Source organism: Dyella sp. 333MFSha, assembly GCF_900102405.1.
Classification (GTDB): Bacteria; Pseudomonadota; Gammaproteobacteria; order Xanthomonadales; family Rhodanobacteraceae; genus Luteibacter; species Luteibacter mycovicinus.
Window position 1 is genome coordinate 56,712 of the sequence record NZ_FNBR01000006.1, and the last position, 184,258, is coordinate 240,969.

A 184,258-nucleotide genomic window follows, 5' to 3' on the forward strand; every position below is an offset into this window, starting at 1 on the left:
ATGGAACCACAGCGCGTGATCCAGGCTCGCCATCTGCATGTTGCGCGTCAGGTAAGAGATCCCGTGGGGCAGGGTGGCGGTGCCGATCAGATGGAAGTCCGAGGCATAGGCGAGCAAGGCCTGGTGCAGGCCGAGCGCGTCCCCGATCGGCGCGGTCAGGCGAAACCAGATGTGCTGATAAGGCGGGCGCTTGGCCGGACGCAGTTCGTCGCGCGGCCAGACGTGGCGGAACTCGAAAGGCCCGTCGATGCCGAGCCAGCGCTGGGTTTTCTCCGGCAGACGGCTGAGCTGTTCGGCGGTCATCGCCGGCATGGGCTCGACGTCTTCCGGCGCGGGAACCTCGGGCATCGACATCTGGTGTTCGTAGCCGGTCTCCGGCACCTGAAACGAGATGGAGCCGTTGAGGATGGGCTGGCCGTGCTGGATGGCGACGACGCGGCGGGCCGAGAACGAACCACCGTCGCGTGTGCGCTCGACGCTGTAGACGATCGGAGCGTTGATGTCGCCGGCACGCAGGAAGTAGGCGTGCAGCGAGTGGGCCTCCCGGCTCGGGTCCACGGTGCGCTGAGCGGCGGACAGCGCCTGGCCCAGCACCTGGCCGCCGAAGACGAATTTGGTGCCGATGTCCCGGCTCTGGCCGCGGAAGAGGTTGTCTTCGAGACGTTCGAGCTCGAGCAGCTCGACGAGTTCGCCGACGTGGTTGTCCGTCATGGGGTTACCTGGTGTGCGGGGTGGCGACATGGTCGGAAAGTATAACGGGCCTCAGCCTTCGAGCCGTCCCAGACGGCCGGCGTCGTACGCGCGCGACCACGGGAATTGCGGGCCCGGATCGCGCTTGCGGGACACGCTGTTTTCCTCATCGTCGCTGGCCGGCACCAGCGCGGTATCGAGGTCTTCGTGGCCAGCGATGTGGCGCAGCGACGGGAAACGGACGACCAGTTCGTCTAGCAGGTCGCGCAGGGCGGCGATCTGCTCGGGCGGGTAGGGCTCGGTCATTTCCTGCTTCGCCGAGTGGAACCAGTCCGGGTACCGGCCGAGGTTGACCAGTTCGATACCGATCGATCGCGGGTTGTAGCCGCGGGTGTGATTGGCGACGCGGTTCGGGTCGACGTAGCAGAGGATCGAGCCGTCGCGATCGATGTAGTAGTGCCCGCTGGCGCCGGTGCCGCGATCTTCGTACAGCACGCGCTCGCCGTATTCCCGGGCCATGGCCAGGTCGGGCAGCTCGGTGCAGTGGATGACCACCAGGTCGACGGTGTCGGGCGCCCGCTCGGGGAGCAGACGTTCATAGGGCAGGGGGGCGTAAAGTATGTCGATCATGGCGCTTTGATAACATAGGCGGTCATTCCGCGTACGGAGTCCGCCATGCGCGGCAACATCATTCTTTCCCACGGGTCCGATTCCGGTCCCGACGCCACCAAGGTCAGCGCGCTTGCCGCCGTGGCCGAATCGCTCGGCTGGACCACGGTCCGCCCCGATTACCGCGACGACGACGCCCTCGGCCATGCCGGATGCGTCGATCCGCGTCTGGCACGCCTGGCCGAGGCGGTCGCCGCGTCCCCCGCGCCGCCGGTCCTCGTCGGGTCCAGCATGGGCGCCTTCGTCTCCGGCCTGGCCTCGCTGGACGCCCCGGTCGCCGGGCTGTTCCTGCTGGCCCTGCCGGCACGCATCCCCGGTTACGCCCGTCCGTTCGCTGCCGCCACCGGCGTGCCGTCGTTCCTGGTTCACGGTTACGCGGACGACGTCTGCCCGGTCGATGAGGCCATCGGCTACGCCCGTGCTCACGCGGCGCCGCTGTTGCTGGTGCAGGACGACCATCGCCTGAGCGATTCGCTGCCCGATATCGAGGCCGAGTTCCGCCGTTTCCTCGGAGGTCTGGCATGAGCCACTTCTTCGCAACCTGCCCCAAGGGCCTGGAATACCTGCTCAAGGACGAACTCATCGCTCTCGGCGCCGGTGACGTGCGCGAGGCGCTGGCGGGCGTGTCGTTCACCGGCAGCATCGAGACCGCCTACCGGGCCTGCCTGTGGTCGCGTATGGCCAGCCGGGTGCTGCTGCCGCTGGCCGAGTTCGACGCCGCCGATCAGGACGCCCTGTACGCGGGTGTGCAGGATATCGACTGGTCCGAACATCTGGCGCCGCACGGCACCATGGCCGTGGACGCCAACACGGCGCAGAGCAAGCTCAACCACAGCCAGTTCATCGCGTTGAAGACCAAAGACGCCATCGTCGACCAGTTCCGCGCCGCCAGCGGTGCGCGCCCCGATGTGGACCCGGAAGAACCCGATCTGCGCGTCAACGTGCGCCTGCGCCGCGACCGCGCCACCCTGTCCATCGACCTTTCCGGTCTGCCGCTGCATCGCCGTAACTGGCGCGAGCAGCAGGGCGAGGCTCCGCTGAAGGAGAATCTCGCCGCCGCCATGCTCGTCCGTGCCCAGTGGCCGCGGATCTACGCCGAAGGCGGTGCGCTGGTCGACCCGATGTGCGGCTCGGGCACCCTCCTGATCGAAGGTGCCTTGATGGCCGCCAACGTGGCGCCGGGCCTGCGTCGCGACTACTTCGGTTTCCTGGGCTGGGCAAAGCACGACTATTCGCTGTGGCGCACGATTTACGACGAGGCCAGGGCTCGCGCCGAGGAAGGCCTGCGCGCCCTGCGTCCGGTGTTCTTCGGCAGCGATTCGGATGCGCACATGGTCCAGACCGCGAAGCGCAATGCGCAGAGCGCGGGCGTCGCCGGTTTCGTTCATTTGGACAAGCGCGACGCCGTGCATGTCGCGCCGCCGCCGGAGACCCCGCTGGGTCTGGTCATCACCAACCCGCCTTACGGCGAGCGTCTGGGCGACCGCGCCGAGTTGCCGGTGCTCTACCGCGACCTCGGTCAGGCGCTGAAGGACCGTTTCCAGGGCTGGCGTGCCGCCATTCTTGCCGGTGACGAGGAGCTGGGCCGCGCCCTCCGCCTCAGCCCGGACAAGCGCTACGTGCTGTTCAACGGCGCGCTCGAGACGCCGCTGTTGACCTTCGCGCTGCGTCCGCGCGATGCGGCGCCCCGCGAGGCCAGGCCGCTGTCGCCTGGCGCGGAGATGCTGAAGAACCGTCTCGAGAAGAATGTCCGCCATTTGCGCAAGCGGCTGACCCGCGAGGGCATCACCTGCTGGCGCGCGTACGACCAGGACCTGCCGGAATACGCGGCGGCGATCGACGTCTACGAGGACTGGCTGCACATCCAGGAGTACAAGGCGCCGCAGGACGTGCCGGTCGATGTCGCACGCATCCGCATGCGCGAGATCGGTCGCGTGGCCAGCGAAGTCTTCGGGATTCCCCGCGAGCGGATCGCCGTCAAGACGCGCGAGCGCGGCAAGGGCGGCTCCAAATACGGTCAGTTCGACCAGAAGGGTGAATTTGTCGAGGTGGGTGAGGGCGGCCTGCGCTTCCTGATCAACCCGACCGATTACCTCGACACGGGCCTGTTCCTCGATCACCGCCTGGTCCGGGCCAAGATCCGTGAGCTTGCCCCCGGTAAGCATTTTCTCAACCTGTTTGCGTATACGGGTACGGCCAGCGTCTACGCGGCGGCCGGCGACGCGCGCGACACGACGACGGTCGACCTGTCGGGCACCTACCTCGACTGGGCATCGCGTAATCTCGCGCTGAACGGCTTTGAGGGCGCACGTCACCGGCTGGTGCAGGAAGATTCCCTCACCTTCCTCGAGAAGCGCTCGATGCAGTACGGGCTGATCTACGTCGACCCGCCGACGTTCTCCAATTCCAAGCGGGCCGACGACTTCGACGTCCAGCGTGATCACGTCAAGCTGCTGATGCTCTGCCTGGACCGCCTGTTGCCGGACGGGGTCATTGTTTTTTCGAACAATTTCCGCCGGTTCCAGCTTGACAAAGCCGCCCTCGAACCCCATTTCTCCATTGAAGACTGGAGTGCTCCCAGCATCCCGTTCGACTTCGCCCGCCGCCACAACATCCATGGCTGCTGGCTGCTTCGGAAGCCGTACGTGAATCCGTGGAAAACGTGAATTGAGAGTGTAGAAAACTTCAGATTGGATTCAGTGGCAGAGCGCGAATCTGCGCTCAACACCCGGAGGTAACTGTCATGAAAGGTAAGTTCGTAAAGTCCGCCCTCGTCCTCGCCGCTGCGGGTCTGATGGCGTTCGCTCCCGGCGCGTTCGCGCGTGGTGGGTATTACGGCGGCTACCATGGTGGCGGTTACGGCTACCACGGCGGTGGTTACTATGGCGGTCGTGGCGGTTATTACGGTCGCGGTCACTACGACCACGCCGGCCGCTGGATCGCTGGCGCGATCGTCGCCGGTGCGGTGGTGGGTCTGGTCGCGAACGCGACGGCACCGCGCACCGTCGTGTACGACAACGGCCCGACGTATTACGCGCCGCGCCGCACGGTGGTTTACGAGGACGCGCCGCCGGTGGTGACCCGCCGCGTGACGACCACGACCACCTATGTGGACGATGGTTACGGTGGCACGCGCTACATCCGCGACGACGGGTATTGATCGTCGGCAGTCGCTGAATCAGCAGTCGCTGAAACGTTAAGAGAGAGGCCCGGCATTGCCGGGCCTCTTCTTTTGGTCCGCTCTGGAAGACGGTCGCGCTGGAGACAGCTGAGGGCCAGTGAGCGGACCGGGTCACGTCAGCGCACGGCCCCATTCGGCTCCGCGCCCGACCCACGCCGCTTCGCCTTCTTCCTCAGTGTCTCGAACTGCGCCTTGTCGATGGTCTCCACCGACTGGATCTGGCACGGCGGATCGTCTCGTCGCACGATCTTCTCGTCGATCCCGCCGCAGATGCGCATCTCGCCCATGGCCTTGTCGCTGTTGGACGATTTGAAGTGGATGCCTCCCCCAAGATCCATGCGCGGGCAGTCCGTGCTGGTCTTGACGAGGAAGTGATTGGGCCCATTGCGCACGGCCACCGTACGGGCGTCGGCGACGGCCCATTCGTTGATACGGTCGGTACGCATGCAGTCGTTGAATGGAAGCTCGTTGCGCGGAACTGGGGGGGCGTTCTGGGCATGCGCGGACGAGGCACAGGCAAGCAGCACGGAAGCGGCGATCAGGGTGCGGACATTCACGGCGTGGTCCTCCGGGGGAATGTCTCACGTTAAGCCCGAAACGGCCTGGAAGCGAGAGGGGACAGGGCCGGGTGCACCTTTCGTTAAGGTCGTGAAGGGGTGTGCTCACATTCGTTGAACGTTTGCTCGGCCATCCTTTCCGTCATGACTGACGCTCTTTCGGCCGCACAGGAGGCCAGCGCATGATGGTCCGCCCGCTTGGCCTCGAAACCCCCTCATCGGCCCCCGCGGATCTCGCACAGCGCTACCTTGGCGTCCGCCATCGCACTGCGGCACTCGCGGCTCATCTGCGACCCGAAGACACCGTGATCCAGTCCATGCCGGATGCGAGTCCCACGAAGTGGCATCTCGCCCATACGACCTGGTTCTTCGAGCAGTTCATCCTGGCTCGTGACCCGTCGTATGTCTCGCCCCATCCGGAATGGCACTACCTGTTCAATTCGTACTACCAGTCGGTCGGTCCGATGCACGCGCGTACGCGCCGAGGCATGATCACCCGGCCGGCTCTCGACGAAGTGCTGGATTATCGATCCCGCGTGGACGAGGCCATTGCCGGACGCATTCAGCGCGGTGACGACGAGGCCTTGTCGATGCTGGTGGAGCTCGGTTGCCAGCACGAGCAGCAGCACCAGGAACTGCTGCTCACCGATATCAAACATGCGTTCTCGCAGAACCCCCTGGAGCCCGCTTTCGCTCCGGATGCGCCGCGCGCGCTGTCCATTGCGGCTCCCGCCCTGCGCTACATCCCCTTCGACGAAGGGGTCGTCAAGATCGGCTACGAGGGCGCGGGCTTCCATTTCGACAATGAGGGCCCGCGTCACCGCGCATACCGGCAGGCCGGGTCGCTGGCGAATCGTCCTGTCACCAATGCCGAGTACCTCGCTTTTATTCAGGACGGCGGTTATCGCGACGCCATGCTGTGGCTGTCCGATGGGTGGGCGACCGTCAATGCGGAAGGCTGGCAGCGTCCGTTGTACTGGGACGAGGCCTGCGAGACCGAATTCACCCTGCAGGGCCGACGCGCGATCGACCCGCACGCGCCCGTGTGCCACATCAGCTATTTCGAGGCCGATGCCTTCGCACGCTGGGCCAGCGCTCGCCTGCCGACGGAAGTCGAGTGGGAGACGATGGCTGCCGACGTACCCGTACGCGGAAACCTTCAGGACAGCGGGGTGTTCCACCCACGTGCCTCATCGTTCGAGACCGATCTCGGACAGATGTACGGCGACGTTTGGGAATGGACCATGAGCCCCTATGTCAGCTACCCGGGCTTCCGTCCGCTGGACGGAGCGCTGGGCGAATACAACGGAAAGTTCATGAACGGGCAGTGGATCCTTCGCGGGGGCTCCTGTGCTACGCCCGCCGATCATGTTCGCGCCTCTTACCGCAACTTTTTTCCTCCCCATGCCCGCTGGCAGTTCACGGGGATACGACTGGGAAACGATCGATGAGCGCTCAACCGAAAGACATCCGTGTCGACGACCGCCACCCGGATGTCGAGGACACCCTCGAGACCGTACGCCGCGGCCTCGGGGCGAAGATCAAGAAGCTGCCTTCGCGACTCTTTTATGACGAACGTGGTTCGGCTCTGTTCGAGGCGATCTGCGAACAGCCCGAGTACTACCTCACCCGCACGGAGATCGCGATCATGCGCGATCATGCGGGCGATATCGCCGATGTCATCGGGCCGGACGTGCGTCTGGTCGAATACGGCAGCGGCAGCGGCATCAAGACGCGCATGCTGCTCGAACACCTCGAGACGCCGGTGGCTTACGTCCCGGTGGAGATCTCTCGCACCGCGCTGATGGAAAGCGTCGCCGAACTTGCGACCCGCTTCCCGAACGTGCCGATGCAGCCGGTGTGTGCCGACTTTACGCAGCCGCTTCGCCTGCCGGTCGCTTCGCGCTCGCCACGTCGCACCGTGATCTATTTTCCGGGTTCGACCATCGGCAATTTCGAGGCGAAGGACGCGGTGAAGATTCTTCGCCAGATGCGTGCCGAGATGAGCGACGGCGGCGGCGTGCTGATCGGTGTCGACCTGAAGAAGGACGTCGCGGAGATCGAAGCGGCGTACAACGACGAGGCAGGCATCACGCGCGACTTTACCCTCAACATGCTGGTTCGTCTCAACCGGGAAATCGGGACCGACTTCGATGTCGACGCTTTCCGTCACCGCGCGCGTTACAACGTGCTGGCAGGTCGGATCGAGACGTCGCTGGTGAGCACGAAGCAGCAAGTGGTGCACGTGCGCGACGAGGCCTTCAGCTTCCGCGCGGACGAAGCGATGCATGTGGAATACAGCTGCAAGTATTCGCTGGACGATTTCGCGCAGATGGCGAACAAAGCCGGGCTGTCCGTGGCGCAGGTCTGGATGGACGAGGACCGCCGTTTCAGTGTGCAGTATCTGGTCCGGTCGACACCGGTGGTGGCCTGAAGCCAGCCGTAGCTTTGTAGGAGCGCGCCCCGCGCGCGAAAACGGTCTGCGTCGCCGTGTGATGGTGCCGCATGCCGGATGTCGCGCGCGAGGCGCGCTCCTACAAGGGGGTTGCGCTAGGTTGGTGGGTCAGCCGGGCCGCCTCGCCCCCAGGGACACCAGCAAGTCCTGCGCCGTGCGAATTCGCTCGGCCGAACCCGGCAGCTCAAGAATGACGCGCAGCTTGTCCTGACCGTCCATCTTGAACACCCGCGGCTGTTGCTGGATCAGCTTGATCAGCGCCATAGGGTCGATATCGGGTTTATCGCGGAAGGTGATACGTCCGCCATTGGCGCCGAAGTCCACCTTGCGGATACCCAGCGGCGTCGCCATCAGTTTCAGCTGGGCGACCGCGAACAGACACTTGATCTGATCCGGCAGAAGGCCGAATCGATCGATCATTTCCACCTGCAACTCGCGTAACCCATGTTCGTCGCGCGCGCTGGCGATGCGTTTGTATAGGGTTAGTCGCGCATGGACATCCGGCAGGTAGTCCTCCGGAATCAGCGCGGGAAGATGCAGTTCGACCTCCGTCTCGTGCTCCGAGGTGAGATCGAAGTCCGGCACTTTGCCCGACTTCAGTGCACGTACGGCGCGGTCGAGCAGTTCCGTGTACAGACCGAAGCCGATTTCCTGGATCTGGCCCGATTGTTCTTCGCCGAGCATCTCGCCCGCACCGCGAATTTCGAGATCGTGCGTGGCGAGCGTGAAGCCGGCGCCGAGTTCTTCCAGCGAGGCCAGCGCTTCGAGGCGCTTCTCCGCATCGGCGGTCATCGCCTTGCGGTCGGGCACGATCAGGTACGCGTAAGCGCGGTGATGCGAACGACCGACGCGTCCGCGCAGCTGGTGCAGCTGCGCGAGACCGAAGCGATCGGCGCGGTTGACCACGATGGTGTTGGCGGTCGGGATATCGATGCCGGATTCGATGATGGTCGTCGACACCAGCACGTTGAATCGCTGGCGGTGGAAGTCCGCCATGACCTGTTCGAGGTCGCGCTCCGGCATCTGCCCATGGGCGACGCGAATGCGCGCTTCAGGTACCAGTTCGCCCAGCTCGCGTGCGATGCGCTCGATGGATTCGACTTCGTTGTGCAGGAAGTAGACCTGTCCGCCACGGGCCAGCTCGCGCTGGATCGCTTCGCGGATCAGGGCGGGCTGGTACGTGGAGATCAGTGTGCGCACGGCGGTCCGGTGGGCCGGCGGCGTCGCGATGATCGACAGGTCGCGCAGTCCGCTCATCGCCATGTTGAGCGTGCGCGGGATCGGTGTGGCGGTCAGGGTCAGCAGGTCGACCTCCGCACGCAGTTTTTTCAGCTGCTCTTTCTGGCGGACGCCGAAACGCTGCTCCTCGTCGACGATGACGAGGCCTAGATCCTTGAACCGGATCTCGGGGCCAAGCAGCTTGTGGGTGCCGACGATGACATCGATCTGCCCTTCGGCGAGACGCTCCAGCGCGCCGTCCACTTCCTTCTTCGACTTGAAACGCGAGATGACGTCCACCCGGACCGGCCAGTCGGCGAAGCGATCGGCGAAGTTGCGGTAATGTTGCTGGGCGAGCAGGGTGGTCGGCACCAGGACGGCCACCTGTTTGCCGGCCGTCGCGGCGGCGAAAGCGGCGCGGAGTGCCACCTCGGTCTTGCCGAAGCCGACATCGCCGCAGACGACGCGATCCATCGCACGCGGTGCGGCGAGGTCGACGATGACGGAATCGATGGCGGCCTGCTGATCGGGTGTTTCCTCGAAGGGGAAGGTCGCCGCGAATTCCTCGATCATCTGCCGGTCGACGGACAGTGACTGGCCCTGACGGGCTTCGCGCTGCGCGTAGATGCCAAGCAGCTCGGCCGCCACGTCGCGCACCTTTTCGGCGGCCTTCTTGCGCGCACGTTCCCAGGCATCCCCGCCCAGGGAGTGCAGCGGCGCCAGTTCGGGCGCGGTGCCGGTATAGCGGCTGACCAGGCCCAGCTGGGCCACGGGCACGTAGAGCTTGTCGCCCTTGGCGTACTCGATGGTCAGGAACTCGCCCGGCATATCGCCGACATCGAGCGAAAGCAGGCCCTGATAGCGGCCCACACCGTGGTCGATATGGACGATGGGCGAGCCGATGGACAGCTCGGTCAGGTCCTTGATGATGCTTTCGGGATCGCGGGCGGCCCCGGCACGGCGCTTGCGGTCGGTGCGCACACGCTCGCCGAACAGTTCGCGCTCGGTGAGCACGGTGAACGCGGGCCTGGTGATCGCGAAGCCTTGCTCGAGCGAAGCGACAGTGATCGCCAGCTTCTCGTCGCGGGCAAGGAAGTCTTTCCAGCCGTCGAGGATGGCCGGCTTCAGCCCCGCGCCCGCGAGCTGTTCGATCAGGGCTTCGCGGCGGCCGGCGGAGTCCGCGGCGATCAGCACGCTGCCCTTGTAGCTGGCGAGGAAGTGCCGCAGCGCGGTGCCCGGCTCTTCGCCCTTGCGGTTGAGCGGCACCTCGGGCGCGGGCTGCGTGCCCAGGTCCACGGCGTGCTCGTGATCGCTGGACACGACATCCACGCGCACCTGCTTGTTCAGGCGCTCGCGCAGTTGCTCAGGCGGCAGGTAGATCTCGGCCGGCGGCAGCACCGGACGCTCGATATCGTGCGCGCGCTGGTCATAGCGCTCGGCGGTATGGGTCCAGAACTGCTCCGCCGACGCCAGCGCACCTTCGCCCAGGACGAACATCGCATCGCCCGCGATGTAGTCGAACAGGGTTTCAGTGGCGGGGAAGAAAAGGGGCAGGTAGTACTCGATGCCGCCCGGCGTGACGCCTTCCTTCATGTCCTGATAGAGCGGGCAGCGACGGATGTCGATCGGAAAACGTTCGCGCAGGTTGGCACGAAAGTTTTTGGCGGCGTCTTCGGTCAACGGGAATTCGCGGGCCGGGAGCAGGTCCACGCTGTCGACCTGATGCGTGGAGCGCTGGGTTTCGGTGTCGAAGCTGCGGATTGACTCGACCTCGTCGTCGAACAGTTCGACGCGATACGGCTCGCTCGCGCCCATGGCATAGATGTCGATGAGCGCGCCGCGCACGGCGAAGTCGCCCGGCTCGGCGACCTGCGGCACGTTACGGTAGCCGGCGGCTTCGAGGCGACGCTGCTCGGCGCCCAAATCCAGCTTCTGACCCTTGCGCAGCACCAGGCCGGAGCCGGTGATGTGCGTGCGTGGGGCGATGCGCTGCATCAGGGTCGCCACTGGCACGACCAGCACGCCGCGCCGGGTGCTGGGTAGCCGGTAGAGGGTCGCGATGCGCTGGGAGACGACTTCCGGGTGCGGGCTGAAGACGTCGTAAGGCAGCGTTTCCCAGTCCGGGAAGTGCAGCACGGGCAGTTCGCCCGCGAACACCGCCAGCTCGCTTTCGAGGTTATCGGCGCTGCGGGTGTCGCGGGTGACCACGACCAGCAGGCCTTCGTGCGCGCGCGCCGCCTCGGCGACTTCGAGTGCCCAGGCCGAGCCATGGGGTGTGGCCCAGTAGCGGCGTGTCTTGGCGGTGGCGGGCAGCGGCGGGCGGGTCAGAGCTAGAGGCATGAAGTCGGCTTGGTCGCTTGCGGACAAGCCGACGATTGTACTACCCCAGGGTGAAGCGGCTGGCTAGGCCAGCCTCAGTCCGCGATATCCGGCTCGAAGAAGCTCCACCGCACGTCCTTGAACTCCGCCTTGAAGTCCGCCTCCACGATGTTGATCGCTTCGACCATGGCGCGCGCGGTCGGCGCCGCGGCCATCTTCGCCTTGATCGCCACCATTACCTCGTTGCCCATCTGCAGGGTCAGCAGGTTGTAGACCGTGTCGATTTCAGGGCGGCCCTGGAGGAATGCCATCATCTGCACACGGCGCCTCGGCTCCACGCCCTGGCCGATCAGCAGCGCCTTGACCTCGCGGGCGACCGCGACGGCGACCACGATAAGCAGCACGCCAATGGCGATCGTGCCGATAGCGTCGAATATCAGGTTGCCGGTCAGCATGGTCAGCAACACGGCGATCAGTGCCAGGCAGAGGCCGAGCAGAGCGGCCAGGTCTTCACCGAAGATCACCAGCAGCTCGCTCGCCCGCGTCTCGCGAAACCACTGCCACAGAGGCTGGTCGCCGCGCGCCTTGTTCACTTCCTGCATGCAGCCATGCATGGAAACGCCTTCGGTGATGATGGAAAACACCAGCACGCCGACTGCCAGCCATGCCCATTTGAGCGGCTCGGGATGGGTGAGCTTATGGACGCCCTCGTAAACCGAGAACATGCCGCCCACGCTGAAAAGCAGGATGGCGACGAGAAAAGACCAGAAATACAGCGCGCGCCCCCAGCCCAGCGGGTACTCGGACGACGGCGGCCTCTTGGCCTGCTTCATGCCGAGCAGCAACAGGCCCTGGTTGCCGCAATCGGCGAGCGAATGCACCGCTTCCGCGAGCATCGCACCGGATCCGGTAAAAAGGGCCGCGACGAGCTTGGCGACGAAAATGGCGAAGTTGGCGCCAAGCGCGAGAAAAATCGCGCGCTTCGAATCGGAATGTCCCGACATGTGATCCCTGTCCCGGTAAGTGATCGAAAGATCTTACCGTATGACGCCGACACCCACGCCGAAACTGATGTTCGGGTGGCCACCCGACATTTCCTTGGCCGTCCACACGTTCGACTGGTTAACCGAAACCAATGGGAAGGTGTAAGACGCCTGCCCGACATTGGACGCGCGCGTGCCATTCAGGCGGCCCGCGACGGTAACGAGGCCGCCAGCGGGATAGTCGAGGCTTTCGACGTAGCCAGGCATGGCGGCGATAAACCGGCCGTTGCCGGTGTCGTTCGCCTGCGGCCGCTGCGAACCATCGAGCGGATAGGCGAGGATCTCGATCTCGCTGTGGTCGGCAAAGTTGCTGACCCTGACGATGCGGCCACCCCAGATCACGTCCGAGTTGCCGTAGCGTTCCGGCTCGCGCGCCACCTGGGAGGGTGGCACGGCGGCGTTGTTCGCGGTGGCTTTGTAGATCGGCGCCGGCGCGCAGGCGGAAAGCGCGAGCGTGAGCAGGGCGGCAGGAACGGCTAAACGGACGATGGTCGGGCGCATGGGTCGGCTCCTGGCATGTATCGCCAATTTAGCGCCGACGGACTGAACGCGGCGCGTGCGGACTGTGGGCAGGCTCTTCATCCTTGCCTTCTTCCACCAGCCAGCTTAGCCGGTATTCGGACTCGCCCGGCTTCCCCAGCAGCTTCGGCAGCAGCTTGAGCGAATCGCGGATCGTTTCATCGAGTTTCCACGGCGCGTTCACGATGGCGATACCCGTGCCGTTGAGACACAGCGGGGAGTCGTCGGGACGCAGCAGCAGTTCGGCGACCAGGACGCGTTTGGCGCCGCACTTGGTCAGCCAGCGATGGAACGGCTGCACGTGGCTGCGCAGCTTGATCGGGTACCAGACCGCGTAGACGCCGGTCGGCCACTTTTCCAGCGCGGCCTTTAGCGTCTTCTCGATGATGCGGAACTCGGCTTCCTGAGCCTCGAACGGCGGATCGATCAGGACCAGGCCGCGTTTTTCTTTCGGCGGAACGAAGGCTTTCATCGCCTCGTAGCCATCACGCTCATGCACATGGATGCGCTTGTCGTGGTGGAACAGCTGGCGGAGTGCGCCTGACTCGTCATTGCGTACGTCGACCATCTGCGCCGAGTCGGTCTCACGCATCAGATGGGCGGCGATCCAAGGCGAGCCGGGATAGAAGCGCAGCGAGTCACTGCCTGCGTTCAACGCGCGGACGATCTCGAGGTACTTCCACAGCAGGGGCGGCAGGCCGGACGCGGTCTTGAGGACGCCGAAGCCTTCGTCGGCCTCGGCGGTCTTGCGCGCCTCGTTGCCTTGCAGGTCGTATCGACCGCTGCCGGCGTGAGTGTCGATGTAGCAGAAGGGCGACGCCTTCTGCTTCAGCGAGTCGATCAGGGCCACGAGCACCATGTGCTTGAGGACATCGGCAAAGTTGCCGGCATGGTAGGCGTGGCGATAATTCATCGGGAGATTATAGCGGCCAAAAGCCGCCAATCCCCACGCCGCCAATCCCCATGTAGGAGCGCGCCCCGCGCGCGATTCCTCATGCGCGCGATTCCCCTCAATACGCGAAGGTCACCCGCTTCTTCACCGCATCGCCCTTCTCGATCCGGTCCAGCACGCCGATGGCAAAGTCAGCGATCGAAATCCGGCTGTGCCCGTCACCATCCACAAGCAACTGATCGCCACCTACCCGGAAGCTCCCCTTGCGTTCACCCGGTGCGATCTCCGCCGCGGGGCTGATGTAGGTCCAGTCCACGCGGGCATCGCTGCCGCGGAACGCCTTCAGCGCCTCGATCTGCGAGTTCGCCGAGGCCTTCCAGGTTTCCGGGAAGTTCGGGTCGTCGATCACACGCACGCCCGGTGCGGTCTCCAGGCTGCCCGCACCACCTACCCAGGCGAAGCGCTTCACGCCGGCCGCCGCGAGCGCGTCGAGCAGGGCGGTCGCCTGCTTCGGCACATTGGCCGGCGTGGCGTGGTCGTTCAGGCTGGCGATGGCGGCATCGGCCCCGGCAAGGGCGGGGGCGAGCGAGGTGGCGTCGGCCACGTCGCCTTTGACGACCTCAAGCTTCGGGTTCTTCGTGGCCAGTTTCGCAGGATCGCGAACGACGGCGGTGACCTCATGCCCGCGGGCCAGAGCCTCGTCGAGGATCACGTTGCCGATATTGCCGGTGGCGCCGAACAGAACGATCTTCATGGGAATGGCCTTGGTGTCGGAAGTCAGGCAGCTAGGATGCGCCGGCGATCGTTTCCGAAAAACGCCTCATCGCGCAATTCATCGTAAAGTATCGCTTTACGACAGGGACCGACTCATGGCCGCCGCCGACGTCAATCTGAACCGCCTGGCCGTCTTCGTCGCCCTCGTCAGGGCGGGGTCCTTCACCGCCGCGGCCGGGCAGCTGGGGACGACGAAGGCCATGGTCAGCCAGCACCTGGCGAAGCTGGAAGAGGAACTCGGCGTCGCGTTGATGGTGCGCAGCACGCGGCGGATGGCGCTGACCGACGCCGGTGAGCGCTTTCACGAAGACTGCGCCCGCATTCTCGCCGACGCCGACGATGCGATCACCCGGCTGGGCGAGTGCCGTGACACGCCGATGGGCGTGCTTCGCGTCACGGCTGCCAGCGACCATGGCACCACCGTCGTCGCCCCGGCGCTCGCCGAGTTCGCCGAGCGCTATCCGCAGGTGAGGGTGGAACTGGTCGTCACTGACACCGTGTCCGATCTGATCGCCGAGCGGTTCGATCTGGCCATCCGTATCGGCTGGCTGCGCGATTCGAGCCTGCGTGCCGCCCGGCTGGCCGCCTTCCGCGAATGCCTGGTCGCCTCGCCGGCCTATCTGGAAAAATACGGCACGCCCTCGGTCCCCGGCGACCTCGCAGCGCATCGCTGGGTCGCCGTCACGGTGCTGGCTTCGCCGACGCGATGGACCTTCACCGATGGCCACGGCGATGAGCACTCGGTACAGACCCGTGTCATCGCCAGTGCCAACAGCGCGACCGTCGCCTGTCGTTTCGTCCTCGAAGGCCTGGGGATCTCGGTACTGCCCGACTACGTCGTCGATGCCGATGTCGCCGCCGGGAGACTCGTCGCCTTGCTTCCCGGGTTCACGTTGCCCGAGGGCGGGATACACGCGGTGTATCCCGGGCGACAGCCCCCGGTGAAGGTTCGTGCCTTCATCGATCTGCTGAAGGAGCGTCTGGCATAGCTCAGGTCACCTGGCTGCCAAGACGCAGATTGATGCCCAGCGACGCGGCGATCTGACGCATGTGTTCGTCATCGCGCGAGGACGTGATCCATCCGGCATACACATCGTCTTCCTCAGCCTCGCGCGCCCAAAGGGTATAGCCGTACTGATTGAGCTGGTCGAAGGCGCGGCTGAAGATTTCCGGACCGTCGATGTCCTCGTGAAACTCGTCTTCGCTCGGGTCGCCGTCCCAGTCGATGGTGACATCGCTCCAGCGCGACACCAGTTCCATGATGGCATCGACGAGGGTGCGGGTGTCGTCGGCATCCACCTCGAAACTGGACTGCCAGTCGGTGACCTGCGCCACGATGCGGATGGGGTCGTCGTCGCCTTGGTCCTCGATCTCCGCGCGATACACGGTGAACTGGCGCAGCGCATTCTCCTCGTCGCCGGGATTGATGAGCAGCAACAGCTGCCAGACCTGGGACTCGACGGTGTCCTCGCCTTCTTCATCGTCGTACTCGCGTTCTTCGGGGTAATCGTCGTCGTAGCTCATGGAGAATGGCCTGTGGGATCGGGGGAAATCATCGCACGATGCGCGTCATAGCGCCGCAGGTCTTGAAATGGACGTCCAATCGCACAGGTTGACAAACTTGCGACGCGGTGCAACAAATGACATCCGGGCCACTGCCAACCATGCCGTTTCGGCGGCTTACTTCAGGTGTAACACGCTCCCAGTGAACGCATACGACTTCCACGCGCACACCCTCCCGATGACGTCGCCGGCCATGCCGCGATGTTCGGTGGCGGCATGCGCGTGTCGTTCGTGTCGACTGGTCTGAGCGACCCACACCGCGCGTAGTGCGCGCTCCGCTAAACCCGCGGAGCATATCTCGCCATTTTCTCCGTCACGTCGACGGGTGACGCCCCGGAGCGTTGCCGCGACCTGCCGTCACTCATTTCCGTCGCCCCCGGGGCGTCGGCGCACTTTCCGTTTCCAGGGGAATTCCGTACCCATGTTGTCTTTCGCTCATCGCCGCAAGCCGTTGTTCCTTGCACTCGCCGTCGCGCTCAGCGCCTCGACCGTCCATGCGCAACAGGCCGCGCCGGCCGACACGACCGAGGCCGCCAAACCCAGTAACCTCGACACCGTCATCGTCACCGGTACGCGCAGCACCGAGCGCACCGTATCGAGCTCGCTGCAACCGATTGACGTGATCACCCCGCAGCAGCTGCAGCAGAGTGGGGCCACCCAGCTCACGGCGGCGCTGGCGCGTCTGGTGCCCTCCCTCAACTTCCCGCAGCCGACCACCATCAGCGGGGCGGAAGTGGCACGGCCGGTGACACTGCGCGGCCTCAGCCCGGATCAGGTACTGGTGCTGATCGACGGCAAACGGCAGCATTCGGGCGCCTTCCTCAACCTCGGTGGTGCCATCGGCCGCGGTTCGAACCCCGTCGACCTGAACGCCATTCCCGTGTCGGCGATCGAGCGTATCGAGGTGCTGCGAGACGGACAGTCGGCACGTTACGGCTCCGACGCCATCGGCGGTGTGATCAACGTGATCCTGAAGAAGTCGGGCACGGGCGGCCAGGTGACGGCCAAATTCGGCGGCTATGACGCGGGCGATGGCCTGCAGCGACAGCTCTCGGCGGATACCGGTTTCAAGCTGGGCGACAAGGGCTCGATCCATGTGGCGATCGATACCCAGAACAACGATGGCAGCAATCGCGCAGGGCGCGACCAGACCGCGGCGTCGGTCGGTACCTCGTACGGCAAGAAGGTGTACTGGCTCGGCGATCCGGCCGTGCAGTCGAACAAGGTGTCCGTGGTCGGGCAGTATGAGTTCAGCAAGGCGGCCGAGGTCTATTTCGAAGCGCTTTACCGGCGTGACCGCGACGAAACCGCCAGCCTCTATCGTCACCGCGGCGATTCGACCAACGTCGCCTCGATCTATCCCAGCGGTTACCTGCCGGTGAGCATTCCGATCGTCAACGACACCACGCTGACCGCAGGCCTCCGCGGTGAGCTGGGCGACGGCTGGCATTACGATGCCTCGGTCAGCCATGGCTCGAACGAGTACGACCAGCGCAGTCATTCGATCAACGCCGACTACTACAGGGCGTTCGGTGAGACGCCGTTCTTCATCCAGGGGGCCGATTACAAGGCCAATCAGCAGGTCGCCAACCTCGATATCAGCAAGGAAATCACGACATCGTGGCTGCCCAATCCCGTCAGCGTGTCGTTTGGCGCGGAGTATCTGCGTCAGGCGTACAAGGTGACGCCGGGCGATGCCGTGTCGCAGTACGGTGCGAACGGAGGTATCACGGGCGACCTGCAGGGCAACTGGCAGCGGCATGACACGTCCGAGTACATCGATCTCGAGACCAATCTGACCGACCGTTTCGCCGTGTCGCTGGCGGGACGCCACGAGAACTACAGCGATTTCGGCGGCACGACGTCCGGATCGTTGTCCGGTCGTTTCGACTTCACGCCGCGCGTCGCCGTCCGTGGCAGCGTCGGCACCGGATTCCGTGCGCCGACGCTGGTGCAGCAGCACTATGCGGATATCTCCTCGCAGTTGCAGGACCTGGGGCAGGGACAGGTGCTGGTGCAATCCGGTACGTTCCCGGTGGATGCGGAAGCGGCCAGTCTGCTGGGTGCCGAGAAGCTGAAGCCCGAGAAGTCGCGCAGTGCCACGCTCGGCCTCGTGCTCGAGCCGCTCAACGGCTGGAACGTCAGCGTCGATGCGTACTACATCAAGATCAACAATCGCATCAATCTGTCGTCGAACATTCCGGTCAGCACACCCGCCGTCAACGCCTACCTCGCCGCCAACGGCGTGGACGCGAACTATCAGTCGATTCGTTACTTCACCAATGCGGTGGACACGCGCACGCGCGGCCTCGATGTCGTGAGTCAGTACGGCTTCGATTTCGCCAACGGCGATCGCCTCAACACCACCGTGGGCTGGGCGTACAACGAAAACGAGGTGACCCGGGTCAAGCCGAATCCGGCCATCCTCGATGAGCTCGGCGTGGCGGTGCAGCGCGTGGAGCGTCGCGAGCGTCTCGGCCTGCTGGGCGATACCAATCCGCGCACCAAGCTCGACGTCGGCTTCGATTACCTGCACGGCCGCTGGGCGGGCCACGCCAACGTGCAGCGTTACGGCAGTTACACCGTCTACAGCAACAGTGGCAATGCGCTCGATCAGAACTTCGATCATCGCTGGACGCTCGATCTCTCGGCCGATTACAACATCGACCACTGGACCCTGAGCGCCGGTGCGGACAACGCGTTCAATGCCCGCCCGGAGCAGGTGAAGTATGCCAATTCCACCAGCGGCAACTTCAAGTACAGCCTGTTCTCACCGCTGAGCTGGAACGGGCGTTACTACTACGCCAGCGCCACGTACCGGTGGGACTGATGCGCATGCGTACGCTATTTATCGCTCTCTCCTTCACCGTCGCGGCTGGCGCCCATGCCGCTCCCGCCGAACCGATCGCCGGCTTCGGCGGCGCCTCGACGCAGGCGGAGCGCGACGTGGAGCAGCGTGTCGACGCGTCCATCGGCAGCGCCGATCTCGACGGCTGGTTACGGCGGTTGACGTCGGCGCCCAACCAGGTCGGGTCGCCGCATAACGACGACAACGCGCGCTTCATCGCGGACAGCCTGCGTCAGTGGGGCTGGGACGTGAAGGTTGAATCGACCCGTGTGCTTGTCGCCTATCCCACCGTGCAGAAGCTTTCGTTGCTGGGCGGCGAGCACTATGCGGCGGACTTCACCGAGCCCGCGGTCGCCGGCGATCCGGACACGGCCAAGCGGGATGGCGTGCTGCCGGGCATGGAGTCGTACAGCCCGGACGGCGCAGTCGATGCGCCGCTGATCTACGTCAATGAGGGCCTGGCTAAGGACTACGCCGAGCTCGAACGCGCGGGCGAGTCCGTGAAAGGCAAGGTGGTCCTGGTCAAGTCGAGTGGTGCCGGGCGCTGGGTGAAACCACGTCTTGCGCAGGAGCACGGCGCGGTCGGTGTGGTGATCTACTCCGATCCGGAAGCCGACGGCTTCGTGAAAGGCGACGTCTACCCGGACGGCGCGTGGCGCACGCCGCGCACCGTGCAGCGCGGCACGCTCGGCATCGACAGCGTGCTGGATGCGGCAAGTGCGAAGACGATCCAGGCCGCGAAGCACACGGCGGACCTGACGATTCCTGTGGTTACCATCGGCTATGGCGACGCCGAACACTTCCTGCGGGCGCTCGGCGGGCAGGCCGTGCCGGACCGCTGGCAGGGCGGTCTGCCGCTGACCTATCACGTGGGGGGCAATGCACGTGTTCATCTGGAAGTCCGTTCGCCGTGGGAGTGGCGCACGCTGCACAACGTGATTGCCACGTTGCGCGGCAGCGAGCATCCCGACGAGTGGGTGATTCGCGGCGTGCATCACGACGCCTGGGTCTATGGCGCGTGGGATCCTCTCGCGGGCACGACGGCCCTGCTGGCCGAGGCCAGGGCGATCGGCGAGCTGGCCAGGGCAGGCGTGCGACCGAAGCGCACCCTGGTGTTCGCCAGCTGGGATGGCGAAGAGCTGGGCATCCTGGGCTCCAAGGCCTGGACCGCGCAGCACGCCGCCGAGCTGTCGAAAAAGGCCGTGTTCTACCTCAATAACGACACCACCGGGCGGGGCTTCCTCGCCGCGCAGGGTGACCCGTCGCTTTCCACTCTGATCGACGGCGTGGCCGCCGATCTGCAGGATCCGGAAACCGGCGCCACCGTCCAGGCACGTCGCCTGGCCAAGCGTGCTGTGGATGCGGCGGAGAAGGGAAAGGATGTTTCCGGTCCGATCATCCCGTCGCGTGTGGGTACGGGCTCCGATTACCTGTCGTTTGCGCATCGTCTCGCCGTGCCGTCGCTGCACGTTCGCTATGGCTATGACCGCGACGGGGACGACGAGAGTGTGCCGGTGTACCACTCGCTCTATGACACGTACACGCATTACCAGCGCTTCGGCGATCCCGGCCTTGCGTATGTCGGCTTGCTGGCGAAAACCAACGCGCGACTCGTCCTGCGTGTCGCCAATGCGGACGTGCTGCCGTGGCGATACACCGGCTTTGCCACGGCGCTCGGCAAGGACATCGATCGCTTGCAGGCGAGCTCGGAAACGGCGCACAAGGAAGCGCAGCGCCATAACGCCCTGGTGGACGACGGTTCGTACCACCTGGCCGATGTGGCCTATCGGAAGCTGCAGCCGCCCGCGCGAGTGGACGATGCGTGGCAGGCGGTGAATCTCGATGCCCTGCGGGATGCCCAGCGCGACCTATTGGTGGCCGCTACCGCGTTCGACGCGGCCGCGACCGCCGCCGGAGCATCGGGGGCGCCTGCGCTCTCATCGGCGCAGACGGCGAAGGTCAACCGTTCGCTGCGAGATGTGGCGCCCGCGTTCCTCCAGACATCGGGCTTGCCCCAGCGCACTTGGTATCGGCACCTGCTGCAGGCCCCGGGTCGCAAGGAGGGCGAAGACGTCGCGCCGCTTCCGGGTATCGGTGACGCCATCGACGCGAAAGCCTGGGATCAGGCGAGTGCGGAAGTGACCCTCACCGCCAACGCGACCCGAAGGGCCGCCGAGGCCCTGCGTCAGGCGACGGTGGCGCTGACGCAGCCGTAAGAGGTTATAGTCCGCCGCATTCGCCGGGTGGACAGCTTCTTTCATGACCGAAACGCCGCAAAAATCAGCGCCTCATCGCAGGAAAGTGTGGGGTCCGATCCGCTACGCCCACGCCCGCCCACGCCTGCTGGTGGGCGCCGCCGTGGCGGTGGTTGCCGCGGCGGCGCTGGAATTCAGCGGCATGCCACGGTCGTTGCCGCTGCTGCTGGGATTCGATCTGGGTGCCGTCGTGTACTTCGTCCTGCTTTTGCGGATATTCGTCGGTGCCAGTCCGGCCACCATGCGGCGGCAGGCGAAGCAACAGGACACCGGCCGGTGGACCACGCTGCTCAGTGGTGTGGTCCTCTCCGCCGTCGTGCTCGGCGCGGTCACGACGGAGCTGAACTCCAGCGACAAGGGCGGGGCACTGGCCATCGCGGTGGCCGCGACCACCATCATCCTGGCGTGGACCTTCATGAATACCCTGTTCTCCCTGCATTACGCCCACGGGTATTACGGGGAGTTCGGCAAGCCACACCAGGGGCTCGATTTCCCCGGTGATGAAGAACCCGATTACTGGGATTTCGCCTATTTCGCCTTCACCATCGGCATGACCTTCCAGGTCTCCGATGTCCAGATCACCACCCGGTACCTGCGCCGGATCGGGCTGATGCACAGCGCGATCGCGTTCTTCTTCAATGTCTTCATCATCGCCATCAGCGTGAACATCGCCGCCGGCAAGGCCTGATCGGCAATAAGTTCACCCCCTACTGCCCATTTTTCTTATTGACGCGACGCCGCAAACGCGGTGTCCTTCGATTAGCCGTCCATACGGCAGGGGCCCTGACGGGCTTGAGAAGAGAAGGGGGGGGAAGCCAAATGACAATCCAGACGTTCGCACGGGCGGCGGGGGTCGCCCTGGTCCTCGTTATCGCCAGTAACGCGGCGGTCGCTCGCTCCGAGGACGACACACCACCCGAGTCCATCTGCTCGGTGCTCGGCACCGCCGCCCGCTACCTCAACACGACGGTGACCGTCCGTGGCGTGGCCAGCAGCGAGGGCAAGACGACGACGCTGTCCGATGCGCAGTGCAAGGGCGCGGTGGACCTCGCCATGGACGACAAGTCCGCGGGTAAGCGGGATGTGTCCTCGTTCCGACGCACGGTGAGCAATAAAGGCACCCGTGCCGATGCCACGGTGTTCGGACGCTTCAAGGCGACTGGCGACGCGCAGCATCCGTATGCCATCGACGTGTACAGCGTGCGTGACGTGAGCGAACTGCCGGCGGTTGCCGAGGGGAGCTGAGGGCAGCTCCCGCGGGGGCAGTGCATGGTCGTCGATGGGGCCTGTTCCTGTCGGCGACGCCGTTTACCCGAGTACCCGAGCCAGATAAGGCGCCGTACGGCTCGTCGTCTCGCTGGCGACCAGCCGCGGCGGCCCGCAGGCGACAATCTTGCCGCCCTCGTCACCCGCGCCGGGACCGACGTCGATCACCCAGTCGGCTCCGGCGACCACGCGCATCTCGTGTTCGACGACGACCACCGTATTGCCGGCCGCCACCAGCCCCTGCAACTGCGCCACCAGCTTGTCCACATCGGACGGATGCAGCCCGGTGGTCGGCTCGTCCAGCACGTAAAGATTGCTCCCGCGCTGCGACCGCTGCAGTTCCGTAGCCAGCTTGATCCGCTGCGCCTCGCCGCCGGATAGTTCCGTGGCGGGTTGTCCGAGGCGCAGGTAGCCAAGCCCGATGTCGTAGAGAAGCGACAGCGGCTTCATCACCGCCGGCTCGTCGACGAAAAACTCGCAGGCTTCCTCGACCGTCAGTCGCAGCACGTCGGCGATGTTCTTGCCGTTCCACTGCACTTTCAGCGTGGCCTCGTTGTAGCGCGCACCGTGGCACGCGGGGCAGGGTGCATAGACGCTGGGCATGAATAGCAGCTCGACGCTGACGAATCCCTCGCCCTCGCAGGTTTCGCAGCGCCCCTTCGCCACGTTGAACGAAAAGCGCCCGGCGTCGTAACGTTTCGCCCTGGCCGCCTTTGTCGCGGCAAACAACTTGCGCACGTGGTCGAAGAGTCCGGTATACGTCGCGAGGTTGGAGCGCGGCGTGCGCCCGATCGGCTTCTGGTCGACCTGGACCAGTCGCGTGATGGCGTCGGCGCCCTTGTGGATACGACCGCCGGTCTTCGTGATGACGCTGGGTGCCGTGTCATCGCCTTCGTCCTCCGGGGCGGGCAGCTCATGGCCCAAATGCTCACTGACCAGCTCCACCAGCGCCTGGCTGACCAGACTGGACTTGCCCGAGCCGGAAATGCCGGTGACCGCGGTAAACAGACCGATGGGGAAGGCGGCATCCAGATTATGGAGGTTGTTGCGCGTGATGCCGCGGAGCTCGAGCCAGCGCGATGCCGGGCGAGGTGACCGCTCAAGAGGCCGCTCGTGACCGAACAGATAACGCGCGGTACGCGACAGCGCCACGTCGGCGAGACCATCGGGAGGACCGCTGTAGAGAATCTCGCCGCCGCGCTCGCCTGCATCCGGGCCGACGTCGACCAGCCAGTCAGCGCGACGCATGACGTCCATGTCGTGCTCGACGACGAAGATCGTGTTGCCCGATCGCTTCAGTTGCTCCAGTGCGGTAAGCAAGGCTTCCCCATCCGCCGGGTGAAGGCCGGCCGACGGTTCGTCGAGCACGTAGACGACGCCGAACAGGTTCGATCGGATCTGCGTGGCCAGGCGCAGCCGCTGCAACTCGCCCGGTGACAGTGTGGGACTCGATCGGTCCATCGACAGGTAGCCAAGGCCGAGTGCCTGGAGCGTACCCACGCGGGCAACGAGATCCTGTGCGATGCGCTGAGCAGCGATACGTTTTTCCTCGGACAGATTGGGGGTGCGCCGCACGTCCGATGACCCGTCGTGCGCGGCGCCGCCGGCGGCTACGCGCTTCGCATTCGCGCGCTTGCCCGCGGCGCGGCTGCGTGTCGTCGACTCGGCCAAATCGTCGAACCGCCCCTCGGCTGCCGGTTTCAACGTATCGACCAGGGCATCGAATGACAACGCGGACAGGCTGCCGATGTCCAGCCCTGCGAAAGTCACGGACAACGACTCGCGCTTCAGGCGCTTGCCATCGCAGACAGGACAGACGCTGCCGATCATGTAGCGCGACACGCGTTTCTTCATGAGCGGACTTTGCGTCGTGCTGAAGGTGTGCAGCACGTAACGCCGCGCACCCATGTACGTGCCCATGTAGCTGGGTTCGGTCTTTCGCTTCAGTGCCGCACGGGTTTCCGCTGGCGTGAAGCCGGCATAGACCGGGACCGTCGGGGTTTCCTCGGTGAACAGAATCCAGTCGCGCTGCTTCTTCGGCAGGTCCTTCCAGGGCACGTCCACGTCGTAGCCGAGGGTGACCAGAATGTCGCGCAGGTTCTGGCCGTGCCATGCCGGTGGCCATGACGCGATGGCGCGTTCGCGCAGGGTCAGCGTGGGATCCGGCACCATCGACGCCTCCGTCACCTCGTACACGCGGCCCAGGCCGTGGCAGTGCGGGCAGGCACCTTGCGGCGTGTTGGGCGAGAAATCCTCTGCGTACAACATCGCCTGGCCGGCGGGGTACGAGCCCGCACGCGAGTAAAGCATGCGCACGAGACTCGACAGCGTAGTGACGCTGCCCACCGATGAGCGTGCTCCGGGCGTGCCGCGCTGCTGCTGCAATGCCACCGCGGGCGGCAGCCCCTCGATTTCGTCGACGTCCGGCACGCCGACCTGGTCGATCAGGCGTCGCGCATAAGGCGCCACCGACTCGAAGTAGCGTCGCTGCGCTTCCGCGTACAGCGTCCCGAAAGCGAGTGACGACTTGCCCGATCCCGACACCCCGGAGAACACGACGAGCGAGTCGCGAGGGATCACGACGTCGATGTTCTTGAGGTTGTGCTCGCGTGCGCCACGTACACGCACGAAGCCATGGAGGTCGGTCGAAGAGGGCGGGGATCTACGCTTGGTCATCTAGGGATTATCGCAGCCCTGGCTTGCGGTTCCCGTGAAATCACGTGTGCAGAGGCACGCCCTTGGTGGCTTTCTCGATCGCCTTGCGAGGTCCGCGTAACGCGATGCCGACGAGGTTGGGTGCATCGGCGTCTTCCGCGAGGAAGGCTTCGCGGTTGGCCGCGTCGTGTCCAGTGGAGAACATCGCCTCGACATAGATCGCGCGGGTCACGTCGCGTTCGATGGCGACGCGATGCGCATGGGCGAGCTGCGTCGCATCGGCACCGAACACGAGCATCGGCTGCCCGAGCAGGCGCGCGTAGTGACGTCCGGCCGCATCGATGTATGGCTCGCCCATGGCATCTGCCGCCGCTCCGGCGATGCCGGTGGCCAGGAAGGCGGTGACGTTGAGCTTCTGCCATGTCAGCAAGTCGCTGCGGACGAGGATGGCGACGCGGGTGTCGAAGGTGGTCATGTCGAAGGTTCTTCGCAGTCTGTTAGGCTGATTCAGTAAAACGCCGAATGTTATTCGGCGAAAGGGCGACAGGCTGCCATGATGAAAAAAACGAAAGCCATTCCGGGCGAGACCCCCGACGCGGTCCGGCTCGACGCGATCGACCGAAAATTATTAGGCGCGCTCTCCGCCGATGCCACGCTGAGCTACGCGGAGCTGGCCGAACGGCTGCATCTCTCCGCACCCGCGCTGCATGAGCGGGTGAAGCGGCTGCGCAGGGATGGGGTCATCAAGGCCACAGTAGCTGTGCTCGATGGAGTGAAGGTCGGGCGTCCGTTGCTGACCTTCGTCCACGTGGATACGACCAGCTGGGCGGTGACACGCCAGCTGCTGGCGCTGCAGGCCTTTCCCGAGGTGGAGGAAATCCACACCGTGACGGGAGAGAGCGCGATGTTGCTGAAGGTGCGGACGGCCGATACGCGGGGGCTCGAGCACCTGCTGGAGCGGATTCACGCGATGGAGGGATTCAAGGGGACGCGGAGCTATATCGCTCTGTCGACGTATCTGGAGCGGGGACCGAGTGCGGAGGAGGCTTCCGGGGCGACATAAAAAAACCCCGCGGTGCGGGGTTTCTGACGCCGATTTACGGGAGGCTCAGCGATCGCGTCGCGCGCGAACCTTGATCCGCTGCATCCGGCGCTGCTGCATCATGTTGAACCAGAAGGCCGTCTCCGTCACGACGCCAGCGGCGACGAGCAGCAACGTCCCTGTGACCGAACCGGCAAGAAAGAACACGACGGCCAGGGCGAACAAGGCGGCGAGGACGAGATGACGTTGGCTCATGGGTGACTCCTGCTTGCTGCGCGGCCCCGGGACCCGGGCGCGGCCTGATTCGATCCTCGGCTACCTACGAGATGGTGTCAATCGCGGAAACGTCAAGGGATTGTGGGCGATTCAGCCACGATAACGTAGCGCATCCACCAGCAGGGTCAGTGCGGGGGAAGTCTGCCGCCGGTTCGGGTAGTAAAGGTGGTAGCCCGGAAACGGGTCGCACCAGTTCTCCAGGACGCGCACCAGTCGTCCGGCCTCGATATGCGGCAGGACGACGTCCTCGGGCACCCAGGCCAGACCAAGGCCCGCCAGGGTCGCCCGGAGAATGTGGTTCATCCCGTTGAGTACCAGCTGGCCCTCGACGCGGACCTTCACCTCCCGCCCGTTCTTCTCGAAGTCCCAGGCGTACAGCCCGCCGTAAGTCGGCAGGCGCAGATTGATGCAGTTGTGACCCGTCAGATCCTGCGGCGTTTTCGGTCGCTTACGCTGCGCGAAATAGCCCGGTGTCGCCACGACCGCCATACGCATCGGCGGCCCGACGCATACGGCGATCATGTCCTTCGCCAGGTGCTCGCCAAGACGGATGCCGATGTCGTAGCGCTCGGCCACGATGTCGATCAGGCCGTAATTCACGCTCAGCTCGACGTGAATATCCGGGTACCGGGGGAGGAACGTCTCGAGCGTCGGCATAACGATCGACTGCGCGGCGTGCTCGGCGGTGGTGATTCGCAGATTGCCGGCGGGCCGCTCACGCAGCTCCCCCAGCGCCTCGATCTCGGCTTCGATTTCGTCGAAACGCGGACCGACCGAACCGATCAGCCGCTCACCGGCTTCGGTGGGTGACACGCTACGTGTGGTGCGCGTCAGCAGGCGCACACCCAGCCGAGCTTCGAGGGCACGGATGGTGTGGCTGAGAGCGGACTGCGAGGTGCCGAGTTTCGCCGCGGCCCGCGTGAAACTGCGTTCACGGGCCACGGCGAGAAACGCCATCATGTCGTAGATGTCTTTACGCACGCTTTGCGGTGTTCCCGGTGAGTTCCTGTCGGATCGTAGCACCGGGGGGACCGTCGTCCAGTTCGCGGGTCAACGGCCGATCATGGCCTGCAGATGCGGCGGGTAGCGACCGCCCTCGACCTTGACCGCGGCGGCGGCTTCCTCGATGCCAGCCAGGTCGTCCGCGCTGAGCAACAGTGCATCCGCGCCGAGGTTTTCCTTCAGGCGATGCAGCTTGGTGGTGCCGGGAATGGGCACGATCCACGGCTTACGGGCGAGCAGCCAGGCCAGGGCGATCTGCGCCGGCGTGGCGTTTTTGCCGTCGGCGATGGTCTTGATGACCTCGACGAGGGCTTCGTTGGCGGCCATCGCTTCCGGTGCGAAGCGCGGCAGCGCCTTGCGGAAGTCGTTGTCTCCGATCTTCGTGTCCTTATTCATGGCACCGGTGAGGAAGCCCTTGCCCAGCGGGCTATACGCCACCAGACCAATGCCGAGTTCTTCACAGGCATCGAGAATGCCGTTGGTCTCCACATCACGGGTCCACAGCGAGTACTCGTTCTGCAGCGCCGTGACAGGCTGCACGGTATAAGCGCGACGCAGCGTCTGCGCGCTGGGCTCGGACATGCCGAAGTGCTTCACCTTGCCTTCCTGGATGAGATCCTTCACCGCACCGGCGACGTCTTCGATCGGCACGTTCGGGTCTACGCGGTGCTGATAGAGCAGATCGATCTGCTCGATGCCCAGACGCTTGAGCGAACCCTCGGCGGCCTTGCGGATGTTTTCCGGTCGGCTGTCCAGACCCGTCTGCTTGTTCGTTTCCGGATCGAACGCAAAGCCGAACTTCGTCGCGATGACGACTTGGTCGCGCATCGGCGCGAGGGCTTTACCGACGATTTCCTCGTTGGTGAACGGGCCATAGACCTCGGCCGTGTCGAAGAAATCGACGCCCAGGTCCACCGCCTCGCGGATGAGCTTGACTGACTCGTCGCTGCTCAGCGCGTGGCTATAGCTGAAATTGAGGCCCATGCAGCCAAAGCCGAGGGCTGAGACTTCCAGGCCGCTTTTACCGAGAACGCGCTTTTTCATGGTGATCTCCAGAAGGTAGCCATGACGCCATGCTACCGACCGGGGGTTCAGCGATTAAGTGGGATAAACCGCTTGAGCCTATGCGGGCAGTTCATCAATGATCTTCCATCAGCTGGCGTGAAACACCGCCTCGATGTTGTGGCCATCCGGATCCAGGACGAAGGCGCCGTAATAGCCTTCGTGGTAATGCGAGCGAGGACCGGGTGGCCCGTTGTCCCTCGCGCCCGCATCCAGCGCTGTCTGGTGGAAGAGGCGTACGAGCTGTTGCGAACTCACCCGAAAGGCGACGTGTACCGGTGGGTCATTCGGTTCGCCCTTGTAGATCCAGAAATCCGGCTTGCCGTTCTCGCCGAACCCCGCCACATCGGTGCGCCCCGTTTTCGACGCGGGGAAGTGCACGATCAGTTCGTAGCCGATGGACGCCAGTACGGTGGTGTAGAACTGCTTGCTGCGCTCGAAGTCGCTGACGGTGGCGCCGGTGTGGTCGATCATGGGGATCTCCTGAGCGTGGAACGGCTGATCCGCGCAGCTTAGTCGGAATCCGTGGCGGCATCCAAGGCGCCTTTACTGCATCGCAGCGTGTCGCTCGCCGCGTCGCCGCCTACACTCCCGCTGGCCACAGGTGTCCTGCCGCCGCCATTCCGGTGCGCAGGGTGAAACGGGAAGCCGGTCCGATGCCGGCGCTGCCCCCGCAACGGTAGGCGAGAAAACCCGACTCAGAACCACTGCGGCAACGCGGGAAGGTGTCGGGGTGATGCGGATCGCATCGCTCGCAAGCCCGGAGACCGGCCCGTGGTGGGCACCGCTTGCGGTGTCTTCCTCGGGTGTTGCGGTGGGCAACCGGACGAGCTGGCTCGATGCGGCGTCCGCGGCCTCGAACCGACTTGTCTCGCTCACGCACGCCCGGTTTCGCGGGTGAGCGATATGGAGACAAGCATCATGAACGAGATGAATCGTGCCGCGACCGATGTCGCGACCGTCAAACTGCTGATCGACGGTGAGTTCGTCGAGTCCGCGACCACACAATGGCGCGACGTGATCAACCCGGCGACGCAGGTCGTCCTGGCACGTGTGCCCTTCGCCACATCCCGGGAGGTGGATGCGGCCGTCGCCGCCGCCCGGCGCGCGTTCGCCACCTGGCGCAAGACGCCCATCGGGACGCGGGCCCGCATCTTCCTCAGGTACCAGCAACTGATCCGCGAACACATGGCGGAACTGGCGGCGATCCTCACGGCGGAGCAGGGCAAGACACTGCCGGACGCCGAAGGCGACGTGTTCCGTGGCCTCGAGGTGGTGGAGCACGCGGCCGCCATCGGCAATCTGCAAGTCGGCGAGCTGGCCAACAACGTGGCCGGTGGCGTGGACACGTACACACTGCTGCAGCCGCTGGGTGTCTGCGCCGGTATCACGCCGTTCAACTTTCCCGCGATGATCCCGCTGTGGATGTTTCCGATGGCCATCGCCACGGGAAACACCTTCGTGCTGAAGCCGTCGGAGCAGGACCCGATGGTCACCATGCGGCTGGTCGAGCTGGCGCAGGAGGCGGGCATTCCCAGAGGCGTGCTCAACGTTGTGCACGGGGGCGAGGAGGTGGTCAACGCCATCTGCGATCACGTCGACATCAAGGCGGTGTCTTTCGTCGGATCGACGAAGGTCGGTACGCACGTTTATCACCGTGCATCACAAGCCGGTAAGCGCGTGCAGTGCATGATGGGGGCGAAAAATCACGCTGTCGTTCTGCCCGACGCCAACAAGGAGCAGACGCTCAATGCCATGGTCGGTGCCGCCTTCGGTGCGGCCGGGCAGCGTTGCATGGCGGCATCGACGGCGGTGCTGGTCGGTAACGCGCGGGAGTGGATTCCCGACATCGTCGCCAGAGCGCAGGCGCTGAGGGTCAACGCAGGCAGCGAAGCGGGCACCGATGTCGGTCCACTGATCTCATCCGCAGCGCGTGAGCGCGTGGAGAGCCTGATCGACGCCGGTGTGGCGCAGGGGGCGACGCTGGAGCTCGACGGTCGCGGCTTTCGCGTGCCGGGTTACGACGAGGGCAACTTCGTGGGGCCGACGATTTTCTCGGGCGTGAAGCCTGGCATGCGTATCTACGACGAAGAGATCTTCGGGCCCGTGCTGGTCGTCCTCACGGTCGACACGCTGGACGAAGCGATCGACCTGGTCAACGCCAATCCCAACGGAAACGGTACGGCCGTGTTTACGCAGAGCGGTGCGGCTGCCCGTCGCTTTCAGGAAGACATCGATGTGGGGCAGGTCGGTATCAACGTACCGATCCCGGTGCCGGTGCCGCTGTTCTCGTTCACGGGATCGCGTGCGTCCAAACTCGGCGACCTGGGCCCTTACGGCAAGCAGGCGGTCATGTTCTACACGCAGACCAAGACGATCACGTCGCGCTGGTTCGACGATGACACGCGTGGCCACGGCGTCAATACGACGATCAGCCTCAAGTGATGGCGGCCGTCATGGATATTCCTGTGATGGGGCAAGGTTTCGGCTTCAGCGACGAGCAGATGGCGTTTCGCGAGGCGGCGCGCGATTTCGCGGCATCCGAACTGGCGCCGCGTGCGGCGCACTGGGACGCCGAGAGCATCTTTCCGCGTGAGGCCATCGGCAAGGCGGGCGAACTGGGTTTCTGCGGCCTGTATGTCGACGAAGCGGCCGGCGGCAGCGGGCTGACCCGGCTGGATGCGGCGATCGTGTTTGAAGAACTCGCCGCCGCCGATCCATCCACCGCGGCGTTCATCAGTATCCACAACATGGCGACGTGGATGCTGGCGACGCATGCACGTTCTTCGTTGCGTGCCGAATGGGGTCCGCCGCTGTGCAGCGGGGCGAAGCTTGCGTCGTACTGCCTGACCGAGCCGGGCGCCGGTTCCGATGCGGCGTCTCTGCAGACGCGCGCCGTGCGTGATGGTGACGCGTACGTGCTCCATGGCAGCAAGGCCTTCATCTCGGGAGCCGGTGCCACCGACATGCTCGTGGTCATGGCCCGCACGGGGGGCGAGGGTGCGCGTGGTATCAGTGCGTTCGCCGTACCCGCCGACGCCGAAGGCATTACGTATGGGCGTAAGGAGGACAAGCTCGGCTGGAACAGTCAGCCCACGCGGGGCATCACGTTCGACGGCGTTCGTGTCCCGGCGGCGAACCTTCTGGGCGAAGAGGGTGAAGGGTTTCGGATTGCCATGAAGGGTCTGGACGGTGGGCGGATCAATATCAGCGCCTGTTCACTCGGTGCCGCACAGGGTGCACTGGACGCCGCGCGGCGTTATCTCGGTGAGCGGCGGCAGTTCGGGCGCAAGCTGGGCGAGTTCCAGGCCTTGCAGTTCAAGCTGGCCGATATGGCGACCCAGCTGGTCGCCGCTCGACAGATGGTGCACACGGCAGCGCGCAAGCTCGACGCACGCAGTCATGACGCCACGGTGTGGTGCGCCATGGCCAAGCGCTTCGCCACCGATGCGGGATTCAACATCTGCAACGACGCCCTGCAGCTCCATGGCGGCTATGGCTATATCCGCGAGTACCCGATCGAACGGTTGCTGCGCGACAGCCGTGTGCATCAGATACTGGAAGGCACCAACGAAATCATGCGCGTGATCGTGGCGCGCCACCTGCTCAACACTGAAGAGGAGTTGCGATGACCGGTTACAAGGATACCGACTGGACGGGGCTCAGGCTGACGTTCGAAGGCCATACGGCCATCGCGACGCTGAGCAACCCACCAGCCAACACCTGGACGGTACATAGCCTTTCCGCGCTGCGCGATCTCGTCGCGGCCCTGAATGCGGATCGTGATGTCTACGCCCTGGTGGTGACGGGCGAGGGGGAGAAGTTCTTCTCGGCTGGCGCCGATCTCAAGCAGTTCGAGGATGGCGACCGCGCGCTGGCGCGTGAAGCCGCCCGTCGGTTCGGTGAGGCCTTCGAGGCGTTGTCGGCGTTCCGTGGCGTGAGCATCGCGGCCATCAACGGCTATGCGATGGGTGGCGGCCTCGAATGTGCACTCGCATGCGACCTTCGCATCGCGGAGGAACACGCGCAGATGGCCTTGCCGGAAGCGGGTGTGGGACTGCTGCCGTGTGCCGGCGGTACACAGAACCTGCCGCGCCTGGTCGGCGAGGGCTGGGCGAAGCGGATGATCCTGCTCGGCGAGCGAGTCGACGCCGCGACGGCCTTGCGCATCGGGCTGGTGGAAGACGTGGTTCCCCGAGGTGAAGGGTTGAACGCCGCGCTCGCATGGGCAGCGCGTGCCGCGAAGCAGAGCCCGACCAGCGTGGCGGCCTGCAAACCCCTGGTGCAGGCAACGCGCACTCAGACGCACGCCGCCGCGCTCGTCGCCGAGCGCGAAGCCTTCGTCGACCTGTTCGACAGCGCCGATCAGGCGGAGGGCGTACACGCCTTTCTTGAGAAGCGCCCGGCCGAGTGGAAGAACGCATGAGCGACGTGATGTTCGAAGAGCGCGACGGGCGGGATGGCCGACGTATCGGTATCGCGACACTCCATGCGCCGAAGACCCTCAACGGGCTCTCACTGACGATGGCGAGCCTGCTGGACGCCCAGCTGCGCGCGTGGGCCGACGACGATGCGATCGCGGTGGTCGTCCTGCAGGGAGCCGGCGACAAGGCCTTCTGCGCGGGCGGCGACTTGCATGGCTTGTATCGAAGCATGGTCGACTACCGGGAGGCGGGCGGCGGTGAGATCACGCGCAACGCGTATGCCAGTGAATTCTTTTCGACCGAGTACCGGCTGGACTATCGGATTCACACCTATGCCAAACCGATGCTCTGCTGGGGGCACGGCATCGTCATGGGTGGCGGCATCGGACTGATGGTGGGAGCAAGCCACCGTGTGGTCACCGAGCGGTCGAAGCTGGCCTTCCCGGAAATTACCGTGGGGCTCTATCCGGACGTGGGAGGCAGCTGGCTGTTGTCGCGTGTGCCCGATCGCGGCGGCATGTTTCTGGCCCTCACCGGCGCGCCGCTCGGCGCGGGCGATGCCATCCACGCCGGTCTTGCCGACCACTTCATTCCCGAGGATGCGCGTCCGGAGGTCATGAACGCGCTGTGCAACGCGAGCTGGTCGAGCTCGGCGAGCGCCACCCACGACGAGCTCACCGCGCTCCTCCGTACTCTTGCGAAGCCGGCGTCGCCCGGTCCGCTGCAAGCGCATGCGGCCCTGATCCGCGACGTCTGCGGCAACGAGCGGCTCGACGATATCGTTGGCGCCATCGATGCGATCCAGGATGACGATACCTGGCTGCAGAACGCAAGGACAGCGCTGCTTGCCGGTGCGCCTGGCTCCGCGCGGCTCGGCTTCGAGCTTCAGCGCCGCGCGTCGACGCTTTCCCTCGCCGATACCTTTCGCCTCGAATACATCGTGTCGCTGCATTGCGCCGCACACGGCGATTTTGCGGAGGGCATCCGTGCGCTGCTGATCGACAAGGACCGCCAACCGCGCTGGAACCCGGCGACGCTGGCCGAGGCGACATCGAGCTGGGCCGAATCTTTCTTCAATGCACCGTTCAGCGCGGAAGCGCATCCGCTTGCCGATCTGGGCAGTCAACCGGAGTCGTACGCATGAGTCGCATCGCTTTTATCGGGCTGGGCAACATGGGTGGCCCGATGGCCGCGAATCTGCTCAAGGCAGGGCATGCCCTGCGGGTCTTCGACCTCGTCCAGTCGGCGGTCGATACGGCGGTTGCCGCAGGAGCCTCCGCGTCGGCGAGCGCTGCCGATGCGGTGAGCGACGCTGAGATCGTCATCTCGATGCTTCCCGCCAGCCGGCATGTGGAAGCGCTTTATCTGGGAGACGCGGGGCTGCTGGCCGCCATTCCCGATGGTGCACTCGTCGTCGATTGCAGCACGATCGCACCGGCATCGGCGAAAAAAGTTGCACAAGCCGCCACTGGTCGCGGCCTCGCGATGCTTGACGCGCCTGTTTCTGGCGGCACCGCGGGTGCAGCGGCGGGAACGTTGACGTTCATCGTGGGAGGCGACGCGGCGGTGCTGGATATTGCACGGCCCGTATTGGAAGCGATGGGGAAGAATATTTTCCATGTCGGCGCTAGCGGTGCGGGACAGGTGGCCAAGCTGTGCAACAACATGGCGCTCGGCGTCATCATGGCCGTCACCGGCGAAGCGCTGGCCCTGGGCGTCGCGCACGGTCTCGACGCGGCCGTGCTGTCGCAGATGATGGCGGTGAGCACGGGGCGCAGCTGGGCTACCGAGGTGTGCAATCCGTGGCCGGGTGTGCTGCCGAACGCGCCGGCATCGCGTGGCTACACCGGTGGCTTCGGCAACGATCTGATGTTGAAGGATCTCGGGCTGGTAACCGAGGCGGCAGTCGGTGTGGGGGCTTCGATTCCACTTGGGGAGCTGGCGCGCAACCTTTATGCGTTGAATAGTAAGGCGGGGAATGGGGAGCTGGATTTCTCCAGCGTGATCAGGCTGATGTCAGCTGTGCAAGACGATCCTGGCAAGCCTCGCGCACCAGTTGTCTGAGCCAGCGATGTCCAGCCTCGTTCTCCAGCCTTGGATGCCACATCTGCGACACCATGATGGCCGGCGTTTCGACCGGCAGGTCGAAGACGCGCACGGTATCGGGCGGGCTGGCAAGAAACGAGGCCGGAACCAGCCCGATCAGGTCGGATGCCAGCGTCACCGCCAGAGCCGCCTGAAAGCTCGGCACGACCGAAACGACGTCGCGCTGAAGACCCTTTGCGGTCAGGGCGGCATCGACCGGACCCTCGCTGCGGCCTGCACGTGAGGCGACAACGTGGCCGTACGCCACGTACGACTCGGGCGTCATCGGATCGACATCGGCCAGCGGATGGCCGCGCCGGATCACACCGACGAAACGGTCGCGAAACAACGCCTGCACGCGGACTTCGGGTCCCATGCCGCCGAGGACGCCGATCTCGAGATCGGCCAGTCCTTCGCGGAGCGGCACCGCGGACTTCTCCGCTTTCGGGGCGAAACGCAAGCGGACGCCAGGCGCTGCGCGGCTGGCCGCGCCGATGAGCTCGGCCGCAAACACCTCGACAAATCCGTCGTTGGCACGGATCGTAAACGTGCGCCGGAGGGAGCCGATCCCGTCTTCGGTGACCGCCGGGCGGAGAACGCTTCGCGTGTCCTGGAGCAGGCCACGGGCGCGTTCGCGCAGAGCTTCGGCGTGCGGCGTCAGCACCATACGCCTCCCGGCCCGGACCAGCAGTTCGTCCTGTGTGGCGGCGCGCAAGCGCGTCAGCGTGCGACTCATGGCCGACGCGCTGAGCCCCAGGCGCCGTGACGCGCCCGCGACGCTCGCTTCGGCCAGCAGGGCGTCAAGGGCAACGAGGAGGTTGAGGTCGGGTTCGTCCATGACCCATCGTATCGCGATCGGATCAGATAAGGCGTTTGGTGCAGGTATGGACTGACTGTCGCGCGTCTTCCGCCCCGGTTGCGTCGTCGCTACGTTGGGAGGACCGGCCCGGAGCGCGGGCCCCTCGTAACCGGAGTAGCTCATGCAAGCACCGTCCTCACAGAAAACCATTCTCCTGATTGGCGCGTCGCGCGGCCTCGGATTCGCGATGGTCGAGGAATACCTTGGGCGTGGCTGGCACGTCATCGCTACGGGGCGGGCCAGCTCAACCGGAAAGCTGCGTGAACTGGCAGCGTCGTCCGGCGGCGCACTTGAAGTCGAGGTCCTCGATATGACCGTGGTCGAGGATGTCGCCGCCCTCAAGGCCCGACTGTCATCGCGGACGGTGGACGTGCTGTTCGTCAACGCGGGGGTGACCAACGATGACGCGGAGACGATAGCCGACGTGTCCACCGACGAGTTCATCCGCGTGATGGTCACCAATGCGCTCAGTCCCATGCGCGTGATCGAGTCCCTGCAGGATCTTGTGACGGTCGACGGGACGATCGGGATCATGTCGTCAGGGCAGGGCAGCCTCACCAACAACACCAACGGCAATCACGAGGTTTACCGAGGCAGCAAGGCCGCACTCAACATGTTCATGCGCAGCTTCGCGGCACGTCATACGGACGACCCGCGTACTCTGTTGCTCATGGCGCCGGGCTGGGTGCGCACGGACATGGGTGGGCCTGAGGCGCGCCTGACCATTCAGGAGAGCATTCCCAACCTGGTCGACACCATGACGACGTATGCGGGGCGCCAGGGGCTGCATTACCTCGACTATCTGGGGCGTGTCGTGCCCTGGTGAGCTGGCGAAGCAGCGCGACGCTCCGGTCAAGGTATCCCGCTCCAGCGTTAGGTGTCGTGGCGAACCTTCTTTCGCGCGAGCATTTGCATCCGTATGCTCGGCGTTCTCCTGCGGGGGCGGGAGCCGATATCGACGGATGGGTACGTATTCGTGAATGATTTTTCCGCACGCGCTCCAGATGCCATCCACGTCGTGCGCTCGGGTCCACCGGGTGCGTCGCCGATCGTGTTTCTTCACGCACTGGGGCTCGATCTCGGTATCTGGGATGCGCAGTTCGGGGAGTTCGCGGGCGATCGAGATGTCGTAGCGCTCGACCTTCCGGGTCACGGTCTGTCCGGCGCTCCCGACGGCGCGCCGACATTCGAGGCCATCGCGACGCAGGTGGCGGAGACGTTAGCCTCGCTGGATATCGCATCCGCGCATGTCGTCGGCATCTCGTTCGGTGGCATGGTCGCTCAGGCCCTGGCGATCGAGCAGCCATCGATGGTCCGGAGCCTGACACTCGTTGCCACATCCTGCACGTTCCCCGAGACGGTCAGGCAGATGCTGCGTGATCGTGCGCGCGCTACGCGTGACGGCGGCATGGCGATCATGGCAGAGGCGCATCTGGCGCGATGGTTCCCCGAAGCGTTTCGTGCACAACATCCCGAAGTGTCCGACCGGTTCCGGAAGCTGCTGCATAGACAAGACCCGAGCTTTCACGCTTCGCTATGGGATCTCGTTGCGACGCTCGACCTCAAAGACCGGCTGACGGCACGATTTGCCGAGACGGCTATCCCATTGATGGTGATCGTGGGAGAAGACGACGCGAGTGCACCGGTTGCCGCGGGACAGCTCATGTGCGATCAGGCACGCGATGCCGTTCTGCATGTCGTTCCGAAGTGCGGACATTTTCCGCCTGTCGAATATCCCGGGCGCTTCAATGCCTTTTTGCGTGAGTTTCTGCGCGACTAACATGTCGCCGACGCCACGTTAACGGCGGTCGCACGAATGGGAGTGAAGTCCCGTCACAGTACGGGCCATTGCGCTGGTCACGCGGTCCGCTTATCCGAAATAAGGCAGACATTCCTGCCTGCCATGCGCATGCTCTCGTTTCGTTAACGCAAGGAGATGCTTCATGGTGACGACGAATATTCAAACCGCTCGTTCCGTCGGCCGCCGCCGTATGCTGGCTTTGGTCCTGCCATTGGCCACACTGGCGGCGAGTGTATGTGCAGCGCTTCCGGCTTACGCCGACGTGCCGACTATCGTGCAGAACAACACGGCCGGCGCCTTTGCCGATGACCAGGTCTACGTGACGATCCTGGGCAAGGATCCCGTCACGGGAAATCTTTCCTGGGTATCCGCTGACGGCCAGCTTGTGGCGGCCTCGGTGGGCGACAACGATGCGGACGGCCATCTGAGCAAGAATGGACAGAACTATCCCAATCATGGCTTCACTCTGGCTCAGGCGCAGAACCTGAAGCTGCCAAAGATGTCGTCAGGCCGCATCTACGTGTCGGTCGGTGAGCCGGTCTATCTGAAGATTCTTGTCGCGGCGGATGGCCTGACGGGTTTCGCCGGTCCCAATCCACAGAACCCGACCGACGCGAACAACGACGTCAAACTGGACTGGTACGAGTTCACCTATAACGACAGCGGTCTCTGGATCAACACCACGCAGGTCGACCAGTTCGGTTTTCCGCTCACGCTGAACGTCACCGGTGAAGGTGGATTTCAGAAGCGCGTCGGCATCGAGCAGTCGCGTGCCTCGATTTACGCGGCTTTCAAGGCCGAAGTCCCGCCGGAGTTCGTCTCCGGGGCGGACAGCGACACGCGCATCCTGGCGCCCGGAAAGTCGACATTCGACACGGGGCAGCCCAACGAGCATTACTTCGACAGCTACATCGACCAGGCGTGGGCGGACTACAGCACGCGGCCGCTCGTGATCGATCTGTGGGGCGGCGCGCGTCGCTTCAGCGGGCAGGTGCAGGGAACCACGCTGGTTTTCAACGAGGTCGACCTTGGCAACGGTGCGTATGTCGGTGGTCAGTATCTGGTCCAGAAGCCGACCACGCAGGATGTGCTGGAGGCCAAGGGTAGCCTTGCGCAGGGCAACGACGCTGAGAAAGCGCTGGAAACGCAGATCTCCGCCGCGTTCAATCGGCACGTCATTTCCGATGTAAGCAAGTGGAGCGACCCGACTGCATGGTATCAGGCGGCGCCGGCCAACTACTACGCCAGATTCTGGCACGACCATTCCATCGATCGGCTGGCCTACGGTTTTGCGTATGACGACGCGCAGGAGCAGAGCTCGACGGTGAACACGGCTGCACCCACGCAGATTACGTTGGGCGTGGGCTGGTAAGCAGTTTGCTAACACGCTGATCGCGGCCTGGCTCGGGTAGGAGCCAGCCCCGCTGGCGACAGGGTGCTTGCCGCAACCTGCCATCGCCAACAGGGTTGGCTCCTACCCGAGCCAAGCCATTACCTTAGCTGCTGGCCTGTATACAGGTAGACTGTACATATAACCTGTACGCATGCTACCGTGGGTGCATGGCCAAACCCTCGTCCACTCCCGATACCGCCCCCTCCGTGGCCCTCGCCGGTGACCTGCGCATCACCCTTGGCAAGCTCATCCGCCGGGTACGTGAGCAAACCCAGGCACACGACCTGACGGCCGCCCAGAAATCGGTGCTGCTCCGCCTTGAGCGCGACGGCCCGGCCACGGTGTCCGCTCTGGCCCGGGCCGAAAGCGTGCGCCCGCAGTCCATGCGGGTGACCGTGGGCACGCTGGAAACGATGAAAGCCGTGACGGGCAAGCCGGATCCGACCGATGGGCGGCAAACGCTTATCGAGCTGACGGCGGGGTTTCGCAAGAAAGTCACCGAGGTCAGAGCCGCCAAGGAAGACTGGCTGTTTCGCGCGCTTGAGGCGCAGTTGTCGCCACAGGAACGTCGCGAATTGGCGGCCGCCGTGAAACTGTTGCAGCGGCTGGCGGACTTCTGATGGCGCTTACGAAGCTTGATCCGCAGACGGCGCTGATCGTCGTCGACCTGCAAAAGGGCATTGTCGGCGCCGCACTGGCCCATTCCATCGAGGATGTCATTGACCGCTCGCGCGCGTTGCTCGCAGCATTCCGCCAGCGAGCGCTGCCTGTGGTGCTGGTGAACGTGGCAGGTGCCGCGCCCGGGCGTACGGAACGCCCACCTCGCATGACGACGAGGCCACCTGGCTGGACCGATTTCATTCCCGAGCTGGATCAGCAACCCGACGATATCGTCGTGACGAAGCGAACCTGGGGTGCTTTCGCCAGCACTCACCTCGAAAGCGTATTGCGGGCGCGCGGTGTGACTCACGTAGTCGTGGCAGGCGTCGCCACGGGAACCGGTGTCGAGTCCACCGCGCGGCAGGCCTACGAGCAGGGCTTCAACGTCACCCTGGCGATCGACGCGATGACGGATGCGCGGTCCGAAGCACACGAATACAGCATCAAGCACGTTTTCCCACGGCTGGGCGAGACGGGAGCGACGCAGGAAATCATCGATCTACTCGATACGAGGAGTGTCTGACATGCTCTGGCAGCATCTGGTTTCGTTGTTTTTCGGGGGTGCATTTCTGTCAAACGCCGTGCCGCATTTTGTCGGCGGCGTGATGGGTGAGTCGTTCCAGAGTCCGTTCGCCAAGCCGCCGGGCAAGGGGCTGTCTTCTTCAACGGTGAACGTGGTGTGGGGTATTGCCAATCTGGTGATCGGCTACGTGCTGGTCTGCCGTACCGGCGACATCGACATGAAGAAGACGGTAGATGTCGTGGTTCTCGGTCTTGGCGTGCTCGTCATGAGCCTGCACTCGGCCCGGCACTTCGGGCAGTTTCACGGTGGCCGTGTGCCTGAGCGCTCGTGAGTGCCGCGATAACACGTGTTTTTCGTTCACTGAAAAGCCCTAACTACCGCATGTGGGCGGCCGGTGCGCTGGTGTCGAACATTGGAACGTGGATGCAGCGCACCGCCCAGGACTGGCTGGTTCTCGCGCAACTCACTCACCATGACGCCGCAGCGGTCGGTACCGTCATGGCGCTGCAGTTCGGACCGCAGTTGCTCCTGTTGCCGTGGACGGGTTTCGCCGCCGATCGCTACGACCGCCGTACCCTGTTGATGGCGACACAGGCGACGATGGGTCTGCTCGCTCTTGCACTCGGGCTGATGACCGTGCTCGGCGTCGTGCAACTGTGGCACGTGTATCTGTTCGCGTTCGCTTCCGGCTGTGCCTCGGCTTTCGATGCCCCGGTACGCCAGACCTTCGTGGCCGACCTCGTCGGTGATGAAGACCTGCCGAATGCCGTGGCGCTGAACTCGACCTCATTCAATGCGGCGCGCATGATCGGGCCCGCCGTCGCGGGTCTGGTGATTGCATGGGTCGGTAGCGGCTGGGCGTTCCTGCTCAACGGCATCAGCTTCTTCGCGGTGCTGGGCTCGTTGTTTTTCCTACACGTGGACAGCTTGCACGCGAGGACGCGTGCCGTACGCACCAAGGGCAGTCTTACCGATGGGCTGCGTTACGTGTGGGGCAGACCCGATCTCAAGGCGATTCTGGTCATGCTGTTCCTCATTGGAACGTTCGGTATGAACTTCCCGATCTTTATTTCGACGATGGCCGTCGGAGTGTTCCATACCGACGCGCGGGGTTATGGGCTTTTGTCGTCGATCATGGCCGTCGGCACGCTGGCCGGCGCCTTGCTGGCGGCCGGGCGCGACAAGCCGCGATTTGCGTCGTTGCTGGTCGGTTCGGCGGTCTTCGGTCTGGGCTGCGGACTGGCCGCAGTGGCGCCGGGCTACTGGTTTTTCGCCGCGGCCCTTGTCGTCATCGGTGTGGCCGCCCTGACGTTCACCAATACGACCAACAGCCTCATGCAACTGACTACCGCCGCCGCGATGCGGGGCAGGGTCATGGCGCTGCGTCTGGGTATCGCGCTGGGCGGGACACCGATCGGGGCGCCTATGGTCGGATGGGTGGCCAATCATATGGGGCCGCGCTGGGCGCTGGGCGTGGGGGCGGCTTCGGGGCTGATGGCCGCTGGCGTCGGGATTTATACGATGCTCTATGACGCGCACCATGAAGCCCGCTTTCGCAGGTCTGGTTAGATATCTCAGCTCAATCGGTCAGCGCCTTAGTGCGTCATACGTCTTCCATACGGCGTGATCCCGGTCGCCTTTTCTCAGTTCTACCCACGCATTTCCGGCATCAGGCCACGTTGGTGCGCTGCGTCACACTTGGCCGACATCCGTCGCAGCATGCTGGAGGCGTCCACTTCCCCCTGTGTGGACCGAGAGGCGCCGGCGCACGATGCGCTGGCGCCTTTCACTTTTATGGAGGTTGATCGTCGGCCCCGCCTGGCTTTTGCACGGCATAGATGCTTCGTATATGATCCATATATGTTACGTATGCCCGGCAGAACCTCAGGAGGCCCCATGGGAATCGTCAACATCGACGACGACACACACGATCAGCTTCGCCGCGCCTGCACGGTTTCCGGCCGGTCGATCAATGCCCAGGCCAGTTTCTGGATCCGGATCGGTGCGCTCTGTGAGCTCAATCCGTCCCTCAGCTTCCAGGAGCTGGTGGCGAACGAGCTACGCGGGGCCGGGGTCCACGCCTTGCCGGTGAGGTCAGCGCGAGCGTGATCAAGACGAGCGAAGAAGTCGCCGTCATGGCGGAAGCGGGGCGTCTGCTTGCGTCCGTGTTCCACCATCTGGACCAGCTTCCGCTGGCGGGCAAAAGTACCCTCGAGATCAACGACCTCGTCGAGCGGATGATCGTCGACGACCTGCAATCCCGTCCCGCCAGCAAGGGCCAGTACGGCTTCGCTTACGTACTCAATGCTTCGATCGACAACGTGGTGTGCCATGGCGTGCCGGCCGCGGACGATGTGCTTCGCGACGGGCAGATCGTCAATCTCGATATCACGCTTGAGAAGAACGGTTACATCGCCGATTCCAGCACCACCTATCTCGTGGGCGAAGCGTCCTACGCGGCACGACGTCTCGTCAGGGCGACCTACGAGGCCATGTGGAAGGGCATCGCGGAAGTCCGTCCGGGGGCGCACCTGGGGGACATCGGTCATGCCATCTCCCGGCACGCGCGGGACCATGGTTACAGCGTGGTGAAGGAATACTGCGGGCATGGCATCGGCCGGGAGATGCACGAGGATCCCCAGATCCTCCATTACGGCCGTCGCGGTACCGGCCTGGAGCTACGCGAGGGCATGGTGTTCACGATCGAGCCGATGTTGAACCAGGGCCGCTCCGCCATTCTCTCGCGAGAGGGCGAATGGCCCGTGTATACGCGTGATGGCAGTCTCTCCGCCCAGTTCGAACATACGGTAGCGGTCACGCGAAAGGGCGTCCGGGTGCTGACACTTCGCCCGGGAGAAGTACCTCTGTGCCCGTTGGATGAGGCCTAACGCGCAAGGCGAGAGGCATCCATCAGCCGTGCCACGTCCCGGGCCAGACTCGTAAGCAACGCGGAGGTGTCGGTCACGGCCTCCGCCAGCGACATCGGCCGCGAGACCAGCGAGAACGCGGCAGTGAGGCCGTATTCGTAGAGGTCCCGATAGCCTTCGCCGAGACTGCCGACCAGGGCCACCACCGGCACGTTCCGGCCCTTCGCCAGACGCGCGACACCGAAGGGCACCTTGCCCCTCACCGTCTGGGCGTCCATACGGCCTTCGCCGGTGATGACGAAATCAGCGCCATCGATGGCATCTTCCAGGCCGTTCATCTCCGCAATCAGCGCCACGCCGGGGCGCAGTGTCGCCTGAAGCACGGCGAGCATCGCCCAGCCGGCTCCGCCAGCCGCACCGGCACCGGGCGTGCCGCTCCAGTCCTTGCCGGTTTGCACGGCGTGTACGGAAGCCAGTCGAGCCAAAGCGGCGTCGAGCTGCGGTACCAATGCGGCATGGGCGCCTTTCTGCGGCCCGAACACCGCCGACGCACCCGACGCGCCGCACAGCGGGTTGTCGACGTCGCTCGCTATGATCAGCTCAACGTCACGCAGACGTGGGTCGAGGTCATCGAGGATGAGCCGGTGCAGTGCGCCCAGCGCGAGGCCGCCGGGCGGCAGGGCACTCCCCGTGTCGTCGAGAAAGCGCGCGCCAAGCGCACGAAGCAAACCGGCGCCACCGTCGTTGGTCGCGCTACCGCCCAGTCCGACGACGATGCGCCGTGCACCGTGATCGAGTGCGGCACGCATGAGTTCGCCGGTGCCGTAGCTGTCGGCTTGCGCGGCATCGCGGCGATCCGGCGGCACACGCATCAAGCCGCTGGCTTCGGCGATCTCAAGGGTGGCCGTACTCGTATCGGCGTGCCAGGCCCATGTAGCGTCCACGAGGTCACCCAGCGGCCCGCACACTTTCCGGGAATGACGTTGCGCCCCCGTCGATGCGATCACGGCGTCGACGGTTCCTTCGCCACCATCGGCCATCGGCTTCAGCACGTAGTCGGCATCGGGCCACACATCGGCGAGGCCATCACGAATGGCCCGCGCGACCGATAAGGCGTCGAGGCTTTCCTTGAAGGAGTCCGGGGCGATGACGATCTTCACGCATCGTCCTGTGGCGTCAGTCCGGCGGCGAAGCGCGCGGCATTGGCGACGTAGTGGGCCGCGTTCTCTTCGAGACCCTGGCGTTGCTCGTCGCTGAGTTCGCGTACGACCTTTGCCGGCGATCCCACGACGAGCGAGCCGTCGGGAATCTGCTTGCCCTCGGTCACCAGTGCATTCGCGCCGATGATGCAGTGCTTGCCTATGACAGCGCCGTTGAGCACCACGGCGTTGATCCCGATCAGCGTGTGATCGCCCACGGTGCAGCCGTGGAGCATGGCGTGATGACCGATGGTGACGCCCTTGCCGATGGTCAGCGGTGATCCGGGATCGCTATGCAGGACGGCGGCATCCTGTACGTTGCTGCCTTCGCCGATGACGATGGGCTCGTTGTCGCCGCGTACCACCGCGTTGAACCACACGCTGGCGCCGGCGTGCAGGTGAACGTTGCCGACCACCACAGCCTGGGGTGCGATCCAGCTGTCCGGATGTGCGTTTACGCGAGTATCGCCGAGCTGGTATTTCATGGGGTGTTTCCATCTGGGGCGTGTACGGTACAACCGGTGGCATCACGGAATTCACCGAGGGTGACATCGGGCGCGAGCTCGACCAGTCGCAGGCCATCGGCCGTGACATCGAGTACGCCCAGATCGGTGATGATCCGGTCGACGACCGCGACGCCGGTCAAGGGCAGGCTGCACTCGTGGAGGATTTTATGCGCCCCCTTCGCCGTGTGTTCCATCAATACCACGACACGCTCGACGCCCGCGACGAGGTCCATGGCGCCTCCCATCCCTTTGACCATCTTCCCCGGGATCATCCAGTTGGCGAGGTCGCCCCGTTCGGACACCTGCATCGCGCCGAGGATGGCGAGGTTCACGTGGCCACCGCGGATCATGCCGAAGCTGAGTGCGCTGTCGAAGAAGCTCGAGCCGGGCAGGGCGGTTACGGTCTGCTTGCCTGCGTTGATGAGATCGGGATCGACGGTGCTCCTCGTGGGGAACGGGCCGATGCCCAGCAGGCCGTTCTCCGACTGAAGCCACACGTCCATGCCCTCGGGAATATAGTTGGCCACCAGCGTCGGCAAGCCGATGCCCAGATTGACGTAGAAACCGTCGGCCAGTTCGGCGGCGGCGCGGCGCGCCATATCGTCGCGATCCCAAGCCATCAGTTTGCCTCCGTCAGGGTGAGTTTCTCGATACGCTTTTCGGGCGTCGCGTTCAGCACCAGGCGCTGGACGAAGATGCCCGGCAGATGAATATCGTCGGGATGCAATTCGCCATTTTCCACGATGCGCTCCACCTCGGCCACGCACTGCTTGCCCGCCATCGCGCATAACGGGTTGAAGTTACGCGCGGTGCTGGCGAAGCGCAGGTTGCCCGAACGATCGGCGACGGCGGCTTTTACCAGCGCGACGTCCGCACGGATCGACTCTTCCATCAGGTACGTTTCGCCCGCGAAGTCGCGGGTTTCCTTGCCTTTAGCCACCTCGGTGCCGACGCCGGTGCGGGTAAAGAAGGCGGGGATGCCGCAACCGCCCGCGCGAAGCTTCTCGGCAAGCGTACCCTGCGGCGTGAACTCGAGCTCGAGTTCGCCGGCAAGGTACTGACGCTCGAACTCCTTGTTCTCGCCCACGTAGCTGGACACCATCTTGCGCACCTGCCGCGACTCCAGCAGGACACCCAGGCCGAAGCCGTCGACACCCGCATTGTTGGAGACGACGGTGAGGTTGGTTGCGCCATGCTCGCGCACGGCGTCGATCAACGCCTCGGGAATGCCGCACAGGCCGAAGCCACCGACGGCCAGGGTCTGTCCGTCGGCCAGCAGATCGGCCAGTGCCGCCTTGGCGCTGGGGTAGAGCTTGTTCATCGATTCACCTTGAGAAGATCGGGGGAAGGAGTCGCGCGTTCCTCGCTGCCATCGCGCAGTCGGGTCGCGGCGATAGCGGAAAGCATGAGCAGCGCGGCGATAACGATCAGGCCGTCGTGCGTGCTGCCTGTATGCGCTTCCACAGCACCCATCAGGGAGGGGCCGAGGAAGCCGCCCAGCAAGCCGCAGGTGTTGACGAAGGCCAGTCCCCCCGCGAGTCCGCGGCCGGTGAGGCGCGAGGTGGCGTAGGTAAAGATCAGCGACTGCACGACGAAGAACAGGAAGGCGGCCACACAGAACCCGAGCATCGCCACGACCGGGCCCGTCCATGCGGCGACCAGCAGTCCGACGGCCATCAGCACGAGTCCGCCGCGCAACAGCCATGCACTGCGTGTGGGCGTGTTCGCCAGCCGGGGTATGGTCATCGTGCCGATGGCGGAGGCCAGCCAGGGCAAGGCACTGAGGCAGCCCACCTGAAGATCGCTCAGCTTTCCGTAGCCGGCGATGATGCCGGGCAGGAAGAAGATCACGGTATAGATGGCTATCTGGTGGCAGAAGTAGATCAGGATCGCCAGCAGGATCTGTGGGTCGGTGAAGCATCGGGCCAGCCCACTCGCGCCCTTGCCGCGCGTGGCTTCGACCGCAGCGGCTTCATCGACGACCCGCCGTTCCAGCGCATCGCGCTGTGCAGGCGTCAGCCAGCGCGCCCGGGCAGGGCGGTCAGGCAGGGTGATGAAGACCACGGCGGCAAAGGCTGTCGCCAGCAGGCCCTCCACCGCGAACATCCACTGCCAGCCATGAAGCCCGAGCTTCCCTTCCAGCCCCAGCAAGGCACCGCCCAACGGGCCGCCGATGACATTGGCCAGACTCACGCCGACCAGGAAGTAACCAGTGGCCCGGGCGCGCGATGCTTCTCCGAACCAGTAGGTCAGGTAGAGCATCACGCCCGGGAACAATCCGGCCTCCGTGGCGCCGAGCAAGAGCCGCAGCACGTAGAACGAGGTCTCGCCCTGCACGAGCGCCATGCCCGCGGAGACCAGTCCCCATGTCGCCATGATCCGCGTGATCCAGAAACGCGCGCCCACGCGGTGCAGGATCAGGTTGCTGGGTATCTCAGCCAGCGCGTAGGTGAGGAAGAACAGACCTGCACCTACTCCGTAGGCCACGGTCGACAGGCCAAGGTCGACCTGAAGATGCGTCTTGGCCAGCGCGATGTTGCTGCGATCCAGGAAACTGATGATGTAAGCCACCACCAGTACCGGCATCAACTTGCGCATGACCAGGCGTTCGGTGTCTTGCGACGGGCTGAGGACGCTCATGGCTGTTCTCCGGTGTCCGGTCAGGCGGCCGCCTGCGGAGTGTGGTGCTGACTGCCGTATCGCGTAAACAGCTGCAGCAGCACACCGGCGAGCGCGCATCCGGCCATCACGAAGAAGCAGACGATGTACCCGCTGAGGTTCTTCCAGCCGCCGCCCATGGAGATGAGTCCGCCCATCAGTACCGGTGCGATACCGCCGCCGATGAACATCGCGGTGGTGATGATGCCGTTGGCCGTCGACGTAGCGCGCGGCTCGGCCGAGTCGGACGCTACGGCGTAGTAGATCGGCCACACCGCGTTGGCCACAAGGCCGAACAGCAACTGCGTCGTGATCAGCATCGCCATGTTCTGGGCGAAGTAGAACGCCGCTACCGACGCGGCCATCCACGCGCCGCAGATCACCAGCGTGATTTTCCGGCCGATGATGTCCGACAGGCTGGGCCAGATCAGCTGACCGAGAATGCCGGTGATGGTGAAGACCACGCTCATGCCCGCGGACTCCGCCAGCGACAGGCCGGAGATGTTGTACAGGTACGCCGGCAGCACCACGTTCACGCCCATGTAGACCACCTGCGTGAGCATCGTGTTGCCCGCGGTGAGCGCGATGTTGCGGTTGGTCAGCGTGGCGACAAAAGTCTTCCAGGTTTCGCCCTTGGCGACCTTCACGCCATCACCCAGATCCGGGGGCGTCATACCCTTCTCTGCGATATCGGCGTACAGCGTGTCGACGCGTGCGGCGGTCGAATAGCGAGCCCAGAAGATCATCAGCGGAATGGCGACGATCAGGGCGAGAAAGAACACATAGCGCCAGTGGCCCTCGCCGAACGTGCTGATGACGAAGCTGGCGATCAGGCCGCTGAGCATCGCCCCGACGGGGTAGCCCGTGTGGTGCGCGCCGAGGGCGAAGCCGCGGCGCTGTACCGGCCACCATTCTGCCGTGTTGCTGACGCCGACCGGTTCGCCCCAGCCCGCGCCGAGGTTCACGCCGACGCGCAGCGCGACGAACGACCAGAGCTTGCCGGTCAGTGCCTGGAAACCCGAAAGGAACGAGATGAAGGTGTAACCGAGGACCAGCGGCACCTGAAAGCGTGCACGCTTCCAGCCGGCGCCATAGCGGTCGCTCATGATCGAGCCGGGGATATCCAGCAGAGCCAGAGCCAGCATGACCACCGTGACCACGGTACCCCACTGATCGGGGCTGAGGTTGAACTCCTTGGAGATGGTAGGGCCAAGTCGAAGGATGATTTCCCGGTCATAGGCATTCAGGACCCAGATCAACCAACAGACCAGCAGGGAGACCCACGAGAAGCGATGGATATTCTTCAACGGTGCTTCGGTTTTTTTGAACATGACACTCCCCCCGGCGCGTCACGGCACCGTTAGTGAGATGGATCGGATCCTGTGGAAATCCCGTGCGCGAGGCTCAGGAGGCGAAGCGGCGCTCCGGCACGCCTCGTATACCCAGACCGGTGATGGCGAACAGCGATCCGCGCTGCTGGCCGTCGCCGGGGAACCTCGGCAAGGGCGGCTTGCCCATCGAGGTGACATACAACACGTCCATGTCCGGGCCGCCGAACGCCACGCTGGTGACCTTGCGCACCGGCATCTCGATCACGCGGTCCACCTCGCCATCGGGCGTGTAGCGAATCAGCTTGCTGTCGTACACCAGCGCCTGCCAGACGCAGCCTTCAGCGTCCACCGTGGCACCGTCCGCGGCGCCGCCGCCCGACGTATCGACCCGGGCGAACGTGCGACGGTTGCTCACCTTGCCGCTGGCGTTGTCGTAGTCGTACGCCCAGATCTCGCCTGTCCACGTATCGGCGAAGTAGAAGGTCTTGCCGTCGGGGCTCCAGCACGGACCGTTGGAGCAGATGATGTCTTCCTCGAGGACGTGCAAAGATAAGTCGGGGTCGAGACGAAACAGTTTTCCCGAGCCCTTTTCTTCCTGCATGTCCATGGAGCCGACCAGAAAGCGCCCGTGGCGATCGACCTTGCCGTCGTTGAGCCGGTTGGTAGTCATGCCCGGCTCGGGATCGACGATGAGTTGCAGGTCGCCGTTGCCCAGATCGAGGTCGTGGATGCCGTTCTCCATGGCGACCAGCGCATGGTCGCCATGTTTCCGCAGCGCCATGGAACCGATCTTCTGGCCGACTTCCCAGCCGCGTAGTTCGCTGCCTTCCGCGGTGCAACGCAGGATACGGCCGTCCATGCTGTCCACCCAGTACAGCCGCTGCTGCTCGACGTCCCACTGCGGGCCTTCACCCAGGGTGGTCTTGATGTCGACGAGTACTTCGATCTTCATGACGCTCTCCCGGGATGCTTAGAAATCGACCTGGTTGCGGCCCTTGAGCTGCAGGATCTCGCGCGCTTCGTCAGGTGTCGCCACGCGGTGGCCCAGTGCTTCGATCACGGTGCGGATGCGGCGGACCTGGTGAACGTTGCTCGCGGCGAGCTGGCCGGGGCCGTCCCACAGCGAGTCTTCGAGGCCGACGCGTGCATTGGAACCCATCGCCAGTCCCATCGTCGCCAGCGGAATCTGGTTGCGACCGGCGCCGAGGATCGACCAGACATAGTCCTTGCCGAGGAGACGGTCTGCCGTACGACGCATATGCATCAGGTCTTCCGGATCGCCGCCGATGCCGCCTCGCAGACCGAACACGGATTGCAGGAACACCGGCGTTTTGAGCAAACCACGCTGCACGAAGTGCTGCGCCGCGTAGATGTGGCCGATGTCGTAGCACTCGACCTCGAAGCGCGTGCCGTTCTTCGTGCAGCTTTCGAGAATGTAGGTGATGTCGCGAAACGTGTTGCGGAAGATGCGGTCGTCGCTCTCTTCAAGGTACGGGCGCTCCCAGTCGTATTTGAAATCCTGGAAGCGTTGCAGCATTTCGTACAGGCCGAAATTCATCGAACCCATGTTGAGCGATGCCAGCTCGGGCTTCAGCAGCAGGGTGGGCTGCAGGCGCTCTTCCACGCCCATGTTGGGCGCACCACCGGTGGTGATATTGATCACCACGTCGCTCTGCTTCTTGATCTGCGGGAGGAACTGGCGGAACAGGTTCACGTCCTGGCTGGGCTGGCCGTTTTCCGGATTGCGCGCGTGCAGGTGGACGATGGCGGCACCTGCTTCTGCCGCGCCGAGCGCCGCGTCACGGATTTCATCGGGCGTGATCGGCAGATGGGGCGACATCGACGGCGTGTGGATCGCACCGGTGACGGCGCAGGTGATGATGACGGGCTTGGCCTTGGCCATGGGGAAACTCCGGAACGAAAGGGGGAAGGGGGCTCAGAGGTATTCGACGTTGCCGTCGACGCTGATGGCCTGGCCGGTCACGTTGCGCGCGGCGGGCGAGCAGAGGAACAGCGCCATGGCGGCTACGTCCTCCGCAGTGACCATGCGACCCAGCGAAATCTTCTTCAGGTATTCCTTTTCCATCTCCGGATACGGCAGGCCCAGCTGCGTGGCGCGATCGCGGATCACGCCTTCCATGCGGGGCCCTTCGACGATGCCCGGCAGGAGGGCATTGACGCGGATATCGTCAGGACCGAGTTCCGATGCCAGCGATTTCATGAGACCGATCACGGCCCATTTGGTCGCCGCGTAGGGGGTGCGCCACGCATAGCCGAGGCGGCCGGCCACGGACGACATGCATAGGAGCTGCGCGCGGTCGGACTGTTTGAGCAGAGGCACGGCGTGGTGGGCAAAGCGGTACTGCGCATTGAGGTTGATATCGACGGTGGCCTTCCACGCGTCAGGCGAGATAGCGTCGATGCCGCCGGTGGGGCCTGCGATACCCGCGTTGTTGATCAGGACGTCGAGACCGCCGAAGCGCTCTTCCTGCACACGGAAGACATTCGCTACCTGGTTGGCATCGGAGACATCGGCCAGCGTGGCGAGCGCACCGGGACGCGCCGCGTTGAAGGCGTCGACGGCCTTGGCGCTGACGTCGCACACGTGCACGGTGGCGCCCGCTTCGATATAGGCATCCGCCAACACCGCACCGATGCCGGACGCGCCGCCCGAGATCAGCACACGCAAGCCAGGCTGGGGCACCATCCGATCGAGAATCGTCATGCTTTGGTTCCTTTCTTCTTTTGTGTGGGGGCGCGACCGCTGCTGTCGGCCAGCAAATGCGTGAGGGAGTCGGCGGCCTGCATGATGTCGTCGGCCACGGCGGCCCTCGCGGCGGGGCCATCACGATCCACCAGTGCCTCGACGATGCGGCGATGCGCCTCCATCGAGCGGCGCAGATGCGCCTTGTCCGGCGCGACGAGCCCGAAGCACGGGCCCATGTGCAGCCAGAACGTCTCGACGGCGGCGATCACCAGTTCGGTGCGGGCGACGGCATAGATGCGGCGGTGGAAGGCGAAGTTGGCCCAGAGGTAATCCGGAACGTTCACGCTCGTGACGGCGGCCTGCATCTGCTTGTAGATCGCGCGGATCTCGGCGAGATCGTTCTTGTCGATCAGGGCCGCGGCTTTCTCCGCCAACAAGCCTTCGAGGGCGACGCGGGCATCGCGGATTTCACGAAGGCGGGCGACGGTCATGACCGGAACGCGGATGCGCGCGGTCTGTGTCACTTCAAAGGCGCGCTCCGCGTGCAACCGGTGCAACGCTTCGCGTACCGGCATCGGGCTGGAGCCCAGCGCCTCGGCCAGACCTCGGATCGTCAATGGCTGGCCGGGCTCGAAGCGGCCGCTCATCAGGGCGTCCCGCAGCTGCCGATAGACCTGATCCACCAGCGTGGAGCGGGTGACTTCAGTCAGGGTGGGGAGGGCTTTGGGATCGACGCTCATCACGTGGCCTTCGTTGCGATGTTTGATATGTGATCACAAAAAAGCGGGCGTCGAAAAGCTGCAGCGCAACATGCGCGTTTTCGGTACCACGGAGGTTTGGCGCTACGTAACCCGGCGAAGGGTCGAGCAGTCTGGCTTGGATCGATTCGGTAACGTTGGCGGGTGGTCCCGGCGATGGAGCCAGCGCATCACCACGGAAGGCGGCGGGCTGCGCTTCTGCTCGGATACGGCGCAGGGCCGCTGCACCTTGGCAGCGCGCTCACTTAAGGACGGGTTGCTGAGGCACGGAGGGAGATCTCCTGTCGGGATTGATGTCGTTCGCCTACATCCAGGTGAGGGTCGATACAGCGATCATTTCCCGGGCACAACACCAACCTTTCGGTACGTGCGCCACCAGCCAACCTTCTTCCCAGGGTCTCACATGAAAATGATTATTCTTGCTGGAGCATTCGCTCTGGCACTGAGCTTCGATGCGTGCGCTTCGAGTTATCAACTACAGAACGAAGCAGCCTCTTCTGAAGAGGTCCTCGACGCGATAAGTGCTCCTATTCGGACCCGGGCGCAATTAGACGCTTATCTGGCCGTCACGCCAAATTCCCCCATTCATCGGCTTGGAGAGGCGAAGATGAAGACGTTTCTCGCATCGCTGATGTTCTCCCCGCGAGGACTGGGTTCGTATTCGAGCGTAGAGCTTGAGGGTATGCACTCTTCGGAGGTCTACAGCATCCTGGCGCTCTTTGGATTGCAGACGACGACACGAGCCGTTCGGACGCGTCGTGCAACAACCAAGGATGACAATCGAGTCGAGCGTCGTTTGAGGCGGTCACTTCCACCTACCCGTGGGGGCGCAGCGTGCCTCGTACACAAGGGCGGTAGCAGCCATGTTTGCGAGCGGCTCGAAGGTGCGGTCTGCTCGTATCTTTGTCGGACTCACTAGGTGAAAAACCGTCCTGATTCGCGAACATGTCGGAGCGGCGCCCTTTGGGCTCTTTCGTTTCTGGCGTTTTACGCGTCGCCCGTACTCAGCGGCGTGCGTCATTCGGGCGATGTGCTGTGGTCCGAGGTTTCATCGATCCGTCTCTCGGCGATTACTCCCAAAGAGAAGTCGTTGGCACTGAAGCGCCTCTATAAAAGGTCGCTGGCGGAGTGGATTGCCAGCCTGGAAGTACATCAGGAAGCGGATCTTCGCATGCTCTTCCGCATGCTGAAGACCTCGAGTTTCTTCGCGCAAGCGGGAGACTACGACGCGAGAAGTTTGTATCTGCATGGCATGCGCGACGTACTGAAAGAGCTTCGGCGGCGAAACATTGCAGCCGAAAGTGAAGTCCAGGCGTACTACGAAGCTCTGATTACGGCCAGGGATTTTGTCGCATCGGCCCAGCTGAGACAGGCATACCCCGAGGATGATTTCTACGACTATCGCCATTTTGAAGTCACTACGGCGCCAGGGCCGGGCCATCCGATGGGATATGTCGAGCATGACGGCGGCCTGAGTCTGGTTGAGCCGACCACACCGGCAAAGGGCACGTACGTGGTCGTCGTCATTGGGTGTCACTTCGCCGAGGATGCGGCCTCGAAAGTGCTACGCGATGCCGAGCTGGCCGGGATGTTCAACAAATCCAACGTTACCTGGCTGATCAGTGGCGCGGAACTGGACCGCGAGGTTCTGACCGAGTGGAACCGACGGTTTCCGATGTTCCCGGCGATGATCGCTTTTGATAACGCGGCCTGGAAGGGCGTCGACTTCACTGCCTCGCCTACGTTCAATGTCTTCCGTGACGGGAAGGTCGTGGAATCGATCTCAGGGCTTGATTCTGCTGAGAATGTTGAACGTCTTCGGCGAATACTGGCCTCACATGACGAAGAGGCGGAAAAATAAAAAAAGAGCCCCGGATTGCTCCGGGGCTTTGGGAAAAAGGAACAACTGTTGAAATTCAGAGGGACGGGCTGCCCGCCTTGATGGTCGCCTCATTGATCGCGCGGACTTTGGCCTCGTCGACCTTTTCGATTTTCCGATCGTACGTGTACAAGCCGTTGTGCTCGCCTTCGACGTCCGTGATCTGCGTATAGACCGAGCCGGACACACCGATGCCCGGGCCCTTGTCACGCAATACGGCCGTGTTCGCGACATAGCCGGCGTTCAATGCGGCGTTGTCCTTCACCTCGCCGTACGGATTGATCGGTGTGTTCGGCCACACGTGACCCGGTACGCCGAGCGTCAAGCCGCCATGCTCACCATCCATCGATGCGCGGGTCGCATCCGGAGCCGGCAGGCCGGGACCCTGATAATCATGGATGTCGTAAACGTCACCCGCATGCGGGTCGCCCTTGGTGTCGCAGCAGTTCGCGCCGCTGCGCGCATTGACCAGGCGCGAAGGATCGAGCTGCTTGATCTGCGTGGCCAGTTCACCGGCGGCGGGAATGCTCCACTGGCCCCAGCCTTCGTTGAACGGGATCCAGCCGATGATCGAGGTCTCGCCCTTGAGCTGCTCGACGATGGCCGTGACATCGGTCTTGAAGCCGGCCTTGGCGGCATCGCTGAGCTTCTCGTTGTGGCCGTTGGGCAGGGCGGGCATGTCCTGCCACACCATCAGGCCGATGTGATCGGCCCAGTAATACCAGCGCGCCGGCTCGACCTTGATGTGCTTGCGGATGGTGTTGAAGCCGAGATCCTTCGTCTTCTGGATATCGAACTTCAGTGCCGCGTCGGTGGGTGCGGTATGGATACCGTCCGGCCAGTAGCCCTGGTCGAGCGTTGCGAGCAGGAAGGTCGGCTTGCGGTTCAACACGATCCGGTTGAGGCCACCGACGTTTGCGAGGCCGATGGTGCGCAGACCCGCGTAGCTGGTGACATCGTCATGCTGGTCACCTTTGGCGAGCGTCGCCTTGAACGTGTACAGGAACGGGTCCTGTGGGCTCCATAGCCGCGGATGGGCGATCGCCAGATGAAGCGGTGCATTGGCGGGCCCGGTCGCCTCACCGACGGGCTTGCCCTCCGCGTAGGCGGTGACGTGCAGTGTGGCATCCGCCTTGTCGCCCTGCAGCTTCGAAGTCACCGTGAAGGCGTCCAGGCTGGAGGCCGGCGTGAAGGTCAGCTGCGCCAGACTGGTGGCGCTGACCGGCTCGATCCACACCGACTGCCAGATGCCCGAGGCCGGCGTGTAGAAAATGCCTTCAGGCTTGAGGCGCTGCTTGCCGACCATCACGTCTTCGCCGTCGACCGGTGCGTGCACCGTGACGACGATTTCCTGCGGGCCCTTGGCCTTCAGGGCCGAGGTGATATCCGTGGCGAACGACGTATAGCCGCCCGTGTGCTTTGCGACCTGCGTGCCGTTGACGTAGACCGTTGCATCCTGCGCCACCGCGCCGAAGTTCAGCATCACATGCTGACCCTGGGCGGTGAAGGCGGCGGGGACGTCCACGGTGCGGCGGTAGGTCATGAAGTCGGCATGTTTCTGCACACCCGAGAGGACGGACTCGATCGGGTAGGGCACCAGTACCTTGTCTTTCAGTGCCTGGCCGAAGGTCGGCTTCGCCTCGGTGTCGCTCGCCGCGTACTGCCAAAGCCCATTGAGGCTCAGCCACTGCGGGTGTTCCAGCGACGGGCGCGCAAGCTGTGGCCGCGGGTATTCCGGCAGCGCGTTGGTGGGCGACACCTTGCCGGTCCAAGGCGTGGCGAGCGGGGCGGCCTTGCCACTCCAGGTCGAGGCCGTGTCAGCCGCCGCCATGGCGACCGGAGCGAAGGCGGCAGCCATCCCAATGGCGAGGCAGGCGTGCCGCAGGTGGGTCGTACGCATCATTGAGGATCCTTTTTTGCGGCCGACATGGAGGGCGGCGCGTCGTTCGGGTCGGTGCCCCAGGTCTTACTGGGTGCGGGACCCATCGTGAGCACCAGTGTGGCGCCCTCGGCGATATCGGAATGACTGAACCACGGTTTGGTCCACGGCTTCCCGTTGAGCGTAGCGGACTGAATGTACGGATTACGGTCCGAGTTGTTCCGGGCAACGATCTCAAACACCTTGCCGTTGCCAAGACGCAGGCGGATACGGTCGAAGATCGGGCTTCCGATGATGTAATCGGGCGTCGCCGGGTCGACGGGATAGAAACCCATCGCGCTCAGGGCGTACCACGACGACGTCGATCCCTGATCGTCCATCCCCGGGTAGCCGTAGCCCGAGGCGTCGCTGCCGTACAGATCGGCGAGAATGCGACGTACCAGCGCCTGCGTCTTCCACGGCTGACCACTCCACGCATACAGATACGGCGCCTGCTGGTCCGGCTGATTACCCTGCACGTATTGCCCGATCACTCCGGTGCAGTCACGGCAGATGCCTCTGGGCTGGTAAGGCGTGGAGAAGAACGTATCCAGCCTGGCGTTGAACGCGTCTCGGCCGCCCAGCAGGTTCATCAGTCCCTGCACGTCATGCGGCACGAGCCACAGCGTCGACCAGCCCGAACCTTCCTTCATCATGAAGTTGTAGTAAGGCTCGGCGGGATCGAACGGCGAGATCCATTTGCCGTCGTCGGTGCGCCCGCGGAAGAAACCTGTCGACGGATCGAACACGTTTCGATAGTTCGCGGAACGGCGTTCGAAGAGGTCGGCATCGTCTTTCTTACCCAGACGTCGTGCCACGTCGGCCAGCGCATGGTCGTCCCACGCATATTCCAGCGTGGTGGCCACGCCGGCCTTCCCGCCAGCGTAGGGCGGACTCGGGTTGCCGGCAGGGACGATGTCGGAGATCCAGCCGTTCTTGTCGTATTCCGCGAGATAACCACGCGGGCCCCTGGGATCCGTGGCGTTCTTGCGTAACGCGTCGTAGGCGGCTGCATAATCGAACGGAATGCCGCGCTGCATGGCACCGTCGTACAGGAACACGGCATGGTCGCCGTGGAACGAGGTGTTCATGTAACCGCGTTCGTGCGCGCGATCCAGCTCCGAGCGCATGATGTCCTGGACGACGCCAGGCTCGAGCAGCATCAGCAGCGTGATCTGGTTCCGGCCGGTGTCCCAGAAGGGCACCGGTCCGTAATGATCGTATGCCGCCACCTGATCCTTGCCCGCGGCGTCCGTGTAGTGCTCACCCTTGCGGGCGATCATGCGCGGGCTGGCGAACGAGTGGTAGAGCGTCGAATAGAACAGTGTGCGCTGCTTCGGGGTGCCGCCACTCACTTCCACGCGATCGAACAGCTTTGCCCAGGCCACGCGTGCGCTGGCGTGTACGCGGTCGAAGTCCGTATCGCTGTCCTGCGCATGCAGTCGCTGATCCGCTTCTTCGGCGCTGTGTCCGTGAGCGATGCGTACGACCACCTGATCGCCCGCCTTCGTGTCGAAGGTGACATAGCCACCCGCGTAGCTACCCGACACGTTGCGTCGTCCGGCCTGTACATCTTCGCCACCCAGACCTTCGCCCTTATCGCTCAGGTTCGCGTGAAACGTGCCGAAGCTGGCGAAAGGCCGGGAGAACTCCGCGACAAAATAGGGACCATCCGCGTCGTGGTCGCGACGCCCCGCGGTGGCGACACCGCGAATCGTGCGGTCGTTGACCACTTCCACGTCGCCGCCGTCCCGGCGCAGGTTGATCACCACGTTCGAACGATGGCTTTCCGGGAAGGTGAAACGCATCAGGCTGGTCCACTGCGACGCCGTCAGCTCCACCTTCGTGTGGAACGTGGCGAGATCGACGGCGTAGTAGCCTGGCGATGCTTTCTCGGTGGCCTTGTCGTAGTACGACGTGGCGTAGTCGGGCGGCACGGTCCAGTCGCCGACGACCGGCATGACCATGGGTGCGCCACGTGCGCCATAGGTCGATCCGCCGCCGGTGAAACCGATCATGGCGGGACGTCGGTAGTCATAGGCGACGGGCACGCCCGTGGGGAAGCTGAGGTCGGCGTTGATGTTGACCGGCGCCGCTTCGGTCGCGCTTTGCGGCAGGCTGGCGCCGGGCGTGGTCATGCCGGTGTAGAGCGGCTCGCCCGGGGGCGGGGCATTGCCGATCAGTTCCTTGCGATCCAGCGAAGCGGTGCCGACCAGCGGGTTCGCCAGATCGAGCGACGATCCGGGCGGCGCGGCGGCTGTCTTCTCTCTGGCTCGCCCGTCGCCGATGGTGCCGAACAGCAGCAGCGACAGCGCGACGGTGAGAGCACGGCCGGGAAGGCGTGCCTTATGCGAATTCATGGTGTTTTCCTTCGACGGAGTGGGGAGGCATCCGTTGAAACGGAAACGGGGTCAGGCGATGCGCCTGACCCCGTCTGTTTTTACTCAGGTACCGTCGCCGAACTTGTACGTCACACCGACGTAGTACTGGCGGCCGGCGTACTCGAGCGAGACGAGGCGTGCCCGGGTGTCGCCACCGAGGTACTGGTGAGGCGTCGCCTTGTTCAGGTTGATCACCGAGGCGGTCACCATGACGTGCTTGTTGAACTCGTAGTCACCGTTCAGATCGATCTGGTGGTACGGCTGCGAGTAGATCGGGAGGCCCGACGCCAGACCCTGCATGGTGCGGCCCGTCCAGTTGTCGCTGGCGCGCAGCAGCAGGCCGTTCTTTTCGTAGAACACCGAGACGTTGGCGGCGTACTTGGCGCTGCCGATCAGCTCGGCCTTGCCCACCGCGGTATCGCCCAGCGTCACGGCCGTTTCGTTCGTCTTGTTGAGCGTGTAGTTGCCGATGTAGCCGAAGCCCGAGTCCCAGGTGTGCTGGGTGTAGAGCTCGATACCCTTCGACGTACCCGAACGGCCGTTGGCGTTGGTGCTGTACTGCAGGAAGTTCTCTTCCGTGCCGCCGACGTTCACCGTGAGGTTGTTCACGGTCACGGGCACGACGAAGTTCTTCACCTTCTTCTGGAAGAGATCCAGGCCGAGCACCGAATGCTCGGCGTAGTACCACTCGCCGGCCAGGTCGAACTGCGTCGCCGTGAACGGCTTCAGATCGGCGTTGGCGCCGCTGCCGTACCAGCCGGGCAGGGGGGCACCGAACTGCTTGCGGTCGTTGTAGTACTCCTGGGTGTTGTTGGTCAGGCTGCCCAGCTGCGCCAGATCGGTGTAGTTGGCACGGGCGAGTGCCTGCGAGCCGGCCGCGCGAACCAGGAAGTCGTCCGTCACGTTCCACGCGATGTTGAAGCTCGGCAATAGCTTGTTGTAACGCTTGGACGTCGTGGCGTTGGTGTAGTTCTGGATGACCGCGACTTCACGGGGCAGGTACTGGAAGTCACCTGCCGCGCAGGCGCCGCCGCCGGCATTCACACCCGATGCCGGGCAGATAAGGATGTTGCCCGCCGGATCGTGGTAGTACACCGCGTTGTTGGTCGTGATCTGATCCGCGACTGTCAGGTCCTGCTTGGTGCTGACGAAACGCAGGCCGACGTTGCCGCGAATCGTACCCGTGTCGAAGTTGGCCTGGACGTACGCCGCGGCGATCTTCTCCTGGATCGACGACTTGTTCTCGGGATGGTTGTACAGCACCCGGTCGTACGTGGAGTTGAGGTAGTTGTAGTACGCCGGGAAGTTGATCGCCGGGAATGTATTGTCGTTGTAGACCTCGCTGCTGCCGTCCAGGCTGTTGGCCTGCAGGAAGCCCGCGGGCAGCTGGCCGGCGTTCGGGTCACAGGTCTGGAACTGCGACTCGGTGCCCTTGCAGTACCAGCGCACCTCGTTGCTCTGCTGCTCGGCCTTGTTGTCGCGGTATTTCACGCCGAACTGCAGCGACTGCATCCAGCTGTCGTCGAACGCCCAGGTGAAGTCCGCCTGCGCGAAGTTCTGCGATGTCGTGGTGTTGACCATGTTGGAACCGGTCGAGCCCAGATCGACCTGGCCCGCGCCGTTCTGCATGGCCTGCAGCACACCCGGAGCCGCGGTGAGGGTGGGCTTGCCATCAAGGGTCCATGCGGCACCGTTGCTGCCGTCTACCCACGCGCCGTTGACGAAGTTACGCGGCTTGGCGGCCATGCCCAGTTCGACCGACGGGCCGCCCTTGGCCCACGTGCGGCCGACGTTGAAGGTACCGCTGAGCGCGCCGCCGTTGTCCCACTCGCCTTCGAGGTTGAGGGTCTGCGAGGTGGCTTTCTCGACGGAGTAGTTGCCGGTTACCCACGGGATTTCCGTGGAGCACACGTCGACGGCCTGGCGTACCGCACCCGTGCTCGGGTTGACCGTGGCGTTACAGCCCGTGCCAGCGGGCGGCAGCACGTAGTTGGCACCCGTCACGACGGTGTGCGACGGATCGAAAGACAAGCCGTTGTTCGCGAGCAGGCGGCCCTGCTGGTCGGCGTAGTTGCTGTTGCCCGGCAGGCCCCACTCGGGCACTTCCAGCGTGTTGGTGATCTGGGTCTGCTCACGCTGAAAACGGAAGTAGTTACCCGTCAGCAGGAAATGATCGCTCGGCTTGAATTGCATGGTCGCCTGGGCGCCCTTGGTCTTCAGGTCAAGCTGGTTCCGGCTGGTCGAGAACTGCTGCGGCATCCAGTAACCGTTATAGGTATTGCCGCCCTGATCGACGACGCCACCACCGGACCAGAGGTCGATATTGGGCGCGACGTCGCCGCCGTACGGCTTGCCGTGTATGTCCGTCGGCGGCGCGGTACAGGTGGCGTGGTCGGTGCAGTCATTGCCCCACCAGTGCCAGCTGTTGGCGTTGGCGGTGTAGTTGATGTCACGACGCTTCTGTTCGGAACCGGCGACGAGGAAACCGAAGGTCTCGTCCTTGTTCTTCCAGGACCAGAGCGCGGAAACCTGGGGCTTGATCTTGCTGCTGTTGTCCGAGCCGGCCATGTTCGCGGAGACGAAGCCGTCGTTGGCCTTCATTTCCAGTGGGCGGCGGGTGCGCAGGTCGACGTTGCCGCCGATACCGCCTTCATCGAGGCGCGCCTCGAGGCTCTTGTAGAGCTTGATGTCCGAGAACATGTTGGCGGGCATCAGGGTGTAGTTGAACGAGCGCGTCAGACCGGCGGAGGTATCGGCCGAGGCCACGTAGTTGCCGTTCAGTTCGGTGAGGGTCAGTTCGGGCGCGAGGCCGCGGATACTGACCGTCTTGCCTTCGCCGGACTCGCGGCTGATGACGACGCCAGGGACGTGGGCGAGCGCGTCGGCGATATTCTTGGCCGGAAACTGCGCGATGTTCTGCGCGTTGATCACTTCGACGATGGAATTGGCTTCGCGCTTGTCCTGGACGTTCTGGTCGATGGACTGGGCATACGTCGTGACCACGACGGCGTCGAGGTTGGTCGTGCTGTCGTCCTTGGCCTTGTCGGTTTTCCGGATCTTTTCGTCCTGTTTCGCTTTGGCACCATCGGTGGTCTGCGCCGTGGCGTCAGAGCTCGTCGCGACGGGTGCGGCGGCCTGCGCGAAGGCGGTCGCCGGAACGGCGATCAGGCCCGCGAAGGACAGGGTGGCTACGGCGAGTGCGGCGCAGAGCGGCTTGCGCTTGAGCATGTGTGGCAGATAAGTCATTGCGATTACTTCCCTCAGTAATGTGCGCGCACGTTGAGACGGCGCGTTGATCCCCGTTTCATCACTGCAGATACCCGGTCTAGTTCTGCACGCGGCCTCCTGCTGGAACCAGTTACATCGATCCAAAATTCCACGCCCGACAAGCCCCCGCTTGTCGGTGATGGTCTCTCTGCGGTTTTCTATGGGTTAAAGCGGATGCCCGCCTGCGCAACCACCGTTTTCCAACACGGAGTCGTAGGAGCGCGCCTGCGCGCGACCCGTGTAACGGTCAGCATCCCTCACCGTGGGCAACAGGCAGCACTCCTCGCGCAGGCTCGTTTCACGGCGATACGATCGTTTCGTGCGTTCATGCGACAGCTTCCCAAATCCCCACCCAAGGCACGACAGGAAGCAGCGTTGTAGGAAGCCACGCTTTATGCGTCATCCCCAGGCCGTCCCCACCCCATGATCCGAGTCGTCCATGTCATCGCTTGAGCGACGTGACGTGGATCACACACTTAGATCGATCTAAATCCCCTGTGGAGAATTAAGCCGTTATTGCGCGTTTGTGTCACGCTGCGCTGCAAAAACTCGGACTCGAAAATGGACGAGGGGTCAGCCGGTTTCCCGCACACCGGTAATCAACCCGTCGGTCGCCCAGGCGCGAAGCAGCGATCCCGCCGCCGAGGCGACGTCTTTCTCACGCGCCGTCGAGGACAGCCACTCGCAGACTTCGCCAAACGTTGCGCCCGCTACCAGGAGGTCGAGGCACGCGTGTTCCGCACGCGTCATGGAGACGAAGCGTGGGGTCAGCTCATGCCGCCAGACGCGGACGCCGTGACCGTTATCGGTCGCGCCGTCGGCTGTGCGTGTATGTGTTCCCTGGCCGGTCGCGATGCCGGCCCAGAGAGCGGGTGCGTTCGTGTGCAGCTGTCGGTACATGAGGGTAGGAACGAACGAGAACTGGACGCCATCCCAATCCCTCACGTGCAGTTCCTCGAGCGCGAGGCCTGAAGCGTTTCTTCCGGAAAATGCGGCGCGAAGTGCCCATTCTAGCCACGCCAGTTCACCCAGTTCGAGCCTTTCCGGGAAGGCTCGCGCAAGATAGTCCGGAAACTCGCTGCCGTAATGATCCAGTGACCAGGACGTTGAACCGTGTACTTCGATATAGGCCCCGGCATGCACATCGAAGACGTCGTCGCCCAGCCACGCCGCGCATTTCTCGTAGGTATCGCGCAACGCGGCCAGCAGCTGACCGCGCACGTTATTTGCATACACGCGCTGGCCGGCCGCCGACAGCTCAGGCACCGGGCGTCCGGTCATGACCGCCGTGAGCAGGCGGCGCTGGAGGTCGCCCAGACTCATGGCGTCGCGACGATCGCCGGTTGTCGCGCCCGGTCGAGTTCCGACAGCAACTCGGGCAATGGCGGAATGTGGTCATCACGCTCAATCATGACGGCGACCTCGCCGAGGCGCGGGAGGAATCGCCGGTACAAATCCCAGACGGTGTCGGGCACCGGGGCGTCATGCGTGTCGACGAGCATGTCTACGCCAAGGCTGTGACCTGCCAGATGGATCTGGCGCACACGGTCCAGGGGCAAGCGCTCGACCCATGCCTCGGTATCGAGTCCATGATTTGTCGCGCTGACGACGATGTTGTTGACGTCGAGAAGAAGAAAGCATCCCGTGCGTTCGCACAGTGCCTTCAGGAAGCCCGGTTCATCCATGGTGTTGTCGGAAAACGACAGATAGGTCGACGGGTTCTCGAGCACGAGTGCGCGTCCGAGGGCGTCCTGCGCATCGAGCACGTTTCTGGCGAGGACATCGAGCGCTTCGACCGTATAGGGAAGAGGGAGCAGGTCGTGGGAGTTGATGCCGCCGACACCGGTCCAGGACACGTGATCGGATAGCCACAGGGGCTCGATGGTGTCGGCCAGCGCGCGTAGGCGCCTGAGGTAGTCGAGGTCGACACCGTCGTCCGAGCCCAGGTTCATCGAGACACCGTGAAGCGCGACGTCGTAGCGGTCACGGATGCGTGCAAGCGTATCCAGGGGCCGGCCGCCTTCGACCATGAAGTTTTCCGAGATGACTTCGACGAAATCCACCGGCTGCTGACGCGCGAGGAATTCGGCGTAGTGAGGTACGCGAAGCCCGAGCCCGTAACCCTGAAACGGTGGAGGTGTGGTCGGTTGCATCGACAGTCCTTCAAGGTGGCCCGGCCGTATATATCGGCCGGGCCCGACGATCAGGCCGCGGGCGGCGTGGTGCTGCCGTTCTGTGCCTTGCACTCCTGCACGGAGACGGCCTTGAAGCCCTGGCCCTTGCATTCGTTCTGCCCCTTGCACTGGTGATTGCCCGACTTGCAATCGGACGTCCCCTTGCAGCTGTTGATGCCATAACAGTGGACGGTCTTGCCGGCAGCCTGTTCGGCGGCGTGTGCCTGTGCGCTGATGGCGGCGGCGGAGACGGCGAAGAGGGCGGCAGCCGCGGCGATGCTGTGGGTGGCGGTGTTCATGGCGTTCTCCAGAAGGTGTGCCGGAAGTGGCATTGATTGATTCGTTGCCGATGGCTATTCGGTTACAGCTGCCCGCACTATCTTTTCGCGTTCAGCGAATGCCGAATGCATGATCGAGCGACACGCGTCCGCCTCCGCGTGCGATCAGGTGCAGCAGGATGGCCGCCCAGGACAGATGGGTTGGCCATGCGTCGGGATACACGAAGATCTCGATGATGGTCGTCATGCCGAGGAGAACGGTGGCGGAGAGGCGCGTCATGATGCCCAGCACCAGGAGTACGGGTACAAAAGTTTCGACGTAGGCGGACATGTGCGCCGCAATTTCCGGCGGCACCAGCGGAAGCTTGTATTCCGTGCGGAACAGTTCGTACGTGCTCTCCGTGATGGTCAGAAAACCTTCGACCTTCGTGCGTCCGGACTGGAAGAAGATCGCGGCGATGGAGACGCGGGCTACCAAGGCCAGGAAGCTGTGGCCGATGTGGGATTCGACCGCTCCGGCGATCGCGTTCCACCGTGCGCGCACGGAATTGCCGGAGAAAAAGCGTGGTTCGTTCATGGGAATCAGATCCTTCAGGGTGAGGCGAAGGCACCCGCCTCGACGAGGAGGGCGACGAGCAGGTCGATGCGGGTGCCGGGGTAAGCATCGGTGGTTGTACGGATCGCATCGGCCAGCGACAGACCGGCCTCACACGCATGCACGAGAGACAACACGGCGGGACTGGCTGGCGTGACGCGCACCTCGTGATTGCGCCGGGTAATCATTACGGCTTCCGGCTCCCACACGAGGCCGCCATCCACCGCCTCGCCGGCCCGGCTGGGTGACCAGATGGAGAAGGCGGGCAGGTCGGAGGCAAAGGTACGAGTCGCCGGATGGATGGTGAGACGCCATGACGTCATGGCGGTGGGGTCCGCCTGCCGCAGCGGTTCCAGGTCGAGGTGCGGTGCATCCGCCGCGATGTAGCTCTCCGTCCATAAGCGGTCTATGCGCGCGACGTCAGGTAGATAAGGCAGTTCGGAAGCGGGTGCGAACCTTGCGAGGAAGTCGGCAAAGCGTTCACCGTAGGCCACCAGGCGTGCGTCACGCGGGGGCTCCTCGCTGGCGAAGATGGCCGCTGCCGACCGGAACCAGTCGCGCCCCACGAGACACGATACCGCGGGGTAGTTGGCTTCGAGGGCATCGATGCACCCACGCATCACCGTGTTGCGGTACACGGCGAACGCAGGATGGTCGGAGAACGCCGTGCGGCTGCCATCCGCCCTTAAAGCCTCCGCGAACGTTTGCTGGAAAGACGCGGAGTTCATGGCGTTCGTCCGTGCGCATTGGCAAGAATCGCCTGAGCGATATCGCGCTCGGCCAGCAGCGTCGGGAACGATGGAACGTTGCCATCGCGCTCTATCAGGGTCGGCACCGGCCCTGTCTTTTGCAGTGTGTAGCTGTAGAGGTCCCACACCTCGGTGGCGACCGGTGCATCGTGCGAATCGATCAGGAGGCCTTCGAGTCCCTCGTCGAATGCGTGTCCGGCCAGATGGATCTCGGTGACGAACGAAAGAGGGAAGGCATCGATGTAGTCGTGGGCATCGGCGGCGAGATTTCGGGCGCTGACGTGGACGTTGTTGATATCCAGCAACAGACCGCAGCCCGTGCGTCTGGCAAGCTCGGCCAGAAATGCCGTCTCGCTCCACTCATGCCCGTCGATCGGGAGGTAATGGGCTGGGTTTTCAAGCGAGATGCGCCGCCCGAGTGCCGTCTGCGTCCGGTCGACGTGCTCGACGATTCTCGACAGGGCCTCGTGCGTCCGGGGGAAGGGAAGCAGGTCGGGAAGATAGTTCCCGTTCCACGATGACCACGCGAGGTGCTCCGATACCAGAACGGGCTGCGTTCGCTCGATGAGGGTCCTCAGCCGCCGCAGCCACACGGGATCGGGCGGGGTCTCCCCGGCCAGTGACAGGGAGACCCCGTGTAGCGACAGCGGGAACCTCGACGCGAGCGCATCCAGCAGCGCCAGTCGCGGCCCACCATCCACCGCGTAGTTTTCCGGATGGATCTCGAGCCAAAGGGCCGGCGACGCACAAGCGAAGACGTCGTCAGCGTGCTGGGGCTTGAAACCGATACCCGCGGTGGGTGCGAGGGTCATGGCGAGCTCAGCCCACCTTGGTCAGGGAGCCGTTGCCCTTGGGGGTCTTGATGGCGGTACACGTGCCGGCCGGGACGTTCTTCCACGCGTTCTTCTGATAATCCGCCTTGGCGGTACCTGCGCATGTCGTACCGGGGCCGGCGGCACAGTCGTTCTGGCCGGCCTTGGCGACACCCCAGCATTTTTCGACGGCGGGCTTGGCGGCGTCGGCGTGAGCGACACCGGCGGTCAGGGCGGCGAAGGTCAGGGCGAGGGAAGCGATGTGGCGATGGTTCATGGCGGTCTCCTTGGGTCCGGACACGGCGTCCGGTACAGGAGAATTCGCTTGAAAGGGCCCGCTGGTTACACCCGGACATCGCGAGGTGTAACCGGATGGGGCGCGGACGCGAATAGTGACTATGAACTCCCGTTACCTCCAGCGTTACACTCCGCGATGCCCGTGTTCGGGTGATCACAGGCGGGACGATGTCCGATAATGACGCCACCACCTCCGCCGAGGTCGAACTGCGCTGGTGTTTCCTGCAAGGGCTGAGCGGTGATGCCGCGCAGTACCGCCTTTTCCTCGGCAGGCTGTCGTCGCACTTGCGTGCATACCTGCGTCGCCGACTGCCGAAGGCTCCGGCCGATGTCGAGGATGTACTGCAGGAGGCCCTGCTGGCCATTCATAACGCACGGCACACCTATCAGGACGATCAGTCACTGACGGCCTGGGTCTATGCCATTACCCGGTACAAGTTGATGGATTTCTTCCGCGCCCATGCGCGACGCGAGGCATTGCACGAGCCCCTTTGGGAAGACGATAACCTCTTCGGTACCGTCGACCTCGAGCCGGCTGAAGCAAGGCGCGATCTCGGCGAGTTACTGGTCACCCTGCCTGAGCGCCATCGCCTGCCGATCGAACTGGTCAAGCTTCAGGGCTTGTCCGTGGCCGAAGCCGCGTCTCGCAGCGGATTGTCCGAATCTGCCGTCAAAGTCGGCATACACCGTGGCCTCAAGGCCCTCGCCACGCGCATTCGAGGCCTGACATGAAGACCGACGATCTGATCTCCCTGCTCGCAAGCCAGACGACACCGGTCGATCGGCGCGTCCCGCCCTGGCGCTTCGCGGTAGCTATCCTCATCGGATTGTCGTCAGCCACGGTGTTGATGGCGGTCTTTCTGGGTATCCGTCCGGATCTCGGCGAGGTGGTCTCCATGCCGGTCTTCTGGTTCCGGCTCGGATTTGCGGTGGCCCTCGGCGGCGGTGCCTTGCTCGTGACGCTCCGGCTGTCGCGTCCGGGCGTGTCGGTGGGTGCGGGATGGACCGCCGTCGTGATACCGGCCGTGATCGCCTGGATCGCCGCAGGCATCGTGCTCGCCGGCGCGGATGTCGATGCCCGCGTGCCGTTGTTGCTCGGTCATACCTGGAAGGTGTGCTCGATCATCATCGCCGTCCTGTCGGTACCGCCGTTTGTCGCCATGTTGTGGGCGGTACGCGGTATGGCGCCCGTGCGGCTGCGCCTGGCGGGAGCCGCTGCGGGATTGCTGGCTGGTGCGACCTCCGCCGTTGCCTACTGCCTGCATTGCCCGGAAATGGCGCCGCCGTTCTGGTCGGTCTGGTATTTGCTTGGGATGTTGGTGCCCTCGGTGGTGGGTGCATTGCTGGGGCCGCGGGTTTTGCGGTGGTAGAGCGAGAGATCTGCGCCTGCGCCTGCCGCCGTGTTCAGGGCAGTCTTTCAATCAATGATGCTGTAGTGGGTGTGCATGCCACGTCTCGACCTACGGGCGAAGTTGCGTAACCGAGGTCGATCGGGCAGGCGAGATCCGTGGCTCCCGGTAGTGGACGGGCAGGGTCCCGATGAGATCGCGGCTCTGAAGTAGTGCAGCGAGAACCTCTCCCATTCGCGCGGTCGATCGGTTCTAATGCCGACTGGATGGGAAGGAGCGCGCTCATGGCCGAGGTACAGCACGCCTACCGCTACGCGGGCGCGTCGGCGCTCGACGATCGTAGCGGCCCGCATCTCGCGTTAGTTACCAGCGCGACGGGTGCCCTGCCGACGTCTCACTTCTTCGAAGGCCGCGTCCATCAGCCAAGGCTGGTGGCCGATGCGCTGACGGCGGTGCACCTGATCGTCGGATCGCGCTTCTTTACGCCACCCAACATGCTGGCAAAGCGCATCGCGCTGGCTGACCCGGTCGTTACCTCCGGCGGAGGCGTACTCCGCTTCGAGGGCTTCTCTGCCTGCTGCAGCGCTTATATACGCGTCGACCTGGGGCCAGAAGGGTATGCCGGTGAGGTGACCGGCAAAGGCACCACCAATGTGGATTTCAATGCACCGATGCGCGCCGCCCTTGCCCGCGTTCGCGATGACCACGGGCTGGGGCTTTCGGTAGGCTCCGGCGAACTGACCCTGGCGACCTCCAACGGCTCCGTAACCGAACGGAAGGTGGCTCTGCCAGAGCGCTGGGTGCGCGGCATGCTGGAGGTACAGGCGTTCCAGGCGGGAATGACGCCCCGTCTCGAGGCCGGTTCCGTAGAGTCCCTGCGTTTTCTCCGGGCGCTTCCGCGCGCGTCGACGGCCCGTACGCCACTGTGGATAGCCCGTGGGGCGGCTGGCCTGATCACGACCACGCGCGCGGTCGAGGGCGGCGTGCGCGTGACGGACAGTACCCGGCTACGGGTACTGGAACCGTTGCTGCCGGGCGTCCGCCACCTCCGCGTCTATGCCGACCCGTCAAATCAGGCCAGCGCCTGGGTACTGGATTTCAATGGCATGAGGGTCAGTCTGGTGCTGAGCGCCGAGACATGGCGAGGCTTCTCCGGCGAGGGCCAGTCGTTGTACGCGCTGATGCGCCTCGGCAACGCTGGGAACCATTCGGTGCTCGACCGCGTGCGCGCCCAGTTGAACTGGCAACACCTGTTGCGTGTCGACGATCTGGCTCTCTCCACGGGACTGCCCGGTGAGCGCGTAGCGGATGCCTTGCGCGCCCTGGGTGCCTCCGGCCTCGTCGGTTATGACGTCGCAGAGCAAGGCTATTTCCATCGCGTCCTGCCCTTTGACCTGTCGGGCATCGAAGACGCCCACCCGCGCCTTGCCGCTGCCAGGGAGCTGCTGGAACACGCTGCCGTACATCTCGACGATGGCCCCGTGTTCGCCGCCACTGTAGACAGCGACGGCGCGGGGCACCGCGTTCGCGCCGTGGATGCCGAGATACGCTGCACGTGCCCCTGGTTCGCACGGCACGGCGCGGAACGCGGCCCGTGTAAACACGTGCTGGCGGCGCGCAGCGCCTGGGAAGCCCGCGCATGAGCGAAGCCGTCCCTGAAGCACTTGAGCATGCGATGTCGCAAGGTGACACAGCGGCAGTGATCGCAGCGCTGCGTGACATACCACAGGAAAATCGTCCGGGCCTCGCAAAGGCGCTACGCGCAACGCTGCGCGTCCTGGCGAAGCAAGACGACCCGCACCTCCCGTGGGAAATGAAACAGCCCCTGCGTGACCGCGAACGTGCCACGCAAGCCGCGCTGTTTGTGTGCGGAACCGCAAAGGATGTCGCGGATCACCGTATTCGCATCGAAGATGCCGCTCCGCTGGCCCGTGAATTTGCGCCGCCCTGCCTGGAAGGCCTCGGTGATGCGCTGATGAGCGGGCCGTGGCCCTCGCTGCACTACATCAATCCGTTTATCGAACACGGGTTGATGCAGCGGCCCGACAGCGACGCGCACACGCTCCTGATGATGGATCTGCCGACATACGCGATCTACCAGAAGAAAGCGTCGCTCGAAGCGTATGTGGCAGCCGACCCGACGCTGCATCCGGTGATCCTCCGCGTCATGGAGATCGAGGGAACATCGGATGCCAGTCTCGCTGCGATCGATAAATACCGCCGGGACGCCTGGCTTGGTTTCTTCCATTCGCCGTGGTCGCAAGCGCAGTTCGGTCGCGATGTATTGCTGGATAAGGCGCTGGATGCCCTGGCACAGGACTGGCCGCAGTTCCGTTCAGGGTGGTTCTCCCGGTTCCATGAGCGCATGGCGCCTACACTTGATGAACTCCACGCCCGGTTGCCCCGCTATCTGGCGCTCTGCCGCAGCCGTATCCCACCGACGGTTGGTATGGCCTTGAAGGTCATCGACGCGGTCGATGCGAATCACCCCGTCGCCACCACCGATCTGCTCGATACGCTTGCACCCGCGATGCACGCTGCGGCCAAAGGCCACGCGCTGTTGGCGATGAAAATGATCGAGCGACGCCTTCGCAGTGAGCCGCATGCCGCAAACGCGGCCGCGCGGCTGTTGGCTGATGCGCTGGGCCATTCGGATGCCGCAGTGCAGGCGAAAGCGATCAAACTGCTTGGCAACCTCGCACTGGACGACAGCGTGCGCGACACGCTCAACGACTATCTGGCCGCCGTTGCTGCGTCAAACCGGGTAGCGCTGGCCGCCCTGACGGGCGCGCGGCCGGAAAAGCCGCACGCCACGTTGGATGTGTCGCTGAGCACTCCGTCCCTGCCCGGGCACTGCGATCCCTCGCGCGAATTGCCGCGCATCGACGATGTCGACACGCTGGCAGAACGCATTGCCTATGTATTCGAAAACGACACCGACATCGATGCTTTCGAAGCCGTGGTAACCGCGCTTACGCGGATGGCCCCGCTCGACGCTCGCACGCGCGAACGCCTCGCCCCGGCTGCGAAGCGACTCAAGCGGCTGCGCAAGCCACTGACTCAGGCGCTTGGCCAGATCGTGGCGGTGTTGCTCGATGTCACTGTGCTGCCTTACGAGCGGCAGGTCGATGCATACGGCGAACACCCCGGTATCGATATCGACATTCTCGACCGCGTGATGGATACGGTCGCGACCGCGCAACACGGTGCCGGGCTTGAGCCCTTGGATGCCGCAACCCACCAGGGTGGCTTTATCGATCCACACCGTCTGGCCACGCGCATCGCTGCCCATGCGGCAGCGGGAGTATTGCCCGCGCGGCGTGCCGGTATTCGCGCCCTGATGCGGCTGGCGCCACCCACCGGGCCGAAACCAAACCTGCGCGCGCTGCCGGACTCGCCACTGCTGCGCGCCTTCCGCTACGCGCTCGGCGACACGCTGGACGGCGGCGAGCTCGACATGCCCTTGATGGTGGCGGCATCGCGTGCCCGTCACCCTGGTAACGACGACCCGATACTGCTCGCCGCGCTGGGCGATCTCGGCCCGGATACCACCCGCGCGCCGGTTTTCAGCTGGCATGTTGATACGCGGACATCGGCGCCAGGTGAGTACGTCCACCGCCGGATCATCGTCGATGACGGCTTCGTGCCGGAGGGCGCAGACCGCTTGCTCATAGCGTTGCATGGGCATCAGCCGGCAACGTTTGTACCGCGCTATGCGTCGCAGCATTTCAATTACGCAGGGACCGACGAAGCGCTGATCCGCTTCTGGGCGACGCTGACGCCCAGCTGTCTGCACACTTTTTTCGCCGCCGGTTGCAGGCTGCTGGGTAACAATCTGGACTGGTCGGAAGCGCAATGGCAGAACCGCGCCTACCTTGCGCCTCTACTTGAACCCACCGTCGCACCGGGCCCACCAGGAACATTGCTGATCGCCCTCGCGCTGGCTGGTAAAGAGCCGGGACAACTGGCGCTGGCTATCGATGCACTCGCGCAGACGGTGCTCGATGCCCGGATCGATATCAATGCACTGGGGGTGGACATGGCTTTGCTATTGGCGGGCGAGCATGTCCGTGCCTCACGCTATGCTAAAGCGCTGGCTACCGCAGCACGAATTGCACCCGGCATGCCTCCCGTGATCATCCGGCTGCTTGAAGCGCTGGTCGCGGCCCGGCCAGACGATCCGCCGCGCGACACAGCCCTGCTGCTGTCGCTGCTGCACGAGCTGCTGCTGGAAACCGGTATGAAGCCTGGCGAGAACCTACGCGCGGTGCTGCCCGTGCTCAAGGTAACCGGCCGCAGCGCCGCGCTCAGGAAAGCACTGCTGACTTTACGAAGTGCCGCCTTTGTCGCTGCGCCAGTGTCCGGGCCTCTCAATTTCTGCCGTAGACCCTGATGCATGAGCCCTGCTTGGCGCGTCTTCATCGCTTGCATGGCGGCGTTGGCCTCCATGCCACTGCTCTGGCCTGCGCGCAGCGGGTACCACTGGGTCCAAGCCGTTCCGCTTTCAGATTGACGATCGCAACCGCTCATAATGGGCAAAAGCTGCCACTTTTAGATGGCCGTTTTACAATAGTCCACGCAGCGACGCCGACGCGCGTGCTGGCGCCACAACCACCGCGATAGGGGCAGCCTCAATTGAGTGAACCACAGGCATTTACGTCTCGCGAGGCCGTCGACAAGCTGCTCGACGAGGCCCGGGCTCTGGACGATTTGGATGGTGCCATGGCTCTGTACGAGCGCGCGCTGGCGCTGGACCCAGAGCGCGCCTCGACGCACTACAATATCGGCCTCGTGCACAAGTACCGCGGCGCATGGGTGGAATCGCTTTACCATAACCGACGCGCTTCAGATCTTCGGCCTGATGACGAGGCGGCGAACTGGAACATGGGCATCGCTGCGACGGCCCTGCGTGACTGGACTGCTGCACGCGAAGCCTGGCATCGCGTCGGTTTGCGCATTCCCGAGGGTGACGGGCCAATCCAGGGAAACTTTGGCATCGCGCCTGTGCGCCTGAATCCTGATGACAACGGCGAGGTCGTGTGGGGAACGCGCATAGACCCGGTACGCGTCGTCATCCGCAACATTCCTTACCCAAAATCTGGCTTCAGGGCTGGCGATGTCGTTCTGCACGATGGCGCACCCGTCGGCGAACGTCAGTCCAAGGGTCGGACCTACTCGGTCTTCAACGTCCTGGAGCTGTTTGAGCCTTCCGCTAACAGCACCTATGAGGCCGAGGTGCACACGGATGACGCCGCTGATCTCGAAGCCTTGACTACGGCGCTAGACCTGGCGCAGGTCGATCATGAGGTCTGGACTTCCAACGTTCGGATCCTGTGCCGACAGTGCAGCGAAGGGGTGCCGCATGAACACGCAAGTGACGACGTCACGCCGCCACCTTGGCCAGACATTCATGTCATAGGGATCAGCACAACAGAACCCGCTGCCGCGCGAAAGGTGCTTATGCAGTGGAGTTCTGGCCGCGGTGGGTTGCTGAGTCGACTCGTCGGATCGGGCGACAAAAACCGCCTGCTGCGGTTCGAGTGCGCGTTGGCGGGCAGAGCTTTTCCTTAAGTCGGCCCCGCAACTCGCCACGAGCAGCGGAGCCATCGACGGATCTATGCGTGGATACCGGGCGGTATCATATGCTTAGCAGTCATCAAGAAAATAAGCGTGCCCCCATGCACCCGACCATGAACAACACGAAGTGGAGAGAGCTTCGAGCCGCTATGTTGGAGCTGGAAAAGCCAGGTCCTGCGTGGCGCGTCAGAATGGTGGGGTCCGGCTACGAGTCCGACTGGGACTCGGAATGGTTCTACCATTTCATGGATGGCAGCTATGAGGACATCGAGTGGGTCGAGGTCAGGCCTGCGAACGATGAACAGGCCTCGAGTTTGCTCGCTGCTTTGCGAGCCATCCATCTGCCCGGCATCAAGACTGACGTGGGCTTCAAAGTCTTCGGGCACCTTCCCGAAACGACGGCATGTGAGTACCTGTAACTGCTTGGCATGTCGCTGTCCGGTCGCATCCGGTCGATTACGAGCGTCTGCTTCCAGCGGAACCGCGTGCTCCGATGAAGTGTGAATGCCTGGGCAAATCGAACGCTAAACCATCGTCCTGGCTGTCGCCGATCTCGGGTATCTCGAGGAGACCGTAAGGGGAGCGGGCGAATGCTCCGGTTGCGTCGCGGTTCGACCCGACCTGGTGCATGGGCTGCAGGACAGGCGGTCTCCCATTCTCCAAAGCGGCAGGCTCCATGAGCGCAATCGCTTGACTCTGGACCTGGATAAAGGGTCTAGACTTATCCCATGACCAGCCAAACCTCCCTCACCATCGGCCGCATCGCGCAGAGCGCAGGCGTCGCCATCGACACCATCCGGTTCTACGAGCGGGAAGGCCTCCTTCCCGTGCCGAAGCGCCGCCCCTCGGGTTACCGTGAATACGACCAGGGTGCGGTGTCCCGCCTGCGCTTCATCCGTCGAGCGAAGGACTTGGGCTTCACCCTCGAGGAAATCCGCGAACTGCTGGCCCTCTCGGCCGACCGCCACGGCGGTGTGGTGGGCGTCCGCGAGCGCGCCGCCGCACGCCTTCAGGCCATCGACGAGCGCATCGCCGAACTCCAGCGTGTGCGCGATGGCCTCTCTGAACTGGTCGAGGCGTGCCCGGGACACGGTGCGCCTGAAGACTGTCCCATCCTCAAGGCGCTGGCGGAGCCGAACGCATGAGCTCCTGCTGCGCGCACCACGCGGCCGCCGAGCCGGCGACCGCGATCGATCCCGTGTGCGGCATGACGGTCGATCCTTTAAAGACCGCACACCACGCGACGCATGAGGGGCAGGAATATCACTTCTGCTGCGGGCGCTGCCGCGAACGATTCGTCGCCGATCCGGTGGCCTTCCTCGGCCCGAAGATCCCGGCGGCGCCTGCGCCAGCCGGGATGATCTACACCTGTCCCATGCACCCGGAAGTGCGGCAGGAAGGACCGGGCTCGTGCCCGAAGTGCGGTATGGCGCTCGAACCGACAATGCCCAGCCTCGACGACGACGATGGTGAGGTGCGGTCGTTAGGCCGACGGCTCGCGCTACTTGTCGCGCTGACCGTGCCCGTGTTCCTGATCGCCATGATTCCGCATCTTGCGGGGCAGGCATGGCATCAGCCGTGGGCGGCGATCCTCGGCTGGGTCGAGGCGATCCTGGCGACGGTCGTGGTGCTGTGGGGCGGCGCGCCGTTTTTCGCCCGTGGCTGGCGGTCGCTCAAGCCGTGGTCGCCGAACATGTATACGTTGATCGCGCTGGGTACGGGCGTCGCCTGGCTTTACAGCACGATCGCTTTTCTTCTCCCCGGCAAGTTTCCTCCGGCCATGCGCGACATGCATGGGCAGGTCGCGGTGTACTTCGAGTCGGCCGCCGTGATCGTCACACTGGTGACGTTGGGTGACTTCCTCGAGCTGGGCGCCCGTCGGCGTACCGGTGAAGCGCTGCGAGGTTTATTGGGTCTCGTGCCGAAGACGGCACGTCGCGTCGGCAGCGACGGCCACGAAGAGGATGTCGCGATCGATGCCTTGCGCGTCGGTGACACGCTTCGCGTGCGTCCGGGCGAGAAAGTACCGGTCGACGGCACCGTGCTGGATGGCGAGAGCCATGTCGATGAAGCCATGCTTACGGGCGAGGCGATGCCCGTGGCCAAGCATGCGCATGATCGGCTGACCGGCGGCACGCAGAACCAGCACGGCGCGCTGACGATGCGAGTCGATCATGTCGGTACCGACACGGTGTTGTCTCGCATCGTGGCGATGGTCGCCGAAGCGCAGCGCTCGCGTGCACCGTCGCAGCGCGTCGCGGACAAGGTGGCGGCGTGGTTCGTCCCGCTCGTCGTCGTCGCCGCGGTCCTGGCGTTCGCGGTCTGGTGGTGGGTGGGCCCGCAGCCGGCGTTGACGCACGCGCTAGTGGCGGCTGTGTCCGTGCTCATCGTCGCGTGTCCCTGCGCCCTCGGCCTTGCGACGCCGATGTCGATCATGGTGGCGAGCGGTCGCGGTGCGCAGGCGGGCGTGCTGTTTCGCGATGCCGGAGCGATCGAGCGGCTGCGGGATATCGACACCCTGGTCTTCGACAAGACCGGCACGCTGACCGAAGGCAAGCCGACGCTGGCCGATGTGCGTACGTTCGGGGTCGATCGTGCCACCGCACTGGCAATGGCCGCTGCCGTCGAGCGTCCCAGCGAGCATCCGCTGGCGGCGGCTATCGTCGCGGCGGCGGAAGGCGAGGGCGTAACCATCGCCGCCGTGTCGGGATTCCAGGTCTACGTCGGGCGCGGCGTGAGCGGTCGCGTCGAGGGCCGCGATGTAGCCGTCGGCAACGGCCGGCTGATGGAAAACGAGCGTGTCGAGCTCGGTGCCGCGCATGACGTGGCTTCGAAAGCACGTGCAAGGGGCGCCACCGCGATGTACCTCGCGATCGACGGACGACTGGCGGCGGTTTTTTCCTTCTCGGACGCGGTCAAGCCGTCGACGAAGCCGGCGCTCGAGGCCTTGCATGAGGCCGGCGTCAAGCTGGTGATGCTGACGGGCGATAATGCGGCCACCGCGAAAGCGGTAGCGGCCTCGCTGCCGATCAATGACGTCCACGCCGGCGCATCGCCGGAAGACAAGGCGCGCATCGTGGCGTCGCTGAAGGCAAACGGTGCCGTCGTGGCCATGGCGGGCGACGGTGTGAACGATGCCCCGGCGCTGGCGGTGGCCGACATCGGCATCGGCATGGGCAATGGCAGCGATATCGCCATCGAGAACGCTTCGGTCACGCTGCTGAAGGGCGACCTCGCCGGCATCGCCCGTGCTCGCGCTCTGTCGGATGCGACCGTGAAAAACATCCGGCAGAACCTGTTCTTCGCGTTCGTCTACAACGCGGTAGGTGTGCCGGTGGCGGCTGGCGTGTTGTACCCGGTGTTCGGGTTGACGCTGTCACCGATGATCGCCGCACTGGCGATGAGTCTGAGCTCGGTGTCGGTGGTTGGTAACGCGTTACGTCTACGACGCAGCGCCTTGTAGGAGCGCGCCTGCGCGCGATCGGGGCATGCCGCAGCTCTCATCGCGCCCAACCCTCAAGCATTAAAACTCACCCCTAAATCGGTCCAGATTCTCAAACATTCCGCGCCGCCACTCGATATAAAACCTTCCTGCGTCACCATTGACGCAGATCGTTTTCATCGGAGGCGACACATGAAGGAATTGCGAGTCACGGCAAGTCTGCTGGACCGGCTGCTAGGGGATGAGGCCGAGCCGGGGAGTCCTGGCGAAGTCGGCGCGGCAGCCTATATCGCCTCAGCGATCAGAGACGTCGAGGATCTTCTCAACACCAGGAACGTGCATCGCCAGATCGTTCTGGACACCGCCGACGATGCATCGGAGGTCGACGAGTCCGAGGTGTCTGCCGCTGACTCCTCCCTCAGTCTCGTCGCAAGCTCGGCGTTTATGCTGGGCATGCCCGACTTCTCGGTGCTTAGCCTCGCCAACGCGAAAGACCGGGAGTATCTGTCCAACGAGATTCGGCACACGATCGAGACCTTCGATCGTCGGTTTACGTCGGTCGATGTCGTGATCAGCGACAACCATGGCGCGTCAGGCTCCCTGGACTTTGTGATTCGCGCTCGGCTCAAGGTGGCCGACCTGTTAGAGCCGGTCGGCCTGGAGGCCCGGTATCAGTCGTCTACCATGCGTTTCGCCGTGGCGGAGCCGGTTCCTCGCCGGTCGTTGCCGGGGTATGGCGGCGCGCGGCAGGAGGCAAGCCGGTGAGCCCGATACTTCCCTATTTTCAGCGCGAGCTGGCATCGCTAAATGCCGAGGCGCGTGAGTTCGCCGAACGCTATCCCCGGGTAGCCGCGGGCCTGAGACTGTCTGAGAACGGCAGCGATGATCCGCATATTGAGCGTTTGCTGCAGTCCGTGGCGTGGCTAAACGCCCGGGTCGCCCGTCGGCTCGACGACGGGTATTCCGGCTTCGCCGAGACCTTGCTCGAGGCGATTTTTCCGCAATACCGACGTCCTTTTCCGTCCTGCGCAGTAGCGCGCTTTGACAGGGGCGCGTTCAGTGGTGCCCTCGAACGAGGGGTCTTGATCCACGCCGGGCCGCCCGGAGGCACACGGTTCCGCTTCAACACGCTGTTTGACGTCGACACGCACGCTCCGGACCTTTCGTCGGCACGCTTCAACGCCTCCGGTGTGTTTCATACCCGAGCCGGCACCATGTACCGCGGCCCCTATCTTGATCTGCGCTGGGACGGCGACGTGACACGCGGCCTTCGTCTGTTTGTCGACGGCGATACGTCTATCGCGGCGGAGTTGAGGGATGCGCTGGGTCTCGGCGTCACGGCGGTCCTCTCTCCCGATCCCGATGACAACCGGTATGTTCTCGATGGTGGCATGCTCGATGTCGTCGGCCTCAACCACGAGACACGCGTCCTCGACGACTCAGTAGCGTCGCATCCCGGTATCCGCCTGCTTCGCGAGTTTTTTGCCTTCCCGGACAAGTTCGGATTTTTCGACCTCGTGTTGCCCAACGGAACACGGCAAAGCGATGGCAGCGGCCGCGCCATCCTCTTCCTGGGCCGAAGCACCATCGTCGATGGCATGGACCTTCGAAGCGTGGGTCCGGAGCATCTGCTGACCCGATGCGCGCCGTTGGCAAACGTATTTCGGGCCTCGGCAGGCGCATCGGCACGGTCACATGCTGGCTCGACGCTGGATATCGGCGCACGGACATCGGGGTACCCCGTGGGCGGTCTGCTTTCGATCGAATCCGTGGAAGGTGCGCGTCCCGCCGAGGAGGGTGGTGCGTTCGACATTCCCCACTTTCACGCCGTGCGACGGACGAGCTCAAGCGTGTCGGGTCCCTATTGGGTAACGGCAGGAGGCAGCGAGGACACGGACGCCGAAGCCATTCTGTTCGTCGACAGCGTCTGCGAAGCGATTCGCGTCGGCTTCGGCGTCAGCGTCCGGATGCTCTGTTGCGATGGCGATGCCCCGGCCAAGCTGGTTTGCGGCACGCCGGGTGCCCGTCTGTATGCGCCTGATGCGGCATCGGGTCCGGAAGGGCGATTGATCACGCGCCCCTCCGCCGTAGCGAGATTCCGACTCGGCAAAGAGGCCAGCTGGCGACTTGTGTCGCAGCTGTCCATGAACCAGGCGACGTTGTTGAGGCCGGATGCCAGCGCCCTGAGGGAGCTGCTTCGTTTGTATGTCCCACCCGGCTCGGTGTGGGGCGAGCAGATTGTGCAGTCGCTGGTGAGCATTCGCCAGGAATCGGTCATGCGATGGCTGACGGGATTCGGCGGCATCATGCCCATGCGCGGCACCGCCATCGATCTCTCCATCGACGTGACGCAGCTGGTGGGCATCGGCATGCATGCCCTGGTTCACGTGCTCGACATCGTGTTTGCGCAGTACGTGCAGATCAACACGTTTACCGAACTCACCCTTTCATCGTGCCATACCGGCAAGGAGCTCTACTCATGCAAGATGCGAACGGGAAGCGGCCCGCTGATTTGATTCGGCGTGCGGTCGGTGGTGCGAAGGGCTTCGAGCTCTACCAGACGGTGCGCTTGCTCTCGTCGGTATCGCCGGATGCGTCGGGCATGCCAGCGACGCGCCGGGTGCGGTTCCGAAACAGTACCTCATTGAGCTTTGCGCCGGGGGACGTCGAGGCCGTGCGGGTGATTCGCGACGGACGGGCCATCGCTGACGTCGACGCCGCAGTCGATGCACTGAAGGACCCGACGACCGAGGTGGAGATCACCACCCCGGTGATGGGGTTGCTCGGTGGCTTTGGCGCACTATCGCCGAGTTACACCGAGCGAGTGGCTGAGAGCGAAAGCCGTGGACGCAACGGGGGCGCCAAGGCGTTTTTCGACGTCATGATCCAGCGCCCGGTGAGTTTGTTCTACGAGGCATGGCGATATGACCATCCCGAACTCGGGTACGAGTTGGGCGCGGAGAGCGCGCTCAGTGGCTCGCTCAGGGCGCTGGCTGGCCATGGGCTGCGGGATACGGGTCGCTTTGCCGGCCCCGAGCGGCTGTCCCTGTCGGATGACGCTATGGCGGGTATCTGTGCCGCGTTGCGTCAAAACCCCATGTCCGCCGAATACCTGGGCCGGATTCTTTCCCTGCAGGTGGGCGAGACGATCCGCGTCGAGGATTGCGTGGAGGCGATGTACGAGTTGCCCGTCGGGATGCAGACACGCCTTGGCGTCGCCAATTCGACGTTAGGAGTCAACATGGTGCTCGGCAGACGGGTTCGACAGCGGCACCTGCGGGTAAAGTTGCACGTCGGACCGCTTCGCAAGCCGCGTTACATGGAATTCATGCCCGGCGGCGTGGCCCATGAGCTGCTGCGTCGCTGGATTAGGATCACGCTGGGCGAAGCGTATGAATATGAAGTCGTGCCGTTACTTCATCGGGACGATGTGGGCGGCATACGCCTGGGCGGGCCGAACCCGGCGCGTCTTGGCTACGACACGTTTCTGTCATCGGGGCCGAGCGAGGTGCACCGGGATGATGCGAAGTACTTGATGAAGCTGTGAGGTGGCTTTGAAGAAGGGCGCGGATGGAATCGCGCCGTTCCTAATCGCGGACGCTATTCCGGAATTCCGTGATGCTCACGAACGAAACGGTCGACCGAACGGTTCAGCCGCTCTGATTGCGACCTGGCGTTCCTGCTCCATGCAGCCCGCGGGCGGCAGGCATTTGCGAATGCAAGCACGTCTGCGATATCGAGGCCTTTTCCCAGGGCGACGTAGATCAGGCCAACGAGCATTGCATAGTCGTCAGGACCTAACCTACTTTCGTCCAATGCCTCTTCGGCTACTCTTACGGCGGCTTTAAGTTCGTCGATCCCCAAATTATGGGGTGGCGACGAAGAGCGCGTGTCGAGGCCCTTTTCGCCGATGCCGGTCAAAACCCAGTTCGTATTCCAGCCCAGGTCGTTCAGGCGGATGAGTGTGTCGGCGCGAGGTAGGCGCTCATCTCGCTCGTAGATAGCATATGCCCGCAGGGATATTCCCAGTGATCGAGCCATCGCCAGGTGCGGAAGGCCGGAGCGTATAAATTTGAGGCGCGCGCCAATCGTCACGACCAAGTTCCTTAGTGCTTGGCTATGCTAAGCGCGACAGCCACGATGAGCGAGGGTTGCGCATAGCTTTTGACCAGAGTTGCGAGCTAGAGGCGCGAAATGACTTGCCTCAAAGATCGAAGAATGCTCTTTGTCTTAAACAATGAGACGCCATTAGTTCACGTGCGCGTAGAAAGGATTCTTCTTTCCCGACCTTGCTTCCCAAGCCGCTTTTTGTTCCGGATCGGATGGGCTGATCATCGTAAACGTCACATCACCGTTCTCCCGCCGATGCACCGTAGCCGTCGCACCGCCGAGCTTGTAGCTGGCCATGGTTCCCAGGGCGATCTGTACGAAGGGCGAGGCGATGCCGGTATTACCTAGTCGTACGCCAATGTCGAATCCCTGATCCATGTTGTCGACATTGATAGGTGTTGCTTGACTTCGAAGGATCGGGGCCAGCACCTTAGTCACGCCGTGATCATTGCGGGTATCGCGGAAGACGCGCACCGGAGCCTCGCCGGCAGGCAGGGTCCCGACCGCACGCTCCCAACCTGCCGTTAGCGCAGCCGTGGCGGCATCGATGTCGAACGGCTTATCCTCGTCGTCGCGCAGGCGAACCGTGATGGGGCGGTGGAGGTAGCCAAGCAACGGTGCGCGGTCGAAGAGATCGATCTGCCACTCGGTCCAACGCAGAGGAAGATAGTTCGTACGTTTGAAGCCGGGGACACCCTTGTCATCGATGGTTTTCAGGAAGGCGGGGAGACGGCTGGCCCAGTGGCTGGCACTCATCGTGGTTGCGATGTAAGACTCATGGCGCCTTGCCGCGTACGCTTCGTCTTCTTCCCAGTAGAAGTTATAGAGTTTGATGTAGTCGAACTCTGTCTGGAGCGGGGAGGTTGCTCCCTTCGTTTCCTTGATCGCGTAGGGACGAATGAAGCGGTCGACTCGATCGGTTCTTGTGACCAGGAGGCTGACAAAGCTCGAGAGCCTTTCTGGTATATGTGCACCTTGCCTTCTTTTATGGCCTGGGGCTGTCCACGTGTCGCGGAATGTGTCGCCGTCTTTAGCCATGACGATGACCTGCGGCACCTCCGGGTGCTCGTCGAAGAATGCGAAAAGCTTATCGACAAGCGGTGAGGCGTCTTCGCCGTTGAGATCGTCGATCCATATAGCGTAGGTATAGACGAGGCTTGCGCCTTGAAGACTTGACCCGATTTCTTCGCCTGCCGATGTCTTCGCTGAGGTCGGTGTGGGCGGTTGGGCAGCCAGCGCAGGGATGGGCCAATCCGATACTGCGTCGAGTCCAACGCTCTGTGCGGCGGAAGCTTCTGCAATACGGGATTGCATCAGCCTGTCGTCTTCATCTTGAGGAAAGTCCTCGATCTGAGGTGGATAGACCGACGCGACTATACTGGCGAGTGACGTGATAGGTTTCCAAAGTTCATCCTGAGAGGCGTCCTCGATGTTGAGGCCCACGGCGCGTAGTTCCAGCGCGTACCGGTCACCCGTCCCTCTCATGATTCGCTCGTGCGGCGGCAGGGAGCGCTCCTGGTCTGACCTTATCGAAAGCATCATCTCTTCGGTTTGCTTTTCTGAGGCCGTCTTCGTGCACCCGGCTGCAATAAAAGTTGTCCAAGCCAGTGGAATGATGAAGAGATACTTTGCTAATATGATCAGCCGCTTATTTGGGGTTGGATCTTCTACTTTGTACATGTCGAATGTCAGGAGTCCAATGGACGTGATTAGGATGACTGCCACGTAGGCGGTGAAGAAAAATAAGATGCCGACTCTCTGATCGATCGACATGGAATCCCATTTTCGAGTGATTAATCGAACCATTTGAGTTTCTCCGTATCTACAAGTTCTGGCGGTTCGGTTCTCACTAGAGATTGCGGAAATTTTCCAGTTTTGTAATAGCTGTAGCAGCCCTGAGTGAGTGCGCAAGCGGCGGGACTCAATGATCCGTAAAGTGGATTCGACGTAATCATTTTCATCGCGTTCCCGTCGATCTTCCAGTCCGCCAATCCGTGGAACAGACTTCGCGCATTCTCGTCATCGAGAACCTTTGCCTGCCCGATAGCCACGTCAAACGCCGCCACCCGGCGTAGGTTGTCGCGATCAGAGAGCATTGCGGAATGATATGAATTCTTCTGCCACATCTTTTCTTCATGCGCAATGCGAGCGCGTATCTCGTTTGGCGTTTCTTCGCGATAAACCTCCCATCCCTTACGACCACCTGTAACTAAGTCAGGAATGGGTAGCAAGAAGACGCCATATGTCTGATCATCGGGCTCCTTTCCTTCATTGAAATCGCGCATGATCTTCTGCTTGTTCGATGAGTCGGAATATGGAATTCCCAGTGGCGTTTGTTTCACGTCAGTGTCGGGATTGCCGATCAGAAGGTCCTTGGCATAGTCGTTAGGAATGACCTTGCCGGCGGTCTCGACACTGCCGATGATTGCTTCGCCCCCATACATTTTGGGCTCATAGGGCGGGGAGATAGGCTCGCCGTTGACAAAGCACCTGTGCCGTCCACCGAAGTTCGCGTAGCCTTCCGGCTGGCCGACGAGTACCGGGTGCCCTTCATCATCACTCTTGCGACGGGTCCACGCCCTCTGAAAGAACCGACGCTTTTTCAGTTCGTTCATGGCGGGTGTGCGGTCTTCAAGTTCATCGGGGACGCCTAGCGTTCCGATGCCTTTGATAGTCAACAGGTTGACGGTTTCATCCTCTGGGCAGAAGTACATGTAGACCTTGCCGCGGTTGTCGCGCTCAGTGAAAGGCGTGAGTGTTCCGTCGCGCTCGCGACGCTGCGCGGCGCCCACACCCTTCCAGCGCTTTCCGGCTCGTCCCTGGTGGTCGCGATTGCCCTCAATGGCGGGTGAGAGCTCGGTAAGCTCGGGCATGGTATATGGCTTGCCCGTGATGGATTCGACGATGTTGATCAGCGTTTTCAGCCGGCTTTTGGCGGTGTAACGAGAGACGTTGTTCCTTGCGGCTTTTTCGGCAAACGTTTCAATCAGGCTGTAAGGCGAGTCGACAAGGATCAGGCAGTCCGCGGATCGTGCGGGAGGGAGCGCGGGTATGACGGCTCCCTCGAATTCCCGCTGAGGGTTGCCATCGGCAAGCATGGCCTGTGCGAGCAGGGCCACCAGGGTGCCCTGGCTGTGACCGATCACCGTGATCGTGTCGTCCGGGGAGATCGCGCGTATCTCGCGGATCAGCATGGCTAGTCGTTCGGCGGCGAGTGCCATGTAGCGGCGATGCGGGCTCTCCGCGCTGTACTCATAGCCGGTCATGGCTTGCTTGGCCGCTTTGTTAAGCAGATTGTCTCGGAAACCGGCTTCGAACATCAGCGGCAGGGAAGTCGTCGCGTTGTTGAACATGCCGCCGCCCTTGGCGAAATGCTTGCTCAATCGATTGCCATGGATGTCCTGATACTGGCCGCGCTTCACCTTGTATCCATCGGGTGTCCCACCCTTCTCCGGCGCTTCACGCGCGATCTCTTTCTTGGCAGCGCGATAGCCCCAATAGAAGGGAATGAATACGCTATGGGTTCTGACGCCGGGTTCTCCGCCCCGTTCCTTGCGCTGGTAAAGATACATATCCGGGTCGTACTTGACCTCGGCGACCTTCTTATAGTCCTTGTCGCCAGTCGAAAGCTTCGACTTGTGCGCTTCCCGATAGGCCTCGCCGTACACGCCGGGAATCAGCCGGAACGCATCGAGACGCTCATTCAGGCCCTCGCAAATGCCTTCTTCGATGACATCGTAGTTGGCACCCGGGTCGTTGACCCCGTGGACAAAGATGACGATGCCTGGAAGGTCGGAGGGCACGACGATGCGTGGATGTATCTTGGGGTCGCTGTGCAACAACATGATGTCGCGCTGGGCGACGACGTTAAACGTACCGGTGTCTTTTGTCATGGCGGGTCAGATCCTTGTGACGCGGTGTTGGCGTGCCATGAGCACGGCGCCACACTCGAGCTCGTCGCCATCGCACGCGGCGACGGCACCGTGGTATCGGATGCCGGAACTGGCGGTCGCGACACGCGTTTTTCCGTGTTGTGGACAGGCGGCTTCATCTCCAAGGCGGACGATGGCAAGCCCATCGATGCGGGCGTGCGCGCAGCCGTGCTCCATCGTTCCGCCATGAGAATGGAGGTCACCAACGACGATCAGGCGACCAGTCATGCGTCACCGCCGGTGTCCTCGTTCGGAATCATTGTGGGACCCGGTTCCGGGACCCGTGTGCCGGTAAGGAATCGAACGGGACGAACGCTGTCCGATGAGACCCATCCAGTCATGCCTTCATCGTCGGTTTCTCCGTAAACGCGTTCCTGAGCCTCTTGATCAGCCGCGTACGTCCGCTTGGTTGCAGCGACGATCTCGGTCGGGTCCAGCTCGGGGAAGACTAACTGCGCGCGCTGCCGCGTATCCTCTGCCGCGCGGGCCCTGACGTCTCGCGTCATGCTCCGTGACCCTGCGTACTCAATGTCCGTCACGTACATGCGGCACTTGTCCGGGGAACCCACCTCGACACCCTCGCCGAGCCTGATGTAGCTGCCATCGTCAGCCACAAGCCGGATGATCCTGCCGGACAGCACAACTTCATCGTCGTGGCTCGTCACCGTGACGGATTGGCGTGCGTCGATGCGCAGATCGTGCTGCGCCGCCTCGACGCTGACGCGCCCCGCCGAGGCGACCATCGCGATGCCACCCTCGCAGGTGTGTATGCCGACACCTTGCCCCGCGTTCACATGCGTGCGCTGGCCGCTCGCCAGGTGACACGTGCCGTCTGCGGTCAGATCGAGGTGTTCGCCGGCGTAGAGCACCTGCGATTTTTCTGTGGCGGCGAGAATTCCATCTTTGCCGTGGAATGCCAGCATAGGGGACGTCCCCTTGTCCCCGGTGGAGGTCGGTGAGCTCGCCCACGTCGCCAGTGCCTCCCTGGTTGCGGTCTGTCCGAGGTGACGCGGCTCGTCACCACCGGCGCGGGCCATCGCTCGGCCCAATGCCTGTGTGAGGTCCTGGCAACGAGCGAGCAGTTCGGCCAGGTCGTCATGGCGCAGATGATGCGCTTCGCGCGCGGCGTTTTCGGTACTGACAAGCATGCCTTGTGCCGCTCGGAACACCGCTGCGCCCTCGGTGCGCAATTCCGCCCCCAGACCTCGCACCGCCGCCTTGCCATCCTTTCGTGGAACGGCGAGGTGCCCTAGGTTGAGTTCGCTATGCGCGGTGCTCGTCGCCAGACGAAGACCCACCTCGCCATTAGTGTCGTCGAGCACCAGCTCGTTGGCGCCGCGACCGTTGTGCTCGACCGAGCGAAGCCCAGTGAGTGCAGCGTCACCCGGGAGCGTAGATACGCCGCCGAAACCGGGCGTGCCCTTGCGACCGTTGTGCACACTACCTACGGCGACAGGCCGGTCGGGGTCATTGTCGATGAATAAGATCAGCACCTCGTCGCCGACTCGCGGCAGGTACTGAAACCCCATGCCCTCACCGGCGCCCGGATGCACGTAGCGCACGCGGATCGGCGGACCGCGTGGGAAGTCCGGGAAGTTGCACGCGAACTGCGGGACGTCGGGCGCGCGCTCCCAGTGGAACACCACCGCGACTCGGCCCAGGTCGTCGGTAGCGACGACGGTGTCGGGTGGGCCGACGACCGTCGCGGTCATAGGGCCGGGGCGCGGCCGCAACGCGCGCGACGGGTGCGGCGGCACGAGGGGTTTGTCTGCGGGCTGGGCCTCGAACGTGACGTGCAAGGGTGGCGCGTCGGTTACGGCGGCGAACAGGGGCGTACCCGTCTGCTGACGAATCTCGTCATTCAGTGTTGCCCAGTGGATGCGTACGTCACCCGGCAGCGATACATGAGCGACGATGGTCTGTGCCGTAACGATGTAGTCGTTTTTGCGGGACCGGGACTCGCCATGGCGCATGGGGTGTCGACGCGACTCCAGTCCCTTGATGCGCACAGCACTGGCGAGCGACAAGGGCACGGTGGTGGTACCGACGAAGATCTCGGCATCCATGTCGCGGGCCCACTGGCGATGTTGTGCGGGCACGCCCATGCCATTCGATGGCTTGACCACCGCGCGCGGTGACAGTGTCTCGTAGTGGCCGAATTTGCCGCGTGCGATCTCGCCCATGCCGAGGTTAGCGCGCCCGTCGTGGCGGGCTTCGTATCGGGTGTTGTCCTTATAGTCGTGACTGAGTGCGCGGGTGAAGGCAGGGACCAGTTGACGGCGTGCCATCCAGCCGGTCAGCGGAAGGTTGCCCGGGCGCGGCGTGACGCTCAGCGTTGCCTCCGGCGTGTCGTCGAAACGGTGATCGGCAGCAAATACATGCCAGGCGTTGCCAGTCCCCACGTGGCCGGTCTCCGCCTCGAGGACATAGTTGAGGCCTTCGTCGATCAGCAGGCGCTGGATGAAATCGAGGTCGGATTCCTGATACTGCATGCGGTAGGCGCGTGCGAGCGAACGATCGGTATCGCGTTGCACGGGGAACGTGGCCCGAAGCGTCGCATCCACCAGCGGGTTGTGCAGACGATGCTCGTCGAGCAGCTCGTGGAGGATCTGTAGCGTCGTCCGCTCCTGGAAGACGCGGTTGGCTTGGCGCAGGGCGAGTAGGCACAGCGTGGGTTCGACGACGAGCTCGTAGACGTCGTAGCCGATGTCTTCGGTCTGGCTGTGCCAGTTGCCGATCTGTCGTGCCGCAGTGACAACGCCATGGATCTTGCGCGTTCGCGATTCGGCCCGGACCGAGATCGAGGTCAGCAGACCGAGGAAACGGTCCGGGTGTGGCTCGACGTGACGATCGCCAGGACGCTCGGCATCGGGATAAGTCCAGACTTGGGGAGTGATGCCGTAGAGCACCGCACGGAATGGCGTGGACAGGCGCTCGGAGAACTCCAGCCGAAACGCCAGGAACGAGCGTCGTGGTGGGCGAGATGCCTTATCGGTGTCGGTGAAGCCGACGGACAGCATCCGTCCCCGTTGCGCGAACTCACCCGCCACGAAGGCCTGGATGTTGGGAATCGTACCCATGGCGACACCTCGTAGAAGAGGGTGTCACCGTAGTGACCAAAGGGCAGTGTGGATATGGAAGGATTCTGAAAAATCAGACGGATTTTCGGACGAAGAAAAGCCGCCCGTAGGCGGCTGTATGGCGGCATGTAGGAGCGCGCGCGATGGAGGCTACCGCAAACCCGTCGCGCGCAGGCGCGCTCCTACATAATCAGTGCTTCTTGGTGTCGAACGACGGCGGGGCGTCCGATGCCTTGCTCGCCCAGCTCTTGTTCGGCTTGTCCGACAGGTCGAACTCGAGCTTGCCGCCGCCGGTCGCGAACGACTCCGGCAGCCATGAGCGGGGCGTCGTCTTCCCGTCGACTTTCAGCCCCGTGACATACGGCTTGCCCGCGCCCGCATTCGGCGCTTCGATCACCACATCGCCGCCTTCGCGATGCACGGTGGCCTTCGTGAAGATCGGGCTGCCCACGATGAACTCCGCGCGTCCCGGGATATTCGGATAGATGCCCAACGCCGCAAACACATACCACGAGGACATCTCGCCCAGGTCGTCATTGCCGGGGATGCCGTTCGGACCGTTGACCCAGATCGTATCGAGCACGCGGCGCACCAGCTCCTGTGTCTTCCATGGCTGGCCGGCGTAGTTGTAAAGCCAGGGACCACCGATCGACGGCTCATTGTCGAGCTCGGCATGCAGCGGCCCGGACTTCGTGACCGCGAAGATGCCATCGGGCTGATAGAAATAGTTGTCCAGACGTTTGCGCGCCCTGTCCATACCGCCCATCGCGTCGAACAGGCCGTGCACGTTGAACGGCACCATCCACACGTATTGCGCGGCGCTGCCTTCGACGAAGCCGTCTTCCGTGGATGGCGTGAAGGCGTGGGCTTCCTTGTCGTCATCGTCCTTCACCAGCGCCCAGCTGCCGTCGGCGTTGCGGTTGCGGATGTAGCCGCCGTCCGGAGCGGCCTTCGGATCGAACAGGTTGCGCCAGTACTGGGCGCGGTCGAGGAAACGCGTGGAAGTGGCCTTGTCGCCGAGCCGGTCGGACAGGGCGCTGAGGGCGAACTCGGCGGCGACGATTTCGAGCGTATCCGCGGCGGGCCCCCACGACGGTGCGCCCACGGGGATGTAGTGCAGCTTGAGCCACGATTCGAGACCCGGGCGCTGGCCGACGCATTCCACCGGACAGCCGTCCATCGACTTGTCCAGTTCAGTGGGGTTGTCCGCCGCGTGCACGAGCGAGGCAAAGGCGCCCTTGACGTCGAAGTCCCTGCCACCGAACGCGTAGATGCCGGCGATCGACGGCGCGGCGGGATCGCCGTTCATGACGTGCGTCGCGCCGTTGTTATGCGTCCAGCGGTCCCAGACGCCCTTGTTCTGCTGCGCCTGGTTGTAGAGGCTTTGCGCGATGTCGCTGCCGGTCTTCGGGTCGAGCCAGGTCACCAGCGGCAGCTGTGAGCGGTACACGTCCCAGCCGGAGAAATTCGCGTACTGCGCTTTCTGCGTGCCGGAAACCTTATGCACCTGTTGATCGAAACCCATGTACTCGCCATTGGTATCGCTGAAGACGTTCGGCGTCATCGATGCGTGGTACAGCGCGGTGTAGAACACGGTGCGCTGGTCCGGCGTGCCACCTTCGATGTCGATGCGTGACAGCTGCTTGTTCCACGTGGCGATCGCGTTATCGCGTACGGTATCGAACGAAGTGCCTTTCGGTACTTCAGCATCGAGGTTGGCTTGCGCGTTCGCCGCGCTGACGTAAGAGATGCCGACGCGCAGGTTCACGTCCTTCGTGCCCCTGGCGAAACCGACCCATGCGCCGGAGCCTTTGCCCTCGGCAGGGAAGCCCTTTTCACCGTAGCCCGAGCCGCCTTCGCTCTTTGTGCCGCCCTTGGTCACGGCGGTGTCCTTCCACGTGCCCGTGCTGGCGAACGGCTGGTCGAACTCGATGACGTAATGAATCGTGTAGTAGCTGTGGCGGTCCGCCTTGTCGATATAGCCGCAAAAGTTACCGCTGGTGACCGAGCCGCTGATGCGACGGTTCGCCTTGTCGACCACGACGTCCGCGTTCTCCGAACCGACCTCCGAATCGGACGCGCGCACGAGCACGTTGGCCGGCTTCTCGGCGGGGAAGGAGAAGCGTGCGGCACCGCTGTGCAGCGCGGCGGTGAGATCGGCGGTGACGCCGTTGTCGAGCGTTACGCGATACTGGCCCGCTTTAGCCGTCTCATGGTCGTGGCTGAACTTCGATGCGTACGCATGGCGGAAGTCGGTGCTGGGTGAGGTCGTCACGTCCCCGGTGACCGGCATGATCGGTACATCGCCCGAGCCACCCGCACAACCCCAGCCTTCGACGTTGGTCAGGCTGAAACCGCGGATCGCATCGGCACGATATTCGTAACCGCCCGGTGCGGCGATCGGGGCCTTCTTGCCCGGCAACGGCGAGGCCTCGGGACTGAACTGCAGCATGCCGAATGGCACGACGGCGCCCGGGAAGACGTTGCCGCCGTTGGTGGTGCCGATCAGTGGGTTGACGAGGTCGGAGGGGCCGGAAGCGGCAGCGACAGCGGCCGGCAGAACGGCGGCGGCAAGGACGAACGGGCGAATCGCGCGCAAGGGCAGATCTCCGGGACCGGTATTTATATCGATTGAAATCCGAATCGGAGGCCGGGTCGTGTGCCAGGCGTCATGGATGCAGCGCAGCAATCGCTACCAGAGAATCCCATCGTTCGGCTGCACGGGCTTCAGCCCATGCGTTTCGCCGAGTGAGTCGCGCAGGTCGATCTCGATGCCGCGCGTGAGCGTGGTCAGCGGCACGTCGTCTTCGAGGTTCTCGAAGGGGTTCTGCATATCGTTGCCGATCTGCAGCAGGGCGAGGAAGAGGAAGCCCGCGACCGTCGAGCCGAGCGGTGTCAGCAGGCCCAGCGTCTCGACCAGGCCGAGGGGCAGCAGGATGCAGAAACCGTGCGTGAAGATGGCCGGGTAGGTCGCGTACTGCTGCGGCAAAGGCGTGTTCTTGATCCGCTCCATGCCACCCTGAGCGTTGGAGATGTCCGACAGCGTCCGCGCGAAGGCCGCCTGAATGATCGGGTCGGGGCGGGTGTCGGCAATCAGCGCCGCTGTGCGCGCGTGGATCGCGTTGGGCACGTTGAGGACGCCGCGCAGTCGTTCGACTTCCTCCGCCGGCAGACGCGCCGCGAGTTCGTCCCACGGCGCCTGTCGACGCAGATGCATGCGCAGCGCGTGCACATAGGCGATCTGTCGATGCGCGACCGTGACACCCATGCCGCGGTCCGGCAGGAGCGTGACCGCCTCGCGGGCGAGTGTCCGCGAGGCGTTGACCATCGCTCCCCAGAGGGTGCGCGCTTCCCACCAGCGCGCGTACGCCGTGGTGTTGCGGAAGCTGAGGTACACCGCGACGGCCGAGCCGAGCAGAGTGAGCGGCAGGGCGGGAAACTCCGCCGTGAGCCGAGGATGCATTACGTACCAGAAGGCGGTGACCGCCACATCCCATGCAAGCAGCCAGATCAACGGCTTGCCCACGTAACGCAGGATATGGCCCAGGTGCGCCCGCCCCGGCAGGATCACGCCTTGTGTTCCCGCTTGATCGCCTCGGCCAGCGGGATGAACTCGTCGTGTGCCTGGTCGAGCACCGAAACGGTGCCGTCGCCGATGTCGTACACCCAGCCCTGCAAGGTGATCGCCTTGTTGGCCAGCGCGGCGGTGACCGCCGGATGCGTGCGCAGGTGGGCCAGCTGGAGGCGGACGTTTTCCTGAGTCACTGCGTTGAGCAGGGCAGGGCCCTCGATCTGGAGTGCGAACACCGCGCTCTTGGCGGCGGCCGCGTTGCGTAGCCAGGCCTCGACCGTGGGCAGCGTCCGGGTGGAGTCCGGGTTGAGCAGGCCCTTCATGGCGCCGCAGTCGCTATGGCCGCAGATCACGACATGACGGACATGCAGGACGGCGACCGCGAATTCGACCACGGCGGACACGCCACCGAGCATTTCGCCGTAGCCGGGAACGATGTTGCCGATGTTGCGGCAGACGAAGAGATCCCCTGGCTGGGTCTGGGTGATCATCTCCGGGACCACGCGTGAATCCGCGCAGGTGATGAACAAGGTGTGCGGGCTCTGGCCTTCGGCCAGCTCGCTGAAGAGCTCCTGCGTCTCGGGGAAGACGTTGGCGCTGAAGTCCTCGACGCCCCTGAGGAGGCCGAGGAGGCTTTGGTCGCGAAGAGTTTCCTGAGTCATGCGCTTACCTTGGAAAGTATGCCGCGGCGGAGGTGCGGCGGTCAGGTTTCCAGTTTAAGACAAAGCATGGCCGAAGGGATTCGCGGGGGTATGGAACGAGGGATTCGGGAGCCAGCCTGCTGGCGATGGCTCCCGCCCTGGACGCTTTCAGCAGCGACAGCCTCAAACCTCCGCATCTTCCTTGTAGGCATCGATGGGGATGCAGGCACACATCACGTTCTTGTCGCCGTAGACGTTGTCCACGCGCGACACCGGCGGCCAGTACTTGCTGAGTTTCAGCGAGGGCAGCGGGAACGCGGCCAGCTCACGCGGATAGGCGTGCGTCCACTCGGTGCCGGTGACCATGGCAGCCGTATGGGGGGCATTGCGCAGCGGGTTGTCCTCGCGATCCAGACGGCCATCTTCCACCGCGGCGATCTCTTCACGGATCTGGATCATGGCGTCGATGAAACGGTCCAGCTCATGCTGAGACTCGCTTTCGGTCGGTTCGACCATCAGCGTGCCCGCGACCGGGAACGACAGGGTCGGTGCGTGGAAGCCAAAGTCGATGAGGCGCTTGGCCACGTCTTCCGCGCCCACGCCCGTGACGTCCTTGAGCGGACGCAGATCGAGAATGCACTCGTGCGCGACCAGGCCGTTACGACCCGTGTACAGCGTCTTGTAATGCGGAGCGAGGCGCTTCGCGATGTAGTTGGCGTTGAGCAGCGCGACCTGGGTCGCCTTGCGCAGGCCTTCGGTGCCCATCAGCGTGATGTACATCCACGAGATCGGCAGGATCGACGCGGAGCCGAAGGTGGCCGCGCTGACCATGCCCACGTCGCCCTCGGCGCCGAAGGCACGCGGCAGGAACGGCGCGAGGTGCGACTTGACCGCGCACGGGCCGACGCCCGGGCCGCCACCGCCGTGCGGAATGCAGAAGGTCTTGTGCAGGTTGAGGTGCGAGACGTCCGAACCCCACTTGCCCGGCTTGGCCACGCCGACCAGCGCATTCATGTTGGCGCCGTCGGTGTACACCTGGCCGCCGTGCTTGTGCACGACGTCGCAGATGGCGACCACGTCTTCCTCGAACACGCCATGCGTGGACGGGTAGGTGATCATGATCGCGGCGAGACGATCCGAATACTTCTCCGCCTTGGCGCGGATGTCGTCGACATCGACGTTGCCGTTGGCATCGCAGCGCGTGACCACGACGGTCATGCCGCACATCTGCGCGGACGCCGGGTTGGTGCCGTGCGCGGATTCCGGGATCAGGCAGATGTCGCGATGGCCTTCGCCACGCGAGCGGTGGTACGCGCGGATCGCGAGCAGGCCGGCGTATTCACCCTGGGCGCCGGAGTTCGGCTGCAGGCTGACGGAGTCGTAACCGGTGCACTCGACCAGCATCGCCTCGAGCTCGTCGATCAGCTGCTTGTAACCCTGCGCCTGACTGGCCGGGGCCAGCGGATGGATGTTGGCGAACTCCGGCCACGTCACCGGGATCATCTCGGCGGTGGCGTTGAGCTTCATGGTGCAGGAGCCCAGCGGGATCATGGTGCGATCCAGCGCGAGATCCTTGTCGGCCAGGCCGCGCAGGTAGCGAAGCAGCTCGTGCTCGCTGTGGTGCGTGTTGAACACCGGATGCTGCAGGAAGTCGACATCACGGAGCAGGGCAGTCGGCAGTGCGTCGTCGGTCGCGGCATCGAGTGCGTCGATGTCGTTCACGTTCGCACCGAACACGCCGGCCAGCGCGGCGATGTCCGCACGCGTGGTGGTCTCGTCGAGGCTGATGCCGACGCTGTTCGCGTCGGTTGCGCGCAGGTTGAGGTTGGCGGCTGCGGCCTTGGCGTGCAGCGCCTTCGCGTCGACTCCGGTCACATGCAGCGTGTCGAAAAAGTCGCCACCGACGGCAACGCCGGCCTTGCCGAGCGCACCGGCGAGGATCGCGGTGAGGCGATGCGTGCGGCGGGCGATGCGGACGAGGCCTTCCGGACCGTGGTACACGGCATACATGCTGGCCATGACGGCGAGCAGCACCTGCGCGGTACAGATGTTGGACGTGGCCTTTTCGCGGCGAATGTGCTGCTCGCGGGTCTGCAGGGTGAGGCGGTACGCCGGCTTGCCCTCGGTGTCGACAGAGACGCCGATCAGGCGACCCGGCATCGAGCGCTTGTACGCATCGCGGCAGGCGAGGTAAGCGGCGTGCGGGCCACCGAAGCCATACGGCACGCCGAAGCGCTGCGTGTTGCCGACGACGATGTCCGCACCCCAGCTGCCCGGCGAAGCGATCAGCGTGAGGGCGAGCAGGTCGGTGGCGACGCAGACGATGGCACCGCGCGCGTGGGTCGCGTCGGCGAGCGCCTTGTAATCGTTGATGCGACCGAAGGTGTTCGGGTACTGCAGCAGCACGCCGAAGCTGTCGACCGTCGTACCTTCGCTGTCGTCACCGACGTGCAGCTCGATGCCGATGCCGTCGGCACGCGTGCGCAGCACTTCGAGGGTCTGCGGATGGACGTCCTTCGAGACGAAGAAGACGTTCGACTTCGACCTGGCCGAGCGCTTGGCCAGCGTCATCGCTTCGGCCGCGGCGGTGGCCTCGTCGAGCAGCGACGCGTTCGAGATGTCCATGCCGGTCAGGTCGGTGACCATGGTCTGAAAGTTGATCAGCGCCTCCATGCGGCCCTGCGAGATCTCCGCCTGGTACGGCGTATAGGCCGTGTACCACGCCGGGTTCTCGAGCACGTTGCGCAGGATGACGTTCGGCGTGAGCGTGCCGTAGTAGCCCTGGCCGATGAAGCTGCGGAAGACGGTGTTGCGGTCGGCGATCGCGCGAATCTTGGCCAGCGCCTCTTCCTCGGTCACCGCTGCGGACAGCGACAGCGGGGCGGGCGACTTGATCGAGCCGGGGACGATGGCGTCCGTCAGCGCATCGAGGTCGGCGTGGCCGACCACGGCGAGCATCTCGGCGATCTCGGCGTCATTCGGGCCGATGTGGCGCTCGATGAACGCGCCATGGTTCTCGAGCTCGCGCAGCGAAGGAGAGTTTTTCTGGCTCATGACTTTGGAGGCATCCGAAAGAACGTGCCGTGCCGGCACGTGGGGCGCCCCTCTGTCCTTTTGCCTGAGAGTTTGGAGGCGGATGGCCTCTTGCACCTTCGGCGCCGGATCTAACCGGTCTCTCCAGAGTGATGAAGCACGCCGGTGGTCATGGGAGCCTGAGCGATTACGGGCGTTGCGCCTTCGGCAGCGGGTCCTTCCGCTTCTCCCACCGGGTGTTGCTGGGCACGATTATACAGAGGCAGGGCCGAAGATGACGGTTTTCGCTTGCACCCGGCCATCCCGTCAATCAGGCTTATCCGGCACCCATCGATGCGGAATCCCGAACAATGCACAAGGCCGGGCTGATCGAACTTCAGGCGGTACTGGCGGTGGCCAGCCACCAGAACTTCCGACGGGCCGCCGTGGCCCTGGGCATGTCCCCGTCGGCGCTGAGCCACGCGGTCGCGGCCCTGGAGCAACGCATGGGCGTCCGCCTGTTCAACCGGACGACCCGCAGCGTGTCGTTGTCCGAAGCCGGGGAGCAGTTCGTGGCACGGGTGCGCCCGGCACTGGGCGAGATATCCGCCGCGATGGAGGCCGCGAACGCCTTCCGGGACAGCCCGACCGGGACGCTGCGGATCAGTGCGGCGGAAGGCGGCGCGGCCATGATCCTCGAGCCGGTCATCCTCGAGTACCTGCGCCGCTATCCGGAGATGCGCCTCGACCTCAATACCGAGGGACGATTCATCGACATCGCGGCGGAGGGTTTCGATGCGGGTCTTCGTCTGGCTGACGACGTGCCGCAGGATATGGTCGCCGTGCGCTGCTCGGACAAGCTGCGGCTGATCGTGGTCGGCTCACCGGCGTACTTCAAAACCCACGGCAAGCCGAAGGTTCCGGACGACCTCACGAAGCACGTCTGCATCCGGGGCCGCCTGCCGAGCGGGACGATCTACCGCTGGGAGTTCGAGAAGCGCGGCGAGCAGCGGCGTATCGAGGTTGACGGTCCGCTTGGCCTGGACAATCACAATCTGATGGTTGCGGCCGCCGTCGACGGCTTCGGCCTGGCGTGGACGTGGAGCAATGGCCCGGGCGTTCCCGAGCATCTCGCCGCTGGCCATCTGGTAAGTGTTCTCGACGACTGGAGCCCCGGCTTCCCTGGTCTCGCGGTGTACTACCCCGCGCACCGGCATATGTCCGCTGGCCTCCGTGCCTTCATCGATCTGGTGCGTGAGCGCACGGAGTGAATTCCTGACTGAACAAACGCAATGCTCGGTCCCTCGGGGCGTCCTGGCCTTTCCGGTAGCGGTGTTGTGGTGGATGCTGTGGCGCTGCGCGACGCGTCGCTGGCGACGGACGCCCTGACGCCGGCGCTTAGAAGAAGACGGCTGGACTAAGGCCGAAACGCTCCGATAACCCGCGAATGTGAGTCACCGTGAGATCGCGCTTGCCGGCGAGAATTTCGGACACCACGCTTTGTGTGCCGATCTCTGGCAGTTGATTCTGCCGGAGATCGTGCTGTTCCATCAAAAAGCGAAGGAGGTCGACGCCGTGTACATCGGCCTGGCGATAATTTCGCTGGTCATAGGCGTAGATGAGGTCTGCCAGAACCGCGAACAACGAATGGCTGGCGTGTTTTTCGTCCATGGCACCGATATCAACGAGCGCATCGGCGAGCGCGACGACTTCTTCATAGTCCTTGTCGTTGGCTATATGACGCATGCCTGACATCTTCTGGAACGCTTCCCAGCCTTTTTGCACCGAGGCGAGCGAGTGTCTTGCCTTTATTTTTTTCGTAGCGCGCATTGCACTCTTCCGTAAGTCACGATTCGAAGAGTATCGCAAATTGCGATATGGTCAACGAGACGCGCTACGCACGCTATCGTGTGGGTGTGCAGCTCGGTGGTTACCCGGTTGCTTGTCCGCAGACCCCGCCAAGAATCAGATCGATCCCCGCCAGGAAATCCGCGCGATCGTCATGCTCGCGCAGAGGCCCCGCCATGCTCCGCACAAACGGAAAGGCCTCTTCGTCGAGCTCGGACCACGTCGCGGCGACACTCGACAGGAAGGCCAGGCGATCCGTCCCCAGCGTTCTGCCGACATGCGCATTGGCCGCATTCTGTCCCGCCACGCCGAGGATGTAACTCAGCAATGCCGACACCGTCGGCCACTGCCTCTCGGCGGGAACGCCAAGCGCGCAGAGGGCCTGGCCGAGTCCTTCGAGTATGCGAACGGCAGGCAGCTGCCCGGGCGCGCGCGTGAGTGCGGAGCCCACCCATGGGTGCTCGTCGATGGCGTCGAACAGACCCAGAGCGAGTGCGCGGATGTCGGTTTCCGGCGACTCGCCAGCCACTGCGATAGTCATCGTCCGGCTGACGATCGCGTCGCACGCGGCTGTCAGCAACTCGCCTTTATTGGCGACGTGCCAGTAGATCGCGCCCGGGCCCGTGGCGAGCCGCCCCGCCAGAGCGCGAAACGTCAAACCGCTCTCACCCTCGGCGTCGAGGAGTTCGATAGCCGTGTCGACGATACGGTCCCGCGAGAGGGAGTCTTCGCGGCGCGGGGTGGGGGCAGCTTTCTTGACCATGAGCCATCTTGACATGGATGGAACGTCGTTCCAAGATGATTGGAACGACGTTCCATAAGCCATTTCGTAAGGTCTTTCCCCATGCATACCCCCATAGCGATCGTCGGTGCCGGTCTTGGCGGCCTGGTGCTGGCGCGCGTTCTCCACGTCCATGGCATCGCGTCGACGGTGTTCGAGGCAGAGGCCTCGGCGACGGCACGTACGCAGGGTGGCATGCTCGACATCCACGAACGTGATGGGCAGCGGGCACTCAGGGCGGCAGGTCTCTTCGAAGCCTTTCAGGCGCTCGTTCACCCTGGCGGTCAGCAAACCCGCGTGCTCGACGCGGACGGTCGCGTCCTGTTCGACGAGCCCGATGACGGCACCGGTGGCCGCCCGGAAGTGCCTCGTGGTGAGCTTCGCCGCATGCTGATCGAGTCGCTGCCGGCTGGCGCTATCCAGTGGGGGCGCAAGCTTGTCAGCGCATCGCCAGCGGGAGGTGCGCAGCATCGCCTGACCTTCGTCGACGGATCGAGCGTGACGACCGACCTTCTCGTCGGTGCCGACGGCGCTTGGTCGAAGGTGCGTTCGTTGCTGTCGGATGCCAGGCCGGCCTACGTGGGCATGTCGTATGTCGAGACCTACCTCTACGACAGCGACGAGCGCCACAACGCGGCAGCGGATGCGGTTGGTGGTGGCGCCATGTTTGCCGCGATGCCTGGCAAAGGCATCCTTGCGCACCGGGAGCCGGATGGCGCGCTTCATACCTATGTGGCGCTCAGGCGATCCGAAGCCTGGATGGCCGAGATCGACGTCTCCGATCCGGCGGCAGCAAGGGCTCGCGTGGCCCTGGAATTCGACGGCTGGGCATCGGGGCTCACCGCGCTGATTACCGATGGTGAAACGCCGCCCGTCCTCCGCATCATCCATGCCTTACCGGGCGATCATCGTTGGGATCGCGTTCCCGGGGTGACCTTGCTCGGCGACGCCGCCCACCTGATGGCGCCCTCGGGTGAGGGCGCCAATCTGGCGATGTGGGATGGTGCGGAACTGGCCCAGGCCATCGTGGCGCATCCCGGCGACATCGAAGCGGCGCTTGCCGCATACGAGGCGACGCTGTTTCCACGCAGTGCCTCGGCGGCGGCGGACGCGGACGAACTCCTCGACATCTGTTTCGGCGAGCGTGCACCGCACAGCCTCGTCGAGATGTTTACGCAGAGCCCGTCCGCGACCTGATTACGTCGCGGGATTGGTGTTCACCACGGATCCGGACCTTCCTTGCTGGTGAACGCGCCCGTCGGGCCATCGTCGGGAAGCAGCGCGACTCGCACGGCTTCCTGCGCGCCCTCGGCCACGGTCTGGTGACCACTGTTGCCGTTGAGGTCCGTCGCGGTGTAACCGGGATTGACGACGTTGACCTTGATCCCCGTGTCCTTCAGCTCATCGGCGAGGATCACGGTGAACATGTTCAGCGCGGCTTTCGACGCGTTGTAGCCGATCAGCTTGACCGCGGCATAGTCCCACGTCGGATCGGCATTCAGCGCGATGGAGCCGAGGCCGCTCGAGATGTTGACGATGCGCCCCGAGGCGGACTTCTTCACTAGCGGCAACAGAGCCTGGGTGACTTCCACCGTCCCGAAGAAATTTGTCTCGAAAGTGGTGCGCACGGCGTCCATCGTCGCGGTGCTGGTGTTGCCGTCGCCTTGCACGGCGACGCCCGCATTGTTCACGAGGACGTCCAGACGGCCCTCGTTGGCTTCGATATCCGCCGCGGCGGCCTTGATCGATGCCGGACTGCCGAGATCGAGCGAGACGAAACGGACGTCGATGCCTTCGTCGCTGAGCGTTTTGGCGGCCTGCTGGCCTCGGCCGGTGTCACGGGCACCGAGCAGGATGCGATGGCCGGCCTTGCCGAGCTGGCGGGCGATTTCGAGACCGATACCCCTGTTGGCACCGGTGATGAGGGAGATGCGTCGATCGGTATTGCTCATGGCGTTTCCTTCTGGATTAGGTGGCGGATGGCGCTATGAGTTAATTTATGAATCATCCTTCGGTTTTTACATTCGCATATGGCCGTTGTCCCTTCAGACCCCCCTCAAGCCGCGTAAAACCCCGCGTCAGGCCCGCTCGACCGCGACGGTGACGGCGATTTTCGAGGCGACGTTTCAGGTTTTGCTGTCCGACGGCCTCGTCAAGCTGACCACTACGCGGGTGGCCGAGCGGGCAGGGGTGTCGGTGGGCACGATGTACCAGTACTTCCCGCACAAGGAGGCGCTGCTGTACGCGGTGCTGGAGCAGTACCTCTACGAGGTGGTGATCGCGACCGAAGAGGCCTGCGTCCGGCTCGAAGGTGCGCGGCTGGGTGAGATGGCCGATGGGCTGGTGCATGCCTACCTCGAAGCGAAGCTACGCCACATGCCCGGTTCGCGTGTGCTGTATACGGTGGCTGCCGAACTCGACACCGATGACCTGATCGACGACATCGTCCGCCGCGCCGACCAGGCGATCGAGCGGCTGCTTGCCAGCGCGTCCGACGCCCACTTCGACGACCTGCCGACGGTGACGTTTGCCGTGCGTACGATTCTCGTGGGAACGGTACGCGAAGTGCTGGAGAAGGAAGCGCCGGCGTCTTCGCTGGCGATGCTAAGGGCGCAGCTGCCGATCATGTGTCGCGCTTATCTGATGGCGGTGTCGAGCAGCTGACGTGTGACGCGCAGCCTCAGGCCGCAGCGTCCGGCTTCACGGCATCCAGAAAGCACTGCCGCAACCAGCGCAACGATTCATCCTGCTGAGCACGCGGATGCCAGCCCATCGCGAACTGAAACCCCGGGATCTCGACGGGAAGATCGATCACGTCGACGAGCGAGGTGTAGCGTTGCAGCAGGCGACTGGGCAGCGTGGCGACGCCGTCTGTTTGCGCGAGGACCAGCGCGGGCACGTGGCGAAGCAGGGGGCCGGTTATTCGTTCGTTCCCGAGGTGTATCGCAATCGGGATTGACGGCGATGTGCGACGCAGTTCCCTGGACTAACCGCGGTCACTTGTCGAGATCGCATGGCATGGGATCACGGACCACGACGTCGCTCTCGCGAAAATCGTTCGTCACGGAGAACGGGCCCCACTCGTGAATTTCGAGAGTCAGTTCGTGCTTTCCGAGATAGACGACGAACCCGCATACGACTTCGCCGAGCGAACCGACCAGTGGGGGCACCGACAGTGTCCGCTCAACAGCAGGCAATGCACCATGTTCGACAGTCACGAAATAGCCGCAGCCGGTGTATTCGTAGACCACGGGTATACCGGGGTTTGCGAGCTCGTTCAGCATCTCGTCACTGAGAACATCGCACGCCATGGCCTTGATGACCTGCAACTCGAAGTTCTTGAGCCCGTTCCGGGTTTCCCGTCGATCGCGGGGTGACGATCTATCGACGCGCATATGCGTTCCATGTCTGTGCTTCGGCCTGAGTCTTCGTGCGGTCGGCCGACGTGTCAAGAGTGGCCGTTGAGCCGTAAGCAGAAAGGCCGCCGGGAACGAGTCCCGGCGGCCTTCAGATCAAACGATACACGTGCCCGGTTACTTCAGATCGAAGCGATCCAGATTCATCACCTTGGTCCATGCCGCCACGAAGTCCGTCACGAACTTCGCCTGCGCATCTTCCGTCGCATACACCTCGGCGATGGCACGCAGCTGCGCATGCGAGCCGAAGATCAGGTCGACGCGCGTTCCGGTGAACTTACGTTCGCCCGACTTGCGATCGACGCCTTCGAACACATCCTGTGCCGATGACATCGCTCGCCATTCCGTACCCATGTCGAGCAGGTTACGGAAGAAGTCGTTCGTGAGCGTGCCCGGCCTGGATGTGAACTCACCATGCTTGTCGTTACCTGAGCGCACACCCAGCGCGCGAAGGCCACCGACCAGCACGGTCATCTCCGGCGCGGTCAAGGTCAGCAACTGGGCCTTGTCGATCAGAAGGGCTTCGGCGGGTACACGCCACTTGCGCTTGAGGTAATTGCGGAAGCCATCGGCCTTCGGCTCGAGCGCGCCCACGGATTCGACATCCGTCTGGTCCTGTGTGGCATCGCCACGACCGGGGGAGAAGGGCACGGTTACGGCGTGACCCGCATCCTTCGCGGCCTTTTCGATGCCGGCGTTACCCGCCAGCACGATGAGGTCGGCGATGGAGACCTTCTTGCCTGCGGCATCCGAGTCCTTCTTGATGCCTTCGAGGACGTTCAGCACCTTGGCGAGCTGTTCGGGCTGGTTGGCTTCCCAGTCTTTCTGCGGTGCCAGGCGAATGCGCGCGCCGTTAGCGCCGCCGCGTTTGTCGGAGCCGCGGAAGGTGGACGCGGAAGCCCAGGCCGTGGTGACCAGTTCGGCAACGGTCAGACCCGACGCAAGGATCTTTTCCTTCAGTGCGCCCAGGTCGGACTCGCCGATGAGCGGGTGATCGACCGCCGGAATCGGATCCTGCCAGTCGAGCACCTCGGACGGCACTTCCGGCCCCAGGTAACGGGCGCGGGGCCCCATATCGCGGTGGGTCAGCTTGAACCACGCGCGGGCGAACGCGTCGGCGAACTGGTCCGGATTTTCCAGGAAACGGCGGGAGATCTTTTCGTAAGCCGGGTCCACGCGCAGCGAGAGGTCGGTGGTCAGCATCGTCGGGCGCTGCTTCTTCGACGGATCGAAGGCATGCGGGATGGTCTCCTCGGCATCCTTCGCGATCCACTGATGGGCGCCGGCCGGGCTCTTCGTCAGCTCCCATTCGTGACCGAACAGGTTCTCGAAAAAGCCGTTGCCCCACTTTGTCGGGGTGCTGGTCCAGGTGACCTCGAGGCCGCTGGTAATGGTATCCGCACCCTTGCCGCTGCCGAAGCTGCTCTTCCAGCCGAAGCCCTGATTTTCGATATCGGAACCTTCCGGCTCGGGACCGACGTTATCGGCCGGGCCGGCGCCGTGCGTCTTGCCGAAGGTGTGACCGCCGGCGATCAGCGCGACGGTCTCCTCGTCGTTCATGGCCATGCGGCCGAAGGTTTCGCGGATGTCGTGCGCAGCGGCGGCCGGGTCGGGATTGCCGTCCGGACCTTCCGGGTTCACGTAGATGAGGCCCATCTGCACCGCGCTGAGCGGGCTCTCGAGGTTGCGACCGCCATCGGTACGGCTCTGTTCTTCACCGTGCTTCTCGGCGTCGGCGACCAGGACGCCGCCGTCGTCGTCCTTACCCGCGGCACCCTTGCCGTAGCGGACGTCGCCACCCAGCCAGGTCTTCTCGTTACCCCAGTACACGTCCTGATCGGGTTCCCAGGTATCTTCGCGGCCGCCGGCATAGCCGAAGGTCTTGAAGCCCATGCTCTCCAGAGCGACGTTTCCGGTCAGGATGTAGAGATCCGCCCAGGAAATCTTCTGGCCATACTTCTGCTTGATCGGCCACAGCAGACGGCGCGCCTTGTCCAGGCTGACGTTATCGGGCCAGCTGTTCAGTGGCGCGAAACGTTGCTGACCGCGACCGCCGCCGCCACGGCCGTCGCCGACGCGGTAGGTGCCGGCGCTGTGCCAGGCCATGCGGACAAACAAGCCGCCGTAATGACCGAAGTCGGCGGGCCACCAGTCCTGCGAATCCGTCATCAGTTTGGTCAGGTCGGCCTTGACCGCCGCCAGATCGAGGCTCTTGAACGCTTCGGCGTAGTTGAACTGCTCGCCCAGGGGATTGGACTTGTTCGAATGCTGGGCCAGCAGGTCGACACGTAATTGTTTGGGCCACCAATCGCGATTGGTCGTACCGCCGCCGGCGGTATGGTTGAACGGGCACTTGGCTTCGTTGGTCATGCGCTCTTTCTCCTTGGGACAGGTCCCAAATGCTGGCGTTACGGGGTGTCAGGCTTGCACGGAGTTCCGACGCGGGGCGCCGGAGGGACAACGATGTTGGGCAGCGTGACTGCCGGAGGGTCGACCAGAGCATCGTTGGCCCGCATGCAAAGGGCACTGGATGCAACAAGTGGGGCGCGTTGGCTGGTAGGCATGACGCGAACCTGTGGAAGACCTCGTCGGAGTGTACGCTTGGCCGTGATGCGTTCGGAAACTGATTGAATCTATCGAACCCATAGAGTCGGACTATCGTCATTCTGCTGCGGGGCACAAGAGTGGACTACGAGGGCACACAAAAGATTGTGGCAGGTGATCCTGTCAGTTCCGGGGGCGGTTTCGCTGCGCGTTCCCGGCAAGGGGAGCACGGCGCCGGTAGGGACCCTCGACGCGGTGCCCGACGAGGTGTCGCGTCTGGTGGTCCGACCCATAGGAGCGCACCATGATTGTCTTTGTGTTGACGCTGGAGGGCTGGGATCGCTGGCGCCATATGGCAGCGGGCCATGCTTCGATATGGCTCAACGGCGGTGTGGCCGATCCGGCGGAGGTGTCGGAGCTTCGGCGTCAGGGCCTCGATCTGACCATCATGACGCGTCGACTCGATCCGCTTGACGGAGCCGGCATTGATGCCGAGGTCGTGACCATTCGAGAGCACTTTCCTGGGCACGTTTTGTTTATCGAGCGGAGTGAATCATAGAAGTCGCTACGCATCCCACGCGAGGTGCCTACGAGCTACCTGCGGAGGTTCGGTTCGTTCGGATTCGATCTGCGATTACCGCGCCGGGTATCGCACCCAACAGACAAAGCGGCGCGGCCCACTGATCGAGCCCCCACGCTTTCGCCACGTGGACTCCCGCTTCGCGAAGTCCGGCGGGAACGAAGATGATGATGCCGGCTGCCGCGAGAATGCCGAAGAAGGCACCAGCGCGCCAAAGAGCGAATCGGGGTGATAAACGAGCGGTCATCCTTGATACCTCGTGGGGTGTGGATCGGATCATAGCCGGGAACGTCACAAGGCTAGTGTGCTTTGCCGGTTCGTCACGTAAGTCGACAAGTTCTTGCGATCATGCCGGCGTACATTGAGCGGTACAAAACCTTGGGGCGCCGGGCATGAAGGCTGATCGGACGTATTGGTTCGGGAAGAAGCGATTTGGCTGGGGAATCGGTCCTCGCAGCTGGCAGGGGTGGGTGACCATGCTGGTGTACGCCGCGCTCATGATTGCGCTTTCGCGGCTGATCGATCCCGGGCTGCACTACGCCCTTGCGCTTGCATCGAGGATCGGAATCACACTGCTTCTGTTCGCAGTGATCGCCATCAAGGGCGACTGGCGACGATCCCGGGCTTGATTATCCCAGCGGCACGCGGAGGATTGGTCCAGGCAGGTATTGAAGGGCGCGCCATAGGAGCGCCTTGACCAATGCCTGCGGTCCTTGGCTTCAGTCGACCAGCTCGATACCCAGACCGTAGAGAAGCCCCGATGCCTCCGTCCGCGTGAACTTGGCCCCTCTTATCTGGTTCTCGCGAATGTCCATGACGTAGTTGGTCGCTTCGCTGAAGTCCGCGCCCATCAGCTTCGTCTTGCCGAACAGGCTCTCGGCGAAATCGGAGTAGGTGAAGTTGGCTCGCGCGAAATCGCCCTGGCGAAAGTCGACGTTGCGTGCCTTGCACTCTTCGAGTACCAGCTCCTGAAGATTCAGGTCGAAGAACGACGAGTAGTTCACCACGGACTTGCGAAACGCCAGTTGGGCTGGCGCCGCATACCGTGGCCAATCGGCCCGCGCCCAGTCCACGCCGATCACCTTGCATTCGTTGAAGGTCACGCCCTGAAACTTGCTGGCATTGACTTTGACGTTGCTCAGGTCGCAGGCGTTGAACGTGCAGTCGATGAACTTGCAGTGGTCGAGGACGGCGTCGCTGAAAGAGCATCGGGTGAACGTGCATTCCTCGAAGGTCTTGGAGGCAAGCTTGCCCTCGGCGCAGTCGAGGCCGTGAAAGGCCTTCAGGTAGAACTCCGCTTCTTCGCCGATCAGGTCGTTCATGAGTCAGGAGGTCCGTGGGGACAGGGCGACATTATCCGGCCTAAGGGCTCGATGTCCTCTTACTGAGCATCGGCCGCTCGGCGACAGATCTCCCGGACGAGGCGATCCACCAGCATTTCAGGGTCATCGATATGGGACTCGATGATCGGGATGGCCCACTCGGCGCCGGACAAGATGGCGTGCTCTTTCCAGCCGGGCCAGTCCCGCCATTCGCGCAGCGTCATCCGTCGCGATCCGCCCCGCTCGGCGTGACCGCCACCGATGGACTCGCCCACGGCGAAAAGAGCTTCGCTGAAGGCGTGGAGATAGATGCCATAGACGTGATGCGTGGCGTCTTCCTCGGTCGGTGCCTGGTTCTTGTAGCTGAGGCGAAGGGCATGATGCTCGAGGGTGGCTTGCGTGACGGGTGCGGAGTTGTCGTACAGGTAGTCAGCCGTGACGTTACCCAGCAGAGGCCACGTTAATGCGCTATCGCTATATGAGAAATGTTTGAAGGTCTGGGGATAGGCCAGCTGCGGCCAGCCCATCTCCTCCCGGGCCACGGACGCGTCGAACAGGCGTATGGCCCCGTCGTCGAAAGCGATCGCCAGTTGCCAGGTCTCGTTCGGGACGACCGATCTGATCTTTCGGGTGGGTGAGTTCACGTCGGCGTCGTCACATCATCCCAATCCGCGCGCTCGAAACCAACGAGCCAGTTCAGAGCGTGGTGCCGTTCCCTGATGACGCCGGGAATGACGTTGGGCGGGAATTCGCGTCGTCCGAGTTCCGCTTCGCGAATGACCCAGTGCCATCGGATCGTCTCGTCGAGCGCGTCGAGAATCTCGTTTGCAGGCCGCAGGCCATGGGTCGGCGGCAGACCATGTGCTGACGCATCGAGCAGGTGTCCGGTCAGGCCAGACACGTCGCATATCTTGCCGGGAGACGGTAGTTCCGGCCACAGACCCGCCGCCCAGGCGAGGATCGCCGTGCTCTCATAACGCCACCCCATCTGCGTGACGACGTGCGTGTCGGGCGTAGCGGCCTGCAGGAACGCTTGTTCGGCCTGCGAGAAATACGAGAAGGCGGCCGGGAGCCGTTCACGTATCTGTTCGAGGTCGAGCGGGTCGTTGTCCCGTATGCCCTCGGCAAACGCGCTCACGGCGAGAAGGGCCATCACGCGTCCGGCCACCTCATCGGCAGTGCGCCACTGGACCTCGTGCTCGCCGATGATGGGCGGCAGGGTGCCAGGCACGGCGATACCGTCCGCCAGCAGCCTTGCTTCGCTACGCGACTTTCGTTCCAGCGCGTCGGCGGGGTAGGGCAACTCCGCAGCCGGATCTCCCGCGCCCTGACTGTCGATCAGTACGCGGCCCTCGGGATCGCAGATCCTGCCGTCGTCGTCGAAGACGATCGCATTCGCCTGGCAGGCCCATCGAGCGAACTCGGGGAGCGCATTCGAGGACAGCATCAGGCTGACATGGTGTTGCACCCGTTGAAGGTGCCGCATCACATGGTAACGGGTGTGAGTCATTTCCCCGTCGCCCCGGCTGAGTGTGTAGCCGATGAACCCCTCGAGGTGGCCGTGCAATTCCGGGTCGCTCAGATCGCGCTCGCCGAGGAGCGTGTGAGGGAAGCTTGGCTTCGGCAGCGGGCTGACGGTGGCATAGACATTGAGGCGGATATCGTTATCCGCGCTGCTGTTGCCCCCGGACGTTGCGAAGATGGACTTCAGGCGTGTGAACACGTGGGCATTCCCAATGCAGTGTCACCGGATTCTCGGCGAGTCTGTCGCCGGTGCCAAGAGAGACCTATGGCAGCGGCACATCGTGCCCGCGCTGTACGCCAGGCGCGGCTTTCTGAACCCCGGATACAACAAAGCCCCGCATCGCTGCGAGGCTTCGTCTATAATTGGTGCCCAAGAGAGGACTCGAACCTCCACGGTTTTACCCGCTAGTACCTGAAACTAGTGCGTCTACCAATTCCGCCACCTGGGCAGGTGTCCCGAAGCATCGCTGCCCCGTGAGCCGCGTAGATTAGGTAGGTCGGGGAAACTTGTCAACGATTTTGCACACCGGATGTGAAACTATTTCGCGTCCCCCTTCAAAGGTTCATACGTGACAAAGAAAACTAAAGGTTCGGATGCCGCCCGCGGCCCCCGTAAACCCAAGTCCAGCCGCTCCGGCAAGGCGCTGGACCAGCACGGTCCGGCGCGCGCCGTGGTCGACCCCCATGCCGATCGCGAAGCTCAGCGCTACGAGAAGCCGATCCCCAGCCGCGAGGCCATCCTGGCGCTGTTCGAAGAGCGGGGCGAGTTGCTGGCCGAGTACGACATCGCCCGCGCCCTGAGGCTGTTCGACGAGTACGAAATCGTCGCCCTCAACCGTCGCCTGGGCGCCATGGTCCGCGATGGCCAGCTGCTGCGTAACCGCCGCGGCGACTACGCACCCGCCCAGAAGCTCAGCCTGCTGCCGGGCCGGGTCATCGCCAACGCCGAGGGCTACGGCTTCCTGCGTCCGGACGAGGGCGGAGAAGATCTCTACCTGTCGCCGCAGCAGATGCGCAGCGTGCTCCACGGCGACCGCGTGCTCGCCAGCGTCGTCGGCATCGACCGCCGTGGCCGGCGGCAGGGTGCCATCGTCGAGGTGCTGGAGCGCCGCTCGCCGCGCCTGGTCGGCCGCGTGGTCATCGAGAACGGCGTGACCCTGGTCGAGCCGGACGATCGCCGCCTGCACCAGAACATCATGATTCCTTCCGGCCGCGACGCCGGCGCCCGCTCGGGCGAGATCGTCGTGGTGGAGATCACCGATCCGCCGACCCAGCACCGTGGCCCCATGGGCACCGTGCGCGCCGTGCTCGGTGAGCGCCTGCAGCCGTCGCTGGTGGTCGAGATGGCCATTGCCAGCCACGACCTGCCGCACGAGTTCCCGCCGGAGGTCATCCGTCAGGCTGAGGAAGTCGAGCCCAAGGTGACGTCCGAAGAGCGCAAGGGCCGCACGGACATCCGCAAGCTTCCGCTGGTCACCATCGATGGCGAAGACGCGCGTGACTTCGATGACGCGGTGTATGCCGAGTCGCTGAAAGACGGCGGTTTCCGTCTCATCGTGGCGATCGCCGACGTCTCGCACTATGTGCCGGTCGGTACGCCGCTCGACGTCGAGGGTTATAACCGCAGCACGTCCACGTATTTCCCGGGCTTCGTCGTGCCGATGTTGCCCGAGACGCTTTCCAACGGCATCTGCTCGCTGATGCCAAGGGTCGAGCGTCTGTGCATGGTCTGCGACATGGAGATCGACGAGGACGGCGACGTCGTGCGCTCCAAATTCTACGACGCGGTGATGTTCTCGCACGCGCGCCTCACCTATAACAAGGTCTGGCAGGCGGTGGGCGAGCGCAACGCGGACGTTCGTGACGAGATCGCCGACGTTCTGCCGCAGGTCGAAACGCTGCACAAGCTCTACAAGGTCATGGCGAAGGCGCGCAAGCGTCGCGGTGCCATCGATTTCGAAACACCGGAAGTGAAGTTCCGTCTCGGTCCCGCGGGCGATGTCGAGTCGATGGGCGCGTCCGATCGCAACGATGCGCACAAGATGATCGAGGAATGCATGATCGCCGCCAACGTGCAGGCGGCGCGCTTCCTGACCAAGCGCAAGATCCCCGCGCTGTATCGCGTGCATGCGCCGCCCCCGGCGGAAAAGTACGACGACCTCCTGCAGTTCCTGAAGGAGTTCAAGCTGAAGATGCCGCCGGCGGACGAAGTCACGCCAGCCGATTTCTCGGCGTTGCTGAAGAAAGTGCAGGACCGCCCGGAAGCGGAGCTGATTCAGTCGGTGCTACTGCGTGCGCAGAGCATGGCGATCTACCATCCGGAGAACCAGGGCCACTTCGGTCTGGCACTGGACGCGTATGCCCACTTCACGTCGCCCATCCGCCGTTATCCCGACCTGCTGGTACATCGTGCCATCCGCTACGCCCTGACCCGCGGCAAGCCGGCCGATTACATCTACAGCGATACGCAGATGTCCGCGATGGCGATCCACTGCTCGCAGCGTGAGCGCCGTGCCGAAGAGGCCGAGCGCGACGTGGATGAGCGTTTCAAATGCGCGTGGATGGAGAAGCACGTCGGCGAGGAATTCGCGGGCACCATCACCGGCGTCACCTCGTTCGGTCTGTTTGTCGAGTTGTCGGCCTCGCGCGTGTCGGGTCTGGTGCATGTTTCGCAGCTGCCCAACGATTACTACAAGTTCGATCCCGTACGTCACCTGTTGCAGGGTGAGCGCACGGGCGTGGCGTATCGCCTCGGTGACTACGTCAGCGTGCAGGTGCTGCGCGCCAGCCTCGAGGATCGCAAGATCGACTTCCGCCTGGTCGCACGTCTGGCCGAGTTGCCGAAGCCTGCGCCGAAGGTCGTGGCCGCGGCCAAGCCGGCGCCTCGCTCGGGCATGCTGGAAGCGGGGATGGCGATGGGACGTGCCGCGAAGAAGGCCGTCGGCCGGATCTTCGGCAAGAAGACGGCGGCACCGGTTGCGGTTGAAGAGCCGGTTGAGCATCATGCGCGTCCCGCGCGGGCGCCCAGGCGCGAGGCGGAGGCCGAAACATCGTCACGAAAGCGCGGCTCCTCGGCCGGCGGTTCGCGTCAGGGCTCGTCACGCCAGGACGCGGCGCCGCAAGGTGGCTCACGCCAGCGTGGCCCGCGCCAGGCTGACGAGGCACGTGCGGAGGATGCGCGTCCGTCAGGTCGTCGTGGCGCTCGTCGGGATGACAGTCGCGATGCGTCTCCCGACACCTCGGCGCGCAAAGTCACATCGAGGCGCCGTGCGGCGTCCGACGTTGCGCAGGCGCCCGTCGCGAAGAAATCCACGGCGAAGAAAAGCGCCGTAACGAAAACGGCGGCCGGTCCGGCGCCGACGGACCAGGCCCCCGCGAAGACATCCGCAGGTCGGCGTGGGCCGCGTAAACCCAGGAGCAAGCCGCAAGCATGAGTGAGACGTGGATCGTAGGGATCAATCCGGTCGAAGGCTCTCTCGCCAACGACCCGGATCGTGTCCGTGAAGTATTGATCGAGCAGAACTCGAAGAACGCCCGTGTCAACGAGATCGCCGCGCAGGCGCGCAAGCTCGGGCTCATCGTCAAGACGGTGAGCAAGGAGCAGCTCGAGAAGCTCGGTGGCGAAGCCCGCCATCAGGGTGTCATCGCGCGGTACGAAACACCGCCGTTGCGCGACGAGAGTGCGTTGCCCGATCTGCTCGAGGCGGCCGGTGCGGACGCGCTGGTGCTCGTGCTCGACGGTGTGACGGATCCGCATAACCTCGGCGCCTGCCTGCGCAGCGCGGCGGCCGCCAACGTCACCGCCGTGGTGATGCCGAAAGATCGCGCGGTCGGCATTACGCCGACGGTCCGTCGTGCGTCGGCCGGCGGCGCGGATCTGGTGCCGGTGATTGCCGTCACCAATCTCGCCCGCGCCCTGCGCCTGCTCAAGGATGCAGGCGTGTGGATCACGGGGATGGACGGCGATACGGATCAGTCGCTCTATGCCATCGACCTGAAGGGTCCGGTCGCGCTAGTCATGGGTAGCGAAGGTGACGGCATGCGCCGTCTTACCCGCGATACCTGTGACTTCGTGGCGAAGATCCCGATGCCGGGTGGCATGGAGAGTCTCAACGTATCCGTCGCTACGGGTATCGTGTTGTTCGAGGCGCTGCGTCAGCGAGGTGCGAAGAAATGAGCTCTATGTTCTGGCATGACTGGGCCGGCCTGGTCGGCGTTGCGCTGGTGCTGGTCGCGTTTTTTCTGCTTCAGGCACATAAGCTGTCGGGGCAGGGGTATACGTACCAGGTGATGAACCTGCTGGGTGCCTTCGGCATCCTGCTTTCCCTGATCTTCGGCATGTTCAACCTGTCCGCGTTCGTGCAGGAGCTGGCCTGGTTCCTCATCAGCGTGTACGGCATCGTGCGTGGTGTCCGGGCGCGCAAGGCGGTCGTTCCACCGGCCGTCTGAGGCATTCGGTCAGCGGGGGGTTACACCTCCTCCGTATAATGCAAAACGGACCGGCGCAATGCCGGTCCGCCCCTGGGGACGACCCCGGGGCGCGCACTATCTCCGCGGGGACGACCCCGCTCTTGCGGAGCTCACTCCCATGTATTGGTTCATCCTCGTCCTTGCCGGGCTGTTCGAGATCGCCTGGGCGGTCGGCCTGAAATACACAGAAGGATTTTCGAAGCCGCTACCCAGCGTGCTCACGGGCGGCGCGATGCTCATCAGCATCGTCCTGCTCGCCTGGGCGACAAAAAAATTGCCGCTCGGTACGGCTTACGCGGTGTGGACAGGCATCGGTGCCGTCGGCGCCGTGACGCTCGGCATCATCCTGTTCGGTGAGTCGGCGCAGCCGTTGCGGCTGCTGTGCGTCGGACTGATCGTCGTCGGGATTCTTGGGTTGAAGCTGACGTCGGGCGCCTGACCGGGGCCCGCATCTGCCCTGTAGGAGCGCGCCCCGCGCGCGAAAAGCCTACGCAGCGAAGAAACCTTATTCCTTCCTCGCTGTGTAGGCTTTTCGCGCGCAGGGCGCGCTCCTACGGGGCGGCCGCCCCACAGGCCGTGTGGTTTTATTTATCGAAATCCGGATTCGCGGTGGTGTCGCGCTTAGTGCGCGGTGCCACCAGCGGCTCGCCGTGGACGACGAACCAGACGTTCTCGGCGATGTTGGTCGCGTGGTCGCCGATGCGCTCGATGTTCTTTGCCATGAACAGGAGATGGGTGCAGGGCGTGATGTTGCGCGGGTCTTCCATCATGTACGTCAGCAGCGCGCGGAAGACGACCGTATAGGCCTCGTCCAGATCCGCATCCGACTTCCACACTTCATAAGCGGCTTCGGCGTCCTGCTCGTCGTACGCCTTGAGCACGTTGCGCAACTGGTCCGCGGCCAGCTCGGCCAGGTTTTTCAGGCCGCCGGCGGCGGTGATCGGGGCGACGCGGCTGAGCGGGATGGAACGCTTGGCCACGTTGGCGGCGTAGTCGCCGATGCGCTCGATGTCGGCGGCGATACGCAGCGCGGCGAACACGTTGCGCAGGTCGCCGGCGATCGGCGCGCGCAGGGCGAGCAGACGTACGACGTCCTGGCTGATTTCCTGTTCGAGCGAATCGAGTGCGTCGTCGTTGTCGACCACGCGCTGGGCGGCGCGCTCGTCACGACGTTCGACCACGTCGATGGCGGCTTCGAGCTGCGCGACGGCGATCTCACCCATGCGGACGATTTCGCCGGTGAGACGCTTCAGTTCGTCGTCGTAGCTCTTGATGATGTGCTGGTGCGGAGTATTCATCGCGGGACCTCGAAATAGGGGGCGCTCAGCCGAACCGGCCGGTGATGTAGTCTTCGGTCTGCTTCTTGTCCGGCTTGGTGAAGATCTTCTCGGTCCGGTCGAACTCGATGAGCTCGCCCATGTACATGAACGCGGTCATGTCCGAGCAGCGCGCCGCCTGCTGCATGTTGTGCGTCACGATGACGATGGTGAACTGGCTCTTGAGCTCCTCGACCAGCTGCTCGATGCGGCTCGTGGCGATCGGATCCAGTGCGGAGGTCGGCTCGTCGAGCAGCAGCACTTCCGGCTTCAGGGCGATGCCGCGGGCGATGCACAGACGCTGCTGCTGGCCGCCGGAGAGGCCGAGTGCGCTCTGCTTGAGCTTGTCCTTCACCTCGTCCCACAATGCGGCGCCACGCAGCGCCTGCTCGACACGGCCCTCCATGTCGGTGCGGTTGAGCTTTTCGTGGTGACGAATGCCGTAAGCGACGTTCTCGAAAATCGTCATGGGGAACGGCACCGGCTTCTGGAACACCATGCCGACCTTGCTGCGCAGGCGGTTGAGCGAGTACTTCGGGTCGAGGATGTTCTCGCCGTCGAGCACGATCTCGCCGCTGGCGCGCAGGTTCGGGTAGATCGCATAGATGCGGTTGAAGATGCGCAGCAGGGTGGACTTGCCGCAGCCCGACGGACCGATGATGGCGGTGACCTTCTTCTCCGGTACGTCCATGGCGATGTGCTTCAGCGCATGGAACTCACCGTAATGGAAGTTGAGGTCGCGCACGGTCATCTTCGCCGGCACCTGGCCGAGGTCGACGGCGGCATGCGGCGAGGTGCCGAATCCCGGCTTGGAGGCGACTTCGTTCATCTTAGTCATGGGACACCTTGGAACGCGAGAAGGCGAGGCGGGCGATCAGGCTGAGCGCCAGCACGAACATGGTCAGGACGAAAGCACCGGCCCAGGCGAGCGTGTTGATGTCCGGGCTCGGGTCCTTGGTGTATTCGTAGATGACCTGGGGCAGGCTCGGCATCTTGTCGATCGGGTTGAACGTCATGAAGTTGTTGCCGAACGCCGTGAACAGCAGCGGCGCGGTTTCACCGCTGATGCGGGCCAGGGCCAGCAGGATGCCGGTGACGATACCCGAGCGCGCCGAACGCACCAGGATCTGCATCGTCAGCTTCCATTGCGGGACACCCAGCGACAGTGCCGCTTCGCGCAGCGTGCCGGGTACCAGGCGGAGCATTTCATCCGTGGTGCGGACGATGACGGGCAGGGCGATCAGCGCCAGCGCGATGCCGCCAGCGATGCCCGAGAACGTCACGTCGCCATTGGTCAGCCACTTGGACGGCAGGACGATCACCGTGTAGACGAACAGACCGAGCACGATCGACGGCGCCGACAGCAGGATGTCGTTGAGAAAACGGATCGTGGGACCGAGCTTCGAGCGGCGCGAATACTCGGCGAGCCAGGTGCCCGCGGCCACGCCGATCGGCGTGGCGATGAGGATACCCAGCACGTTGAGGATCAGGCTGCCGACCATGGCATTGGCCAGGCCACCCTCTTCGCGATACGCCGTGATCTTGGTGAACAGCTGCGGCTTCAGTCCCGCGAGCCCCTGGCTCAGGGTCTCCCACAGGATCCACGCGAGGAAGAGCAGGCCGATGCAGGTCGCCACGATGCTGAAGGCCATCGCGAGGATGTTCTTGATCCGGCGCCTGGTATAGAGCGAGGCGGACATCAGTTGCCCTCCTTCGAAGCCAGGCGGCGGAGCATGAGTCTCGCGATCATCAGCACGATGAAGGTCACCACGAAGAGCAGGAAGGCGATCGCCATGAGCGCGGACTTCTGCAGACCCTCGGCTTCACCGAACTGGTTGGCGATGGTCGAGGCGATCGTACTGCCGGTTTCGAGCAGCGACGGCGTGAACTTGAAGGTGTTGCCGATGACGAAAGCCACCGCCATCGTCTCGCCGAGCGCCCGGCCCAGGCCGAGGAACACGCCGCCGATCACGGCCGTGCGGGTGTAGGGGACGACGATGTCCCAGACCACTTCCCACGTGCTGGAGCCCAGGGCGTAAGCGGACTCCTTCAGGCGGGTGGGCACGGTCTGGAAGACCTCGCGCATCACGGAAGAGATGAACGGGATGATCATCACCGCCAGTACCAGTCCCGCGGTGAGCACGCCGGCGCCGAAGAACGGGTACTCGCTGGAGAAGAACTTCGCGATGAAGGGCACGTGCTGGACCAGCCACGACACCTTGCCGTCCGGCGGGTCCGCGCTGAAGTTGTTCATCAGCCACGGCTTGACGTTCTCCGCCACGAACGGGGCGAAGATGAAGAGACCCCACATGCCGTAGATGATCGAGGGAATGCCGGCCAGCAGTTCGATGGCCGAGCTGACCGGACCGCGCATCCAGCCAGGGGCGATCTCGGTAAGAAAGAGGGCGATGCCGAAACTGACCGGCACGGCGAATATCAGGGCGATGATCGCGGTGCCGACCGTGCCGACCACCGGCACCAGGGCGCCATACTGGTTATTGCTCGGATCCCACACGGCGCTGGTAAGAAAGCCCCAGCCGAAGGTGGCGAACGCGTCGCGGCCCAGCCAGAGCGTGGAAGCGGCGGCGCCGACGAGGCAGAGCAGAACGAGCAGGGCGCAGGCCTTCAGGGCCCAGCCGAACAGCCGGTCGTTACGCGTATCCCGCGCGTTCCGGGACGCTTCCGCCTGACGTTCCTGGTCGGGCACGGCGTTGCTGACGGTGGCGTGCATGATGGGTTCGGGTTCCCGGGAGCCTATGCAAACGTGTGGGTCGCCGTCCCTGTCGGAACGGCGACCCCCTTGGACGATACTCTGGACCGGCTATATGACAGCCGGTCCGTTGAGACCGGATGGATCAGTTCTTGAACTCGGCAGCCCAGTAGGCTTCGATCTGCTGGACGAGAGCCGGCGGCAGCGCGACGTAGTCGAGCGAAGCGGCCTGCGACTGACCCTTCTCGAGCGACCACTTGAAGAAGTCGAAGGCGACCTTGCTGTGCGAGGCGTTCTTGGACTTCTTGTACATGATGACCCACGTCGTCGCCGTGATCGGCCACGCCTGGGCGCCCGGGGCGTTGGTCATGATCAGGTTGAAGTCCTTGGCCGACTTCCAGTCCGCCGTGGAGGCGGCAGCGGCGAACGCGTCGGCGTTCGGCTGGACCCACGTGCCGGCAGCGTTCTGCATCTGCGTGTACGAGAGCTTGTTCTTGGTGGCGTAAGCGTATTCGACATAGCCGATCGAGCCCGGGATCTGACGGACGTACTGCGAGACGCCCTCGTTACCCTTGCCGCCGACGCCGGCCGGCCATTCGACGGCCGTGCCGAACTTCACCTTGGACGCCCACTCCGGGTTGACCTTGGACAGGTAGTTGGTGAAGTTGAACGAGGTGCCCGAACCGTCCGAGCGGTGCACGACGGTGATCTTGACGTCCGGAATCTTCACGCCCGGATTCAGGGCGGCGATGGCCGGGTCGTTCCAGCGAGCGATCTTGCCCAGGTAGATGTCGCCCAGCAGCTTGCCATCGATCTTCAGCTGACCCGGGGCGATGCCCTGCAGGTTGACGATGGGCACGATGCCACCGACGACGACCGGGAACTGGCCCAGGCCGAACTTGGTGAGGTCTTCAGCGCTCATCGGAGCATCGGACGCGCCGAAGTCGATGGTGCCTTCCTTGATCTGGGCGATACCCGCACCCGAACCGACGGACTGATAGTTCAGCTTGTTGCCGGTGGCTTCGGCGTACGTCGCCGACCACTTCGACAGGACCGGGTAAACGAAGCTCGAGCCGGCGCCCGTGATGTCGGTGGCCTGGGCGGACATGCCGAACAGGGAAGCGGCGACGAGCGCAGCGATGCGGAGTTTACGTGTGAACACGGAGTAGTCCTCGGATGGATGAGTGTCAGGCGTTGACCGCCTGGGGCCGTATTGCAGCCCTGCCGTGTTGCAATGAGACGTACTGAATGTTGCAGCGATATGACAGGATCCGATTTGCTGTCATATTCATGAACTTACGAAATGGCTCAGACCTCGATCGGGGCGCTCTGATCGCGCTCCGCGAGCTCCAGGCGGCGCCAGCGATTGACGATTTCACAGAAAAGCTCGGCGGTGCGCTCGGCGTCATAGATCGCCGAATGGGCTTCGCGGCTGTCGAACGGGATGCCGGCGGCCAGTACGGCCTTGCTCAGGACCGTCTGTCCGTACGCGAGGCCGCCCAGCGTGGCCGTATCGAAGCAGCTGAAAGGATGGAACGGATTGCGCTTGTGCCCCACGCGGCGCACGGCCGCATTAAGGAAGGCCAGATCGAATGCGGCGTTATGGCCCACCAACACGGCGCGCTGGCACTCCGATGCCTTGACCGCCTCGCGCACCGCATTGAAGACGTGATCCAGGGCCTGACGCTCGGGCAGGGCGCCTCGGAACGGGTGGTCCGGATCGATGCCGGTGATCTCGAGGGAACGCGGGTCGATATTGGCGCCCGGGAAGGGCTCCACGTTGGCCGCGACGGCCGGCTGGGGGACGAGCAGGCCCGAGGGCTCCATGGTGACGGCCACCACGGCGATCTCCAGCAGCGCGTCACGCTCCGAATCGAATCCCCCGGTTTCCACATCCACGATCACGGGCAGAAAGCCCCGGAACCGCGCGGCCATCGTCGAAGCGGTGCTGTTACTGGTCGTATCCATGCGTGAAGGATATCAGCCGGGGGGCCCGTCCGGCGTCCGTCTGTGCCGTCCGTGTTAAGAGGATGTGCGCATGTCTTCGATCTGTAACAAAAATTGCATTGAACGGTAAACGCCACGGCCCATCCTTCGCGCCGTTGGCCCCGCTTGAGGTTTTTCGGACAGAAAAAGCTCAGTGGGGACACAGGGGACCACACACATTCTAAAAACCAAGCGGAGAAATCCCATGCGTTCCAAGTTGCTCACGGTGGCCATCGCCGCCGGTCTGGGCCTGACGAGCTTCTCGGCCCTCGCCGCGACGCAGAAGTCGCAGCAGCCGGCCCGCGTTACGGTCGACGCCGCCACCCTCCAGCAGCTGCAGGCGCAGCTGGCCGCCCTCCAGAGCCAGGTCGCCGACCTTCAGGCCAAGCAGGAAGCTCAGGCTGACGCGCAGATCGAGACGGCCAAGGCCGTGAACGACGTGCAGGTGACCGCCGCCAAGCCGGCCGACGAGCTCGCCAAGAAGCTCGACGCGCTGAACAAGCTGGTGGACAACACGAAGATCGGCGGCACGATGTTCTTCGACGTGACCAATCAGGATCACGACGAGAAGATCGGCAACGGCCGTTCGATCCAGAAGGATGGTCACGGTTCGGTCAACGGCACGGGTTTCGACGTCAAACGCTTCTACCTGACCGTCGACCACAAGTTCAACGACATCTGGTCGGCCAACCTGACGACCGACTTCAGCTACCAGTCGTCGCTCTCGTCCACGAGCCTGTTCGTGAAGAAGGCCTACGTGCAGGGCAAGTTCGACCAGCTGTTCACGGTGCGCTTCGGTGCATCCGACATGCCCTGGATCCCGTTCGTCGAGAAGTGGTACGGCTACCGCTACGTCGAGAACACCATCACCGATCGCTCGTTTGAAGGTGGTCGCAGCGGTGGTACCGCAACCGCCGGCGGCGTCGGCGCCTTCGGCAACTCGTCCGACTGGGGTATCCACGCGATGGGTGCCACGACCGGCGACAACTCGGTCAACTACCAGGTGTCCGTGGTCAACGGTCGCGGCTACCGCAACCTGAGCCGCTCCAAGAGCGTCGACACGGAAGCCCGCCTCGGCTACTCGCCGATCGAGCAGATGGTCATCGCCATCGGCGGTTACAGCGGCAAGCGCGGCAACGACGTCGAGGCTGGCGCCCCGACCCGTACGGCGACTCGCGGCGATGCCCTGCTGGCGTGGCGCGACAAGACCTGGGGCGTCGGTGCGGAATATTTCCACACCGAAAACTGGGACGACATCCTGAAGTATCAGGGTACGGGCGCCGGCACCGGCGTGGCCACCGGCACGACCAAGGACAAGGCCGACGGTTACTCGCTCTGGGCTGACTGGAAGTTCTACGACCAGTTCGCCGTCTTCGCTCGTTACGACAAGGTCAACTACAAGTACGACAACCTGGTCAACGTCGAAGAGAAGATCAAGGACAAGTACTACAACGCCGGCGTCTCGTACGACGTGCTGAAGAACCTGAAGCTGGCCCTCGTCTACAAGCACAACAAGCTCGACGGCCCGTTCGCTACCCCTTACCACTACAAGACCAACGAAGTGGGCTTCTGGGGCATGCTGACCTTCTGATCGATATCGGAACGGAGTTCTGCTCAGGGACGAACCGGACGGCGGGCGCAAGCCCGCCGTTTTTTTGCCTTACGCGGCCATGCATTCTTGGTAACTGACCCTGTCAGCGAATTCTCGTTGCGAATGATCTCAGGCAGCCAACGGTCTTTCGGACGTCCATATCTGAATAAGCGCAGGCCGCCTCGTGCCCCGTCACCGGCAAAAAACCGTTGCCACGTCACGTTTCAGCACACAAAAATGCCCCAAGCCTGAATTTGCTGCATCGCCACACTTGCGAACGTCATGAAGCCTGTCGTAGGTTCGGGCTCATGCAGACCCTTTTCGCCCCCGCCATGCGCCGCTTCGCGAGCACGATTTTCGTGTTCTTCGCGTTGTTCGTCGCGTGCGTCGGCGTGAATGCGGCGCCCTCCGCCACAAGCATTGCCTCCGCCCTAGCGTCTCAGGAACACGCGGCGCAGCACGCGCTCGCCGTGTCTGATGACACGGCGTACTACGACGACCAGGACCCGGTCCCGTCGCTGGAAGACAATAGCGGCGGTAGTCTCGACGACACCTTCGACGTCCCCCCTCAGCATGTCGTGACGATCCCCCGCGTCGCCACCTCCCGTCATGCGGACGTCTTGCCGATGCCTCACGCGCATCACCCCAGCCTCGAGCTGCGCCCTCCGATCGTCTGATCGACCCGGCGCCTGGTGCGCCATCGTTAGTGGCCCTTGCGACCCAGGTCGCCTGCACGAAATCGCATTGCATTCGTTCTCCCAACGGGGGAGAGCGTCGGGCAGAGCGCAGACGCAGGGTCACCTTCACCCGCTTAACTCCCATTTCGCGCGCTGGCAATCCGCCAGCCGCCGCGAGCGTGCGCGCTCGTGCCTTGTTTTCGCCAACGAAGAGAGAAACCACCATGGAACGTCTCATCCAGGGCTTCGACAATTTCCGCCGCAACATGACCGACGATCAGCGCGAGGTATTCGCCAAACTGGCGTCCGGCCAGACGCCGCATACGATGTTCATCACCTGCGCCGACTCGCGCATCATGCCGGAGCTGATCTTCAACGCTCAGCCGGGCGACCTGTTCGTTTACCGCAACGTCGGCAACATCGTCCCGCCGTACGCGCAGCACGTCAGTGGCGTGGTCGCCGCCATCGAATACGCGGTGACGGCGCTGAAGGTTCAGCACATCGTCATCTGCGGCCACTCGGACTGCGGCGCGATGAAGGCGCTGCAGAACCCGGCGGCGCTGAAGGGCAAGCCGTCGGTCGAGCAGTGGCTGAAGCACGCCGACGTGGCTCGCTACGTCGTCGCCGAGAATCGTCCGACCATCCTGGGCGAAGAGGGTCTGCGTTATCTCACCGAAGAAAACGTAGTCGGCCAGCTGGAACACATGCGCACGCTGCCCGCCGTCGCAGCCGCGATCGCCAACGGCAGCCTGCGTATTCACGGCTGGATCTACGACATCGCCAACACCGAAATCACCGCCTTCGATCCGTTGGAAGGAAGGTTCCGTCCCCTCGTCGCCGGCGATGCACACGCGCCGGACGCGACACCGCACGCGCGTTTCTCCACGCCCGTGCCGGTAGCAAACGCCGCTTAAGGAAGGCACGACATGCGCGCATACTTTTCCCAGGGCCTCTTTGGCCGCGACCTCCTCGGCTCGGTGGTCGTCTTTCTTGTCGCTCTGCCTCTGTGCATGGGTATCGCGATCGCGTCGGGCATGCCGCCCAGCGCAGGACTGATCACCGGCATCGTGGGCGGAATCATCGTCGGTTCGATCGCGGGGTCGCCGCTGCAGGTCAGCGGTCCCGCGGCGGGCCTCGCGGTCCTGGTGTTTGAACTTGTGCGCGAGCACGGCGTGGCCGCTCTTGGCCCCGTCGTGCTGCTTGCCGGCCTGATCCAGATCGTCGCCGGTCTGTGCAAAGTCGGCGTCTGGTTCCGGATGACGTCGCCGGCGGTGGTCGCCGGCATGTTGTCCGGCATCGGCATCCTGATCGTCGCGTCCCAGTCCCATGTGTTGCTGGACGCGATTCCGAAAGCACGCGGTCTCGAAAACTTCGCGGCGCTCCCCTCCGCAGCGTGGGAATCGGTCACCGGTGCCGCGGAAGGGCAGGCCCCCGCCGCCCTGATGATCGGCCTGGGCACCATTGCGATCATGCTCGGCTGGGAGAAGCTGCGCCCGGCGAAGCTCCGTTTCGTGCCGGGTGCCTTGCTCGCGGTGGTTGCGATGACGCTCATCGCGCAACTGACGGCGGTGGACGTCAAGCGAGTCGACGTGCCCGCCAACCTGTTTTCGGCGGTGAGCCTGCCGAGCATGGGTAGCCTCTTCGGACTGTTCGACGCGTCGCTGCTGGTCGCGGCGGCGACGTTTGCGTTCATCGCCAGCGCGGAGACGCTGCTCTCCGCGGCAGCGGTGGATCGCATGCACAACGGCGTGCGTACGAACTACGACCGCGAACTGACGGCGCAGGGCGTCGGCAATCTGATCTGCGGTTTCCTCGGTGCGTTGCCGATGACGGGCGTGATCGTGCGTAGTGCGGCCAATGTCCAGGCGGGCTCAGCCACACGCATGGCGTCGATCCTGCACGGCGGCTGGTTGCTGGCCTTCGTGATGCTGCTTCCGTGGCTGATGCGCATGACGCCCATCTCCTGCCTGGCCGGCATCCTGGTCTTTACCGGCGTGAAGATGGTCAATCCCGGCCAGATCAAGACGCTGGCGGCGTACGGCAAAGGTACGGCGGCGGTCTATGTCGCGACCACCGTGGCTATCGTTGCCACCGACCTGCTGACCGGCGTGATCGTCGGCTTCGGTCTCTCCCTGTTCCGTCTGGCGCTGCTGTCGTCGAAGCTCAAGATGGACGTGCAGCACCACGACGAGCCGGGTCAGGCGACGCTCCACCTCGAGGGTTCCGCGACGTTCCTCAAGGTGCCGACGATGGCACGCAAGCTGGAGGCCGTGCCGGCCAATACGCGCCTCAGCGTGCGGATGGATCGCCTGGTGCATGTCGACCAGGCGTCGCTGGAGCTATTGCGGGAGTGGGGGCAGAACGCCTCGAAACGCGGCTGCGAACTCGTCGTGGACTGGCACGAACTGGGACGGAGGGTCGAGGGTTCCAGACAGGCTGCGTAGGAGCGCGCCTCGCACGCGACATTCCCTCGCGAAGAAGAAAAGCCGGCTCAGGCCGGCTTTGTCTTGTGCTTGTAGGCGCACAGGTCGATGATCGCGCAGTCCGGACATGCCGGCTTGCGCGCCTTGCATACGTAGCGCCCGTGCAGGATCAGCCAGTGATGCGCATCCTGGATGAATTCCTTCGGGATGACCTTCTCGAGCTTGTCTTCAACCTTGCGCACATCCGGCCCGGGTGCCAGCCCCGTGCGGTTGGCCACCCGAAAAATGTGGGTGTCGACGGCAATCGTCGGCTGCCCGAACGCCGTATTCAGCACGACGTTCGCGGTCTTGCGCCCGACGCCAGGAAGCTCTTCGAGCGCCTCGCGTGACTGCGGTACTTCGCCGTCATAACGATCCACGAGAATCCGGCTCATGGCGATCAGGTTCTTCGCCTTGTTGTTGTAGAGCCCGATCGTGCTGATGTACGTCTTGAGTTTTTCGAGCCCCAGATCGAGGATCTTCTGTGCCGTGTTGGCGACAGGAAACAGCTTGCGCGTCGCCTTGTTCACGCCGACGTCGGTGGCCTGTGCAGACAACGCCACGGCGGAAAGCAACTCGAACGGCGTGGTGTATTCGAGTTCGGTTTTCGGATGCGGATCCAGCTCGCGCAGGCGGCTGAACATCTCGACCACGTTGGCTTTTTTCACGGAGTGTCCTTCTTCCGCAGCCTGGCGCGGGCGAGCGCTTCGAGGACCGCGTTGCGTGCGGTGGGCGCGGCGACTACGGCCTTGTTCGCTTCGAGCTGGCGTTCGCGCTCGGCACGCTCCTGAGAGAGACGTGCCTCACGGCGCTGGAAATGACGTCGCGCCGCGTCGGCATGCTCGCGGTCATCCGCCTGTGCCAGCGGCATCGGATCGAGCCGGATGCAGTCGACGGGGCAGGCGGGTACGCAGAGTTCGCAGCCGGTGCACAGATCGCTGACCACGGTGTGCATCACTTTGGATGCACCGAGGATCGCATCGACCGGGCACACCTGGATGCACTTGGTGCAGCCGATACAATCTGCTTCGACGATGCGCGCGAGCGTGCGCGGCTTCTCCACGCCATGCGTCGGATCGAGCGGCACCACGGGACGATCGAGCAGGGCGGCCAGACGGGCGATGCCGATGGCACCGCCCGGCGGGCAGCGATCGATGCCCGCTTCATCGGCGGCGATCGCCTCCGCGTAGGGGCGGCAGCCATGGAAACCGCACTGCTCGCACTGGGTCTGCGGCAGGAGCGTGTCGATGCGGTCGGCGAGCGTTGGCGTCATGGCTGGCGCGTTGCCGGGTCGTGTTCAGCGGACGGTGGCGCCCGGCGCCGCACCCTGGTCGGCGTCGAGGAGGAACAGGTCCGCACCGCCGTCACCGGCGGACAGGATCATGCCCTCGGACAGACCGAAGCGCATCTTGCGCGGCGCGAGGTTGGCGATGAAGACCACGTTGCGGCCGACGAGCTTCTCCGGCTCGCCATACGCGGCGCGGATGCCCGAGAAGATCTGGCGCGTGCCGAGCGTGCCGGCATCCAGTTCGAAGCGGAGCAGCTTGTCCGAGCCTTCGACAAACTCGCAGACGGTCACCTTGCCGATACGCAGGTCGAGCCTGGCGAAGTCGTCGATGGAAATAGTGGCGGCGGTATCGGTGGAGGCGGTAGCGGTGGCGTCGGTCATGGGCTTCGGAGCTTCTTTGGGTTTCTTGGCGGGCCTGGCTTCCGCGGCGGCTTCGCGAGCCTGCTCAGCGGGAGTCAGCGATTCTTTCGAGGCGTCGACCATGGCGGCGATCTTCTTCGGATCGAGACGGCCGAACAGCGGCGAGAACGCATTGACGGTGTGGCCGAACAGCTCGCGGCGTGCGTCGGCGAACGTCGCGATCGGCGCGCCGAGGAATGCCTCAGCGGCGGCGACGGTGGTCGGCACGATGGGCTTGAGCAGGCCGGACAGCAGGCGGAACGCGTTGATCGCGAACGAGCAGACCTGCTGCAGTTCGTCGCGGCGCGCCTCGTCTCTGGCGATCACCCAGGGTGCCTTGGCTGCGATGTAGCCGTTGACCGCATCGGACATCGAAACGAACCGGCGCGTCGCTTCGGCATATTCGTCGGCTTCGTAGACGGCTTCGATGCCTTCGTACTGTGCCAGGAGGTCCTTCCACAGTGCGGTCGCCTCGTCGTCGAAGCGATCGGACAGCTTGCCGGCGAAATGCGTGTGCAGGAAGCCCGCCGTACGGCTGGCGATGTTCGCCCACTTGCCGACCAGATGCGAGTTGACGCGTTCTTCGAACGACTTGAGGTCGAGGTCGACGTCGATCGGCTGCGGGCCGAGCATGGTGGCGAAGTAGTAGCGCAGGGCTTCCGGGTCGAGGCCGGAGTCCAGGAACGTGCGCGCCTGAATGAAGGTGCCGCGCGACTTGGACATCTTCGCGCCGTTGACCGTCAGGTAACCGTTGGTATGCAGCGCGGTCGGCACGCGCATACCCGCGCCGTGCAGCATCGCCGGCCAGAACAGGCCATGGAAGTTAATGATGTCCTTGCCGACGAAGTGGTGCATTTCGGCGGTGCTGTCGGCACGCAGGAAGTCGTCGAAGACGATGCCCTTGCGCTCGCACAGTGCCTTGAACGAGGCGAGGTAACCCGCCGGTGCGTCGAGCCACACGTAGAAGAACTTGCCCGGCGCGTTGGGGATCGGAAATCCGAAATATGGCGCATCGCGCGAGATGTCCCAGTCACGCAGGCCGCCGTCGATCCATTCCGCCAGCTTGGCGACGACGCTGCTGTTGGCGGTGGGCTTACCGTCGGTGTACTTGCCCGCGAACCAGTCGCGCAGCAGCTGCTCGAACTTGCCGAGCTCGAAGAAGTAATGCTCGGAGTCACGTAGCACGGGGGTAGCGCCCGACATCACCGAGTACGGGTTGATCAGGTCGGTCGGTGCGTAGGTGGCGCCGCAGTTCTCGCAGTTGTCACCGTACTGGTCGGGCGTGCCGCAGTTGGGGCAGGTGCCCTTGATGTAGCGGTCCGGCAGGAACATGTCACGCGTGGGGTCATACAGCTGCTGGATGTCGCGGCGGGCGATATACCCGGCGTCACGCAGGCGCACGTAGATGTCCGTCGCGATTTCCCGGTTTTCCGGGGAATGCGTCGTGTGGTACTGGTCGTAGCTGAAATGGAAGTCGGTGAAATCCGCTTCGTGCGACGCGCGGATACCCGCGATGTATTCCTCAGGCGTCAGCCCGACCTTCTCGGCGGCCAGCATGATCGGCGTGCCGTGGGCGTCCTCACCCGCGACATACCAGACCTCGTTGCCCTGCATTCGCTGCGCCCGCGCCCAGATGTCGGCTTCGATGTAGCCGAGCATATGGCCCAGATGAAGCGGGCCGTTGGCGTAGGGTAGAGCGTTGGTAACCAGGATGCGGCGGGCCATGAGGATCGCGGTCTGCTTTGGGACCGGGGATTATGGCATGCGAAGGGGGCGACGGGCCCCTGGGCCCCCGCCCCCGCAGGAGCGCGCCTTGCGCGCGATGTCTTTGATTATTCCGCCCGCACCCATTCCTGGCTGCGACCGATCAGCGAAAATCCGATATACCCGTGGACATCGAGCTTTTTGCCGCCGTCCTCGAGCTTCAGGGTCACCTTGTAGATCTTGCCCTTGGCGGGGTCGAGGATCTGGCCGCCGGACCACTCGTCGCCGTCCTTCTTCAGGCCCCACATGATGGTCATGCCTTCGATGGGCTTGTTCTTGCGCTCCCCATCGCACTCGGCGCAGACCGGGTGCGGACCGTGGTCGGATTTGAGCACCTCCACGACCTTGCCTTCCAGCAGACCGCCGTGCTCGGTGATCTCGACGATCGACTTCACTTCGTGGGTCTTGTCGTCGATGGTCTTCCACTTGCCGACCGGGGTATCCGTGGCGGCGAAGGCGGGGAGGGCGCTCGCGACGAGGGCGAGGGCAGCGGCGGTGCGGATCAGGGACTTCATAGGATGGCGGTGCTCCCCATACGGTAAGGTACGGCCGGAGCCTGACGAGCGGCGGCAGCCCCGTCAAGCTGCATCGCGCCACGAGGCAAGGCTGCGGCCCCCGGGCCCCGCGCCAACGTGCGGGCCCGGTCGAGGCACGCTAGCTGGCATAATGGGCGATCTTCGATTTTGCTCAACTCTCCCCATGACCCAGCCCAGCGAATCCCTCGTCCGCGGTGTCCTCGACCGCGTTATCGACCCGCACTCGGGGCAGCCGTTCGGCGCCGCCGTGCGTGCGGTGGGCGTCGATGGCGACCGTGTCTCCGTCGACATCCAGCTCGGCTACCCCGCCGTGGGCTATGTCGCACAAGCGACCGAGCAGGCCCGTCAGGCCCTCGAGGCCGAGCCGGGCATCGCCTCGGCCGCCGTGTCGGTCACCTGGCGCGTGCATCCCCACAAGGTGCAGGGCCAGTTGTCTCCCATGGTCGGCGTGAAGAACATCATCGCCGTCGCGTCGGGCAAGGGCGGGGTAGGCAAGTCCACCGTGTCGGTGAACCTGGCGCTCGCGCTGGTGGCCGAAGGCGCCCGGGTCGGCATCCTGGACGCCGATATCTACGGTCCCAGCCAGCCGCGCATGCTCGGATTGTCAGGGAAACCGGTGTCTCCCGACGGCAAAAGCATCGAGCCGATGCACGCCCATGGCCTGCAGGCGATGTCCATCGGCGTTCTGATCGACGAGGATACCCCCATGATCTGGCGTGGTCCCATGGTCACCCAGGCGCTGATGCAGTTGCTGAACGACACGCGCTGGGACGACCTGGATTACCTCATCATCGACCTGCCGCCGGGAACCGGCGACATCCAGCTGACCCTCTCGCAGAAGGTGCCGGTCTCCGGCGCCGTCATCGTCACCACGCCGCAGGACATCGCGCTGCTAGACGCGCGCAAGGCGCTGGGCATGTTCCGCAAGGTGGAGGTGCCGGTGCTCGGCGTCATCGAGAACATGGCGACGCACATCTGTACGAACTGCGGTCACGAGGAGCACATCTTCGGCCACGGCGGCGGCGCACGGATGGCGGAAGAAGCCGGTATCGCCTATCTGGGCGATCTGCCGCTCGACATCCGCATCCGTCAGCAGTCGGACGACGGCAAGCCCACCGTGGCGGCGATCCCGGAATCCGATCTGGCCGGGCGTTATCGGGCCATCGCGCGTTCCACGGCGGCGAAACTGTCTCTGCAGGCCCGCAACAAGGCGATCTCGTTCCCCAAGATCGTCATCCAGAACACCTGAAAGTAGCGTCTTCGACGACGTTCCTATACCTTTCCGGCTCCAGCGAGGGAGACAAGTACGTGAGCATCAAGTCCGACAAGTGGATCCGCCGCATGGCCGAGCAGCACGGCATGATCGAGCCGTTCGCGCCCGGTCAGGTCAAGGAGCGCGACGGTCACCGGCTGGTCTCGTATGGCACCTCGAGCTACGGCTACGACGTCCGTTGCGCCGATGAGTTCAAGGTGTTCACCAACATCAACTCGACCATCGTCGATCCGAAGGCGTTCGACGAGCGCAGCTTCGTCGACGTCAAATCCGACGTCTGCATCATTCCACCGAATTCCTTCGCGCTGGCGCGCACGGTCGAGTACTTCCGCATTCCGCGTCAGGTCCTGACCATCTGCCTCGGCAAGAGCACCTACGCCCGCTGCGGCATCATCGTCAACGTGACGCCGCTCGAGCCGGAGTGGGAAGGCCACGTCACCCTCGAGTTCTCGAACACGACGCCGCTGCCCGCAAAGATTTACGCCAACGAGGGCGTCGCCCAGATGCTCTTCCTCGAATCCGACGAGGAGTGTGAGGTGTCCTACGCCGATCGCGGCGGCAAGTACCAGGGCCAGCGCGGCGTCACCCTGCCGAGTACCTGAACGGCCTTCCGGTCGCATCCGCGCCTGATAGGGGCGCGGGGTAAACTTCCCACTTTCACGAAACGCCGATCCACGGAGACACCGCATGATCCGAGTTCCCAACCTCCTGTCCCGCGCCGCCGCGGCGATGCTCCTCGCCAGCATGCTGGTGCTCGCCGGTTGCCACAGCGGTGCCACGAAGAACGACCCCGTCGCCAAAGAGCAGGGCCAGTTCGACGTCACGATCAAGGCCTATAAGAGCGGCCAGTTCGTCGTGGACAACGCGGTGCTTTCCGCCGCCGACACCGGCAGCCATTTCGCCTACCTGAAAGACCAGGGCAAGCTGCCGAAGACGGTCCTGCTGATCCCGAGCGACGACTCCAAGATCCGTGACATCCATCTTGGCTTCATGGCCCGCATGCAGCTGGACTACGGCTTTGCCGTGTATTACGACAAGAAGGGCGAGCTCACCCGCCTGAACGCCGTGGAAGAAAAGGCACGCCAGCTCGAGGACACCCCGCAGAAGGCCGCGTTGCCGGACCGCATGCAGGGTAAGGAAGCCTCCAGCGGCGCCTACGACCCGCAGACGCAGCAGTAAGCCCTCAGGCCTTCTGCTCGAAAAAAGCCCGGAGGCTCGCGCCTCCGGGCTTTTTTGTTCTTGCCGGGCCCGTTCCTTGCTGGCGCCGTCTCGGCTGTCCCCGGCTCTTGTAGGAGCCAGCCCTGCTGGCGATGGCTGGTGCGGTATCAGCTCAAGCCGAGCAGTTCCCGCAGCGCCTCGACCCGCTTCTCCGCCTCACCATCCGCATAAGGCTCCGCCTTGCCAAACCCCCACACCGGCCCCGGCCACGCCGCATCGCCCTCGGTTCTGGCGACAACGTGGACATGGAGCTGGCGCACGATGTTGCCCAGCGCCCCGATATTGAGCTTGTCGCACGGCGCCACGGCACGCAGGGCGCTCCCGGCGAGGCCGGCCTCCTGCCAGAGCAGGGCGCGTTCCTCGTCGGGAAGATCCGAAACCTCGACCAGCCCCGCTCTCCGCGGCACCAGCACCAGCCACGCATAGCGCGCGTCCCGCATCAGCAGGACGCGGCTTAGAGGGAGGTCGCCGACGACGAGGGTGTCACCGGCGATCCGCGGATCGAGGTCGAACGCCTCGCTCATGCCAGTTCGCGGGCGAAGAAGGCGAGGGTGCGCTCCCAGGCCAGCTTTGCGCTCGGCTCGTCGTAGCTGGCGCGTGCGTCGCAATTGAAGCCATGGTCGGCCGGGTAGACCCAGGTATCCATTTCCGGTTTCAGCTCACGATGCTTCTCGACCATCTCGGGCGGGATGGAGTGGTCGCGCTCGCCGAAATGGAAGATCACGTTGGCCTTGGCCGGTTCGCTCAGGAAGGGCACGTTGCGCGAGCCGTAGTAGCTGGACGAGGGCAAGCCGAGACGCAGGGCCGCCAACGCCGCAACGGTACCGCCCCAGCAGTAGCCCACCGTGCCGACCTTGACCTTGTACTGGTCGGCGATCAGCTTCGCGGCGATGCCCACATCCTGCATCGGGCGCAGAAGACCCAACTCGCCGATTAGCTTGACGCCCTTCTGCATACCGTCCTGGTCGTAGCCAAGCTCGACATCCTTCTCGACCGGGTCGAACAGCGCCGGCGCGATGGCGACGTAGCCTTCGGCCGCGAAACGGTCCGCCACGCTGCGGATATGGGCGTTGACGCCGAAGATCTCCTGGACCACCACGACGCCACCCTTCGGGGCGCCGGTCGGCTCGGCGAGGTAGGCGTCCATGCTTTCGTGCGGGCGTGAGGTGTCGAGGATCAGGGTGCGGCCCATGGGGCGAATCTCCGGAGGTGGTAGGAATACCCGTAAGGGTAACCCGGCCACATGTCGGCGGGATGTGCGTGAAGGCCTATCCGGGCCCGGTGGTCGCGAGGCAGCACTGGTTTGGCAGCTGCGGGCGCGTGTAGTGTTCCGCCGTATCCAACACGGAAATGGAATCAGCCTGTGGCAGTCGCCAGCATGAAATTCAGTGAACTTGAGACCTCGGCACTAGAGCTGAACGTGCTCTACGAACAGCTCGAGGTCAAGCGGTGGGGGCGTGTCTGGACGACGCAGGAACTCGCACTTGGTTTCGTAGGTGACGTCGGCGATCTGGCCAAACTGATTCAGGCGAATGCGGGTGTCCGGGACATCGATGACTGCAAAGTCAAACTCGGTCATGAATTGTCGGACTGCTTATGGTCGATCATGGTACTGGCCAACAAGTGCGGCATCGACCTGGAAAACGAGTACGTGAGAAACACCAGCGAACTGATCGAATACGTCTCTGGCGAGCTGCGCACCTGAGAAAATGGCCGTGTTCAAGGAAGAAGCAATGACTCACGGACAGCGCAACAATTTTGATGCACTGAGGCTATTTGGCGCCTTCCTCGTGCTGATCAGCCATCAGTTCGCTCTGTCCGGACGCGCTGAACCAAGGTTTGTCGGGGATCATTCGTTCGGCAACCTGGGTGTGCTCATTTTCTTTTCAATCAGCGGCTATCTGGTCACATCCAGTTGGTTGAAAGACCCCCATATTCTGCGCTTTACCGCCCGTCGCGCCCTCCGGATGATGCCGGCCCTTTGTGTATCAATTCCGCTGACGCTTGCAGTGATAGCTGTGCTTGGACTGACGGGATTTCCTCAAAACCCAAGACACCTCACCAACGGATCACTGTGGACCATTCCGTACGAGGTCTATTGTTACGGGCTGCTTCTCGTTGCCGGAGTTGCAACGCGGCGTCCATCTATCGTGTTCGCTGTGGGAGTCTTTGGTTACTTCGTGCTTTCCGGCCTGCAGTCCGGGGAGAGTTTCCTCGCTGACTTCGGGCTCTTCTTCGCCGCAGGAAGTCTGTTGCGGGCCTGTCCTTACCTCCGCAAACCCCTGCCGACCCTGTCATCCCTGGTCATCGGCTACGCACTCATCCGCGTTGATCAGACCAATCTTGGGCTCGCCTTCGTCGTTCCGTCACTGACAATTGCGATTGGCGTGCGGTCATGGGCTGGTCTGCGAAACATTTCAAAAGTCGGAGATCTCTCCTATGGCATTTACATATACGCATGGCCCGTGCAGCAGATAGGAGTCGCACGTTGGGGGCGGGAAACGCCTTACCTTGAACTGCTGTCCATCACCGTGCCCGTAACCGTTGCTCTGGCCGCTGCCTCGTGGCACCTCATCGAAAAGAAGGCCTTACGCTTCAAGCCGGGTCGGCCATTTGGAAATAGCGCGCCAGGCAGGGCACGCGTCGTTTCGGAAGCGGACCTTCATTAAGCTTTACACCGAGGTGTTGATTCAGGAGATTTGGGCGGCCTGAAGGCCTTGGGGGCCAGACGTGAAGGGCCGCCCGGCCGCGTGGCCGCCAACCCGCTATAATGCCCGGCTTCCTATACCCCCGGTACCCACGGCAATGTCCCAGGCCGCTCCCAAAGTCGGTTTCGTCAGCCTCGGCTGTCCGAAAGCCCTCGTCGACTCCGAACGCATCCTCACCCAGCTGAAGGTCGAAGGCTACGAGATCGTGCCCAGCTACGGCGAGGCCGACGCGGTCGTCGTCAACACCTGCGGCTTCATCGATTCGGCCGTTCAGGAATCGCTCGATGCCATCGGTGAGGCGCTTCACGAGAACGGCAAGGTGATCGTCACCGGTTGCCTGGGTAAGCGTTCGGAGCTGATCCGTGAGAGCTACCCCGACGTCCTGTCCATCTCGGGCCCACAGGACTACGTCAGCGTGATGAGCGCGGTGCATCAGGCGATCCCGCCGACCCGGAACAAGTTCCTCGATCTGGTGCCCGACACCGGCGTGAAGCTGACGCCCAAGCACTACGCGTACCTGAAGATTTCCGAGGGCTGCAATCACCGCTGCAGCTTCTGCATCATCCCGTCGATGCGTGGCGACCTCGTCAGCCGCCCGGTCGACCAGGTGCTGATGGAAGCCGAGAAGCTGGCCCGCGGCGGCGTGAAGGAGTTGCTGGTGATCTCGCAGGACACCAGCGCCTATGGCGTCGACGTGCGCTACGCCGAGCGCGAATGGCGTGGCAAGTCGTACCGCACGCGGATGACCGAGCTGTGCGAGGGCCTGTCCGAACTGGGCATCTGGACCCGGCTGCACTACGTCTACCCGTATCCGCACGTCGACGAAATCATGCCGCTGATGGCGGACGGCAAGATCCTTCCGTACCTCGACATCCCGTTCCAGCACGCCAGCCCGCGCATCCTCAAGCTGATGAAGCGCCCGGGTAACGTCGACAAGACACTGGAGCGCGTGCAGAACTGGCGTCGTCAGGTGCCGGATCTCACCATCCGCAGCACGTTCATCGTGGGCTTCCCCGGCGAGACCGATCAGGAGTTCCAGGAACTGCTCGGCTTCCTGCGTGAGGCCGAACTCGATCGCGTGGGTGCGTTCGCGTATTCGCCGGTCGACGGCGCCAGGGCCAATGACCTGCCGGGTCAGATCGACGAAGAACTCAAGGAAGACCGCCTCGAGCAGTTCATGGCGGTGCAGGCCGAGATTTCCGCCGCCAAGCTGCAGCGCAAAGTGGGCAGGACGATCAAGGTGCTGGTGGACGAAATCGATACCGATGGCGCCTGGGGCCGCTCCAGCGCCGATGCGCCGGAAATCGACGGTGCCGTGCGTATCGACGATGGCCAGCTGCTGAAGCCTGGCCAGTTCGTTGACGTCGTCGTCGAAGAAGCCGACGCCCACGACCTCTACGGTCGTCTGGCTTAAGTCCCATGCGTTACGTGGCGCCGACGCGGGATTCGCTCGATCGGAGCGTGTTCGCGTCGCCGCCGCTTTCCGCCTGGGGCGATTACACGTCGCTCCTCGACGGCGATACGTGGCCCGATACCGCGCTGCTGAATGCCTTGCTCCCGCCCGGTTCCGCCGTGCGCTTCGTGACGCAGGACAAGGCCCTGCTCGACGACGGGCTGCACTACGAGGAGCGCATCGCCCGCAAAGGCGCGATCGCCACGCGTGCCGAGAACTGGCACGACCTGTTCAACGCGCTCATCTGGCTGCGCTACCCGTCGCTGAAACGCGCGCTCAATGCGCGCCAGATGGATGAGATCGCGCGCATGGGACCGCGGGAGCGCTCACGTCCGCAGTGCGCGCTGACGCATTTCGACGAAGCGGGGATGATCGTTTCGCTGCGCGATCCGGCCATGCTGCACGCCTGGGATGCACACGACTGGTCGACGCTCTTCTGGACGCATCGCGAGGCCTGGCTGCGCGGCGAAGCGAGCGTCGAGGTGTTCGGCCATGCGTTGCTCGAGCATGCTCTGACGCCGGAGAAACTGCTGGTGGGGAAGGCGTTGGTCGTCATGGACGGTCGCGATGCGCGTGCCGTCTGCGCCGAGGCGATCCACAGCGGTGCCGTTCTCAACGATCCACAGGAACTTCGGCCGTTGCCGGTATCCGGCGTGCCGGGGTGGCACGCGGATACGGGGGAGGCGTCGTTCTACACCACGGCGCCGTGTTTCCAGCCGCTGCGCGCCGGGCGGGTCTACCCGCCACCGCTTTAGCGAAAAGCGCTCAGCTCAGTCCGTGATCCCGCACGTAGTCGCCGAGGAGGCTGTCGTGATCGACGCCCAGCTTGCGCATGGCATCCCGCTTCTGGCGGCTGATCGTCTTGACCGACTTGCCTTCGCGGTCGGCGATCTGCTGAAGCGACATGCCATTGACGAAGGCACGGATCACCTCCGTCTCACGCGGTGACAGCGGTGCACCCGGCATGGCGACCGAGCTCTCGTCGGCCTCGTTGAGGATATCGAGCAGGGTTTCGCTGAGGTAGGTTTCGCCGTCGGAGACCGCACGTGCGGCCGTGGCCAGCTCGTCCATCGGGGCACGTTTGTCGACGATGCCGCGTGCGCCGCGCGAGAGCATCGACTGAAGCGCGGCGGGGCGGTTGATCATGGTCAGGACGATCAGCGCGATGTGCGGATAATCCTTGGCGATCGCTTCGAGAAGGGGGAATCCGTCGTCCTGCCGATCGCTCGGCATGAGAAAATCCGTAATTACGACGTCACATTCGCGGTCGGCGAGCATGGCCAGAAGTTCGTCGGCCGCCTTTGCCGCACCGACCACTTCGATATGCGCATTCTCGAGCGCAAGCCGCCCGCCAACGAGAACGAGGGGGTGATCGTCTGCCAGAATGACCTTGAGTGGCATGCCTTGCGTTCTCCTGAATACGTTGCGACACATTGAGCTTCGAACCGATTATGCCCAGAAGGTTACCTTGACGAAGCCTCCCACGTGATCCGACGCCTGCTCCCGTTAATTTTGTTTGTGCTTGCCAGTGTGGCGATGGCCACCCCGGACGTGCCGTTGCGTCCGGAGGATGCCGAATGGCTCCGCCACCACCCCGTACTCACGGTCGGCGCCTACCCGGAGGGCTATCCCCCCTTCGAGGAGCTTCGTGACGGTGAACTGGAGGGTCTGGGCCCGGACTACCTGCGCGAGATCGCCGCGGAGCTCGGCGTCACGTTGCAGACCCGCGAATACCCGAGCTGGCCGGCGCTCCTGGCGGGCCTGGCCAGGGGCGAGATCGATGTCGCCACGTCGGTCACGCCGTTGGAACAGGGCATGCCCGGCATTCGTGTGGGTGCGACCTACTTCGAATCCCTCCCGGCGGTGGTGGAGCGTGTGGACGCGCCCATCGTGCACCGTCCCGGCGATCTGGTCGGCAAGCGCCTGGCCGTCCATACCGGCTACTTCGACATTTCTGCCTTGCGTCGCGAGCTGCCTGAGACGACTCTGGTCGAGACCGCCTCCACGGCCGAGGCGCTGGAGCGCGTGCGCAGCGGTGACGTCAACGCGTACCTGGACAACCCGTATTCGGCACGCGAGTTCGTCTCGCGCCTGCGGCTGGACCATGAGCTTCGCGTCGGGGCGCCGCTGGCGCTGCCGATCAGCGCGCTGGCCTTCGCTGTGCCTGCGGAGCGTGCTCCGCTGGGGCGGGCGCTGGACCACGCCCTGGGTGAGCTCACCGCCGCGGATCACGGTCGCCTGCGTGCGCGCTGGGTGGGTCGGGATATCGCGCCGCGGCCGAGGGAGGCCGGTATCCCTCTCAGTGAAAAGGAGAAGAACTGGCTGCAGGCGCTGCCGCCTCTGCGTCTGGGGGTGGATCCCAGCTATGCGCCTTTCAGCCTGATCACGGGGCAGGGTGAGGCGGAGGGCCTGTCGCTGGATTACGTGCGCGAGATCGCGGCCGAACTGGGCATCCGCGTCACTCAGGTGCCCAGCGAGAACTGGGCGGGCACGGTCGAGCGGGTGCATCGGGGCGATGTCGACCTCGTCGCGGCCATCAATCCGCAGAGTGCGACGGCGCCGTTCCTCGAACCGAGCGTGCCTTACCTCGACTTTCCGATCATGATCGTGACGCGCGAGGGCTCGCCCACGGTGGCCGGCCGCGACGATCTGGTCGGTAAACGCGTTCTGGGTAACACCACGCGTGAGCCGATCCGTCGGCTGCTCTCGCGCATTGCCGGCGTGCAGATCGTGTCCGTCGATACCGAGGCGGACGGCCTGCGCCGCCTTGCGGCCGGTGAGGGGGATGCGTTCGTTGGCAATCTGGCCTCGGTCGATTACCTCATCCGCGAAAATTTCCTTGGCCAGCTGAAGGTGGCCGCTCCCACCGGCGACAACGAAGCGATCGCCATCGGTGTGCGGCGTGAACTCGCGCCGCTGGTTCCGCTGGTCAACCGTGTGCTGGTCAACCTGTCGACGCACCGGCAGCAGGAGATCCGCAACACCTGGTTCGCCTCCCACTACGTGGTGGGACCGACATGGCGTGAAATCGCGGGGCGCGTGCTGCCGTTCGTGGCGGTGTTGCTGGCTTCGCTGATCGCCATCAGCTACGCGTACCTCAATCTGCGTCGCGAGACGCGCCGACGCGAACGTACGGAGCGGCGTCTCGCCGAGGTCACGGCGCATGTGCCCGCGGTGGTCTACGAGGCGGTCCGTGGCGTCGACGGCGCTTACGCGATGGCCTATGTCGGTGGCGATCCGCAAAGCATTCTCGGCATGGAGCCGGGCGAGCTGCTCGCCGGCGGCGAAACCATGCTGGCGCCCGTGCCGGACGAGGATCGCGAAGCGCTGCGCGAAGCGTTCGAACGATCCGCCCGCGAACTCACGCCGCTGCATGTCACCGTTCGCGCCCAGGTCGGCGGGCGCACGCGCTATCTCAGCTCCGATGCGGTGCCGCTGGCGGCGGCCGACGGCAGCGTGCGCTGGAACGGCTACTGGGTCGACGTGACCGCGCAGGAACTGGCCGCGCGCGGCGTCGCCCATGCACGTGACGAAGCGGAAGCCGCGACGCGCGCGAAGAGCGATTTCCTCGCGACGATCAGCCACGAAATCCGTACCCCGATGAACGGCGTGATCGGCCTGCTCGACGTGCTCGAGCGTACGCCGCTGGATCGGGAGCAGCGCAAGATGGTGTCGACCATCGAACATTCGGCGGAGGCCTTGCTCCACATCCTCGACGACGTGCTCGACTTCTCGAAGATCGAAGCCGGTCATCTGACGTTCGACCCGCGGCCCGCGGATCCACGCGCCATCGTGGAGGGCGCCGTCGCCATCATGGCGGCGCAGGCGGAGGCGAAAGGACTGCACGTCGAAGTGACATTCGACGAGGCCCTGGCGCCTGCGCTGATGGTCGACGACGGGCGCTTGCGTCAGGTCCTGCTCAACCTGCTGGGTAACGCGATCAAGTTTACGGCGCGTGGCGCCGTAAGCGTGGCGTTACACGTCGACGAGGAGCATGGCGCGCGCCAGCGCCTGCGCTTCGTGGTCAGCGACACCGGTATCGGCATTCACGCGGCCAAGCTTCGGCATGTCTTCGCCCCGTTCAGTCAGGCCGAGTCGTCGACGACCCGCCGCTTCGGCGGGACGGGCCTCGGCCTGGCGATTTCGCGGCGTCTCGTGGAACGCATGGGTGGGCACATCGCGATCGAGAGCGAGCCGGGACGGGGCACCGTCGTTACGGTGACGCTCGAGCTGCCTGTCACCACGCTGCCGCTGTCGCAGGATACGGAGGTCGACGACAGGGACGCTGTCGCCGCCACGCCTCGCGACGCCCGCATTCTGCTGGCGGAAGATCATCCGGTGAACCAGGAGCTCGTCCGCGTGCAGCTGGCGCTTCGGGGTTACCGGTGCGATGTGGTCGACGATGGTGTCGCCGCGCTCGAGGCCCTCGACGTCGGCGACTACGATCTGTTGCTGGTCGATTGCCACATGCCCCGCATGGACGGCTATGCCGTGGCGCGCGAAGTGCGTCTGCGCGAGGCGGGTGGCACGCGGCGTCTGCCCATCGTCGCGATGACCGCCGACGCACGCTCGGATCAGCGGGAGATTTGCCTCGCGGCAGGCATGGACGACCTTCTTCGCAAGCCGATCCGGCTCGAGGCGTTTCATGAGACCGTGGCGCGCTGGCTTGGCGCGCGGGCTCGTGTCGACCTCGACGACACGCGTGACGACGCCGGTTCCGACCATGCCGGCAACCACGCGATGGCGCCTTCGGTCAGCGTGCCCGACCTCGGAATCGACATGGATCGCATGCGCCGCGCGTTCGGTTCCGACGCCAACGTCGTCAGCGTGATTCAGGCGGGTGTGCAGGCGACGCGGGATGCGCTGACGAGCCTCGATGTCGTAGCGGCTCGCGCGAATCGCGATGAGGTCGCGGGATGGATTCACCACGTGCTGGGCGGCGTGAACGTCTTCGGGCGATCCGAGGTGGGCGAGCAGGGGGAGCGGATGGAGCTGGCGTTGCGGGAAGGCGGTGACGTCGACCGGGCCGCGTTGCGAGACTTCGCCGCGGGCGTCGGGCGATTTGCCGATGGGTTGGAGGCGTTTGCCGGGCGGCTGGTGGCGGCTTCGTAGGGTCGCCGGCAGGACTGTCTCCCTGCCTGTATCAGTCGTACGCCACCGCCAGAATCGCAAACCGCGTCCGTCCACCCGGCAGATCCGCCTCGAACTCATCATCCAGCCGCTTCTTGAGTACCGCGCGCGCCATGGGCGAATCGATACTGATCCACCCTTTGCGTGCATCGGTTTCATCCGGTCCCACGATGCGGTAACGCACCGTCTCGCCGGTTTCCACATTCTCGAGTTCCATCGTGGCACCGAAGAAAACCGCATCGCGTTGCGAAGGCGCCGCTTCGACGACCTTGAGGACCGGAATGCGTTTGCTGAGATAGCGCGCGCGACGATCGATCTCGCCGAGTTGCTTCTTGCGGTACGTGTACTCCGCATTCTCGGACCGGTCGCCTTCGGCGGCAGCCGCGGCCAGTGCCTTGACCACTTCGGGACGTACCGTGTGCCACAGATGGTCGAGCTCCGCCTTGAGTCGCTCGAAGCCCTCGCGCGTGATGATCGCCGTCGACGACGGCGACGGCGGGCGCCAGCGGCTCATGGCGACACCCCGTATGTCGGGCTCAGCGTCGCCAGTAGTGCTTCCAGGTCGGATCTCACGGGATGTTCCGGATAGTTGGCAAGCAGCCGGCGGGCGAGCCGTGCCGATGACACGGGGTCGCCGAGACGGTCGTGCAGACGCGCCGCCAGCAGTCCGTAGCTGGGCGCGCCCATGTCACGCGGCCAGGTCGTCAGGTAGCCCTGCGCGAGATGAAGCCCCAGCCGTACCATGCCGCCATGCGCGGCGACGTCCGCCAGCGGTCCGCACGTGCGGGGATCGTCAGGGAGAAAAGCGGGATCGACGTCGAGACAGTCCTGAACCACGCCCAGGGCACGCCGGGTTTCCCGCCCGGCGATCAGCGCGGCGATCCAGATCTGCCCATGGACGAGCAGCTCGGGAAGCCGGTCCTGCGCGCGTAGCAGTTCACGGTACCGGGTATGCATCGGGACGGGTGCGAGGCCTTCTCTCAAGCGCTCCGTAAGAATGTCGGTGGCGCCGGGAATGTCGTCGCGCGCGATCAGGTTGACGTGCTGAAGCAGCGCGTCGTCGTCATCGGGTTCGGTAGCCTCGCGCAGCGCGATGGACGAAGGGAAATAGCCCAGCGTCTCGTGTTTGTGGTGAATCAGAGCGCCCATGAGATGAAAGTTGTAGATGGTCAGGTAATTGGCGACCGCGTAATAACCGAGCGTGCCGATGAACGTAGGGCCGTGATCTTTCATGGCGTACTGCGCGCCCGCCTGGAGCAGGCTGGTCAGCATGACGATGGCGAACAGCAGCAGGTAGCTCGGACCGAAACGGGCGATGGCCGCGACCCAGTTAGCCGGGTTCAGCGCCGCGCCGACACCGTCGAAGGTGAGCGACATCGTGATCACGGGCAATACGAAGGCGAACACCAGTGAGACGAGCAATCCGGGAATGCCAAGGAAGAACGGTGCCAGCACGGCCAGTGCGTTGCCGGTGAGCTGAATCAGGATCAGTGCGACGCCCGTGCTGTCCTCGGTGTTGAGCGCGAGCTCCGGCGGATCGGCGAAGCCATCCGCCGTGTGCCGGAGGCATTCGAACGCGTAGACGTAGATCGCCATCCAGCCGATGAAGATCACCAGCAGTTTCAGACCGGTCACCGGCAGGAACGAGAGCGCCTCCAGCAGCGTCACCGCGATCAGCGTCAGCCGGGCGCCGCTACCCAGGGGGTAGCGAAACCCGTCGATCGCACGCTGCGAAAACGGCGTGTCGGCGTCGGCGAGCGCGTGTCGCGGCATGCTCAGCGCTTTCCGCCGAAGATGCTGCCAAGAATGCCGCGTACGATCTGCTGACCCGCACGCGTTCCGGCCGCGCGCACCATCGACTTGGCCATCGTCTCGACCATACACTGCCGACGTCTGGTTCCGAAGACGGCGTCACGCACGGCGCCGCCCCAGCCCGCGTCGTCTTCGCCCGCCTTGCCGGCGGCGTCGCCGGTTTTACCCGCGGACTTCACCGACGGCGCATCGTCGGCGTTCTTCGCCGTGGCGCGCGCGGCGAGGCGTTCCTCGGCCGATTCCCGGTTGACCGACGTGTCGTATTTCGCGCCGACGGGCGAGCGCGCGCGAACGGTCGCGCGCTCGTCGTCGGTGATCGCGCCGATGCGGCATTCAGGCGTCGACACGAGGATCTTCTGCACGGGCGAGGGGACACCGCCATCACCGAGGGTCGATGCCAGGGCTTCGCCGGTGCCCAGCGTGCCGATGCTTTCGACCACATCGAGTTTCGGGTTTCGCGCGAACGTTTCGGCGGCGGCCTTCACCGCTTTCTGGTCGCGCGGGGTAAACGCGCGCAGCGCATGCTGTACGCGATTGCCCAGCTGGCCGAGGATCTCGCCGGGTACATCGTCGGGATTCTGGGAGCAGAAGTAGACGCCCACGCCCTTGGAGCGGATCAGCCGCACCACCTGTTCGACACGCTGGCGCAGGGCGGCCGGTGCGTCGTCGAACAACAGGTGCGCTTCGTCGAAGAAAAACACCATCTTCGGCACGTCCAGATCGCCCACTTCGGGCAGTTGCTCGAACAGCTCCGACAACAGCCATAGCAGGAACGTCGAATACAGGCGCGGCTTGAGGATCAGGGTATCCGCCGCCAGCACGTTGATTACGCCACGGCCGCTCATGTCCTGACGCATCAGATCCGGCAACTCGAGCGCCGGTTCGCCGAAGAAGGCGTCGGCACCGTCCTGCTCCAGCTTCAGCAAGGATCGCTGTATGGTGGCGACGCTCTGCGGACTGATCAGGCCATAGCGCGACGAGATGTCCTTGGCGTGCCCGGAAGCGAAGCCCAGCATGGCGCGCAGGTCGGGCAGGTCGAGAAGCAGCAGGCCTTCATCGTCGGCGACCCGGAAAATCACCTCGAGGACGCCTTCCTGCGTGTCGTTCAGCTCCAGGATGCGGGAGAGCAGGGTCGGGCCCATCTCCGACACCGTGGCACGTACCGGGTGACCGGCCTTGCCGTAGATGTCCCAGAACACCACCGGATTGGCCTGCGGTTTCCAGGTCGTGAGACCGAGCCTGGTCAGGCGGGCGGTGAGCTTTTCCGACGGAGCGCTGGCGGCTTGTGACAGGCCGGCGAGGTCGCCCTTGGCATCGGCCAGAAAACAGGGCACACCGAGACGGGAGAAACCCTCCGCGAGCAGCATCAGGCTGACCGACTTTCCCGTACCCGTGGCCCCGGCGATCATGCCGTGGCGGTTGCCGTAGCGGGAGTCCAGTTCGACGGCGGCCTCGTCATTGCGGCCGATCAGGATCGTGGGCATGGTTTCATCCTTAAGAATCTCCTGAACAAGTGTACGCAACGATATGCCGTTACGGAGAAAATTGACGCACGACCGCTTGAGTCCGGGCGGTCCGGCGGGTAACGTGGCCGCCACTGCCTGACCCTGAGTTTCGTACATGTCCTTTCGCGCGCCGCGTTCGCTTCTCCTGCTTCCCCTGGCGATCCTCGCCGGTTGCGCTTCCAGCGGTACGCCCCGTCCGGGCAAGGCCACGCCCGAGGTCAATGCGTTGTACGACCGGATGAACCAGGCGAGCAAGGGTTACGAGAGCTCGATCGACCAGGCTCGCCGGGGCGATACCCCGCAGGCGGCGCAGACGCGCAAGCAGTCGCTCGACCAGCTCAAGGACGCGTCTGCCCGTTGCAGCCTGACCCCGGGTTGCGACCCGCAGCGGTTCGCCGCGGTGTTCGATCGTCTGCTGCGCCTGAAGGACGGCAGTTTCATCGAAGGCGAAGATGCGGACGATACGGAGCAGGGTGCCGAAGTCGGTGCGCAGCCGGGCGACGCGAATCTGCCGGGCTCCGTCGCGATCGGTTCGTTACCGGCGGCGCAGCGCGCTGTCACCATGCTCAAGGGCCAGCAGTTTTCCGACCTGATGGTGATGAACGGTCCGGTCAAGGCGGCGCTGGAGCTCTGGCTGACCCAGCTGCGTCCCAACCTGATGGACGCTTACGTCAATTACCAGATGATGCGCTACAAGATGTGGCCGGCCTACAAGAAAGCCGACCTGCCCGAGGCGCTGCTCTTCGGCATCATGGCCAAGGAGTCGGGCGGCAAGGTGCACGCGGTCTCCCGCTCCGGCGCATCCGGCCCCCTGCAGTTCATGTACGCCACCGGCTTGCGCTTCGGCCTGAGCAACTCGGACGGCTTCGACCAGCGCTTCGATCCGACGATGGCGGCGCAGGCCAATGCGGAATACATCGACGAGCAGCTGGCCGCCTTCAACAACAACCTCGAGCTGACCCTGGCCGCCTACAACGGCGGTGAGGGGCGCATGCGCCGCATCGCGGCGAGCAGTCCCGGCGCGGGCTTCTACGATCCGCAGATCTATGGCCAGATGTCGGCGGAAACGCGCGACTACGTCCCGATGGTGCTGGCCGCGGCATGGCTCTTCCTGCACCCTGACAGCTATCACCTGAGGTGGCCGAAGATCGACGGTGAGCCGGGCCAGATCACATTGAAGCGCCCCGCCTCCCTGAGCGAACTGACGGTCTGCCTCGGCTCGTCGCAGGACATGCCGGAAGGCTGGTTCCGCACGTTGCGCAACCTCAATCCCCGTCTCGATCCGCAGATCAGCCAGCCGGTGGGTACGCGACTCGAAGTGCCCAGGCAGCTGGAGAAGGCCTACGCCTCCAGCTGTGCCGATGGTCCGTGGCCCATTCTCGCGGCCGACCTGCACAACGCGGTGAAGATCATCGCTCCACCCCCGCCCGCCGCCACATCGGCCGCGCTGGCCAGTGGTTCATCGTCGTCGACACCGTCGAAGTCATCGTCGTCGGCGTCCAAGAGCTACACGGTGCGTCGGGGCGACACGCTCGTCAGCATCGCTCGCAAGAGCAACTGCGCGGACGTCGAGGACATCGCGCGGATGAATGGCCTCAAGGGGCATCAGCTGAAAGTGGGGCAGGCGCTGCGCGTGCCGGTTTGCCGATAGTCTTTCCGAAAAGAATCAGGCGACCGCGTGCGGCTCCATCCACGCGTCGGCGGCATCGCGCTTACCCGGCGCCGAGAGTTCCTTGATCTGACGCATCAGGCGAAGAATCTGCCGGTGCAGGTCTTCCATGCCGGGACGGCGGGAATCGAGGGTCTCGTGATACACCGAGGCGATCCACAGGGCGACGCCGCGTGTGGCGATCAGCGGATTTTCCGAGCGCGCCTTGCCCAGGCCGACATCCGGCCCGTGACCATAGGTGCTGTAGCGTTCTTCCGGCGGAGTGCCGTAGAGATGCGGGAAGTCACATGCCGCGGCCTGCTCCATCTCGCGCCTGACCAGCTGCTGCAGGTCGGCGTGTGCCCGGACGGGAAGAGCAAGCACGACGCGCTCAATGTCGGCGAGCTGCCGCTTAAGGCGGATCTCGCGATTGACGGCAATGAGATGAGTGACAAGACGCATGGACGACTTCCCCTGGGCGGATGCTTCTTATGACCCCGGCGCTTCCCCCTAAGAGGCGCCGGAGCCACGGAGCATACGCTGACGTCGCGTCAATTTGAAGACATATTCGTCACATTGTGACGCGGTGGGTCAGTCGCGCGTGCCGGCGCCCACATACTGGCCCAGGCGCTGGCCGACGACGACCTGCTGCTGGGGCTGGAGGTCGTCGAAGCGGTAGCCCTCCGGCAGCAGGAGGATCACGGTCGAGCCCATGTTGAAGCGGGCCATCTCGCCGAAGCGATCGATGTGGACGCCTCTGCCGCGGCAGTCCTTGCGGATGATGTCCGCCGCGTAAGGCGGGATGGCCATGCCGTCCCAGACCGTGGCGACGCTCGAGACCAGGATCGCCCCCACCATCACCGAGACGAAAGGGCCGTGTTCGCCGTCGAAATGGCAGACGAGGCGTTCGTTACGCGCGAACAGGCGGGGGATGTCGGCCACCGCGAACGGGGCGACGCTGAAAATGCGACCCGGCACGTGCGTGGTGCCGGTCAGCGTACCCGACAGCGGCATGTGAACGCGGTGGTAGTCGCGCGGGGAGAGGTAGATCGTCGCGAAGCTGCCGTTACGGAACGGGGCGGCGGCCTCGCTGCTGCCGAGCAGTTCGGCCGCCGTGTATTCCTGGCCCTTGGCCTGGAAGATCCGGCCGTCGCGAATCGGGCCGCACTGGCTGATGCGTCCGTCAGCGGGACAAAGAATGGCTTGCGGATCGGGCGCGGCGGAGCGTGCGCCCGGCTTCAGCTTGCGCGTGAAAAACGCATTGAAATGCTGATAGGCGAGCGGGTCGGGCTGCGCCGCCTGACTCATGTCGACGTCATAGCGCTGGACGATCTCCCGGATCAGGAAATTTTTCCAGGGCGTCCATTCCCAGCGGGTCGCCCAGTAGACGATTCGCGAGAGAAAGCGGTGCGGGAGGATGTACTGCAGCAGGACCTTTGGCTTCATCGGGGAAGTATAGGCGAAGCCCCGCGTTTCCCGCTGCTGCGGTGAGACTGTGCAAAAACTATGCGCATATTCGGCAAATTAATGCACGTTTTTTTCATGGCCTGCCGAATATACCTAAGTAATGACCGACGTGTCTTCGACACGTCGCTGCTTCGCACGAGGCCCAGGAGGGCCACGGTGAACGGGTGAGGGGGCTCGCGTCGCCGGGTAAGGGAATGCCAGTCGTGCTTCACGGTGCCGGGATCGGCGCCCGATAGGGATACGTACCAAAAATGAGCTCCCAGGTTATTTCGCGCCGCGCCATGATGGGCGGCCGTCGTCGCGCCAAATTGTTTCTCGCCGTCGCCGCGGCACTGACGGGTGGTCCGGTCGTCGCTCAGACCGTCACCCTCGACGCCTATTCACCCACGAAGAACGACAACCAGCAGTACGCCACGGTACTGACGCCCGGTCAGGTGGTGACGATCTCCGGCCCACAGCTTTTCGCCGCGGGTGACACGGGCACGCGCAACACGACCATCGCCGCGCTGCAGGGGCTTGGACGGATCCAGTCGGGTTCCGAGTGGATCGGTGCGGCACGTCTGAATCCCGGCACCCAGAACTTTGGCGTCAGCGTGCCGGATCCCATCACCGGCGGCCGGCGTGTCGTCTCCACGTACAACAGTGCCAACCTGGTCGGGCTAAGCACCGTTGACGGCAGCACCGCGGTGCCGGACGTGGTCAACGTCAACGGGCAGCAGTACATCGACGCGCGCGTCGGCACGGTGACCAGTGGTGGCGGCGCGCTCACCGTCGACATCGGCAGTCCCGGCGTGCCGACGGACTCCACCACCAACGGCTGGACCATGGCGGCGAAACAGACCTCCCTGTTCTACGCGGACGGCACCGGGAGTGCGGCCAGCACCATCGACTGGACCTCGCGCAATCGCATCGCCTTCAACGGCGATGTGGCCAACCCGGCCCAGCCGCAGAACCTGTACGTGAGCTACGTTTCGCACTACGGCGGCACCTTCGATGTCACCACCGTCGATGGCGTGACGAGTTCACACACCGTCACCAATGACGCGCAGCTGCGTGATTACAACAATTTCCTCATCGCCAACCTGCAGACGGGTAATCTCGCTCCCACGTCGTACGCATCGTTGTTCGCGAAGGGCTACAGCGCGACGACCGAGCAGATCAGCTACGGCATCAGCGCGGACGACGCAGCCGATGAAGTGGCGCAGCCCATCGGTAATCGCATCGTCATGCAACTGGTTGGCCCCAACGCCTCCGGCACGGTGGCTTCCGGCGCGACGCTGGAAGCCGTCAACACCAACGGCGGGACGGTGCGTGGCGAAGCCGGCGCGAATGTGACGATCAATGGCACGCTGGCTGCCACGCATAACACCGGCGACGGCTCGGCGCTGGTGCTGACGGGAGCGGGTACGACAGGTACCAACAATGGCGTGATCAACGGCAACTTCTTCCGTAATGCCGACAACACCATTACCAACGGTGCCATCGGGTCCACCGCGGTCGATCTGCAGTCCGGCGGTACGTTCACCAATGGAACCAACGGTATTCTCAACCTCGCCACCGGCTCGGCCAACGGCGCGGGCAAGTCGATCGGCGTGCGCGTAGGCGCCAATGCAAGCGCGACCAACAACGGCATCGTCAACGTCGGCGTCACGGGTTCGCGCTCGAATGGCTCGATGGACGGCATCGCGCTGGGCGATCCCAGCGCCATCTTCACCAACGGAGCGGCGGGCACGATCTATATCGGTCGCGGACCGCAAACGTCACCCGCGACGCCGGCGGCCGACATCGCGGTCAACCAGGGCACGATGACGACAGGCATCTACGTACCTTACGCGGCGATCGCGCGGAACCAGGGCACCATCACGCTTGGCTCGCTCACCCAGAACGCCGCGGGCATTCTGGTGACGTCGCCGGGTGCGAACGTCGACAGCTCGGGGACGATCAACGTCAACGGCGCGGCCGCCGCGGTACCGCGTGAAAACGATGGCATCCTCGTACAGAACGGGGGCGCCACCGGTAACGTCGTCAACAGCGGAACTATCAACCTCAATGGCGTGAACGGGACGGGTATCAAGGCGCTCTCGACCGGCGCGACCGCATCGCTGGTGAGCAATACGGGCACGATCAATGTCGCCGGTGGCGCGGATCCCGCCAGTGGCACGCGCAATTACGGTGTCTGGGCCGAAGGGCAGGGCAGCGCCACGGCGAGCGCGAACGTGCAGGGTGCGGTAAACCTGCTCGGCGATGGCGCGATCGGTATCCATGCGCGCGGCCGCGCCACGGTCGATGTCGCTGCGGGCGCGGCACCGAGTTTCGCCAGCGGCACACGACAGATCGGCTTCTTCGCCTACGGCGATGACGCTCATATCAATGTCAACGGTGGCAGCTCGCTGAACGTCTCGACGGCGCAGTCCACGCTGTTCCGGCTCGACTCGGGCGCGGATTTCGATGGCACGGGGCTGAGCATGGTCGCTTCCGGTGCGCAGTCGACCGGTATCCTGGGTACGGGCACCGGTTCACTGGTGAACACCCGCAACGCCGGTATCACGGTCTCGGGCAACGGCGCGCAGGGCGTGGTGGCGGAGGGTGGCGCGGTGGCCACCATCGACGCGGCGACCAATGTGAATCTTGCTGGCGCTGGCGCTATCGCCGGCGTGGCCGACGGCCAGAAACACAGCCTCACCGGTGCCAGCCAGGGTGCGGTCGTCACCAGTACGCAACTCAACAGCCTGGCGAATCTCACGTCCGCAACGAGCGGCGTCACCGGCTACATCGCACGGAACGGTGCCAGCCTCGTCAATGCCGGTGCCATGACTCTGACAGGGGCTAACACCACCGGGTTCATCGTCGAGACCAACGGCAAGGCCATCAACAACGCGGCGCTCAATCTGTCGGGCCCGGGTGCCACGGGCGCCTTGCTGCGCTCGGGCGGCACGTTCGCCAACAACGGCAGCATCCATGTGGGCAGCGGCACCGGCGTGCGCGTGGAAGGTGCGGGGACGCAGCGGCTCAATCCCGCCGGGTCGATCACGGTGGATGATGGCGTGGCGGGCGTGCAGCTGACCAGCGGTGCCGGCCTCGTGCTCGGTTCGGGCGACTCCGCGATCGTCACCAACGGCAGCGCGCACGGCGTACTGCTGGACACGGGCGCCGCCTCGCTCAACGCGACGGGCACGACGATCACCACGCTGGGTACCGGTAACGCGATCGAGAACGCCGCGGAGACCGGTGCGATCACGCTCCGCGGCGCGACGCTTCGCGTCGTCAACGGTGCGGGACTGCGTACCGCGACGGCGATCGATCCCTCGTCCACGGCGACGTTCAACGTCGACGGCTCGGGTGTGGGCTACGCGTTCCGCCGCGCCGACGGCAGTCCGACCGACGGCAACCTTTCGATCGGCAATGGCTTCACCGTCAACGGTAACGGTGCGGGCGCGACCGGTATCCAGGCCCTGACCACGGGTTCCGTGGCCAATGCCGCGTCGGTGAATATCCTTTCGCCGGCCGGTGGATCGGCGCTTGTGGCAGGGACGGCGTCCTCGGTATCCAATGCCGGGGTGCTGACGTCCGCAAGCACCGCGTCGCCCGTCGTGGATCTTGCCAATGGGACGGGCACCAGTTTCGTCAACAGCGGCACGATCCGTGCGGCGTCGCCGTCGGCGCAGGCCGTGCGCGGTAGCGCCGGTAACGATACGGTCGGTCTCGTCAGCGGCAGCGTACGCGGCGACATCGGCACGGGGGAGGGATCCGACACGTTCGCCTGGACGGGCGGCACCCTGCAAGGCGGCCTGACCATGGGCAACGGGACGGGTAACCAGGCGACGGTGGGCAAGGTCGATACGTCCGGCACCTATCATCTGCTGGCCGGGACCGGCGGCGGTAACTCGCTGACGTTCGACGGGACACAGACACGCGGCGGCACGTTCGCCTACGACGATCTTGCGAAGGGTATCAACCTCGGCAACGGCTGGAACACCGTCTCGCTCGCCAACGGCGCGCAGTTCACCCTTACGGACAACCTCAAGCTCGCCAACAGCGACGTCGACATCGATCCCACGTCCACCCTCTATGCCGGTAACGGTGTCTATCCGGTGATCTCGGGCGCATCGCCGGGCTCGGCCAACGTGAATAATGCCGGCCTGATCGACCTGACCCAGGGCAGCGGATCGCCGGGCAATCGACTGACGATCGACGGCAATTATGCGAGTTCGGGCGGTCGGCTGAATCTGGTAACCAACCTCAACGCCGGTGGCGCCCTGGCCCAGCAGCAGACCGATCGCCTGCTGGTGCAAGGGAATGCATCGGGTGAAACGGTGCTCGATGTCACACCTGCCGCGCTGAGCACGGGAGCGCTGACCGATACCGATCGCAATGGCTACGTGCGTGCCGATGAAGGTATCTCCCTCGTGCAGGTCGCGGGCACTGCGACGGGCGGCGCTTTCCGGCTCAAGGGCGGTTATGTCGCGGCAGGTCCGTGGCAGTACGGCTTGTACGCCTTCCAGCCTGGCAGCAGCGATGCGTCGCAGCGCGTCGTGGGTGGTGCGACCACCGGCAACGCGTTCTGGGATTACCGGCTGGCCAACGTTCTGGTCTGCGACGGCCCTTGCCCCACGCCCACCACGGTTACACCGTCGCCTACGCCAGCGACGGGCCTGCCTTATCCGACGCCACAGCCGGGATCGACCGGCGGATTCGTGCCGGCAGGCGATGCTCGCCCGGCGGTCGTGCCACAGGTGCCTTCGTACATTCTCTCGCCCACCGCGCTGGCCATCTACGGTTACAGCACGATCGACAACCTGCATCGCCGGCTCGGCGAGATTCGCGATATGAACGATGCGGGAGAGGGTCTCGGCGGTGAGCCCTTCGTGCGTTACATCGGTGGCGACTACAGCTACTCCTCCAACCGGTCGTTCCGTCAGTACGGCTATGACGCCGATATCGACACGCATGCGGTACAGGTGGGCGTGAACATCTTCGCGCTCGATGCGGACCGGTCAGCCCTGCGGGCGGGTATCGCCTATACGCACGGCACGACGCGGCTCGAACCGAAAGCGGCCGACGGCTACAGCCGTACGAAATTCGATACCAACTCGGTCGCCATGTTCGTTACGTGGCAGCACGTGAGCGGTTTTTACATCGATGCGATCGCCCAGGGCGACCGCCACGTCGGCGACGTCGATACCGCACGCTCGAAGGGTACGGCGCGCATCCGCGGCTCGGGCTGGAACGGTTCGCTCGAGGCCGGGTACCCGTTCAAGTTCGATGGCGGATGGGAACTGGAGCCGCAGCTTCAGCTGACGCGTCAGCACATCGCGCTACGTGATCAGACGGATACCGATGGCGCCACCACACAGTTCAACGACCTCTCGCAGACGATCGGACGAGCCGGCGTGCGTTTCGATCGCACGTGGGTGACGGATAGCGGCAGCAAGGCCACGCCTTATGCGCGGGTGAACTACATCAAGGGCTGGGGCGGCAGTTCGCCGGTGAACGTGGGCGCCGAGGGCTACGACATCTCGCAGCAGTTCGCCGGCGGCGCTTTCGGTCGGATGGTGGAGGTGGGGCTGGGCGGTACGTATGCCTGGACCAACCGGATCTCGCTGTATGGCGAGGCGGACTGGCAGAAGAAGCTGGGTGACGCGGGAACGCGTGGCTGGGGCTTCAACGTCGGGGCGCGCTGGGACTTCTGAGTCCTCCGGGCTGAGGGCGATCGCGTATCGCCAGCCAGCTGGCCCCCATCGGCGCCGGCTCCCACCAGGGTGTCGCAACCTGGTGGGGGCCGGCCTGCCGTTGACCGGTCGTCCCTCTATTTCACCACGGGTAACTCGACGTAAGTTCCGTTCTGCCCGTCGCGATAGATCTTCTGCGTCGCCTTCCGGTAATCCCCCGGCTTCGCGTTGAAGATGTTCGGTACGAAGGTCTGCGGGTTCCTGTCGTAAAGCGGGAACCAGCTCGACTGGATCTGCACCATCACGCGATGCCCCGGCTGGAACACATGGTTCACGGTCGGTAGCGGAAACCGGTACTCCTGCGCGGTGTCCGGTTGAAGCGCCTTCGGCGTGTCATAGCCCTCGCGGTAGCGGCCGCGGAAGATCTCCATCGCTACCGGCAGCTCGTAGCCACCCATCGACGGCTTCTCTTCGACCTCGTCCGGATACACGTCGATGAGCTTGACCACCCAGTCACTGTCCGTGCCACTCGTCGATGCGAGCAGATGGACCAGCGGCTCGCCGGCGACGCCCATCGGCTTGTCCAGCACGGGCGAGACATAGGTCAGCACATCGGTCCGCGACGCGAAATCGCGCTGGTCATCCACGAGCCATTCGGGCCACGAGTCTTCGCGATCGGCCACGCCGTGCGACCACGACTGAATCGGGCGCACGCGGTAGGGAACGGGCTTCGCGGGATCCGATACGTATTCGTCGTCACCCTTGGCGGGTGCCGCCGTCCCCAGCGCGCCGTCGGCTCCGACGAACCAGCGCTGCATCGCGGGTACACACCCGTCACGGCAGGCGGAAGGCCACGTATTCAGCTTGCGCCACGCGTTCTCACCTGTAACGAACGCATTGACCGGCGCGATATCCGCTTTCGGCGCATCGTCCTTGAGGTACTGGGCGAGAAAAGGACGCAGGATCTTCTGGCGGAACTCGGTGCCCGTATCGCTGCCGAGATCGATCGCGCCGATCGTGTTGGCTTTCTCCCATGTCTTCGCGTGACGCCACGGTCCCAGGACCAGCCACAACTTCTCGTGCCCGGGATCGCGCGGCGCGAGGGCGCGGTACACCGCCATGTCGCCGTAATTGTCTTCCTGATCCCACAGGCTGTGCACCAGCATGGTCGGCACGGTCATCGGCTCCTTCGCCGCGACCTTGTCGATGGCCTGCTCGGACCAGAAGCGGTCGTACGCGGGATGCGCGAGAATCTTCTGCCAGAATCCCAGCGATTCCATGCCGTAGGCGCGGCCGATATCGCCAGCCGAGCCGCCGCGAAGATACAGGTCGTAGTCGTCGCGGTAACCCGTCGTCCAGCCGATGTCGCTTCCGCGCGAATTCACCATGCCGTAGATATAGGGGATCATCTGCTGGCGAAACGCGCCACGATGGAACCAGTCGTCGCCCATCCAGCCGTCGATCATGGGATTGATGGGCACGGCGACCTTCAACGCCGGATGAGGGCGGATCGTCGCCACCATCGCCTCGAACCCGTCGTACGAAATGCCGATGATGCCGACTTTGCCGTTGGACTCCGGCACATGTTTTACCAGCCAGTCCACCGTGTCGTAGATGTCCGAGGACTCATCCACGGCGGTCGGATTGCCATGGCCGATCGGCGGGCGGTTCATGACGAAGTCGCCTTCCGAACCGTGTTTGCCCCGGATGTCCTGGATGACGCGGATGTATCCGTCCTGGACGATGATGTCGGCCGGGTTGTCGTAGCCGCGCAGGGCGGTGTCCAGATGCGGACTGTCGCTGCGGTGACCCATGCCATCCGCGCCGTAAGGCGTGCGCGTGAGCAGGATGCCGGCGTGTGCCGTGCCCTTGGGCATCAGGATGACGGTATGCAGTTTGACGCCATCGCGCATCGGGATCTCGACGGTGCGGCGCACGTAGTCGAAGCCGGGGTTCGTCGGCGTGAATCGGGCCGGCGTTTCCGTCGGCAGGTCTTTGTAGGTCTTCTCGCCACCGACCGCCGGAGTCGCGAGGACCCCGGCGGCAAGCGCGACGATACCGAGTCGCAGAAGTGGATGCATGGACGCTCCGTCAGAAGTCGTAGGTGACGCCAAACCGGGCGTAACGCGGCTGGGTGTAGCTGATGACCTGCTGGTAGCCGTCGTTCACCGAGTTGGTGCTGCCCGACACCGGGTTGGTCCGCTGCGAGCGCTGCTGGTTGAGGATGTTGAACACCGATACGGTGAAGGCCAGCTTCTTGTCGGCCCAGAGCGGACGGTACTCCGCATTCACGTCGACCAGCTCTTCCCACGGCTCGCGACCCTTCGCGCCGTATGCCGAAGGCACACCGAAGCAGAAGTGATAGTAGCTGCCGTAACCGGAAGGGTCGCTCTCGTCCGCACCGTAGCGGCCGAGGCACGACTTCGGCAGTCCGGACTGGATCAGGATGTTCGCCGAGAGCAGCCATTCGGGAGCGATCTGGTAGGAACCGTAGAGCTTCAGCTGGTGCTTGCGATCGTTGCCCAGGTTGCCGTTGGCGTAGTTCATCAGCGTGGCGTAATCCCAGTCACGCGATGCCGCGACCGAGCCCTGGCCCACGTCCGAGCGCACCTGTCCTTCCGTATTGCCGTAGCTGCGCGAGTAAAGGTAGTCGATCTTGCCCGACCACGTGCCGTCGAACGGGTGCGACAGGTAGAGGTCCAGACCGTAATAATTGCGCTTGAGGTGAGGGAAGCCGAAATCGGCGTTGGTCACGGTGACATTCGTGTAGCCGCCGTTCGCATTGGCCAGCTGGTACACGTTCGCGCGGCCCGGATTCGACAGGTAGCAGCTACCCACCGTCACGGCGTCGATGTCGGCACCTTGTGCGATCGCCGCACGGGTGATCGCGCCGTTGTCGCAGACGTCATCCAGCGCGTTGCGCAGGTGACGCACGGTAGCCTTCGCGCCCGCCACCCAGTCGGCGTTGATCTGCTTGTCCAGGCCGAGAATGTATTCGTCCTGATACTCCGACTTGATGTTCTTCGCGCTGACCGTCTTAGGGTCGGGCGGCTGTCCGTATTCGCCGTTGGGAGAGACCGCACCACCGGTGGCCGACTGGATGAAGTTGACGCCGGTCGGCAGGCCGTTCGCGTCGATGCCGGTATAGGTGAAGTACTGGTTGGTCGCCAGCGAGCCGGCGGAGGTACGCAGCGCCACGGAGGCCGGCATGGCGAGGAAGTAACGACCGGCATTGCCGTAGATCTTCATGCTCGAGTCGCCATTGACGTCCCAGCTGAAGCCCAGTCGCGGCGCCCACTGCGGGCGGGTCAGCTTGAGATACGGCTGGCCGGACGGGTTGTAGTTGGTGAACTGATCGTTGCGCAGGCCGAGGGAGAGCAGCAGGCGGTCGGTGACCTGCCAGTCGTCCATGATGTATTGCGCACGCTGTCTGACGCGTACCGAGGCCAGCGTGTTGTAGTGGCGGTAGTAGCCGTAGTAACCGGTCTGGCCACCGGGATAGTTGGCCGGCTTGTCGACGAAGGGGCTGTCGCTGATGTTGAGATTGGGATCGCCCTTCGCATACCAGAGTTCGTAGCCGTCGCCACCGATGGTCGTACCGTCTTCGATGTCCTGCGAGTCCTGATTGTCGATACCGGCGGTGATCGAGTGGCTGCCGATCTTGTAGTTGAGGTCGACGCGCAGGTTGCGGTTGGTCGACTCATGATCCGGGTTGTCCACCGTATCCAGCGTCTGGCCGTTGGTGATCGGCGTGCCGCCATTGAGGGCCGGGTTCTGCTGACTGACGTTGCCGATGAACGGGCCGGAGACGCCGGTGGCCGGCGGCTCGTTGTAATAGGTGAGCTTCGACTTGCCGTACAGGGCGGTGAGGGTCAGGTCATCGGTAATGTAGCTGGTGAACTTCGCCACATAGACCATCGCTTTGGTCTTGTATGTCGAGTCCGTGCTGGCGAAATCGCCCACCGTATCGGTCGGGTAATCGTAGGTGTACTTGTTGCCGTTGGAGCGATGCGTCTGGTTGACACCGGTCAGCTCGAGAATGTTGTTATCCGTGATGTTCCAGTCGAGCTTGCCGTACCACTTCGGGTCCTTGTACGTGTACCGGGTGTCGTAGGCGTGGTTGACGTCACCGATGCTGTTGCCTTTGCTGCGCTCCATTTCCACCGCGGCGAAAGCGTACAGCTTGTCCTTGACCAGCGGGCCGCCGGCGTACGCACTCACGGTCGTGGTCCACTCGTGGTTTTCGTCGTTGCGCTGGTTGATCGTGCCCGGGGGCGCCGGGTTGTCGTGACCGTAGGTGATGTTGCGCGCGCTGGCGCGTGCGAAATCCGGCTCCCAGAGCACCTGTGCACCGAAGTGCCACTCATTGGTGCCGCGCTTGCCGACCTGGCTGATCACGCCGCCGTCCGAGCGGCCGTACATGGCGGAATAGCCGCCGCTGAGGATTTCCTGCTGATCGACCGCACCGTAGGGCAGGGTCACGCCACCGAAGCCGCTGAGCGGATCGGTCGTGTTCATCCCGTTGATGTAGTAGGCGTTCTCGGAAACGGCCGAACCCGCGAAGCTCACCAGGCTGCCGCCAAACGCGTTCTTGAAGCCGGTGTAGCCCGGCGAGGCGCCGGGAGCGAGCAGGGCGATGGCTTCGGCCGAACGCTGCAAGGGCAGCCGGGCGAGATCGGCGGAGGTGACCACCGTGCTCGATGCGACGGTGGCGACATCGATCTTCGCCGCCTGCGTGGCCGAGACGGTCACCTGATCGAGCTGCTGGGCATCCTGCGAGGAGGCGGCGGCGAACGACACGTCCGTTGCGGCGCCGACGCGCAGGGTGACGTTGTCGCGGGTATCGACGATGTTGCCGTTGGACTTCAGTGACACCTTATACGTCGCCAGCGGCAGGGCCTCGGCGACATAACGACCGCGCGAGTCGACCGCGACCTCGCGGGTGATGCCATTGCTGCCTTCGATCACCACGGTCTCGCCACTGGCGACAGGCGCGCTACCGGCGATGCGGCCGGTGGTAGCCTGACCATAGGCGAGGCCGGTCAGTGACGCCGCGACGGCGGCGCACAACAGGGTGCGTCGGAGATTGGGGCGGGGAATCATGGGTTGCTCCGGGAAGGACATGGGGTTGTGATGGGTGAGTTGGCCTTCCTGGCACGTTGTTGTTTCAGGCGTATTCGACATCGCCGATCGCCTTACTGATGGCGGCGATACCGCGCGACTTTTCCGAGCGGCGGTCAGTGACCAGCACGTCGATCCGGTCCGCGGGACACCAGGCGACGCGACTGCGTACGCCGATTTTTGAATGGTCCGCCGCGATCACGATGCGTCGTGCGCTGGCGCACATCGCACGGGCGATCTCGGCTTCCTCCATTTCGAAACTGCTGGCACCGGCCTTCGCATCGATGCCCACCGGAGAAAGGATCGCCAAGTGGGGCTGATAGCGGCCGATCTCGGCGATCGTCGCCGATCCGTTGGTACAACCGATCTGCGCATCGAAGCGACCGCCGAGCAAATGAACCTCGTTGCCGGGGCGTGACGCGAAGCGCGCCGCCACGTCGACCGCATTGGTAACGATGGTGAGCCCGCTTCGTGTCGCCAATGCTTCAGCGACGAGCGTCATCGTGCTGCCCGCATCCATGAAGATGGTCTGGCCGCTCTCGACCAGGCTGGCGACCTTCTTCGCGATGGCGCGTTTTTCGCGTACGCGGGTAGCATGGCGCACGGCGATCGGCGGCTCATCGCCGGTCAGCACGGCACCGCCGTGCACACGGCGGATTTCTCCGAGAGCGGCCAGTTCGACCAGGTCGCGGCGAATGGTTTCGCGCGACACGCCGAGCTCGGCGACGATGCGCTCCACGGAGACCTTGCCACTGGTGCGGAGCAGGTCACGGATGCGGGTGTGTCTTTCTTCATGCCACATGGCGTCGGTCCTTGAGTGTGTGGAGGATGAGGCGCATGACGCCCAGTGCGAGGCCGCCGGCGAGGACGACGCACATCGCGTACGCCGCCGCCTGGGCCAGGAAGCCGTTTTCGTCCAGGCGCATCACCGTGACCGAGGCAAGGCCAAGGTCGGGCGTCACCAGGAAGATCACGCCCGACAGGGTCACCAGCGAGCGCATGAACAGGTAGAAGAAGGTCGCGACAGCGGCGGGCGCCGCGAAAGGCAGCACCGCGTCGCGAACGACGTGACGTGTGTCGCCGCCGAACACCGCCACCGCGTCTTCCAGTGCTTCCGGAACACTACGCATACCGGTCTGCAGCGCAAGAAAGGATGGCGCGTGATAGTGATAGAGACTGCATGCCGCGATGATCGCCACGCTGCCGTAGAGCCAGGTCGACAAGGCGCCGTGATTGAAGGTGAGCACGTAGCCGAGTCCCAGGACCATGCCGGGCACGGCGGCGGGAAGCGAAGCCAGCACCTGCACCGGCCGGGCAACCCAGCCGGGCAGTCGACGCAGCCCGGCGGACAGTGCGAAGACCAGGACGACGCCGGCGAGTGCCGCCAGCAGCGAGACCCATAGCGACGTGCCCACCGGTCCGTATCCGTCGGGCATGCCGCCGAGGTAGTTGGCCAGGGTGAGGGTGCGGTTGTACGGCCAGAGTTTGACGAGGCTGACGTAGGCGACGGTGCCGACGACGGCGACGATGCCGAGCACGGCCAGCAGCGTCACGGCGCCGAGTACGCTGTCGCGCCACATGTTGCGCTCCGGCACCAGCGCGCGGCCCGGACTCGCGTCACCCATGTCCTGCCGGCGCTTCGCCAGGCGACCCAGCCAGACCGAGAGCACGGCGGGCGCGAGCAACAGCACGCCGAGCGTCGCACCCATCGGGAAATCGAGCTGGCCCACCACTTCGCTGTAGATCTCCATGGCGAGTACGCGATAGCTGCCGCCGACGACGACCGCGCTGCCGAAGTCCGTCAGCGTTTCGGTGAAGACCAGAAAGGCGGCGGCCAGCACGGCGAAGCGGATGCGTGGCACCGTGACGTCGACGAACTGGCGCCAGGGCGTGGCACCCATCGATGCGGCGGCGTCGTAGTGGCGGGCGGGGGTCCGCTCCAGTGCGGCCGACACGATGATCACGACCTGCGGCAGCCCGTAAAGCAGGTTGGCAAGCAACAGGCCCCAGAAGCCGTAGATGTCCGTGGGCCATCCGGTCAGGCGGTGGACGAGGCCATTGCGGCCGAGCAGGCACACCAGCCCGAGGCCGAGCACGAGCGAGGGGGCGAGCATGGGGAGCAGCAACGCGCCGCGAATCAGCGCCTTGCCTGGAAGTCGCGAGCGGTGCAGGGCCATGGCGACGCACACGCCGGTCGCGAGGGTGCCGAGCGTCGTCGTCACGCCGATGACCAGACTGTGCAGCGCCGCACGCGGCAGGCCGGGATCGTCGAACAGACGCGCGTAGTTCGACAGCGTGACGGCACCATGGGCGTCGGTGACGCTCCGCCACAGCACCGTCAGCAGGGGATAGAGGAAGAAGCCGGACAGGCCCAGCAGCGGCGGCACGATAAGCAGGATGCCCGCCATGTGGCGTCGTGTGTGTGCCGCGGCCAGTATCAACGCACTCATGCGGCGACCCACGCACCGCGGGTTGCATCGACCGACACGGCCTCGCCCGGATTCAGGTTGCTGCGCCCCGGGAGTTCGACGAGTAACGAGCGGCCACGCCAGGCGATGCGCGCGTGGGCGAGGTTGCCCAGGAAGGTGAGTTCCTCGATCACACCTTCACCGCGTGGATCGGCGACGATCTTCAGGTCCTCCGGCCGCAGGCAGAGGTCGAAGGTGGCTTCGGCACCCGGAGGGCGCCGTTCGAGGAACGCGGGCATCGCCTCGCGCACGAGCGCGGTGGACAGGAGGTTGGATTTGCCGATGAAGCTGGCGACGAAGCGCGTGCGCGGCCGCTCGTAAAGGCAGCGCGGCGTGCCGATCTGCTCCACGCGTCCCTCGTTCATGCAGACGATGGTGTCCGCCATGGCCAGTGCCTCGTCCTGATCGTGCGTGACCATCAGGGTCGGAATGCCCAGCGAGCGTTGCAGCGAGCGGATCTCCGTGCGGAGCTGTGTCCGGATGGCCGGATCCAGCGCGGAAAGCGGCTCATCCAGCAGAAGCATGGCCGGATCGCTGGCCAGTGAGCGAGCCAGCGCCACACGCTGTTGCTGACCGCCGGAAAGCTCGTCCGGATAGCGCGCGGCGAGTGCGCCCAGGCCCACGCGATTGAGCAGGTCGGCGGTGCGCGAGATGACGGTCGCGGCTACCTCGCGGCGCAGACGCATGGGGTAGCCGACGTTGGCGGCGACGGTCATGTCCGGGAACAGCGAATAGGACTGAAACACCAGGCCCATGCGACGGTCGCGCGCGGGCAGCCGGGTGATATCGCGTTCGCCGAGGATGACCCGGCCGGCATCGGGCGGCGTCAGGCCGGCGACGATGCGCAGCAACGTCGTCTTGCCGCAGCCGCTGGGGCCGAGCAGGCAGACGAAGTCGCTTTCACCGGCGGTAAAGGACACGCCGTCGAGCACGGTCTGCCCGTTCCAGGCCTTCGCGATGTCGTCGATGCGAAGATGCATGTTCCCCTTGACTCCCCGGGCCGGCGCGTCAGCGCGTCAGCCGCTTGTATCTGGCAATGAGCGCCGCGCGTTCGCGCGCCGCCATGGTGAAGTCGCGGGCGGGCAGCGTCGCGACGAGGTCGGCGGGCAAGCCCTGCCGTTGTTGTTCTTCAGTCGGTTTGCTGCCCGGCGCCGCGACGATTTCCTTGAAACCGCGGTACAGCGAAGCGGCTTCCGGCGACGCGGTCCAGTCGAGGAAGCGGCGGGCGTCCGCGTCGTGCGCGGCGTCCTTCATCAGGGCGGAACCTTCGAGTTCGTAGCCGGCGCCATCCGACGGAATCACCATCGTCACCGGATAACCCTGGCGGATCGACTGCATCGCGGAAAACGCGAACGACACGCCGATCGGGAATTCCCCGATGCGTGCGAGCTTGCAAGGCGCGGAACCCGATAGCGTTATCTGGCCCACGTTGTGTGCGATCGCGGTGACCAGCGCCATGCCTTTCGCGCTGCGCCCGGCATCGCTGAGCGAGGACAGCACCATGTATCCGGTGCCCGACGATGCCGGATCGGGCATGGCGATCTGCCCGCGATAACGCGGCGAGGTCAGGTCCTGCCACGTCCGCGGCACAGGCAGTCCGCGTTCGGCCAGCGCTTCACGGTTGACGCACAACGCGGCCAGATAGCCCGTGGGTGCGAACCAGCTGGCGTCCGCACCGCGAAAGCGGGCGGGCATGCGGTCGATGTTGTCCCCGTGGATGGGTGTGAGCAGTGCGGCGATGCGTGGGTCGAGCATGTCGGTGACGGCCATACCCCAGATCGCGTCGTTGCGCGGCTGGGCCGATTCCGCCAGCAGGCGCGCGGCAAGATCGCCACTGGACAGACGCAGCACATGTATGTCCAGATCGGGCAGGGCTTTCTTCGCCGCATCGAGGTACGTGGCGATTTCGTCGCTCTCCAGCGCGGAGTAGACGGTGACGCTACCCGCATTCGCCACGCCACAGGCGGCGCCCAGGGCGACGGTGCAGGCGATCTGGCGGTATGGACGCATCGATGTCCCCGGGCTGTGGCGCTGAAACAACATACCCCACCTGTGTGGCGTTTTGGGTATATTTGCAAAGCTGGGGACTTAGATCCAGCAGAGAATTTTCGTTTTTGTCATCAACCCGAAACGTTGGAGTGCTGTCGATGGAATCGTTGTCCGCCGCCGGGCGGAAGGAATTCGAGGCGTTTGCCGTGGGTATCGCCGACAACGCCCGAGCCTTGTCGCTGCCGCGTTTCCGCCGTCCCGTCGATGTCACCCTGAAAGGCGACATGAGTCCCGTGACGGCCGTGGATCGCGGCGTGGAATCCATGCTGCGCGAGCGCATCGAGCAGGCCTGGCCGGGCCATGGCCTGCTGGGTGAGGAATACGGCGCGACGCGTATCGACGCCGAGTTCGTGTGGTCGATCGATCCGATCGACGGCACGCGCAGTTTCATCTCCGGCTGGCCGCTGTGGGGCACCTTGCTCGCGTTGCTGCATCGCGGTCGTCCCGTGCTCGGCTTGCTGGACATGCCGGCGCTCGACGAACGTTGGATCGGCCACGTCGGGGTAGGTACCACGATGAACGGACATCCGTGCCGCACCAGCGTGTGTGAAGCGCTGGCGGAGGCGACGCTGTACACCACGACGCCGGACATGTTCACGCCGGAAGAGTGGGCGAAATTCGACCGTACGAGCCGCGCCGCCTACACCCGTCGCTTCGGTGGCGACTGCTACGGCTACGGCATGTTGGCGTCCGGTCATATCGATGCAGTGATTGAAGCGAATCTTATGCCGTACGACTACCTCGCCATCGCACCGGTGGTCGAAGCGGCGGGCGGCGTGATCACCGACTGGGAGGGGCGCGCGCTGGGCCTCGACAGTGGCGGTCGTGTCGTCGCGGCCGCGACGCCGGCCTTGCACCTGGCCCTCATCGAATCCCTGCGACAGGACTGAGTTTCCATGGTTTCACGCGATCGGCGCCGTTTCCTCCAGACCGCGGGTGCGACGGCGGTGGCCTCGCTGGTCGCGCAGGGTTTTCCCGCCGCTATCGCGAAAGCGCTGGCCACGCCGCCGGACCGTCGCACGGGCAGCATCGCGGACGTCGAACACGTGGTGATCCTCATGCAGGAAAACCGGTCGTTCGATCACTACTTCGGCAGCCTGCGCGGTGTGCGCGGTTTTGCCGACCCGCGCGTACTCGAACTCGGTAACGGCGATCCGGTATGGAAACAACCCGTCGGCGCCGCTCGCACGAAATACTGGAAGTCCCGCGGCGTCGGCGACGATGTGGCCTGGGTCTATCCGTTTCACCTCGACACCCGTGCCAGCGGCGACCATCACGAGGGGACCGATCACGGCTGGAGTACCGGCCACGGCGCGTGGAACCTCGGACGCAACGATCGCTGGATCGAGCAGAAACAGGACGTGCTGACCATGGCGTACCTGCGCCGTGACGATGCCGCGTTTCATTACGCGCTCGCCGACGCGTTCACCGTCTGCGATGCGTACCACGCGTCCGCGCTGGCCGATACGGCGATCAACCGCATCTACCTGTGGAGCGGGACGTGCGATCCCTCGGGGCGGCTGAGCCGCAAGCCGAATGGTCCCGGCACGGAAGAACGCGCGGATGCCAATGGCTATACGTGGACGACGTACCCCGAGCGGCTGGAGAAAGCCGGCATCAGCTGGCGCGTTTATCAGGGCGGCACGGGTGAGCCGGGCTCGCCCACCGACAATTACACCGACAACTCGCTCGAATTCTTCGCGGCCTACCAGGTGAAGGAAGGGGCGGATCCGAACGGCTCACTCGTGCGCAATGGTGTTTCGACGCACACGTTGCGTGACCTGCGCGACGACGTCATCCATGGCCGGCTGCCGCAGGTCGCCTGGATCGTCGCGCCCTACAAATACAGCGAGCATCCGACGTCCTCTCCGGCCGACGGTGCGTTCTACATCCGCAGCGTGCTCGATGCGCTGACCGTGAACCCGAAGGTCTGGGCGCGTACCGTGCTGTTCCTCAACTACGACGAAAACGACGGTTTCTTCGATCATGTCGTGCCGCCCGCCCCGCCGGCCGGGAGCGGTGAAGACGGGCAGGGCGTCGTATCGGACGATCTTGTCGCCTCGCTCGACGACGAGATCATGGATCTCGACGCGCATCCGAAGATATCCGCGCCGCTCGTGCCTGGCAGCGATCCACGCGGCAGACAGCCAGTGGGGCTCGGCAATCGGGTGCCGATGATCGTGGTCTCTCCGTGGACACGTGGCGGCTGGGTATGTTCAGAAACGTTCGACCACACCTCGGTACTGCGGTTTCTCGAGAAGCGCTTCGGTGTCGAGGAAACGAACATCAGTGCATGGCGCCGTTCCGTATGCGGCGATCTGACCAGCGCGTTCGATTTCACCGGTGTCGCCGACGACCGGGTACCCCGGCTCGGTGTGCCATCCGGATCCGACGGCAAGCTGCCCATCGAGGTCCCGCGCGTACAAGCGATGCCGGTGCAGGAGGCGGGCAGCCGTCCTTCGCGCGCACTGGGCTACGCGTGGTCCGTCGAACACTCACTGGACGCGGATGGCAGTCGACTCGTCTTCCGCAACACGGGGCGTCTGGGCGCCGCTTTCCTGGTCTACGACGGGTTGCGGCGGGATGCCTCACCGCGCCGGTACGCGGTGAGTGCGGGCAAGCGTATCGAGGATCGCTGGCCTCTGGCGAACGCAGGCGATGCATATGATCGACGTGTGCACGGCCCCCATGGATACCTCGCGCATCTTCGCGGCTTCGCCGGCGATGCCGTCGAGGCGGTTCTCGCCGGTGTGCCTGGCGCGCGTCGTGTGGAGGTCCGGCTCAGCAACGTTGGAACAGCTCCGATGCCGGTCCGCATACGCAACGCGTATGCGATGGAAGCCGCACGCGAACTGGAACTGGCGGCGGGCCAGTCGGTGACGTTGTCGTTCGACCTGCAGGCGAGCGCGGGCTGGTACGACATCGACATCGTCTCACCGGCGCAGCCGCGCTATCTGCGACGATTCGCTGGCCATCACGAAGACGGTCTGCCGGCGACGAGCGATCCGGGACCGAGGTCGGCCTGACCGGTCACCGCATCCCGTCGCCTCCGTTCAAGGGCGTTGCATGGCGTCGGCCGCCTTTATGCCGCGTAGCGACCCCGCGCGGCCGGGTGCCTGCGCCAGGGCGTTTTCGAACGCCGACCGGGCGGCGGCAGGCTGCTTCTGCAGCAGCAGAAGATCGCCCAGTTGCTCGCGCGCGGGGACGACGGGACCCGGCGTGACCGGTCGTTTCTCGACCCGGTCCTCGCGTTCGGCGGCATCGGTGAGCAGGGCGACCGCGGCGGAGGTATCGCCGGCCGTCTGTGCTGCCCATGCCTTGACTTCGGACGCGAGGATCCCGGTTTGCGTCGACCAGTACTCGTCACCCGAGGTCCTCAGTGTCGCCTCGATCTGGTCCAGACGATGGGCCTCGGCGCGCGCTTCGGCCGGATGGCCGGTCCGGGCCAGTCCGATGCCTCTTGCCCATACGCCGATGGCCACGACGGACGGTGGCGCTGTCTTCGGTGGGACGATGGCTGCGGCGTCATTCCAGCGCCCCTGTTCGACCGCCTCGCGGACCGGCATGGCCGTGGCGGCATACGCGATGGCGAAGTCGCTCATGTCGGGATCGGCCAGGGCCTTCATGTCGGCGATCACCTGCCTGGCTTCCTTGTCCCGACCCGTCTGAAGGTAGGCGTAGACCAGATAATCCATCGCGTGCAGTTCGCCCATGACATCGTCGTGGGCTTTCGCGGCCGCTTCGGACGCGAGGTTGGACCGAATGGAATCGTCCCACAGTCCCAGTCGCGTGAAGATGTGCGATGGCATGTGCAAGGCGTGGGGCGCGGAGGGAGCGATGCTGGCGTATTTGCGTGCCGCCGGCAGGCCGCTCGCCGCCAGTTCCGCACTGTCCGAGGCGTGGATCAGATAGTGCGCGATACCCGGATGGTCCGGGTACTGGCGAAACAGCGGGTCGAGAATGGCGATGGCCTCTTTCTGCTTCGCGTGCGTCCTGTCCGTCATCGATGCGTTCGAGAGCAACGCCAGTGCGTAGAACACGTGCGCTTCCACATCGTTCGGGTTGGCGCGCGCCAGTTGCGCCATCGCCTGCTCATAGGCCTGGGTCCGCTGCGCAGGTTTGAGATCCTTGTCTGGTTGAAACAAAAGGCCCAGCGCATGGATGTATTGCTGCTCACGGGGCGACGGGGGCGCGAGGCGCGTGGCCTCCAGGGCTTCCCGCTGCGCACCGGCAAAGCTGTCCGCCGGCAGGGCCGGCGCCCACACCGGATGGAAGGCCGTCATCGCCATGCCCCAGTGGGCCATGGCGCAGGTCGGGTCCTTCGCGGCTACCTCGTGGAACGCCTGCGCGGCGGCGCCATAGGCGAAGGAATGGAGCAGGGCCACCGCACGGTTGAATGAGGGCTGGACGGCCGCCGCGCACGAGACCGGGAACGACACGGTGCCGAGCTTTTCGGGCACGCCATGATCGTGCATGTCGTGGGCCCAGGCGGTGGATGTCAGGGCGAGCGTCAAAGCGAAAACGCGCAGCGAACCGGTCATGCCGGGCTCCCATGATCCGGGCACAGGCTGCCCGTGAAGCTGCCCAATCTACGCCCGCCGGGCGGCCCCGCCTATCTCCCGGACGGCTATACTCCGTGGTCAGCCCCATCGAAAGCCGTATCCCGTGACCAGCGAACTCTCCTCGATCATCGATTTCATCCGCTACGGCGCCAGCCGTTTCTCGGCCGCCGGCCTGACGTTTGGCCATAGCCACGACAATCCGATCGACGAGGCCACCCATCTGGTGCTGGCCGCGCTGCACCTCCCGCCGGATATCCCGCCGGCTTACGGCGCAGGCAACCTGATCGCGGAGGAGAAGGCGAAAGTGCTGGCCCTCATCGAACGCCGGGTCACCGAGCGCGTGCCCGTCGCGTATCTGGTCGGCGAAACCTGGTTCGCGGGCATGAAGTTCAAGAGCGACCACCGTGCGCTGGTCCCGCGCTCGCCCATCGCCGAGCTGATCGAAGGCCGCTTCACGCCGTGGCTCGACGACCGCCACATCGAGCGCGCGCTGGACCTGTGCACCGGCTCGGGCTGCATCGGCATCGCCATGGCCGAGTACAACCCCGACTGGCAGGTCGACCTGATCGACGTCAGCGACGACGCGCTGTCGCTGGCCAACGAGAACATCGTCTTCCAGCATGTGGAAGATCGCGTCCGCGCCATCAAGTCCGACCTGTTCGACGGCGTGAAGGGTGAGGTCTACGACCTCATCGTCTCCAACCCGCCGTACGTCACTCATGCCGAATACGCCGCCATGCCGGCCGAATACAGCCACGAACCCGTCCTCGGACTGACATCCGGCGATGATGGACTGGACATCACCCTGCGCATGCTCGATGAGGCCGCCGACCATCTCAGCGAAGACGGCCTGCTGATCGTCGAAGTCGGCGACAGCGAGCACGCCCTGGCGGCGTTGCTGCCGCGCGTGCCCTTCGTCTGGCTGGAGTTCAAGGTCGGTCAGATGGGCATCTTCGCGCTGGAGCGGCGCGACCTGATCGAGCACGCCTCGGATATCGCAGCCGCACGCGCGGCAAGAAACTGAATCCATCGGAAGTACCGTGTCCTCCAATACGTTCGGCAAGCTGCTCTCTGTCACCACCTTCGGCGAAAGCCACGGCCCGGCGATCGGGTGCGTGGTCGACGGGTGTCCCCCGGGTCTGGCACTGGAGGCGTCCGAATTCCGTGCCGACCTCGAGCGCCGCGCCACCGGGCGCTCGCGGCACACCTCGCAACGCCGCGAGGCGGATGACATCGAGATCCTCTCGGGCGTCTACGAGGGGGTGACCTCGGGCACCCCGATCGCGCTTCTGATCCGCAATACCGACGCGCGGTCAAAGGATTACGGCAATATCCTCGACACGTTCCGCCCGGGGCATGCCGACTACACCTACTGGCAGAAGTACGGCGTGCGCGACCCGCGCGGCGGCGGCCGGTCCTCGGCGCGCGAGACCACCATGCGCGTGGCGGCTGGTGTCATCGCCAAGAAGTGGCTGGCCCAGCGCTATGGCGTTACCGTTCGCGGCCACGTGTGCCAGATCGGCGAGATGGTGCCGCGTGGCTTCGACGCCGATGCCATCGAGACCAGCCCGTTCTTCTGGCCCGACGCGGCCCAGATTCCCGACCTCGAGTCCTATATGGACGCCCTGCGCAAGTCGGGCGATTCTGTGGGCGCCAGAGTCACGGCGGTCGCCGACGGCGTGCCGGCGGGCTGGGGCGAGCCGATCTACGGCAAGCTGGACGGCGAACTCGCCGCCGCCATGATGTCGATCAACGCGGTCAAGGGTGTCGAGATCGGCGACGGCTTCGCCGCCGTGGCCCAGCGCGGTACGCAGCACCGCGACGAACTCACTGCCGACGGTTTTCTCTCCAATCACGCGGGCGGCATCCTGGGCGGCATCGCCTCGGGCCAGCCTGTCGTCGTCTCGGTGGCCTTCAAGCCGACCTCCAGCATCCTGATCCCGGGGCGCAGCGTCGACCGGGCAGGGCAGCCGGCCGAGGTCGTGACCAAGGGCCGCCATGATCCCTGCGTGGGTATCCGCGCCGTGCCCATTGTCGAGGCCATGCTGGCTCTGGTCCTGATGGATCAGGCGCTGCGCCATCGCGCGCAATGCGGCGATGTGGGCGAGGTGCCCCCGCGGATCCCCGGCGCCGTACAGGACAACGCATGAGCAAGCCAGTCGTCTGGGTCTCGCGACCCTTCTTTCCCGATATCGTCGACCGCCTGCGCGAGCACTTCGACGTGCGCGCCGAGACCGAAGAACGGCCGTTCTCGCCAGCTGAGCTGGCGGAACGTCTGGCCAACGCCGACGCGGCGATCGTCGGCCTCGCCGACAAGATCGATGGCAAGGTGCTGCAGGGCGCGCCGAAGCTGCGCTTCGTGGCCAATCTCGGAGTGGGGTACAACAACCTCGACATCGATGCCCTGACCAGCGCCGGTGTCGGTGCGTCGAACACTCCGGACGTGCTCAACGAGACGGTAGCCGATTACGCCTGGGCCCTGATGCTCGCCGCGGCCCGCCGGGTGTGCGAGTCCGAACGCTGGCTGCGTGACGGGCAGTGGCATGGCTCTCGTTTCGAGGGCTGGCTGGGCGCCGACGTGCACGGCAAGACCATCGGTATCCTCGGCATGGGCCGGATCGGGCAGGCCATCGCGCGCCGTGCCTCCGGTTTCCGCTCGCCGGTGATCTACCACAACCGGTCGCGCCTCGAGGCCTCGATCGAGCGCGACTGCGGGGCCCGGTACGTCGACAAGGCCACGCTGCTCGCCCAGTCGGACCACCTGATTCTGGTGCTGCCGTTCACGCCGGCCAATCGCCATACGATCGGCGAGGCGGAGCTGAAGGCCATGAAGCCGACGGCCACCCTGGTCAATATCGCCCGCGGCGGCATCGTCGATGACGCGGCCCTGGCCCGGGCGCTGACCGACGGGACGATCGCCTCGGCCGCCCTGGACGTGTTCGAAGGGGAGCCCCAGGTGCACCCCGACCTGCTGAAAATCGAAAATATCGTGCTCAGTCCGCACATCGCCAGCGCAAGTCGCGACACACGTCGCGATATGGCGGCGCTGGCTGTGGACAATGTGCTGGCGGCGTTTGGACATGGTCCCCACGCCGGCCGGCCACCCACGATTCTCAATCCGGGTGTACTGGCCGACGCCAGCTGACCTGTTTCCCACGCCCTGACGAAAGCGACTGATGAGCAAGAAGACGAGTTACAAGGTAGCCATGGTGGGTGCGACCGGCGCGGTCGGCGAAACCCTCCTTTCGATCCTCGCCGAACGGGACTTCCCGGTCAGCGAACTGGTGCCCCTGGCGAGCGAGCGCTCGGCGGGCGGTACGGTCGATTTCGCTGGAAAACCTTACGTCGTCCAGGATCTCGCCAAATACGACTTCGACGGCGTGGATATCGCCTTCTTCTCCGCCGGCGGCTCCGTCAGTCGTGAGCACGCGCCGCGCGCCGCGGCGGCCGGTGCCGTGGTGATCGACAACACCTCCGAATTCCGCTACCAGGACGACATTCCCCTGGTGGTGTCCGAGGTCAACCCGCACGCGATCGCCGATTACACGGTGCGCGGCATCATCGCCAACCCGAACTGTTCGACCATGGGCATGCTGGTGGCGCTGGCGCCGATCCATCGCGAGGTGGGCATCGAACGCATCAACGTGGCCACCTACCAGTCGGTATCGGGTGCGGGCCGCAGCGGCCTGGAAGAGCTGGGCAAGCAGACCGCGCAAATGCTCAACTTCCAGGACGTCGAGACGTCCAAGTTTCCCAAGCAGATCGCCTTCAACGTGATCCCGCACATCGACGACTTCCAGCCCAACGGGTACACCAAGGAAGAAATGAAGATGGTCTGGGAGACCCGTAAGATCCTCGAGGATCCTTCGATCCAGGTGAACCCGACCGCGGTGCGCGTGCCGGTGTTCTACGGCCACTCCGAGGCCGTGCACATCGAGACCCGCGACAAGATCACGGCCGAGCGCGCACGCGAACTGCTGGAGCAGGCGCCGGGCATCGTCGTGCAGGACGAGCGCAAGGCCGGCGGTTATCCGACCCCGGTCGGCGATGTCGCCGGCAAGGATCCCGTGTTCGTGGGGCGTATCCGTGAAGACATTTCCCATGAGCGCGGCCTCGACCTCTGGGTCGTGTCCGACAACATCCGCAAGGGTGCGGCGCTGAATGCCGTGCAGATCGCGGAGATCCTGATCGAGGACTATCTGTAATGAATCATCGCGCCGTCGCCGCTTGCCTGCTCGTTCTGGTATCGCCTTTTGCGATGGCCGGGCAGCGGGCGACGGCGCCGGCGCGAGCTGAAGATGCGCAGGCCGCCCGGGCCAGACTGGACGCGACGCACCGGGAGGTCACGGCGCAGGATGCCAGTGTGAAGCAGCTCAAGGCCAGGGTCGACACGCTGGAGTCGAACTCCGACGCGGCGGCGAAAGCCCTGGCCGAACGCGACCGGAAGATCGCCGAGCTGGAAAAGCAACTGGCCGCCGAGCAACGGCCGCGTTAACTGTAAGGGGGGCGTGTACGGGATTCGCGAACGACCGCAACGTTGTCGCGTAACTACCCGTGTTCGCTATTGTTAGTTGTTGCTGGGGTGCACTAAAGTGGCGCCTTCGCGGTTGATCGCCCGAAAGAGGCGCGCCGCCGGCATGATATTCGTTCGGGGGAAGCAGTAATGAACCGCACATTGAAGTTGTCGATCATGCTGGCGCTGGTAACGGGGGGCGGCCACGCCATGGCCCAGAACCTGGGTCCGGTCCAGATGCGCTCCACCATGGAACAGCCGTTGGTCGCGGAAATCCCGCTGACCGGCGTGTCGGGTAGTCTCGACAACGTCCATGTCACGCTGGCTTCGCCGGAGGCTTTCTCCCGCGCCGGGCTCAACCGCGACGGCCTGCCCGTGGCGCTCAGCTTCGCGGTGGCCAGAAATGCCAGCGGCCAGCCGGTGATCCGGGTGACCAGCAGCTCGCCGGTCCGCGACACCTATCTCGATTTCCTCGTCGAGGTCTCCAGCGGTAGCAACAAGGTCGTCCGCGAGGTGACCATGCTGCTCGATCCGCCGGGCACCCCGATTTCGGCGCCGTCCACCGGTGCGCCGAAGCCGACCTCGCGCCCGTCGCGCACCTCGGACGTGCCGTCCCGCTCCTCGTCGGATGAATCGCGTCCGTCGCGCAGCGAAGCGGCCGCCCCGGCCAGATCGCCATCGCGCAGCAGCGCGCCGGTTTCCGCCGACGGTAGCTACGGTCCCGTCCAGCGCGGCCAGAGCCTGTCCGCCATCGTGCGCGCGCACGGCAACGGCGGCGACATGAACCAGATGCTGCTGGCCCTGCACAAGGCCAACCCGGATGCCTTCTACCGCGACAACATCAATGCGCTGAAGACGGGCGCCGTGCTGCGCGTGCCGTCGCCGGAAGACGTGCAGGCCCAGTCCGCCGCGTCGGCCCTGGCCGAAGTGCGTCGCCAGAACGAAGAGTGGCGCTCGGGCTCGACCCGCAAGCCGTCCGTGGTCGCCGATGGCGCCTCGACCGGCGCGGCACAGGACACCGGCAAGGCCGCCGCGCCCGCCAACGATCGCCTCGCCATCGTGCCGTCCAAGGCCGGTGGCGATGCCGCGTCCACCCGCGCGGGTACGAAGGACGGCAAGGGCGATGCCCAGGTCGCCGGCCTCAAGCAGGAGCTGACGACCCAGCAGGAAAACGTCGCCTCGCTGAAGCAGCAGGGCGCCGAGCTGAAGTCGCGGATCAGCGATCTCGAAGAGATCAACACCAAGAACGAGCGCCTGCTGAGTCTCAAGGATTCGGAAATCGCCGAGCTGCAGCGCAAGCTGGCCGACGCGCGCAAGACGGGTGGCCAGCCGGCCGCGGCGGCTTCCGCGCCGACCCCGGCTCCGACGCCTGCTCCCTCACCGGCACCGTTCGCTGCCACGCCCGCGTCGACCCCGGCCGCTACCGCATCGGCTCCGGCGGCCGCGCCGGCACCGGCACCGTCCGCCGCCGCCACGGTGGCGACGACGCCGTTGCAGGCACCGGCGGCCGCGCCTCAGGCGCCTGCGCCCGCGCCAGTGGCTGCCGCCAGGCCGCCGGTCAAAAAGGCGACTCCGGTCGCGCCGGTCCCGGTCGAAGAAGATCCCTGGTACATGCAGCCGTGGGCATGGGGCGGCGGCGCCATCGTCATCCTCCTGCTGCTGGTCGCGGCCGTGTTCGGCCGCAAGAAGCCCAGGCCGGCCGCGGCGAGCGCGAGTTCGCTGGCCGATCGCTTCGGCCACGAGCCGAGCTTCGGCGAATACGGTCATAACGATGCCATCGACCAGGATCAGCGCGAGATCCTCGACGCCCTGGCTGAACACCCGGACGACATCGGCCTGCACCTGGAGCTGGTCAGCCTCTATTACGGCCGCCGCGACGTCGAGCATTTCGAAGCCGCCGCCGAGGCCATGCACGCGCACGTCGCCGATCCGGAACAGCCGGAATGGCGCGAAGTCGTGATGATGGGTGAAGACCTGGCCCCGAGCCATCCGTTGTTCGGCGGCACGCCGGTCGACGCGGTGGAGGAGCCGTACGATACGTACACGGCCGCCACGCCGCACACGGCCGCCACGCCGCACACGGCCGACGAGGCCGCCGCGCTCGAGGAATTCGACCTGGGCAGCTACGTGACGGGTCCGGACGAGGGCGAAATCCCGCCGCGTCCGGCACCGCAGAAACACAGCGAATACCACTTCAACTTCGACCTCACGCCGGTGCAGCGTGCCGAGGCGGATCGCCGTCCCAACGCACCGGACGTCTTCGATGTCGATGCGCCGGAATCGCCGTACAGCGAAACCCCGCTGCACGACGAGCCCGTCCACGGCTCGACCTTCGGCGACATCCTGAGCGAAGAGACGAAGACGCACGAGGAAGAGCGTTCGACGTGGTCGTTCGACGAAGACCATGATCTCGCCTCGCCCAGGCCGTCGGATCCGCCGCGTTTCGACGAGCCGCCGCGCTTCGACGAACCGCCGGCGTTCCCGGTCTTCCCCGACGAAGAGCCGCTTACCGACCGTTCGGCGGACAGCTTCAGCGACGACCCGGTCGACACCAAGCTCGACCTGGCCCGTGCCTACCTCGACATGGGCGACGCCGAAGGCGCCCGCCTGATGCTCGAGGAAGTCATCGCCGAGGGCTCGCAGATGCAGAAAGACACCGCGAAGCGGATTCTGAGCGATATCGTCTGAGTCATTCGTAGGCCGTGATACCAGAGCCCCGGTTGTGCCGGGGCTCTTTTTTGTGCTCGGCTTCGCCATCGCGTTGGGCGCGAACGCGTTGAGGCAGGGGCGCCGCCGGATGCCATTCTCGTCGCTAAGTCCTCCTTCGGCCTTCGCCTACGTGCGGAAGCGCTCCGAGAACGACACCCGGCGGCACCCCTCCGAACGATGAGGTTTCGTGCCGCAAAAACGATCGAGGAGCATAGGCGCAGGCCGCAAGATCGCCGCGCTCCGTTTTGCTCGCCCACAATCTACCGTTGCGTTGGGAGGGAGTCGTTGGCTGCCGTTCCTGGAGCGATTCCGCAGGGAGGCGAAGGCCGGACGAGGACTTAGCGACAGGAACGGCAGCCAACGGCTCCCCGGCCTCAACGCAACCGCTGCCACCCCCCATACGCCCCCGAACGCACCCCCATCCCCCCGAGTGGTACTCTTTCCGGTTTCCACCGCCCCAAGAACCCCGCCCCATGCGCATCGCCCTTGGCGTCGAATACGACGGCACCGACTTCTTCGGCTGGCAGCGGCTCAGCCATGCGAAGACCGTGCAGGGTTCGCTGGAGGCCGCGCTCGCTTTCGTCGCGCAGACGCCCATCGAGGTGACCGCGGCCGGTCGTACGGACGCCGGGGTGCACGGCCGCTGCCAGGTCGTGCATTTCGACACCGATGTGGTGCGCGACATGCGCGGCTGGATCCTCGGCGCCTGCTCCAATCTGCCGCACACGGTGGCGGTGACCTGGGCGCAGGTGGTGCCGGACGACTTCCATGCGCGGTTCTCCGCACGGGCCCGACGCTATCGGTATCGCCTGCTGCCGCGCTTCGTGCGCCCGGCGCTGGATGCGCGGTTCGTTGCCTGGGAGCGCCGCCAGCTCGATGCGGAGGCCATGAATGAAGCCGCGCAGGCGATCGTCGGCGAGCACGATTTCACCGCGTTCCGCGCGATCTCCTGCCAGGCCGCGCATGCGCGGCGTAACGTGCGTTCGATCCGTGTGTTTCGCGAAGACATCCATGTGGTCGTCGAGATCGAGGCGAATGCCTTTCTCCATCACATGGTGCGCAATATCGTCGGTTCGCTGCTGCGGATCGGCCGTGGTGAAGAGAGCGTCGGCTGGATGGCCGAACTGCTGGCCGGCCGCGATCGCGAGGTCGCCGGCGCCACCGCACCCGCGGAAGGGCTGACCTTCCTCGGACCGCTTTACGAAGCCCACTGGGGGCTGCCACAGGAAGTGACGCTATGACCCGGATCAAGTTCTGCGGGCTGACCCGCCTCGACGATGTACGCCTCGCGGTGAACCTCGGCGTGGATGCCATCGGCTTCGTGATGACGCGCAAGAGCAAGCGTTTCGTCGAGCCGGCCGCCGCCGCGCAGCTGCGCGATGCCGTTTCGCCGTACATCACCACGGTTGCGCTGGTGATGGACGATGAGCCGGCGTTTATCGATGAGGTGCTGCGCGTGCTCCGTCCCGACATGCTGCAGTTTCACGGCGCCGAAACCGACGACGAATGCGCCCGCTACGGCGTGCGCTATACCAAGGCCATCGCGATGGGTGAGGGTGAGGCGGCGCTGGCGCGCCTGCACGAATATCCGCGCGCGGCCGGCCTGCTGCTGGACGGGCACGGGCTCGGCGAGCAGGGCGGCAGCGGGCAGCGTTTCGACTGGTCGCGGATGCCGAAACATCTTGCGCAACCCCTGATCCTCGCGGGTGGGCTCGGCGCCGACACCGTGGCCGAGGCCATCCGCATCGCACGCCCCTGGGCGGTGGACGTCTCCAGCGGGATCGAGACGTCGCCCGGTATCAAGGATGGGGCTAAGATGGAACGCTTCATTTCCGCTGTACGACGATAACGAGAAGGCAATGACCGAAATCACGGATTTTCACGCCTACCCCGATGCGCATGGCCGCTTCGGTGACTACGGCGGCATCTACGTGGCGGAAACGCTCATGGAGCCCCTGGCCGAGCTGACCGCCGCGTATGAAAGACTGCGTGTCGATCCCGCCTTCATCGCCGAGCTCGATCGCGACCTCAAGTACTACGTGGGCCGTCCCAGCCCGGTGTACTTCGCCGAGCGGCTGACGAAGCACGTCGGCGGCGCGCGGATCATCCTCAAGCGTGAAGACCTGAACCACACAGGCGCGCACAAGATCAACAACACCGTGGGTCAGGCGCTGGTCGCCCGGCACATGGGCAAGTCGAGGATCATCGCCGAGACCGGTGCGGGCCAGCATGGCGTGGCGAGCGCCACCGTGGCCGCGCGTCTGGGCCTGAAGTGCGTCGTCTACATGGGCGCCGTCGACATCGAGCGGCAGAAGATCAACGTCTATCGTATGCGCCTGCTCGGCGCCGAGGTGGTCCCGGTCACTTCCGGTTCGAAGACACTCAAGGACGCCCTCAACGAGGCGATGCGCGACTGGGTCACGAATGTCGCCGACACCTTCTACATCATCGGCACCGTGGCGGGTCCGCACCCGTACCCGCAGATGGTCCGCGACTTCAACGCCATCGCCGGTCGCGAAGCGCGCGAGCAGACGCTGGAGCAGTTCGGCCGTCTGCCGGACGTCATCACGGCCTGCGTCGGTGGCGGCTCGAACGCCATCGGTCTGTTCCACGCCTTCCTCAACGACCGCGACGTGCGCATCGTCGGCGCCGAGGCGGCGGGCGACGGTATCGGTACGGGTCGTCATGCCGCCTCGCTGGCGGCGGGCAAGCCGGGCGTGCTGCACGGCAATCGCACCTACGTCCTCTCGGACGCGAACGGCCAGATCGTCGAAACGCATTCCGTTTCCGCGGGCCTCGACTATCCGGGCGTCGGCCCGGAGCACGCGTTCCTGAAGGACGCCGGTCGGGCGGAATACGTCGGCGTGACGGACGACGAAGCGCTCGAGGCGTTCCACTTGCTCGCCCGCACGGAGGGCATCCTTGCCGCGCTGGAATCGAGCCACGCGATCGCCCAGGCGATCAAGCTGGCCCGCGAACTGCCCAGCGACGGCCTGGTGCTCGCGAACCTTTCCGGTCGCGGGGACAAGGACGTGCACACCATCGCCGAGCGTGAAGGGATCGAGATCTGATGAGCCGCCTTGAAAGCCGTTTCGCGGCACTGAAAGCCGCCGGTCGTACCGGCCTGATCACCTTCGTCACGGCGGGTGACCCGCAGCCGGACGCCATGGTGCCGATGCTGCAGGCGCTGGTCGCCGCGGGCGCCGACGTGATCGAACTGGGCGTGCCGTTCTCCGATCCCATGGCCGACGGCCCGGTGATCCAGCACGCCAGCGAGCGGGCCATTGCTAAAGGCATCGGCCTGCATAACGTGCTGGCCTGGGTCGCGGCATTCCGTGAGACCGACAACGAAACGCCGATCGTCCTGATGGGCTACCTCAACCCGGTCGAGATGTACGGATACCCGGAATTCGCCGACGATGCCGTGGAGAAGGGTGTCGATGGCGTGCTGATGGTCGACTGCCCGCTCGAGGAGGCGCACGTGCTCGCGCCGCTGCGCGATGCCGGCCTCGACCAGATCCTGCTGGCCTCGCCAACGACCACCGATACCCGGCTGCAGGCCTTGTGCGAGGCGGCTTCGGGCTTCCTGTATTATGTGTCGTTCGCTGGCATCACCGGCGCGGCCCAGCTCAGCACGGCGGATATCGCCGAGCGCGTGGCCGGCATCCGGGCGACGTCGAAGGCGCCGGTCGCCGTCGGCTTCGGGGTGCGCGACGCCGCGAGTGCCGCGGCCATCGGTGCGTTCGCCGATGCGGTCGTCATCGGCAGTGCCCTGGTCGAACGTCTGGCCGGTGCGACGTCCGCTGACGAGGTGGCAAAACGGGCCAACGATTTCCTGGCCCCGATCCGCGCCGCCCTCGACGCGCGCTGATCGAAACGAGCTTCATGTAGGAGCGCGCCCCGCGCGCGACGCGACACCAATCGGAGACGCACGATGAACTGGCTGCAGAAAATCATGACGCCGAAGACCCGCGCACCCAGCGCGGCCGGCGGTAAGGGCAAGGTGCCCGAGGGTGTGTGGGAGAAGTGCGCCGGTTGCGGCACGGTCCTTTACAAGCCGGAGCTCGAAAAGTCGCTGATGGTCTGCCCGAAGTGCGGCCATCATCACGCGATCTCGGCCCGCGTGCGCCTCAACGCGTTCCTCGACGAAGGCAGCGCGAAGGAACTCTGGCCGAAGCTGGAGGCCGTCGACGCGCTCAGGTTCAAGGACCAGAAGAAGTACAAGGACCGCGTCGTCGCCGCGCAGAAGTCCACGGGTGAAAAGGATGCGCTGATCGCGATGTCCGGCACGCTGCTGGATCGTCCCATCGTTTCGGTCGCCTTCGAGTTCGCTTTCATGGGTGGCTCGATGGGGTCGGTGGTCGGCGAGAAATTCGCACGCGCCGCCGAGAAGGCGCTGGCGGAAAACAGCGCACTCGTCTGCTTCGCCGCCACGGGTGGCGCACGCATGCAGGAAGGCCTGTTTTCGCTCATGCAGATGGCCAAGACGTCGGCCGCACTGGCGCGCATGCGCGATGCCGGTGTGCCGTATATCTCGGTGCTTACGCATCCGACCACCGGCGGTGTGTCGGCAAGCCTTGGCATGCTGGGCGACCTCAACGTCGCCGAGCCGAAGGCGCTGATCGGTTTCGCCGGCCCGCGTGTCATCGAGCAGACCGTGCGCGAGACCCTGCCGGAAGGCTTCCAGCGCCCGGAGTTCCTGGTCGATCACGGCGCCATCGACATGATCGTCGACCGTCGCGAAATGCGCGAAAAGCTCGGCTCGATTCTCGGCATTCTCGAGAAGGCGCCGCGCGCGGCGGCGTGATCCGGTTTCGTAAGTAAGCAAAACAAGGAAGGCCCCGGAGAAATCCGGGGCCTTCTTCGTTTGCGGCCGTCACTTTTGCGGCTCATGCCGAAAACACGTAACGACGCATGGCGTTGGCCCTTGTGCCGTATCCGGGCGCACGACAAGAATCGGCCGGGGTGAGGGCACCGGAGTACGTACGTTTTTCCATTCCATACCGCAAAGGATGAATCCGATGAACAACGACATGAACTTCGCTTCCAACTCCGTCAGCCGTGCCGCGCAGTGGCGCACGCAGGCGGACAAGAACAACCCGGCGGGTGCGCTCTTCGCCAACGAATTCGCCGAGGCGGATATCATCGGCGGCACCGATATGCTCGTCACCGATTGTGCGATGTGTACGGGCTCCATCAAGAACACCATCCACATCTACTGCGCCTGATCCTCTCGCCGTGACGTCCTCCACGGACGCCGACGATTTCAGCGAATCGCTGGGCTGCCTGATCGCCGATGCCATGGTGGATCTTGCAGCCCGGCTCGCCGGGGTAGCCGGCCTGACGTGCGCCGAACGCGGCGTCGTCGCCGACGCGACGCGCGCTTCGCTGACGGAAGCGCTGCATGGCCGACTCGGTCGTGTCCTGTTGCTCGAGTTGCACGCGGCCGTCGAAGACGGGTTGCTCGTCGCTGCCGACAGCGCGGGCCGCTGGCACGAATTCATTGAGCGCTCGTCGTCTCCCGCATTCTGGGAAGAACTGACGACGCATTATCCGACGCTGATGGATCGCGTGAATCGTCTGGTGGAACAGCGTTGCGCAAGCGCGCTGGCGTTCGCCACGCATTTCGCGACGGACCGCGAGGCGCTCGACGTATTCCGCGGTAGCCCGCTCGGCGAGCTCGTCGCCTTGGCGATCGGCGCGGGCGACAGTCACCGTGGCGGCAGGACCGTGGCGTTGGTCACCTGCGCCCGCGGCCGTATCGTCTACAAGCCACGATCGGTGGGCATCGACGCGGCCTTGTCCCGCTTTATCGAGCCACTCACAGCACAGGGCGCCAGTCTTCGTGTACCACCCGTCGTGGAGCGGGATGGCTACGGTTGGGCCGCATTCGTCGAACACCGCTACGCCGCCGACGACGGCGAACTGTCCCGTTTCTATCGCGGACTGGGCGAGTGGCTGGCCGTCATGCGTCTGCTCGGCGGTAGCGATCTGCACGCCGAAAACCTGATCGCGCACGGTGCGCATCCGTTCGTCATCGACTGCGAGACGCTGTTCACGCCGCATCCGCCGGTCACACCCTCGGGCATGGGCCTGGCGCACGACCGCGCCGTGGGCATGGTCGAAGGCAGCGTTCTGAGCATGGGGTTTCTGCCGGGGCGCGGCGCGGCGTTGGCCTGGCGTGGCGTGGATTCGTCCGGCATGGGTGCCTTGCCGGGGCAGCAGCCCAGCGTGGAGGTGCCCGCCATCGTCGACGCGGGTACGGATCGCGCGCGGCTGGGCACCGTCATGGTCGAACCCGGCGGCGCCGCGAATCATCCGTCGCGCGCGCCCGCGCTGGCCGCGCACTGGCCGAAGGTCGTCGAAGGCTTCGATCAGGTGACCGCCTGGCTGCGCTCCGAGGACGCGGCGGGGAAACTGGCCGACCGGTTGCGCGCTTTTGCAGGTTGCGAAGTGCGTGCGGTCGTCCGGTCGACCGAGGTGTACGCCGAGCTGGCGCGCATGCTCTGGCACCCGGTGTCGCTGCACGCACGTGACGAAGCGACGCATCGCGCCGCCGCGTTATTGCGTCGGATGGGTCTGAACCGAGCGATTTCGCCCGATCGCGACGACGTGATCGCGGCCGAGATCGCCGACCTGCTCGATGGCGACATTCCGCTGTTTTCGACGATCGTTAGCGAAGGACGGCTATCGGGCCCTCGCGGCACGTCGTGGCTCGATCCCCGCGACCTCGCCGAGGATGCATTGCGACGCTGGCGCGAGGCAGATCTCGCGCTCGAACGTCAGGCTATCCGCGCCTCGCTGGCCAGCGCCTATGCCGACGGTGACCGCGACGAAGCGCATGTCTCCCTGCGACCGGTACGCCTCGCGTTGCACGATCTCGACCGCCGTCGCCGTCTGCTCGCCGCAGGTGTCATGAAAGACATCGTGAGGCGTGCGATCCGCGGTGACGATGGCAGCGTGGCGTGGATCGCTTCCGTGCTGGGTCCCAACGGGCGCAGCGTGCAGCCGATCGCGCAGGACGTATACGGAGGCATCGCAGGCATCGCGTTACTGGCTCATGGTTACACGCGCGAGCGCGATGCGGAGAGGGCGGACGATGTGGCGGAGATCGATGCGATCGCCGCGGCGGCGGTCGACACGATGCGATGGGCCGAAGCGCAGCTATGGGAGCGTCGTACCCATGTGGCGCGGCCGCGCCCGGTGCCTCCCGGTGGGTACATCGGTCTCGGCTCCCAGATCGCGTCGTGGCTGCTACTGGAGGCCTGGGGCGCGACGGCGGCGGGTGAGGGCGTCGAGCGGGCGCAGCGTCTCGCCGGACTCATCGCGGAGTCCGTCGCGGCGGACGATACGCGCGACCTGCTTACCGGCAGCAGCGGTGCGATCGCGCCGCTTCTTACGCTTCACGAGCGCACGAAGGATGCGAGGCACCTGACCCAGGCGGTGACCGTGGGCGATGCACTGATCGAGGCGGCGCGTCGGCAGGACGGCCGCGCCTGGTGGCCGCACGAGCGATGGCCCGATGGACTTGGCGGATTCGCCCATGGATCGACGGGCATCGGATGGGCACTGGCGAAGCTGGCGCAGGCGTCCGGACAGGATCGTTTTCTCGCGATGTCGCGGGCCGCGCTCGCGTTCGACGCCTCGTTGTTCGATCCGGTGACGGGTTGGCGCGACCTTCGTGGCGGCGACCCGGCGGCCGCGTGGTGCCACGGCGCGGTCGGTATCGGGCTGGCGCTGGCCGATCTGGATCCGGCACTGGATAACGCCGATCGGCGCGCCCAGTTCCGCGTCGCTTCGACGCTCGCCTGGCAGAACGGTATCGGTGGCGGTCATGGGCTATGCCACGGCGACATGGGGGCGTGGGAGCTGCTCGACATCGCCGTGCGCACGGGATTCGCTCCCGCAGGCTGCGACAGCGATACGCTGAAGGCCACGATCATCGGCAGCATCGAAAGCCACGGAGCCCGGTGCGGCAGGCAGAGTGAAGACCTGTCACCGGGCCTGATCGCCGGCCTGGGCGGCGTCGCGTGGCAGTTGCTGCGGATGCATCCCGAAAGCGCTCTGCCTTCCGTCCTGCTTCCGTCCTTCGCGAATCAGACCAGCACACGCTCCGCCCACAGCGACAACGTGCCGAGCCCGCCACCGATGACGGTCGCGGCGAGCACATCGCTGGGGTAGTGCAGACCGAGCACGACGCGTGAGGCACCGATGAGCGCGGCGAAGCCGATCAGGAAAGGCGCGAGCACCGGGTAATGCGCCACCGCAACGACGGTGAACGACACCGCCTGCAACGTGTGTCCCGACGGAAAGCTGAACTCATCCAGCGGGGGCACGTGGGCTATCACGCCGGGACAGGTGCGGAAGGGGCGTGGGCGACGCGTCCAGCGCTTCAGTACGCGATAGAGCATCAGTGCGGTCAGTCCGGTGATCGCCATCTGGACCGCCACGGCCACACCGTGCCAGCCGCCGACGATCGCCATGACCGTCATGAGCGAATACCAGAAGACGCCATCACCGAGGCGGCTGATGGCGCCGAAGAAGATGCCGATCGCACGACGCGCGCCCCAGCGGTTGGCGGCGACTCACATGCGCCGGTCGAGGCTGGCCCTACGCGGCGACGGCGGTGCTGCGTTCATGGACGCTCTCCTCGGCCATTGATTGCATGATGGATTCGAATTCGGCGATGACCGAATCGGGTGATGAACCGGCAAGCGAGAGACGTGCGGCGCCGCCCATCGCCCGGCACGCGTGGATGTCCGCACCGAGCGCCGCGGCGCGTTCGATCAGTCCGCCTTCGTTGCCGGGCGCGACGCGGATGCCGTTCTGGCCGTTGCGGATGAATTCGCGAGCGGCGGCTTCCGCATAGGCCACGACGGGTGTCCCCGACGCCATCGCCTCGAGCACCACGTTGCCGAAGGTCTCCGTGAGGCTCGGAAAAACGAACAGATCGGCACTGGCGTAGTAAGCGGCCAGGTCGTCGCCGCGGCGGACGCCGGCGAAAATCACATCCGGATGGGCCGCTTCGAGAGCGGCACGACCCGGGCCGTCACCGACGATGACACAGCGGGCGCCGGGAACGCGACGCTGCAGGGCACGGTAGGCATCGATCACGACGTGCAGGTTTTTCTCCGGCGCCACCCGGCCCACGCTGAGCATGACCGGTGTATCCGGACCCGCGCCCCACGACGTGCGCAGGTCGTCGTTACGACGTTCGGGATGAAAACGCTGCGGGTCGACCGCGCGGCGAAGCACGCGTACGTCGTGGACACCGAGGTCGTTGAGCTCACCGGCGAGCTGGCCCGTGGGCACCAGGGTGGTCTGCGCGCGACGATGGAACCGGGCGAGGTAGTTGCGTACGAAAGGGGTCAATGCGCCGAAACCGTAATGGCCGACGTAGAAGTCGAAGCGCGTGTGGAAGCCTGTAGCGACGGGGATGCCGAGGCGGCGGGCGGCGCTTACCGCGCTCCATCCCAGCGGGCCTTCGGTGGCCACGTAGATCGCATCCGGGCGGTCCGACCGCCAGCGGCGTTCCAGGCGAAAGCGGGAGGGCAGGCCGAAGCGAAGGCCGGCATAGCGCGGGACGGCGGCACCCTCGACGGCGAGGACATCCATGCCCGCATCGGCCATGGCCGGCGTGTCGGGGTGGATCGGGCGAATGAGGTCGACGGTGTGTCCGCGGCGGACGAGTCCGCGGGCGAGCGACTGGACGGTAAGAGAGACCCCATTGACGTCCGGTGCATAGGTCTCGGTGACGATGCCGACTCGCATGGCGGTGCCCCTGTTGGCCTGAGCTTGGTCCAAGCTTCGCGCGCAGGGATGTCGCGGGCATGATGGTGATATGACGCTGGCGTTACCGGAACGGGCCCGGCGATCAAGGCGAGCACGCTGTAGGGGATGCCCTCGAAACCACCCCGGGGCCCGATCGGTTAAAATCCCGCCCTTGTCCGTCCGATGACCTCAACGATGACCGTCCGTACCCGTTTCGCCCCCAGCCCCACCGGCTACCTCCACATCGGCGGTGCCCGTACCGCGCTCTACTGCTGGCTGGAGTCGCGCCGCCGCGGTGGCGAATTCGTACTGCGCATCGAGGACACCGATCGCGAGCGCTCCACGCAGGAGGCCGTGCAGGCCATCCTCGACGGCATGCAGTGGCTCGGCCTTACGCATGACGAAGGTCCGTACTATCAGACGCTGCGCATGGACCGTTACCGCGAGGTGGCCGACCAGCTGCTGCGCGAGGGCAAGGCGTATTACGCCTACGAGACCAAGGAAGAGATCGAGGAGATGCGCAACGCGGCCATGGCAGCCGGGGTGAAGCCGCGTTACAACGGCTATTACCGCGACCGCAACGAGCCGCTGCGTGACGATCCGAACCGCGTCATCCGCTTCAAGAACCCGTCCACGGGTTCGGTGGTGTTCGACGACAAGGTGAAGGGGCGCATCGAGTGGTCGAACGAAGAGCTCGACGACCTCGTGATCTTCCGCTCGGACGGCTTCCCGACGTACAACTTCGCGGTCGTGGTCGATGACATCGACATGGGTATCACCGAGGTGATCCGCGGCGACGACCACGTCAACAACACCCCGCGCCAGATCAACATCTACAAGGCGCTGGGTGCGCCCGTCCCCGAATTCGCGCACCTGCCGATGATTCTGGGGCCGGACGGCCAGAAGCTTTCCAAGCGTCACGGTGCCGTCAGCGTCATGCAGTACCGCGACGACGGTTTCCTGCCGCATGCACTGCTCAATTATCTCGTCCGCCTGGGCTGGTCGCATGGCGATCAGGAAATCTTCTCGGTCGAGGACATGAAAACGCTGTTCGACGTCTCGGACGTCAACAAGGCCGCATCGCGCTTCGACGTGACCAAGCTCTCCTGGCTCAATCAGCATTACCTGAAGACGGATGACCCGGCGACGCTCGGGCCGGAACTGGCCTGGCACCTCGGCAAGATCGGTATCGACGCCTCGGCTGGCCCGAACCCCGCCGACGTGGTCGTGGCCCTGCGCGACCGCGTGCAGACGTTCAAGGAAATGGCCGAGCGCGCGAAGATCTGGTACGGCCCGATCGTCGAGTGGGACGACAAGGCCATCGAGAAACACCTGCGTACGGACACCGCGCCCGCCGCGCTCGAGAAGGCGAAGTCCGAACTCGCCGCTCTGCCTGAGTGGACGCCGGAAGCCGTACACGGCGCCGTCGAGCGCGTGGCCGCGGGCCTCGAACTGGGGATGGGCAAGGTGGCCGCGCCGCTGCGCGTGGCGATGACCGGCACGCAGGTGTCGCCGTCGATCGAACACACCATCTACCTGGCCGGTCGCGACGGTGCGCTGGCGCGCATCGACGAGGCGCTCGCCCGCGCTCGTGGATGAGATCCTGGCCAAGGCGATGCGGGGCGTCGATCCTGACGACCCCGGAGCCTTTCTGGCGATCTTCACGAACCTCATGGCCGCGATGCCATGGGGGCAGCTGATCCTCTGGCAGATCGTTTTCATCGTCGTCGGCGGCGTGCTGGGCTGGTGGCGCGGGCGCTTCGTCGCCGGCATCGTCGCCGCGCTGGTGCTGGGGCCGTTCGGCTGGGTGGTGCCTTTCATGCCACGCAAGCGGCCCCCGCCTTTACCGCCGCGTGGCGGTCCGCCCCCGCTGCCCCGGTCGAAAAAGCGCTGACGGGCCCTCATGTTAGAATGAGGGATACGAGGATTTCGATGTGACCACGCACGCCGCGCACAAGCACACGCACGAACACCATGACGATGCCCGCGGCTTCGTCGCGGCGGTCGAACACGCCTCGCTGGAGCGCGGTCTGCGCCTGACGCCCCTGCGTCGTGAGGTGCTGGAACTGGTCGCGAGCGCGGGCAAACCCGTAAAAGCCTACGATCTGCTCGATCGCCTGCGCGAGAAGCACGGCAACGCCGCGCCGCCCACGGTCTATCGGGCGCTCGATTTCCTCCTCGAAAACGGCTTCATCCATAAGCTGGAGTCGATCAACGCTTACGTGTCCTGCCACCATCCGGCGGAATCGCATCAGGTACCTTTTCTGATCTGCGACAAGTGCCAGTGCGCGCAGGAAGTCTGCGACGAACGCGTCGCGGAGCTGATCGAGGCCCAGGCCAAAGCCCTGGGGTTCCGTCCGCAAGCGCAGACCCTCGAAGTGCACGGCATCTGCAAGAACTGCCGGTAACGCCCGGCTGCCCGACACCGCTGTAGGAGCGCGCCTGCGCGCGAAAAGCCGACGCAGCGAAGAAGCGGCAACCCACCATCGCTACGCAGGCTTTTCGCGCGCAGGGCTGTAGTGGCCGGGTATTTGAGGACCACGCATAGGAGCGTTAAGCCGCCATCCTCTCAAACTCGGCCGGCGGGCGGTAGTCGAGCGCGGAGTGCAGGCGCTCGTGGTTGTAATAGCGAACCAGGTAGTCGATCGCGTCTTGTGATGCCAAAGCTCGGGTCGGGCAGGTTTCCTCGCCGAACCACTCCTGTTTAAGGCTTCGGAAGACGCGTTCGACGACGGCGTTGTCCCAGCAGTTCCCCTTGCGGCTCATGCTTTGAACGATGCCGTGTCGGGCCAGATGTTGGGTGTAGCGATCGGAGGTGTACGAGGCGCCCTGATCGGTGTGGATGAC

Annotated in this window: 159 protein-coding genes, 1 tRNA gene, 1 pseudogene and 2 riboswitches (1 of these 163 running past the window's edge); of the genes and pseudogenes, 78 read left to right on the forward strand and 83 right to left on the reverse strand. The window is 64.6% G+C overall.

Annotation, left to right across the window (positions count from 1 at the left end):
- Positions 1–711, reverse strand: the 5' portion of a protein-coding gene (locus BLT40_RS17870) for an acyl-CoA thioesterase (RefSeq protein ID WP_036114381.1). It extends 156 nt beyond the left edge of the window; the window shows 711 of its 867 coding nt (coding positions 1–711); the start codon lies at positions 709–711; its stop codon lies beyond the left edge, outside the window.
- Positions 712–762: 51 nt separating this feature from the next.
- The gene (locus BLT40_RS17875) at positions 763–1,320 is read right to left on the reverse strand and encodes an N-acetylmuramoyl-L-alanine amidase (protein WP_090355399.1); all 558 of its coding nucleotides are present in this window, start codon (positions 1,318–1,320) and stop codon (positions 763–765) included.
- A gap of 45 nt (positions 1,321–1,365) precedes the next feature.
- Here BLT40_RS17875 and BLT40_RS17880 point away from each other — a divergent pair, with 45 nt between their 5' ends.
- The 3 genes from BLT40_RS17880 to BLT40_RS17890 all read left to right on the forward strand — a co-directional run bounded on the left by BLT40_RS17880 (position 1,366) and on the right by BLT40_RS17890 (position 4,519).
- The gene (locus BLT40_RS17880) at positions 1,366–1,884 is read left to right on the forward strand and encodes an alpha/beta hydrolase (RefSeq protein ID WP_090355402.1); all 519 of its coding nucleotides are present in this window, start codon (positions 1,366–1,368) and stop codon (positions 1,882–1,884) included.
- On the forward strand, positions 1,881–4,025 hold the full coding sequence (rlmKL, locus tag BLT40_RS17885) for a bifunctional 23S rRNA (guanine(2069)-N(7))-methyltransferase RlmK/23S rRNA (guanine(2445)-N(2))-methyltransferase RlmL (RefSeq protein ID WP_090355405.1): 2,145 nt from the start codon (positions 1,881–1,883) through the stop codon (positions 4,023–4,025). The genes BLT40_RS17880 and rlmKL overlap by 4 nt, the downstream gene beginning before the upstream one ends.
- A gap of 77 nt (positions 4,026–4,102) precedes the next feature.
- Complete coding sequence (locus BLT40_RS17890) at positions 4,103–4,519, forward strand: hypothetical protein (RefSeq protein WP_036114369.1); 417 nt, start codon at positions 4,103–4,105, stop codon at positions 4,517–4,519.
- Positions 4,520–4,656: 137 nt separating this feature from the next.
- Here the strand turns inward: BLT40_RS17890 and BLT40_RS17895 are convergent, their stop codons facing one another.
- Positions 4,657–5,097 carry a DUF6491 family protein gene (locus BLT40_RS17895; RefSeq protein ID WP_090355408.1) on the reverse strand — a complete coding sequence of 147 codons (441 nt, stop codon included), beginning with the start codon at positions 5,095–5,097 and terminating at the stop codon, positions 4,657–4,659.
- A 182-nt stretch (positions 5,098–5,279) separates the two neighbouring features.
- Here BLT40_RS17895 and egtB point away from each other — a divergent pair, with 182 nt between their 5' ends.
- Complete coding sequence (gene egtB, locus BLT40_RS17900) at positions 5,280–6,548, forward strand: ergothioneine biosynthesis protein EgtB (RefSeq protein WP_255364061.1); 1,269 nt, start codon at positions 5,280–5,282, stop codon at positions 6,546–6,548.
- Complete coding sequence (gene egtD / locus BLT40_RS17905; RefSeq protein WP_090355411.1) at positions 6,545–7,531, forward strand: L-histidine N(alpha)-methyltransferase; 987 nt, start codon at positions 6,545–6,547, stop codon at positions 7,529–7,531. Before egtB ends, egtD begins: the two co-directional genes overlap by 4 nt.
- A 129-nt stretch (positions 7,532–7,660) precedes the next feature.
- Here the strand turns inward: egtD and mfd are convergent, their stop codons facing one another.
- The 5 genes from mfd to BLT40_RS17930 all read right to left on the reverse strand — a co-directional run bounded on the left by mfd (position 7,661) and on the right by BLT40_RS17930 (position 14,297).
- The gene (gene mfd / locus BLT40_RS17910) at positions 7,661–11,110 is read right to left on the reverse strand and encodes a transcription-repair coupling factor (protein ID WP_090355414.1); all 3,450 of its coding nucleotides are present in this window, start codon (positions 11,108–11,110) and stop codon (positions 7,661–7,663) included.
- A 74-nt stretch (positions 11,111–11,184) separates the two neighbouring features.
- Positions 11,185–12,093: a cation diffusion facilitator family transporter gene (locus BLT40_RS17915; RefSeq protein ID WP_090355417.1), complete on the reverse strand. Its 909-nt coding sequence runs from the start codon at positions 12,091–12,093 to the stop codon at positions 11,185–11,187.
- Between the two features lie 33 nt (positions 12,094–12,126).
- Positions 12,127–12,633, reverse strand: coding sequence for a Slp family lipoprotein (locus BLT40_RS17920; RefSeq protein WP_090355420.1), 507 nt, complete (start codon positions 12,631–12,633; stop codon positions 12,127–12,129).
- Positions 12,634–12,661: 28 nt separating this feature from the next.
- Positions 12,662–13,564, reverse strand: a complete 903-nt coding sequence (gene rlmJ, locus BLT40_RS17925) for a 23S rRNA (adenine(2030)-N(6))-methyltransferase RlmJ (protein ID WP_090355426.1) — start codon at positions 13,562–13,564, stop codon at positions 12,662–12,664.
- Between the two features lie 97 nt (positions 13,565–13,661).
- Entirely contained in the window at positions 13,662–14,297 is a 636-nt protein-coding gene (locus BLT40_RS17930; RefSeq protein WP_090355429.1) for an NAD(P)-dependent oxidoreductase, read from the reverse strand.
- A 115-nt stretch (positions 14,298–14,412) separates the two neighbouring features.
- On the opposite strand from BLT40_RS17930, the gene BLT40_RS17935 reads away from it, so the two are divergent.
- Positions 14,413–15,306, forward strand: coding sequence for a LysR family transcriptional regulator (locus tag BLT40_RS17935; protein ID WP_090355433.1), 894 nt, complete (start codon positions 14,413–14,415; stop codon positions 15,304–15,306).
- Position 15,307: 1 nt separating this feature from the next.
- On the opposite strand, the gene BLT40_RS17940 is transcribed toward BLT40_RS17935, so the two are convergent.
- The gene (locus BLT40_RS17940; RefSeq protein WP_090355441.1) at positions 15,308–15,841 is read right to left on the reverse strand and encodes a DUF6630 family protein; all 534 of its coding nucleotides are present in this window, start codon (positions 15,839–15,841) and stop codon (positions 15,308–15,310) included.
- Positions 15,842–16,301: 460 nt separating this feature from the next.
- Here BLT40_RS17940 and BLT40_RS17945 point away from each other — a divergent pair, with 460 nt between their 5' ends.
- The 4 genes from BLT40_RS17945 to BLT40_RS17960 all read left to right on the forward strand — a co-directional run bounded on the left by BLT40_RS17945 (position 16,302) and on the right by BLT40_RS17960 (position 22,228).
- Positions 16,302–18,710: a TonB-dependent receptor plug domain-containing protein gene (locus BLT40_RS17945; RefSeq protein ID WP_090355444.1), complete on the forward strand. Its 2,409-nt coding sequence runs from the start codon at positions 16,302–16,304 to the stop codon at positions 18,708–18,710.
- Between the two features lie 5 nt (positions 18,711–18,715).
- Positions 18,716–20,944 (forward strand): transferrin receptor-like dimerization domain-containing protein, encoded by a 2,229-nt coding sequence (locus tag BLT40_RS17950; RefSeq protein WP_176809212.1) that lies wholly within the window; start codon positions 18,716–18,718, stop codon positions 20,942–20,944.
- Between the two features lie 85 nt (positions 20,945–21,029).
- Positions 21,030–21,671 (forward strand): DUF1345 domain-containing protein, encoded by a 642-nt coding sequence (locus BLT40_RS17955; RefSeq protein WP_239708999.1) that lies wholly within the window; start codon positions 21,030–21,032, stop codon positions 21,669–21,671.
- A 131-nt stretch (positions 21,672–21,802) separates the two neighbouring features.
- A complete protein-coding gene (locus tag BLT40_RS17960; RefSeq protein WP_036114334.1) occupies positions 21,803–22,228 on the forward strand; it encodes a hypothetical protein in 426 nt (141 codons plus the stop codon).
- Between the two features lie 63 nt (positions 22,229–22,291).
- Here BLT40_RS17960 and BLT40_RS17965 read toward each other — a convergent pair whose 3' ends face one another.
- Both BLT40_RS17965 and BLT40_RS17970 read right to left on the reverse strand, forming a co-directional pair.
- Complete coding sequence (locus BLT40_RS17965) at positions 22,292–24,925, reverse strand: excinuclease ABC subunit UvrA (protein ID WP_090355451.1); 2,634 nt, start codon at positions 24,923–24,925, stop codon at positions 22,292–22,294.
- 40 nt (positions 24,926–24,965) lie between these two features.
- Positions 24,966–25,379, reverse strand: coding sequence for a DUF2000 family protein (locus BLT40_RS17970; protein WP_036114331.1), 414 nt, complete (start codon positions 25,377–25,379; stop codon positions 24,966–24,968).
- A gap of 81 nt (positions 25,380–25,460) precedes the next feature.
- Here BLT40_RS17970 and BLT40_RS17975 point away from each other — a divergent pair, with 81 nt between their 5' ends.
- The gene (locus tag BLT40_RS17975; RefSeq protein ID WP_090355763.1) at positions 25,461–25,967 is read left to right on the forward strand and encodes an Lrp/AsnC family transcriptional regulator; all 507 of its coding nucleotides are present in this window, start codon (positions 25,461–25,463) and stop codon (positions 25,965–25,967) included.
- A 45-nt stretch (positions 25,968–26,012) separates the two neighbouring features.
- Here BLT40_RS17975 and BLT40_RS17980 read toward each other — a convergent pair whose 3' ends face one another.
- The 4 genes from BLT40_RS17980 to BLT40_RS17995 form a co-directional block, all read right to left on the reverse strand.
- Positions 26,013–26,201 (reverse strand): hypothetical protein, encoded by a 189-nt coding sequence (locus BLT40_RS17980; protein ID WP_036114325.1) that lies wholly within the window; start codon positions 26,199–26,201, stop codon positions 26,013–26,015.
- A gap of 111 nt (positions 26,202–26,312) precedes the next feature.
- Complete coding sequence (locus BLT40_RS17985; RefSeq protein ID WP_090355767.1) at positions 26,313–27,182, reverse strand: LysR family transcriptional regulator; 870 nt, start codon at positions 27,180–27,182, stop codon at positions 26,313–26,315.
- A 90-nt stretch (positions 27,183–27,272) separates the two neighbouring features.
- On the reverse strand, positions 27,273–28,268 hold the full coding sequence (locus BLT40_RS17990) for an aldo/keto reductase (protein WP_090355454.1): 996 nt from the start codon (positions 28,266–28,268) through the stop codon (positions 27,273–27,275).
- A gap of 108 nt (positions 28,269–28,376) precedes the next feature.
- Positions 28,377–28,760, reverse strand: a complete 384-nt coding sequence (locus BLT40_RS17995; RefSeq protein ID WP_090355457.1) for a VOC family protein — start codon at positions 28,758–28,760, stop codon at positions 28,377–28,379.
- A 111-nt stretch (positions 28,761–28,871) separates the two neighbouring features.
- A riboswitch (cobalamin riboswitch) is annotated at positions 28,872–29,077 on the forward strand.
- Positions 29,078–29,216: 139 nt separating this feature from the next.
- Between BLT40_RS17995 and BLT40_RS18000 the strand changes: the two genes are divergently transcribed.
- The 5 genes from BLT40_RS18000 to mmsB are packed head-to-tail and all read left to right on the forward strand — an operon-like array spanning position 29,217 to position 34,774.
- Positions 29,217–30,731, forward strand: coding sequence for a CoA-acylating methylmalonate-semialdehyde dehydrogenase (locus BLT40_RS18000; protein ID WP_090355770.1), 1,515 nt, complete (start codon positions 29,217–29,219; stop codon positions 30,729–30,731).
- A gap of 11 nt (positions 30,732–30,742) precedes the next feature.
- Entirely contained in the window at positions 30,743–31,918 is a 1,176-nt protein-coding gene (locus BLT40_RS18005) for an acyl-CoA dehydrogenase family protein (protein ID WP_090355773.1), read from the forward strand.
- Positions 31,915–32,712, forward strand: a complete 798-nt coding sequence (locus tag BLT40_RS18010; protein WP_090355460.1) for an enoyl-CoA hydratase — start codon at positions 31,915–31,917, stop codon at positions 32,710–32,712. Before BLT40_RS18005 ends, BLT40_RS18010 begins: the two co-directional genes overlap by 4 nt.
- Positions 32,709–33,854 carry an enoyl-CoA hydratase/isomerase family protein gene (locus tag BLT40_RS18015; RefSeq protein ID WP_090355466.1) on the forward strand — a complete coding sequence of 382 codons (1,146 nt, stop codon included), beginning with the start codon at positions 32,709–32,711 and terminating at the stop codon, positions 33,852–33,854. Before BLT40_RS18010 ends, BLT40_RS18015 begins: the two co-directional genes overlap by 4 nt.
- Positions 33,851–34,774, forward strand: a complete 924-nt coding sequence (gene mmsB, locus BLT40_RS18020) for a 3-hydroxyisobutyrate dehydrogenase (RefSeq protein ID WP_090355468.1) — start codon at positions 33,851–33,853, stop codon at positions 34,772–34,774. The genes BLT40_RS18015 and mmsB overlap by 4 nt, the downstream gene beginning before the upstream one ends.
- Here the strand turns inward: mmsB and BLT40_RS18025 are convergent.
- Positions 34,716–35,633 carry a LysR family transcriptional regulator gene (locus tag BLT40_RS18025; RefSeq protein ID WP_090355471.1) on the reverse strand — a complete coding sequence of 306 codons (918 nt, stop codon included), beginning with the start codon at positions 35,631–35,633 and terminating at the stop codon, positions 34,716–34,718. The genes mmsB and BLT40_RS18025 overlap by 59 nt on opposite strands.
- Positions 35,634–35,775: 142 nt before the next feature.
- On the opposite strand from BLT40_RS18025, the gene BLT40_RS18030 reads away from it, so the two are divergent.
- The 9 genes from BLT40_RS18030 to map all read left to right on the forward strand — a co-directional run bounded on the left by BLT40_RS18030 (position 35,776) and on the right by map (position 42,919).
- Positions 35,776–36,480, forward strand: a complete 705-nt coding sequence (locus BLT40_RS18030) for an SDR family NAD(P)-dependent oxidoreductase (protein ID WP_090355473.1) — start codon at positions 35,776–35,778, stop codon at positions 36,478–36,480.
- A 150-nt stretch (positions 36,481–36,630) separates the two neighbouring features.
- The gene (locus tag BLT40_RS18035; RefSeq protein WP_176809213.1) at positions 36,631–37,434 is read left to right on the forward strand and encodes an alpha/beta fold hydrolase; all 804 of its coding nucleotides are present in this window, start codon (positions 36,631–36,633) and stop codon (positions 37,432–37,434) included.
- Between the two features lie 163 nt (positions 37,435–37,597).
- Positions 37,598–38,827, forward strand: coding sequence for a glycoside hydrolase family 64 protein (locus tag BLT40_RS18040; protein ID WP_218124576.1), 1,230 nt, complete (start codon positions 37,598–37,600; stop codon positions 38,825–38,827).
- Positions 38,828–39,015: 188 nt separating this feature from the next.
- On the forward strand, positions 39,016–39,468 hold the full coding sequence (locus tag BLT40_RS18045; protein ID WP_090355479.1) for a MarR family winged helix-turn-helix transcriptional regulator: 453 nt from the start codon (positions 39,016–39,018) through the stop codon (positions 39,466–39,468).
- A complete protein-coding gene (locus BLT40_RS18050) occupies positions 39,468–40,031 on the forward strand; it encodes an isochorismatase family protein (RefSeq protein ID WP_090355483.1) in 564 nt (187 codons plus the stop codon). Before BLT40_RS18045 ends, BLT40_RS18050 begins: the two co-directional genes overlap by 1 nt.
- Position 40,032: 1 nt before the next feature.
- A complete protein-coding gene (locus BLT40_RS18055) occupies positions 40,033–40,362 on the forward strand; it encodes a hypothetical protein (protein ID WP_090355489.1) in 330 nt (109 codons plus the stop codon).
- A gap of 50 nt (positions 40,363–40,412) precedes the next feature.
- Complete coding sequence (locus tag BLT40_RS18060; RefSeq protein ID WP_090355494.1) at positions 40,413–41,600, forward strand: MFS transporter; 1,188 nt, start codon at positions 40,413–40,415, stop codon at positions 41,598–41,600.
- Positions 41,601–41,927: 327 nt separating this feature from the next.
- Positions 41,928–42,140 (forward strand): ParD-like family protein, encoded by a 213-nt coding sequence (locus BLT40_RS18065; RefSeq protein WP_036114297.1) that lies wholly within the window; start codon positions 41,928–41,930, stop codon positions 42,138–42,140.
- The gene (gene map / locus BLT40_RS18070) at positions 42,137–42,919 is read left to right on the forward strand and encodes a type I methionyl aminopeptidase (protein ID WP_079521997.1); all 783 of its coding nucleotides are present in this window, start codon (positions 42,137–42,139) and stop codon (positions 42,917–42,919) included. The genes BLT40_RS18065 and map overlap by 4 nt, the downstream gene beginning before the upstream one ends.
- Here map and BLT40_RS18075 read toward each other — a convergent pair.
- The 10 genes from BLT40_RS18075 to BLT40_RS18120 form a co-directional block, all read right to left on the reverse strand.
- A complete protein-coding gene (locus BLT40_RS18075) occupies positions 42,916–44,058 on the reverse strand; it encodes a glycerate kinase (RefSeq protein WP_090355502.1) in 1,143 nt (380 codons plus the stop codon). The two genes, map and BLT40_RS18075, sit on opposite strands and share 4 nt — an antisense overlap.
- Positions 44,055–44,582: a gamma carbonic anhydrase family protein gene (locus tag BLT40_RS18080; protein WP_043693232.1), complete on the reverse strand. Its 528-nt coding sequence runs from the start codon at positions 44,580–44,582 to the stop codon at positions 44,055–44,057. The genes BLT40_RS18075 and BLT40_RS18080 overlap by 4 nt, the downstream gene beginning before the upstream one ends.
- On the reverse strand, positions 44,579–45,223 hold the full coding sequence (locus BLT40_RS18085) for a CoA transferase subunit B (protein WP_079521999.1): 645 nt from the start codon (positions 45,221–45,223) through the stop codon (positions 44,579–44,581). Before BLT40_RS18085 ends, BLT40_RS18080 begins: the two co-directional genes overlap by 4 nt.
- Positions 45,223–45,924, reverse strand: coding sequence for a CoA transferase subunit A (locus BLT40_RS18090; RefSeq protein ID WP_090355507.1), 702 nt, complete (start codon positions 45,922–45,924; stop codon positions 45,223–45,225). The genes BLT40_RS18085 and BLT40_RS18090 overlap by 1 nt, the downstream gene beginning before the upstream one ends.
- Positions 45,921–47,243: an MFS transporter gene (locus BLT40_RS18095; protein ID WP_090355511.1), complete on the reverse strand. Its 1,323-nt coding sequence runs from the start codon at positions 47,241–47,243 to the stop codon at positions 45,921–45,923. Before BLT40_RS18095 ends, BLT40_RS18090 begins: the two co-directional genes overlap by 4 nt.
- Positions 47,244–47,263: 20 nt before the next feature.
- A complete protein-coding gene (locus BLT40_RS18100; RefSeq protein ID WP_090355515.1) occupies positions 47,264–48,592 on the reverse strand; it encodes an MFS transporter in 1,329 nt (442 codons plus the stop codon).
- Between the two features lie 73 nt (positions 48,593–48,665).
- Positions 48,666–49,544, reverse strand: a complete 879-nt coding sequence (locus BLT40_RS18105) for an SMP-30/gluconolactonase/LRE family protein (RefSeq protein WP_036114277.1) — start codon at positions 49,542–49,544, stop codon at positions 48,666–48,668.
- Positions 49,545–49,562: 18 nt separating this feature from the next.
- Positions 49,563–50,495 carry a 3,5-dioxohexanoate:acetyl-CoA acetone transferase gene (locus BLT40_RS18110; protein WP_090355518.1) on the reverse strand — a complete coding sequence of 311 codons (933 nt, stop codon included), beginning with the start codon at positions 50,493–50,495 and terminating at the stop codon, positions 49,563–49,565.
- Positions 50,496–50,528: 33 nt separating this feature from the next.
- Positions 50,529–51,317: an SDR family oxidoreductase gene (locus BLT40_RS18115; protein WP_090355522.1), complete on the reverse strand. Its 789-nt coding sequence runs from the start codon at positions 51,315–51,317 to the stop codon at positions 50,529–50,531.
- Positions 51,314–52,039, reverse strand: a complete 726-nt coding sequence (locus tag BLT40_RS18120; protein WP_079522006.1) for a GntR family transcriptional regulator — start codon at positions 52,037–52,039, stop codon at positions 51,314–51,316. The genes BLT40_RS18115 and BLT40_RS18120 overlap by 4 nt, the downstream gene beginning before the upstream one ends.
- Positions 52,040–52,976: 937 nt before the next feature.
- Here BLT40_RS18120 and BLT40_RS18125 point away from each other — a divergent pair.
- The gene (locus BLT40_RS18125; protein ID WP_143025912.1) at positions 52,977–53,918 is read left to right on the forward strand and encodes a hypothetical protein; all 942 of its coding nucleotides are present in this window, start codon (positions 52,977–52,979) and stop codon (positions 53,916–53,918) included.
- 55 nt (positions 53,919–53,973) lie between these two features.
- Here BLT40_RS18125 and BLT40_RS18130 read toward each other — a convergent pair whose 3' ends face one another.
- From BLT40_RS18130 to BLT40_RS18175, 10 genes are all read right to left on the reverse strand, one after another.
- On the reverse strand, positions 53,974–55,836 hold the full coding sequence (locus BLT40_RS18130) for a glycoside hydrolase family 2 protein (protein ID WP_176809214.1): 1,863 nt from the start codon (positions 55,834–55,836) through the stop codon (positions 53,974–53,976).
- The gene (locus BLT40_RS18135; RefSeq protein WP_090355529.1) at positions 55,836–58,214 is read right to left on the reverse strand and encodes a GH92 family glycosyl hydrolase; all 2,379 of its coding nucleotides are present in this window, start codon (positions 58,212–58,214) and stop codon (positions 55,836–55,838) included. Before BLT40_RS18135 ends, BLT40_RS18130 begins: the two co-directional genes overlap by 1 nt.
- Positions 58,215–58,298: 84 nt before the next feature.
- Entirely contained in the window at positions 58,299–61,481 is a 3,183-nt protein-coding gene (locus BLT40_RS18140; protein WP_090355534.1) for a TonB-dependent receptor, read from the reverse strand.
- Positions 61,482–62,075: 594 nt separating this feature from the next.
- Positions 62,076–62,825 carry an HvfC/BufC N-terminal domain-containing protein gene (locus BLT40_RS18145; RefSeq protein ID WP_090355536.1) on the reverse strand — a complete coding sequence of 250 codons (750 nt, stop codon included), beginning with the start codon at positions 62,823–62,825 and terminating at the stop codon, positions 62,076–62,078.
- Entirely contained in the window at positions 62,822–63,655 is an 834-nt protein-coding gene (locus BLT40_RS18150) for an MNIO family bufferin maturase (protein WP_090355540.1), read from the reverse strand. Before BLT40_RS18150 ends, BLT40_RS18145 begins: the two co-directional genes overlap by 4 nt.
- Before the next feature lie 50 nt (positions 63,656–63,705).
- On the reverse strand, positions 63,706–63,975 hold the full coding sequence (locus BLT40_RS18155; protein WP_090355780.1) for a BufA2 family periplasmic bufferin-type metallophore: 270 nt from the start codon (positions 63,973–63,975) through the stop codon (positions 63,706–63,708).
- 91 nt (positions 63,976–64,066) lie between these two features.
- Positions 64,067–64,531 carry a DoxX family protein gene (locus BLT40_RS18160; protein ID WP_079522013.1) on the reverse strand — a complete coding sequence of 155 codons (465 nt, stop codon included), beginning with the start codon at positions 64,529–64,531 and terminating at the stop codon, positions 64,067–64,069.
- A gap of 14 nt (positions 64,532–64,545) precedes the next feature.
- Positions 64,546–65,277 carry an HvfC/BufC N-terminal domain-containing protein gene (locus BLT40_RS18165; RefSeq protein WP_079522014.1) on the reverse strand — a complete coding sequence of 244 codons (732 nt, stop codon included), beginning with the start codon at positions 65,275–65,277 and terminating at the stop codon, positions 64,546–64,548.
- The gene (locus BLT40_RS18170; protein ID WP_079522015.1) at positions 65,274–66,110 is read right to left on the reverse strand and encodes an MNIO family bufferin maturase; all 837 of its coding nucleotides are present in this window, start codon (positions 66,108–66,110) and stop codon (positions 65,274–65,276) included. The genes BLT40_RS18165 and BLT40_RS18170 overlap by 4 nt, the downstream gene beginning before the upstream one ends.
- Positions 66,111–66,117: 7 nt before the next feature.
- Positions 66,118–66,387 (reverse strand): BufA1 family periplasmic bufferin-type metallophore, encoded by a 270-nt coding sequence (locus tag BLT40_RS18175; RefSeq protein ID WP_036114246.1) that lies wholly within the window; start codon positions 66,385–66,387, stop codon positions 66,118–66,120.
- A gap of 188 nt (positions 66,388–66,575) precedes the next feature.
- Here BLT40_RS18175 and BLT40_RS18180 point away from each other — a divergent pair, with 188 nt between their 5' ends.
- The 11 genes from BLT40_RS18180 to tssG all read left to right on the forward strand — a co-directional run bounded on the left by BLT40_RS18180 (position 66,576) and on the right by tssG (position 80,322).
- Entirely contained in the window at positions 66,576–67,139 is a 564-nt protein-coding gene (locus BLT40_RS18180; RefSeq protein ID WP_036114244.1) for a sigma-70 family RNA polymerase sigma factor, read from the forward strand.
- A complete protein-coding gene (locus tag BLT40_RS18185) occupies positions 67,136–67,777 on the forward strand; it encodes an NrsF family protein (RefSeq protein ID WP_079522016.1) in 642 nt (213 codons plus the stop codon). Before BLT40_RS18180 ends, BLT40_RS18185 begins: the two co-directional genes overlap by 4 nt.
- A 263-nt stretch (positions 67,778–68,040) precedes the next feature.
- Positions 68,041–69,399 (forward strand): SWIM zinc finger family protein, encoded by a 1,359-nt coding sequence (locus BLT40_RS18190; RefSeq protein ID WP_176809215.1) that lies wholly within the window; start codon positions 68,041–68,043, stop codon positions 69,397–69,399.
- Positions 69,396–72,149, forward strand: a complete 2,754-nt coding sequence (locus tag BLT40_RS18195) for a DUF6493 family protein (RefSeq protein ID WP_090355549.1) — start codon at positions 69,396–69,398, stop codon at positions 72,147–72,149. The genes BLT40_RS18190 and BLT40_RS18195 overlap by 4 nt, the downstream gene beginning before the upstream one ends.
- A gap of 242 nt (positions 72,150–72,391) precedes the next feature.
- Complete coding sequence (locus tag BLT40_RS18200; protein WP_090355552.1) at positions 72,392–73,327, forward strand: tetratricopeptide repeat protein; 936 nt, start codon at positions 72,392–72,394, stop codon at positions 73,325–73,327.
- A 107-nt stretch (positions 73,328–73,434) separates the two neighbouring features.
- Complete coding sequence (locus BLT40_RS18205) at positions 73,435–73,752, forward strand: DUF6678 family protein (RefSeq protein ID WP_343123900.1); 318 nt, start codon at positions 73,435–73,437, stop codon at positions 73,750–73,752.
- A gap of 309 nt (positions 73,753–74,061) precedes the next feature.
- The gene (locus tag BLT40_RS18210) at positions 74,062–74,478 is read left to right on the forward strand and encodes a heavy metal-responsive transcriptional regulator (RefSeq protein WP_090355555.1); all 417 of its coding nucleotides are present in this window, start codon (positions 74,062–74,064) and stop codon (positions 74,476–74,478) included.
- Entirely contained in the window at positions 74,475–76,796 is a 2,322-nt protein-coding gene (locus BLT40_RS18215) for a heavy metal translocating P-type ATPase (RefSeq protein ID WP_090355558.1), read from the forward strand. Before BLT40_RS18210 ends, BLT40_RS18215 begins: the two co-directional genes overlap by 4 nt.
- A gap of 171 nt (positions 76,797–76,967) precedes the next feature.
- Complete coding sequence (tssE, locus tag BLT40_RS18220) at positions 76,968–77,540, forward strand: type VI secretion system baseplate subunit TssE (protein ID WP_079522022.1); 573 nt, start codon at positions 76,968–76,970, stop codon at positions 77,538–77,540.
- A complete protein-coding gene (gene tssF, locus BLT40_RS18225) occupies positions 77,537–79,291 on the forward strand; it encodes a type VI secretion system baseplate subunit TssF (RefSeq protein ID WP_090355562.1) in 1,755 nt (584 codons plus the stop codon). Before tssE ends, tssF begins: the two co-directional genes overlap by 4 nt.
- Complete coding sequence (gene tssG, locus BLT40_RS18230; protein ID WP_143025913.1) at positions 79,255–80,322, forward strand: type VI secretion system baseplate subunit TssG; 1,068 nt, start codon at positions 79,255–79,257, stop codon at positions 80,320–80,322. The genes tssF and tssG overlap by 37 nt, the downstream gene beginning before the upstream one ends.
- A 53-nt stretch (positions 80,323–80,375) precedes the next feature.
- On the opposite strand, the gene BLT40_RS18235 is transcribed toward tssG, so the two are convergent.
- The 9 genes from BLT40_RS18235 to gcvP form a co-directional block, all read right to left on the reverse strand.
- Positions 80,376–80,870 (reverse strand): helix-turn-helix domain-containing protein, encoded by a 495-nt coding sequence (locus tag BLT40_RS18235; protein ID WP_090355572.1) that lies wholly within the window; start codon positions 80,868–80,870, stop codon positions 80,376–80,378.
- 153 nt (positions 80,871–81,023) lie between these two features.
- Positions 81,024–82,658 carry a type VI lipase adapter Tla3 domain-containing protein gene (locus BLT40_RS18240; protein WP_176167837.1) on the reverse strand — a complete coding sequence of 545 codons (1,635 nt, stop codon included), beginning with the start codon at positions 82,656–82,658 and terminating at the stop codon, positions 81,024–81,026.
- A gap of 20 nt (positions 82,659–82,678) precedes the next feature.
- A complete protein-coding gene (locus tag BLT40_RS18245) occupies positions 82,679–84,778 on the reverse strand; it encodes a T6SS effector phospholipase Tle3 domain-containing protein (RefSeq protein WP_079522027.1) in 2,100 nt (699 codons plus the stop codon).
- A gap of 6 nt (positions 84,779–84,784) precedes the next feature.
- Positions 84,785–85,045, reverse strand: a complete 261-nt coding sequence (locus BLT40_RS18250) for a PAAR domain-containing protein (RefSeq protein WP_079522028.1) — start codon at positions 85,043–85,045, stop codon at positions 84,785–84,787.
- Positions 85,042–87,897, reverse strand: coding sequence for a type VI secretion system Vgr family protein (gene tssI / locus BLT40_RS18255; protein WP_090355575.1), 2,856 nt, complete (start codon positions 87,895–87,897; stop codon positions 85,042–85,044). The genes BLT40_RS18250 and tssI overlap by 4 nt, the downstream gene beginning before the upstream one ends.
- A 190-nt stretch (positions 87,898–88,087) precedes the next feature.
- Complete coding sequence (locus BLT40_RS18260) at positions 88,088–90,496, reverse strand: GH92 family glycosyl hydrolase (RefSeq protein ID WP_255364062.1); 2,409 nt, start codon at positions 90,494–90,496, stop codon at positions 88,088–88,090.
- A 93-nt stretch (positions 90,497–90,589) separates the two neighbouring features.
- Entirely contained in the window at positions 90,590–91,468 is an 879-nt protein-coding gene (locus tag BLT40_RS18265; protein WP_052191194.1) for a bestrophin family protein, read from the reverse strand.
- A complete protein-coding gene (locus tag BLT40_RS18270; protein WP_090355579.1) occupies positions 91,465–92,130 on the reverse strand; it encodes a carbonic anhydrase in 666 nt (221 codons plus the stop codon). Before BLT40_RS18270 ends, BLT40_RS18265 begins: the two co-directional genes overlap by 4 nt.
- 162 nt (positions 92,131–92,292) lie before the next feature.
- Positions 92,293–95,163, reverse strand: coding sequence for an aminomethyl-transferring glycine dehydrogenase (gene gcvP / locus BLT40_RS18275; RefSeq protein ID WP_090355584.1), 2,871 nt, complete (start codon positions 95,161–95,163; stop codon positions 92,293–92,295).
- Between the two features lie 42 nt (positions 95,164–95,205).
- Positions 95,206–95,300: riboswitch (glycine riboswitch) on the reverse strand.
- A gap of 192 nt (positions 95,301–95,492) precedes the next feature.
- On the opposite strand from gcvP, the gene BLT40_RS18280 reads away from it, so the two are divergent.
- A complete protein-coding gene (locus BLT40_RS18280) occupies positions 95,493–96,392 on the forward strand; it encodes a LysR family transcriptional regulator (RefSeq protein WP_090355588.1) in 900 nt (299 codons plus the stop codon).
- Positions 96,393–96,519: 127 nt separating this feature from the next.
- On the opposite strand, the gene BLT40_RS18285 is transcribed toward BLT40_RS18280, so the two are convergent.
- Positions 96,520–96,951: a helix-turn-helix domain-containing protein gene (locus BLT40_RS18285; RefSeq protein ID WP_090355591.1), complete on the reverse strand. Its 432-nt coding sequence runs from the start codon at positions 96,949–96,951 to the stop codon at positions 96,520–96,522.
- A gap of 100 nt (positions 96,952–97,051) precedes the next feature.
- A complete protein-coding gene (locus BLT40_RS18290) occupies positions 97,052–97,732 on the reverse strand; it encodes a TetR/AcrR family transcriptional regulator (RefSeq protein ID WP_090355786.1) in 681 nt (226 codons plus the stop codon).
- An 81-nt stretch (positions 97,733–97,813) separates the two neighbouring features.
- Between BLT40_RS18290 and BLT40_RS18295 the strand changes: the two genes are divergently transcribed.
- The gene (locus BLT40_RS18295; RefSeq protein WP_090355596.1) at positions 97,814–98,947 is read left to right on the forward strand and encodes an FAD-dependent oxidoreductase; all 1,134 of its coding nucleotides are present in this window, start codon (positions 97,814–97,816) and stop codon (positions 98,945–98,947) included.
- A 20-nt stretch (positions 98,948–98,967) separates the two neighbouring features.
- Here BLT40_RS18295 and BLT40_RS18300 read toward each other — a convergent pair whose 3' ends face one another.
- On the reverse strand, positions 98,968–99,702 hold the full coding sequence (locus BLT40_RS18300) for an SDR family oxidoreductase (protein ID WP_090355599.1): 735 nt from the start codon (positions 99,700–99,702) through the stop codon (positions 98,968–98,970).
- A gap of 85 nt (positions 99,703–99,787) precedes the next feature.
- On the opposite strand from BLT40_RS18300, the gene BLT40_RS18305 reads away from it, so the two are divergent.
- Entirely contained in the window at positions 99,788–100,414 is a 627-nt protein-coding gene (locus BLT40_RS18305) for a TetR/AcrR family transcriptional regulator (protein WP_255364063.1), read from the forward strand.
- A 16-nt stretch (positions 100,415–100,430) separates the two neighbouring features.
- On the opposite strand, the gene BLT40_RS18310 is transcribed toward BLT40_RS18305, so the two are convergent.
- The 3 genes from BLT40_RS18310 to katG form a co-directional block, all read right to left on the reverse strand.
- Positions 100,431–100,649, reverse strand: a complete 219-nt coding sequence (locus BLT40_RS18310) for a type 2 periplasmic-binding domain-containing protein (RefSeq protein WP_079522037.1) — start codon at positions 100,647–100,649, stop codon at positions 100,431–100,433.
- Between the two features lie 97 nt (positions 100,650–100,746).
- Positions 100,747–101,145: a hypothetical protein gene (locus tag BLT40_RS18315; protein ID WP_079522038.1), complete on the reverse strand. Its 399-nt coding sequence runs from the start codon at positions 101,143–101,145 to the stop codon at positions 100,747–100,749.
- A 138-nt stretch (positions 101,146–101,283) separates the two neighbouring features.
- Positions 101,284–103,536 carry a catalase/peroxidase HPI gene (gene katG / locus BLT40_RS18320; protein WP_090355609.1) on the reverse strand — a complete coding sequence of 751 codons (2,253 nt, stop codon included), beginning with the start codon at positions 103,534–103,536 and terminating at the stop codon, positions 101,284–101,286.
- Between the two features lie 478 nt (positions 103,537–104,014).
- Between katG and BLT40_RS18325 the strand changes: the two genes are divergently transcribed.
- Both BLT40_RS18325 and BLT40_RS20365 read left to right on the forward strand, forming a co-directional pair.
- Positions 104,015–104,269: a hypothetical protein gene (locus tag BLT40_RS18325; protein ID WP_090355614.1), complete on the forward strand. Its 255-nt coding sequence runs from the start codon at positions 104,015–104,017 to the stop codon at positions 104,267–104,269.
- A 497-nt stretch (positions 104,270–104,766) separates the two neighbouring features.
- Positions 104,767–104,919: a hypothetical protein gene (locus BLT40_RS20365; protein ID WP_176809216.1), complete on the forward strand. Its 153-nt coding sequence runs from the start codon at positions 104,767–104,769 to the stop codon at positions 104,917–104,919.
- Between the two features lie 90 nt (positions 104,920–105,009).
- On the opposite strand, the gene BLT40_RS18330 is transcribed toward BLT40_RS20365, so the two are convergent.
- The 4 genes from BLT40_RS18330 to BLT40_RS18345 all read right to left on the reverse strand — a co-directional run bounded on the left by BLT40_RS18330 (position 105,010) and on the right by BLT40_RS18345 (position 107,585).
- Positions 105,010–105,612: a pentapeptide repeat-containing protein gene (locus tag BLT40_RS18330; RefSeq protein WP_090355617.1), complete on the reverse strand. Its 603-nt coding sequence runs from the start codon at positions 105,610–105,612 to the stop codon at positions 105,010–105,012.
- A gap of 59 nt (positions 105,613–105,671) precedes the next feature.
- On the reverse strand, positions 105,672–106,256 hold the full coding sequence (locus tag BLT40_RS18335) for a DUF2442 domain-containing protein (protein WP_090355622.1): 585 nt from the start codon (positions 106,254–106,256) through the stop codon (positions 105,672–105,674).
- Positions 106,253–107,335: a DUF4272 domain-containing protein gene (locus BLT40_RS18340; protein ID WP_090355626.1), complete on the reverse strand. Its 1,083-nt coding sequence runs from the start codon at positions 107,333–107,335 to the stop codon at positions 106,253–106,255. Before BLT40_RS18340 ends, BLT40_RS18335 begins: the two co-directional genes overlap by 4 nt.
- A gap of 165 nt (positions 107,336–107,500) precedes the next feature.
- Positions 107,501–107,585, reverse strand: a tRNA-Leu gene (locus BLT40_RS18345).
- Between the two features lie 222 nt (positions 107,586–107,807).
- Between BLT40_RS18345 and rnr the strand changes: the two genes are divergently transcribed.
- From rnr to sugE, 4 genes are all read left to right on the forward strand, one after another.
- Positions 107,808–110,570 (forward strand): ribonuclease R, encoded by a 2,763-nt coding sequence (gene rnr, locus BLT40_RS18350; RefSeq protein ID WP_090355789.1) that lies wholly within the window; start codon positions 107,808–107,810, stop codon positions 110,568–110,570.
- The gene (rlmB, locus tag BLT40_RS18355) at positions 110,567–111,313 is read left to right on the forward strand and encodes a 23S rRNA (guanosine(2251)-2'-O)-methyltransferase RlmB (RefSeq protein ID WP_079522046.1); all 747 of its coding nucleotides are present in this window, start codon (positions 110,567–110,569) and stop codon (positions 111,311–111,313) included. Before rnr ends, rlmB begins: the two co-directional genes overlap by 4 nt.
- Entirely contained in the window at positions 111,310–111,585 is a 276-nt protein-coding gene (locus tag BLT40_RS18360) for a CBU_0592 family membrane protein (protein WP_090355631.1), read from the forward strand. Before rlmB ends, BLT40_RS18360 begins: the two co-directional genes overlap by 4 nt.
- 139 nt (positions 111,586–111,724) lie before the next feature.
- Positions 111,725–112,045 carry a quaternary ammonium compound efflux SMR transporter SugE gene (gene sugE / locus BLT40_RS18365; protein WP_079522047.1) on the forward strand — a complete coding sequence of 107 codons (321 nt, stop codon included), beginning with the start codon at positions 111,725–111,727 and terminating at the stop codon, positions 112,043–112,045.
- A 145-nt stretch (positions 112,046–112,190) separates the two neighbouring features.
- On the opposite strand, the gene phoU is transcribed toward sugE, so the two are convergent.
- From phoU to rnt, 6 genes are all read right to left on the reverse strand, one after another.
- A complete protein-coding gene (gene phoU, locus BLT40_RS18370; protein ID WP_036114183.1) occupies positions 112,191–112,904 on the reverse strand; it encodes a phosphate signaling complex protein PhoU in 714 nt (237 codons plus the stop codon).
- Positions 112,905–112,929: 25 nt separating this feature from the next.
- Entirely contained in the window at positions 112,930–113,673 is a 744-nt protein-coding gene (pstB, locus tag BLT40_RS18375) for a phosphate ABC transporter ATP-binding protein PstB (protein ID WP_239709154.1), read from the reverse strand.
- Positions 113,674–113,752: 79 nt separating this feature from the next.
- Positions 113,753–114,622, reverse strand: a complete 870-nt coding sequence (gene pstA / locus BLT40_RS18380) for a phosphate ABC transporter permease PstA (protein WP_036114177.1) — start codon at positions 114,620–114,622, stop codon at positions 113,753–113,755.
- Entirely contained in the window at positions 114,622–115,653 is a 1,032-nt protein-coding gene (pstC, locus tag BLT40_RS18385) for a phosphate ABC transporter permease subunit PstC (protein WP_051943743.1), read from the reverse strand. The genes pstA and pstC overlap by 1 nt, the downstream gene beginning before the upstream one ends.
- 124 nt (positions 115,654–115,777) lie before the next feature.
- Positions 115,778–116,773: a phosphate ABC transporter substrate-binding protein PstS gene (pstS, locus tag BLT40_RS18390; protein WP_255349741.1), complete on the reverse strand. Its 996-nt coding sequence runs from the start codon at positions 116,771–116,773 to the stop codon at positions 115,778–115,780.
- 167 nt (positions 116,774–116,940) lie between these two features.
- Positions 116,941–117,600: a ribonuclease T gene (gene rnt, locus BLT40_RS18395; protein ID WP_090355642.1), complete on the reverse strand. Its 660-nt coding sequence runs from the start codon at positions 117,598–117,600 to the stop codon at positions 116,941–116,943.
- A 223-nt stretch (positions 117,601–117,823) separates the two neighbouring features.
- On the opposite strand from rnt, the gene BLT40_RS18400 reads away from it, so the two are divergent.
- The 4 genes from BLT40_RS18400 to BLT40_RS18415 all read left to right on the forward strand — a co-directional run bounded on the left by BLT40_RS18400 (position 117,824) and on the right by BLT40_RS18415 (position 122,330).
- The gene (locus BLT40_RS18400; protein ID WP_090355647.1) at positions 117,824–119,209 is read left to right on the forward strand and encodes a hypothetical protein; all 1,386 of its coding nucleotides are present in this window, start codon (positions 117,824–117,826) and stop codon (positions 119,207–119,209) included.
- A gap of 308 nt (positions 119,210–119,517) precedes the next feature.
- A complete protein-coding gene (locus tag BLT40_RS18405) occupies positions 119,518–119,886 on the forward strand; it encodes a hypothetical protein (protein ID WP_090355652.1) in 369 nt (122 codons plus the stop codon).
- A gap of 224 nt (positions 119,887–120,110) precedes the next feature.
- Positions 120,111–120,800, forward strand: coding sequence for a carbonic anhydrase (locus BLT40_RS18410; RefSeq protein ID WP_036114164.1), 690 nt, complete (start codon positions 120,111–120,113; stop codon positions 120,798–120,800).
- Between the two features lie 12 nt (positions 120,801–120,812).
- On the forward strand, positions 120,813–122,330 hold the full coding sequence (locus BLT40_RS18415; protein ID WP_036114160.1) for a SulP family inorganic anion transporter: 1,518 nt from the start codon (positions 120,813–120,815) through the stop codon (positions 122,328–122,330).
- A gap of 47 nt (positions 122,331–122,377) precedes the next feature.
- Here the strand turns inward: BLT40_RS18415 and nth are convergent, their stop codons facing one another.
- The 4 genes from nth to BLT40_RS18435 all read right to left on the reverse strand — a co-directional run bounded on the left by nth (position 122,378) and on the right by BLT40_RS18435 (position 126,314).
- A complete protein-coding gene (gene nth / locus BLT40_RS18420) occupies positions 122,378–122,992 on the reverse strand; it encodes an endonuclease III (protein WP_090355794.1) in 615 nt (204 codons plus the stop codon).
- A gap of 20 nt (positions 122,993–123,012) precedes the next feature.
- Positions 123,013–123,621 (reverse strand): RnfABCDGE type electron transport complex subunit B, encoded by a 609-nt coding sequence (locus BLT40_RS18425; RefSeq protein WP_090355657.1) that lies wholly within the window; start codon positions 123,619–123,621, stop codon positions 123,013–123,015.
- Positions 123,622–123,645: 24 nt separating this feature from the next.
- Positions 123,646–125,760: a methionine--tRNA ligase gene (metG, locus tag BLT40_RS18430; RefSeq protein WP_090355661.1), complete on the reverse strand. Its 2,115-nt coding sequence runs from the start codon at positions 125,758–125,760 to the stop codon at positions 123,646–123,648.
- 107 nt (positions 125,761–125,867) lie between these two features.
- Positions 125,868–126,314 (reverse strand): DUF2147 domain-containing protein, encoded by a 447-nt coding sequence (locus BLT40_RS18435; protein ID WP_090355665.1) that lies wholly within the window; start codon positions 126,312–126,314, stop codon positions 125,868–125,870.
- A gap of 184 nt (positions 126,315–126,498) precedes the next feature.
- Between BLT40_RS18435 and apbC the strand changes: the two genes are divergently transcribed.
- The 3 genes from apbC to BLT40_RS18450 all read left to right on the forward strand — a co-directional run bounded on the left by apbC (position 126,499) and on the right by BLT40_RS18450 (position 128,787).
- Positions 126,499–127,584, forward strand: a complete 1,086-nt coding sequence (gene apbC / locus BLT40_RS18440; RefSeq protein ID WP_079522053.1) for an iron-sulfur cluster carrier protein ApbC — start codon at positions 126,499–126,501, stop codon at positions 127,582–127,584.
- Positions 127,585–127,643: 59 nt separating this feature from the next.
- Positions 127,644–128,210: a dCTP deaminase gene (gene dcd / locus BLT40_RS18445; RefSeq protein WP_036114141.1), complete on the forward strand. Its 567-nt coding sequence runs from the start codon at positions 127,644–127,646 to the stop codon at positions 128,208–128,210.
- An 85-nt stretch (positions 128,211–128,295) separates the two neighbouring features.
- Entirely contained in the window at positions 128,296–128,787 is a 492-nt protein-coding gene (locus tag BLT40_RS18450; RefSeq protein WP_036114138.1) for a hypothetical protein, read from the forward strand.
- A 146-nt stretch (positions 128,788–128,933) separates the two neighbouring features.
- Here BLT40_RS18450 and BLT40_RS18455 read toward each other — a convergent pair whose 3' ends face one another.
- Entirely contained in the window at positions 128,934–129,350 is a 417-nt protein-coding gene (locus tag BLT40_RS18455; protein WP_079522054.1) for an HIT domain-containing protein, read from the reverse strand.
- Positions 129,347–130,018, reverse strand: coding sequence for a dienelactone hydrolase family protein (locus BLT40_RS18460; protein ID WP_079522055.1), 672 nt, complete (start codon positions 130,016–130,018; stop codon positions 129,347–129,349). Before BLT40_RS18460 ends, BLT40_RS18455 begins: the two co-directional genes overlap by 4 nt.
- A gap of 186 nt (positions 130,019–130,204) precedes the next feature.
- Between BLT40_RS18460 and BLT40_RS18465 the strand changes: the two genes are divergently transcribed.
- The 4 genes from BLT40_RS18465 (at position 130,205) to BLT40_RS18480 (ending at position 133,742) form a co-directional block, all read left to right on the forward strand.
- Complete coding sequence (locus tag BLT40_RS18465; protein WP_079522093.1) at positions 130,205–130,531, forward strand: nucleoside triphosphate pyrophosphohydrolase family protein; 327 nt, start codon at positions 130,205–130,207, stop codon at positions 130,529–130,531.
- Positions 130,532–130,541: 10 nt separating this feature from the next.
- Positions 130,542–131,495, forward strand: a complete 954-nt coding sequence (locus BLT40_RS18470) for an acyltransferase family protein (RefSeq protein ID WP_176167838.1) — start codon at positions 130,542–130,544, stop codon at positions 131,493–131,495.
- A gap of 136 nt (positions 131,496–131,631) precedes the next feature.
- Positions 131,632–132,948, forward strand: a complete 1,317-nt coding sequence (gene rimO, locus BLT40_RS18475) for a 30S ribosomal protein S12 methylthiotransferase RimO (RefSeq protein WP_079522057.1) — start codon at positions 131,632–131,634, stop codon at positions 132,946–132,948.
- 5 nt (positions 132,949–132,953) lie between these two features.
- Positions 132,954–133,742, forward strand: coding sequence for a DUF3025 domain-containing protein (locus BLT40_RS18480; RefSeq protein ID WP_079522058.1), 789 nt, complete (start codon positions 132,954–132,956; stop codon positions 133,740–133,742).
- Between the two features lie 10 nt (positions 133,743–133,752).
- On the opposite strand, the gene BLT40_RS18485 is transcribed toward BLT40_RS18480, so the two are convergent.
- Positions 133,753–134,388, reverse strand: a complete 636-nt coding sequence (locus tag BLT40_RS18485; protein ID WP_036114118.1) for a response regulator — start codon at positions 134,386–134,388, stop codon at positions 133,753–133,755.
- An 84-nt stretch (positions 134,389–134,472) separates the two neighbouring features.
- Here BLT40_RS18485 and BLT40_RS18490 point away from each other — a divergent pair, with 84 nt between their 5' ends.
- Positions 134,473–138,099, forward strand: a complete 3,627-nt coding sequence (locus BLT40_RS18490; protein WP_143025914.1) for an ATP-binding protein — start codon at positions 134,473–134,475, stop codon at positions 138,097–138,099.
- A gap of 31 nt (positions 138,100–138,130) precedes the next feature.
- Here the strand turns inward: BLT40_RS18490 and greB are convergent, their stop codons facing one another.
- From greB to BLT40_RS18505, 3 genes are read right to left on the reverse strand one after another with little or no spacing between them, the layout of a single operon-like run.
- Positions 138,131–138,631 carry a transcription elongation factor GreB gene (gene greB / locus BLT40_RS18495; RefSeq protein ID WP_036114111.1) on the reverse strand — a complete coding sequence of 167 codons (501 nt, stop codon included), beginning with the start codon at positions 138,629–138,631 and terminating at the stop codon, positions 138,131–138,133.
- Positions 138,628–139,890, reverse strand: coding sequence for a DUF4013 domain-containing protein (locus BLT40_RS18500; RefSeq protein ID WP_090355672.1), 1,263 nt, complete (start codon positions 139,888–139,890; stop codon positions 138,628–138,630). Before BLT40_RS18500 ends, greB begins: the two co-directional genes overlap by 4 nt.
- A gap of 2 nt (positions 139,891–139,892) precedes the next feature.
- A complete protein-coding gene (locus BLT40_RS18505; protein WP_090355677.1) occupies positions 139,893–141,413 on the reverse strand; it encodes a helicase HerA-like domain-containing protein in 1,521 nt (506 codons plus the stop codon).
- Between the two features lie 136 nt (positions 141,414–141,549).
- On the opposite strand from BLT40_RS18505, the gene BLT40_RS18510 reads away from it, so the two are divergent.
- Positions 141,550–143,085, forward strand: coding sequence for a transglycosylase SLT domain-containing protein (locus tag BLT40_RS18510; RefSeq protein ID WP_090355682.1), 1,536 nt, complete (start codon positions 141,550–141,552; stop codon positions 143,083–143,085).
- Between the two features lie 15 nt (positions 143,086–143,100).
- Here BLT40_RS18510 and BLT40_RS18515 read toward each other — a convergent pair whose 3' ends face one another.
- Together BLT40_RS18515 and asd are read right to left on the reverse strand one after the other, a co-directional pair.
- Entirely contained in the window at positions 143,101–143,544 is a 444-nt protein-coding gene (locus BLT40_RS18515; protein WP_036114103.1) for a hypothetical protein, read from the reverse strand.
- 129 nt (positions 143,545–143,673) lie between these two features.
- The gene (gene asd / locus BLT40_RS18520; RefSeq protein WP_090355685.1) at positions 143,674–144,528 is read right to left on the reverse strand and encodes an archaetidylserine decarboxylase; all 855 of its coding nucleotides are present in this window, start codon (positions 144,526–144,528) and stop codon (positions 143,674–143,676) included.
- Between the two features lie 272 nt (positions 144,529–144,800).
- On the opposite strand from asd, the gene BLT40_RS18525 reads away from it, so the two are divergent.
- Complete coding sequence (locus BLT40_RS18525) at positions 144,801–150,239, forward strand: autotransporter outer membrane beta-barrel domain-containing protein (RefSeq protein ID WP_218124578.1); 5,439 nt, start codon at positions 144,801–144,803, stop codon at positions 150,237–150,239.
- A gap of 116 nt (positions 150,240–150,355) precedes the next feature.
- Here the strand turns inward: BLT40_RS18525 and BLT40_RS18530 are convergent, their stop codons facing one another.
- The 6 genes from BLT40_RS18530 to BLT40_RS18555 all read right to left on the reverse strand — a co-directional run bounded on the left by BLT40_RS18530 (position 150,356) and on the right by BLT40_RS18555 (position 159,817).
- On the reverse strand, positions 150,356–152,299 hold the full coding sequence (locus tag BLT40_RS18530; RefSeq protein ID WP_090355689.1) for a CocE/NonD family hydrolase: 1,944 nt from the start codon (positions 152,297–152,299) through the stop codon (positions 150,356–150,358).
- 10 nt (positions 152,300–152,309) lie between these two features.
- Positions 152,310–155,321, reverse strand: coding sequence for a TonB-dependent receptor (locus BLT40_RS18535; RefSeq protein WP_090355692.1), 3,012 nt, complete (start codon positions 155,319–155,321; stop codon positions 152,310–152,312).
- A 64-nt stretch (positions 155,322–155,385) separates the two neighbouring features.
- Entirely contained in the window at positions 155,386–156,141 is a 756-nt protein-coding gene (locus BLT40_RS18540; protein ID WP_090355696.1) for a DeoR/GlpR family DNA-binding transcription regulator, read from the reverse strand.
- Positions 156,131–157,789, reverse strand: coding sequence for an ABC transporter permease subunit (locus BLT40_RS18545; protein ID WP_090355701.1), 1,659 nt, complete (start codon positions 157,787–157,789; stop codon positions 156,131–156,133). The genes BLT40_RS18540 and BLT40_RS18545 overlap by 11 nt, the downstream gene beginning before the upstream one ends.
- Positions 157,786–158,787, reverse strand: coding sequence for an ABC transporter ATP-binding protein (locus BLT40_RS18550; protein WP_090355706.1), 1,002 nt, complete (start codon positions 158,785–158,787; stop codon positions 157,786–157,788). Before BLT40_RS18550 ends, BLT40_RS18545 begins: the two co-directional genes overlap by 4 nt.
- Before the next feature lie 28 nt (positions 158,788–158,815).
- Entirely contained in the window at positions 158,816–159,817 is a 1,002-nt protein-coding gene (locus BLT40_RS18555) for an ABC transporter substrate-binding protein (protein ID WP_090355710.1), read from the reverse strand.
- A 137-nt stretch (positions 159,818–159,954) separates the two neighbouring features.
- On the opposite strand from BLT40_RS18555, the gene hisN reads away from it, so the two are divergent.
- Both hisN and BLT40_RS18565 read left to right on the forward strand, forming a co-directional pair.
- Positions 159,955–160,746 carry a histidinol-phosphatase gene (gene hisN, locus BLT40_RS18560; protein ID WP_043693364.1) on the forward strand — a complete coding sequence of 264 codons (792 nt, stop codon included), beginning with the start codon at positions 159,955–159,957 and terminating at the stop codon, positions 160,744–160,746.
- 6 nt (positions 160,747–160,752) lie between these two features.
- Positions 160,753–162,882, forward strand: a complete 2,130-nt coding sequence (locus BLT40_RS18565; RefSeq protein ID WP_090355712.1) for a phosphocholine-specific phospholipase C — start codon at positions 160,753–160,755, stop codon at positions 162,880–162,882.
- 27 nt (positions 162,883–162,909) lie between these two features.
- Here BLT40_RS18565 and BLT40_RS18570 read toward each other — a convergent pair whose 3' ends face one another.
- Entirely contained in the window at positions 162,910–164,397 is a 1,488-nt protein-coding gene (locus BLT40_RS18570) for a hypothetical protein (protein ID WP_090355716.1), read from the reverse strand.
- Positions 164,398–164,521: 124 nt separating this feature from the next.
- On the opposite strand from BLT40_RS18570, the gene prmB reads away from it, so the two are divergent.
- From prmB to BLT40_RS18635, 13 genes are all read left to right on the forward strand, one after another.
- Complete coding sequence (gene prmB / locus BLT40_RS18575; RefSeq protein ID WP_036114087.1) at positions 164,522–165,442, forward strand: 50S ribosomal protein L3 N(5)-glutamine methyltransferase; 921 nt, start codon at positions 164,522–164,524, stop codon at positions 165,440–165,442.
- A 16-nt stretch (positions 165,443–165,458) separates the two neighbouring features.
- Positions 165,459–166,568 carry a chorismate synthase gene (aroC, locus tag BLT40_RS18580; RefSeq protein WP_090355721.1) on the forward strand — a complete coding sequence of 370 codons (1,110 nt, stop codon included), beginning with the start codon at positions 165,459–165,461 and terminating at the stop codon, positions 166,566–166,568.
- Positions 166,565–167,563, forward strand: coding sequence for a 2-hydroxyacid dehydrogenase (locus BLT40_RS18585; protein WP_090355724.1), 999 nt, complete (start codon positions 166,565–166,567; stop codon positions 167,561–167,563). Before aroC ends, BLT40_RS18585 begins: the two co-directional genes overlap by 4 nt.
- Positions 167,564–167,594: 31 nt before the next feature.
- Entirely contained in the window at positions 167,595–168,623 is a 1,029-nt protein-coding gene (locus tag BLT40_RS18590; protein WP_036114081.1) for an aspartate-semialdehyde dehydrogenase, read from the forward strand.
- Positions 168,623–168,913 (forward strand): hypothetical protein, encoded by a 291-nt coding sequence (locus tag BLT40_RS18595; protein WP_036114079.1) that lies wholly within the window; start codon positions 168,623–168,625, stop codon positions 168,911–168,913. Before BLT40_RS18590 ends, BLT40_RS18595 begins: the two co-directional genes overlap by 1 nt.
- A 168-nt stretch (positions 168,914–169,081) precedes the next feature.
- Positions 169,082–171,619 carry a motility hub landmark protein FimV gene (locus tag BLT40_RS18600; RefSeq protein WP_090355729.1) on the forward strand — a complete coding sequence of 846 codons (2,538 nt, stop codon included), beginning with the start codon at positions 169,082–169,084 and terminating at the stop codon, positions 171,617–171,619.
- 494 nt (positions 171,620–172,113) lie between these two features.
- Positions 172,114–172,881, forward strand: coding sequence for a tRNA pseudouridine(38-40) synthase TruA (gene truA, locus BLT40_RS18605; protein WP_090355733.1), 768 nt, complete (start codon positions 172,114–172,116; stop codon positions 172,879–172,881).
- The gene (locus tag BLT40_RS18610; protein ID WP_090355736.1) at positions 172,878–173,489 is read left to right on the forward strand and encodes a phosphoribosylanthranilate isomerase; all 612 of its coding nucleotides are present in this window, start codon (positions 172,878–172,880) and stop codon (positions 173,487–173,489) included. Before truA ends, BLT40_RS18610 begins: the two co-directional genes overlap by 4 nt.
- A 10-nt stretch (positions 173,490–173,499) precedes the next feature.
- Positions 173,500–174,711 carry a tryptophan synthase subunit beta gene (trpB, locus tag BLT40_RS18615; protein WP_043693385.1) on the forward strand — a complete coding sequence of 404 codons (1,212 nt, stop codon included), beginning with the start codon at positions 173,500–173,502 and terminating at the stop codon, positions 174,709–174,711.
- On the forward strand, positions 174,711–175,511 hold the full coding sequence (trpA, locus tag BLT40_RS18620; RefSeq protein WP_090355740.1) for a tryptophan synthase subunit alpha: 801 nt from the start codon (positions 174,711–174,713) through the stop codon (positions 175,509–175,511). Before trpB ends, trpA begins: the two co-directional genes overlap by 1 nt.
- A gap of 63 nt (positions 175,512–175,574) precedes the next feature.
- Positions 175,575–176,447, forward strand: coding sequence for an acetyl-CoA carboxylase, carboxyltransferase subunit beta (gene accD, locus BLT40_RS18625; RefSeq protein ID WP_043693391.1), 873 nt, complete (start codon positions 175,575–175,577; stop codon positions 176,445–176,447).
- A gap of 214 nt (positions 176,448–176,661) precedes the next feature.
- Entirely contained in the window at positions 176,662–176,868 is a 207-nt protein-coding gene (locus BLT40_RS18630) for a DUF6229 family protein (protein WP_043693394.1), read from the forward strand.
- Between the two features lie 10 nt (positions 176,869–176,878).
- A complete protein-coding gene (locus BLT40_RS18635; RefSeq protein ID WP_090355743.1) occupies positions 176,879–179,821 on the forward strand; it encodes a type 2 lanthipeptide synthetase LanM family protein in 2,943 nt (980 codons plus the stop codon).
- On the opposite strand, the pseudogene BLT40_RS18640 reads toward BLT40_RS18635, so the two are convergent.
- Together BLT40_RS18640 and BLT40_RS18645 are read right to left on the reverse strand one after the other, a co-directional pair.
- Positions 179,737–180,279 (reverse strand): annotated as a pseudogene (locus tag BLT40_RS18640) (phosphatase PAP2 family protein). The gene BLT40_RS18635 and the pseudogene BLT40_RS18640 overlap by 85 nt on opposite strands.
- Positions 180,251–181,411 (reverse strand): glycosyltransferase family 4 protein, encoded by a 1,161-nt coding sequence (locus BLT40_RS18645; protein ID WP_036114057.1) that lies wholly within the window; start codon positions 181,409–181,411, stop codon positions 180,251–180,253. The pseudogene BLT40_RS18640 and the gene BLT40_RS18645 overlap by 29 nt, the downstream one beginning before the upstream one ends.
- Before the next feature lie 195 nt (positions 181,412–181,606).
- Here BLT40_RS18645 and gltX point away from each other — a divergent pair, with 195 nt between their 5' ends.
- Genes gltX through BLT40_RS18660 form a run of 3 tightly spaced genes read left to right on the forward strand, consistent with a single transcriptional unit; the run spans position 181,607 to position 183,819 of the window.
- A complete protein-coding gene (gltX, locus tag BLT40_RS18650) occupies positions 181,607–183,010 on the forward strand; it encodes a glutamate--tRNA ligase (protein ID WP_079522082.1) in 1,404 nt (467 codons plus the stop codon).
- Complete coding sequence (locus tag BLT40_RS18655; protein WP_079522096.1) at positions 183,003–183,305, forward strand: hypothetical protein; 303 nt, start codon at positions 183,003–183,005, stop codon at positions 183,303–183,305. Before gltX ends, BLT40_RS18655 begins: the two co-directional genes overlap by 8 nt.
- A 40-nt stretch (positions 183,306–183,345) precedes the next feature.
- Positions 183,346–183,819 carry a transcriptional repressor gene (locus BLT40_RS18660; protein ID WP_036114050.1) on the forward strand — a complete coding sequence of 158 codons (474 nt, stop codon included), beginning with the start codon at positions 183,346–183,348 and terminating at the stop codon, positions 183,817–183,819.
- A gap of 145 nt (positions 183,820–183,964) precedes the next feature.
- Here BLT40_RS18660 and BLT40_RS18665 read toward each other — a convergent pair.
- Positions 183,965–184,258, reverse strand: a 294-nt coding sequence (locus tag BLT40_RS18665; RefSeq protein WP_143025915.1) for an integrase core domain-containing protein, incomplete at its 5' end; no start/stop codon positions are given.

Coding starts and splice junctions, on each gene's coding strand:
- BLT40_RS18175 (WP_036114246.1), bottom strand. CDS start 66,387: ATGAACCATCGCCACATCGCTTCCCTCGCCCTGACCTTCGCCGCCCTG.
- BLT40_RS18425 (WP_090355657.1), bottom strand. CDS start 123,621: ATGACGCCAACGCTCGCCGACCGCATCGACACGCTCCTGCCGCAGACC.
- BLT40_RS17975 (WP_090355763.1), top strand. CDS start 25,461: ATGAAAAAAACGAAAGCCATTCCGGGCGAGACCCCCGACGCGGTCCGG.
- apbC (WP_079522053.1), top strand. CDS start 126,499: ATGACCCAGCCCAGCGAATCCCTCGTCCGCGGTGTCCTCGACCGCGTT.
- BLT40_RS17970 (WP_036114331.1), bottom strand. CDS start 25,379: ATGACCACCTTCGACACCCGCGTCGCCATCCTCGTCCGCAGCGACTTG.
- rimO (WP_079522057.1), top strand. CDS start 131,632: ATGTCCCAGGCCGCTCCCAAAGTCGGTTTCGTCAGCCTCGGCTGTCCG.
- BLT40_RS18465 (WP_079522093.1), top strand. CDS start 130,205: ATGAAATTCAGTGAACTTGAGACCTCGGCACTAGAGCTGAACGTGCTC.
- BLT40_RS18100 (WP_090355515.1), bottom strand. CDS start 48,592: ATGTTCAAAAAAACCGAAGCACCGTTGAAGAATATCCATCGCTTCTCG.
- BLT40_RS17960 (WP_036114334.1), top strand. CDS start 21,803: ATGACAATCCAGACGTTCGCACGGGCGGCGGGGGTCGCCCTGGTCCTC.
- pstB (WP_239709154.1), bottom strand. CDS start 113,673: ATGACCGTGCGCGACCTCAACTTCCATTACGGTGAGTTCCATGCGCTG.
- mmsB (WP_090355468.1), top strand. CDS start 33,851: ATGAGTCGCATCGCTTTTATCGGGCTGGGCAACATGGGTGGCCCGATG.
- BLT40_RS18400 (WP_090355647.1), top strand. CDS start 117,824: ATGCGTTCCAAGTTGCTCACGGTGGCCATCGCCGCCGGTCTGGGCCTG.
- hisN (WP_043693364.1), top strand. CDS start 159,955: ATGGAATCGTTGTCCGCCGCCGGGCGGAAGGAATTCGAGGCGTTTGCC.
- BLT40_RS17980 (WP_036114325.1), bottom strand. CDS start 26,201: ATGAGCCAACGTCATCTCGTCCTCGCCGCCTTGTTCGCCCTGGCCGTC.
- BLT40_RS18040 (WP_218124576.1), top strand. CDS start 37,598: ATGGTGACGACGAATATTCAAACCGCTCGTTCCGTCGGCCGCCGCCGT.
- BLT40_RS18285 (WP_090355591.1), bottom strand. CDS start 96,951: ATGCGCGCTACGAAAAAAATAAAGGCAAGACACTCGCTCGCCTCGGTG.
- BLT40_RS18330 (WP_090355617.1), bottom strand. CDS start 105,612: ATGAACGACCTGATCGGCGAAGAAGCGGAGTTCTACCTGAAGGCCTTT.
- BLT40_RS17940 (WP_090355441.1), bottom strand. CDS start 15,841: ATGAGCTACGACGACGATTACCCCGAAGAACGCGAGTACGACGATGAA.
- BLT40_RS18360 (WP_090355631.1), top strand. CDS start 111,310: ATGAGCTCTATGTTCTGGCATGACTGGGCCGGCCTGGTCGGCGTTGCG.
- BLT40_RS18325 (WP_090355614.1), top strand. CDS start 104,015: ATGATTGTCTTTGTGTTGACGCTGGAGGGCTGGGATCGCTGGCGCCAT.
- BLT40_RS17915 (WP_090355417.1), bottom strand. CDS start 12,093: ATGTCGGGACATTCCGATTCGAAGCGCGCGATTTTTCTCGCGCTTGGC.
- BLT40_RS18130 (WP_176809214.1), bottom strand. CDS start 55,836: ATGCGTACGACCCACCTGCGGCACGCCTGCCTCGCCATTGGGATGGCT.
- gcvP (WP_090355584.1), bottom strand. CDS start 95,163: ATGAGCCAGAAAAACTCTCCTTCGCTGCGCGAGCTCGAGAACCATGGC.
- gltX (WP_079522082.1), top strand. CDS start 181,607: ATGACCGTCCGTACCCGTTTCGCCCCCAGCCCCACCGGCTACCTCCAC.
- metG (WP_090355661.1), bottom strand. CDS start 125,760: ATGGCCCGCCGCATCCTGGTTACCAACGCTCTACCCTACGCCAACGGC.
- BLT40_RS18250 (WP_079522028.1), bottom strand. CDS start 85,045: ATGACTGGTCGCCTGATCGTCGTTGGTGACCTCCATTCTCATGGCGGA.
- BLT40_RS18535 (WP_090355692.1), bottom strand. CDS start 155,321: ATGATTCCCCGCCCCAATCTCCGACGCACCCTGTTGTGCGCCGCCGTC.
- phoU (WP_036114183.1), bottom strand. CDS start 112,904: ATGAATACTCCGCACCAGCACATCATCAAGAGCTACGACGACGAACTG.
- BLT40_RS18205 (WP_343123900.1), top strand. CDS start 73,435: ATGCACCCGACCATGAACAACACGAAGTGGAGAGAGCTTCGAGCCGCT.
- BLT40_RS18215 (WP_090355558.1), top strand. CDS start 74,475: ATGAGCTCCTGCTGCGCGCACCACGCGGCCGCCGAGCCGGCGACCGCG.
- BLT40_RS18030 (WP_090355473.1), top strand. CDS start 35,776: ATGCAAGCACCGTCCTCACAGAAAACCATTCTCCTGATTGGCGCGTCG.
- BLT40_RS18515 (WP_036114103.1), bottom strand. CDS start 143,544: ATGCGTCTTGTCACTCATCTCATTGCCGTCAATCGCGAGATCCGCCTT.
- rlmB (WP_079522046.1), top strand. CDS start 110,567: ATGAGTGAGACGTGGATCGTAGGGATCAATCCGGTCGAAGGCTCTCTC.
- pstA (WP_036114177.1), bottom strand. CDS start 114,622: ATGTCCGCCTCGCTCTATACCAGGCGCCGGATCAAGAACATCCTCGCG.
- BLT40_RS18600 (WP_090355729.1), top strand. CDS start 169,082: ATGAACCGCACATTGAAGTTGTCGATCATGCTGGCGCTGGTAACGGGG.
- katG (WP_090355609.1), bottom strand. CDS start 103,536: ATGACCAACGAAGCCAAGTGCCCGTTCAACCATACCGCCGGCGGCGGT.
- asd (WP_090355685.1), bottom strand. CDS start 144,528: ATGAAGCCAAAGGTCCTGCTGCAGTACATCCTCCCGCACCGCTTTCTC.
- BLT40_RS18295 (WP_090355596.1), top strand. CDS start 97,814: ATGCATACCCCCATAGCGATCGTCGGTGCCGGTCTTGGCGGCCTGGTG.
- BLT40_RS18555 (WP_090355710.1), bottom strand. CDS start 159,817: ATGCGTCCATACCGCCAGATCGCCTGCACCGTCGCCCTGGGCGCCGCC.
- pstC (WP_051943743.1), bottom strand. CDS start 115,653: ATGCACGCCACCGTCAGCAACGCCGTGCCCGACCAGGAACGTCAGGCG.
- BLT40_RS18155 (WP_090355780.1), bottom strand. CDS start 63,975: ATGAACACCGCCACCCACAGCATCGCCGCGGCTGCCGCCCTCTTCGCC.
- BLT40_RS18165 (WP_079522014.1), bottom strand. CDS start 65,277: ATGAACTCCGCGTCTTTCCAGCAAACGTTCGCGGAGGCTTTAAGGGCG.
- BLT40_RS20365 (WP_176809216.1), top strand. CDS start 104,767: ATGCTGGTGTACGCCGCGCTCATGATTGCGCTTTCGCGGCTGATCGAT.
- BLT40_RS18480 (WP_079522058.1), top strand. CDS start 132,954: ATGCGTTACGTGGCGCCGACGCGGGATTCGCTCGATCGGAGCGTGTTC.
- BLT40_RS18545 (WP_090355701.1), bottom strand. CDS start 157,789: ATGAGTGCGTTGATACTGGCCGCGGCACACACACGACGCCACATGGCG.
- BLT40_RS18410 (WP_036114164.1), top strand. CDS start 120,111: ATGGAACGTCTCATCCAGGGCTTCGACAATTTCCGCCGCAACATGACC.
- BLT40_RS18540 (WP_090355696.1), bottom strand. CDS start 156,141: ATGTGGCATGAAGAAAGACACACCCGCATCCGTGACCTGCTCCGCACC.
- BLT40_RS17945 (WP_090355444.1), top strand. CDS start 16,302: ATGTTGTCTTTCGCTCATCGCCGCAAGCCGTTGTTCCTTGCACTCGCC.
- BLT40_RS18180 (WP_036114244.1), top strand. CDS start 66,576: ATGTCCGATAATGACGCCACCACCTCCGCCGAGGTCGAACTGCGCTGG.
- egtD (WP_090355411.1), top strand. CDS start 6,545: ATGAGCGCTCAACCGAAAGACATCCGTGTCGACGACCGCCACCCGGAT.
- BLT40_RS18455 (WP_079522054.1), bottom strand. CDS start 129,350: ATGAGCGAGGCGTTCGACCTCGATCCGCGGATCGCCGGTGACACCCTC.
- BLT40_RS18135 (WP_090355529.1), bottom strand. CDS start 58,214: ATGAATTCGCATAAGGCACGCCTTCCCGGCCGTGCTCTCACCGTCGCG.
- BLT40_RS18570 (WP_090355716.1), bottom strand. CDS start 164,397: ATGACCGGTTCGCTGCGCGTTTTCGCTTTGACGCTCGCCCTGACATCC.
- BLT40_RS18210 (WP_090355555.1), top strand. CDS start 74,062: ATGACCAGCCAAACCTCCCTCACCATCGGCCGCATCGCGCAGAGCGCA.
- BLT40_RS18145 (WP_090355536.1), bottom strand. CDS start 62,825: ATGAGTCTGGGCGACCTCCAGCGCCGCCTGCTCACGGCGGTCATGACC.
- BLT40_RS18120 (WP_079522006.1), bottom strand. CDS start 52,039: ATGAGCGTCGATCCCAAAGCCCTCCCCACCCTGACTGAAGTCACCCGC.
- greB (WP_036114111.1), bottom strand. CDS start 138,631: ATGAGCCGCTGGCGCCCGCCGTCGCCGTCGTCGACGGCGATCATCACG.
- BLT40_RS18140 (WP_090355534.1), bottom strand. CDS start 61,481: ATGACTTATCTGCCACACATGCTCAAGCGCAAGCCGCTCTGCGCCGCA.
- tssE (WP_079522022.1), top strand. CDS start 76,968: ATGAAGGAATTGCGAGTCACGGCAAGTCTGCTGGACCGGCTGCTAGGG.
- BLT40_RS18005 (WP_090355773.1), top strand. CDS start 30,743: ATGGATATTCCTGTGATGGGGCAAGGTTTCGGCTTCAGCGACGAGCAG.
- BLT40_RS18050 (WP_090355483.1), top strand. CDS start 39,468: ATGGCGCTTACGAAGCTTGATCCGCAGACGGCGCTGATCGTCGTCGAC.
- BLT40_RS18485 (WP_036114118.1), bottom strand. CDS start 134,388: ATGCCACTCAAGGTCATTCTGGCAGACGATCACCCCCTCGTTCTCGTT.
- BLT40_RS18530 (WP_090355689.1), bottom strand. CDS start 152,299: ATGCATCCACTTCTGCGACTCGGTATCGTCGCGCTTGCCGCCGGGGTC.
- BLT40_RS18405 (WP_090355652.1), top strand. CDS start 119,518: ATGCAGACCCTTTTCGCCCCCGCCATGCGCCGCTTCGCGAGCACGATT.
- BLT40_RS18645 (WP_036114057.1), bottom strand. CDS start 181,411: ATGCGAGTCGGCATCGTCACCGAGACCTATGCACCGGACGTCAATGGG.
- BLT40_RS18160 (WP_079522013.1), bottom strand. CDS start 64,531: ATGAACGAACCACGCTTTTTCTCCGGCAATTCCGTGCGCGCACGGTGG.
- BLT40_RS18460 (WP_079522055.1), bottom strand. CDS start 130,018: ATGGGCCGCACCCTGATCCTCGACACCTCACGCCCGCACGAAAGCATG.
- BLT40_RS18240 (WP_176167837.1), bottom strand. CDS start 82,658: ATGTCGATCGATCAGAGAGTCGGCATCTTATTTTTCTTCACCGCCTAC.
- BLT40_RS18500 (WP_090355672.1), bottom strand. CDS start 139,890: ATGCCGCGACACGCGCTCGCCGACGCCGACACGCCGTTTTCGCAGCGT.
- BLT40_RS18550 (WP_090355706.1), bottom strand. CDS start 158,787: ATGCATCTTCGCATCGACGACATCGCGAAGGCCTGGAACGGGCAGACC.
- BLT40_RS18195 (WP_090355549.1), top strand. CDS start 69,396: ATGAGCGAAGCCGTCCCTGAAGCACTTGAGCATGCGATGTCGCAAGGT.
- BLT40_RS18065 (WP_036114297.1), top strand. CDS start 41,928: ATGGGAATCGTCAACATCGACGACGACACACACGATCAGCTTCGCCGC.
- BLT40_RS17995 (WP_090355457.1), bottom strand. CDS start 28,760: ATGATCGACCACACCGGCGCCACCGTCAGCGACTTCGAGCGCAGCAAG.
- BLT40_RS18415 (WP_036114160.1), top strand. CDS start 120,813: ATGCGCGCATACTTTTCCCAGGGCCTCTTTGGCCGCGACCTCCTCGGC.
- BLT40_RS18105 (WP_036114277.1), bottom strand. CDS start 49,544: ATGAAGATCGAAGTACTCGTCGACATCAAGACCACCCTGGGTGAAGGC.
- egtB (WP_255364061.1), top strand. CDS start 5,280: ATGATGGTCCGCCCGCTTGGCCTCGAAACCCCCTCATCGGCCCCCGCG.
- BLT40_RS18290 (WP_090355786.1), bottom strand. CDS start 97,732: ATGGTCAAGAAAGCTGCCCCCACCCCGCGCCGCGAAGACTCCCTCTCG.
- BLT40_RS18095 (WP_090355511.1), bottom strand. CDS start 47,243: ATGAGCGTCCTCAGCCCGTCGCAAGACACCGAACGCCTGGTCATGCGC.
- BLT40_RS17875 (WP_090355399.1), bottom strand. CDS start 1,320: ATGATCGACATACTTTACGCCCCCCTGCCCTATGAACGTCTGCTCCCC.
- BLT40_RS18045 (WP_090355479.1), top strand. CDS start 39,016: ATGGCCAAACCCTCGTCCACTCCCGATACCGCCCCCTCCGTGGCCCTC.
- BLT40_RS18590 (WP_036114081.1), top strand. CDS start 167,595: ATGAGCAAGAAGACGAGTTACAAGGTAGCCATGGTGGGTGCGACCGGC.
- BLT40_RS18630 (WP_043693394.1), top strand. CDS start 176,662: ATGAACAACGACATGAACTTCGCTTCCAACTCCGTCAGCCGTGCCGCG.
- BLT40_RS18595 (WP_036114079.1), top strand. CDS start 168,623: ATGAATCATCGCGCCGTCGCCGCTTGCCTGCTCGTTCTGGTATCGCCT.
- BLT40_RS18090 (WP_090355507.1), bottom strand. CDS start 45,924: ATGAACAAGCTCTACCCCAGCGCCAAGGCGGCACTGGCCGATCTGCTG.
- BLT40_RS18525 (WP_218124578.1), top strand. CDS start 144,801: ATGAGCTCCCAGGTTATTTCGCGCCGCGCCATGATGGGCGGCCGTCGT.
- BLT40_RS18300 (WP_090355599.1), bottom strand. CDS start 99,702: ATGAGCAATACCGATCGACGCATCTCCCTCATCACCGGTGCCAACAGG.
- mfd (WP_090355414.1), bottom strand. CDS start 11,110: ATGCCTCTAGCTCTGACCCGCCCGCCGCTGCCCGCCACCGCCAAGACA.
- sugE (WP_079522047.1), top strand. CDS start 111,725: ATGTATTGGTTCATCCTCGTCCTTGCCGGGCTGTTCGAGATCGCCTGG.
- BLT40_RS18450 (WP_036114138.1), top strand. CDS start 128,296: ATGATCCGAGTTCCCAACCTCCTGTCCCGCGCCGCCGCGGCGATGCTC.
- BLT40_RS18270 (WP_090355579.1), bottom strand. CDS start 92,130: ATGACTCAGGAAACTCTTCGCGACCAAAGCCTCCTCGGCCTCCTCAGG.
- BLT40_RS18610 (WP_090355736.1), top strand. CDS start 172,878: ATGACCCGGATCAAGTTCTGCGGGCTGACCCGCCTCGACGATGTACGC.
- BLT40_RS17920 (WP_090355420.1), bottom strand. CDS start 12,633: ATGCGCCCGACCATCGTCCGTTTAGCCGTTCCTGCCGCCCTGCTCACG.
- BLT40_RS18010 (WP_090355460.1), top strand. CDS start 31,915: ATGACCGGTTACAAGGATACCGACTGGACGGGGCTCAGGCTGACGTTC.
- BLT40_RS18055 (WP_090355489.1), top strand. CDS start 40,033: ATGCTCTGGCAGCATCTGGTTTCGTTGTTTTTCGGGGGTGCATTTCTG.
- BLT40_RS18280 (WP_090355588.1), top strand. CDS start 95,493: ATGCACAAGGCCGGGCTGATCGAACTTCAGGCGGTACTGGCGGTGGCC.
- trpB (WP_043693385.1), top strand. CDS start 173,500: ATGACCGAAATCACGGATTTTCACGCCTACCCCGATGCGCATGGCCGC.
- BLT40_RS17990 (WP_090355454.1), bottom strand. CDS start 28,268: ATGAAAAAGCGCGTTCTCGGTAAAAGCGGCCTGGAAGTCTCAGCCCTC.
- BLT40_RS18000 (WP_090355770.1), top strand. CDS start 29,217: ATGAATCGTGCCGCGACCGATGTCGCGACCGTCAAACTGCTGATCGAC.
- BLT40_RS18245 (WP_079522027.1), bottom strand. CDS start 84,778: ATGACAAAAGACACCGGTACGTTTAACGTCGTCGCCCAGCGCGACATC.
- BLT40_RS18060 (WP_090355494.1), top strand. CDS start 40,413: ATGTGGGCGGCCGGTGCGCTGGTGTCGAACATTGGAACGTGGATGCAG.
- BLT40_RS17930 (WP_090355429.1), bottom strand. CDS start 14,297: ATGAAGATCGTTCTGTTCGGCGCCACCGGCAATATCGGCAACGTGATC.
- tssI (WP_090355575.1), bottom strand. CDS start 87,897: ATGGGTACGATTCCCAACATCCAGGCCTTCGTGGCGGGTGAGTTCGCG.
- BLT40_RS18150 (WP_090355540.1), bottom strand. CDS start 63,655: ATGCAACCGACCACACCTCCACCGTTTCAGGGTTACGGGCTCGGGCTT.
- BLT40_RS18585 (WP_090355724.1), top strand. CDS start 166,565: ATGAGCAAGCCAGTCGTCTGGGTCTCGCGACCCTTCTTTCCCGATATC.
- truA (WP_090355733.1), top strand. CDS start 172,114: ATGCGCATCGCCCTTGGCGTCGAATACGACGGCACCGACTTCTTCGGC.
- BLT40_RS17880 (WP_090355402.1), top strand. CDS start 1,366: ATGCGCGGCAACATCATTCTTTCCCACGGGTCCGATTCCGGTCCCGAC.
- rlmJ (WP_090355426.1), bottom strand. CDS start 13,564: ATGAATTATCGCCACGCCTACCATGCCGGCAACTTTGCCGATGTCCTC.
- BLT40_RS17935 (WP_090355433.1), top strand. CDS start 14,413: ATGGCCGCCGCCGACGTCAATCTGAACCGCCTGGCCGTCTTCGTCGCC.
- BLT40_RS18185 (WP_079522016.1), top strand. CDS start 67,136: ATGAAGACCGACGATCTGATCTCCCTGCTCGCAAGCCAGACGACACCG.
- BLT40_RS18080 (WP_043693232.1), bottom strand. CDS start 44,582: ATGAAATACCAGCTCGGCGATACTCGCGTAAACGCACATCCGGACAGC.
- BLT40_RS17965 (WP_090355451.1), bottom strand. CDS start 24,925: ATGACCAAGCGTAGATCCCCGCCCTCTTCGACCGACCTCCATGGCTTC.
- BLT40_RS18110 (WP_090355518.1), bottom strand. CDS start 50,495: ATGGCCAAGGCCAAGCCCGTCATCATCACCTGCGCCGTCACCGGTGCG.
- BLT40_RS18170 (WP_079522015.1), bottom strand. CDS start 66,110: ATGACCCTCGCACCCACCGCGGGTATCGGTTTCAAGCCCCAGCACGCT.
- BLT40_RS18190 (WP_176809215.1), top strand. CDS start 68,041: ATGGCCGAGGTACAGCACGCCTACCGCTACGCGGGCGCGTCGGCGCTC.
- nth (WP_090355794.1), bottom strand. CDS start 122,992: ATGTTCAGCCGCCTGCGCGAGCTGGATCCGCATCCGAAAACCGAACTC.
- BLT40_RS18015 (WP_090355466.1), top strand. CDS start 32,709: ATGAGCGACGTGATGTTCGAAGAGCGCGACGGGCGGGATGGCCGACGT.
- rlmKL (WP_090355405.1), top strand. CDS start 1,881: ATGAGCCACTTCTTCGCAACCTGCCCCAAGGGCCTGGAATACCTGCTC.
- BLT40_RS18115 (WP_090355522.1), bottom strand. CDS start 51,317: ATGACGATTCTCGATCGGATGGTGCCCCAGCCTGGCTTGCGTGTGCTG.
- BLT40_RS18025 (WP_090355471.1), bottom strand. CDS start 35,633: ATGGACGAACCCGACCTCAACCTCCTCGTTGCCCTTGACGCCCTGCTG.
- BLT40_RS18435 (WP_090355665.1), bottom strand. CDS start 126,314: ATGAAGTCCCTGATCCGCACCGCCGCTGCCCTCGCCCTCGTCGCGAGC.
- BLT40_RS18085 (WP_079521999.1), bottom strand. CDS start 45,223: ATGGCTTGGGATCGCGACGATATGGCGCGCCGCGCCGCCGCCGAACTG.
- BLT40_RS17890 (WP_036114369.1), top strand. CDS start 4,103: ATGAAAGGTAAGTTCGTAAAGTCCGCCCTCGTCCTCGCCGCTGCGGGT.
- accD (WP_043693391.1), top strand. CDS start 175,575: ATGAACTGGCTGCAGAAAATCATGACGCCGAAGACCCGCGCACCCAGC.
- BLT40_RS17985 (WP_090355767.1), bottom strand. CDS start 27,182: ATGATGGCGTTTCTCGCCGTGGCCCGTGAACGCAGTTTCACGCGGGCC.
- BLT40_RS18565 (WP_090355712.1), top strand. CDS start 160,753: ATGGTTTCACGCGATCGGCGCCGTTTCCTCCAGACCGCGGGTGCGACG.
- BLT40_RS18315 (WP_079522038.1), bottom strand. CDS start 101,145: ATGCGCGTCGATAGATCGTCACCCCGCGATCGACGGGAAACCCGGAAC.
- BLT40_RS18510 (WP_090355682.1), top strand. CDS start 141,550: ATGTCCTTTCGCGCGCCGCGTTCGCTTCTCCTGCTTCCCCTGGCGATC.
- tssG (WP_143025913.1), top strand. CDS start 79,255: ATGCAAGATGCGAACGGGAAGCGGCCCGCTGATTTGATTCGGCGTGCG.
- BLT40_RS17950 (WP_176809212.1), top strand. CDS start 18,716: ATGCGTACGCTATTTATCGCTCTCTCCTTCACCGTCGCGGCTGGCGCC.
- BLT40_RS18505 (WP_090355677.1), bottom strand. CDS start 141,413: ATGCCCACGATCCTGATCGGCCGCAATGACGAGGCCGCCGTCGAACTG.
- rnt (WP_090355642.1), bottom strand. CDS start 117,600: ATGGATACGACCAGTAACAGCACCGCTTCGACGATGGCCGCGCGGTTC.
- trpA (WP_090355740.1), top strand. CDS start 174,711: ATGAGCCGCCTTGAAAGCCGTTTCGCGGCACTGAAAGCCGCCGGTCGT.